Here is a 230,686-nt window from a genome sequence, read left to right on the forward strand (position 1 = left end):
TGATGGCTTCTACTTGCAGTTTGTTATCGTGTGTCATCGTCATTTCCCCTTACAGTGCCAGTTCGCTATTCAGTACCAGTGCCAGTAACGCCTGACGAGCGAAAATACCGTTGCCGGCTTGCTGGAAATACCAGGCGTGCGGCGTCTTATCGACGTCGGTGGTGATCTCATCGATACGCGGCAGCGGGTGCAGAACCTTCATATTCTCTTTCGCGCCGTTCAGGTCGCTGGCGCGCAGCACAAACTGAGCCTTCACGTTGGCGTATTCGGACGGATCCAGGCGCTCTTTTTGTACGCGGGTCATATACAGAATGTCCACTTCCGCCATCACCTCTTCAATGGTGCCGTGCAGGCTCCAGGCGATACCTTTTTCATTCAGCATATCCAGAATGTACTGCGGCATTGCCAGTGCGTCCGGGGCGATGAAGTAGAAGCGGTTACCTTCAAATTTCGCCAGCGCCTGTGTCAGAGAGTGAACGGTACGGCCATATTTCAGATCACCGACCATCGCGATTTTCAGATTATCCAGACGACCCTGAGTTTCCTGGATGGTAAACAGATCCAGCAGCGTTTGCGTCGGATGCTGGTTGGAGCCATCGCCCGCGTTCAGTACCGGCACATTACCGGAGAATTCCGTCGCCAGACGCGCAGCGCCTTCCTGCGGGTGACGCATCACAATGGCATCAACGTAGGTGCTGATGACGGAAATGGTGTCAGCCAGCGTTTCACCTTTTTTGCCCAGGGAAGTATTGCTGCTGTCAGAGAACCCCACCACGCTGGCGCCCAGACGGTGCATTGACGTTTCAAAGGATAAACGGGTGCGGGTTGACGCCTCAAAGAAACAGCTGGCGATCACCTTATGCTTTAACAGTTCTGGCTGCGGGTTGGCTTTTAGTTTCGCCGCCGTCGCAAGGACCAGATTAAGGTCATCGCGGCTGAGGTCGTTTATGGAAATGATGTGTTTTTGATAGAGCGGATTAGCCATGTTTATCTCCTGACGCCTGGGCAAAAAAAAAGCCCCTCAATTGAGGGGCTTGGAATAGGTGATCAACGGGAAGAAAAACGGCAGGCCAGCGTCTTTTTTCAGACGCGGTAAGACAAAATGTCGTACACACTGAACCATACATCCTCCCGGCAAATTGTCCGCGATTATACTCAGCTTCGTTATGGGATCAAGAGAATAATGCACAAATTATTCATCGCAAACGGTTCTTATGAATTTAAATTCATCTTGAGTAAATAATTAAGCTGCTTGTGAACCAGCGCGGTTCGCTGTACCACTCGTGGTGCGACCCAGACAATACTGCTACCCGCAATCACGCCCAGGATTTCCGGCAAAGCGTGATAATCGAGGATTCTGGCAACGGCGCGACCGTATCCCGCCGCGGTGTGGATAAGGATAAATTCGCTATTGTGTTCAATGCTGACCACCATTTCAGCAATCGATCGGGCGGCATCGGGAGCAGGGCGTAATTGGGGATTCACAGAATAAATTTTTTGCCCTTTCGTATTTCTTATTTTTATCGCTCCAAGCAATTTCAGCAGACGTGAAACCGTTGACTGGCTGATGCTGGCAAACCCCTGGTTTTGCAGTTCACTGCGAATGGCTTCCTGTGACAGATAGCTTCTCTCTGTGATCAGGCGCTGACAAATCGTCAGCAGCAGCTGCTCTTTGGCAGAATAATCATCGTATTCCTTCATAAAAACACCTTATATTTATTATTTATATCAATAAGATGGCGAAATTCACCACATTTCCCGCCTCGACAACGGATCAAACGGGCGGTTGGGTAGAAAAACGAGAGAACGATCAAAAAAGCCGTCGCTATCCGACGGCCAAAAGGGTTACAGCATGGCTCCGATACTCAGCACGACCATGTTCAGTAGCGTGAGAATAAGCAGCAGTGGCGCCACCCATTTCAGATAGCGCACGTAAGGGACGCGCGCGATGGCCAGCCCGCCCATCACCACCGCAGAGGTGGGGGTAATCAGATTCACAATGCCGGATGCTGACTGGTATGCGGTGACGACCAGATCCCTGGGGACATGGGCGAAGTCTGCCAGCGGCGCCATAATGGGCATGGTGAGTACCGCAAGCCCGGAGGAAGACGGCACCAGGAAAGAGAGCAGCACTTCCAGCCAGTAGGTGACATTGATGAAAAGGGTGGTCGAAAGGCCAGAGACTAAATTCTCGGCGCTATGCAAAATCGTGTGGGTGATCATGCCGTTATCCATCACCACCACGATGCCGCGGGCAATACCGATAATCAGCGCGACGCCCAGCAGATCCCGCGCGCCATCAATGAACGTGCTGGTAAAGGCTTCTTCGCTCATGCGGGCGATAACGCCGACGATAATTGCGGCGGCCAGAAAGACACCGGAGATCTCCGCCATCCACCATCCGAGTACCGCGACCCCGTAAATCATCACCGCAAAGGCGGCGGCGAAAATAGCCAGAATCGTTTTTCGCGTTTTCGTAAATTCAAGACGGGTATCGGCACGGTTACCGAGGAAATGAGCGCGGTTTTCTTCCAGCTTGTCCGCCACGACAGACCGCTCCGGGTGGCTGCGAACGGTTCGTGCATAGCGCATCACCCATACGACGCAGATAACATAGCCGATAAGCAGCAGCAGAATACGCATCAGCATTCCCTGGGTGAAGGGGATCCCGGCTGCGTTAGCGGCGATCACCGTCGCGAAAGGGTTAATGGTGGAGCCGAGTGTGCCAATGCCCGCGCCGAGCAACACCGTCGCAGCCGCCACCAAAGGATCGAAACGCGCCGCCATCATCACCGGGACGAGCAGCGTATAGAAGGGGAGTGACTCTTCCGCCATCCCGTAAATCGTCCCTCCGGCGGCAAACAGCCCCATCAGGATCGGGATCATCCACTCCTCTTTACCGTTCAGCCTGACCGTCACGCGTTCGATTCCGGCGTCGATAGCTCCCGTCTTGTTCACCACGCCCAGAAAGCCGCCGATGATCAGAACAAACAACGCGACATCAATGGCGCCTGCGGTATAGGTTTCATGGTTATAAAGCCCGTCAATGGGAGCCAGCAGCACCGCGGTTAAACCTTGCGGATGCGCCTCTGTCGGGGCATATGTGCCTGCCACCGGCACTTCTTTACCCAGTGTGGCATTCATCGCCATCTGGTATTTCCCGGCCGGGACTATCCAGGTCATGGCGGCAACGAGTGCAATGAGAATAAACAGAATGGTGTACGCGGTGGGAAACTTGAATTTACCCATGATGTTCTCCGGATAGCTCGGGCATACGCCGGCTGGCGACATATGCCCGCAAGGGTTAGTCGCCGAGTGTCGCTACCATGACCGCTTTGATGGTATGCATCCGGTTCTCTGCTTCGTCGAAGACGATGGAGTGCGTGGACTCAAAAACCTCTTCCGTGACTTCAAGCCCTTTCAGGCCATAGGCCGCTTCGATTTCACGTCCCACTTTAGTGTGTTCGTTATGGAAGGCCGGCAGACAGTGCATGAATTTCACGTCGGGATTGCCGCTAGCCTGGATCACCTGCTGATTGATCTGGTAGGGCGTCATCAGGCTAACGCGCTCTGCCCAGGCCTCTTTCGGCTCGCCCATGGAAACCCAGACGTCGGTGTAGAGGAAATCCACGTCGTAGACGCCCTCTTCAACATCGTCGGTGAGCGTAATGCGCGCACCGGTTACGCTGGCGATTTCACGGCATTCAGCAACCAGCGCTTCGTCCGGCCAGAACGCTTTGGGGGCAACCAGACGGATATCCATCCCCATTTTCGCGGCGCCGACCATCAGCGAATTGCCCATGTTGTTGCGGGCATCTCCCAGGTAGGCAAAGCTCAGTTCCGGCAAGGTTTTCCCCGGCGCGTGTTCCAGCATGGTCATCAGATCGGCGAGGATCTGGGTGGGGTGAAATTCATTTGTCAGCCCGTTCCACACCGGGACGCCCGCGAACTCACCCAGCTCTTCCACTATGTCCTGCCCGTAGCCACGGTATTCGATCCCGTCGTACATGCGGCCTAAGACGCGGGCGGTATCTTTCATCGACTCTTTGTGACCAATCTGTGAGCCGCTTGGGCCAAGATAGGTCACCTGTGCGCCCTGGTCGAACGCGCCCACTTCAAAGGCGCAGCGGGTGCGGGTCGAGGTTTTTTCGAAGATCAGCGCGATGTTTTTACCGACCAGCGTCTGTTTTTCACGCCCGGCTTTTTTCGCTGCTTTCAACTCAATCGCCAGATCGATGAGGTACTGGATTTCTGCAGGGGTGTAGTCGAGCAGTTTAAGAAAATTGCGATTTTTCAGGTTAATAGTCATGAGAATGTCCTTGATATTGCGTTATGCGTTGACGGCTTCCTGGCGAATCAGCGTGCCTTTGTCGCCGCTGAGAATGTCCGGCCCATCGGCCAGCGAACCGATCCCGGCAATGCCGTGGCAGCGGCTGACAAATTCAGCGCAGGCGGTGACCTTCGGCCCCATTGAACCGGCGTCGAAGTGCATTTCACTGAGTAATGCTGGCGTGACCTGGGCCAGCGGACGCTGCGTGGGTTTGCCCCAGTCGAGATAGACGGCATCGGCGTCGGTCAGGATCAGTAACGCATCCGCGTGGAGTTGGCTGGCGAGCAGGGCGGCGGAGAGATCTTTGTCGATCACCGCTTCAATGCCGTGGTAGCCATCGGCTCTTTCCACTACCGGCACGCCGCCACCGCCGTTGCAGATAACCAGATGATCGCGGGCGATCAGCGTGCGGATCGCGTCGCTTTCAACGATGCGTTTGGGCTGGGGCGAGGGCACTACACGGCGGAAGGCATTGCCATCGGCTTTGAAGATCCAGCCCTTTTCTGCGTGTAGGGTTTTGGCCTGCGCAGCGTCGTAAATCGGCCCGATATATTTGGTTGGGTTGCGAAATGCTGGATCGTTGGCATCGACTTCAACCTGCGTCAGCAGGACGCTGATTTCGCGCTGCGGAAGTTGATTTTTCAGCGCCTGCTGTAGCATGTAGCCGATCATGCCCTGACTCTCCGCACCGAGAATGTCGAGCGGATAAGGGGTAACGCTGGCATAAGCGCTGTTTTGTAACGCCAGCAGCCCAACCTGTGGACCGTTGCCGTGCACCAGGATCACACGCCACTGCTGGGTGAGCCGGGCGATAGTGTGGGCCGCCAGTTCAATGTTTTTTCGCTGGATATCTGCTTCCAGCGGCTCGCCGCGTTTGAGCAGGGCGTTGCCGCCGAGGGCGACAACCAGGGTCGGTTTGTTTTCCATAACGTCTCCTTTAAATGCCGTCGCGTTCCAGCGGGCAGCTCATGCAGCGTGCGCCGCCGCGCCCACGTCCCAGTTCGTCGCCAGGGATAGGTAAAACGGTGATGCCGGCTTTGTCGTATTTTTCGTTGGTCCAGATATTGCGCTCGTAGCCCACCACCACGCCGGGGCGCAGCGTGAGGACGTTGTTCGCGTCATTCCACTGCTCGCGTTCGGCTTCAAACGCGTCGCCACCGGTGGTGATTAAGCGGATCTGATCGAGCCCTAATGCTTTTTCGAGGGCGTGTACCAGGGTGTTTTCCTGCGTCCGTTTCAGGCCACCGCGCCCGTCCGGCGTCAGCGTCCAGCACTGGACGTCAGGGCGAACCACTTCCGGGTAGACGGAGAAGGTATCGATATCGATGTGGGTCATGACAGTATCGAGATGCATACAGGAACGATGTTTTGGCAGTTCTACGGCGATAACGCGTTCCGCCTGGCGATGCGTAAAGAGCGATTGGGCAAGGAACTCAATTCCCTGTGGGGTAGTGCGCTCAGACATGCCGATGAGTACTGCGCCGCGGCCAATGACCAATACATCGCCACCTTCTAATGTGGCGTGGTCATAATTAATATTTTCATCACCGAAGTATTTAATAAAATCACCGTCGGTAAATTGTGGGTGCCAGCGATAAATGGCCCGGAGATTATTGGTCTCGCGCTGACGTGCCGTTTTAGCCATCGGGTTGATTGACACTCCGTTATATATCCAGCATGAGGTGTCACGGGTAAATAAATGGTTTGGCAATGGCTTCATTATAAAGTCATTAATATCGTGGGTATCGACCACCATATTTTTGATGGAGGCGGGGATTTCTCCGTAGGTCAGACCGCCGCTTAAATGCCGGGCGAGTTCCCGATGCGACATATCGGCAAGCCAGGCGCGAATATCCGTAGCGAAAGTCGGCCCAAGGCGATAGTCAGAAATCTGCGTGTCCAGCAGCCAGCTTTTGGCATCGGCGACATCCAGAGTTTCTGTTAATAAATCAGTCAGTAACAGCACTTCAATGCCCTGCTGACGCAACGTGTTGGCGAAAATGTCATGTTCTTCACCTGCGCGTTCCACCGACAAGACATCATCGAACAGCAACTCCTGACAGTTCGATGGCGTCAGCCTTTTTAAGCTGAGATTAGGACGATGTAGCATCACGCTACGTAATTGACCAATTTCAGAACCGACATAATGCTTTTCCATCATTATTCCTTTAACACGATTGTAAAAAATAAAGAGGAGGTGCCCGCAAATAGTGATTTATTTGCAGTCATGATTTTTCAGCTGATTTCGACGTTATATTTAGATTTTCCCTGGTAGAGAAATGTGATTGCTTTCACAGTCGGTGTGAAGATTAATTTTTCTTGCGTAATATATGATGGGGTTCTGAGAAATAAAAAAATAACAGGAAGGTAAATTGAATTGTCAGGCAGGAATATGTCTTGTTATTTGTGGGTGTTAATTTTTTGTGCGCATGTTTTATTATTAATGAATTAATAATTAATTGATTTGTAATGGTTTTATTTTTATTGATGAATGCTTATGCGGATTTTTAATTTTATTATTTTTGCGCTCATCTTTATTTTCAAATAACTATGACGATAGACAGGGGGGAGCCAGTAGATGCGAAACGTGAGCCACGACTGGTTTTTCTAATAAAACATTGCAGAACAGTAGGTTACTGAGGCGTCCAAAATACGCAGAGCAGGCGTTATGCATCTTTTATGCATAATACATTATCGGGTATTAACAACTGCCCAACATCATCAGCGATAAACATGCGTTGAGACAAAATATCAGCAACCAGCAGTTGTATGGCAGACGGTTTTTTCGTATAACAACCAAAATGAAACAATGTTTTAATTAAGGGGTTTAAGATGATTGTTGGCAATATTCACCACCTGGAAGCATGGCTGCCGGAAGAGCTGCGTCAGGCGATTGAGCACATTAAGGCGCACGTCACCGATGCTACGGAAAAAGGTAAGCATGACATCGATGGCAACCGCCTGTTTTACCTGATTGCAGAAGATATGACCGAGCCGTCTGCAGAGCGCCGCGCCGAGTACCACGCCCGCTATCTGGATATTCAAATCCTGCTAAAAGGTCAGGAAGGGATGACGTTCAGCACGCTGCCTGCGGGGACGCCGGAGACTGACTGGCTGGAGGAGAAGGATATTGCCTTCTTACCGGAAGGGGCAGAGGAGAAAACGGTCGTGTTGAATGAAGGCGACTTTGTGGTGTTCTATCCGGGAGAAGTGCATAAACCGCTGTGCGCGGTGGGTGCGCCAGCTCAGGTACGTAAAGCGGTAATCAAAATGCTGGTGGCCTAAGCGATCAGATGATGCCGGATCATGGCTATCCGGCATGCTCATTCTTCAACGCCGTTATTTCGTGAGCGTCGCGACCATTACCGCTTTGATGGTATGCATGCGGTTTTCTGCCTGATCAAATACCACGCTGGCGGGGGACTCAAAAACCTCATCGGTCACTTCCATGCCGCCGTGCAGACCATATTCGTCCGCCATTTTTTTACCGAGCGTGGTCTGGTCATCATGGAACGCAGGCAGGCAGTGCAGGAATTTCACCTGCGGGTTACCGGTCAGCGCCATCATCGCGCTGTTAACCTGGTACTTGCGCAGCAGAGCAATACGCTCGGCCCACTTCTCTTTCGCCTCTCCCATTGAGACCCAAACGTCGGTATAGATGAAATCCGCGCCTTTTACGCCGCTGGCAACATCTTCCGTCAGCGTGATATTCCCGCCGTTTTTCTGCGCCAGCGCTTTGCATTCTGCAACCAGACTCTCTTCCGGCCAGCAGGCCTGAGGCGCGACCAGACGCAGATCCAGCCCGGTTAAGGCGGCGGCTTCCAGCATCGAATTGCCCATGTTATTACGCGCATCGCCAGTATACACCAGCGTCATCTCGTTAAAGGCTTTTCCCGGCAGGTGTTCCTGCATGGTTAACAGATCGGCCAGCAACTGGGTCGGGTGAAACTCATTAGTTAACCCGTTCCATACCGGAACCCCGGCATATTCAGCCAGCGTTTCGACCACCTCCTGGCCGTGCCCCCGGTACTGAATACCGTCGTACATGCGGCCGAGCACGCGGGCAGTATCTTTAATCGACTCTTTATGACCAATCTGGCTGCCGCTTGGCCCGAGATAGGTCACGCGCGCGCCCTGATCGTATGCGGCAACTTCGAAAGAGCAACGGGTGCGGGTTGAGTCTTTTTCGAAGATGAGCGCAATGTTTTTGCCGGTCAGTTTGGCGACTTCTGTGCCGCTTTTCTTATCCGCTTTGAGCTGTGCCGCGAGTTGCAGCAGTGACGTGAGTTCAGCGGGGGTGAAATCAAGCAGTTTCAAAAAGTGTTTCTGATAAAACGCAGACATGTTTCCCTCACATGGCTTAGGCCATTTATTGAATTAAAATTCAATTTATATGGATGTTTATTCATTTGCAACCTTGTTTAACAAATCTTTCCTGGAAAGGTGGAGGCAATGTCGGCGGTATGTGACAATAAGAGTATCGGCAGGACATTATGAGGAACGAGCCATGGCAAACCCGGAACACCTGGAAGAGCAGCGTGAAGAAACACGCTTGATTATTGAAGAGTTACTCGAAGATGGCAGCGATCCTGATGCGCTGTACACCATCGAGCACCACCTTTCTGCGGATGATTTTGAAACCCTGGAAAAAGCGGCAGTAGAAGCGTTCAAGCTGGGTTATGAAGTGACCGAGCCGGAAGAGCTGGAAGTGGAAGAAGGCGACACGGTTATTTGCTGTGACATCCTCAGCGAGTGTGCGCTGAATGCCGAGCTGATTGACGCTCAGGTTGAGCAGCTGATGAACCTGGCTGAAAAATTTGAAGTGGAATACGACGGGTGGGGTACCTATTTTGAAGACCCTAACGGCGAAGAAGGTGAAGACGGCGACGATGAAGATTTCGTCGACGAAGATGATGACGGCGTGCGTCACTAAGTCATCTGACGACCTACGGCAGCGCGTGCTGCCGTAGGGCAAGGACAACGTATGGATTACCCGCAAATACTCTCCCCGATCCTGAATATCCTGCACTGCAAAACGCCTCAGGCATGGCTCGATAAAGCGCGAGATCCGGCAAACCTTCCTCTGTTACTGACCGACCATCTTGTGTGCGAGCTGAAAGCGGCACAAACGGCGATGCTGCTGGTGCGTAAATATGTCGCGGATAAAACCGGTTCGCAGGCGCTGCTGGACTGGCTGAAACCCTATGAGGCGTTTGCCTTCAGAGAAGGGGAAGAACCCGATTTCGTCGCACTGAATAAGCAGATCAGCAAAAGCGTGATGCCCCAGACTGACGATCCCTGGGGGCGGAAGCTTATCGACAGTATGGTGTTGCTGATCAAAGAGGAATTACATCACTTCTGGCAGGTGCGGGAAGCGATGATGAGTCGCAACATTCCTTACATCAAAATTACCGCCAGCCGCTACGCCAAAGGCATGCTCAAAGAGGTGCGAACCCACGAGCCATTGACGCTGATCGATAAGCTGATCTGCGGCGCTTACATTGAGGCGCGTTCCTGCGAACGTTTTGCCGCGCTGGCACCGTATCTGGATGAGGAGCTACAGGCGTTTTATCTGTCGCTACTCCGCTCAGAAGCGCGCCATTATCAGGATTATCTGGCGCTGGCGCAGCAGGTTTCCGGGCGCGACATTAGCGACAGAGTACGGTTTTTTGGTGAAGTCGAAGCATCGCTGATCTTATCGCCGGATGAAGAGTTCCGTTTTCATAGCGGTGTGCCAGGCACACCTTAAAACTTAAAGCGGTTTGAGCATGCGCACTTCGCAATCGACGTGCCCGGTACAGCCCAGCGGTTCACTGATGTGCTCAAACCCTAAGTGCTCGTACAGCCCAATCGCCTCGCGCAGAAACGCAGTGGTTTCCAGATAGCAGCGTTTAAAGCCCTGTTCACGGGCATGATCGAGCGCCATTAACGCCAGCTTCTTCGCCAGACCCTGGCCGCGCACCGACGAGAGAAAATACATCTTCTGCAGTTCACAAATATCCGGCTCGCTACAGGAAAGCGGTGCTACGCCGCCCCCGCCAACGACACGACCCTCTTGCTCGACCACCCAATAGGCGTGACCCGGCTGGCTGTAGAGTTGATACAACTCATCCAGATTAGGATCGGCAACGGTATAACCTTTGTCGGCTGTCAGGCCGAATTCGGCGGAAACCTGGCGGATAACGCTGGCAATAGCGGAATTATCGTCAGCGGTGATCAGACGCAGCGTCGCCGCAACCGGAGATATAACACTCATAGCGAAACTCGAAAAAATAATGACGGAGATAGGCAGTTAATAACACCGCAGGGCGGGGGAGCGCAAGAGAGGATAATTCAGGAACGAATGTATTGTGCGCCAGATAAGACGCACAATACATTGATATAACAGCGGAATCCAGGCTGATATCAGGCCTGGATACTGCGATTACAGCGCGGCGATAACAGCCTGCTGCTCAATCAGTTTGGCTTTCGCTTCCGCATAACCGTCCAGCTTCTCACGCTCTTTGGCAATCACCGCTTCCGGTGCGCGCGCCACAAAGCCTTCGTTAGACAGTTTGCTTTCGATGCGGCTGATTTCACCTTCGATCTTCGCCACTTCTTTCGCCAGACGCGCCAGCTCATCTTCTTTGTTGATGAGACCCGCCATTGGGATCAGCAGCTCAGCGCCGTCGATGATTTTGGTCACAGAAACTGGGCCTTTGTCATCGGCTGGCAGCACGGTAATGCTCTCCAGGCGCGCCAGGTTCAGCAGGAAGCTACGGTTGTCGTTCACACGACGCTCCGCGTCTTTACTGCAACCGCGCAGCAGCAGCTCCAGCGGTTTGCCCGGGGCGATGTTCATTTCCGCACGGATGTTACGTACGGCAACGATCGCCTGCTTCAGCCACTCGGTATCGGCCAGCGCCGCTTCATCGACCTGAGACGCATCGTATTCCGGGAACGGCTGCAGCATGATGGTATCGGCGGTAATGCCGCAAATCACTTTCACACGCTGCCAGATGGTTTCGGTAATGAACGGAATGATCGGATGCGCAAGACGCAGCAGACCTTCCAGCACGGTCACCAGCGTATGACGGGTGCCACGCAGTTCAGACTCGGAACCCCCGTTCATCACCGGCTTGGTCAGCTCCAGATACCAGTCACAGAACTGGTTCCAGGTGAACTCATACAGAATGCCAGCGGCGATGTCGAAGCGGAAGTTATCCAGCGTTTCGCGGTACGCTTTGATGGTCTGGTTGAATTCAGCCAGAATCCAGCGGTCTGCCAGTGACAGCGTCATTTCGCCGCCGTTGAAGCCGCAATCCTGGTCTTCGGTGTTCATCAGCACAAAGCGGCTGGCGTTCCACAGCTTGTTACAGAAGTTACGGTAACCTTCCAGACGCTTCATATCCCAGTTGATATCGCGACCGGTAGAAGCCAGTGCCGCCAGGGTGAAACGCAGGGCGTCGGTACCGTGCGGCTCGATGCCGTCCGGGAATTGCTTCTCGGTGCGCTTACGGATTTTCTCCGCCAGCTGCGGCTGCATCATGTTGCCGGTACGTTTCTCCAGCAGATCCGGCAGGGAGATACCATCGACCATATCCAGCGGGTCAATGACGTTGCCCTTGGATTTGGACATCTTCTGGCCTTCGTCGTCACGAATCAGACCGGTCATGTAGACGGTATGGAACGGAACCTGCGGCTTGCCGTTTTCATCTTTGATGAAGTGCATGGTCATCATGATCATGCGGGCGATCCAGAAGAAGATGATGTCGAAGCCGGAAACCATCACGCTGGTCGGGTGGAACTGACGCAGGGCGTCGGTGTTTTCCGGCCAGCCGAGCGTGGAGAAGGTCCACAGTGCGGAAGAGAACCAGGTATCCAGAACGTCTTCGTCCTGACGAAGCGCAACGTCTGCACCGAGGTTATTTTCCTGACGGACTTCGTCTTCGGTGCGGCCTACGTACACGTTGCCCGCTTCGTCGTACCATGCCGGGATACGGTGACCCCACCACAGCTGACGAGAGATACACCAGTCCTGAATATCGCGCATCCAGGAGAAGTACATGTTTTCGTACTGCTTCGGCACGAACTGAATGTCGCCGTTTTCAACCGCTTCAACAGCAGGTTTCGCCAGCACGTCGGCACGTACGTACCACTGGTCGGTCAGCATCGGTTCGATAACCACGCCGCCACGGTCGCCGTATGGAACGGTCAGATCGTGCGGTTTAATCTCTTCCAGCAGACCCAGGGCGTCAATGGCGGCAACGACCGCTTTACGCGCGGCAAAACGCTCCAGTTTCTGGAACTCAGCCGGGATCTCGTTGGAATAAACGTCAGACTCTTCACCTTTGGTGTCATACACTTCCGCCGTTTCGCGGATGTCGCCGTCAAAGGTCAAAATGTTGATCATCGGCAGGCCGTGACGTTTCCCGACTTCGTAGTCGTTAAAGTCGTGCGCCGGGGTGATTTTCACGCAGCCGGTGCCTTTTTCCATGTCGGCGTGTTCGTCGCCAACAATCGGAATGCGGCGGTTAACCAGCGGCAGGATCACGAATTTGCCGATCAGATCTTTATAACGCGGATCTTCCGGGTTCACGGCAACGCCGGTATCGCCCAGCACGGTTTCCGGGCGCGTTGTCGCCACGACCAGGTAATCTTTGCCGTCTGCGGTTTTTGCACCGTCAGCCAGCGGATAGCGGATGTGCCACATGGAGCCTTTAGACTCGCGGTTTTCCACTTCCAGGTCAGAAATCGCGGTGCGCAGTTTCGGGTCCCAGTTGACCAGGCGCTTGCCACGGTAGATCAGATCTTCTTTATACAGACGTACGAAGACTTCTTTCACGGCATTGGAAAGACCTTCGTCCATGGTGAAGCGCTCGCGCTCCCAGTCCACAGAGTTGCCCAGACGGCGCATCTGGCGGGTAATGGTGCCGCCGGATTCCGCTTTCCACTGCCAGATTTTATCGATAAACGCATCGCGACCGTAGTCGTGACGGGTTTTACCTTCTTCAGCGGCAATCTTACGCTCAACCACCATCTGGGTTGCGATACCCGCATGGTCGGTACCTGCCTGCCACAGGGTATTTTTACCCTGCATGCGCTGGTAACGGATCATGGTGTCCATGATGGTTTGCTGGAAAGCATGACCCATATGCAAACTGCCGGTGACGTTCGGCGGCGGGATCATGATGCAGAAGGACTCTTTGCTTTCATCGCCGTTAGGTTTGAAATAGCCCTGCTTTTCCCAGTGCTCGTAAAGCGGCTGTTCGATATCGTTTGGGTTGTATGTCTTTTCCATTATTTCCAGGTTGCCGTATTCAGGTTAAAACCAGCCACGCGGTAAGCTTTGTAGCGTTCGCGCGCTGATTGTTTCAAAGAATCTTCGTGAGGGACGAAGTCTATCACTTCTGTGAAAGCGGTGGCAAAATCTACAAAGCCAACCCGCACACTGATCAACAGATCGCGCGGGCTACTGTTGCGTTTTTCCGGCCAGGCGATCTCGACCGGCGCACCGCCTCGTGGGCCTTCACCCGCCAGATTATGTGGCACAAAGCTTTCTGCGGGTCTTGCCCACAGTGCTTCATCCAGCCGAATAGCCTGTTTTTCATCTTCACAGGCGATCAGTACGCGCTTGCCCGCGCGCCAACGTTCTGCGGCAATTTCACACACCAGTTGTTCGACGGCGCTCAGGCCATCGACGACGGTGTCATTGTCCAGAATATAGAACGTTGCGTTTCTCATGATATGGGGCTTCTTGTGGTGGATTTAAATGCGTTGCCATAATGCACGCCACAGGCCGGATAGCGCTGGGCTTATCCGGCCTGCGGGGCAATCTCAAACTTACTCTTCGCCGTTAAAACCCGAACGATTGAGCAGGAACTGCGACAACAGCGCGACCGGACGACCTGTCGCGCCTTTGGCTTTCCCTGAACGCCATGCGGTACCAGCGATATCCAGGTGCGCCCAGTTGTACTTACGGGTAAAGCGCGACAGGAAGCAGCCTGCGGTAATCGCACCGCCAGGACGCCCGCCGATATTCGCCATATCCGCAAAGTTGGACTCCAGCTGTTCCTGGAACTCATCGCCCAGCGGTAAACGCCATGCACGGTCGCCAGCTTGTTCAGATGCGCCAATCAGCTCGTGTGCCAGCGGGTTGTGGTTCGACATCAGGCCGGTGATGTGATGACCCAGAGCGATAACACACGCGCCGGTCAGGGTGGCGACGTCAATTACCGCTTCAGGTTCAAAACGCTCGACGTAGGTTAACACGTCGCACAGCACCAGGCGGCCTTCGGCATCGGTATTGAGCACTTCAACGGTCTGACCGGACATGGTGGTCAATACATCCCCCGGACGGTACGCGCGACCGCCAGGCATGTTTTCACAGCCAGCCAGTACGCCGACAACGTTGATCGGCAATTGAAGCTCAGCCACCATGCGCATCACGCCGTAGACTGCCGCTGCGCCGCACATGTCGTATTTCATCTCATCCATGCCTTCGGCAGGCTTGATGGAGATACCACCGGAGTCAAAGGTCAACCCTTTGCCAACCAGCACAATCGGGCGCGCATCTTCTGACGGATTACCCTTGTATTCGATAACCGACATCAGCGACTCGTTCTGCGAACCGTGGCCTACGGCCAGGTAAGAGTGCATGCCCAGCTCTTTCATCTGCTGTTCGCCGATCACGCGCGTCACCACATTCTTGCTGTAGCTGTCAGCCAGTTGACGCGCCTGAGAAGCCAGGTACGCGGCATTACAGATGTTCGGCGGCATGTTGCCGAGGTCTTTTGCCGCTTTAATACCGGCAGCAATCGCCAGGCCGTGCTGAATCGCACGCTCGCCGCTGGTCAGTTCGCGGCGGGTAGGGACGTTGAAGACCATTTTGCGCAGCGGACGACGCGGCTCGCTTTTGTTGGTCTTCAGTTGATCAAAGCTGTACAGCGTTTCTTGCGCTGTTTCGACAGCTTGACGCACTTTCCAGTAGTTATTGCGACCTTTTACGTGCAGCTCGGTCAGGAAGCAGACCGCTTCCATTGAGCCAGTATCATTCAGGGTATTGATGGTTTTCTGAATAACCTGCTTATACTGACGCTCATCAAGCTCACGCTCTTTGCCACAACCAATGAGGAGAATTCGCTCAGACAGAACGTTAGGAACATGGTGCAGTAACAGGGTTTGACCCGGTTTACCTTCCAGTTCGCCGCGACGCAGCAGTGCGCTGATGTACCCGTCGCTGATTTTGTCGAGCTGCTCTGCAATCGGAGAGAGGCGGCGGGGTTCAAAGACGCCCACGACGATGCAGGCACTCCGCTGTTTCTCCGGGCTACCGCTTTTTACACTGAACTCCATGCACTACGCTCCTGAATCTTAAAGACAACGGCGGTGGCTACAGATAGAATTGCAAGCTTTCGTAACTCATGCCCGCTGTTGCGGTGACTTCGTGTTAATCTTAACGTTATTACGGTATTGGCACGTCAGAACAATTTCTGAGAGGTGAATCCGTTGAGTATAATAATCTTAGCGACGATTTCGACGACTCAAGAGAATAAATGACGTTTAAGCCATGAAACAAGCTAAATTCCGGCAAAAGACGAGTTTTTACGGGCGTATTTAAAGTGATAATCATAAGATATCTGGTACGGGAAACGCTCAAAAGCCAACTTGCGATCCTTTTCATCCTACTTTTGATCTTCTTTTGTCAAAAGTTAGTCAGGATCCTCGGTGCGGCGGTTGACGGTGATATCCCGGCAAATCTGGTGCTCTCGCTACTGGGGCTGGGCGTGCCAGAAATGGCGCAACTTATCTTGCCATTAAGCCTGTTCCTCGGGCTGCTCATGACGCTGGGCAAACTGTATACCGAAAGTGAAATTACGGTGATGCACGCCTGCGGTCTGAGCAAGGCTGTGCTGGTGAAAGCCGCAATGGTGCTGGCGTTGTTTACCAGTATTATCGCCGCGGTGAACGTCATGTGGGCTGGACCCTGGTCCTCAAGGCATCAGGACGAAGTGCTGGCGGAAGCGAAAGCGAACCCCGGCATGGCGGCGCTTGCGCAAGGGCAGTTCCAGCAGGCCACCAACGGCAGTTCGGTGCTGTTTATTGAAAGCGTCGAGGGTAGCGACTTCAAAGATGTCTTCCTCGCCCAGATTCGTCCGAAAGGTAACGCCCGTCCTTCGGTCGTGGTGGCGGATTCCGGGCATCTGACGCAGCTGCGCGACGGCTCTCAGGTCGTGACGCTGAACAAAGGTACGCGCTTTGAAGGCACCGCGCTGTTACGCGATTTCCGCATTACCGACTTCCAGGACTACCAGGCGATTATTGGGCATCAGGCCGTCGCGCTGGATCCGAACGATACCGACCAGATGGATATGCGCACGCTGTGGACGACCGACACCGATCGTGCCCGGGCGGAACTGCACTGGCGTATCACGTTAGTATTCACCGTATTTATGATGGCGCTGATGGTGGTTCCGCTGAGCGTGGTGAACCCGCGTCAGGGTCGCGTGCTTTCCATGCTGCCAGCGATGCTGCTGTATCTGTTGTTCTTCCTGATCCAGACTTCGCTGAAGTCGAACGGGGGCAAGGGTAAGCTGGACCCGGCGTTCTGGATGTGGGTGGTTAACCTGCTTTATCTGGCGCTGGCGATTGCGCTTAACCTGTGGGATACGGTGCCTGTGCGCCGCTTGCGTGCCCGTTTTATGCGTAAAGGAGCGGTATAATGCAGCCCTTTGGTGTACTTGACCGCTATATCGGTAAAACCATTTTCACCACCATCATGATGACGTTGTTCATGCTGGTGTCGCTCTCCGGCATTATCAAGTTTGTTGACCAGCTAAAAAAAGCCGGGCAGGGGAGCTACGATGCGATGGGCGCGGGGCTGTATACCCTGCTCAGCGCACCGAAAGATATTCAGATCTTCTTCCCGATGGCCGCACTGCTTGGTGCGTTGTTGGGGCTGGGCATGCTGGCTCAGCGCAGCGAACTGGTGGTGATGCAGGCGTCTGGTTTTACCCGCATGCAGGTTGCGCTGTCGGTAATGAAAACGGCTATTCCGCTGGTGCTGTTGACAATGGCTATCGGTGAATGGGTGGCGCCGCAGGGTGAGCAGATGGCGCGTAACTACCGTGCGCAGCAGATGTACGGCGGCTCGCTGCTTTCTACCCAGCAGGGGCTGTGGGCGAAAGACGGGAATAGCTTTGTCTACATCGAGCGGGTAAAAGGCGATGAAGAGCTGGGTGGGATTAGCATCTACTCTTTTAACGATCAGCGTCGTCTGCAGTCCGTACGCTATGCCGCGAATGCGAAATTCGATGCGGAGAATAAAATCTGGCGCTTGTCACAGGTGGATGAGTCCGATCTGCAAAATCCGAAGCAGATCACCGGTTCACAGACCGTCAGCGGAACCTGGAAAACCAAGCTCACACCGGACAAACTCGGCGTGGTGGCGCTGGACCCGGACGCACTCTCCATCAGCGGTCTGCATAACTATGTGAAGTATCTGAAATCGAGTGGTCAGGATGCCGGGCGCTACCAGCTCAATATGTGGAGCAAAGTGTTCCAGCCGCTCTCCGTGGCGGTAATGATGCTGATGGCGCTGTCGTTCATCTTTGGTCCGCTGCGTAGCGTACCGATGGGTGTGCGCGTGGTGACGGGGATTAGCTTCGGTTTCGTATTCTACGTTCTGGATCAGATCTTCGGTCCACTGACGCTGGTGTACGGTATTCCGCCGATTATCGGCGCACTGCTGCCGAGCGCGTCGTTCTTCTTGATCAGCCTGTGGCTGATGCTGCGTAAGTCCTGAAGTATCGACCGGATAAGACGCAGTGCCTGATGGCGCTGCGCTTATCCGGTCTCCGTTCTGCTAGCGTTTTCTACCGCCCATTAAACTTCCCAACATCCCGCGGATAATCTGATTGGTGACCTGTCGCGCTGCGCTTTTCGCTACGCTCTGCACCACGCCATCGCGTTTACCGCCACGCGGTCCGGTGCTGCCAAACAGGATCTCTTTCAGCCCGCCAAGAATACCGTCGTCAACATCGACCGCTTTACCGTTGGCTGGCGGGGTCTTTTGCTGCTCGGTCGCAGCCTGTACTCCTTGCTGTAAGCGCTCGTAGGCTGACTCACGATCAACCTCTTCCTCGTACTTTCCGTACAGCGGAGAGTGGTTGATCAGCCCGTTGCGCTCATCATCCGTTACTGGCCCCATGCGCGAGCACGGTGCAATTACCATTGCCCGTTCCACCACCGACGGGCTGCCTTTGGCGTCGAGAAAAGACACCAGCGCTTCACCCGTTCCCAGTTCCTGAATGGCTTTTTCGGTATCAAAGGTCGGATTTGCGCGCATGGTCTGCGCGGCCGTTTTCACCGCTTTCTGATCTTTTGGTGTGAACGCCCGCAGCGCGTGCTGCACGCGGTTACCCAACTGGCCGAGCACGTTGTCGGGAACATCCGACGGGTTCTGCGACACAAACCACACGCCGACGCCTTTCGAGCGGATCAGGCGAATCACCTGCTCGATTTTATCCAGCAGAACCTGTGGGGCATCGTTGAACAACAGATGCGCCTCGTCGAAGAAAAACACCAGCTTCGGTTTCTCCAGATCGCCCGCTTCCGGCAACTGTTCATACAGCTCGGAGAGCATCCACAGCAGGCTGGCGGCATACAGTTTGGGCATCTGGTAAAGCTTTTCAGCGCTGAGGATATTAATCACCCCTTTGCCGTTGGCGTCGGTACGCATCCAGTCTTTGATATCGAGCATTGGCTCGCCAAAGAAGTGCGCTGCGCCCTGTTGCTCCAGTGACAACAGTCCACGCTGAATAGCGCCCACCGAGGCGCTGCTGATGTTACCGTATTGATTCTGGAAGGATTTGGCGTTGTCGCCGATGTACTGGGTGATCGCCCGCAGGTCTTTGAAGTCCAGCAGCAACAGCCCCTGGTCATCGGCGATGCGGAAGATAATATCCAACACGCCAGACTGTACCTCGTTCAGGTTCAGCAGACGGGCCAGCAGCAGCGGTCCGAGATCGGACACCGTGGCCCGCACGGGGTGACCTTTCTCGCCAAAGATATCCCACACCGTGACCGGATTCGCATGCGGTTGCCAGTCAGTAATCCCGATGTTTTTCAGGCGTGTGAGCAGCTTCTCAGAGGCTTGTCCTTCCTGTGCCACACCGGTTAAGTCACCTTTCACATCGGCCATAAACACCGGTACGCCAATCTCAGACAGCGATTCGGCCAGTTTCTGTAACGTGACGGTTTTACCGGTTCCGGTCGCGCCGGTAATCAGTCCGTGGCGGTTGGCCATGGCCGGGAGTAAAAACAGTTCAGTGTCCGGTGTGCGGGCAATTAACAGGGGTGTGCTCATTCAGATTTCCTCCATTTATCCTGCCTGGAGTATAGGCAATGTGAATAAAAGAAAGTATGCGCCAGCAGGATAAAATGGCGGAACGCGTATTACGGAGATCAATCAGCAACTGTTTTTATCAGAGGCAACAGGTTCAGTCCCTTACAGGACTGAACCTGTTCATCAGAAGTCCGCTTTCAGAACCACGCGGTAGCGAGCCTTACCGTCACGAACGTGCTGGATAGCCTCATTAATTTGCGACATCGGGTACAGTTCGGTGGTGGGCGAGACCTTGCTGCGTCCGGCAAATATCATCAGTTTGCGCAGTTCAGACGGCGTGCCGGTCGCCGAACCGGAGATGCTGCGATCGCCTGCAATCAGCGTAAATGCAGGAACGGCCAGTGGTTTCAACACGGCACCGACGGTGTGGAAGTTACCGCCATAGGCCAGCGCTTCAAAATAAGGCTGCCAGTCGAGATCGACGTTAACGGTATTGATGATGAGATCGAACTGACCCGCCAGCGCCTGCAATGCCTGTGGATCGCGACTGTTCACCACTTTATCAGCCCCCATCGCCAGTACTTCCTGCTCTTTCGCCGGATTGGAACTGAACGCGGTCACTTCACAGCCCATCGCATGTAACAGCTTAATGGCGATATGCCCGAGTCCACCGATGCCGATCACCCCGACGCGGCTGGTGGCGGTAATGTGATGCATCAGCAGGGGTTTGAACACCGTAATGCCACCGCACAGTAGCGGACCGGCAGCCGCGAGATCGATGCTCTCTGGCAACGGGATCACCCACTGCCAGTCTGCGCGTAGCTTCTCGGCAAAGCCGCCGCGATTGAGTATGGTGGGAACAGAACCTTGCAGACAGTTGATCTGATTACCGCTGATACAGGCATCGCAGTGCCCGCAGCTGCGCGCCGTCCAGCCAATCCCGACGCGTTGACCGACCTTTAGCCCTTTATCCTGCGCCGCGCTGCCAAGCGCAGACACGCGGCCAATGACTTCATGCCCGGCAACCAACGGGTACTGAGAGAATCCCCATTCATTGTCGATCATCGACAAATCGGAATGGCAGATACCGCAGTAATCGACCTGGACTTCAACATCCTCCGGCTTGAGCTCACCTGCATCATATTCATAGAGTTCGAGTTCGCTGCCCGCCGCTTTTGCGGCGTAGCTTTTTATCATCGACATCGTGTTTCCCTCTGTGTGGTGTTGAACTGGAAGTGTAGAGCATGGGGAAACGGGGCGCTTTGGCGAAAGGGGGGTTAAGCCCTTTTCTGCAGCAACGCGTTGAGCCACATTTCGTCGCGATCGGGACGTTTATCGATCGTCTTCCAGTTATTGATTAATACGATGTCAGTCAGCGGTGCGATCAGCTTTTCCAGCCCCTGTTCGGTGAGATCGGTAAAGTGGCGACCGTCTTTCACTCTTTCCGTTTCTCCGTATTTGAACGACACATACCACGTACCGCCCGTTTTGAGGGCGCGGGCCAGTTTGCTCATTACGTCAGGGAGTTCTTCTGCACTGACATGCAGTAACGAAGCGCAGCACCAGATGCCATCATAGCGTTCGACATCGTTGATATCGCTAAAGGTCATTTGTTTCACGCCCAGCCCCGTATGTTGGCTGGCAAGGCTCACCATTTCCGATGAGGCGTCGAAAGCATCGACCTGATACCCTTTCTCCAGAAAGGCTTTGCTGTCGCGCCCGGAGCCGCAACCCGCATCCAGAATGCGTCCACGTTCCGGGATGTGTTGCAAAAAAGGGTGATAAAGCGACGCCATATCGACATTAACCGTCGTGCTGAAAAAGTCCTGCGCGTGGCGCTGGTAATATTCGAGAGTCATCAGAATGTATCCGTTCCTTGTGCAATGGGTTCCCACTGGTGAAAGAGTATTTTAATCGCCTCGTTCCAACTGTCGTTCAAAAATGTATTTCTCAGTGCCTGGGTGGCGCCTGTCTGGCGAATCAATGTTTCACGTAGTGGCAGATGGCTGTGAATAAAATATTCATTCCTGTCCCGCAGACGCTGCAGTAGCCTGGGCGAGGGAAGTTGAGCAAATTTGCCTTTCTCACCCCGATTACATTCCTTACAGGCGAGTACCAGATTCCAGACACCATCGATATTTGTCACCTGCTCCCGTGCTTTCCACGGGATAAAATGATCAACATCGGCAAAATTATCATCGCCAGGCTGCAGGCTAATGGGGGCAAAACAGTAGAAGCAGCGTCCCTTTTGATAGCCATTCAGGCTGTCCCGACAGCTGGAGATCGCCACCCGACGATCGCTGTTCCTGCTAAACAGCATTTGATCGTCTTCATCATATTCGACGTTAATCAGGTGAGTAGAGATATTCATCGCCCATGCCTGTTCAACCAGACTCCAGCGCGCATCTGTTTCAAAGCTGAGGTTTCGGTATTGCAGGCGTTCACCCAGATTGTAGAAGTTCTCCGTTAGCCGGATGCCTTTATGCGTTTTGCGTTCATCGATAAAAAAGCGTTTCTCAATTTCACCCTGATTAACATTGTGAAAGGCATCAATCACATTGTTAAACCCCTGCCGGATGGTGATCGCAGTGAGTTCATCGCGGGTGATTTCGCCGTTGTTGAACCGCGAACAGGCGGCAATAAATTGGCTGCTGCGCGAAGTGATTTGCTTTGGCGCATGCCTGAGATGGCGGCACAAGTGGTTGCTGAATGGCACGGCCAGATCTTCAAGTGTGATCAGATCACTACCGTCAGGTTTGAGATCGTACAGAGCGTGGGCGAGCGCAAACTTGTAGGAAGCCACATTTTTGCCGAAGAGGATAATCCCGCGCCAGTAGTTTTCCAGCGTGGGTTCAACCTGATAAAAACGCATAACGGTGTCCTGAGAACGGTTGGTTACTGCTATTACTGGATTCAGTAACGACATCTCATAGTAAACAGCGGTAAATGTAAACCGAGTCGGTCACGTTGCATTTTTTTGCGAGGCGGATTCCGATAAAAAAGCGTTCAGCGATGTGAAAGGCGGTAACAGAAAGGGAAGGAGAGTGGCCGAGCAGGAATGGCGCTGGTTTTTTCGACACTTAGCGTGACTATCGTGCGCTGACGCTTGCATGGTGGCGTGCGACAGGTATAATCCACAACGTTTTCCGCATCCCTTCCGTGCCGGAGTGGCGAAATCGGTAGACGCAGTTGATTCAAAATCAACCGTAGAAATACGTGCCGGTTCGAGTCCGGCCTTCGGCACCATTTGAATGTTCGAGAACGTCCGTAACAGTCCGTAATTTACTAAAAATAAAGCCGAAAGGCTTTTTTTTTGGTCCTGATTCGTCCGAGGACATCCGTTGACATCCAGTACTAATGGGGGTCAGAATGGTGGTCAGCTCGGTTCGATAAAGGATTGACCCCCAATTTATGGCTATCACAGACGTAGCAGCCCGCACAGCAAAGCCCCGCGAAAAAGAATACAAACTCACAGACTCCCACGGCTTATATCTCTTAGTTAAACCAACTGGTTCTAAACGCTGGTATCTCAAATATCGTTTTGAAGGCAAAGAAAGCCGGGTTGCTTTGGGAGCTTACCCTCTCGTATCCCTTGCCAAAGTACGTGAGAAGCGTGATGAGCTGCGTCTCTTGCTAGCTGATGGCATTAGCCCTAATGCAAAAAAGGAAGAAGTAAGAGAGCAAGAACAAGCAGCGTTGAATACTTTTGAAAAAGTGGCGAAAGATTGGCATTCGAACAATAAGCGTTGGTCTAGCGGTCACGCTGAAAGGGTATGGCGCGATTTAGAGCGCAATATACTTCCAGCTATTGGTGCCAGAAATATTGCAGATTTGTCTACACGAGATCTCTTGCTTCCTTTGCGTGAAGTCGAACTGAGCGGGCGTCTACCACTGAGTTGTTAGCAGTACGTAACGCCAAAGCAGTGACCTTCTCACTAAGAGTATCAAGATTAACTATGCTAATTCTCATTTGTACGATCTTTTGCTGGCAACAATTTTGCCAAAAAATTAAGATAGTGAAAAAATCACTGGTTACGTACATGTTCATGGCGATACAGGAGTTATAAGCTATGCTGCAACGACAAGAATATATGAGTAAAATAACTGATAAGCTTGCAATCTTGTCGCATAAAATTGAATTAAATGCCTGTTTGAATCTTACTGACATTAATATTCATGCAGAGTATTTTTTTTGTGATCTATTGAATTTAGTCTATGGGTATTCGTTAATAAATCTTAATACTGTAACTATCAACGCAAAATCAATAGATTTAATGGATGCAGGTAAAAGAGTTGCTTTTCAAATTACATCAACATCTGATTTCAAAAAAATAAAGCATACAATCGATGGGTTCGTAGAAACAGATAATATCAATAAAATTGACCGATTAATAGTTTTGATACTTACAAAGAAGAAGAAGTATAAAGCTGAAACATACGGAGAGAAATTTGTAATAAATATATCTAAAGATGTTTGGGATTATACTACTTTAATAAAAGACATAAACAATTTACCAAATAATAAAATGAAAACTGTTTATGATTGTATTGTTGGTCATATCCCAGATGTGGTTTCACAAAAAGCACCTAAAGAAGTAGCTACTATACTCGGGATGATAAAAATCCTTAGTCAAGAGGATCACCCACTAATTGGGAACGGGTTTATTGATGAGCCAGATCCGGAAAGAAAGATCAATAAACGATTTGCAGCATATGCTAGATATTTGATGGATATTTACACACCGCTAATTAGTATTTATGCAGGTATTTTAAATGATATTCGTCAAAGTAGTGATACAGGAATGCTAAATATAAATAAGCTTTCCGCATATCTTAAGAGGTTTAGCAATACAGTTTTAGATGAGTGTAATGATGATCCTGTTCGAGCTTTGAATAAAATGACTGATTATTATTCTACTAGACTAATTGCTGATGGTGTTGACTATGATGATTCAGCTATACAGTATTATTTAATTGATAATATGATCAGGTGCAATGTCTTCCCTAACAAGGTTGAATCAGTATGCTAAATCTATTCTCAAAAGATGAAGATATAGAAAAGAGTGCTCCAATAGTTGGATCTTATATACTTAAATGTCTACACGGTAGAGACAAGATAAGCATTTTTGAACTTGTTAAACAACTACGTAGAAAAAAACTTGTCGGTGTAAGATCTATATATTACGGCATGATTTTTCTGTATGCTTTAGACTTGATCGAATTTAATGAGCCATATGTGGTTTTAAAAAATGTTAAAAATCAATAAGCTATATAGCGAGCCAAAAGCTTTTGAACCTGTTGAGTTTTACTCGGGGATAAATCTCATCCTCGGAGAAAAAGATGAAACCTCTAATAAAACCAATGGTGTAGGGAAGTCATTACTAATTGAATTCATTAATTTTTCCTTGATGAAAGAATTCAACAAAAGCAGGTTGTCAAAGATTCCTTCAGAAAATTTCCCTCCAGATACCTATGTCTGCTTGGATTTTAATATTGATAAATATCATATTATTACAAAAAGAAAAATTGCTGAGGAGAAAACACCAATTCTATATATTGATGGTGTGAAGAAAGATTTTTCATCAATTGAAGATACCACAAACTTCCTTGCACTTTTATTATTTAAGGACAATCAAAAAGAAGCTCATCCAAGCTTTAGAAAAATGCTTGCTCCTTTAATAAGAGATGAAAAATCAGAGTTCAAATCAATCATCGATTGTTATGATACAAAACTCAGAGTGCCTTCTGATTTCACTCCACATCTTTATCTTTTTGGTATTGATATAAGCTTGTATAAAAACATAAAAGATATTCAAAAAAATATCGCAGAATTGACTACCGCCAAAAATAAAATAAAAGAAGATATTGAGTCTATTACAGGGCAAAAGCTTGATAATGCGCGGGCTGAAATAAATGATCTTGATTTTCAAGTTAAAAAAATAAAACAGGAAATGGATGCTCTTGAAGGTGATAAAACATTTGATATTATTAGGGATGAAATTTCAAAGTATGAGGATTTATTGGATTCCCTAAGAAATAAAAGGGCGATTCTACGTTCTGAGCTAAGTAAAATAAATATTTTGTTTGGTGATAACTATATTGATGATGAAGAAGTTATTGGGCTATATAATAAATTAAAAGCTGGTCTTGGTGATAATATCGGAAAAGAATTAAAGGAAGTTATTAGCTTTAAGAAAAAAATAGATGATTTTCAACGAATCTTAGTTGACTCTCGAAAGGATAGTATTCTTAAAGATTTGGAAGAAATAGAAACATCCATAAATGAGATATCGATTAAACTGAACTCAAAAACATCAATAATAAAACAAACTGGTCACTTAAGAAGTATCAAAACTCTTTTTCTAGCTTATGAGAAAAAGCTTGAGGAGTTGTCTCAGTTATCAGTGTTTATAAAAAAATATGATGCCTATGAGACAAAGATTCGAGGTGAGAAAGGTAGTAAAGTAATTAAGACTCTTGAGTTGGATTTGGCGGTAGAAAACAAGAAAAGTACTATTGATGATTTTAGGGAAACCATTTTTTCTATTCATGAATATGTCATGGAGAATAGAAGGTGCTCCTTTGAAATATCAGTAAGTGATAAGAAGGATGTTGTTAGTTTTGATTTGAGAATATTTGATGATGGTAGTCATAGCAATGAAAGAGAAAAGATTTTCTTCTATGATATGGCATTGCTATTAACGCATGATACTTTTGTTAGACATCCAAAGATTCTTATTCATGATAATATTTTTGATGTTGACCAAGATACGTTAATTAAAAGTTTAAATTATTTATTTGAGAAATCTAGTTGCTTGATAGACGTGCAGTATATATTGACACTCAATATAGATAAGATTAGTGAGTCTGATACTGCAAATCTAAAATTAGACATTGATAAATATAAACGTGCCATTTTGACAAAAACAAATAGATTCTTAAAATGCCAATACCAAGAAAGGTAAATAACTTTGACGAGTTATTTTGAAGAAAAGTAGAACTTGACCTAGGGGTCATTTTGGTGGTCTTTTGTGTTGTTATAAATAAATAAATTGGTTTATAACAACACGTTATGTTGTTTTTACTAGTCCGGCCTTCGCACCATTAGTACTTCCAAGACCATCCGAGAAAGTCCGATTATCCCTTAAAAATCAATGGTTTCAGCGATTTTTACGTCCCAAGTTGTCCGATGTAGTCCGTTGAAATCCGGATGTCATTGGGGGCATCTTAACTTCGATTAGAAATATGCCCCCAAATGAAGCTCAACGCCAGACAGGCCGAGACCGCAAAGCCAAAAGACAAAACCTACAAAATGGCCGATGGCGGCGGTTTGTATCTCGAGGTTTCGGCCAAGGGGTCTAAATACCGACGCCCCTCTGACAAAAAAGAGGATCGCTTGGCCTACAGTGACTCTTGCTCAGGCAAGAGCAAAGCGCGACGAAGCTAAAAAGCTGTTAGTTCAAGGCATTGACCCAAAAGTCGTACAGAAAGAAGCTCAGGCCGAGAATTCGGGTGCATATACGTTCGAAACCCTTACTCGTGAATGGCATGCAAGTAACAAGCGCTGGAGTGAAGACCATCAATCGCGCGTTCTTCGCTATCTTCAGCTTTATATCTTCCCTCATATCGGCTCGTCCGACATTCGCCAGCTCAAAACCAGCCACCTATTAGCTCCGATTAAAAAAGTTGATGCTACAGGTAAGCATGATGTTGCTCAGCGCCTGCAACAGCGTGTCACGGCCATAATGCGTTACGCCGTACAGAACGATTATATAGACTCTAATCCAGCCAGTGATATAGCAGGTGCGTTATCGACAACCAAAGCGCGACACTATCCAGCTTTAGCCTCAAGCCGTTTTCCTGAGTTTCTTACCCGTCTTGCTGCATATCGTGGTCGTGTAATGACACGGATCGCGGTCGAGTTTTCATTACTAACTTTTGTACGTTCCAGTGAGTTACGTTTCGCGCGTTGGGATGAATTTGACTTCGATAAATCTCTTTGGCGCGTACCTGCAAAACGAGAGGGAATTAAGGGGGGGCGTTATTCGTACCGTGGCATGAAGATGAAAGAGGAGCATATTGTTCCTCTTAGCCGACAAGCGATGATTTTGCTAAACCAGTTAAAGAAGATTAGTGGTGATAAAGAGCTGCTTTTTCCGGGTGATCATGACGCAAATAAGGTTATGAGTGAAAACATTGTAAATAGCGCTTTACGTGCAATGGGTTATGACACGAAAACCGAAGTCTGCGGGCATGGGTTTAGGACGATGGCGCGTGGTGCATTGGGTGAGTCAGGGTTATGGAGTAATGACGCAATAGAGCGTCAACTGAGCCATTCGGAGCGTAACAATGTGCGTGCAGCATATATTCATACTTCTGAGCATCTGGATGAGCGTCGTTTAATGGTGCAATGGTGAGCCGATTATTTAGATTCTAGCAAGAAGAATGGCATTACCCCATATGATTATGCTAGGGAAGTAAGACGTGACAATAATTCAATCTAGCCAGCTTCAATAGGTTTAGCTGGCTAGTTAAACAATAATTAAGAGTCAAGTGTTAAAAGAGCGTGCATTCTTTTAACTATCATAATAATATTAAGAATCAAATGTATACATACATATATTATTAGAGGGCATAATATATGACTTAACACATTGAGCTTTAATGTTATATTGGCTTTATTAAAAAAATACTCGTGGGTCTCACCATAAAAATACCCAGATGGATCAACTGAGTATAAAGATACTATAAAGCATAATACAACTAATAAAACGCCACACAATATTGAGTAGCAAATATTGTAGTAAAGCTCGGTCAAAAGTGATTTTTTTGATTCATAAAAAGTATCGATATCTTTTCTCTGTCTTATCTTTGCCTCTTGATCATAAACCAATACTAATACGCTAAGCAATAGAGCTGTCAGGATGGCACTGAAATTTACTAATAAAGATATCAAATCCTTTGTTATACCACGACCAAAAATTGAGAATGATACAGCTATGATGAATGGAAGGATTATGAATGTGAATATATCCCATATGCTAACTCTTTTCGTGTCAGCATCTCGTAAGGTTCTAAAGTGACCTTTGAGAACTTCACATATATTTATTTTGGAACTCATCACGCTCTCCTTATAGCCACTCCACGGTATAATAATTGTATATATTCTAAAATAACAGTATCAACAAATCTGTTTAATGATTTAATCTCTGGCATGCCGTCATTAAAAATAACTTGTTCTTCATCGAAGATGATTTCACAAACCGCACCTCTTACGTTAGTTCCAATGCGAAATGTTCTTTTTCTCCCATCACCTAATTCTACAACTGTTTTAACTGTTTCTCCATATTCTTTCAGAACCTCAACGAGCTGATACTGCTCTGAATCTCTAGAGAAATAATCTCTAAGCCTGCCAAGCCCGGAGTTCCTTGGTGGTTTGATAACTAATTCTTGCTCATTATGACCAAGTCTTCTTGCTTGCTCTGCCACATCCCTTACACCGTGAAATTTAGTGACCCTGACCTCTTTAGCTATGGCATCCATCCATTTTTCAATCGCTTTATCATACGCAAGAGGGTTCATTTGAATTACTAAGTTAGTAACCCTTTTGAAATAATCAGAAAATAAATTCATGAAAAGCGTTTTAATTCCATCGCCTCTATAAGTATGTAGAAATGCCATGCCTTCATTTACATCTCTGGGGATATAAAAATGTACATAATATCGAATTATTTCGGCGTTATTTTTTGTTTTTTCAAAGTCAACATCGCCAGTTTCAATGTTAATGATATCAGTTTTTGTTCCGTAATAACCAGACTCAAACCAGCCGTAAATTTCACGATTGTTTTCGTCGCGAACAATTTCATTAAAACGAAAAACTTGTTTGGTTTCTTCTGAAAGAATATATCCAGCATTATATTGCTGAATAAAATCATAGAGTATATCGAGTAAGTCAAGATCTCTAATATTACTCAGAGCTGAGTAACGCTGTTCTCTAGCTGCGTTGGGATTGTAGCAGCGAAAAAGATACGGTGCTAAAGCATGCATTTTTATCTCCTTTTTTCAGGAAGATTAGCAAGTTACCCCACTGAGATCAATATGTGAGCAATTTAAGTTGGGTTGATGATGAATGTTTTCTATTTATAAAATTATTTGTTTTTGGGATCTTGGCGTGAGTTTTATAAGGAATAAGCAGATTGAGGTAGTCTGTATTGAATCAATTAAAAATATTTAGTGTGTTCAGCATTTGCGCGCAATGCTCTCCCCGCCACTCCTGCCCGCTTAAGAGGTCACTTTTAATGCAGTTGCATGAACCGGCTCTGGCCGCGCCGTTACTTGCATGGGGGGAAATAAAATACGGGGATTGGCATGCAAAACCATGCACCTTATGGAGGCATGGCTTTTTTCGGGAAAAATAGCGGAATTTTCGCGGATTTTTTTGCGTGCTACCGTGCGGCCAGTTCTGCACGTTGCCGGGTGTAAATCAAGTTCTGTGCCGGGGTGAATTTCTCGCGATTATCATCCCTCTAGGCCGCATCAGGTCTGAACCCGACGGTTGTTAAAATATCGTTGTCTTGCGCGGAATAATTAATTTTTTCACCGCTGGCCAGCCATACCGACAGGGCTTCAAGCAGATAATCAACCGAGTGCTGCATGGCGCTCTGTTTTACTGCGCGAAGCTGTTCGTTATACCTCATCCGCTCAGGTGCCAGTGTGGAGGCCAGTTCCGCGCCGTGCTGCTGCATAAACTTATGGAGCCGGATGCGGATGTGCTGAACCTCCTAATGTGAGCGGATATAGCGACTGGCGGCCTGATTAATCTCCCGTTTTTTCACGTCGATATTTTATTTATTTTTTCTAAAAGATGTACAACAGATTTACCTACTGCAAATGAAAGGTTAACCGGAACCGCGTTGCCAATTTGCTTATACTTCGCAGATATTGGGCCTTCAAATATCCAGTCATCAGGGAACGTTTGGATTCTTGCATACTCGCGTACTGTTAGTGGTCTCGTTTCTTCCGGATGGCAACGTTCCGTTTGTTTCTGAGCAGGGGCACATGTTAACGTCAAACTTGGTTCATCCCAGGACAAACGGCGAGCCATCCCTGTTTTCCCGCCACCTAAATAGTAGCTTTTGAGCATATACTCTTTTTGAATATCTTCTGGAAGATCTCTCCAATACCCTCCAGGAGGAACCATACTTAAAATTTCCGCTTTTCTCTTAGGATATTTTTGTCCTTCTGATTCAGGTACATCGCTATCATACAATTCTCCTTTTTTTAAAGCATCTTTAAGTGTTAATACTTTATTGTAGGATGATGGCCATTCGTAATCGATGCCATTGGCAAGATCATTTCTTATAGCTACTATAATTAAACGTTCTCGCTTCTGTGGTACTTTATAGAAAATAGCTTTGAGAACTCTTGGTTCGAATAAAGTGTAACCAAGGTCAGTAATAATGTTTTTTATTGTATCTAAAGTCCTTCCATCATCATGATTTAGTAAGCCTCGGACATTCTCGGCTAAAAGAACTTTGGGATTGACTTCTTTGACTGCCCTGGCAAATTCGAAGAAAAGTGTACCTCGAGTATCTTCAAAACCAAGCTTCTTACCTGCGTATGAAAATGCTTGACAAGGGAAACCACCTGCCAGCACATCAACAGAATTTCTATAAGGCGTGAAGTCAACTTTGCTAACATCACCTTCAACTACGTTCCATTCTGGTCTATTCTTTCTTAGTGTTTTACAGGCATGAGAATCTATTTCATTAAGTAATACAGATTTTAATCCTGCTTTTTCCAAACCCAGTGCCATACCGCCTGCACCAGCAAAGAGCTCCAATACAGTATAAATGTTATTACAAACTTTAGACTCATCAGACCATTTGCTTTTAAATAAAAACTGAGCCTGCTCAAACTGTTTTAGTTGATCTTTTTTATAAAAACGATAGTTATTCTCATCATTCCGTTGTGAAACTAATTTACCTGCAGTATCCCAGCGCCTTAATGTTTCCTTGGATACGCCTAAAATGTCTGCAACTTCTGAAAGTGAAAGCTCTTCCTTTATCATATTTTGTAACCATGCCAACATTAGTCATGGTTACTACTGTATGGGTTTACATAGACATTGTCAAACGTTGATCATGGTTATATGCCATAGGCAAGACTAAAATATTTGATGAAACTATCTTTATCAGGAATCGAGAAGCCGTTCTCTCCCAAAAGCTCATTTGAAACATACTCAATGGCGTACGGGAGGGCAGTGTGTAGTTCTTTAAGAGCATCCTGCCTACCAGTAACTAACTGGTAGAAACTCGCTCCATCAATGATTCGGATATTGGGATTGGAGGGGCACAAAGTACCACTGCCTTTATTGGATGGAGTGAAAGGGATATCAGATCTAACGGGTTTACGAGGAATTATATTTACAAAGTATGCGCAATAGTCCTTGAATCGACTATGTTTCGGTGATACTAGCTCGTCTAACCCTTTGTATTTATCGGCTAAATCACCACCAGTTACTGTTGAGTATTTATTCTTAACTTCAGCAATGATTCTTCTCTCATCGTTGAGAAGGTCTACAATGCCACCAATTCCCATATCCTGCCAACCATCGACATGTCCGAGAATTTTTTGGTGGAATGTTCCGACATGATTCTGGATAGTCTTCTGACGTTGTCGGGCAAGTTCTGAGTTGCGCCATTCTTCATGAGACATAAATCCCGGTGCTTCGAAGAGTGCACCAAATGGATCTATCACGTTGCTGTTAAAGGTTTTTTCAGCAGAATCTCTTTTGGCTTTAGCCTTTCTTAACAAAGTTTCCACTTCACTGAATAAATTTTCATCGCTGATGTATTCAAGTAACGCCATGTTATCATTCCATTATTCGTTATAATTCAATAGATTGAGTGTGTAATCTATTTAATGCTCTACTACATTGCGCCTAACTATGCAGCATCCCTAAAAGAGATGCTGTGACAAGTCTCTATATCATAACGATTACTGATATAGATGAGAACGATCGATAAGTACTATAACGGTAGGCTGATTGATGTGTGACATAGTAGATGTTGAATAGCTACAACACAGCATTCAGTCAATTTGTTATCAAGATGGGGAGCAAAGTCTATTAACGATGAGGATAGTTCTGCAGGTAGTGGGGTACTCGCAGCAATAGTATACGAGCCCCGTTCACCAACTTACCCTCATTTAACTGTAGCGGCTACACAATTTGAGAACGGTGTAACCCACCATTTTCCTCAGGAGAATTAATAAATTTGGTAAGTTACAATTCCTGTACAATGAGCCAGATAAAGGGAAGTCCACAGTGGCACTGTACAGTATCTCAGATAAGAACCTTACCGCATTAGAAAAAACGACCTTTAGTATTGAAGGACTACAGGAACGTTATGACCTGCAGGAGGCTATCAAGAAAAATATTGATATTGTTGCACCGGATTGCCTCGTTATATCGGAAGAGTTTTCAGATTGGGAGGACAGTCGTCGAAGAATTGATTTATTAGCCATTGATAAGCAGGCGAATCTGATTGTCATTGAATTAAAGCGTGATGAAGTTGGTGCACATATGGAATTGCAGGCATTAAGATATGCCGCGATGATTTCTACGATGAGTTTTGCGAAAGCATGTGAGTATTATCAGGCTTATCTGCAAAAAAATGACTTAGATATAGATGCTAAAGCGAAAATACTTGAATTTATTGAATTGGAAGATACTGAACTCGTGGATTTTGGCAAAGATATCAGAATCATTCTTGCTTCAGCTGACTTTGGAAAAGAGTTGACGACAACCGCTATCTGGTTGAGGGATAAGGGGGTGGATATCCGCTGTGTCCGCTTGACACCGTATAACTTCAACGGTGGGATTTTAATTAATGCGGAACAGATTATCCCTGTTCCCGAGCTTGAAGAGTATCAGGTGAAGTTCAGAGAAAAACGTGTAGAGCAAATAGCTAGCAGCCAAAAATCAGATCGAGATTACTCGGAGTATAAGTATAAAGGGTTGATTTTTAATAAAAGAAAGCTCGCTCTTGAGCTTTTTACTGACTGGATTGCAAAGTACAATCCCAGCGATTTTAACGAGTTAAAAACAAAATTAAGTGAAGTGTTAAGAAGCAGAACGATTGCATTAGCCGATCATATTCCAGAAGAGCGAAAACACCGGTTTCATATGTATGAGGATGCGTTGATTGAGTTGCCATCTGGTGAATTTGTTGCCATCTCAAATCAGTGGGGACTTGGTAATATCGGGCGTTTAATAGATTTTGTTCGTCGTGATGGGTTCCATATTGAAAAGGTGGCGTAGTCATTGACTATCCAGTCGTGTAAAAGCTTCTATCTCAATCAAAAAAGGCGCCCCCAGGCGCCTTTACCCCAACCATCATCCCTTCAGCGCTTTCCCCGCAATCTCGGCGATACACTCCAGTACCTGCTTTTGCTTACGTGCGGAGAGCTTTTCCACGGCGTGCAGGGATTTCATCAGTTCTGACGCTTCGGGTTCGGGGGCGCGGGCGGTTAATACGATGCAGCTTTCCATTACCCGCACGTCGACGTCGGTGCCGAATCCGGCGGCTTTGAGCCATCACCCCTTCATCGCAATAGATGCGCTCGGTATCGCCATATTGCAGCGCGCGGGGAAGAAGTAAATCAGCCCTCTGGTTTTGCGAGATGGATAAGTGTGTCGACTCGCGCGGGGGAGAGCGGTTCACGCGGCTGCGGCAGCGGCCAGCCGTACAGCCAGCGGGCGCTGGTGGCGCAGACTTTCCCCTGGCAGGCACCCATTCCACAGCGTGAGGCGAGCTTTGCCGCTTGCCAGCTTTCGGCGTTTTGCACATCGCCACAACGAATATCCTCACAACGGCAGAGCAGCGTATCCGCAGTGGTCGCGGCTTTTAGCGACTCCGGCAGCGCAAACGTCGTATGCAGCGCCTGGGCAAAACGCTGCCAGCGTGCGCGCGCAGTGATGGCGGTTTGAGCCTTTTGCGGACAATTTGCTGCGGCATAACCGGCAATTTCTCCCTCGGCTAATGCCAGCTCGCTGCCACCAAAGCCCGTGCATTCTCCTGCCGCATAAATATCCTGCACACTGGTGCGTTGCTCCGCATCGACCCAAATAGCCTGATTTTCTGTTTTGCAGCCAAAGATTGCGCCAGGTTCTATATTCGGTACCAACCCATAGCCAATGGCCAGCCTGTCGCAGACGATCTCCCGGGTTTGCCCCTGATGACGCACGGTCACTGACTGCAGACAGGGATCACCCTGCGCATGGATGACCTGGCTTGCCGGATGATAACGGGCTGGAAAGAGCTCGCCAAACTGACGCAATTTTTCAGGCCAGCGCCAGAGCCCTGTCGCGAAACGGGCCAGTGCGGTCATCGGTGCCTGTTCGATGATGGCGACGATATTCCCGCCAGCGCGTTTCACCGTACTGGCGACTGCCAGCAGAAGAGGACCGCTACCCGCAATGACCACGCGTTCCCCTTTGAGCTGCAGGCCGTGTTTTATCTGTGCCTGCAGGCCTCCGGCCCCCGTCACATTGGGTAACGTCCAGCCGGGAAAAGGCAGTGAGAGTTCTCTGGCGCCGCAGCATAAAATCAGCCGCTGCCAGCGGATTTCACCGCAGTCGTCTGCGGTTTCGAAGACCACGGAATGGGGGGCGGGGCGGGCAATTAGCCGGGCACCGCTCAGCACTGTAATGTGAGGGTGTTCCGCCACCGCCTGACGAAGCCGTTTGGCCTGCTGGGGGAGCGAGACCTGCGGGCCGTCGCGCCAGATTTGCCCGCCGGGACGTGGGTTATCATCAAGGATGATTACTGATTTTCCGCAGCGTGCGGCAGCCAGTGCTGCCGACAATCCGGCTGGCCCTGCGCCAAGGATTAAGATCTCACAGTCAACGCTTTGCATGATGGCTCCTTTCAATCACCATTTCGGACTGGCATTCCGTCTGGCAGGCCAGCACCCGGTGTCCGTTCACCGTGACGCGACACTCCTGACACACCCCCATCCCGCAGAAGGGGGCGCGTAGCTGGCCACTCACCGAACGGCGGGTCACGCCGTTGCCCACCAGGGCCAGTGCTGCTGCAATACTCACTCCGACGGGAACCTCACAGGTCTGGCCGTCGATAATCACGTTCAGGGTCGTCATGCAATGGCCTCCTGCTGGTGCAGGCGTGCGGGGAGCCAGGCATCCGGGGACACCGGCGGGCGCTCGCCAAGGATCTGGGCGCAGAGTAACTCAGCGGTTGCCGGCGCGGTTGTGACACCCAGTCCTTCATGCCCCAGCGCCAGCCAGATACCCGGACGCGCAGGATGTGGGCCAATCAGCGGGTTGCCGTCAGCCGATGCTGCCCGAAAACCGCTCCAGCAACGGATGATATTAAGCGCCTCCAGAGAGGGTAAAAAATGGCGCGCTCGCGCCAGCATCTGTGCCAGCAGGGGGAGGTCAACCTCGCGGTCGGTATTATCAAACTGGCGGGAGGAGCCAATCAGCAACTGTCCGGTGGGGCGTGGCTGGATATTAAATGCCACTGAGGTGCCGTCGGCATGGGCGCTGGCACCGTATCCCAACTCTACCAACTGGTGGCTGAGCAAGGGGCCGTAGCGGTCGGTGATCGCCAACTGGCCTTTTTTTGGCCTGAGCCAGTTTTCGTCCAGCAGCTTATTGGCTCCCAGACCGCTGGCGATGACGATGGCGCGCGCGCGCAGTCGTTTACCGCTGTGTAGGGTGACGTAAGGGGCATCAACAGAGAGGGCGCTATCACGAAGATGCGTTAAATTGGCGTCGTTAATAAACCAGCGGGCGACGTTTGGGGCGTAAACTAACCCGTCGCCGGGAACCCACAGCCCGCCAGCGAGCCCGGCGGTGAGCAGCGGTTCTCGTGCGGCAAGCTGAGCGCGGGTCTGCATTTCGCTGACAACCTGGTATTGTGCCATCCGTTGTTGCTTTTCTTCTGCCAGCGCAAGCTCTTGCGGTGTTTCCGCCAGCCACAGCGTGCCGCATCCGCGCCAGGCACAGCTTTCCGGCATGCGGGGCGTCAGTTTGCGCCAGCTCGCCAAAGACCAGGCGGAGAGAGCGAGCTCCGCAGGATCATCATCCATGCACACCAGGTGGCCCATACCCGCCGCCGTAGCACCCGCATTGCCGTCATCGACCAGTGTGACTCGCTGTCCGCGAGCGGCCAGTTGCCAGGCGCAGGCGGCCCCGATAATCCCGGCACCGATGACGATGATGTCACTTTCGGTCACAGCGCGATCCCCCAACAGAACGGATCTTCAGGATTGAGGATCAGTCGGTTATCACCACAGACCCAGGCCTCTCCGCGGATCGTCGGGACGATCTTGTCGCCATGCGGCACAAAATGCGCCGTAAATTCGCTGCCGATGATGCTCGCCTGCCGCCAGGGTTCTCCGGATTTGAGTTTGCCGTCTTCTGCCAGGCAGGCCAGCTTGGCGCTGGTGCCGGTGCCGCAGGGCGAACGATCCCAGGCTTTACCGGGACAGAGTACAAAGTTGCGGCTGTCCGCGTGATCATCCTCTGCAAACAGTTCGATATGATCGATAATGCCGTCATGTTCGCCGCGAATGCCTGCACGATCTAACCCTTCACGGATTGCCCATGCGTACTCCGTCAACTCAGGGATCTTTTCCGGCGAGACCGCGAACGGATGATCGTTGACGAGGAAGAACCAGTTGCCGCCCCAGGCGATATCACCCGTTACCGTACCGTGGACGGTTTCAACCTGTACCTGCTTACGCCAGCGGTAGGCCGGCACGTTTTCGACCGAGACGCTGCCATCTTCGTGCAGGGTGGCGGTCACATCGCCCACCGGTGTTTCAATCAGGTGTTTACCGGGTTGAATGCGCCCAAGCCATGCCAGCGAGGCGATCAGCCCGATGGTGCCGTGACCGCACATGTTCAGAAAGCCGCAGTTGTTAAAGAAGATGACTCCCGCCGTGGCCTTTGGTGAAACCGGCTCACAGAGTAATGCGCCGACCAGAACGTCGTTACCGCGGGGTTCAAGAATGATGGCTTTGCGCCAGTCATCGTAGTCGCGGGAAAAGCGTGCCCGACGCTCGCTCATGTTCCCCGTTCCCAGATCCGGAAAGCCGTCGATGACCAGACGAGTGGGTTCACCGCCGGTGTGAGAATCAATCACTCTCAGTTCACTGTACTGCGCTGTCATAGGATCTCCGGGAAGTTAACGTTTTGTTGCTAAATGCTGACGTAAGCCTTGCATCCCGGCTTGATCGCTTTCGTCACAGTAAATGACGAAATCAGCATAATGGCCGGTATCGCTATGAAACTGTTGTCATATTTATTTTTTATTAATCATTTAGTTAATGGTGTGGTAAACCAAAAAAGGTAACCGCGCCAGTGGCTGGAAAAGGGGAAATCATAAACCTACGGCAGGATCGCAAAACGCAGTAAGGATGCTTGCTTGGTTAATAAAAAGTTAATAAATATTCAGATCACTAATCGGGAGGAAGCGTGATGTCCTGTGTGATTGATGATGTGCGGGCTCCGTCGCCGGTGCCGGAAGTGGCTGAACTTAGCCAGATATGTGAAGGGCTGGCGCGCCAGCGCCCGGACAATATCCAGACGTTGCTCCATGCGATGGCATTGATTGCGCCGCTGCTCAATGCCATTCCGAATGTGGTTTTTTTTATCAAAGATGTGCAGGCCCGCTATTTGATGGTCAATATGACCCTGGCACGTCGCTGCGGATTTAAGACAGTGGCTTCTCTGCTGGGTAAAACCTCTGCCGATGTTTTCCCTTCAGCGCTTGGGCTGGGCTATACCGAGCAGGATATGCGGGTGCTGCGCGAAGGGGTCATGCTGCGGGATCAGCTGGAAATGCATCTCTACAACGGTCGTGTACGCGGCTGGTGTTTGACCCAGAAGCTGGCGCTGCGGGATGCGCAGGGTCAGGTCATCGGTATGGCGGGGATTTCACATGATCTGCAGGAAGCCCAGGCGCGTCACCCGGCGTGGCAGCGGCTGGCGATCGTCGACGATCATATCCGCAACCATTATCACCGTCCCATCGCTATGGAAGAGCTAACCGCCCTGAGCGGTATGTCGGTGGCGCAAATTGAGCGCTACTGTAAGCGTATCTTCCATCTCACGCCGCGCCAGATGATCCACAAAGTTCGGCTGGAAAAAGCCACCGAACTGCTGGCGGGCGATACGCCGATTACCGATATCGCGTTGCAGTGTGGTTATACCGATCACAGCGCGTTTAGCCGCCAGTTTAAGGCGATGACGGGCTCCACACCGCGTGATTTTCGTATCACGCTCGCCGGGTAAGACACACTCACTGTGCTAATTTCGTCACCAAAGAGGAAGAAAACCACCAAGCCGTCGGTCGCCTGAAACGTCAATCTGTCAGTGAATATTTACCATTCATTCACTTTCAATTAACAAAATGACGACAAGGAACCGAACATGAGCAAGAAAGCCATTCACTGGAGCGGTGTATTTCCGGCGGTCAGCACCCAGTTTCGTAGCGATTATTCCCTGGATCTGGATGCCACTCACACGGTGATGAAAAACCTGGTCAAAGATGGTGTTTCTGGCCTGGTGGTGTGCGGCAGCGTGGGGGAGAACACCTCTCTGAGCACGCAGGAAAAGCTGCAGATCATCGAAGTGGCGAAAGATGCAGCGGGCGGTCAGATCCCGGTCATTGCGGGGGTGGCCGAATTCACCACCGCGTTTGCACAGAAGATGGCGAAAGAGGCAGAGCGCGTGGGTGTCGACGGTATTATGGTGATGCCTGCGCTGGTGTACTCCTCAAAACCACATGAAACAGCGGCCCACTTCCGCAGTGTGGCTACGGCTACCGACCTGCCCATCATGGTGTACAACAACCCGCCGATTTACAAAAACGACGTGACGCCGGACATCCTGGCGACGCTGGCCGACTGCGACAACATCGTTTGCTTCAAAGACTCCTCCGGCGATACCCGCCGTTTTATCGACATGCGTAACGCCGTTGGCGACCGCTTTGTGCTGTTCGCTGGGCTGGATGATGTGGTGGTCGAGAGCATTGCCGTTGGGGCAGAAGGCTGGATCTCCGGTATGTCGAACGCCTTCCCGCGTGAAGGGGAGACGCTGTTCCGTCTGGCGAAACAACAGCGTTATGAGGAGGCGATGGCGCTTTACCGCTGGTTTATGCCGCTACTGCATCTGGATGCGCGTCCGGATCTGGTGCAGTGCATCAAGCTCTGTGAAGAATTGTTGGGGCGTGGCAGCGCCATTACCCGCCCACCGCGTCTGGCGCTGGAAGGGGATACCCGTGCGCAAGTGGTGGCAATTGTTGAGAAGGCGCTGGCGACCCGTCCACAACTGCCGGATGTTGGCCTTTAAGTGAAGGAGTGATGATGACGTTACCTCTCTCTGTTTCGGGTCAGCAGTTTATCGCCGGTCGCCGCGTGGCAAGCGGTGAGGCGACGCTGCCAAGCCTGCGCGCCGCTGACGGCAAGCTGACCGGATACCATTTTTACCCGGCCTCTCGTGAGGAGGCCGCCGCCGCGGTGGAGGCGGCTGACCAGGCGTTTTCTGTTTATTCACAGACAACGCCGGATGTGCGCGCCCGCTTTCTCGACACCCTTGCCGACGAGCTGGATTTGCTCGGCGAGGATTTTTTCGCCATCGCCCATCAGGAAACGGCGCTGCCGTTGGCGCGATTACAGGGAGAGCGCACCCGTACCAGTAATCAGCTGCGCATGTTTGCCGGGGTGCTGCGTCGGGGCGATGCCTTTGGCGTGCGTATTGATACCGCGCTCCCTGACCGTCAGCCTCTGCCGCGCCCGGACCTGCGTCAGTATCTGACCGCGCTTGGCCCGGTGGCGGTATTCGGGGCCAGCAATTTTCCGCTGGCCTTTTCTACCGCAGGGGGCGATACCGCCTCGGCGCTGGCGGCAGGTTGCCCAGTGGTGGTGAAAGCCCATCCCGGGCATATGGCGACAGCGGAGTTGACTGCCCAGGCGATTGTGCGTGCGGTCGCGGCATCTGGCCTGCCTGCGGGTGTTTTTAACATGATTTTCGGCACCGATATTGGCGCGGATCTGGTTCGCCATCCGGCGATTCAGGCGGTGGGTTTTACCGGTTCGCTGCGCGGCGGCAAGGCGCTCTGGCAGCTGGCGCAGCAGCGTCCGCAGCCGATCCCTGTCTTTGCGGAAATGTCAGCCATTAACCCGCTGATTATTCTGCCGCAGGCATTAGCCACGCGGGCAGAGGGGCTGGCGAAGGAACTGGTGGCCTCTTTTACCCTCGGCTGTGGGCAGTTTTGTACCAAGCCGGGGCTGATCCTTGTCTTACGCGGTGAGGGCATTTCCTGCTTCACGCAGGCACTGAAGGTCGCGGTTGACCAGGCGCCGCCACAGACCATGCTGAATGCTCCGACGCTTGCCCATTATGAAGACGGTGTTAGCGCACTTGAGGCGCATCCGCATATTCAGCGTTTGGCTGGGTCTGATGAATCGGTTATCGGCCGCGCGCAGGCCCGGCTGTATCAGGCTCCGGCTTCGCTGTTGCTGGCACAGGATCCGCTTCTACAGCAGGAGGTGTTTGGCCCGCTGGCGGTGTTGGTCGAGGTGGCCGATGAGGCGGAGTTGCAGTCCATTCTGCGCGCGATTCCGGGGCAGTTGACGGCAACCGTGCACGCTGAATCTGATGATGGACCGCTGGCGCAGCGTCTGCTGCCAGCCCTCAGTGAAAAAGCGGGGCGCATCCTGTTTAACGGTTATCCGACCGGTGTAGAGGTCTGTGATGCCATGGTGCACGGCGGTCCGTGGCCTGCCACCACCGACGCTCGCGCTACCTCGGTAGGGACGCAATCCATCGACCGTTTTTTACGCCCGGTATGCCTGCAAAATGTGCCTGCCGCGCTGCTTTCGCCTGCTGTCCAGGATGACAACCCTCTGAACCTGCTGCGCCTGATTAACGGGCAGTGGACCCGGGAAGCCATTTCCCCCTCTGTTGACTGAAGGGCATGACCATGACGATTCACTCTACGCACCAAACACAGGCCCGCGTTGCTGAGGTGGGTAAATTTAAAAAGCAGCTAACGCTAACCGACCTGACGTTTATTGGGCTTGGTGCTATCTTCGGTTCCGGCTGGCTGTTTGCCGCCAGCCATGTGGCATCGATTGCCGGACCTGCGGGCATTGCCTCGTGGGTCATCGGCGGGATTGCCGTTCTGCTGTTGGGGATTGTCTATTGTGAGCTGGGCGCGGCACTGCCTCGAGCCGGGGGGATTATCCGTTATCCGGTCTTTTCCCACGGTGAATTGATGGGGTATCTGCTTGGATTTATTACGCTGATTGCGTTTTCAAGCCTCATCTCCATAGAGATTGTTGCCGCGCGACAGTATGCGGCAGCATGGTTCCCGATGCTGACTCAAACTGGCTCAAGCGATCCAACGCTGCTGGGGTGGGTGGTGCAGTTTTTGCTGCTGTGTTTGTTCTTCGGGCTGAATTACTACAGCGTAAAAACGTTTGCCCGCTCCAATAACATCATCAGTATTCTGAAATTTTTGGTACCGCTGGCGGTCGTTGTGACGCTATTTACCTTTTTCAAACCTGAGAACCTGCACATTCAGGGGATTGCACCCTTTGGCATGTCGGGTGTTGAGGCCGCGATTAGCGCCGGTGGGATCATCTTCGCTTACCTGGGGCTGACGCCAATTATTTCGGTGGCGAGTGAAGTAAAAAATCCACAGCGGACTATCCCGGTGGCGCTGATTTTATCCGTGGTGCTGTCGACGATTATTTACGTGCTGCTGCAGTTGGCATTCCTTGGCAGTATTCCGACCGATATGCTGGGCGGCGGCTGGGCGGAGATCAGCAAGCAATTCTCACTGCCGTACCGGGATATCGCCATTACGCTCGGTATGGGCTGGCTGGCGTTTATGGTGGTGTGTGACGCGATTGTCTCTCCAAGCGGTACCGGCAATATCTACATGAACGCCACGCCGCGCGTAATTTATGGCTGGGCCAAAGCAGGCACCTTCTTTAAGACGTTTACCCACATTGATAAAGAGTCTGGCATTCCGCGTCCGGCGCTGTGGCTGACCTTTGCATTATCTATTTTCTGGACATTGCCGTTCCCGTCATGGGAACAGTTGATAAGCGTAGTGTCGGCGGCGCTGGTACTCAGCTACGCCATTGCCCCGGTCACGGCGGCGGGGCTACGCCGCAACGCACCGGATTTGCCGCGCCCATTTCGCGTACGTGCCTTCGGGATTATCGGTCCGGTGTCATTTGTGATTTCGGCGCTGATTGTATTCTGGTCTGGCTGGGGCACGCTGTCATGGCTGCTGGGACTGCAGATTGTGATGTTTGTCGTCTATGTGCTGTGCAAATCAAAAGTGCCGGTACACACCGTGAGTCTGGCACAGCAGGTGAAATCGTCTCTGTGGCTTATCGCCTTCTACGCGCTGATTATGCTCTTCTCCTGGCTCGGCAGTTTTGGGGGAACAGGGGTGATTGGTCATCCGTGGGATACGGTGGTGGTGGCGGTGATGTCGTTGGGAATTTACTACTGGGGTGAGCGAACCTGTCTGCCGCAGGCTAACTTTACCGGTGATGAAGAAGAGTAGAGGAGTCAGTCATGGAGATGGTAAACCTCTCGTTAACAGAGGCTTATACGCTGGCATATAAGGTGCTGCGCGGGAACGGATTCAGTGAAGCGCATGCCGTGGTGGTCGCGACAAACGTGACCCACGGTGAGCGTGATGGCTGTGCCTCGCATGGTTTGTGGCGGTTGCTGGGGATTGTGGAAACGCGACGTAAAGGGAAGGTGTCACCTGACGCTGAGCCGGTAATCACCGATACCGCGCCGGCCATTGTGAAGGTGGACGCCGGAGGGGCATTTTCCCTGCTGGCGTTCGAGCGCGCGCTTCCGCTGCTGATAGAAAAGGCGCGCCACAATGGAATTGCTGCCCTGGCGATTAACCGTTGTGTGCACTTTTCGGCGCTGTTTGCCGATGTTGAGCCGCTCACGGAGGCGGGGCTGGTGGCGCTGGCGACGACGCCCAGCCATGCGTGGGTGGCTCCCGCAGGTGGGACGCAGCCGCTTTTTGGCACTAACCCGATAGCGTTTGGCTGGCCGCGTGAAGAAAAACCCCCGTTTATCTTTGATATGGCCACCAGTGCGGCGGCACGAGGGGAGATCCAACTCCATCAACGGGCGGGAAAAGAGGTTCCGGAAGGGTGGGGAATCGACAGTGACGGTCAGGCCACCACCGACGCGCAGGCGATCCTCAACGGGGCGATGTTGACGTTTGGCGGGCATAAAGGGTCGGCACTGGCAGCGATGGTGGAACTGCTTGCCGGGCCGCTCATCGGCGATATGACCAGCGCGGAATCGCTGGCGTGGGACAAGGGGGCTGGCGGGTTGCCCTATGGTGGCGAGTTGATTCTGGCCCTTGACCCGGCCCGCTTTTTGGGACTGGAGGCTTCGCGACATCTGGCGCGTGCCGAGAGACTTTTTGCCGATATGCAGCGGCAAGGGGCGCGTTTGCCGGGTGAGCGCCGCTATCATTCCCGTACGCGTACCATTCGTGACGGTGTAGAAATAGCCCATTCGCTGTTCAAGGATATATCCGCGTTAGTGAAATAATGATTGGCATTATCGTGATAACAGGAGGGATGATGTCCCTCCCGTTATACTTTTATATAAATAGTGACGGTGATTAGCGATGCGCAGGTGTTGGCGCAACTGCGCATCGCGCTACTAAAAACACCTGTAAATTACGCCAGTAAACCAGGGGGAGTTCAGATGTAAATAAGATGAAATAAGCGCGATCAACACGCTATTCGGAATAAACGGAAACCCTCCCCATTCCAATAAATATACGGGTACGCGGTATTATTGCCGTATCAATTCACTACTTTTCGCATGCTCAAATCCCCCTCGCTCCAGAAAACAACGCACGCCTGCATCTGGCTAAAAATGCGATCTCACTCACTGAAGCAATTAGCAAACTATGAAACAACACCGTTTTGTACACTTTGCTTTACACTTTTGGTGATGTGAATCACAAATATAACGCCATGAAGTGATCCGACTCTCACAAAATAGCGTGTACTCATTCACCAATACATCATGAGAACAGCCTGGAAAGTTAAGTTTTCAGTATTTCCCCTCTCCCGTGACGCATGACGGTGAACAATAAAGCAAAACGCAAAAAAAAACTTGTTGCATATGAATAGGTAAAAAAAAGTCATGTGATTTGCATCACTCACATTTACAGATTTTTAGATTATTGCCAGTGATTAAAATTGGTCGGGCTATTTCCATCATCAATCAGATCTTGCATAGTGCCTGCACATTATTTCTCCCCCTGAATCAGGAGGCGAATAGTTATATATCATCAGCTTCTGTTGATGAACCGATATGATTTACTTCACATTAATACGTACATCTTACTGGAGAAACAAAATGAATTATCCGGCAGAACCCTTCCGTATTAAAAGCGTTGAAACTGTATCTATGATCCCGCGTGATGAGCGCCTTAAGAAAATGCAGGAAGCGGGTTACAATACTTTCCTGTTAAACTCGAAAGATATTTATATCGACCTGCTGACGGACAGTGGCACCAACGCAATGAGCGATAAGCAGTGGGCCGGAATGATGATGGGTGATGAAGCCTACGCGGGCAGTGAAAACTTCTATCATCTGGAAAGAACGGTTCAGGAATTGTTTGGCTTTAAACATATTGTTCCTACTCACCAGGGGCGCGGTGCAGAAAACCTGTTATCGCAACTGGCAATTAAACCGGGGCAATATGTTGCCGGTAATATGTATTTCACCACGACCCGTTATCACCAGGAAAAAAATGGTGCGGTGTTCGTGGATATCGTTCGTGACGAAGCGCACGATGCCGGTCTGAATATTGCCTTTAAAGGTGATATCGATCTTAAAAAATTACAAAAGCTGATTGACGAAAAAGGCGCCGAGAATATTGCCTATATTTGTCTGGCGGTCACGGTTAACCTCGCCGGGGGGCAGCCTGTCTCCATGGCGAACATGCGTGCGGTACGTGAACTGACCGCAGCACACGGCATTAAAGTGTTCTACGACGCGACCCGCTGCGTTGAAAACGCCTACTTTATCAAAGAGCAAGAGCAAGGCTTTGAGAACAAGAGCATCGCAGCGATCGTGCACGAGATGTTCAGCTACGCCGACGGCTGTACCATGAGTGGCAAAAAAGACTGTCTGGTCAACATCGGCGGCTTCCTGTGCATGAATGATGACGAAATGTTCTCTTCTGCCAAAGAGTTAGTGGTGGTCTACGAAGGGATGCCATCCTACGGCGGCCTGGCCGGACGCGACATGGAAGCGATGGCGATCGGCCTGCGTGAAGCCATGCAGTACGAGTATATCGAGCACCGCGTGAAGCAGGTTCGCTATCTGGGCGACAAGCTAAAAGCGGCCGGTGTACCGATTGTTGAACCGGTGGGCGGCCACGCGGTCTTCCTCGATGCGCGTCGCTTCTGCGAACATCTGACGCAGGATGAGTTCCCGGCGCAAAGCCTGGCCGCCAGCATCTATGTTGAAACCGGTGTCCGCAGTATGGAGCGCGGCATTATCTCTGCGGGGCGTAATAATGTGACAGGCGAACACCACAGACCGAAACTGGAAACGGTACGCCTGACGATTCCACGCCGCGTTTATACTTATGCGCATATGGATGTGGTTGCCGACGGTATTATTAAACTTTACCAGCATAAAGAAGATATTCGTGGGCTGAAGTTTATTTACGAGCCGAAGCAGCTACGTTTCTTTACGGCACGCTTTGATTATATCTAACTCTTTTTATCGCCCCATCCTGTGATGGGGCTTTTTTGTATTCTTTATTCCATGAACAGGAAGCCTTTGCGGTGCCCGCTACCGTGACAGACATAAAAAAAGCAAACCCTGACTCCAACCTTTTTATTATCCGCATGATGTACAAATGAAAGCTGTAATTATAAATAATAGTCTACAGGAACATTTATCATGGATATTAATGCCATTGAGCGACAGAGTAGTACCCCCGGGCTGATTAGCGGAACCATGTTGGTTATCGCGACCGTAGTGGGTGGCGGGATGTTCTCCCTGCCGATTGCGATGGCCGGCGTATGGTTTCCCGGTGCCTCTGTGATCCTTCTTTTTATTGCCATCATGATGTTATTAACCGGTCTGATGCTGGTTGAAGTGAACCTGCATTACGGCGCCGGTGCCAGTTTTAATACCTTTACGCAGGATTTATTAGGCCGAAAGTGGAATATCGTGGTCGGTATTGCATTCGGTTTTGTGCTGTATATTCTGACCTACGCGTATATCTCCGGGTCATCGGCGGTGATGGCGCAAACCGTATTTAAATATAGTGGCGTACGTTTTCCGGCGAATATCTCCGTCATTATCGTCAGTATGCTGGTCGGTGCGATTGCGTGGTACAGCTCGTTGCTGGTGGGGCGGATCACCACCGTGTTGATTATCGGTAAATTCGTTGCCTTCTTTGCGACGTTTTCCGGGTTAGTTGGGCATATTGAAGTCGCGAAGCTGGTCGATAGCGTCGCGGTGGCGCTCCCGCAGTCGCAATACCTGCCTTATATTCTGATGACGCTACCGTTCTGTATTATCTCGTTTGGTTTTCATGGCAACGTACCGAGTCTCGTCAAGCTGTACGGCACGGGCGGTGTACACAATATTACGCGCTCAATTGTCATCGGGACGCTGTTTGCTCTGCTGCTGTATATCTTCTGGCTGGCGGTGACGATGGGCAATATCAGCCGTGCTGAATTTCCGCCGATTATCGCCAAAGGCGGGAATATCGACGTCTTTGTTGAGGCCATCAGCGGGTTGTTCACCAGCCGCTATATGGATCTGATCCTGACCTTTTTTGGTAACTTTGCCGTAGCCAGTTCCTTGCTGGCGGCGACGCTCGGCCTGTTTGATTATATCGCCGACCTGTTTCACTTCCCGGATAACGGGGTGGGGCGTTTGAAAACCGCGCTGGTGACCTATTTCCCGCCAGCGGCCGTGTGTTTCTTCTTCCCGAATGGTTTTGTCCACGCGATTGGCTATGCTGGTCTGGCCTTCACCATCTGGAGCGTGATCCTGCCACCGTTCCTGGTGAAAGCTGCACGTAAGCGTTTTACGACGGCCAGTTATACCGCGCCCTGCAATAACACCGTTCTCAACCTGGTGATTGTTTGTGGCGGGGTAGTGTACCTGACGGTGGTTCTGGATGTGTTTGGTCTGCTGCCAACGTTTCGTTAGCGGGAGGCGCTATGTTTCTGACATTACTGCGGTTTCAGCATCCGCTGGTCTATCGCTTTGCGTGGCGACGCATGCAGGTAGTGGTGTTAAGAACGTGTGGGTTGCGTAAGAAAAAAGCGGGGAAGGGGACTCAGGCCTGTCGTTGACAGGCCTGCCTGGTTTACACCCGGAAGTAGCGTGGTGGGATCAACGCAGAGAAGGCGTCGAACTTCTTCACCATCTTTTTCCAGAACAACATAATTACTGCCCTCTGTTTAAAACATCGGCGCTATTTTAGTCAGCGCTGACAAATCGTAAAGCCAGTTGCGTCCTTCAGCTAACAAGGCGGTGTAAAGCTTTTGGTTCACCGTTGCGTCAAATACGATTGCCAGCACGGCAAGCGGGTTGACAAATATCCGTGCGTTCAAATTCTCCCATTGACCTCTTAAATCTAATTAATAACGGATGCGTATCTGAGCCTCTGAGCAGGTACTCCTCATGAGGTGGAAAATAAATGCGCTCAGGATTAACGCATGACAACGAATGGATTCTCAGCATTCTGGCGAGTGGCGAATGTCAAAATGAAAATGTGAGCAGTGCCGAAAGAAATAAAAAGCAGTATTGCCTGTGTGGGGTAATCGGAGGATTATTTTATTCATCATACAAATTGGGTGGTGATATTTGCTTGATAACCTGATGCCAAATTGCCATCAGGAAAAAACAGAAACGGAGTATTGATGGTGAATGTAAATTTCTTTGTTACCTGTATTGGTGATGCACTGAAATCACGGATGGCACGAGACTCCGTATTGCTGCTGGAAAAGCTGGGTTGTCGCGTTAATTTCCCCGAGAAGCAAGGGTGTTGCGGTCAACCAGCCATCAACAGCGGTTACATCAAAGAGGCGATCCCGGGGATGAAAAACCTGATCGCCGCCCTGGAAGACAACGACGACCCGATTATCTCTCCGGCTGGCTCCTGCACCTACGCGGTAAAAAGCTACCCATCGTATCTGGCCGATGAACCGGAATGGGTGCTGCGTGCGGAGAACGTTGCCGCGCGGATGCAGGATCTCACCTCCTTTATCGTCAACAAACTGGGCGTGGTGGACGTCGGCGCCAGCCTGCAGGGCCGCGCGGTGTATCACCCCTCCTGTAGCCTGACCCGCAAGCTGGGGGTGAAGGAAGCGCCGCTCACGCTGCTGAAAAACGTGCGCGGGCTGGAGCTGCTGACGTTTGCCGATCAGGACACCTGCTGCGGCTTTGGCGGGACGTTCTCGGTCAAGATGGCCGAGATATCCGGCGAGATGGTGAAAGAGAAAGTCTTACATCTGATGGATGCGAAGCCGGAATATTTGATTGGCGCAGACGTCAGCTGCCTGCTGAACATTGGCGGTCGACTGCAACGGGAAGGCCAGCCGGTCAAAGTGATGCATATTGCTGAAGTGCTGATGAGCCGCTGAGGGGAAAGCGATGTCGATAAAAACCAGCGATGTAGAATTTAAACGGCGCATTCGTCAGCAGATAGAAGATCCGATCATGCGCAAAGCCGTGGCCAACGCGCAGGAGCGTATTGGCGCGAATCGACAAAAAATGGTCGATGAGTTAGGCCACTGGGAAGACTGGCGCGATCGTGCCAGCCAGATCCGCGATCACGTTCTGAGTAACCTCGACGCCTACCTGTATCAACTCTCCGAGAAAGTGACGGAAAACGGCGGGCACGTCTATTTCGCCAAAACCAAAGAAGAGGCCACCCGCTACATTCTGCAGGTCGCGCAGAGCAAAAATGCGAACAAGGTGGTGAAGTCCAAATCGATGGTGACCGAAGAGATCGGCGTCAACACCGTGTTGCAGGATGCCGGAATTCAGGTGATCGAAACCGATCTCGGCGAGTATATCCTGCAGTTGGATCAGGATCCGCCTTCGCACGTCGTGGTCCCGGCCATTCATAAAGATCGCTATCAGATCCGCCGCGTGCTGAACGAGCGTCTGGGGTACGACGGCCCGGAAACTCCGGAAGCCATGACCTTATTCATCCGCCAGAAGATCCGCGAGGATTTCCTGAGTGCTGAAATCGGCATTACCGGCTGTAACTTTGCCGTGGCGGAAACCGGCTCGGTGTGCCTGGTGACCAACGAAGGCAACGCGCGGATGTGCACCACGCTGCCGAAAACGCACATTGCGGTGATGGGCATGGAACGTATCGCACCGACCTTTGCCGACGTGGATGTGCTGATCACCATGCTGGCGCGCAGCGCCGTGGGCGCACGCCTGACGGGCTATAACACCTGGCTGACCGGCCCGCGTGAAGCGGATAATGTTGATGGACCGGAAGAGTTCCACCTGGTGATTGTCGATAACGGTCGCTCGCAGGTGCTGGGCTCTGCGTTCCGCGATGTGCTGCGCTGCATCCGCTGCGGGGCCTGTATGAACACCTGCCCGGCGTACCGTCACATCGGCGGACACGGCTATGGCTCTATCTATCCCGGTCCTATTGGCGCGGTGATTTCTCCGCTGCTCGGCGGCTATAAAGATTTTAAAGACCTGCCGTACGCCTGTTCTTTATGCACGGCCTGCGACAGCGTCTGCCCGGTGCGTATTCCGTTGTCAACACTGATCCTGCGTCATCGCCGGGTGATGGCCGAGGAGGGCATCACCCCGAAAGCCGAGCGACGGGCGATCAAAATGTTCACTTATGCCAATAGTCATCCGGGGCTGTGGAAAGTCGGGATGATGGCGGGCGCTCATGCGGCAAGCTGGTTTATCAATGGCGGCAAAACGCCGCTTAAGGTTGGCGCGCTGGGTGACTGGATGGAGGCGCGCGATCTGCCTGATGCTGACGGTGAGAGTTTTCGCAGCTGGTTTAAGAAACATCAGGCGCAGGAGAAAAAGAATGGATAACCGTACCGCGTTTTTAAACACCATCGCCCAGGCGTTGGGTCGTCCGCTGCGTTTTGAACCGCAAGCGGATGCCGCGCCGGTTAACAACTATGCCAACGAGCGCCTGACCGAACTGAGCACGCAGCAGCGCTGCGATGCGTTTATCCAGTTTGCCAGTGAAGTGATGCTGGCCCGCTGCGAACTGACTCACGAGGACCAGGCCGCAGAAGCCGCGTTACGTCTGTGCGAAGAATTAGGTCAGCAGCCGGTGGTGCTGAGCGGCGACAGTCGGCTGGTGGCGCTTGGCATCACCGAACGCTTGCAGCAGGCATGCAACGCCGTGGTCTGGGATCCGGCGCGAGGGATCGAAAATATTACCCAGGCCGAGCAGGCGAAAGTCGGCGTGGTATACGCCGAGTATGGCCTGACTGAGTCCGGTGGCGTGGTGCTGTTTTCCGCGCCGGAGCGTGGGCGTTCCCTGAGCCTGTTGCCGGAGTCCTCGATTTTCGTGCTGCGTAAAAGCACCATCCTGCCGCGCGTGGCGCAGCTGGCAGAAATACTGCATCAGAAGGCGCAGGCCGGTGAGCGTATGCCGTCTTGCATTAACATTATCAGCGGACCCAGTTCGACGGCGGATATTGAGCTTATCAAGGTGGTTGGGGTGCATGGTCCGGTGAAGGCGGTGTATCTGATTATTGAGGATTGTTGAGGCAGGATAGAGAACCGCTCTGGCGTTACAGGCCAGAGCGGTATTGATGTCAGGCAATCATGCTGATAATCAACACGATAATCAGACCGACCACCGAGTTCACCAGCTCCAGCAGACCCCAGGTTTTCAGTGTGTCCTTCACGGACAGATCAAAATAACCTTTAAACAGCCAGAATGAAGCATCGTTGATATGGGTCAGGGTGTTGGAACCCGCTGCGGTGGCCAGTACCAGTAACGCCGGATCAACGCCAACCAGTTGCCCGGTTGCCGGGTCGAGGATCGCCGCGCTGATGATCCCTGCCGCCGTCATGGCGGAAACCACGCCCTGGCCGGTCGCCAGACGGATCAGCACCGTGATGAGCCATGCCATGATGTACGGGGAAATGTTGCCGTGTGACATCAGCATGCCGATCGTATCGCCGATACCGGTATCAATGATGGTTTGCTTAAGGACGCCGCCCGCACCGATGATCAGGATCACCATGGCGATGCTTTTCACCGCGTTTTCGAATGCGTTCATGACCCACTGCATGTCATGGCCGCGCGCGGTACCAAACAGCACAAAGGCCACAATCATGGCGATGAACATTGCGATCGGGGACGAACCTAAGAAGTTGACCACTTCCCAGGCCTGCGTCCCTTTTACCAGCCAGATATTAGCAATGGTGGTGGAGATCATGATGATCGCCGGGATCAGCGGTACCAGAATCGACACGCCAAAGGAGGGCAAATTGTTCTGGTCAACCGGCACGTCGGCTTTCATGAAAGAGGGCGTTGGGCGTTCGAGGTTGCCGAGGAATTTCGGCAGGATCAAGCCCGCGCAGATCACGCTCGGGATGGTCACCAGAATACCGTAGATGTAAACCATACCCATATCGGCGCCGTAAGCATTCACCAGCGCTACCGGCCCCGGCTGCGGTGGGAACAGGGAGTGCGCGGTGGTGGCAGCGGCAACTGCCGGGATCGCCAGTTTCAGGAACGGGATCTTCGCTTCCGCGGCAATGACGATCACCAGCGGCGCCAGCATAATAAAGGCCACTTCGTAGAACATTGCCAGACCGAAAATCAGGCCAATAATGATCACCGATAGCTGTACATAGCGCAGACCAAGGCGCGCCAGCAGCGTGTGGGCAATCTGATGCGCTGCCCCGGAATCCACCATCAGTTTGCCGATGACCGCCCCGAACACCACGATAATCGCCAGTTCACCGAGCGTACTGCCAAAGCCGGATTTCATGGTGTGCAGCAGTTCCATGAGATCCATGCCCGCCAGCATACCGACGGAAAGCGCGGCCAGCAGCAGTGCGACCATGGAGTTTATTTTGAATCGTAGATTGAGAACGAGCATCAGGCCGATGCCGAAGATGACCCACAGAATATTGAGAACGTGCATGAAACGTCTACCTTCTTTGGTTGAACTATTATGATTTTGGTTGAGATGTTACATAAATTGGTTAACCATTGATGCGATGAATGTCACATTACGTTACAGGTTTACGCGACTTAAGTGGCGGCGGACTTGTTACTCGTAGATCGCCAGTCATGTTAGATGTGATTTGGTTAACCAATTTCTCTATTTAGGTTGACATGTCATACCAAAAGGAGGAATTTATGCGCCATATTGTCGAGTCCATAACATCAATGAGGAATAAAGCATGGAACAGACATGGCGCTGGTACGGTCCGAACGATCCGGTCACTTTAGCGGATGTGCGCCAGGCGGGTGCGACAGGTGTGGTCACCGCTTTGCACCATATCCCGAACGGGGAAGTGTGGTCGGTTGACGAGATCCAAAAGCGTAAAGCCATTGTTGAACAGGCGGGTCTGGTCTGGTCGGTGGTGGAAAGCGTGCCGATTCACGAAGATATCAAAACCCGTTCCGGTCACTATCTTCAGTGGATTGCCAACTACCAGCAGTCGCTGCGCAATCTGGCGCAATGCGGCATTCGCACCGTGTGCTACAACTTCATGCCGGTTCTCGACTGGACGCGTACCGATCTGGAATATGTCCTGCCAGATGGCTCCAAAGCATTGCGTTTTGATCAGATAGAATTCGCGGCGTTTGAGCTGCATATCCTCAAACGTCCTGGCGCTGAAGCCGACTACACGGCGGAAGAAATCGCCCAGGCAAATGATCGCTTCGCCACCATGAGCGACGAAGACAAGGCGCGTCTGACCCGCAATATCATTGCCGGTCTGCCGGGGGCGGAAGAAGGGTATACCCTCGACCAGTTCCGTCAGCACCTGGATCGTTATAAAGACATTGATAAAGCCGCGCTGCGCGAGAATTTTGCCGTCTTCCTGAAGGCGATTATTCCGGTGGCAGAAGAAGCCGGTGTGCGCATGGCGGTACACCCGGACGATCCGCCGCGCCCAATCCTCGGCCTGCCGCGCATTGTTTCCACTGTGGAAGATATGCAGTGGATGGTGGAAACGGTCAACAGCATGGCCAACGGTTTCACCATGTGCACCGGCTCTTACGGCGTACGTGCGGATAACGATCTGGTCGATATGATCAAACAGTTTGGTCCGCGTATTTATTTCACCCATCTGCGCTCTACGCTGCGCGAAGATAACCCGAAAACCTTCCATGAGGCGGCGCATCTCAACGGTGACGTGGACATGTACGAAGTGGTGAAAGCGCTCGTAGAAGAAGAGCAGCGCCGTAAAGCACAGGGCAATGAGGATTTGATCCCGATGCGCCCGGATCACGGTCACCAGATGCTCGACGATCTGAAAAAGAAAACCAACCCAGGTTATTCCGCGATTGGCCGCCTGAAAGGGCTTGCGGAAGTGCGTGGTGTTGAGATGGCGATTCAGCGCGCTTTCTTTAGCCGCTAAACCAGACCGGCCGGCGTCATGCCGGCTTTGTTCTTTTCTCTTCCCGTCGGCGTTGCCGATGGGTTCTGGAGTTCACGATGACGACAACCATTGCCAACAGCAACTTACCGGTTGCACGCCCTGCGTGGGAAAATTCACGTCTGCAATCCCGTATTGTTCACCTGGGATGCGGCGCTTTTCACCGTGCGCATCAGGCGCTGTATACCCACCATCTGCTGGAACAAACGGACAGCGACTGGGGGATCTGCGAAGTCAACCTGATGCCGGGTAACGACTGTGTGCTGATTGAAAACCTGAAAAAACAGCAACTGCTGTACACCGTGGCGGAGAAAGGCGCTGACAGCACCGTGCTGAAAGTGATCGGCTCGATGAAAGAGGCGCTGCACCCGGATCTTGACGGTTGCGAGGGCATTCTGCAGGCCATGGCGCGCCCGCAAACGGCGATTGTTTCGCTGACAGTGACGGAAAAAGGTTACTGCACGGATGCCGCCAGCGGTCAGTTAGATCTCAATAACCCGCTGATCAAACACGACTTAGCGTTTCCGCAAGCGCCGAAGTCGGCCATTGGTTATATCGTTCAGGCGTTGCACCTGCGTCGCGAGCAGGGGCTGGCAGCTTTTACGGTGATGTCCTGCGATAACGTCCGTGAAAACGGTCACGTGGCGAAAGTCGCGGTACTGGGTCTTGCCCGCGCGCGTGACCCGGAACTGGCGAAGTGGATTGAGACTCACGCCACCTTCCCGTGCACCATGGTGGATCGCATTGTTCCGGCGGCAACGCCTGAAACATTGCAGGAGATTGCCGACCAGTTGGGTGTGTTCGATCCGTGCGCCATTGCCTGCGAACCGTTCCGCCAGTGGGTGATCGAAGATAACTTTGTTAACGGTCGTCCTGACTGGGATAAAGTCGGTGCGCAGTTCGTGGCCGACGTGGTGCCATTTGAAATGATGAAACTGCGCATGCTCAACGGCAGCCACTCATTCCTGGCGTATCTGGGTTATCTTGGCGGGTACGAAACCATTGCCGATACCATGACCAATCCGGCCTACCGTAAAGCGGCGTTTGCACTGATGATGCAAGAACAGGCTCCGACGCTGTCGATGCCGGAAGGCACCGATCTTAATGCGTACGCAACGCTGCTGATCGAACGCTTCAGTAACCCATCCCTGCGCCACCGTACCTGGCAGATCGCCATGGACGGTAGCCAGAAACTGCCACAACGCCTGCTGGATCCGGTGCGTATGCATCTGCAAAACGGCAGCGACTGGCGCTATCTGGCGCTCGGTGTGGCGGGCTGGATGCGCTACACCCACGGCGTGGATGAGCAGGGGCAGGCCATTGAGGTAGTTGACCCATTGTTGGCGGAATTCCAGCGTATCAACCAGCAATACCAGGGTGCTGAACGCGTGACGGCACTGCTGGGCTTGAGCGGGATTTTCGGTCATGATTTAGCGGAAAATGCCGACTTTGTTGACGCGATTATCGCTGCGTATCAACAGCTGTGCGAGCTGGGTGCGCGCGAGTGCGTCGCGGCGTTAAGCGCTAACGCATAACTCTCCCTCTGATAACGGGTCAATCAAAATTTATTTGGTTGACCCGTTTCCTGTTTTTGGCGCAAGGCAAATGCTATAGTTCGATACTCAATTATCGTATCTGAATTAACGCATCCGATGGGCATAACATGATGAAATCGAACACTTCTCAGCAAAGACCCTATCAGGAAGTGGGCGCAATGATCCGCGATCTGATCGTACAGTCACCGTACAAACCCGGAGAGCGTCTGCCACCGGAGCGTGAAATTGCCGAGATGCTCAATGTCACCCGCACGGTGGTACGTGAAGCGTTAATCATGCTGGAAATTAAAGGGCTGGTGGACGTGCGACGCGGTGCCGGTATCTATGTGCTCGACAACGCTGACGCCCAGGCGATGGACAGTACGGATGTGAACTATTGTAATGATGCCGGTCCTTTTGAGCTGTTGCAGGCGCGCCAGCTTCTGGAAAGCAATATTGCTGAGTTTGCCGCCCTGCAGGCCACTCGCGAAGATATCGTTAAAATGCGCCAGGCGCTGCAACTGGAAGAGCGGGAGCTGGCCTCCAGCGAGCAGAACGGCTCAGAAAGTGGTGATATGCAGTTTCATCTCGCCATTGCCGAGGCGACGCATAACAGCATGCTGGTCGAACTGTTTCGCCAGTCCTGGCAGTGGCGTGAGAACAACCCGATGTGGATCCAGTTGCACAGCCACCTGGATGACACTCATTACCGTAAAGAATGGATGGGCGACCACAAGCAGATACTGGCGGCATTAATCAAAAAGGATGCGCGTGCGGCTAAGCTGGCGATGTGGCAGCATCTGGAAAACGTCAAACAGCGACTGCTGGAGTTTTCGAATGTTGATGACATTGATTTTGACGGCTACCTGTTTGACTCCTGGCCGCTGGATAAAGTGAACGCCTGATAGCGTCGTCCTGCCTCGCGCGGGCTCTCTGGCCCGCGTTTTACCGCTTATTTTCCCCTTCTGTACGCGCATTTTTACCGCCTGGATTCGACGAATGAAAACGTTTTCCTTCGTCGATATGGGGATTTTTCCCGCAACGCTGTCCGGTAAGAATTGATTTGTATCAAGTAAAAACGACTTAGTTTTGATTGCGAAAGAATGCTTTCGTTACCTTATTTTTACCTTTTCGTGCTTATTTTTCGACAATGCGGACGCATGTTAAGTGAGAATCAAAGTGATTTCTGCAGACGTTTGAGCGGGTAAAACGTGCATAACAGCGTGTAAAAACAGGTGTTTTGGTCAAATGTAGACATTGATCACGCGATGTAACCTATTGGCTGGAATGATGTTTTGATTGCGTATCGCAACTATCCCTTCCCTCAACGCATTTTTTAATCAAATGAATAAGAACAAACACAGCGAAAGTCATCTTTACCTATTATTCCATAATAAAGTTATCTTTCATTTGAAATGACGTTCCATTTTAAAGTGATTTATTAACAGTTTTATTACTATTGCCCATTTAATTTGCCGTTGACATGTTTTTACACTGGCTGCATATTTCACCGCATAAGCGTGTTATTGCGTTCAGGAGAAGACAATGCCCTCTCGAGATTATCCCGATATTCGAAAACCAAGGGGTACCCGATCTAAAGATATGGTTCTTTTAAGTGCTCGTGTCGATACTTCTCTGTGGGAATATGTTCGCACGCTGGCATTTGAATCACGTAAAAGTAAACAAGATATTATTGCTGAAGCATTAATGTTGCATCGCTCTATTAATCAGAGTGAACCTCAGGAATAAAAGTAAACACTTTCTGCCTGGATTTTATTTGAAATCCAAACAATGAATTATGTCTTGCCACTTCATTATTACCTTTATTGGTGTGTCATTGATTTTCTTCCCCTATGTAATAGGGGGTAATGACTCCAACTTACTGATAGTGTTTTATGTTCAGATAATGCCCGATGACCTTGTCATGCAGCTCCACCGATTTTGAGAACGACAGTGACTTCCGTCCCAGCCTTGCCAGATGTTGTCTCAGATTCAGGTTATGTCGCTCAATGCGCTGAGTGTAACGCTTGCTGATAACGTGCAGCTTTCCCTTCAGGCGGGATTCATACAGCGGCCAGCCATCCGTCATCCATACCACGACCTCAAAGGCCGACAGCAGGCTCAGAAGTCGCTCCAGTGTGGCCAGAGTGCGTTCACCGAAGACGTGCGCCACAATCGTCCTCCGTATCCTGTCATACGCGTAAAACAGCCAGCGCTGACGTGATTTAGCACCGACGTAGCCCCACTGTTCGTCCATTTCAGCGCAGACAATCACATCACTGCCCGGCTGTATGCGCGAGGTTACCGACTGCGGCCTGAGTTTTTTAAGTGACGTAAAATCGTGTTGAGGCCAACGCCCATAATGCGGGCGGTTGCCCGGCATCCAACACCATTCATGGCCATATCAATGATTTTCTGGTGCGTACCGGGTTGAGAAGCGGTGTAAGTGAACTGCAGTTGCCATGTTTTACGGCAGTGAGAGCAGAGATAGCGCTGATGTCCGGCAGTGCTTTTGCCGTTACGCACCACCCCGTCAGTAGCTGAACAGGAGGGACAGCTGATAGAAACAGAAGCCACTGGAGCACCTCAAAAACACCATCATACACTAAATCAGTAAGTTGGCAGCATCACCTAATAGGGGGCTTTTTTATGTGGGCATGCTGCCTGCATAACAAAGTTGATAGCAAAATTCACAATTAAAAGTGAGTAAAATATGAAAAAGACAGCAGTGGCATTAGCAGTACTGGCTTTCGGGGTAACTTCCGTTCATGCTGCGGAAATTTATAACAAAGATGGCAACAAACTTGATCTGTACGGCAAAGTAAAAGCGACGCACTCCTGGACTGGCAGCACTGATGCTGACGGTACTTATGCACGTCTGGGTTTCCGTGGTGAGACACAAATTAACGATCAACTGACCGGTTATGGTCAATTTGAAAGTCAGATTGATGGCTCTAAAGCGGAAGGGTCTCAGGATGGCGTTAAAACCCGTCTGGCGTTTGCTGGTCTGGATTTTGACCACAACGTTAGCTTTGACTATGGCCGTAACTACGGTGTCGCTTACGATGTGGGAGTTTATACTGATACGCTTTCAGAGTTCGGTGGCGACTCTTACGAAAATACTGACCGCTTCCTTACTTCACGCACTTCTGGCGTTGCAACACTCCGTACCAAAAATCTGTTTGGTGCCGTTGATGGCGTGAACTTTGCTGCGCAATACCAGGGTAAGGATGACTCCAACAAAGGCACTCCTGCTGACCCTGACTATACTAAGCAGCACGGTAATGGCTATGGCTTCTCTCTGGGTTATGACAATATCGCCGATTCTGGCGTGTCTGCCATTGCAGCCTATTCAACTTCTGCGCTGACTAATGATCAGCAAAAATCCGGCTGGGATGGTGAGAACGCAGAGTTCTGGGGCGCGGGTCTGAAATATGACGCTAACTCTATCTACGTTGCGACCATGTATGGCGAATCCCACAACCTGATTCAGGATGCGGACAAAGCGCAGCACTTTGAAGCTATGGCTGCCTATGTCTTTGATTTTGGTCTGCGTCCGAACGTGGCTTACGTCCATGCACGTGACAACAACAACAACGACCTGACCGAATACGTTGCGCTGGGTACCGACTACTACTTCAACAAAAACATCGTTGCTGATGTGGGTTACAAAATTAACCTGCTGAATGGCGCTAACGGTGACAACGAAGCTGTTGTTGGCCTGACCTACCAGTTCTAATTTGTTGCTCTGCTCTGAAAAGGCGTCTTTCATAAGACGCCTTTTTTACATCCTGCTGTCTTCACGCTTGCGGGGATTGCTCTTCGCGCGCATCGCTCAGTAACCATTGCCAGATACCCACTTTTACACATGCGACGACGCAGAGAATAAGGTAAAAGAGGGGATTATGCGTAATGGAAACGCGCATCACGTCCATTAAATCAACATGTAGATTCCCCGCGATGGCCATATTGATAATAAAAATAGAGGCAATAGCGCTGGCCAGTAAAATTAAAATAGCCTGTAATTTGGGGATCTCCGGTAGTTTTCCGGTAGCCCACTGCCAGAGAAAGGCCGTTGTTAATGCAAATACAATAAATAAACCTACGGCCCCAAAGGTGCCAAAGTCTTTATAATCTTGCACCGTACCGATTAAACCAGAAAGAACAATTAACCCAAGAATGAGTTTTTTTAGCCATGGCATCGATTATTTCCAGAAGTGTTGTTGATGTTGAATGGATATGTCCATTTTTACGCATGTGGCGTCAAATTTGCTCATGCGTGAAAAGGAATTATAAATTGTCTGGAAGATAATTTGGTTATTATTAAATGTTGATATTTAATTGTAGAGTAATCCGAAATTAAAACGTTTTGGTTGTCATTAGTTTATATGCTTTTGGATGCAATGAATCGTTGTTTGTATAATTGTGTGGCGCTGATCAGCGCGGCTAAAAACAACGCAATAGCACCACACAGCGTGGCGTTGATGATGGCGACCGCGCCGCTCCCTAACAGGCTGGTTAACAGTGGGCCGAGAATTTGCCCAATCCCGTAAGTCAGGGTGACCAGGCCCAGCAGGTTAATATTTCGCGGTACGCTGAGCTGTCGGGCAAGCGGCATCACCAGCGAGGTGGTTCCCATAAAGGTGGCACCAAACCCCACGCTACTGATTACTAGCAGCAATAGCGATCCGCTGGCGAGCGTTAACACCACGCAGGCGCTCTGGATCAGCAGATTCGCCGTCAGGCATTGCAGAACCCCCCAGCGTTTAGCCGCCCACAGCCAGCCGAAACAACCCGGAATAATCGCCACGCCAACCAGCGACCAGAGATGTGCCGTCAGTAGCGGCGATCCGGCATTTTTCGCCATCAGCGGCAGATAGGTGGCGACAATGATATAGCCAAAACCCGCCAGCCCATACAGCAGCGCCAGCAGCCACCAGGACATCGGTTGATGCGCTGTTTTTGCCAGTGGCGCTGCGGGGAGCGCGCTCCCGCGAGAGGGGAGGAGTATGGCCACTAGCAGGAAAAGCAGACCGGAGAGTGCCCCCGCGCCCAGCCATAACGTGTGGGAGGAAAGCGCATAGCGTAAACCGGCGATAACGTACTCGTTGCCGAGAAAAATGCCTGCGCCAACGCCGGAGAACAATGCCGCAATCACAAACGGATGGCGGGTATGGTGCAGGACCACCATCGAACCAAAGATCATCATACCGGCACTGGCGACCCCCGCCAGAAAGCGGATCAGCATCACCAGCGCGGGTTGCGTAACGATGGCCATCGCCAGAATCAATCCACCGGTGGCGAGCGCAGAGGTCAATAGCATCGGACGTAAGCGAGCGGGGAGATGAAAGAGGCCGAAAGAAAATAACAGGCTGCCTGTGAGATACCCGGCATAGTTGGCACTGGCAATCCAGGAGAGTTGGCTAAAGGTAAACTGGCCTTCAGACAGCAACACCGGCAGCATCGGGGTATACAAAAAGCGCCCAATCCCCATTCCTAACGTCAGGACCAGCATGCCAAAGAGCGCGACGCTGATGGCATGGTGATGTGGAACGGGACTTTCCTGGGACATACGGACGCTCACTGCACGTTGTAATGGATGTATTTGTTATATTACATGTGCAAATGATAATGAAAAGTAAAATTAATCACTTATCAGCAGCGGCAAAGGCAGCAATGCAGCGCCATTCTCCCTCCTCACAGCGGTAAATGGATTCGGTATCACCTGGGATCACCCACTGCGTTTCTTCATCTGCAGCACAGTCCATGTAGATACACAGCCCGCAGCCACCGCGGAGCTGGCGGGGAATATCCGCTACCCGAAAGCGGATCCCCGCGGCTTGCAATACTTTGCGCATTTTGATGACGCCCACGGTGGAATGAAATAAAAACACGGTCTCAGTCATGGACGTTTCCTCAGGCGTTGCCCAATCAGCGCCGCGCCCACTGCACCGGCAAACTGTGCGTCGGGATGCGTGTGGACGGGGATGCCGAGATGGCCTTCGAGCATGCGTGCAAAGGCATTGCAGTGGCTGACGCCGCCAGTAAACAGCAGCGGACTTTGCGCGGAAAGCCGCCCGATAAAGTTGGCGCTGCGCCTGGCCATGGCGTTGATCACGCCTGCCAGAATCGCTTCCGGCGCCACGCCCGCCGAGCGCAGGCTGATCACCTCTGACTCAGCAAAAACCGTACACATGCTGGTGATCGCATGCGGTTCGATCCCCGCAGTAATCGTATCAAGTTGCTCCACGCTGGCGCCCAGCGTGCGGGAGATGACTTCAAGAAACCGTCCGGTTCCGGCGGCACATTTGTCATTCATTAAAAAGTCGGTGAGGTTGCCGTCATCGTCGAGTTGTATGACTTTACTGTCCTGACCGCCGATATCAATGACCGTACGGGTGCCAGGCGCCAGTAATCGCGCGCCCAGTCCGTGGCAGGAAATTTCTGTGACCTGTTTGTCGGCATAATCCACAAGTTGTCGCCCGTAACCGGTGAGGGTTAAAAACGGCCGCGCCTCCAGCCCGGCTTGCAGTGTTTCCCATGCCTGTGCAATCGCCTCCGCAGGGCGAAACGGCGTGGGACACAGGAAGCGGCGTCTGATGACGCCCTCTTCAAGCAGGATCCCTTTGGTCGCCGTGGAGCCGGAATCAATCCCTATTGAATATGTCACTGGGATCCCTTACAGCATTTCAATAAAGGCCGCGACACGTGTGCTGAGCTGGCCGATATCAGCAGTGGAGTAGTCCGTTTCGATGGCGATATAAGGAATCTGATGGTGTTGGCGCACGTGACGTTTAATCGCCAGTGATTCAACGGCATAGGTATGACAGGCCTGTAAAATAACATCGACGACGCCGTCGGCCTGGTACTCTTCGATCATCTGACTGAGCATGTTCAGACGCTGATCGTTAGGAGAGATACAGGAGCAGCCGATAGCGAGGTATTTATCGGTGAGCGCGTCATAGACATCGCCATTTTCCGCAACGCACTGTTCGGTGGCTTTGGCACCGGTACAGTTTTCATAGCCCACCACCCAGCCGCCGTTGTCTTCAATGGCACGGACCACTTTTTCCGCCGCTCCGCCAATGGGACAGCCGGTGATCAGAATGCGAGGCCGTGACGCGAGGCGTTTGCCATCTTGCCACTCCTGACGAACACGTTCAGCCATACTGTTAAGCTCGTCGATAAGCGCCTCTTTATCAAACCGGAAGGTCGCGCCGTACACCACTTTCAGAATGTCGCTGCCGCTGAGGGCAGGAGGATTAAGCTGCCCAACGCGGTAAAAATTCGCCAGCGCGCGGCGCTCACGGTTCTTGAGAATGACGGCTTCACGCAGTGCCGCTTCGGTAATGGGTGTACCAAAGCGTGCTTCGATTGCCTGTTGCAGACGCAGGATCTCCGCTTTCCACAGTGCACGGGAGGCGGCATCGTTCGCGCTGTTAGGCAGTTGCATCACATGCACGGCTTTAAATTCGGCCATGTACTCGTACATTTTCTTCTTGCCGTCGCAGGTGGTTTCACCCACGACCAGATCGGAAAAGTAGAAGTAGGGGCATTTGTCGGTTTTGCCAAAGCCGTAGCTGCTCTTAATCAGCGGACACAGGTTACGCGGCAGATCCTTCTCGGCTTCTTCAATGGTTTCATCCGATGTGGAACACAGCGAAACAACCACCGCACCTGCGGCCATCGCGATCTCTTGTGGCATAAAGGTGCAATAGGTTCCCACAAGCGGGATGCCCTGCTCTTTAAGATCCATGACGGTGAGAAAGCCTTTCTGACGAGCATCGGAGAATTGGTTGAAAATGGCGGGTAAATCGGTGATAAGCGACATGGTTTTCCTTCCCCGTACACGGGAGCAATGAAAAGACCTCGCATTATAGCCCTGCATTTTGTGTGTGTTTTTTGATCTTCCTCGCGATGTGCCACATTGGTGTCGTTAAAGGACTCAGATCCCTCTGTTCGTGGCTATTGCTAAAACCAGGGTTGCGTCATGAGTGAGGGAATTTGCGACAACAGGTATAACACCAGGCCGATAGAGCCGCCAACCAGTGTGCCGTTGACGCGAATGAACTGTAAGTCTTTACCGATATTGAGCTCAATTTGCTGTGACATATCCCGCGCATCCCAGCTTTTCACCGTATCGCTGATATGGCGCGTCAGGAAGGCGGCGAACTCCGGTGCGACTTTACGCGCGGCCTGCTCCAGATGCTCATTCAGCGAGGTACGCAAGGCGCTATCGGCAACCAGCGTTTCACCAAACCACTGACCCGCGCTGGCGATGCGTTGCTTGACGCGGGAATCGTCGGCGTTAATGTCCGTTTTCACCCACTGGCGCAGGTCTGCCCACAGCCCACCCAGATAGCGGTTAAACGCGTCGTCTTCTTTCAGATAACTTTTGAGGCTTTCCGCCCGTGCCGCCATCTCTGGATCGTGTTTCAGTTTGTCGATCAGCTTTAACGTGGCGCGATCGAAGGCGTGGCGGATCTGATGCGCCCGATCGTGGCTGATATCATCCAGCAGGGAGTTAACCGCATCAGACACCAGTTCGGCGCTATGCTCGCCCAGCCATTCGGTCGGCAGGATCTTCGCTTTTAGCGGGTGTTCGGTCTCCAGCCAGCGCACAATGTGTTGAGCAATAAACGCCCGTGAACTGTCGCGCTGCAGCAGGGCGATCAATTGCGAAATCAGCGTATCCAGCAGGACCTGATGGCGATTGTTTTTGGTCATGCTTTCCAGCATTAACGCGCTGGTCCCGGAGAGATCAACCTTATCAATCGCCTTGTGCACTGCCCGTTTGATCAAACGCTGGATCCGGGCATCGTCGGTCAGTTCCAGAAAACCGCTCATGATCTGTAGCAAATGTTGACCAATGCGTTGGGCGTTGTCTGGCTGACTGAACCAGTTGCCGATCAGCAGTGCCGGTTCATGACGGCGGATCAACGCCACCAGAGACTGGGTATCGAGAAACTTCTCTTGCACAAACTGACCCAGATTTTCGCCAATCCTCTCTTTATTGCGCGGAATAATCGCCGTATGTCGCGAGATAAATGGTATGGGAACCCGACGAAACAGCGCGACCACGGCGAACCAGTCCGCCAGTGCGCCCACCATCGCTGCTTCGGCTATCGCCTTGATGCCGAGGACCCAAAAGTTGGGCGGCAGAAACAGTGTGATGACAAACGTCGCGGCAGCGATGAGCAACAGAGAGAGCGCCAGTCGCTTGGCGCGTTTGAGTTCAGCAATTTTATTCATAAACGTAAGGATAGAGCCAGACGGGAGGATCGTGCAAAAATTGTGATCTGCATCGAAGGCCGGACAGCGCGGTGATAAGCGCCATCCGGCAACGGTTTATTTCTCAATCGCCAGTTCGGTGACGTCGTGCTGATGCACGCGTTTTAGCAGTCCTGCCAGCGTGAACACAACGGCGATGCCAGCAACCACCGCCAGCAGGTGAAACGAAAGCCTGCCACCGTGAAACCACAGCCAGCGCCCGATTTCGACAGCAACCGCCATCACTGTCAGGATCACCATGTTCAGCGACGCGGAAACCGTACCTTTCGGCAAGCTGTTGGAAAATAGCGTAAAGCGAAACAATGTCGGGAAGATCATCCCGATACCGAATGCATACAGACTGGTCCCCAACACTGACCACAGCCAGACGTGCGGCCACAGTAGGTTGCCCACGATCAGTACGGCCAGCCCGCTCAGTTGGATGGGGACGGCACGCCAGACAAAGCGCGGTTGGGTCGGATCTTTCACAAAACGAACCACGACCATATTCGCCACGATCACCGCGCCAAATACGGGCACTTGCGCCCAGGCGAACTGCGAGGTAGTCATGCCGCCCGCGTCAATCAGGATCACCGGTGAGACCGCGACCCAACTCATCATCGGGATATAACTCAATGAAAGGGTTGCGGCTCCAAACAGGAAGATCCGATTACGAAAAACGTCGCGGAAATCACGCAGTACGCTGCGTGCGCTAAACGGTATCGCACCGCGCTGGACAGTTTCCGGCATAGCCATCAGCAGGCCAATAAAGGCGATGAGACCCATGACGGCGATAATGGCAAACAGGATCTTCCAGTGCACAAAGTGCATCAGCGCCGCCCCGGAGAGCGGGCCAATAACCGGCGCGACCAGCACGATAGAGGTGATGACCGCCATCAGTTTGATCGCCTTTGTCTGACCAAACGCCTCCTGCACCGTCACATACCCCACGGTGGCGATAAAGCAGATGCTGGTGCCCTGAACAAAACGAGCGACCAGAAATTGCGTCATGGAGGTGGTGAACAGCGTGGCTGCACAGGCGAGAGTGAAGATGAGCGCGCCCGCAATCAACACCGGCCGGCGGCCAATTCGGTCGGAAAGCGGCCCTAACAACCACTGTAGCGCCATGCCGCCCGCCAGATAAAGGCTGACCGCTGCAGGCGCCAGACTGACGTCGGCGTTGAAATCCCGCACCACATTGATGATACCTGGCTGGATGAGATCTGTTGACAGATAGGCGGCGAAGTCATAGAGAATCAACGCACAAGGGAAAAAAAACGTCGTAGCGCGTTGGGAGAAAAACGCGAAAATCCGTTGCATAAAACAACTCCTTGTCGGGAGAAAACCCTCAACGGGAATAGCGAAATTCAATACCGTCTTAAAGACGTCAGACCGATGACAGAAAGAAAACAGACTGCAAATGTACTGAATTTCATGTAATCAAAAACACTGCCTGCACGAAACGCAAACAGGAAAAACGCTCACTGATTCGGGTCAGAAAACGTAACGATTACAGGTCACAATCAGCACATCGCACCTCAGGAAGAGTAAGTTGAACGGAAAGTAGTCACTTGCAGTGTAATTCTAATTCGATGTTAATCAAACGCGTTTTTCTGGTTAATTGTCAGAAAATACCCATTCTAATCTCAGCAGAAATCGCAGAATGACCCACTGTAAGAGCCACGATGAGTAACGGTAAACCGCGTGGTGGATTCCAGAAAAATGAGGGGGTTGTACAAAGTCGGGTTTATCTCTGAAAACGCCTCGCAAAGATAAAAAGAGTGGCGTGAGGGGATGATTTATCATCGCTAAAGTGATGGCATCTTGTTTCCAGGTGACGGATCGCCATGCACAAAGCACCGACCTCTACGCCGCATGATGCGGTGTTTAAAACGTTTTTACATCACCCTGAGACCGCCCGGGATTTTCTTGAGATTCATTTACCTGCTTCGTTGCGTGAATCGTGTGACCTGCAAACGTTGAAACTGGAATCTGACAGTTTCATTGAAGAGAATTTACGTGCCTGTTACTCGGATGTGATGTGGTCACTGAAAACGACGGAAGGTGATGGTTATATCTACGTCGTGATTGAGCATCAGAGTTCACCGGATGCACATATGGCGTTCAGGTTGATGCGTTATGCGATAGCGGCAATGCAGCAACACTTAGATGCCGGACATAAGCAACTGCCGCTGGTGGTGCCAATGTTGTTTTACCATGGTACTCAAAGCCCGTATCCCTACTCGTTGTGCTGGCTGGATGAATTCGCCAACCCGAAATTGGCACGGCAGCTTTACGCTGCGGCATTTCCACTGGTGGACATTACGGTCATCCCGGATGATGAGATTGTGCAGCATCGGCGCATGGCGCTGCTGGAGTTAATACAAAAACATATTCGCCAGCGCGATCTTATGGGGTTGGTTGAGCAAATCGTTTCCCTGTTACTTACCGGATTCACTAATGACAGCCAGATAAAGACGCTGTTTAATTATATTTTATGCACCGGCGATGCCCCTCGATTCAATGAGTTTATCCGTGAGGTTGCCGAGCGTTCGCCGCAACATAAGGAGCATTTGATGACAATTGCGGAAAGATTGCATGAAGCAGGCTTACAAAAAGGCAGGATGGAAGGGCTACAAGAAGGTAGGTTGGAAGGTAAAAAAGAAGGGATGCTGGAAGGACAACGCGCCGAAGCACGGCGTATTGCATGCACCATGCTGGCAGACGGTATCGATATCAGCACAGTACAAAAGATTACCCGGCTTTCCGTCGAGGATCTGCAGCAGTTAAGCCATTAGGCATCACCGGAGCAGGGTACTCTCCAGCCCGGTCATCTCTGTGATACCTGACGTTGGGCTGCGATACGCTCCGGTGGCGTGATTTTTCTTCCACCGATAAAAGCTGGGCGTGATCACTCCCGGCTTTTTTATATTCATCGCGTTTATCAATTTATGCTTACTGACAGTCTGTTTCTTGATACTTATCCTGGTAAGTATTATTTTCTAACCTGCAACGAGAGGAAAGAAACATGACTGAAGATGAACGGTTCGCCTGCCGCCCGATGGGGATGCGCATGGCAATGGTCGTGCGCCAGTGGCGTGCCATTATTGATGCTGCCATCACTGACACCGGCCTGACACAGTCAAGCTGGACGGTTCTGATGCAGTTGCATCAACTGGGCGATAATGTCTCAGTCAGTGAACTGGCGGATGTGCAGGGCATTGAACTGCCGCCGCTGATGCGCACCCTCTCGCAGCTGGAAAAGCAGGGCTATCTGCTGCGTTCCACATCGCCTTATGACAAACGCATCCGCCTGCTGACGTTGACCGCGCAAGGTCGTACAAGGCTGGAAGCGTTAAACCGGGTGATCGAGGACTATCAACACCGCGTCACCTGCACGATTCCTGAAGCGCAGCTTGCCTCCTTCAGCGCCACCTTAAATCAAATCGCCTGCAATTTGCGGACAATCCGCGAAGAAGACAATCAACACTAAAAAACGATGATGACCCCAGAACAAAAATTTGCCCGTTGGGTAAGGGTGAGTATTGCCGCTTTCCTTGTGATATTCGCCTGGTTTATTGTTGCCGATATCTGGATCCCGCTGACGCCGGACTCCACGGTGATGCGCGTGGTGACGCCGGTTTCCTCCCGCGTTTCCGGCTATGTCTCACAGGTTTATGTGACCAACAATAGCCAGGTTAAGCAGGGCGAACTGCTGTATGAGCTGGATCCGACACCTTTCATCAACAAAGTCGAGGCCGCACAAATCGCCCTTGAGCAGGCGAAGCTGAGCAACCAACAATTGGATGCGCAGATCGCCTCTGCGCGCGCCAATCTGCGCACTGCACAATTTACCGCCCGTAACGATAAGACGACCTTTGATCGCTATCAGCGTCTGAGCACGATGCAGAATGTCTCGCAGTCGGATCTCGACAAGGTGCGCACCACCTGGCAGACCAGCGAGCAGTCGGTGGCAGCGCTCAGCGCCAGTATTCAGAACCTGTTGATTCAGCGCGGCGAGCGCGATGACAACCGCAATGTGACGCTGCAAAAATACCGCAACGCGCTGGAAGAAGCACAACTGAATCTCGCCTGGACGAAGGTCCATGCACAGACTGACGGCACGGTGAGCAACCTTCAGCTTAGCCCCGGTCTTTACGCTACTGCTGCCACGCCGCTGCTGGCGCTGGTCAGCCATCAGACCGACATCGTGGCTGATTTTCGCGAGAAAAGTCTGCGTCACACCCGGGTAGATACTGATGCCGCTGTGGTGTTCGATGCCATGCCGGGTAAGGTTTTTTCTGCACGCGTTACCAGCAGCGATGCCGGTATTCTGGCGGGTCAGGAACAGGTCAATGGTCAGTTGTCGCAGCCAGAACAATCCACCCGCTGGGTGCGTGATGCTCAGCGTATGCGCATTCATGTGGCGCTGGATAAACCCCTGGATGCACCGCTGCCGACCGGCGCGCGCGCGACGGTGCAGCTTTACAACAGTGATGGACCGTTTGCACGCACCTTTGCCGGAGCACAGATCCACCTCGTGAGCTGGCTTCACTATGTCTATTAACACGCTGGCTCACGTCTTTACCCCGCACGGGAATATCGTCTACACCGCCAATGATTTTCGCCAGACCCTGCGTATCGCTGTTGCCGGGACAATCGCGCTGAGTCTCTCGACCTTCTACAACGTGCAATACGGCGTGTTCTTTGTGGTTTACCCGCTGATGCTGCTGTCGCTGGTACCGGTATTCAACCGCCATGTGGCAAGCCAGTTCGTGTTCAGCGCGGCGGTGAACTGCGTCGAAATGGTGCTGATTGTCGGCTATCTCTCGCAGTGGCCGCTGATGATGACGCTGGTAGTGTTTGGCCTGTACGTGATGCGTTTTCGTTTTATGAGCAAAGGGCCGCTGTTTCTGCTCGGCTCGATGGGCGTGGTGTGTCAGAGCACGATGCTCAACTTTATGAGCTATCCCACGACCAACTGGCATACGTTGATGTTCTCCAATATGGAGGCCTGCGTGATGGCGGTGGCGCTGAGCGCGCTGCTGCACTATCTGATCCCGGACGTCGAGCCGCGCCAGCCGCCGCCGCGTATTGAGAAAGATGCCGCGCGAGTTCGCCACGAGTCGCTGCTTTCCGGCACGGTGGCGACGATGATTTTTGTCATCTTCCAGCTTTGCGATCTGAGCGATTCGCTGTCGGCGCTGATGGCGGGCATTCTGATCCTGTTTCCGATGCACTACCGCGGCGCGGTGATCAGCTCGATCTGGCGCGTGGTCGGCGTGGTGCTGGCCTGCCTGTATATTCTGCTGGTGCAGTTGCTTATCTATGATTTCAGCAACCATATGGTGCTGATGATGCCGCTGATCGGCCTCGGGCTGGCATTCAGTGCCCGCCTGCATGTGATGGAGAAAGTCGGTGCGGGCGTGGGTTTTGCCAGTATCACCACTATCGGCATTATGTTCGGCCAGAACCTGCACCCGGATCAGGACCTGGTGTTCAGCGATTTGTATCGCATCACCTCCGTCACCGTGGCGCTGGTGGCAACATTAACGATGGTTTTTCTGGTACACCGGATCCTGAATGGCTTTGCCGCGACGCGGTTTGTGATTACGGAGTGAGTGGTTCCCGACAGCGCAGTGCCATCGGGCATCTGAGCGATTATTTCTGCCTATGCCGGATGGCGGCTGCGGCTTATCCGGCCTACAACATTCAATCAATGATCGTCAAAACGTGAAGCTATTTCCAACAATCGAGGTATAATTGCAGGATAATTGTATATACTTTTTTGTATATACAATCAGGGATGAAATTCATGCCAACAGAGTTTGAGTGGGATGCAAACAAGGCACAAAGCAACCACCGTAAACATGGCGTTCGATTTGAGGATGCGGTTCTGGTATTTGACGATCCCCGGCATTTGTCGCGTCAGGATCGTTATGAGAACGGTGAGTATCGGTGGCAGACCATTGGGATGATGCACGGTATTGTGTCATTCTGGTTGCACATAGTGTTCGGTTTGAAAGTGGGAATGAAATTATTCGCATCATCAGCGCCAGAAAGGCAGACCGTAAAGAGAGGAATCGTTATGAGCATGGTTAAACATAAACGCGGCAGCGCATCCGCGCTGAATGCTCAGCATGACGCTGAACTGAAAGCGCTGGCGAATAAATCGGATGATGATATTGATTACAGCGACATTCCCGTGACCGAAGATGAGCAGTGGTCAGAGGCTAATCGCGGTAAGTTTTTCCGCCCGTTGAAAACGCAGGCGTCTGTGCGTATTGATGCCGATGTGATGGAGTGGCTGAAACGCCCTGGAAAAGGATACCAGACGCGCCTTAATGCCATTTTGCGTGAAGCGATGCTGCGCGAGCAAAATAAGAAATAGTGAGTTGATGCCCGATGAGTGCCATCGGGCAATCGTGGAGGGTGTTACTTCTTCAATCCCGCAAACGCCGCGCGGATCTCATCTTCCGGCAAATTAATGCCGATAAACACCAGGGTGCTGTGCGGTTGTTCGTCGCCCCATGGGCGGTCCCAGTCGGCGCTATACAGGCGCTGGACGCCCTGGAACAGCAGGCGGTTTGGTTCGCCTTCAATCCATAACATGCCTTTGTAGCGCAGCAGTTTCTCGGCGGATTCCAGCAGCAGGTTTTCCATCACGCGGGAAACGTCGCTGATGTTGACCGGGTAATCCAGCTCAACAACGATAGACGAAATATCGTTTTGTTTGTCGGCGATAAAGTGGAAGCGCGGTTTGGCGCTGACGATATTCTCTTCCAGCATAAAACCGTTGGTGTTGAACAATAAAGAGAGGTCGATATCGCCATGCGTGACGGTGTAAACCGGGGCGCGGGCGTTGATACGCGCCAGGCGTTCACGGAGCTTTTCGCTTTCTCCTGCCACATCGGTTTTGGTCAGCAGAATGCGGTCCGCGTAGCCGACCTGCGACTGGGCGATGGTGAACTGATTCATCTGATCGTCAGCATGTACCGCATCAACCAGCGCAATCACGCCGTCCAGCAGGTAACGTTCGCAAATTACTTCATGGGAGAAAAAGGTCTGAATAATCGGGCCGGGGTCGGCCATGCCGGTACACTCAATGACCAGACGGTCGAAATTGATCGTGCCTTTGTCGAGGTTATCGAGCAGGTCTAACAATGCGTCTTCCAGCTCAGTGGAGCGGGTACAGCAGATGCAGCCGTTGGTCAGCGTTTTGATCTGCGTGGCGCGGTCGCCAATCAGTTGATCATCCACCGAGACTTCGCCGAATTCATTTTCGATAACGGCAATTTTGTAACCGTGCTGCTCGTTGAGGATATGGCGCAGCAGGGTGGTTTTACCGGCGCCAAGAAAACCGGTGAGTAGGGTAACTGCAATCGGGGTCATTCACATCTCCTTCTAACAGCAACTGCTTCCGCCGCTACCGTAGCGGGCTTCCTGGCGCTCGCGGAAGAATTCTTCATAGGTCATGTACGGCTTATCGGGATGGTTGGTCTTCATGTGCTCGACGTAGTTGTCGTAGTCCGGAATGCCAATCAACATCTTCGCCGCCTGACCGAGGTATTTTTTTGCCTGACCTAAAGTACCAAACATAAACAATCCTGATAAGCGAAAAGCCCCGCCGGAGCGGGGCTGAATACATCTTAGTGGTGTGAAGAGGTCTTCACGCCGCCTTCCGGCACCGGTACATACGGCGTCTCTTTATCAGAGCGACCGTTGATGGCGCGGGCTTTCTGCCAGGTACGGAACCCGTAGAAAATGATGCTGTACACCACCACCAGGAACAGAATACTCAGGCCTGCGTTGGTGTAGTTGTTGATGACGATATGGTTCATGTTAGCAATCTGCTGTGCGGTCAGTTCACCGCCGTTAGCAATCTTCTCTTTGTACTGGTTCGCCATGAAGAAGAAGCCTTCCATCTGCGGGTTGGTGCTGAACAGTTTCAGACCCAGCGCCCAGGTGGTGCAGATCAACAGCCATACTGCCGGAACCACGGTAACCCAGATGTACTTGGTACGCTGCATTTTAACCAGTACCACGGTACCGAGAACCAGCGCCACAGCGGCCAGCATCTGGTTGGAGATACCGAACAGCGGCCACAGGCTCTTAACGCCGCCCAGCGGGTCAACCACGCCTTGATACAGCAGGTAGCCCCACAGACCTACGCAGCCTGCCGTACCGATGACGCCAGCAACCAGCGAGTCGGTTTTCTTCAGGAACGGAACGAAGTTACCCAGTAAATCCTGCAGCATAAAGCGGCCAGAACGGGTACCTGCATCCAGAGCGGTCAGGATGAACAGTGCTTCAAACAGAATACCGAAGTGGTACCAGAAGCCCATGTCAGCCATCGGCAGTACTTTATGGAACACGTGAGCGATACCGACAGCCAGCGTTGGTGCACCACCTGCGCGGTTCAGTACGGACGGTTCACCGATGTCTTTCGCGGTTTGCAGGATCTGCTCAGGCGAAATCACGAAGCCCCAGGAACTCACGGTTGCCGCGGCGTGCGCGGTCACGTCTTTCAGTTGTGCCATAATCAGCGGTGCGTTCTCACCACTCATTTCATGCAGGTTCGGCATGGTGATGCCTAAGCCCGCTGGCGGGGTGTTCATCGCGAAGTACAGACCCGGTTCGATGATGGACGCGGCAACCAGCGCCATAATCGCGACGAAGGACTCCATCAGCATTGCGCCATAACCGATGAAACGCGCGTCGGTTTCACAAGCCAGCAGTTTCGGCGTAGTACCCGAAGCAATCAGCGCATGGAAGCCCGATACCGCACCACACGCGATGGTGATGAACAGGAACGGGAACAGCGCACCTTTCCACAGCGGACCCGTGCCATCAATGTACTGGGTCATCGCCGGCATTTTCAGCTCTGGGTTAAGGATAACGATACCTACCGCCAGGCCAACGATAACGCCGATTTTCAGGAAGGTAGCCAGATAGTCGCGCGGTGCGAGGATCAGCCATACCGGCAGCAGCGCAGAGATAAATGCGTAGCCGATAAGCGTAAAGGTAATGGTGGTGTCTTTAAAGGTCAGCGCCGGGCCCCAGTACGGGTCGTGGGCAATCACGCCGCCGAAGTAAATAGAGGCAACCAGCAACACAATACCAATCACCGACACTTCGCCGACACGTCCCGGACGCAGGAATCGCATGTAGATCCCCATGAACAGCGCAATCGGTACGGTTGAGCAGACGGTGAACACGCCCCACGGGCTTTCAGCCAGTGCTTTCACCACGATCAGCGCCAGCACCGCCAGGATGATGATCATGATTAAGAAGCAGCCGAACAAGGCAATGGTTCCCGGTACCGGACCCATCTCTTCTTTGATCATCTCACCCAGAGATGCGCCATTACGACGGGAAGAGATAAACAGTACCATGAAGTCCTGCACCGCACCCGCCAGCACAACGCCTGCCAGCAGCCACAGCGTACCAGGCAGGTAACCCATCTGCGCGGCCAGCACCGGCCCAACCAGCGGACCTGCACCTGCGATAGCGGCAAAGTGGTGGCCGAACAATACGTTACGGTTAGTAGGAACGTAGTTCAGACCATCATTGTTAATGACCGCCGGCGTAGCACGCGTTGGGTCAAGTTTCATCACCTTCTGGGCGATGTACAGGCTGTAGTAGCGATAAGCCACCAGATAAACAGAGACAGAGGCGACCACGATCCACAGGGCGCTGATGTGTTCACCCCGACGTAATGCCACTACCGAGAGGCAGAATGCACCGATGATTCCGAGAATCACCCAGGGTATGTGCTTGAATATCTTTTTCGTATCCATAGTAAACCTGGTATCAGATTAATAATTGGCCGAAGCCGCTTGGGTTTGATCTTGTGTTTGAGGAGGTAAATTGACTGCTATGTTGCAGAGGATCTTGCCAGAGAAACGCGCGCGTAAAGTAAGGTAAATAAGTGAGTGGTTGTATGTCAGCTTAAGCGGTCTTACGTGTCAGTGAGCGGTTGCGGGGAGGAACAGGGGGCGAAAATTATGTGATTGAGATCACTTATAAGTCCTTTTTGATCCCCGACTGGCGACGGGGATCGACGAATCGTCGCTGCTGAGAACGATTCAGTAAGCACGAATTCCGTAAAGTTTTCCCTTTTCAGGCCGAAAATTCTGACATCTGTCTAGCGGAAAGAGAAAACATGTTAAAACGAATGAAGATTGTGACCAGCTTATTGCTGGTATTGGCGCTGTTTGGCCTTTTACAGCTCGCCTCTGGCGGTTTGTTCTTTAACTCACTAAAGAATGACAAAGAGAACTTTACCGTTCTGCAAACCATCCGCCAGCAGCAGTCTGCGCTGAATGCCACCTGGGTTGAACTGCTGCAAACACGAAATACCCTCAACCGTGCGGGTATTCGCTATATGATGGATCAGAGCAATATCGGCAGCGGTGCGACCGTTGCGGAGTTGATGCAGGTGGCGAGCACCGCCCTGAAACTGACGGAAAAAAACTGGGCGACCTATGAATCGCTTCCGCGCGATCCGCGTCAGAGCGAAGCCGCTTTTCAGGAGATCAGCCGGACCTATGACATCTACCACGGCGCGTTGGCGGAGCTGATCCAACTGCTGGGTGAAGGGAAGATCAATGCGTTTTTCGATCAACCGACGCAACGCTATCAGGATGGTTTTGAAAAGCAGTATATGAGCTACATGCAGCAGAACGATCGTCTGTATGACATTGCTGTTGAAGACAACAACCATTCTTACAGCCAGGCGATGTGGGTACTGGTATGCGTACTGATTACCGTACTGGCCGCCATTATCGCTGTCTGGTTTGGTATTAAGTTCTCGCTGATCGCGCCAATGAATCGTTTGATCGACAGCATTCGTCACATTGCCAGCGGCGATCTGGTAAAGCGTATTGACGTGGAAGGTTCCAACGAGATTGGGCAACTGGCAGAAAGCCTGCGTCACATGCAGGGTGAGTTGATGAGAACGGTGGGCGACGTGCGCAACGGTGCTAACGCGATCTACAGCGGCGCCAGCGAGATTGCGATGGGCAATAATGATCTCTCTTCGCGTACTGAGCAGCAGGCGGCCTCTCTGGAAGAAACGGCAGCCAGCATGGAAGAGTTAACCGCCACCGTGAAGCAGAACGCCGAAAATGCGCGTCAGGCCAGTCATCTGGCGCTGAGTGCTTCTGAAACGGCGCAGAAAGGCGGTAAGGTGGTGGATAACGTGGTGCAAACCATGCGTGATATCGCCTCCAGCTCGCAGAAAATCGCCGATATTATCAGTGTGATCGACGGTATTGCTTTCCAGACCAACATTCTGGCGCTGAATGCGGCGGTTGAAGCGGCACGTGCCGGCGAACAGGGACGTGGGTTTGCCGTGGTGGCAGGGGAAGTGCGTAACCTGGCTCAGCGCAGTGCGCAGGCTGCCCGCGAGATCAAGAGCCTGATTGAAGACTCTGTTAGCCGTGTGGATGTCGGTTCAACGCTGGTTGAAAGCGCCGGTGAAACGATGGATGAGATCGTCAATGCGGTAACCCGCGTGACCGATATTATGGGTGAAATCGCCTCCGCGTCTGACGAGCAGAGCCGTGGCATTGACCAGGTTGGTCTGGCCGTTGCTGAGATGGATCGGGTGACGCAACAGAACGCCTCGCTGGTGGAAGAGTCTGCTGCTGCGGCGGCGGCGCTGGAAGAACAAGCCAGCCGCCTGACGCAGGCCGTTGCCGTATTCCGTATTCAGCATGATCAACAGCGTGCGCGCGATGTGGCTGCTGCAAAACCGGCCGCAACACCTGTTCAGCCGCGTAAAGCGGCGGTGACGGATGCCGGGGATAACTGGGAAACGTTCTAAGCCCGTGATGCCGGATAGACGTTTATCCGGCATGTTAAATAAGCTTCAGGCGCATGGCACAGCGTAATTCATACGCCAGACCACGCGCCGCTTCTTCCTCTCTCTTCTGGCGCAGTGTTGGCATTAGCCCTTCATCGGCCAGCATTTCAAAGCCTAATCTTGCATAGAATGGGGCATTCCACGGCACATCGCGGAAGGTGGTCAAAGTGAGTGAGGTGAAGCCTTTCTCACGCGCGTGCCCGGCGACATGGTCAATCAATCTGCGGCCAATCCCTTTTCCCTGCCATTGCAGATGCAGAGAAATCTCGGCAATAAATAGCGAGGAGTCCAGCGTTTCCGCCAGCAAAAAACCCACGGGACAATGATTCACCAACGCCAGCCAGCTCATCCCTTTTTCCACATATTGCTGGTGCTGCGCGGGCGAAAGTGGGTGCTCGTCGGCGATCCACGCAAGCGAGGGGATGTCCCGGAAACGCTCTCCTGCTGAACATTCGATGTCTGGCAGGTTAGCGATATCAGTCAAGGTCGTGGGGCGCAGAGTAAGATTCATGGGGGAAGTATAGCGGGATTTGGTGAAGGTCCGGTAGCACGCGGTTACCGGACCTTTAGGGATCATTACTCCTGACGCGGGTCGCTGATAGGCTGACGCACCAGGAAGATGTAGGCGAGCGCGCCCACCATGGTCACACAGCCGCAGATGATCAGCGCCAGACGGAAAGAGTTGGTGGTATCAACAATAAATCCGGTGACGATCGGCGCGAATGACGCACAAATAAAGCTGGCAAAGTTCTGGATACTGCCCACAGAAGCCGTCATACGAGAGGCGACAGCGACGTGGATCAATCCCCAGCAGGATGTTCCGGCGAAATGGATGCAGAACAGCGCCATACCAATCAGCAACACGGCACTCATCGAGGTTGTCGCCTGCGGTACCACGAAGGTGAACGCAGCAGAACAGAACATCCCGGCAATAATACAAATCTTACGGCTCTTAATGGGGGCCATGCCACCTTTCACCAGCCAGTCGGTGACAAAACCGTTGATCAGCATTCCAGCTGCGCCAAACAGGAACGGGATGGCGGCCATTAAACCGGTGCTTTTTAAATCAAGATTATAGGAGGTTTGCAGGTAACCCGGCAGCCAGGCCAGATAGAGCCATGCGGTGTAGTTGATGCCGCTAAAGCCCAGCATCATGCCCCACATGGTACGGTTACGGAACAGGCTGCGCCATTCGGCGAAGCTCAGAGGATCGCGACGGGCATTGACGCTACCGGCATTCAGATAGGCTTGCTCAACGGCGCTCAGTTCAATCTGCTCGCGGTTGCGGTACAGCATATACCAGCCGATGGCGAGGAAAATGCCCAGCACACCGATGGTAATGAACATCCCGCGCCAGCCCATCACCAGCATCATGGCAGCCAGAATCGGCGGGCTAATCGCAACACCGATGGTGGAGGCGGCATTGAATAACCCCATCGGACGACCACGTTCTTTGATGTTGAACCAGTCGTTAATGACCTTCACACCGCACGGGTTCATTGGCGCTTCGCCGATCCCCATCCCGATACGAACCAGTACAAATTGGGTGAAGCTGTGAACCATGCCGGAGAGGGCCTGAAACAGCGACCAGAAAAACATGCCCAGCCCCAGCATAATGCGCGGACCTTTGCGGTCCAGTAACGGGCCGCAGGGCAACTGGGCAATACCGTAAGCGAGTGAGAATACGGACAGCAGGATACCAATTTGTGTTGCACTGAGTCCCAGTTCTTCGCGAATCGTTAAATTCGCTACCGACAGTGAGCTACGGTCGAGGTAATTAATGACGGCAGCAAAAAATAATAAAATCATTGCTGTGGTCTGAATGCGCTTTATTCGACTACTGCGTTGAACCATACCCTCTGGCGGAACATTAATATCCGCAGTTGAGGGTGCATCAAACGAAGAACTCGGGTCGAGGGTAATATTATTTTTTTCCACGCCGGACTCCTGAACCTCAATAATTTATTTTTACACAGTGCGGGACTGTGCAGTATTGAAAAAATACCAGTGACAAATCAATTTTTCGTCACCACTCACGAAAGTTTTTAATGCAGTCGACTTAGCGTGAGCATAGGCAAGAGGTATTTTTCTGGCGTTTTTATTTTTATAGAATCGTGCTCCCGGTAATGATTTACTGTTTTTTATCTGTTCTTAATGAGCGCTGTGGCTGCTTTGGTTGATAGAGCGAATCATCGATTGTTTGGCAGAATTCAAATGGTTACACAGCGCCAGGGTCGCATCCAGGTCACTGCGACAGATCAGCGCGCTGAGGATCGTCATATGTTCATCAATGGCGATGATGTTGCGCTGCTTGAGATCGCTCTCATCCCATTGATAGTGGAAGTGGAAAATCACAGATATTATTTCAAGTGATTGATTAAAGAAAATATTATCGGCGGCAGAGAGCAGTAGCGCATGGAATTCCCGGTCTAACTGCGAGAACATACGAAAGCTGCTGCCGATGCTGTCGCGCAGTACACGATGGCGCTCCAGCAATGTTTTCGCCTGTAGCCAACGAGGATCCTCATCGGGCAGGTTCAGGAAATGCTGCAGCGAATGCGTTTCCAGCATCTCTCTCAATTCGAACAGTTGCTCTGCATAGGCCTGATCAAATTGCTTCATGCTCCACTGACCGCGCTTTTCATTTTTGATCAGGTTGTAACGCTCGAATTTTAAAAGATATTCCCGCACTACCACCGGACTTACCCCCGCGGCTCTGGCGAGTTGCAGTTCGGAGAAACTCTCACCAGCCCGTAACTGACGCTGGTTGATCATGGTGAAAAAAGCGTGCTCAAAAATACGGTTTTGCTCGGTCATTGAGGCTGTTGTACATGAAAAACCGTCGTCGTGATCGGGTTTACGCACGATAACGTAGTGGCTCCCCACCTGCGTCAATACGCCGCACTCGCCCAGATGGCTCAGCATATGGCGTACCGTGGTGCGACTGATGTTGTACATCTCCGCCAGTGCGCTTTGTGAGGGCAGCGGGGAGGGGATATGGCCGCGCGCCATATCGTCGATCATCTGGTTAATCACATTGTGGCGTAGGTTCTGCGAACGGCTCATGGTGTCTCCTTTTTGCGTATTAAAACCCGATTTAAAACATTTTTATGCGTCGGGATTCACAGATTATGTTTCCGGTTTCTCCGGCTTTTTTATTTTCATCGATATCTGAGGCAACAAAAAAACAGGAGAGCAGAATCATGTCTACGATGAATACGTTGATTTGCCAGGAACCCAAGAAATTAGTCTGGAAAGAACGTGAAATACCTATTCCGGGTGAGGGTGAAGCATTAATAAAAATTAAGTCTGTCGGAATTTGCGGAACCGATATTCATGCCTGGGGCGGTAATCAACCTTTTTTTAGTTATCCACGTGTATTAGGTCATGAAATATGCGGAGAAATTGTTGGGCTGGGTAAAAATATACAAAATATGAAAACAGGCCAGCAGGTAGCCGTTATTCCTTACGTTGCATGTCAGCAGTGCCCGGCGTGCCAGAGCGGGCGGACGAACTGCTGCGAAAAGATCTCAGTGATAGGCGTACATCAGGACGGCGGTTTCAGCGAATATTTATCCGTTCCGGTCACAAACCTGCTGGATGCACAAGGGATTGACCCGCATGCGGCGGCGTTGATTGAACCTTATGCCATCAGCGCACATGCGGTACGCCGGGCAGCGGTTGCCCCTGGCGAGCAGGTACTTGTCGTGGGCGCGGGGCCGATTGGGCTCGGTGCGGCGGCCATTGCCAAAGCTGATGGCGCACAGGTTGTTGTCGCAGATACCAGCCCCGCACGGAGAGAGCATGTGATTTCCCGCCTGGAACTTCCGGTGCTTGATCCTGCAGCCGACGATTTTGAGGCGCAGTTGCGCGCACAATTTGACGGTTCGCTGGCGCAAAAAGTCATTGATGCAACGGGTAATCAGCATGCAATGAACAATACGGTGAATTTAATTCGCCACGGCGGCAGCATTGTGTTTGTTGGCCTGTTCAAGGGCGATTTGCAGTTCTCCGATCCTGAGTTTCACAAAAAAGAGACCACCATGATGGGCAGTCGCAACGCCACGCCGGAGGATTTCGCGAAAGTCGGTCGTTTGATGTCAGAAGGGAAGTTGACCGCGGAAATGATGCTCACGCACCGTTATCCTTTTGCGACCCTGGCGGAGATTTACGAACAGGATGTGATTAACAACCGTGAGCTGATCAAAGGCGTGATCACGTTCTGATAAGGAGTGTGCGATGAAGACATTGAATCGACGTGATTTTCCAGGCGCATGCTATCCGACGCGGGTGATCCAGTTTGGTGAAGGCAACTTCCTGCGTGCGTTTGTTGACTGGCAACTGGATATCCTGAATGAGAAGACGGATCTTCAGGCCGGTGTGACGATTGTGCGTCCGATTAATAGCGATTTTCCCCCTTCGCTAAATACTCAGGATGGTCTGTATACCACGCTTATTCGTGGGTTAAATGAGCAGGGTGAGGCGGTTAGCGAAGCGCGCTTGATCCGCTCGGTGAACAATGAAATTAACCCGTATCAGGATTTTGCGGCGTATCTGGCGCTGGCGCACAATCCGGATATCCGCTTCGTGTTTTCAAACACCACCGAAGCGGGGATTAGCTATCACGCTGGCGATAGCGTAGATGATGCACCGCCAGTCAGTTTTCCGGCCAAACTGACGCGCCTGCTGTTGGAACGTTTTCATCGTTTTGAGGGGGCAGTGGATAAGGGCTGGGTGATTATCCCGTGTGAGCTTATCGACTATAACGGTGAGGCGCTCAAAACGCTGGTGCTGCAGTATGCCCAGGAGTGGCAGCTTCCCCCGGCGTTTGCGGATTGGGTGGAAACGGCCAATACGTTCTGTTCAACGTTGGTAGACCGAATTGTGACCGGCTATCCACGCGAAGAAGCCGCTGCGATTGAGGCTACGCTGGGGTATCACGACGCCTTTCTGGATACTGCTGAACACTTTTACCTGTTTGTCATTCAGGGGCCGACATGGCTGTCTGAGGAACTGAAACTGGCGGAATGCCCGCTGAATATCCGTGTGGTGAACGACATTAAGCCATACAAGGAACGCAAGGTTGCCATTCTCAATGGGGCGCATACCGCGCTGGTGCCCGTTGCCTGGCTGTGTGATCTTGAGACCGTCGGTGAGGCGATGCAGGATGCTGATGTCCGCCACTTTGTCGAGCAGGCGATTGGGCAAGAAATTATCCCGGTGTTGGATCTACCCGCGGATGAGCTACGTGAATTTGCCGGGGCGGTCAGCGGACGTTTTCAGAATCCCTATATTCGGCATCAGCTTCTCTCCATCGCGCTTAATGGGATGACAAAATTTCGTACTCGCATTTTGCCGCAGTTGTTGGCTGGACAGCAGAACGCACACTGGCCGGTACGGCTGACGTTTGCACTGGCTGCACTCATCGCGTTTTATCGTGGGGAGCGTGCGGGAGAACGCTATCCCTTGCAGGATGATGAACAGTGGATCCGCCGGTATGCCGATCTTTGGCCGCGTGTCGGCAATGACCTGACGCTGCGTGAGCTGGTGGATGCGGTGCTCTGCGATAACGAGCACTGGGGCGAGGATCTCTCGTTGCGCCCTGGGTTGGCCGGGCAGGTGACGGCAAACCTGGCGCTCATTCTGGATCAGGGAATGCGCCAGGCGGTGAAGAGTCTCAATTAAAGTTGCCATGCAGCGCCCGGGGTGGTGTTGGGCGCTGTTTTTTTTCCTGGCAAAAGAGGGATTGATGTAGGCCCGAAGGTTTATCCCTGCACGTCCACGACTTTGATTTCTACCATCCCGATCCCGAGCTTACGCGGCGAGTGACCCAAAATGTTACCCTCGTTGGTGGCAACCGGATCGGGAGGGACAATCACCAGCGTGTCGGCGTTTGTCGGGTTATCAAAACGCAACGTGGTAGTACTGACATCATGGCTTAACGTCAGCATCTGCTCCTCGTTGCCGACACGAACGGGAATCGGGCGATTAGCGTTGTCACCGAAAGCCTTGGCGGTGATGACCAGATCAAATTTCTTCGGTAACGGCGCTTTGTATTCGATTTTCACCTCTTCGCTCAGCTGCGCATTGGACCAGCGTCCCCAGGATTCGGGGCGTGAAATCCCACTGAATTGTCTGACCTCTTCCGGGGCTCCGGCCACGTTAAAGATGAAACTGTCAGCTTTGTAGCGAATATCGTTATCGACAATTTTTAGCGTATCAACGTTGCCTTTGTAGCGCTCGATGTCGATGACCGTATCTTTAAATACGGTCTTACCTTTCCATTTGGCTTTATCGACGTGTTGCACGATCTGCTGTCCGCCTAACTGGCCTTGCGATACGCACCAGTCGGTTGAAAGCGCCAGCTCCGGCGCCCACAGCTGCGCCATTTTGTAGCAACGGTCTATCCAGACAAAGTTATCGCGCGGGGCGAAATCCGCCAGCTGGAAGCGCAGTGGGGCGGAGTATTCGCTTTCCGGCAGCGGCTCCACGCGTTTGTCCGACACGCGCAACAGCAGGGGCAGCCGGAAATGGCTCCCCGAGAAAGAGACCATGCTCTTGTCTTGATCGACGGTGAACGCTTTCATCTCTTTGGGGAAGTTCCACAACCGAATAATATCGGGCTTCCACGCCAGCACTTTTTCTTTGATGTTCAGGAACACTTCCGAAACGGATTCGCTGGACAAACTGCTGCGTCCGAGACCGATAAAGTTATCGCCCCCCAGAATATCCAGTACCGTGGCGCCGTTATCCATGGTGTTGCGTTTCACGGCCAGGGTTTCCTGCTGAGGCTTGTCACCGCGCAGGACAAAGAACAGATTATTGCGATCCTGTTTATTCAGGTACTTCCAGGCGGTGTTGTTCATCGCCAGGTGATCGGAAGAGACCACGATAACGGTATCTTTAAACCAGGGTGACGCTTTGATCTTATTAATAAATGCCGCAATGTTTTCCTGACTGCAGCTGACGGCGCTAAAGGACTGGTTTGCCTTACCGTCGATGTCATAGCGTTTACGGTTACAAGTGCGCGAGATGAATCCATCCGGGTGGTGCGTATCTACTGTCAGGGTAAACAGCGAAAAACGTTGACCAGAACGCGAAAGGGCTTCGAATTTTTTCCATGCTTCATCCAGCACGGTGTCATCATAAAAACCCCAGTCGTTGCGGTAAGTGGGGTCTGCCACCACGCTTTTTAACTCTTCCGCGCCGTACAGATAATCAAAACCATGGGATTTCAGGAATACGTCTTTCCCGGCAAAACGCAGATTTGCGCCCTGTACAAAATAGTTTTGATAGCCGGAGTTTTTCAAAATATCGCCCAGGCAGATATTTTGTGGGAAGAAACTGGAGACCGAGGCCGAGGCGTTACCTTCAAATGGAGCAAACAGTGGAATTCCGCACTGTGAGGCGACCATACCGGCGATGGTGTAATCCGTACCAGGCAATTGCATAGTGTGGCTGAAGTCCATTCCTTCATTTTTTAATGCGCCCAGTTCCGGGGTCAGATCCGGGAACGCGTCATTGTTAAAGTAGGTACGCTCCAGGCTTTCACCGTAGATATACACCAGGTTCAGCTTCGGGTTGGGAATGGTTTTCGAAGGTTCTTTGTAATACGCCGTGAAATCAGGATCGCCTTCGCGAGACTGGGATCGAACCAGTTCAGTGATCTGGTGAAATGCCGGGCTGGCATCAACAGAGGCCAGCGCGAGTATCAGCGCCAGCAGGCTGTAGCCCACATGATGAGGGTGGTGGCGACGGCGGCGCAGTACCCAGCCTAAGGCGGCAAAGACAGTGGTCAATGCCAGTGCAATCCCGACGCCCGGAAGAATATATTTGCTGATGCCCGCGCCTGTCAGGCTGTTGGTCAGCGTATAGAGCACCGCATCGTTAATGCCGTCGCCGGTGAAATAGTCACTGGCATACAGGGTGATATTCAAGACGATAAAAATTCCCAACACCGTCAACATGGCGGCAAACCACCAGGTATTGCGGCCCGCTTTCCAGGTGTAAATCAGCACCGAAGCGAGAAACAGAGTGATGGAGAATAATTCAGACAACGGACGATCCTCAGTAAACCAGCGGTTTGGCTGGCAGGCTAATCATTTGGGGAGATTACAATGTAATGGCGATGTTACATTGCTGCAATTCTAGTGACATTTAATGATGTTGTTGTTCAGAATTGGTTTAGAAATGCGTGTTTTTGAGGGGGATCACTGTGTGATTGAAGCAGCCGGGGGGACGCCGCGCGGGTCGGAAAAAGGCCGTACGCGGCGTTTGCAGCATCAGGAAATAAAGTTCATGCCCTGTTTTAAAACCAGATCGCATGCCTTGGTTTTTACCTGCTGCGCCAGTGAGCTGTTGCCAATGGTGCTCAGATCAAGCTGTTGCCCATCTTTGGCGTTGAGCAGGCCCTGAATTCCGTCCAGATAGTTCGTGTCTTTTTTCTGCTCTGGCGCGCTCAGACCCAGCTTATCCAGTACCTGGTTTTTGACGTTTTGCGCGTCAGTGACTGAAGCCAGTTTTTGTTTGGCACAGTATTCCAGGATACCCGCGGCATTATTCATACTGCTGGAGGTCAGTGACTGGTTGCTGCCGCTCAGGAGACTGGTCAGGGAAGAGAGCGAGGAGGTGCCTTGCTGTGAGGTTGAGCCTTGTTTGCTCAGTTCGCTGGCTGCGCTGGAAAGCGAATCCTGCCAGGAAGCCGCGAAAATGCTGGTGGAAATGAGTGTGCTGGCGGCAACCGCGCAGCACAGAATACGTTTTGCTGTTTTCATCATTATGGTCACTCTGTTATGCCTTTTCAGCGCAGTATAGCGCTGCTGGTCTTAAGAGTGTTCCCAATGCATTAATATTCTTTACCGGTTACCCGGCTACGGTAGCTTTCCCAGTTAAAAATGACCCACAGGCTGTTGCCGAGTCGCATACGATCCATCACACGTTCACCCAGCAGTTTGTTCATTTCATCCATATTGCTATTGGTGAGCATGCCGGTGGGGCGTTTTGACGATGAGCGGCGATCAACGATCTGGTTGATGATCACCTTTTCATAGCGGGATTCGGTTTGCATGCCGATCTCGTCGATCACCAACAGATCCACGTTGCTGAGATCGTTGAGTAACTGCTCTTCGCTGGTTTCTCGGTTGCTGAACGTATTTTTCATCGCCGACATGATATCGGCCACGGTAATGATCAGTACCGACTTGCCGCGCAGCAGCAGTTCGTTACAGATGGCGGCTGCCAGATGGTTTTTGCCGGTGCCCGGCTTGCCGGAGAAGATAAAGCTGGCGATGTTGCCATCAAACTCTTCAACGTACTGGCGGGCTTTGCTTAGGGCGTTCATCTGACCTTCGCACTCCACCCGATAGTTATCGAATGAACAGTTTTGGTGGAGCGGACGGATACCGGAGCGATTGAATGTGCGCTGCATTTTCATTGCCCGGTTCTCGCGAGCCAGTGCCGCCGCACGAATTTCACCTTGCTCTTTTTGCCATGCCAGCAGTTCCTCGCCCGTTTTAAAGGCAGGCTCTACATTGGGCGGCATCATTTTTTGCAGACGTTTCATCAGGTCGCCAACGTTTTTCATCGTTATCCTCTAAAACCTGGTGGAATATGACTGTCAGGTTCGCTGACACTGTTAACATCACGCTTTGGCATTCCGCCATTGCTGGCCCGGCCAATCTGCAGGCTACGCGCCAGTTTTTGTTGCCACTGAATATGGTGAAAAACTTTGCCTTCCGCCTGCCAGTAGGCAACAAATGAGGCCAGCTCTTCGGCGGTGACGGGCTCTCTCAACGCCACGCCCCATAATGCGGCTTGCCGCTGAAAATCGGCATCGGGCTGCCAGTCAGCGTACATCGCAAATTTCCCCATGGGAACCGCAACAGGTGCCGCTGACGGCTCTTCATAAAATTGCGCATCCAGCATCACATCGCTTCCCGGGCGTGACAGCTTCTCTTCAAGCGCCAATAGTTCAGCCAGCCGTTCAGGGGTAACGGCGTAAAAAGCGGGGGCATTATTGGCGAAAACAGCCACAGCACCGCTGGCTGACTTCGCCAGCACCGCGTTGTGATCGTGTAATAAGGCGTCAATACCGATGACGTCCGAAGTCAAAATTTTGCAGGGCATAATGTTTCTCAATACTGAACCACAACCGAGAAGGGGCTGCTTTTATAGTAACACAGAGAAGAGGGAGAGCAGCAGATGAGGGAAGGTTACCCCCATCTGCGATGTTGCTGGAGGGCGAAACAGTCAAACGCGCGGGCGCTTGCGATACAGCCATAATCCTGGAATGGAAAGACCGATAGAGAGGGCACCCACAATGGATGACGCTTTCAGGAAGTTGGTCAGCAGCGTAATCATCAGCGCTTCGCTATAGCCCAAATGGCCTATTTTCACCGCAGATATCATGGCGGTGTAGGCGGAGATCCCTGGAAACATCGGGATCACGGCAGCGACGGTGAAAACTTTCGGGTGCGCCAGATACCACCGTGACCACTGGATCCCAATACAACCCACCAGCAAGGAAGCCATAAAGGTTGACCATTCAATGTTGAATCCTGCGGTCATCATCACCATCCGCGAACCGTGCCCAAGCGCGCCGAGTAAGGCGCACCAGGGGAGCGCACGATGCGGTACGTTAAATACCATGGCAAACCCCGCTGCAGGGATCGCCGACAGGATCATGTCCTGCAGCAGTGCCAAAATGAAATCGATCACACCCATCCGCGAAGCCCCCATAACGTTAACGACATGACCACGCCCACACAGGTCGCAAGCGTGAGCAGACTGGCAATAGCCCAACGGGCAAGACCGGTATTAATGTGCCCTTTAAACATATCTGCGACGGAATTGATCAGGGGAAAACCCGGCACCAGCAGCAGTACGCTGGCAGCCATGGCGACGGTGGGGGTGTGACTAAATGTAGGCAGTGTCAGCAGCAAACCGGAAATCGTGGTGGCAACAAAGGCAGTGACACAGAAGTTAATTTGCGGGTGCAAATGCCGGGAGGCCAGAAACTGGCGGATATACATGGCGATCATACTGGCGAAAAAGGTAATCATCGCGCCATCCCATCCGCCTTTGTTGAGTTTACAGAAGCAGGCGCAAGACACCCCGACCATGAAAGCAACCAACCACCTTGGATAACGCAGCGGCTTAATTTGGCTAAAGCGTTTCTCTACGCCTTTTTCATCCAGCAGTCTGTGTTCTGCCAAAATGACGATGTGCTGCACTTCTGTCACAACGTGCATATTAATACCGCGATCCTGATTTTTTCGGGTCGAGGTCAGGCACTGCCCATCTTTGATCGTCGTCAGGACGATAGCATTGGACGAGATGGCGCTTTCGACGCTGTCCATTCCCAGTGCCAGCCCGAGGCGGGTGGAGAGTTCGTCAACCAGCGCGCTTTCCGCGCCGTGCTGCAGTAAAAAAAGTCCGCATTGAATACATAACCGTGTAACCGTTCGCTGTAACGACTGCTCTGTTTGCATGGCTCGCTCTGACTGAAACGCATCTCGGAAGGACTAAAGTCTACTTTTACCATGAAGCGTAAGCCAGTTGGCTCTGGCTAAGATCAAGGTTTGTGTTGAAAACAAGTGATGCTTCGTTTCACTTTCCTGAGGCAACCACGATGGCGCTGTAGCGGATCAGGGGGTGATAAAATGAAGGCTAAATACCTTAGAATTGCTAATGTTATAATTTAGTTCTTTTAATTATGCAGTTAATATTTTTTCAAGTAATTATGCGATAATAGACCAATAGCAGAGTGTTATTGGGATTGTAACGCGCTTGCTTTAATATTATTTGTTATTAGATAAAATCAAAGGTAAACAATTCACTGTATCTATTGTTCATTCTCACTGTCTCTGGGTAATTAAATTATTGTGTATGACAGTCTTATAGCGTGAATGGAATAGAAAACATAGGGATGTGGAGGAGATATGTTGCCAGGACGCTGCAGAAAGGCAATTGTTATTAGTGCATTGCCGATAATGCAAATGGGATTAAAAGGCGCGATAAAAACGCATTTTCCCGATTATGAACTGACTTACTGTCGTTCCGTAGAAGAGCTTACAATATTACAGTTACGGCATACCGATTTGGTGGTTGCTGATTTAACTGGAGATAGTGCGAACCCTCGTGCTGTCTGCGAACAGTTTTATACTTTATTAACGCAATACCGTGATATTCACTGGGTGTTTCTCGTTTCTCGCGTGTTTTATCCCCAGGCCGTTGAACTGCTGATGTGCCCGGCCAGTTCATTGTTATCGGATGCGGAGCCGATTGAAAGTTTAGTCAATGTCATTCATATGGGTAATATTCGTGCCGAGCGGATCAGCAAGACGTTGCTCTTTCCGCCAGTGGTACCTGAGCGAGTGGATCATAGCGTACGGTCAATAATTCTCACTCTCTCAGAGAGAAAAGTGTTACGGCTTCTGGGAAAAGGCTGGGGAATTAATCAGATTGCGATGTTACTTAATAAAAGTAATAAAACAATCAGCGCCCAAAAGAATAGCGCTATGCGCCGCTTATCAATTCATAGTAATGCAGAAATGTATGCATGGATAAACAGTTCTCAAGGAGCACGAGAGCTGAATTTACCTTCAGTTGGTGGAGAGACCACGGAATGGAAGACGGAATCATCAAAGGAAATGTCGCACTGGTAGAAAAGTGCACAATGAGTCGCATCGGCATTAAAAATTTATTTAATGCTATTCCCAATAATCAATACAATCTCCACCTCTTTTCTCATCAGACTGAATTCAGTCAGGCAATGTTAACGACGCCGTTTTCGATGCTGATGTTTTCACTGTCTGCATTGCGTACCGATCGCAGAGCCGGATTGATCTACCTGACGGAGTTGGCGGTAAACTATCCCCACATTCGGCGCGTTGTTATCGCGGATGATGATGCTGAGGTTCGTTTAATCGGCTCTCTCTCTCCGTTGCCACTGGATGCAGTGATAAGCAAATCCTCTGCGTTAAGTGAGTTGCAGGAAAGATTAGCGACAGTCCTGGATTGTGTCACTGAGGGTACGGAAAACACGAAAAGTCTCTGGTATATCAATCAAGGTCGTACGTTAAGTCCTACAGAGCGTGAAATATTGCGTTTTATGTCGAATGGTTATTCGATGCCACAGATCGCCATTCAGCTTGAGCGGAATATAAAAACGATTCGTGCGCATAAATTTAATGTGATGTGTAAGCTTGGGGTTAACTCTGATGCCGGCTTATTGAATGCGGCTGATATCTTGTTGCACCTGCGTTCAGCTGAGCCAGCGCCTTTTCTTCAGGCGGTTTCGTGACGGGCGAAATTGAATGAACCTGTGCCGATGATGTGTGTCGTCATCGGCGCAGGAGGTGAATTCGTTACTGGCAGACATCTACCCAGGTTGCGGAAGTCAGTTCCGCCATCCTTTCAGGCGCGATTCGAACCGCGCTGTGTGTGGCTCCCGCCGCGGGAAGCACTTCATCGTACCCTTTCAGGGAAATATCGCAGTACACCGAAATGGGCGTTTCCAGCCCAAAAGGACAAACGCCGCCAACAGGATGGCCTGTCGCGTTAACGACTTCATCACTGCTGAGCATACGGGCTTTTGCGCCAAACGTACTCTTTAACTTCTTATTATCCAGCCGGGCATCTCCTTTGGCGACCACCAGGATAATGTCATTTTTGACCTTTAGCGATAATGTCTTGGCGATTTGGCCTGGCTCAACGTTATGGGCTTTTGCTGCCATATCGACAGTGGCTGTGCTTTGCGCTAATTCAATGATTTCAATATCCGGGGCATGTTCCGCTAAAAACTGCCGTACTGATTCCAAACTCATTCTTCTCTCCTGATCGCCTGCAGGCAGCCCCACATAGCAGAAAACGGCAGGACATAATTTGTCATAGGGGAAGTCTCACTGTAAATATTTTATTGTAACAACATGGCAACATTTGCTGTTTTTCGATCATCTTCACAATCAAAGAAACCGGTTACAGTAACCGGTTGCAGAATAGTGAAATGGCGATTAATACTGAAGTTGTCACTTCCTCTGTATCACATGATAAGAGCCATCTATGAAACTTAACTCTAAAAGCTGTAGCGCTGGCGATTCTCCCGGCACGGTTGCGAAAAGTGGTAATAGGCCTGACGTGGTGGTGTTGATACCAGCACATATGCAGGGTTTTGGAGAACAGGAGATCGGCTATGTCTACTAACCATGCAGTCTTTAATGTGATTTTTCGCTTTGTAGAAAACTATGTTAGCCCTGTCGCGGGGCGTATCTCCTCACAACGCCATGTTATGGCAATACGTGACGGCTTTATTTCTGCCATGCCTTTCATGATTGTCGGATCGTTCCTGCTGGTTTTCGCTTATCCCCCTTTTTCGCCGGATACCACCTGGGGATTCGCACGCACATGGCTTGATTTGGCAAAACAATTCGAAGGTCAGATCCTCACCCCCTTTGATATGACGATGGGGATCATGTCTGTCTACATCTGTGCGGCCATTGCCTATAACCTGGGTAAGCACTATGTGAAGTCGCATCAGTTAGATCCGTTTATGTGTGCGATGTTGTCCATCATGGCTTTTTTACTGATTGCCGCACCGAAAACCAAAGGTGCTCTGCCCGTTGATAGCCTGGGCGGTACGGGCATTTTTACCGCGATCCTGGTTGCGATTTACTGTGTGGAGATGATGCGTTTTCTGAAGGCGCACAATATCGGGATCCGTTTACCCGATCAGGTGCCGCCGATGATCAAAAATTCCTTTGATCTGCTGATCCCCGTACTGGTCGTGGTATTAACGCTGTACCCATTAAGCCTGGTGATACAGTCGCAGTTCGACATGCTGATCTCGCAGGCCATTATGGCTATTTTTAAACCGCTGGTCTCAGCCGCAGATTCTCTCCCGGCAATCTTACTAGCGGTGCTAATTGGTCATCTGCTGTGGTTTGCCGGTATTCATGGTGCCGCAATCGTGTCGGGAATGCTGCAAATGTTCTGGCTGACTAACCTCGGGATGAACCAGTCGGCGCTGGCACAGGGGGCGCCGTTACCGCATATCTTTATGGAAGCGTTCTGGACCTTCTTCATTGTAGTTGGCGGGTCCGGGGCGACAATGGGACTGGTGATTTGTTATCTGCGTAGCCGTTCGGCCCATTTGCGCTCGATTGGGCGGTTGAGCGTGGTTCCCAGTATTTTTAATATCAATGAACCGGTGATTTTCGGAACGCCAATTGTGATGAACCCCGTCTTCTTTATCCCGTTCCTGTTGGCGCCGATGGTGAACGCGATTCTGGCATGGGCGGCGATGAAACTGGATCTGATTGGCCGTGTGATCTCCGTTGTTCCCTGGACCGCCCCTGCACCTGTTGGCGCGGCATGGGCGCTGGGTTGGGATTATCGTGCCGCGATCCTGGTGGTGTTGCTGGCATTGGTATCTGCCATCATTTACTTCCCTTTCTTTAAGGTCTATGAGAAGCAGTTGCTGGCGCAAGAAACGGAAGAAGCACAGCGTTTAGAGGAAGAAAATCAGCAGGTTGCATAACAGGGTAAGCGAGGGGCTGTCGCTCCTCGCTTATTTTAGCGTACAGTCACCGCACTGCTGAACATCAGGCAACCGATAGCGCTGGCAGCAGGTTCTGCGCACTAACAGACCCTCACGCGGCACAACGGTACGCCACAACGGATTATCCTGGCCGCTGGAGAGGTGTTTTTCAAAGAAGCAGGTCTGGCGCAGCGCGGACAACAGCTCCTCACCTAACAACGGTTTCATTTCCGTCAAATACCAGTGAATTAAATAGCCTGTATTGCTCCAGATGAGCTTACCGTTGATCTCGCCCGTAGACTCCAGCGCCTGCACAACAGGCATCAGTGCTGAGAGAATCAGCGTTTCCATCCGTTGTTGCGGGGAGAGGGCGGTAGCCTGGTTGTCCTGATGCACGTCTATCCAGAAGCATGCCGCACGACCGGTTTCGTGAAACTCTACGTGGATATGTTCAGGCGCGGTATCAATGGCTTCTTTCTGTGTCAGCAAGGCCAGCATGAGTGGGGGAACCATCAGGCCGATATACCATTGCGCCCACAGGGAAATCAGTGGCTTATTTTCACGCGGCAATGCGGGCTGATTGCGATAGATATGATCTGAATAGACAGCCAGAAGTGAACTCAACATCGCAGGCTGTGTCCATTCCTGCAGCGTCATCGCGCCTTGCGGAGGTGTTTCATCAAGGCGTATGAAATCCAGCAGATGCTCACGAGTCTGCGCTATCGTTGCGCGAACCGAATCCGCCAGAGAGGGCATCTCCGGGGGAAAGTGGCTTCGCCAGATGACATCTTCAACAATCGGTGCGGAACGGTAAGCCATATCGATATAGGGATGTTAATCTAAATGATAATGATTTCCAATCCTATAGATAGAGGAAAACGATGGCAAGATCTTTGTCATGATGTCGGGCGGCACCGCACAGATAGCTCAGATGAAGGGCAGGTTGCGGAGTTCATCGCTAACCAGCGTATTGTTTCGACCCCGACTCTTGGCTTCGTAAAGGGCTTTATCGGCTTTGGCGATAGCTGCATCAATATCCTGTTCCAAAAGCGGCGCAATGCCGATACTGACGGTCACATTGGTTGCCACGCTTTCATTAAACATGTGGGGAATTTTCAGATCGTACACTTTCTGGCGAATACGTTCGGCCGCAGCCAGCGCTTGCTGAGGATCGACGGCAGTCAGCAACACCATAAATTCTTCGCCACCAAAACGTGCCACCACATCCCGCGAACGCACTGAATCGCGGATGGCGGCAGAAACGCGAATCAGCGCCTGGTCGCCCATCATATGGCCGTAATGATCGTTATAGGCTTTGAAATGATCGATATCCAGCAATAAGACATAGTGCCTGGCGTTGCTCAGCGCCAGCAGCGTATCGAGCCTGTTTTGCAGCCCGCGGCGATTATACAGTCCCGTGAGGGGGTCAAGCATGCTGAGCCCGTTCAGTGTTTCCCGCTCTTCCAGCAGTTTGTACATCAGCTGCTGGGCGAAACCATCGTAGCGTTTTTGAATCACATGCTGAATGGCGATCCCGACCATGGGGAGCGCCATAAAGTAGAAAATACGCAGGCCATGCTCGCTACCGTTAAGCCACAAGCACACGGCGACTGAGGGTAATGAATGGAGTGTAAATGCGATGATATTATTGGCAAAAGCGATCGAGCCAATAAACAACACGCTAAGAAGTGCTATCAAAAGAAAATAATAATCACTATGACCCAGTTGCGCATATTTCAGAACAATATGCGCGGCCCACAGCAAGCCAAAAAGGGTTGAAATAAAAGGGAGATTAATTCTTTTATCAACGTATTTCCCATGCCATATCAACATCAGGGTACTCGCGGCACAGATGAGTATGGCCGGGAGGGATAAGGCTTTGACGGCAAAAAGGGGGAAGAAAAGCGTAAACAGCGAAGATACTGCGTTGAGAAACAGAAACAGGCGTAAAGAGAGTTGATATTTTTTGGTGCGCAGAGTTCGCCAGGATTGTACTGTCATAGGTAAATATTGTTATTTATCTGCAATATACGAAGATGTTTTCGTCAGGGAAAAAATAACGAACGAAAAATCATTCGCATAGGTATTTATTGTTTTTTGTTGAAAAGCTAACCGGTGAGCAATTTATCACCTTCAATAATTCATGTCATCAATCGTTAAGTAAAACTCATATAATTGATAGTCTTTCCTGGCTGACAAATGAGAAAACATATCATATGATATTGGTTATCATTATCAATTTCGTAGGTGAAACCATGTTGCAGCGTGCGCTGGGGAGTGGATGGGGGGTTCTCCTGCCGGGGATAGTCATTGCCGGACTGGCATTTACTGACCTGTCAGTCTACGCGTGGAAAGCGGTGATTGTATTAGGGTTACTGTTGACTTCACTGATGCTGTACCACAAACGTTTACGGCACTATGTGCTGTTGCCTTCATGCGCGGCGCTGATAGGCGGAATCGTTTTGGTGATAATGAATTTGCAACAGGGATGATTTAATCAGAAGAGAAGACAGAGAGGAAAATAAGATAATTGGTGCGAGGGGGGGGACTCGAACCCCCACATCCTAAGGACACTAACACCTGAAGCTAGCGCATCTACCAATTCCGCCACCTTCGCACAGTCATCTTACTTTTTTTGATATCGCCTCGTTGGTGCGAGGGGGGGGACTCGAACCCCCACATCCTAAGGACACTAACACCTGAAGCTAGCGCGTCTACCAATTCCGCCACCTTCGCCCAGTGCGAGCAATATCAACGTGGATTATGGTGCGAGGGGGGGGACTTGAACCCCCACGTCCGAAAGGACACTAACACCTGAAGCTAGCGCGTCTACCAATTCCGCCACCTTCGCATACCATCGACACTCAAAAAGTATCGTTACCACGGAGGCGCATTCTAGTGGTTTTCAACTTTTCGTCAATAGTTAATTGTGGAGGCTGGGTTGATTGATGTAAAAACGGCCATGTAAATGGCCGTTTAAAGAGGACAACTAGGCTTTCTTCGCCTGGCGAGTCATCACCGTGCGGTACACTTTAAAACGACCGGTCTGGGCGATGACTTCATGGAAGCCAAACATCTCATCCAGCACTTTCGGGTAAGGCAGGAAGGCGTTGGCCACAATGCGTAATTCACCGCCGCTGTTCAGATGACGAACTGCACCGCGGATCAGCGTTTGCGCGGCATCAAGGCTGGTTTGTAAGCCGTCATGGAACGGCGGGTTAGAGATGATCATATCAAAGCGCCCGGTCACGTCAGAAAAGACGTTACTGGCATAGACATCACCTTCAATATCGTTTGCAGCGAGCGTTGCGCGGCTGGCTGCAACGGCAGACGCACTCACATCGCACAGGGTTAAGCGAACCTTCGGCGAGTGGCTGGCTAATGCAACGGAGAGAACGCCGGCGCCACAGCCGACATCCAGTACTTTACCTTTGGTGTGCGGCGTCAGTGTTGACAGTAGCAGCTGGCTACCGACATCCAGACCGTCGCGGCTGAATACGCCAGGCAGCGTTTTGATGGTCAGATTGTCGAGGCTGTATTCATCCCAGTACTTTTCGGCGTCAAAGACGGGTTGTTTCTCCAGGCGACCGTGGTAGAGGCCACAGCGGCGCGCGCTATCGACCTTATTCAGCGGTGCGTATTCCGCCAGCATCTGTTCAGCACTGCGTACGCCACTGCGATTTTCACCGACAACAAAAATATCGGTGCCTGTCGGCAGTAAAGACAGAATGTTCATTAACTGGAACTGGGCTTCCGGCTTATTCTTAGGCCAGTAGTAAATCAGGGTATCGCTATCAGCAACGTCTTCTGCCTGTGCGACCAGACTAAAGCGCACGTTGTCACCCATCTGGCGGTTTAAAACCTGCCAGTGGTGGAGCTGTTGCGTATGCGCACGGCTGGCGGCGCTTGTGAATTGGGCTGGCAGGTCATCCTGCAAATCACCGGCAAACAGAATACGGCTTTGTTCGAAATCATCACTGTGGCGCAGCAAGACTTCACTTGCCGGGGTAAAAGCAGACATGGAATGCTCCTCAATTTATACAAGTTGCGATTATATACACAAAATCATTCAAGCTGAATCAAGGCGGTCTGCGGGATGGCGTGTATTGTTGTTTGTTGGCGCTGATTCGACAGATTTGCTATATTTGCGCCCCTGATAGACAGGAGTGTTTCGCTATGACATCCCGACGAGACTGGCAGTTACAGCAACTGGGCATTACGCAGTGGTCGCTGCGTCGTCCTGGCGCACTGCAGGGCGAGATCGCGATTTCCATTCCTGCGCATGTCCGTCTGGTTATGGTTGCCGAGGAGTTACCCGCGTTAACCGAACCGTTGATGAGCGATATTTTACACGCATTGACCGTCAGTCCGGATCAGGTTTTACAACTGACGCCTGACCGTGTCGCCATGCTGCCACAAGGCAGTCGCTGTAATAGCTGGCGACTGGGTACCGAAGAGCCTCTGCAGTTGGATGGCGCTCAGGTTGCCAGTCCTGCGTTTAATGAATTACGGGAAAACCCAGCGGCACGCGCCGCTTTATGGCAACAAATCTGCGCATATGAACACGATTTCTTCCCTCGGCCCGACTGATTTACCCGCAGCATTTCAGATTGAAAAACGCGCCCATGCATTTCCATGGAGTGAAAAAACATTTGCCAGCAACCAGGGCGATCGCTACCTCAACTTTCAGCTAACGGTTGATGGAACGATGGCGGCCTTTGCGATTACGCAGGTCGTGCTGGATGAAGCTACGCTGTTCAATATTGCCGTCGATCCCGCTTTTCAGCGGCAGGGGCTGGGACGCGCACTGCTGGATCATCTGATTGATGAGCTGGAAAAGCGCGGTATTCTGACGTTGTGGCTGGAAGTGCGCGCCTCGAACGCCGCGGCAATCGCGCTGTACGAAAGCTTAGGCTTTAACGAAGCGACGATACGCCGTAATTACTATCCGACGGCCGACGGTCACGAAGATGCCATTATCATGGCATTGCCAATCAGCATGTAAGACAAGGTGTAATGATGAAGAAGTGGGACTGGATTTTCTTTGATGCCGATGAAACGCTGTTTACGTTTGACGCGTTTACCGGCCTGCAGCGGATGTTTCTCGACTATAGCATTACCTTTACCGCTGAGGATTTTCAGGACTACCAGGCCGTGAATAAACCGCTGTGGGTGGATTATCAAAACGGTGCGATCACATCATTACAACTGCAGCATGCCCGTTTCCAGAGCTGGGCCGAGCGCCTGAACGTAGCGCCGGGCTCGCTGAACGACGCCTTTATTAACGCGATGGCGGAGATCTGCTCTCCGTTACCGGGTGCCGTATCTCTGCTCGATGCCATTCGTGGTAAAACGAAAATCGGCATTATTACCAACGGTTTTACCGCCCTGCAGCAAATCCGCCTTGAGCGTACCGGTCTGCGTGACTATTTCGATCTGCTGGTTATTTCTGAACAGGTTGGCGTGGCAAAACCCGATCCGCGTATTTTTGATCATGCACTGGAGCAGGCTGGCAATCCCGATCGCGCCCGCGTGCTGATGGTGGGTGATACTGCAGAGTCCGATATTCTTGGTGGTATTAACTCCGGTCTGGCGACCTGCTGGCTCAATGCGCACCACCGTGAGCAGCCTGTGGGCATTGAACCGACCTGGACCGTGGCATCATTAGGCGAACTGGAGCAACTCCTGTGTAAACACTGATTGCCTCCCCCCCGTTGATGGGTAAAATAGCCGCAATTTTTCGTATTCAACTTGCCCGGCTCTGCCGTGCTTACCTAAGAAGATTTGACTATGACGTTGTCTCCTTATTTGCAAGAGGTGGCCAAACGCCGCACTTTTGCCATTATTTCTCACCCGGATGCCGGTAAAACGACGATCACTGAAAAGGTGCTGTTATTCGGACAGGCTATTCAGACCGCCGGTACGGTAAAAGGCCGTGGCTCCAGCCAGCATGCAAAATCAGACTGGATGGAAATGGAAAAGCAGCGTGGTATCTCCATTACCACCTCTGTGATGCAGTTTCCGTATCATGACTGTCTGGTAAACCTGCTGGACACCCCGGGGCACGAAGACTTCTCCGAAGATACCTATCGTACCCTGACGGCAGTGGACTGCTGTCTGATGGTTATCGATGCGGCAAAAGGTGTCGAAGACCGAACCCGTAAGCTGATGGAAGTGACGCGTCTGCGTGATACGCCGATCCTGACGTTTATGAACAAACTCGACCGTGATATCCGCGATCCCATGGAGCTGCTGGATGAAGTTGAAAACGAGCTGAAGATTGGCTGTGCGCCGATCACCTGGCCGATTGGCTGCGGCAAGTTGTTCAAAGGTGTTTATCACCTTTATAAAGATGAAACGTATCTGTACCAGACCGGTAAAGGCCATACGATTCAGGAAGTGCGTATTGTAAAAGGCCTGAACAACCCGGATCTGGACGCTGCCGTGGGCGAAGATCTGGCGCAGCAGCTGCGTGACGAGCTGGAGCTGGTTCAGGGTGCGTCTAATGAATTCGACCATGATCTGTTCCTCGCAGGTGAAATCACGCCGGTATTCTTCGGGACCGCGCTGGGTAACTTCGGCGTTGACCATATGCTGGACGGTTTAGTGGAGTGGGCGCCAGCCCCGATGCCGCGCAAAACCGATACTCGCGTCGTTGAAGCTTCAGAAGAGAAGTTCACCGGTTTTGTCTTTAAAATTCAGGCTAATATGGACCCGAAACACCGTGACCGCGTGGCTTTCATGCGTGTGGTGTCCGGCAAATATGAGAAAGGCATGAAAATGCGCCAGGTGCGTATTGGTAAAGACGTGGTGATTTCCGATGCGCTGACCTTTATGGCGGGTGACCGTTCTCACGTGGAAGAAGCGTATCCGGGCGATATCCTCGGTCTGCACAACCACGGTACGATTCAGATCGGCGATACCTTTACCCAGGGTGAAATGATGAAGTTCACCGGTATCCCGAACTTCGCACCGGAGCTGTTCCGCCGTATTCGCCTGAAAGATCCGTTGAAGCAAAAACAGTTGCTCAAAGGGCTGGTTCAGCTTTCTGAAGAGGGCGCAGTGCAGGTTTTCCGTCCGATTGCTAATAACGATCTGATCGTAGGCGCAGTCGGTGTGCTGCAGTTCGACGTCGTGGTTTCACGCCTGAAAAGCGAATATAACGTTGAAGCGATTTACGAGTCGGTCAACGTCGCGACCGCGCGTTGGGTGGAGTGCGCTGACGTGAAGAAATTCGAAGAGTTTAAGCGTAAAAACGAAATTCAGCTGGCGCTGGATGGTGGTGATAACCTCACCTATATCGCGCCGACAATGGTCAACCTGAATCTTACCCAGGAACGTTATCCTGACGTTCAGTTCCGTAAAACCCGCGAACACTAATCGACCCTGCAGGGCGCGGCTGTTGCCGTGTCCTGCAACTTTTCCTGCCTTTTAAATCCCTTGCGGAATGTTCTTAAATCCCTCCGTTTTTCTTTTGTTTGTTTGTTTTTTAACCAAAAGTGCCATCGTTCGCGAAATTGTGATCTATATTTAACAAAGTGATGACATAAGTGTCGGCTTTAAATGCCATGTGAATAACCAATTTCAGTGGTTAGAACTGACATTTATTTTTATCACGATATTAATAACTGGTTCAGAAGGGGTTTTTGTCGGGTATCGCCGTGAGAACGGTTGATTGTGATGACGACCATTGACTTCTGAATTGAGTGATTTTCGCCACATTCAGCAATGCAGCACATGTGCTGCCAATGCTCGAATTATGAGCAAGAATACAGGATAAAATCGATGACAATGACAAGACTGAAGATTTCTAAAACGCTGCTGGCCGTGATGCTGACTTCTGCTGTTGCAACGGGTTCTGCTTTTGCGGAAAACGCCACAACGGATAAAGCGCAATCCGGTCTTGAAAGTGCGGGGCAGAAAGTCGATAGCTCTATGAACAAAGTCGGTAATTTCATGGATGACAGCACCATCACTGCAAAAGTTAAAGCGGCGCTGGTGGACCACGAAAGTATTAAGAGCACGGATATCTCCGTGAAAACAGACCAAAAAGTGGTGACGTTAAGCGGGTTTGTTGAAAGCCAGGCTCAGGCAGAAGAGGCCGTGAAAGTGGCGAAAGGTGTTGAGGGTGTCACCTCCGTGAGCGACAAACTGCACGTTCGTGATAGCAAAGGCACCAGCGTAAAAGGCTATGCGGGCGATACGGCGACCACCAGCGAAGTCAAAGCGAAGCTGCTGGCTGATGACATAGTCCCTTCCCGTAAAGTGAAAGTTGAGACGACCGATGGTGTGGTTCAGCTTTCAGGAACCGTCGAGTCAAAAGCTCAAAGCGATCGCGCTGAGAGTATTGCCAAAGCAGTTGATGGCGTGAAAAGCGTCAAAAACGACCTCAAAACTCAGTAATTCGACTTAATTCGCCTGTCTGATGTTTGTCGGAAGGCGCGTTGTGCACCACACTAAAATATCGCCAATGGGCGGCCTGAGCGCCCATATCAAGCGGTTGACATTAACTAGGGTAAAGGAGAAGCGTATGTTTCGTTGGGGCATCATATTTCTGGTTATCGCGTTAATTGCCGCCGCTCTGGGCTTTGGTGGACTGGCGGGGACCGCCGCAGGGGCGGCGAAAATTGTCTTTGTGGTGGGGATTATTCTGTTCCTGGTCAGCCTGTTTACCGGTCGTAAACGACCCTAGCACGTAAACCGTAAAGAAAAATTGCTACTAAGCCAGTCCAGTGGACTGGCTTTTACGGTTTTAGCGGTGAGCAATTTGCGTTACTTTGTGGGTCTATTACAAGAAAAACAGGAAGGCAGAGGTGGGGCAGAGAATACCCGTCACGCTCGGTAATATTGCGCCGTTATCGTTACGTCCGTTTCAACCAGGCAGTATAGCGCTGGTGTGTGAGGGCGGAGGGCAAAGGGGGATCTTCACCGCTGGCGTGCTGGATGAGTTCATGCGCGCGCAATTCAATCCCTTTGATGCCTACTACGGGACGTCCGCTGGCGCTCAAAACCTTTCGGCTTATCTGTGTAACCAGCCCGGTTACGGACGCAAAGTCATCATGCGTTACACCACAAAGCGTGAGTTTTTTGATCCGGTACGGTTCGTACGCGGAGGAAATCTTATCGATCTCGACTGGCTGGTGGATTCAACGTCGACGCAGATGCCGCTGGCGATAGACAACGCTGAGCGTTTGTTCGAAACGGGAAAAGCATTTTACATGTGCGCCTGTCGGGGAGATGACTACACCCCTGGCTATTTTTCGCCGACCCGGCAAAACTGGCTGGATCTCATTCGTGCGTCCAGCGCCATTCCGGGATTCTATCGTACAGGGGTGGCGCTGGATGGCGTGAACTATCTGGACGGCGGTATCAGCGATGCGATTCCCGTCAAGGAAGCGGCAAAGCAGGGAGCAAAAACGTTGGTGGTGATCCGCACCGTGCCTTCGCAAATGTACTACACACCGCAGTGGTTCAAGCGAATGGAACGCTGGTTGGGAGAAAGCAGCCTGCAGCCGTTGGTGAATCTGGTACAGCATCATGAAGCCAGCTATCGCGACATTCAGCGTTTTATTGAAAAACCGCCAGGTAAGCTGCGTATCTTCGAGATCTACCCGCCGAAACCGTTGCACAGTATGGCGTTAGGGAGTCGAATCCCTGCCCTGCGTGAGGACTATAAAATCGGGCGTCTGTGCGGTCGCTACTTTTTGGCGACTGTGGGGAAACTGTTAGCGAAAAGCGCGCCATTGCCCCGTCAGACGCCGAAGATTGTGGTGCCGGGACCGGTGGTCGTTCCCCCCGCGCCAGTGGCTAACGATGCCCATGCGCCAGTGGTGACCGATACGCCTCAGGCCAACGACACGACATTCAATAATGAGGATCTGGCGTGAGTTATCGTTTTATCGATACGCATTGTCATTTTGATTTTCCACCTTTCACTGGCGATGAACCCGCCAGCATTCAGCGCGCCGCGCAGGCTGGAGTGGACCGTATCATAATTCCGGCCACCGAAGCCGCGAACTTTTCTCGCGTGCTGGCGTTAGCGAAGAATTACCCCTCGTTGTATGCCGCGCTGGGCCTGCATCCCATTGTTATCGAACATCATGACGATGACTGTCTGGACAGGCTGCAGCAGGCGTTGGATCAACGTCCACAGAAAGTGGTGGCGGTAGGGGAGATCGGGCTGGATCTCTGGCGTGACGATCCACAGTTCGCCAAACAGGAGCGCGTGCTCGGTGCGCAGCTGCAGCTGGCGAAACATTACGATCTGCCTGTGATCCTGCATTCGCGCCGCACGCATGACAAGCTGGCGATGCATCTTAAACGTCATGCTCTTCCGCGCACCGGTGTGGTACACGGTTTTTCCGGGAGCCTGCAGCAGGCGGAGCGCTTTGTTCAACTGGGATACAAAATAGGTGTGGGCGGCACCATTACCTACCCGCGAGCCAGCAAAACGCGTGAGGTGATAGCGCAGCTGCCACTGGAGTCGCTGTTGCTGGAAACCGATGCGCCGGATATGCCGCTAAACGGCTTTCAGGGTCAACCTAATCGACCGGAGCAGGCCGCAAGGGTATTTGAGGTGCTATGCGAGTTACGCCGGGAGCCCGCAGACGAGATTGCCGATGCGCTGTACGGCAATACCACCGCATTGTTTGGTTTTTGATTGCGCGAACGGAATGCCGGATAGCGCGCAACCGCCATCCGGTAAAACAGACTTACAGATACAATGCCGGGAAGATCAGATTATCTACCCCACGTGCCCGTAATCCCTCTGCCAGTCGTTGTACATCCGCCGGTGTGGCGCCAGGCCAGGATTTCGCTTCGCCATAAACCCCATGAGCATGAAAGGCGTTAAGCCGTACCGGCACGTTACCTAACCGATGAATAAACGCCGCCAGTGCTTCAATATGTTGCAGATAATCCACCTGACCGGGAATGACCAGCAGGCGCAGTTCTGTCAGTTTTCCCCGCGCGGCCAGAAACGTAATGCTGTTTTTAATCAGTGTATTATCACGTCCGGTGAGCTGAAAATGGCACTGGCTGTCCCAGGCTTTTAAATCGATCATCACGCCATCGCACACCGGCAGCAGTTTCTGCCAACCGGTTTCGGCAAGCCAGCCGTTGCTGTCAACCAGGCAGGTAAGATGCTGCAACTGAGGATCGGCTTTCATCGCCGTAAAAAGCGCCACAACAAACGGGAGTTGGGTGGTCGCTTCTCCGCCGCTCACGGTAATGCCTTCAATAAACAACGATGCTTTGCGGATATGATGTAAAACGTCATCCACGCTCATGGTCTGCGCCATTGGCGTTGCCTGCTGCGGGCACATTTTCAGGCAGGTATCACACTGCTGACAAATATCGGATTGCCACCACACTTTTCCCGCACTCAGACTCAGCGCTTCATGCGGGCAATGCAGCACACACTCCCCGCAGTCATTGCAACGTCCCATCGTCCACGGGTTGTGACAATTCTTACAGCGCAGATTGCACCCTTGCAGAAACAGGGCCAGACGACTGCCTGGCCCGTCAACGCAGGAGAAAGGAATCAGCTTACTTACTGAAGCGCATCTGCTGTTCATGGCTTACCACGCGGGGTTGTCGTTCCAGAATACGCGTATTGCGCGCGGCTTCTTCGCCCAGCCAGGTGGTGTTCGTGCGAGAGCCTTCGGCGCGATATTTTTCCAGATCGGACAAGCGCACCATATAGCCGGTCACGCGTACCAGATCGTTGCCGCTCACGTTAGCGGTAAACTCACGCATACCGGCCTTAAACGCGCCCAGACAAAGCTGAACCAGCGCCTGCGGATTACGTTTGATGGTTTCATCCAGAGTGAGGATGTCGCTTATTCCGGCGTGATAGTATGCATGATGCGGTGCCACGGTTTGCAGATGAGTGATCGGATCGGGTTCATCGCCATACGGCAGGCGCGCCCCGGGCGTGGTGCCAATGTCAGAACTGATACCTGACTGAGCATGAAGCATTGCGCGCTGCTTCCAGCCATATTTCACCGGTGTGCTTTCCACAAAGTCAGCCAACTGGGCGCTGATGCGATAGCCCATTTCATTGGCGAACTCATCTTTCCCATAGCGAGCGTGTTGTCCCGCCTTCTCACACAACAGATTTACCGCTTCTGCCAGGCCGTACATGCCAAACATTGGCACAAAACGTTCGGGATCGATCAACCCTTCCTGCACCAGGAAGCTATTCTCAAAGAAATGTGATTTTGCATAGAGGAATTCACATCGTGAATCAATGATAGCGATTTGCTGTTGGCAGTAGTGCGGCAGGGTGCGCGTAAAGAAGTCATCGACAGAGGTACTGCGCTCTGCGATGGCTTTCAAATTGAGTCTGACCAGCGTGCTTCCGCCCCCGGCAAGCGGCAGTGAGTTGTAACAACTGACGACGCCATAATGTCCTTTTGTGAAAATTTTATCATTTTCAGGACCGTTAGAAATATGTGGCTTACTGCACTCACAAATATTTTTTGCCACATCCAGTAGCAGATCGTCAGGGGTTATTTGCGGATCATAAATAAATGTCAGGTTAGGTGAAACCTGCTTTAGCTCTGCATCCGCGCGGAGAATTGCGCGTGTGATGGGCGTATCCGCCGGGCCGATATTGGCATGCATAAAGGCGTCTGGCAGCGTTCTGTCCAGGTAACGCCAAAAACGTTTTATTCGAACATCGATCTCTTCTTGTGTTAGAATTCTAACATACGGTTGCAGCAGAGCATCAAGCTGACCAAGGAAGACCGGCATGGAGGTCACAGACGGAACATGGTGGTAGAGAATGGTCAGTAAGGATAATGCGTCATCAAGGTCCTTTGCGCCTTCCAGCTCAAGCCACGATGATCCGTTAGCCAGAAAACGTGCGTAATCGGGTAAGACGTAGCGTGGTTTGAACGGCGCATGTCCTTCGTACATATCGCAGATCACGCCGTCATCCAGCGCCTGGCGGGCCTCCGTCGGCAGAGGTGGATACGGCAAGGCGTTCTCCGCCTCCAGCGCCAGAAAATGGCGTTTTTGTTCAGGGCTGAGCACCGGACTGGTCACGATTTGTTGGCAGCGCTGTTGCAGCGCGAGTTCGCTTGAGGTGGGCATCGTCGATTCCTTTATGTGCCGAACGTTAAGCGTCATTGTAGGAAGTTAGGCGATCGCAACCTTTGATCCGGATGCGCCTGAGATCATCGCAAGGGGTCAGTAAAGGCCGTTTCTTTGAAGTAGATCTCATTAGAGTAATGCAAATCTGTATGTGGTTTTCATTAACTGTGATGTATATCGAAGTGTAATAGCGAGCGGATGTTAGAATACTAACAAACTCGCAAGGTGAAATTTTATACGGCGATGCCGTTGGAGAATGTTATGACCGATTTAACAGCAAGCAGCCTGCGTGCACTGAAACTGATGGACCTGACCACCCTGAATGACGACGACACCAATGAAAAAGTGATCGCGCTGTGTCATCAGGCGAAGACGCCGGTTGGCAACACGGCTGCAATATGCATCTATCCGCGTTTCATTCCGATTGCGCGTAAAACGCTGAAAGAGCAGGGTACGCCGGACATCCGTATTGCAACGGTAACTAACTTCCCACACGGTAATGACGACATCGAGATTGCGCTGGCCGAGACCCGCGCGGCAATCGCCTACGGTGCGGATGAAGTTGACGTGGTATTCCCATACCGTGCGCTGATCGCGGGTAACGAGCAGATTGGCTTCGATCTGGTTAAAGCCTGCAAAGACGCCTGTGCTGCGGCAAACGTACTGCTGAAAGTCATTATCGAAACCGGCGAACTGAAAGAAGAAGCGTTGATTCGCAAAGCGTCTGAAATCTCAATTAAAGCGGGTGCTGATTTCATCAAAACCTCTACCGGTAAAGTACCGGTCAATGCGACGCCGGAAAGCGCACGTATCATGATGGAAGTGATCCGCGATATGGGCGTTTCTAAAACGGTTGGTTTCAAACCGGCTGGCGGCGTGCGTACCGCAGAAGATGCTCAGCAGTTCCTGGCCATTGCGGATGAACTGTTCGGCGCTGACTGGGCGGATTCCCGTCACTATCGCTTTGGCGCATCCAGCCTGCTGGCGAGCCTGTTGAAAGCGCTGGGTCACGGCGACGGTAAGAGCGCAAGCAGCTACTAAGGCTTGAATTGTCGGATGGCGCTTTTGTCGCTATCCGACATGTATTCGGTGTGCCGGGAGCGCATTGCTTAGCCGGCCTACAATCGGGAGGTTACCTTGTTTCTCGCACAAGAAATTATTCGTAAAAAACGTGATGGTCATGCGCTGAGTGATGAAGAAATTCGTTTCTTTATCAACGGTATTCGCGACAACACCATCTCTGAAGGGCAAATCGCCGCCCTGGCGATGACCATTTTCTTCCACGATATGACAATGCCAGAGCGTGTCTCACTGACGATGGCAATGCGTGATTCAGGCACCGTGCTGGACTGGAAAAGTTTGCAGCTGAACGGCCCGATTGTGGATAAACACTCTACCGGCGGCGTGGGTGATGTGACGTCATTGATGTTAGGCCCGATGGTCGCAGCATGCGGCGGCTATATTCCGATGATCTCCGGGCGTGGCCTGGGTCATACCGGCGGTACGCTGGATAAACTGGAAGCCATCCCGGGCTTTGACATCTTCCCGGACGACGCGCGTTTCCGTGAAATTATTAAAGACGTGGGTGTAGCGATTATTGGACAAACCAGCTCGCTTGCACCGGCGGATAAACGTTTTTATGCCACCCGTGATATTACCGCCACGGTGGATTCCATCCCGCTGATCACCGGCTCTATCCTGGCTAAAAAGCTGGCTGAAGGGCTGGATGCCCTGGTGATGGATGTGAAAGTAGGCAGCGGCGCCTTCATGCCGACCTATGAACTTTCTGAAGCCCTTGCTGAAGCGATTGTAGGGGTAGCGAATGGCGCAGGGGTTCGTACCACGGCGTTGTTAACGGATATGAACCAGGTGCTGGCCTCCAGCGCCGGTAATGCGGTGGAAGTCCGCGAGGCCGTGCAGTTCCTGACCGGCGAGTACCGTAATCCGCGTCTGTTTGATGTCACTATGGCGCTGTGCGTGGAGATGCTGATCTCCGGCAAACTGGCGAAAGACGATGCTGAAGCCCGTGCGAAGCTGCAGGCGGTGCTGGATAACGGTAAAGCGGCAGACATCTTTGGTCGCATGGTTGCGGCGCAGAAAGGCCCGACCGATTTCGTTGAAAACTACGCGAAGTACCTGCCGACGGCAATGCTGAGCAAAGCGGTATATGCTGATACCGAAGGTTTTGTTAGCGCGATGGATACCCGTGTGCTGGGTATGGCTGTTGTTTCCATGGGCGGCGGTCGTCGTCAGGCATCTGACACGATTGATTACAGCGTCGGCTTTACCGATATGGCGCGTCTGGGTGACAGCGTAGACGGCCAGCGTCCTCTGGCAGTGATCCACGCCAAAGACGAAGCCAGCTGGCAGGAAGCGGCGAAAGCGGTCAAAGCGGCAATTAAGCTTGACGATAAAGCGCCAGAAATTACACCGACAGTCTATCGTCGTATTACCGAATAACTGTATACTGATCTGATCGCTTTTTTGCGGCGCAAGATAGATGCCCTAAATAATTCGAGTTGTAGGAAGGCGACAAACGAGTGAATCCCCGGGAGCGTACATCAGTACGTGACTGGGGTATGAGTGAAGTTAACGCATCGACAACTTGAAGTATGACGGGGAATGGAGAACAAGATGAAACGTGCATTTATTATGGTGCTGGACTCCTTTGGTATTGGTGCGACTGAAGATGCGGATCGCTTTGGCGACGTAGGTTCAGACACTATGGGACATATTGCAGAAGCCTGTGCGAAAGGCGAAGCTGACAATGGTCGCAAAGGTCCGCTGAATCTGCCTAACCTGACCCGTCTGGGCCTGGTGAAAGCTCACGAAGGTTCTACCGGTAAAATTGCTGCTGGCATGGATGGCAATGCGGAAGTCGTGGGTGCCTATGCCTGGGCGCATGAACTCTCTTCCGGGAAAGACACGCCGTCTGGTCACTGGGAAATCGCGGGTGTGCCGGTTCTGTTTGACTGGGGCTATTTCTCTGATCACGAAAACAGCTTCCCGCAAGAGCTGCTGGATAAGCTGGTAAAACGTGCCAACCTGCCGGGTTATCTCGGTAACTGCCACTCTTCCGGTACGGTAATTCTGGACCAGTTGGGCGAAGAACATATGAAAACCGGCAAGCCGATTTTCTACACCTCCGCTGACTCCGTGTTCCAGATTGCTTGCCATGAAGAGACCTACGGTCTGGATAAACTCTACGAGCTGTGTGAAATCGCGCGCGAAGAGCTGACCGAAGGGGGCTACAACATTGGTCGCGTGATCGCGCGTCCGTTTATCGGCGATAAAGCCGGTAACTTCCAGCGTACCGGTAACCGTCACGATCTGGCCGTTGAACCGCCTGCGCCGACGGTACTGCAGAAACTGGTTGACGAGAAAAAAGGCCACGTTGTTTCCGTAGGTAAGATTGCGGACATTTACGCGAACTGCGGTATCACTAAAAAAGTGAAAGCGACCGGCCTGGACGCACTCTTCGACGCTACCCTTAAAGAGATGAAAGAAGCGGGTGATGAGACCATCGTCTTCACTAACTTCGTTGACTTCGACTCTTCCTGGGGTCACCGTCGCGATATCGCCGGTTATGCCGCGGGTCTGGAGCTGTTCGACCGTCGCCTGCCTGAGCTGATGGAGCTGGTGGGTGAAGATGACATTCTGATCCTGACGGCTGACCACGGTTGCGACCCGAGCTGGACCGGTACCGATCACACCCGTGAACACATTCCGGTGCTGATCTACGGCCCGAAAGTAAAACCAGGTTCACTGGGTCATCGTGAAACCTTCGCGGATATCGGTCAGACGCTGGCGAGCTACTTTGGTACGTCGCCGATGGACTACGGTAAAAACATGCTGTAATGCCCGTTGTTTTTCGCGCTGTAGATGCGTTGACTTCATTCGCTCACCCCGGTCACATAGTTAATCTATGCTCCCGGGGATTCACGAATTCGTCGCCTTCCTACAACGCGAAATCCTTAGGGTATTCGTCTCAATTTTAATTAAGGATAATTTATGGCAACTCCACATATTAATGCAGAAATGGGTGATTTCGCTGACGTCGTATTGATGCCGGGCGACCCGCTGCGTGCCAAGCACATTGCTGAAACTTTCCTCGAAGACGTACGTGAAGTGAACAACGTTCGCGGCATGTTAGGTTTTACCGGTACTTACAAAGGCCGCAAAATCTCTGTGATGGGTCACGGCATGGGTATCCCGTCCTGCTCCATCTATACCAAAGAGCTGATCACCGATTTTGGCGTGAAGAAAATCATTCGCGTGGGTTCCTGCGGCGCAGTCCGTATGGACGTCAAACTGCGTGACGTGGTTATCGGTATGGGTGCATGCACCGACTCCAAAGTTAACCGCATCCGCTTTAAAGATCATGACTTCGCTGCGATTGCTGACTTCGACATGGTGCGTAACGCGGTTGATGCTGCAAAAGCACTGGGTGTAGACGCGCGTGTTGGCAACCTGTTCTCCGCCGATCTGTTCTACTCCCCGGACGGTGAAATGTTCGACGTGATGGAAAAATACGGCGTGCTGGGCGTGGAAATGGAAGCGGCCGGTATCTACGGCGTTGCGGCTGAGTTTGGTGCAAAAGCGCTGACTATCTGTACCGTATCCGACCATATCCGTACGCATGAACAAACCTCTGCCGCTGAACGTCAAACGACCTTCAACGACATGATCAAAATCGCACTGGAATCTGTTCTGCTGGGCGATAAAGAGTAAGTGTTGTGATATGCCCGGTGGCGCTGCGCTTACCGGGCTACAATTCTCCTCGTTGGCTGGATCACCTTACTGCTCTGGCGATCCATGCCGACAGTTCCCGCAGCTCTTTTTCTTGCTCAGGGAAATCGATCCGCAACGCTTCACACGCCTGCGCCAGCTTATCCGCACGATACAAACATCCTTGCAGACGCACTGCCAGCGCTTCTAACGGCGCGGGGTTGAGGCTATCGGTAAAGACCTGCGCGCGCGTGATATGGCCTTTTTCGACATCGAAATGCAATTCGACGCCGCCCCAGGTGAAGCGCTCGTCCAGCAGATGCGAAAAGGCGGGGGCCTGACCAAAGTTCCACTCCCAGCTGCTCTGGCGGGCAAAGGTTTCGGCAAAATTCGGCAGATCTGGTGTTTTATCGGGGGAAATGATTTCCGCTTCTACGCGTTCGCCGTAATGTGCAAAAAAGGCGTCGGTAATGGCTTTGCATACGGCTTCATGCGTTACCCCCGGCAGCAGTTCGATCAGGTTTGCTACCCGTGAACGAACAGAGGTAATTCCTTTGGCCTCAAGCTTCTTCTTATCAGGATTTAGATAATTTGCCAGGCGGCTGAGATCGGCATTGAGCAACAGCGTTCCGTGGTGGAATCCGCGGTCTTTAGTTTCACGATACGCGGAGCCAGAGACTTTACGATCACCTTCGGGTGTTTTGACAACCAGATCGTTACGTCCTGAAGCATCGGCCTCGACGCCCAGTGTATTTAACGCATTGAGTACGATAGCGGTGGAGATGGTTTTGTCATATTCCGGTTTGCCGGCCATAAAGGTAAAGCAGGTATTGCCTAAGTCATGGAACACCGCGCCGCCGCCGCTGCTACGACGCGCCAGCCGAACGTTATCTTCTTCCATGCGCCGGGTATTGCACTCTTTCCATGGATTTTGCGCCCGGCCAATGACTACCGTGTCGGCATTGCGCCATAAAAACAGAACGCGCTGCGTGGCGGGCATCTGGCGAAAAATGCACTCTTCGACCGCGAGGTTAAACCACGGATCGTAAGAGTCTGAGATAAGCAGGCGTAGTGTGGTCATGGTTGATTTCCCTTTATCTTACTGTTTTTACTCTTTCTTCTCGCTGTCTTCTTCCTGCACCGGCTTGTTGGCGGTCAGCAGGAACGGCGATTGTTGCCAGCGGGTGCGTTTGCCCTGCAATAACGTGCGGGTCAGTACGACGCCAATCGCCAGTGACAGGAGCAGCATCAGGCGTAAAATGTTGGTGGTGTTATCCACCTGTTTTGCTTCGGTGGCGAGGGTGTGGGTATCAAGCGTCAGGCGCAAATAGCCCAGCGGCCCATTTTTCCCCTGAATGGGCTCGACAATTTGCTGATTAAAATAGCCTCCGGCTTTTTTACCGTCCAGCGCCAGGCGGTCACGCACATTCACGCTTTCACCTGTACGGGTAATCAGATCGCCCTGCTCATCGTAGACACCGGCATCCAGAATGCGGCTGCTTTCCGTTAACTGCATGAGTACCGCTTTGATGCGTTTCTCATCCGGCGTTTCAGTTCGCATCAACGGGGCGACGTTGATTGCGACCTGGCGGGCCAGCGTACGGGCCAGCTCCTCCAGTTGCGGATTGCGCTTCTGTTGATGGCTTTGACTAAACCAGGATGCGCCTTGCATGAGGGCGACAAGCAGCGCGAGACAGGACAATACAATCACTGCACGATGAAGTCGGAATTTCAGTTTTGCGCGAGCCATATTCCACCTGCTGAAAATTTGAGGCTTAATGTTGCCAGAAGCGCTGGTTACAAGGTAGCCTCATGCGTTATTTTCCCTGGATGATTCCGACCCGAACGATTTACAGGAGCTTTAATGCCTAACATTACCTGGTGCGATCTACCTGAAGATGTCTCTCTGTGGCCAGGTCTGCCCCTCTCTTTAAGCGGCGATGAAGTGATGCCGCTGGATTACCACGCGGGCCGGAGTGGCTGGCTGCTGTATGGTCGTGGGCTGGATAAACAACGTTTAACGCAATATCAGAGCAAACTGGGCGCGGCGATGGTGATCGTAGCGGCCTGGTGTGTCGAGGATTATCAGGTGATTCGCCTGGCGGGGTCGTTAACACCGCGGGCAGCGAAACTGGCGCATGATGCCAAACTGGATGTTGCGCCACTGGGTAAAATTCCGCATCTACGTACGCCGGGTTTGCTGGTGATGGATATGGACTCTACGGCTATCCAGATAGAGTGTATTGATGAGATTGCTAAGCTGGCCGGAACCGGCGAGATGGTGGCGGAAGTAACAGAACGCGCCATGCGCGGCGAGCTGGATTTTACCGCCAGTCTGCGTAGCCGTGTCGCGACCCTCAAGGGCGCGGATGCCAATATTCTGCTCCAGGTGCGCGAAAAATTACCGCTGATGCCTGGTCTGACTCAATTGGTACTGAAGCTTGAAACGCTGGGTTGGAAAGTGGCGATCGCCTCCGGCGGTTTTACCTTCTTTGCTGAATATCTGCGTGAAAAACTGCGATTGACTGCCGTGGTTGCCAATGAGCTGGAAATCATGGACGGCAAATTTACCGGCAACGTGATTGGCGACATTGTCGATGCCCAGTATAAAGCCGATACCTTAACCCGGCTGGCGCAGGAATATGAAATCCCGATGGCACAAACGGTCGCCATTGGCGATGGTGCCAACGATCTGCCGATGATCAAAACGGCAGGGCTGGGCATTGCGTACCATGCGAAGCCAAAAGTGAATGAAAAGACGGAGATTACTATCCGTCACGCTGACCTGATGGGGGTGTTCTGCATTCTCTCTGGCAGCATGAATCAAAAATAAAGAGGTAAAACGTGGCAAAAGCTCCTAAGCGCGCCTTTGTTTGTAACGAATGCGGGGCCGATTATCCGCGCTGGCAGGGGCAATGTAGCGCCTGTCAGGCCTGGAATACCATTACCGAGGTGCGTCTGGCGGCATCGCCAACGGTGGCGCGTAACGAGCGGCTCAGTGGTTATGCCGGGAATGCGGGCGTGGCGAAGGTTCAGAAACTGTCTGACATCAGCCTTGAGGAATTGCCGCGTTTTTCTACCGGTTTTAAAGAGTTTGACCGCGTGTTGGGCGGCGGTGTGGTGCCCGGCAGCGCCATTCTGATCGGGGGGAACCCTGGTGCGGGGAAATCAACCTTACTGCTGCAAACACTGTGCAAGCTTGCCGAGCAGATGAAGACCCTGTACGTCACGGGTGAAGAATCCCTGCAGCAGGTCGCGATGCGTGCGCATCGACTCGGCCTGCCGACAGCGAACCTGAACATGCTGTCGGAAACCAGCATCGAGCAAATCTGCCTGATTGCGGAAGAAGAACAGCCTAAGCTGATGGTTATCGACTCCATTCAGGTGATGCATATGGCGGACATTCAGTCTTCGCCAGGCAGCGTGGCTCAGGTCCGTGAAACTGCGGCTTATCTGACGCGCTTTGCCAAAACGCGCGGTGTGGCGATTGTAATGGTCGGTCACGTCACCAAAGACGGTTCACTCGCGGGGCCGAAGGTGCTGGAGCACTGTATTGACTGCTCGGTGCTGCTCGACGGTGATGCCGATTCCCGTTTTCGTACCCTGCGTAGCCATAAAAACCGCTTTGGTGCGGTGAATGAGCTTGGCGTCTTCGCGATGACCGAGCAGGGGCTGCGCGAAGTCAGCAACCCTTCTGCCATCTTTTTAAGTCGTGGTGATGAAGTCACTTCCGGCAGTTCGGTGATGGTGGTCTGGGAAGGGACGCGTCCGTTGCTGGTGGAGATCCAGGCGCTGGTCGATCACTCCATGATGTCCAACCCACGCCGCGTGGCTGTTGGGCTGGAACAAAACCGTCTGGCGATTCTGCTGGCGGTGCTGCACCGTCATGGTGGTTTGCAGATGGCGGATCAGGACGTTTTCGTCAACGTGGTGGGTGGCGTAAAAGTTACTGAAACCAGCGCAGACCTGGCGCTGCTGCTGGCAATGGTTTCCAGCCTTCGTGACCGTCCGCTGCCGCAGGATTTAGTCGTCTTTGGTGAAGTGGGGCTGGCGGGTGAAATTCGTCCTGTTCCCAGCGGTCAGGAGCGTATTTCGGAAGCCGCGAAGCACGGTTTTCGTCGGGCGATAGTGCCCGCCGCTAACGTACCGAAGAAAGTGCCGGAAGGGATGCAGATCTTTGGTGTTAAAAAACTTTCTGACGCACTGAGTGTCTTTGACGACTTATAATTAACTACCCGTCGTCTTTTCGGCGACAGGGCGGTGAAGTGCCGGATGGCGGCGATGCCTTATCCGGCCTGTGTTTTTTCAGCAGGAGGCTCTTGTGTCATTTGATTATCTGAAAACTGCCATTAAGCAAAAGGGCTGCACGCTGCAACAAGTGGCGGATGCCAGTGGCATGACCAAGGGTTATTTAAGCCAGCTTTTGAATGCCAAAATCAAAAGTCCCAGCGCGCAAAAACTGGAGGCGCTGCACCGTTTTCTGGGGCTGGAGTTTCCCCGCCAGCAGAAAAACATCGGTGTGGTATTTGGTAAGTTTTATCCGCTGCATACCGGTCATATCTATCTGATCCAGCGCGCCTGTAGCCAGGTCGATGAACTGCATATCATCATGGGTTATGACGATACGCGCGATCGTAGTCTGTTTGAGGACAGCGCCATGTCTCAACAGCCCACGGTTTCCGATCGTTTACGCTGGCTGCTGCAAACGTTCAAATATCAGAAAAATATCCGCATTCACGCGTTCAATGAAGAGGGCATGGAACCCTATCCGCATGGTTGGGATGTCTGGAGTAACGGGATCAAAACGTTCATGCAGGAGAAAGGGATCCAACCTAACTGGATCTACACCTCTGAAGCGGCTGACGCCCCGCAATATCTGGAGCATCTTGGGATTGAAACCGTACTGGTTGATCCCAAACGGACGTTTATGAGCATCAGTGGCGCGCAAATTCGTGAAAACCCGTTCCGCTACTGGGAGTATATCCCCACCGAAGTGAAGCCGTTTTTTGTGCGTACCGTGGCGATCCTCGGCGGCGAGTCGAGCGGCAAATCGACGCTGGTGAACAAGCTTGCCAATATTTTTAATACCACCAGTGCGTGGGAATACGGGCGTGACTATGTCTTCTCCCATTTGGGTGGCGACGAGATGGCGCTGCAGTATTCCGATTACGATAAAATTGCGCTAGGGCAGGCGCAATACATTGATTTCGCTGTTAAGTACGCCAATAAAGTGGCATTTATCGATACCGATTTCGTCACGACTCAGGCGTTCTGTAAAAAGTATGAAGGGCGTGAACACCCGTTTGTGCAGGCGTTGATTGATGAGTACCGCTTTGATCTGGTGATCCTCCTGGAAAACAATACCCCATGGGTTGCTGATGGGCTGCGAAGTCTTGGCAGTTCGGTTGACCGTAAGGCGTTTCAGTCGCTGCTGGTCGAAATGCTGCAAGAAAACAACATCGACTTTGTCCACGTAAAAGAACCCGACTACGATGGCCGATTCCTGCGTTGTGTGGAGCTGGTTAAAGAGTTGATGGGCGAGCAGGGGTAGGTTGAAGTGCCGGATGGCGATGTAACGACCATCCGGCCAGCGTCCGTAAGCCCGATAAGCGAAGCGCTATCGGGCATCTGAACGATTACTTAGAAATACGCTTGTACTTAATACGCTTCGGCTCCAGCGCATCAGCGCCCAGCGTGCGTTTCTTGTACTCTTCGTATTCGGTGAAGTTACCTTCAAAGAACTCGACTTTCCCTTCATCCTGGTAATCCAGAATGTGAGTCGCGATACGGTCGAGGAACCAACGGTCGTGCGAGATAACCATCGCGCAGCCCGGGAATTCCAGCAGGGCGTTTTCCAGTGCGCGCAGGGTTTCGATATCCAGGTCGTTGGTCGGTTCATCGAGCAGCAGCATGTTGCCGCCAACCTGCAGCAGCTTCGCCAGGTGCAGACGACCACGTTCACCACCGGACAATTCGCCGACGCGTTTACCCTGATCAACACCTTTGAAGTTGAAGCGGCCTACGTAAGCGCGGCTTGGCATTTCGGTGTTGCCGATACGCATGATATCCAGCCCGCCAGAAACTTCTTCCCACACGGTTTTGCTGTTATCCATTGCGTCACGGAACTGGTCAACAGACGCCAGCTTCACGGTTTCACCCAGCTCAATGGTGCCGCTATCAGGCTGTTCCTGACCGGACAACATACGGAACAGCGTCGATTTACCCGCGCCGTTCGGCCCGATGATGCCGACGATAGCCCCTTTTGGTACGGAGAAGCTCAGATCGTCAATCAGAACGCGATCGCCGTAAGATTTACGCAGGTTGCTGACCTCAACGACTTTATCGCCCAGACGTGGTCCAGGTGGAATAAACAGTTCGTTGGTTTCGTTACGTTTCTGGTATTCGGTGTTGTTGAGTTCTTCAAAGCGCGCCAGACGGGCTTTGCCCTTCGACTGACGGCCTTTAGCGCCCTGGCGTACCCACTCCAGCTCTTTCTCAATGGATTTACGGCGAGCAGCTTCCTGAGAGGCTTCCTGCGCCAGACGCTGATCTTTCTGCTCCAGCCAGGAGGAGTAGTTACCTTCCCACGGAATACCTTCACCGCGGTCAAGCTCCAGAATCCATCCGGCAACGTTATCCAGGAAGTAACGGTCGTGGGTAATCGCCACAACGGTACCTTCGAAGTCGTGCAGGAAGCGTTCCAGCCATGCCACGGATTCCGCATCCAGGTGGTTGGTCGGTTCGTCGAGCAGCAGCATGTCTGGTTTTTCCAGCAGCAGGCGGCACAGCGCTACGCGGCGGCGTTCACCACCGGAAAGCTTCTCAATTTTGGCATCCCAGTCCGGCAGACGCAGTGCGTCGGCGGCACGTTCGAGTTGCACGTTGAGGTTATGACCGTCGTGCGCCTGAATAATTTCTTCAAACTTGCCTTGTTGCGCGGCAAGTTTATCGAAGTCGGCATCCGGCTCGGCGTACTTGGCGTACACTTCATCCAGACCTTTCAGGGCGTTAACGACTTCGGCAACGGCTTCTTCAACCGATTCACGAACGGTATGTTCTGGGTTCAGCTTCGGTTCCTGCGGCAGGTAACCGATTTTGATACCTGGCTGCGGACGCGCTTCGCCTTCGATATCAGTGTCAATGCCGGCCATGATGCGCAGCAGGGTAGATTTACCCGCGCCGTTCAGACCGAGCACACCGATTTTGGCGCCAGGGAAGAAGCTCAGAGAGATGTTTTTAAGAATATGACGTTTCGGCGGAACCACTTTGCCGACACGATGCATGGTATAAACGAATTGGGCCACGTTGGACTCGCCTCTCATCTATTTTGGTGAAGAGTTATCAAAGGCGAAGTGTAGCTGTTTTCACTGTCCAATCCCAGCCAGCAGATCTCACTCGCAACAAAAGTAAAAAAGTGTCCGTGACGTGGCACATTCCGCAATGTCTGGTTAGCATGAATTAATTAAGCGGCATGATGCTGCACAGACATAACACGACAAGAGGAAGAGCTTGTGGACAAAGCCAAACAATTTACCTGGCGCTTGCTGGCGGCCAGCGTATGTCTGCTGACGGTAAGTCAAGTGGCGAGAGCCGATTCTCTGGATGAGCAGCGTAATCGCTATGCGCAAATTAAGCAGGCCTGGGACAACCGACAGATGGATGTCGTGGAGCAGATGATGCCGGGTCTGAAGAGCTATCCTTTGTATCCCTACCTTGAATATCGCCAGATCACTGACGATCTGATGAATCAGCCGACCATTACCGTCACGAATTTTGTGCGCGCGAATCCGACCCTGCCGCCTGCCCGTACATTGCAATCACGATTCGTCAACGAACTGGCTCGCCGCGAAGACTGGCGCGGGTTGCTGGCGTTCAGCCCGGATAAACCCGGCACGACCGAAGCGCAATGTAACTACTACTATGCGAAATGGAGCACCGGACAAACAGAGGAAGCCTGGCAAGGGGCGAAAGATCTTTGGCTCACCGGTAAAAGTCAGCCTAATGCCTGCGATAAATTATTCGGCGTATGGCGGGCATCGGGGACTCAGGATCCGCTGGCCTATCTGGAGCGAATTCGCCTGGCGATGAAAGCGGGCAACACAGGGCTGGTGACCGCACTGGCTGGACAAATGCCTGCGGAGTATCAGACGATTGCGTCGGCGATCATCGCGCTGGCAAACGATCCTAATTCTGTCATGACGTTTGCCCGCACGACCGGCGCGACGGATTTTACCCGCCAGATGGCGGCGGTCGCGTTTGCCAGCGTGGCGCGTCAGGACGTGGAAAATGCACGCTTGATGATCCCATCTTTGGCGCAGGCACAACAGCTCAATGATGATCAAACACAGGAACTGCGTGATATCGTCGCCTGGCGTTTGATGGGCAACGATGTGACTGACGAGCAGGCCAAATGGCGTGATGACGCCATTATGCGATCACAATCAACCACGCTGGTGGAACGCCGGGTGCGGATGGCGCTGGGTACCGGCGATCGTCGCGGCCTGAATACCTGGCTGGCGCGGTTACCGATGGAAGCAAAAGAGAAAGATGAATGGCGCTACTGGCAAGCGGATCTCCTGCTTGAGCGAGGGCGTGACGCCGAAGCGAAAGAGATCCTGCATTCGTTGATGCAGCAACGCGGCTTCTACCCGATGGTCGCGGCGCAAAGATTGGGTGAAGAGTATGAGCTGAAAGTGGACAAAGCGCCTGCGGATGTTGACCCAGCCCTGACGCAAGGGCCGGAGATGGCGCGTGTTCGCGAGCTGATGTACTGGAATATGGATAACACCGCGCGCAGTGAATGGGCTAATCTGGTGACCAGCCGGACGAAGTCTGAACAGGCGCAACTGGCGCGTTACGCCTTCAACAACCACTGGTGGGATCTGAGCGTGCAGGCCACGATCGCCGGAAAACTGTGGGATCATCTGGAAGAGCGTTTCCCACTGGCCTACAACGATCTGTTTACCCGCTATACCAGTGGGACAGACGTTCCGCAAAGTTACGCGATGGCGATTGCTCGTCAGGAAAGCGCCTGGAACCCGAAGGTGAAATCTCCGGTTGGGGCCAGTGGGTTAATGCAGATTATGCCGGGTACGGCGACGCATACCGTGAAAATGTTCTCGATCCCGGGTTACAGCAGCCCTGGTCAGCTGTTAGATCCTGAAACCAACATCAATATCGGTACCCGCTATCTGCAGTATGTGTATCAGCAATTTGGCAACAACCGTATCTTTGCTTCTGCGGCCTATAATGCCGGACCGGGGCGCGTTCGTACCTGGCTTGGCAATAGCGCAGGGCGAATTGACGCGGTGGCATTTGTAGAAAGTATTCCGTTCTCTGAGACCCGTGGGTACGTGAAAAACGTACTGGCGTACGACGCCTATTATCGTTACTTCCTCGGAGATAAACCCGAGTTGATGAGTGACGCAGAATGGCAACGTCGTTACTGATCGTGTCGATTGTGTTATGCTATCGTACTCGTTAAAGAGTACAAATGGGGGGAAGCAAGCACGCTTCCCCCGTAACGATGGCGACAATTTATGACTCAGCAATCACCCTATTCAGCAGAGATGGCAGAACAACGTCACCAGGAGTGGTTACGTTTTGTCGATCTACTAAAACACGCCTACGACCAGGATTTACACCAGCCGCTGCTTAATTTGATGTTAACGCCGGATGAGCGCGAAGCGCTGGGAACGCGTGTGCGCATTATTGAAGAATTGCTGCGTGGCGAGATGAGCCAGCGCGAGTTAAAAAATGAACTCGGGGCTGGCATCGCCACCATTACGCGTGGTTCGAACAGTCTTAAATCCGCACCGGTAGAGTTGCGCCAGTGGCTGGAACAGGTGCTGCTCGGCAAAAGTTGAAAATTGCCTGATGGCGAGGCTGTCACGGCTTATCAGGCCTACAAATGACGCCGGGCCACCCTCCGGTAACCGTTACCGATATACCGCATTATGAAACGGGCTGAGCGCCAGAATCACGGCCTGATGATAGACGCTGGCTCGCGTCAGTTTACCCGCAGTAAATACGCCGATAGCCCCTTCTTTGCGGCCAATCTCATCAATACCCGTATACTGTGACATCACCGGGCCTAACGCTTCACCCTGACGTACTCTTTCGAGAATGACTGCGGGCAACGGTAGCGTGGCTGAACGCGCCTCGCCGCGCTGAATACCGTTATCAATGACCACCCAGCTGAAGGTGGCATCGTCATCAATACCCGCTTCAATGGCTACCCAGAAGTCGGCCTCAGGGTGCTGTCGGCGTGCATTCTCCACCCGATTCCGTGCGCCAGTGCGCGTTTCCTGGCTTCCAAAAGGTTGTTCCGGCACACCGCTCTCGACGGCGACGGGTTCGATATGGCAGGATCCTTCCCCGAAAATCTCTTCAAATGCCCGTAGAATTGCCTGAATTTTGGCAGGATTGGTGGTAGCAGAGATAACCTTGTGCATAATTAAGCTCAGTTTGAAAATTCATCGCATCGCAGTATAACGGAAAAAAAGCATGTTACAGGTATACCTTGTCCGCCACGGTGAAACACAGTGGAACGCCGAGCGACGTATTCAAGGCCAGTCAGACAGCCCGCTCACCGCTAAAGGTGAGCAGCAAGCTATGCAGGTTGGCGAACGCGCGCGTTCGCTTGGCATTACGCATGTCATCAGTAGTGATTTAGGTCGTACACGCCGTACAGCAGAGATCATCGCCCAGGCTTGTGGCTGTGATATTACCTTTGATCCCCGCCTGCGTGAGCTGAATATGGGCGTGCTGGAAAAACGTCATATCGACACGCTGACCCAGGAAGAAGAGGGCTGGCGTCGCCAGTTGGTGAATGGCACGGTTGATGGTCGTATCCCGGAAGGAGAGTCGATGCAGGAACTGGGAGTGCGTGTCAACGCCGCCCTGGCATCCTGTCTGGAACTGCCGCAGGGGAGCCGCCCACTGCTGGTGAGTCACGGTATTGCTCTGGGTTGCCTGGTAAGTACCATTCTGGGATTGCCTGCATGGGCGGAGCGTCGGTTACGTCTGCGTAACTGCTCAATTTCTCGCGTCGATTATCAGGAAAGCTTGTGGCTGGCGCCGGGATGGGTGGTTGAAACCGCAGGAGACATCTCGCATCTCGATGCCCCTGCGTTGGATGAACTGCAGCGTTAGCGGCGAATAGGGATAAGGAATTCGCAGCGCAGGTTAATAGGGCGATCGCCTGCTTTGGCATCTTCTGCCGGGTAGTATCGCTCTATATCCTGACCTTTACGGCGCGTCAGGTTCAGCATTGGCATACAGGTGCCATAGACCGTCAGAATAAATTCCTGCACGCCAGTTCCCAGACCTTCGTACGTGAACATCACATATTCGCCACCCTGCAGCAGGATGGGTTGTGCTGATTGTACGTAGCCATTGGCCTGTTCAGGCGTCAGTGCGGTGGTATAGAACACTTCCTGTTCGTCATCTTTCTCAAAGCTGGGGCGCGTTTCGTTAAGTCCATACAGGACGGGCGGAATGGCAGGCGCCTGGCTGAGGAAGTCACGCCAGAACTGGATACGCATTTCATGACGGAAATCAGAGATCTGTTCCAGCGAGCAGGAGTAGCTTTGCGTGGTGCCGAGCAGTTGTGTATCTTCCAGCGTCACGAACTGATGCGGCGGCATGGCAAATTCCCCGAGTCGCATCGGCGGGCGAATGCCAAATGCGCTCCACTCCGGTGAACGGCGGTAAAGCGCCGGCGTTTGGGAAAATTGCTTTTTGAACGCGCGGGTAAACGTTTGTTGAGAGTCGAAGCGGTATTGCAGCGCAATATCCAGAATCGGTCGTGCAGTCAGGCGTAGCGCCACTGCGGACTTCGATAAACGACGAGCGCGGATGTAGGCGCCAATAGCATGGCCCGTCACGTCCTTAAACATTCTCTGCAGGTGCCACTTGGAATAGCCCGCTTTTGCCGCCACATTGTCAAGCGACAGAGGCTGATCCAGATGACCTTCCAGCCAGACTAAGAGGTCGCGAATAATGCCTGCCTGATCCATATAATATCCTCATCCTTTCAACAACGAGTACCTGACGTCAGGTATGTGGATAATAGCATTTTTTGCTGTTTTAGCATTCAGTGTTTTTTTTGCTCATAAGTGCTTTTTTCGGTCATCCGAAAGCGTGATTATTGTAATCATGTGATCTATATACATTTTATCTTTAAATGTTGAATAATTGCACAGTGTCACTTTAAAAAATGGTAACAATATGAAATATAAGAGCTTAGTCATTTCCTCAATTTTGATGATGTTGGCGCAGGTTGCTCATGCGGAGCAGATTGGATCCGTTGATACGGTATTCAAAATGTTTGGACCCGATCATAAGATTGTGGTCGAAGCGTTTGATGACCCGGATGTCACCAATGTGACCTGTTATGTTAGCCGCGCGAAAACCGGCGGTATCAAGGGCGGTCTGGGGTTGGCTGAAGATACGTCCGATGCCGCGATCTCCTGTCAGCAGGTGGGGCCGGTGGAACTGAGCGACAGAATTAAGAACGGTAAAGCGCAGGGCGAAGTCGTCTTTAAGAAACGTACCTCGCTGGTGTTTAAATCGTTACAGGTTGTACGCTTTTACGACGCGAAGCGTAATGCGCTGGCGTACCTGGCCTATTCCGATAAGGTTGTTGATGGATCGCCTAAAAATGCCATCAGCGCGGTGCCTATTATGCCGTGGCGACAATAACAAGGAAGCAATATGCAACAGGCGCGGGTCTGGTTAGTTGAGGATGAGCAGGGAATAGCGGACACGCTTATCTACATGCTGCAGCAGGAAGGTTTTAGCGTGGAAGCGTTTGAGCGCGGATTGCCTGTGCTGGAAAGCGCGCGCCAGCGATGCCCCGACGCGATAATCCTTGATGTCGGTCTCCCTGATATCAGCGGTTTTGAACTGTGTCGGCGCTTGCTGGAATACCATCCGGCGTTGCCCATCCTTTTCCTGACGGCGCGTAGCGATGAAGTTGATCGCCTGTTGGGGCTGGAAATTGGCGCGGATGATTATGTGGCGAAACCCTTTTCTCCGCGTGAAGTGTGCGCGCGCGTGCGCACATTGCTTAGACGGGTGAAGAAATTTGCCGCGCCGTCATTGGCCACGCGTTGTGGTGATTTTGAACTCAATGAACCGGCGGCGCAGATCACCTGGTTTGGGAAACCGTTAACGCTGACGCGCTACGAATTTCTGTTGCTGAAAACATTGTTGATGTCGCCAGGACGTATCTATTCTCGTCAGCAGTTGATGGATTTAGTCTGGGCAGATGCTCAGGATACGTTTGACAGGACGGTGGATACGCACATCAAAACGTTACGAGCCAAACTGCGTGCCATTAACCCCGACCTCTCGCCCATTAACACACATCGCGGTATGGGATACAGCCTGAGGATCACCTGATGCGCATAGGTATGCGTCTGCTGCTGGGCTATTTTCTGATCGTGGCCGTCGCCGCCTGGTTCGTTCTGTCTATCTTTGTGCAGGAGATCAAGCCAGGCGTTCGTCGAGCGACCGAAGGCACGTTGATTGATACGGCTACGCTGCTGGCTGCGCTGGCGCGCGACGACGTGCTCTCTGGTTCCCCCGCCAATGGCAAGCTGGCGCAGGCGTTTTCGCAACTGAACAATCGCCCCTTTCGCGCCAATATCAGCGGCATCAGCAAAGTGCGTAATGAATATCACGTCTATATGACCGACGCGCAGGGCAAAGTGTTGTTTGATTCTGCCAATAAAGCGGTGGGGCAAGATTACTCTCGCTGGAACGATGTCTGGTTAACGCTGCGTGGGCAGTATGGCGCACGGAGTACGCTGCAAAATCCACATGATCCTGAAAGCTCGGTTATGTACGTTGCTGCGCCGATTTTTGATGGTGAACGTATCATCGGCGTTCTGAGTGTGGGTAAATCGAATGCGGCGATGGCACCGGTCATCCAACGTAGCGAACGGCGGATGCTGTGGGCGAGTGCCGTATTGCTGGGAATTGCATTAGTGATTGGCGCAGGCATGGTGTGGTGGATTAACCGTTCTATTGCCCGGCTGGCGCGCTATGCGGATTCCGTTACGGAGAACCGGCCCGTTGCTTTACCTGATTTAGGCAGCACTGAGTTACGCAAACTGGCGCAGGCGCTGGAAAGCATGCGTCTGAAGCTCGAAGGTAAGAATTACATCGAACAGTACGTCTATGCGTTGACCCATGAACTAAAAAGCCCACTGGCGGCTATTCGTGGGGCCGCCGAAATCTTGCGCGAAGGCCCACCTCCCAACGTGGTGGCGCGTTTTACCGATAATATTCTGACGCAAAATGCGCGTATGCAGGCGTTGGTTGAAACCCTGTTACGCCAGGCGAGACTGGAAAATCGACAGGATATAACCTTCTCTCTGGTGGCCGTTGATGCACTGTTTACCCAACTGTGTGAAGCGCGCAGTGTGCAGCTTGCCGCGAAGAACATCACTCTGACTATTAAGCCTTCATCATTGACTGTTGCCGCTGATCCGGCGTTGCTGGAGCAGGCGGTGGGTAATTTGCTGGATAACGCTATCGACTTTACTCCTCAGAACGGGACGATTGTTCTGTGCGCACAGCCGCAGGAGGAGAAAGTCGTATTGCAGGTCATCGATAGCGGTAGCGGGATCCCGGATTTTGCGCTGCCGCGTATTTTTGAACGTTTCTACTCGCTTCCCCGTGAGAATGGGCAGAAGAGTAGCGGTTTGGGGCTGGCGTTTGTGCGCGAAGTTGCGCGGCTGCTGCAAGGCGAAGTGACGGTATGCAATCGCCCTGAAGGTGGGACGCAGGCATCGTTTACACTTCACCGTCACTTCACATAACTTCAAATTCTCCGCACATAGCTGTTCTACCTTGCGGGTATTGCAAAGGAGAACACTATGTTGAAATCACCCCTGTTTTGGAAAATCGTCACCTTAAGTGGTGCAATACTGCTGTTGCTTATTCCCTTGACGATGGTCAGACAGATAATCGTTGAGCGCTCGGATTACCGTGACAAAGTGGATCGTGCCATCCGCCAGAGCACCAGTGGGCCGCAAAATATGGTCGGCCCGCTGATCGCCATCCCTGTGACCGAACTGTATACCGAGCAGGAAGATAACAAAGAGATTCAGCGGAAACGCAGCTATATCCACTTCTGGCTACCGGAATCGTTAGTGATTGAGGGAAACCAGAACGTCGAAGCGCGTAAGATCGGTATTTACGAGGGGCAGGTCTGGCATAACGATGTGTCGGTGAAGGCGGAGTTTAATGCTGAGCGTCTGAGTGAGTTGAATCATCCCAATATCACCGTGGGAAAACCGTTTGTTGTGGTTAGTGTGGGGGATGCCCGTGGGATTGGGGTCGTCAATACGTCGCAGGTCAACGGAACATCACTGGCTGTTGAACCTGGCACGGGGCTGAACGGGCGTACGCAGGGTATCCATATTCCGCTACCTGATGCAGGCTGGGCACAGCAAAACCTGAGTCTGGCGCTTTCGCTCACGTTGAGTGGTACCGGCGATTTCTCGGTGGTTCCGGTTGGGCGTAACAGCGAAATGACCTTAACCAGCAACTGGCCGCATCCTAACTTTCTGGGGGATTTTCTTCCGGCGAAGCGTGAGATCAGCGAGTCAGGATTCAAGGCTCAATGGCAAAGCAGTTGGTTCGCCAATAATCTGGGAGAACGCTTTGATGGCGGCAAAATTAGCTGGCAGAGTATGCCCGCGTTTAGCGTTGCTGTCGCAACACCTGCGGATCAGTATCAGTTAACAGACAGAGCAACTAAATACGCCATCTTACTGATCGTGCTGACCTTTATGTCTTTCTTTGTGCTGGAAAGCATGACCAGCTTGCGGCTGCATCCTATGCAGTATCTGCTGGTGGGGTTATCGCTGGTGATGTTCTATCTGTTGCTGCTGGCGCTGTCAGAACATATAGGCTTTACGGCAGCCTGGATTATCGCCAGCCTGGTGGGCGCATTGATGAATGGCGTTTATTTACAGGCGGTATTACAAGGATGGCGTAGCAGTATCGTGTTCACCCTGGCGCTGTTAGCACTGGATGGCGTAATGTGGGTGCTGCTGCGTTCGCAGGACAGTGCCTTACTGTTGGGAACCGGTGTGCTGCTATTGGCGCTTTGTGCGGTGATGTTCCTGACGCGTCATCTTGACTGGCATTCGCTTGCTGTGTCGAAACCTAAATCTGCCGAATTACCACACGCAGAATTAAAGCCTGAAGACGATGCTTTGCGAGTGTGGAAGTAGCCAACCTTTTTGACCAGGCATGAAAAACGGCGCATAAAGCGCCGTTTTTATACCTGTAAGGATCGTATTAATCCTGCAGGTCGCCGCAGAAACGGTAACCTTCACCATGAATGGTGGCGATGATTTCTGGGGTATCCGGCGTAGATTCGAAATGCTTACGAATACGACGGATGGTCACGTCAACGGTACGATCATGCGGCTTCAGCTCGCGACCGGTCATTTTTTTCAACAGTTCTGCGCGAGACTGGATTTTGCCCGGATTCTCACAGAAGTGAAGCATGGCACGGAATTCGCTGCGTGGCAGTTTATACTGCTCGCCGTCAGGACCGATCAGAGAACGGCTGTTGATGTCCAGTTCCCAACCATTGAACTTGTAGCTTTCAACGCTACGACGCTCTTCGCTGACCGTGCCCAGATTCATGGTACGGGATAGCAGGTTACGAGCACGGATAGTCAGTTCACGCGGGTTAAACGGCTTGGTGATGTAATCGTCAGCGCCGATTTCGAGGCCGAGAATTTTATCGACTTCGTTATCGCGGCCCGTCAGGAACATCAGCGCAACGTTAGCTTGTTCACGAAGTTCACGTGCTAACAGGAGACCATTTTTCCCTGGCAGATTGATATCCATAATCACAAGGTTGATGTCATATTCAGAGAGGATCTGATGCATTTCCGCGCCATCTGTCGCCTCGAATACATCATAGCCTTCCGCTTCGAAAATGCTTTTCAACGTGTTACGTGTTACTAACTCGTCTTCAACGATAAGAATGTGCGGGGTCTGCATGTTTGCTACCTAAATTGCCAACTAAATCGAAACAGGAAGTACAAAAGTCCCTGACCTGCCTGATGCATGTCGAAAATTAACATGATCGGCGTAACATGACTAAAGTACGTAATTGCGTTCTTGATGCACTTTCCATCAACGTCAACAACATCATTAGCTTGGTCGTGGGCACTTTCCCTCTGGACCCGACAGTGTCAAAAACGGCTGTCATCCTAACCATTTTAACAGCAACATAACAGGCTAAGACGTACCGGACACCCAATAAAACTACGCTTCGTTGACATATATCAAGTTCAATTGTAGCACGTTAACAGTTTGATGAAATCATCGTATCCAAATGTTAGCTTCCATCACAAATTTGCAATAATACAACTAGTTGCACGCGCTAATTAATAAATGTAATGAATCCAATGAATGAGTGCCATTCTAAATTAAATTATCATGGATAAACAGAAGGATATGCAACTTCTGTTAACATAAAAAGCAATAGTACAGTCACGAAACAGTTTAGCATTTTTTACTAAATGCGAAATGCTTTTTCAGTGATTTCTGTTAAAAATATGTAAATTCGCGCTGCGTAATATGTTGATGTGCATCACATTATTATCGACAGACTGACCAAAAAGAGTATCAAAATGCGTTTAACAATTATTCTGGTTGCCCCCGCCCGAGCGGAAAATATTGGTGCTGCGGCCCGTGCTATGAAAACCATGGGATTCACCCAACTGCGGATCGTTGACAGCCAGGCGCACCTGGAACCCGCCACGCGCTGGGTGGCGCATGGGTCAGGCGACATTATTGATAATATTAACGTTTTTCCAACGTTAGCCGAAGCACTTCATGACGTTGATTTTACTGTCGCCACGACGGCACGCAGCCGTGCGAAGTTTCATTATTACGCCACGCCGGCAGAGCTGGTTCCGTTGCTGCAAGAAAAAGCGGAATGGACAGAACACGCTGCGCTGGTTTTTGGTCGTGAAGATTCAGGGCTGACGAACGAAGAATTAGCGCTGGCGGACGTCCTGACCGGTGTACCGATGGTGGCTGACTATCCTTCGCTCAACCTGGGGCAGGCGGTGATGGTGTATTGCTATCAATTAGCAGGTTTAATACAACAACCTGCAAAAACAATCAAAGTGGCGGATGAGCTTCAGTTACAGGCACTACGTGCCCGTATCTTAGATTTATTAACCACGCTTGATGTGGCTGATGACATCAAACTTACGGATTGGCTGCAGCAACGAATTGGCCTGTTAGGGCAGCGGGACACGGCAATGTTGCACCGTTTTTTACATGATATTGAAAAAAACATCACAAAATAAAATGTGTTGAATTTTGTGTTTTCTGGTGTTTGATTCTGACTTCAAGAGGGTTTGGCATTCTGTATTGGTTGAAAGTAAAAGGGCAAGCAGTCGCTCATGAACAAGTTTCGGAATGTGATCAATTTAAAAATTTATTGACTTAGGTCATCAGATACTTTAACCCTTAAAGAATACAGACAGATAATAATGACAGAGCACACAACATCATGAAACGCATCAGCATCACTATTACCACAACCATCACCATTACCACAGGTAACGGTGCGGGCTGACGCGTACAGGAAACACAGAAAAAAGCCCGCACCTAAACAGTGCGGGCTTTTTTTTCGACCAAAGGCAACGAGGTAAACCATGCGAGTGTTGAAGTTCGGCGGTACATCAGTGGCAAATGCAGAGCGCTTTCTGCGGGTTGCCGATATTCTGGAAAGCAATGCCAGGCAGGGGCAGGTTGCAACCGTACTCTCTGCCCCCGCAAAAATTACTAACCACCTGGTCGCCATGATTGAGAAGACGATTGGTGGTCAGGATGCGTTACCGAATATCAGCGATGCCGAACGTATTTTCTCTGAGCTTTTGGTCGGTCTTGCCGCCGTGCAGCCGGGTTTCCCGCAGGCGCAGCTCAAAGCTTTTGTTGATCAAGAATTTGCCCAAATTAAACATGTCCTGCACGGCATCAGCCTGCTGGGACAGTGCCCGGACAGCATCAATGCCGCGCTTATCTGCCGTGGTGAAAAAATGTCGATCGCTATCATGGCTGGCCTGCTGGAAGCGCGTGGACATCACGTTACGGTTATCGACCCGGTTGAGAAACTGTTAGCGGTAGGTCATTACCTCGAATCGACTGTTGATATCACGGAATCTACGCGCCGTATTGCGGCCAGCCGTATTCCTGCTGACCATATGATATTGATGGCAGGCTTCACTGCCGGAAACGAAAAAGGCGAATTAGTGGTGCTGGGACGCAATGGTTCCGACTACTCTGCCGCTGTACTGGCTGCCTGTTTACGCGCGGATTGTTGTGAGATCTGGACCGATGTGGACGGTGTTTATACCTGCGATCCACGTCAGGTTCCTGATGCCCGGTTGTTGAAGTCTATGTCTTACCAGGAGGCGATGGAGCTTTCTTACTTCGGTGCAAAAGTGCTTCACCCGCGCACCATCACCCCGATTGCGCAGTTCCAGATCCCCTGCCTGATTAAAAACACCGGTAATCCGCAAGCGCCGGGTACGTTGATTGGCGCCAGTCGCGATGAGGATGATTTGCCGGTAAAAGGTATTTCGAACCTCAATAATATGGCGATGTTCAGTGTCTCCGGCCCCGGAATGAAAGGGATGGTAGGCATGGCGGCTCGCGTCTTTGCCGCGATGTCCCGTGCGGGAATCTCTGTGGTACTGATCACCCAATCCTCTTCTGAATACAGCATCAGCTTCTGCGTACCGCAGGGAGACTGTGCACGTGCCCAGCGCGCTATGCAGGATGAGTTCTACCTGGAGCTGAAAGAGGGCTTGCTGGAGCCGTTGGCGGTCACTGAACGTCTGGCGATCATCTCGGTAGTGGGTGACGGTATGCGCACACTGCGCGGTATCTCTGCCAAGTTTTTTGCTGCACTGGCTCGCGCCAATATCAATATCGTTGCCATCGCGCAGGGCTCATCTGAACGATCGATTTCGGTTGTGGTGAATAACGATGATGCCACGACGGGCGTACGCGTCACGCACCAAATGCTGTTCAATACCGATCAAGTGATTGAAGTCTTTGTTATCGGTGTCGGCGGCGTGGGGGCGGCGCTGCTTGAACAGTTAAAACGTCAGCAGAGCTGGTTGAAGGGCAAGCACATTGATTTACGTGTTTGTGGGGTGGCGAACTCAAAGGCCTTGCTAACGAATGTTCATGGTCTGAATCTGGAAAACTGGCAGTCGGAACTGGCGGAAGCGAAAGAGCCGTTCAACCTTGGGCGCTTAATTCGCCTGGTTAAAGAATACCATTTGCTCAATCCGGTGATTGTTGATTGCACGTCCAGCCAGGCGATGGCGGATCAATATGCTGACTTCCTGCGTGAAGGTTTTCACGTTGTGACGCCGAACAAAAAAGCCAACACCTCGTCCATGGATTACTACCATCAACTGCGTTTTGCCGCGGCGAAATCACGGCGTAAATTCCTCTATGACACCAACGTGGGGGCGGGCTTACCGGTTATTGAAAACCTGCAAAACCTGCTCAGCGCAGGGGATGAACTGCAGCGTTTCTCCGGTATTTTATCCGGCTCGCTGTCGTTTATTTTCGGCAAGCTGGACGAAGGAATGAGCTTCTCGCAAGCCACCACCCTGGCACGTGAGATGGGTTACACCGAACCCGACCCACGTGATGATCTTTCCGGAACGGATGTGGCGCGTAAGCTGCTGATCCTGGCCCGTGAAACCGGCCGTGAACTGGAGCTGTCTGATATCGTCGTTGAACCGGTGCTACCACAAGATTTTGACGCATCAGGTGATGTTGCCGCGTTTATGGCGACGTTATCGCAACTGGATGACGTGTTTGCCGCGCGAGTGGCAAAAGCCCGTGATGAGGGCAAAGTATTGCGCTATGTTGGCAATATCGAAGAGGACGGTGTTTGTCGCGTGAAAATCGCTGAAGTCGATGGCAATGACCCGCTGTTTAAAGTGAAAAACGGTGAAAACGCGCTGGCGTTCTACAGCCACTACTATCAGCCATTACCGCTGGTATTGCGCGGATACGGTGCGGGTAACGATGTCACGGCGGCAGGTGTTTTTGCCGACCTGCTACGCACCCTTTCATGGAAGTTAGGAGTCTAAAATGGTGAGAGTTTATGCCCCGGCTTCCAGTGCCAATATGAGTGTCGGGTTTGATGTGCTCGGGGCGGCCGTAACGCCTGTTGATGGTTCTCTGTTGGGCGATGTTGTCTGTGTTGAAGCGGCTGACAGTTTCAGCCTGAACAACCTTGGGCGCTTTGCTGACAAATTGCCGTCAGAGCCGCGAGAAAATATCGTTTACCAGTGCTGGGAGCGCTTCTGTCAGGAGTTGGGTAAACCGGTTCCGGTGCGCATGACGCTGGAAAAAAATATGCCGATTGGCTCCGGGTTAGGTTCCAGCGCCTGTTCCGTTGTTGCGGCGCTGGTCGCGATGAATGAACACTGCGGTAAGCCGCTCAACGATACGCGTTTGCTGGCGATGATGGGTGAGCTGGAAGGGCGTATCTCAGGCAGTATCCATTACGATAACGTCGCGCCGTGTTTTTTGGGCGGCATGCAGTTAATGATTGAAGAAAACGGCATTATCAGTCAGCAGGTGCCAGGCTTTGATGAGTGGCTGTGGGTCCTGGCGTATCCGGGAATTAAAGTCTCGACGGCAGAAGCGCGGGCGATTTTACCGGCGCAGTATCGCCGTCAGGACTGCATCGCCCACGGGCGACATCTGGCTGGATTTATTCATGCCTGCTATTCACGGCAGCCTCTGTTGGCCGCTAAGTTGATGAAAGATGTGATCGCGGAACCTTACCGCACCCGTTTGCTGCCCGGTTTTAGCCAGGCGCGTCAGGCGGTGGCGGAAATTGGCGCACTGGCCAGCGGGATCTCCGGGTCTGGGCCGACGTTGTTTGCATTATGCGATAAGCCGGATACGGCGCAGCGTGTAGCAGACTGGTTGAGTAAAAATTACCTGCAAAATCAGGAAGGCTTTGTTCATATTTGCCGGCTGGACACGGCGGGCGCACGGGTACTGGGATAATTAATGAAACTCTACAATCTTAAAGATCATAACGAACAGGTCAATTTCGCGCAGGCCGTCACGCAAGGGCTAGGCAAAAGACAGGGGCTATTTTTCCCGCACGATTTGCCGGAATTTAGCCTGACTGAAATTGATGACATGTTGAAGCTGGATTTTGTTAGCCGTAGCGCAAAGATCCTTTCCGCATTTATTGATGATGAAATTCCTCAGGCGATCCTCGCCGAGCGAGTTGCTGCAGCGTTTGCGTTCCCGGCGCCGGTGGCTCAGGTCGAAGGCGATGTCGGTTGTCTGGAGTTGTTCCATGGCCCGACGCTGGCATTTAAAGACTTTGGCGGACGTTTCATGGCGCAGATGCTGACGCACATCAGCGGCGATCGGCCGGTGACTATCCTGACAGCCACTTCCGGCGATACCGGTGCTGCGGTCGCCCATGCGTTCTACGGCCTGAAAAATGTGCGTGTGGTGATCCTCTATCCGAACGGTAAGATCAGCCCGTTACAGGAAAAACTGTTCTGTACGCTGGGCGGAAACATTGAAACTGTCGCCATAGATGGCGATTTTGATGCCTGCCAGGCGCTGGTGAAGCAGGCGTTTGACGACGAAGAGCTGAAGAAGGCGCTGGGGCTAAATTCGGCTAACTCGATCAACATCAGCCGTCTGTTGGCACAAATCTGCTACTACTTTGAAGCCGTCGCCCAGTTGCCGCAGGAAGCGCGCAATCAGCTGGTGATCTCCGTGCCGAGTGGCAACTTTGGCGACCTGACTGCCGGCCTGCTGGCAAAATCTCTCGGCTTGCCGGTGAAACGCTTTATTGCCGCCACTAACGTCAACGATACGGTTCCGCGTTTTCTGAAAGAGGGCGAGTGGGCACCAAAAGCGACACAGGCAACGTTATCGAATGCAATGGATGTCAGCCAGCCTAACAACTGGCCGCGCGTGGAAGAGCTTTTCCGCCGTAAGATCTGGCGTTTGAATGAGCTGGGCTATGCGGCTATTGATGATGCCACGACCCAGGAAACCATGCGCGAGCTACAGACACTCGGCTACACCTCTGAGCCGCATGCGGCGGTGGCTTACCGCGCACTTCGTGATCAGTTGAATCCGGGAGAATATGGTTTGTTCCTCGGTACTGCGCATCCGGCGAAGTTCAAAGAAAGCGTTGAAGAGATTCTGGATGTCACGCTGGATCTGCCAAAAGCGCTGGCGGAACGTGCTGACTTGCCGCTGTTGTCTCATCATCTGCCGGCTGATTTTGCCGCGCTGCGTCAACTGATGATGACTCGCGGGTAATGACTGTGCCGGACGGTGGTGTTAACCGCCATCCGGCATGCTTGCCTTACTGCTCGTAACGTTTAAACACCAGTTCGCCATTCCCTGACGTTTCTTCATCAAAGAAATAGCCCTCGCGGTTAAACGCGGTGAGCTGTTCTGGCTTTGTTAAACGGTTTTCAATGATATAGCGACTCATCAGGCCGCGCGCTTTTTTGGCATAAAAGCTGATCACTTTGAATTTGCCGTTTTTCTCGTCGAGGAAAACGGGTTTGATCAGCTCTGCATTCAGCTTTTTCGGCTTCACGGATTTAAAATACTCATCCGAGGCGAGGTTAATCACGACGTTGTCGCCTTGCGCTTCCACCGCTTCGTTCAGTTTGTCGGTGATGATATCACCCCAGAACTGGTACAGATCTTTCCCCTTCGCATTGGCAAGGCGAATACCCATCTCCAGACGGTAAGGCTGCATGAGATCCAGCGGACGCAGAACCCCATACAGCCCGGACAGCATGCGCAAATGCTGCTGCGCAAAATCGAAATCAGCCTCGCTGAACGTTTCTGCCTGTAAACCGGTGTAGACATCGCCTTTAAACGCCAGGATAGCCTGACGCGCATTGTCCGGCGTGAAGTCAGGTTGCCAGTCATGGAATCGGGTGGCATTCAGGTCTGCCAGCTTATCGCTGATCCCCATCAGCTTACCAATCTGTGGCGCAGTGAGTTGACGTGCTACGTGGATAAGCTGCTGGGAGTGATCCAGCAGCTCAGGCAGTGTAAGACGTGCGGTTGCCAGCGGACTTTGGTAGTCGAGCGTTTTTGCAGGTGAAATCAGAATCAGCATATCCAGTCCTTGCAGGAAATTTACTGCGACTTTAGCAAAAAAAACGACAGAATTGATCGATGGCTGCAATTGCCGTGCTAGTCGCGCGGCGGTTCATCCCAGGTTCCTGGCGCAAGCTGTTGTCTGATATCAGGATAACGGCGCGGATCAAATTCAGGTCGCACACCGAGTTTTCGCTGTCGCAGGTAATCGCTGGCGATAGTATGAACAACCGGGGAGAGCAGCAAAATCGCCGTCAGGTTGGTGATAGCCATACAAGCCATAATAATGTCGGCAAGTTGCCACACCAGCGGGAAGCTGAGTAATGTTCCGGCGACGACCGTACTGACGGTCGCGATACGCAACAGCCAGATGACCCGGGTATTGTCCAGGCGCAGAAAGACCAGATTGTTTTCTGCATAAATATAGTTGGCGACGATAGAGCTAAAAGAAAACAGGATCACAATCAGGGCAACAAAGCCCGCGCCCCATTCGCCTGTCAGTGACACCACCGCTCTTTGCATAAGCTGAATGCCTTCCATGGGGACATATGCCGTTCCATTGCCTGCCAGAAGAATAATCATCGCGCTGGCGGTACAAATAATGAGTGTGTCCGCTAATACGCCAATCATTTGCACAATACCCTGTGCGGCAGGGTGAGGAGGCCATGATGACGCTGAGGCCGCGGCATTCGGGGTTGAACCCATTCCCGCCTCATTGGAAAACATGCTGCGTTGGAAACCGCTGGCTATGGCCTGGCTGAGTGTATAGCCCGCGCCACCGGCGGCCGCTTCCTGCCAGCCAAATGCGCTCTTCACAATGGTGAGGATAACTTCAGGGATCTGACCGATATGCCAAAGGCAGATGATGACGCTGCAGCCGACCCATAGCAGCGCCATTAGCGGGACGAACCATTGCATCAAGCGAGCAACGCCTTTAATACCACGGACAATCACCAGTAAGGACACCAGTGCGAGCGTGATACCAGAGGCGAGGGGAGGCACGTCGAAGGCGAACTCCAGCGCGCGTGAGACCGAGTTTGCCTGGACGCTGTTAAAAATCAGGCCATACGCCACGAGTAAGAAGATGGCAAAGAGGACACCCATCCAGCGCATGCCCAGCCCGCGCGCCATATACCATGCCGGTCCGCCGCGAAACTGTCCCTTACTGTCGCGTTCTTTATAAAGTTGAGCGAGTGAGCACTCGGCAAAGGATGTCGCCATGCCGATCACGGCGGCGATCCACATCCAGAAAACGGCACCCGCGCCACCGGCTGCGATTGCCAGCGCAACGCCCGCGAGGTTTCCGCTCCCGATACGTGCGGCGAGACTGGTACAGAGCGCCTGAAATGAGGTTAATCCGCCCGGCTGTGGGGTAATGCTGTTTTTAAGACTTTTGCTAAACTGGCGAACATAGCGAAACTGGACAAACCCTGTACGGTAAGTGAACCAACATCCTGCGCCAAGCAGGAGGTAAACCATTACCGAGCCCCAGAGTATTTCATTAATAAAGAAGACAAAATCAGGCATTAACATCCCTCTTGTTGATGCCGGTAGGCGCTAATATTTCCATGTAAGCGCTACCAATTAGCGAACAGTATATACCTTGTCAGGAGATTGATGGCGGGAGTCTATCATAACATCGGGTGATATCCCTCAATTGCGCATGCCTGACTTTGATATGCGTAATCAAGATTGAGCGGCAAGTCAGAGAATCCCGGCGGTTGCGCTGAGAGTGCGTCGTGCTATCATCAGGGGAGATCGGTTACATCCCCCTAACAAGCTGTTTAAAGAGAATCGCTATCATGACGGACAAATTGACCTCCCTGCGTCAGTTCACCACTGTAGTGGCCGACACCGGAGACATCGCGGCAATGAAGCTGTACCAGCCTCAGGATGCCACAACTAACCCTTCTCTCATTCTTAATGCAGCGCAGATCCCGGAATACCGTAAGCTTATTGACGAAGCAATTACCTGGGCTAAGCAGCAGAGCAACGACCGCGCGCAGCAGATCGTTGACGCGACGGACAAACTGGCAGTGAACATCGGTCTGGAGATCCTGAAACTGGTTCCGGGTCGTATCTCCACTGAAGTTGACGCTCGCCTGTCCTACGACACCGACGCTTCTATCGCGAAAGCAAAACGCCTGATCAAGCTCTACAACGATGCAGGTATCAGCAACGACCGCATTCTGATCAAACTGGCTTCGACCTGGCAGGGTATTCGTGCCGCTGAGCAGCTGGAAAAAGAAGGCATCAACTGTAACCTGACGCTGCTGTTCTCCTTCGCGCAGGCACGTGCATGTGCAGAAGCTGGCGTATACCTGATTTCTCCGTTCGTGGGTCGTATTCTTGACTGGTACAAAGCCAATACCGACAAGAAAGAGTACGCGCCGGCAGAAGATCCGGGCGTGGTTTCTGTCACGGAAATCTATGAGTACTACAAACAGCACGGTTACGAAACTGTGGTGATGGGCGCGAGCTTCCGTAACATCGGCGAAATCATTGAGCTGGCGGGCTGCGATCGTCTGACAATTGCTCCGGCGCTGCTGAAAGAACTGGCGGAAAGCGAAGGTGCTATCGAACGTAAACTGTCCTTCTCCGGCGAAGTGAAAGCGCGTCCTGCGCGTATCACCGAAGCTGAGTTCCTGTGGCAGCACAACCAGGATCCGATGGCTGTAGACAAACTGGCGGACGGTATCCGTAAGTTTGCTGTAGACCAGGGTAAACTGGAAAAAATGATCGGCGATCTGCTGTAATCATTTCAGCGTGGCCCTGATAAGGGTCACGCTACCTCTTCTGAAACCTGTCTGTCACCCTCTTCGCAGTGTATCATTCTGTTTAACGAGTCTGCTTAAACGGAATAATTATGAACACTCTACGCATTGGCTTAGTTTCTATTTCTGACCGTGCCTCCAGCGGCGTATACCAGGATAAGGGGATCCCTGCTCTTGAAGAGTGGCTGGCATCGGCCCTTACAACCCCTTTTGAACTGCAAACACGGCTGATCCCGGATGAGCAGGCAATCATCGAACAAACGCTGTGCGAGCTGGTTGATGAAATGAGCTGCCACCTGGTCCTGACCACGGGCGGAACCGGTCCGGCGCGTCGTGACGTCACCCCGGATGCCACACTGGCTGTGGCCGATCGTCAAATGCCTGGCTTTGGTGAACAAATGCGCCAGATTAGCCTGCACTTTGTTCCTACGGCGATCCTTTCCCGTCAGGTTGGCGTGATTCGCAAACAGGCGTTGATCCTTAATCTGCCAGGGCAACCGAAATCGATCAAAGAAACCCTGGAAGGGGTGAAATATGCTGACGGTAAGGTTATCGTGCCGGGTATTTTTGCAAGTGTACCGTATTGTATACAGTTGTTAGATGGGCCTTATGTGGAAACCGCATCGGCAGTGGTAGCATCTTTTCGACCAAAAAGCGCAATACGCGACACAAACGCCTGAAAGTAGCCTTTTCGTGATATAAAGCGCAATGACGGTGGAGTATTGAATTCTTTACGATATAGTAATTTTTGATTTACACATATCGCAGGTACGTTCAATCACTCCACTGACTCATGGTTTTGCTATGTCACAACACACTCGACCGCTGAATCGCCAGGATTATAAAACCCTCTCGCTTGCCGCCCTCGGTGGGGCGCTTGAGTTTTATGATTTCATTATTTTTGTCTTCTTTGCCGCCGTCGTCGGCGAACTCTTTTTCCCCGCAGACATTCCTGAATGGCTACGTCAGGTGCAAACCTTCGGCATTTTTGCTGCGGGTTATCTGGCGCGTCCGTTGGGTGGCATCGTTATGGCGCATTTTGGCGATCTGGTGGGACGTAAGAAAATGTTCACGTTGAGCATTTTGTTGATGGCGATACCGACGCTGGCGATTGGCCTGTTACCCACTTACGCCTCAATGGGGATTCTGGCGCCGTTGTTGTTACTGTTGATGCGTATTTTGCAGGGCGCAGCCATTGGCGGAGAAGTGCCGGGAGCATGGGTTTTTGTGGCGGAACATGTGCCTGAACGTCGAATTGGGATCGCCTGCGGAACGCTGACTGCCGGTTTGACGGTCGGTATTTTGTTGGGCTCAGTGGTGGCGACGCTGGTCAATACCAGCATGACGCAACAGGCGGTGCATGATTATGGCTGGCGTATCCCCTTCTTATTGGGCGGCGCGTTTGGGCTGGTTGCTATGTACCTGCGCCGTTGGCTACAGGAAACGCCAATCTTTCTTGAGATGCAGCAGCGTAAAACACTGGCGCAAGAGCTGCCGGTGAAGTCGGTCGTCAGCAAGCATAAAAAAGCGGTCGTCATTTCGATGCTGCTGACCTGGCTGCTCTCGGCTGGCATTGTGGTGGTGATCCTGATGTCCCCCGTCTGGCTGCAAAAGCAGTATGGCTTTGCTCCGGCGATGACGCTGCAGGCTAACAGTGTTGCCACGATTATGCTGTGTATGGGGTGTCTGCTGGCCGGGTTAATCATCGACAAAGTGGGCGCCAGCAAAACCTTTATCGTGGGTAGCCTGTTGCTGGCCTGTTCCAGCTGGATGTTCTATCACCTGACCGGCAGCCACCCTGAGCAACTGTTCCTTTTATACGGTCTGGTAGGGCTGTGTGTGGGTGTGGTTGGCGCGGTGCCTTATGTGATGGTTCGGGCGTTTCCGGCGGAGGTCCGCTTTACGGGGATCTCGTTTTCCTACAATGTCGCGTATGCCATTTTTGGCGGTCTGACGCCGATTGCCGTCACGATGCTGATGAGCGTGTCCCCGATGGCACCGGCCTGGTATGTACTGGCGTTATCGCTGGTGGGGTTAGGATTGGGCATTTGGCTGCGACAGGATATTTATCATCGCGATACGGACGTTCAGGGAGCATTACAGCGTTCGTAAGAGATATCCCCCCAGAAGGGGGGATAACAGATGATTAGTGATGTGCTTCACCAATCGGCAGGATGGTGCGGCCAAACTGTTCGTTCAGCACTTCACCCATCGCCAGGTAAATGGCGCTGGCGCCACACACTAAGCCAACCCAGCCAGCAATGTGGATAATGGCTTCGTTACCTGCAATGTTGCCAACTGCCAGCAGCGCGAACAGCACTGTCAGGCTCAGGAAGACAAACTGCAACGCGCGAGCTGCTTTCAGCGTACCGAAGAACATGAACAGTGTGAACACGCCCCACAGACCCAGATACACGCCCAGGAACGGACCATTGGTTGCATCCGCCAGACCCATTTTCGGCATGATCAGAATGGCGACCAGCGTCAGCCAGAATGAGCCGTAAGAGGTGAAGGCGGTCAAACCGAAGGTGTTGCCTTTTTTATATTCCAGCAGGCCGGCAAAAATTTGCGCGATACCGCCGTAGAAAATTCCCATCGCCAGAATAATAACGTCAAAGGCGAAGAAACCCGCGTTGTGCAGGTTAAGCAGAATGGTGGTCATGCCAAAGCCCATCAGGCCCAGCGGTGCCGGATTAGCCAACTTAGTGTTGCCCATAATTCCTCAAAATCATCATTGATTGAATGGTGAAATAGTTTCCCCGAATAACGGTCATGGACTTCGGGGCGCGGCATGATAATCAGGGGAGAAGGGCCTGTCTATGATCTTACGAGGGGAAAATGAAATATTTTCCCCTGTGATGGGTATCACGTTTGTGGGGGCGTCATCATTGAGCGTAATCCGGCGATTGGCCGTCACTCTTCACGTTCAGAGACTTTTGCACGTTTTTAATAACGGAAAAGAAAATTAATCATCTCCAGTGACTTTTAATGTCGCCATATCAGAGGAGTTAATGGTATGGCCAGAGAAGGTAATTTTGGATGCGCAGCGCTTATTATCGTTGTCACTGTTGATGTTGATCCAGCCGGTGGTTTGTCCCTCGCGGATTACAGAGGGGACGTTTAAGCTCTGGCTGGCGCTGCGTATGGCTTTGAAATAAATGGAGGCCCCGCTCAGTTGGATATCACCACGATCTGCCGTGAGCTGAATACGCTTCACGACACGACAAACGGGAATTCTGAGCGTGAGATCGTTGGTTTCATTTCTGGGCATGGCAACCACACCCAGCACTTTATGATCGTTAGCCTGTGCCGTACTGCTGAGTAAAAGACCCAAAAGCAGACTGGCGGAAAGCGATAAAACGGATTTCATGGAATTTCTCTTTGAAGGGAGCAAAAGGGGGATTTCTGCGATCATAGTACTGCTGCCAGAAAAACGATTCATTCCTGTAATCTTTTCTTTTTATTACAATTTTGCGATGAATGTTTTGTGATTATTCATCGGCAGTGTGAATTAATTATTGTCGGTGGTGCCTTACTACCCGGCTTTTCCACCTCTTTTCTCTCGTTTTATTGTCATTATGCTAAAAAAAATTTTCATGCCCCCCTTGATGACGTGGGTTACGACCCCATCTTGTAGACAACCGCAGTGGTGAGTCTGAAAAAAAACGATTCAGGGTAGTTGAAACCGCACGTTTCGCCCTTATTACAGATTCACAACCACATGATGACCGAATTTTTAGTGGAGACGTTTAGATGGGTAAAATTATTGGTATCGACCTGGGTACTACCAACTCTTGTGTAGCGATTATGGATGGAACTCAAGCACGTGTGCTGGAGAACGCCGAGGGCGATCGCACCACGCCTTCTATCATTGCCTATACCCAGGATGGTGAAACTCTGGTTGGTCAGCCGGCTAAACGTCAGGCAGTGACAAACCCGCAAAACACCCTGTTTGCGATTAAACGCCTGATTGGCCGCCGCTTCCAGGACGAAGAAGTGCAGCGTGATGAAGCCATCATGCCGTACAAAATCATCGGTGCTGATAACGGTGATGCATGGATTGACGTAAAAGGTCAGAAAATGGCACCGCCGCAGATTTCTGCTGAAGTGCTGAAAAAAATGAAGAAAACGGCTGAAGATTACCTGGGCGAGCCGGTAACTGAAGCGGTTATCACCGTACCTGCATACTTTAACGATGCACAGCGTCAGGCAACCAAAGATGCTGGCCGTATCGCAGGTCTGGAAGTCAAACGTATCATCAACGAACCAACCGCAGCTGCGCTGGCTTACGGTCTGGATAAAGAAGTCGGCAACCGTACTATCGCGGTATATGACCTCGGTGGTGGTACTTTCGATATCTCTATTATCGAAATCGACGAAGTTGACGGCGAAAAAACCTTCGAAGTTCTGGCAACCAACGGTGATACCCACCTGGGTGGTGAAGACTTCGACAGCCGTATGATCAACTATCTGGTTGACGAATTTAAGAAAGATCAGGGCATTGACCTGCGTAACGACCCGCTGGCAATGCAGCGCCTGAAAGAAGCTGCAGAAAAAGCGAAAATTGAGCTGTCTTCTGCGCAGCAGACCGACGTGAACCTGCCGTACATCACTGCAGATGCCACCGGTCCGAAACACATGAACATCAAAGTGACCCGTGCGAAACTGGAAAGCCTGGTAGAAGACCTGGTGAACCGTTCTATCGAGCCGCTGAAAGTTGCTCTGCAGGATGCTGGTCTGTCTGTTTCCGATGTTCAGGATGTCATCCTGGTTGGTGGTCAGACGCGTATGCCGATGGTGCAGAAGAAAGTGGCTGAGTTCTTCGGTAAAGAACCGCGTAAAGACGTTAACCCGGACGAAGCTGTAGCAATCGGTGCTGCCGTTCAGGGTGGTGTATTGACCGGTGATGTGAAAGACGTACTGCTGCTGGACGTTACCCCGTTGTCTCTGGGTATCGAAACCATGGGCGGCGTGATGACTCCGCTGATCGCGAAAAACACCACCATCCCGACCAAGCACAGCCAGGTGTTCTCTACCGCTGAGGACAATCAGTCTGCGGTAACCATCCACGTGCTGCAGGGTGAACGTAAACGTGCCGCTGATAACAAAGATCTGGGTCAGTTTAACCTGGATGGTATCAGCCCGGCACCGCGCGGTATGCCACAGATCGAAGTGACCTTCGATATCGATGCTGACGGTATCCTGCACGTTTCCGCGAAAGACAAAAACAGCGGTAAAGAGCAGAAGATCACCATCAAGGCTTCTTCTGGTCTGAATGAAGAAGAAATTCAGAAAATGGTTCGCGAAGCAGAAGCGAACGCTGAATCTGACCGTAAGTTCGAAGAACTGGTTCAGACTCGCAACCAGGGTGACCATCTGCTGCACAGCACGCGTAAGCAGGTTGAAGAAGCAGGCGACAAACTGCCGGCTGACGACAAAACGGCTATCGAATCTGCTCTGACTGCACTGGAAACATCTTTGAAAGGTGAAGACAAAGCAGACATCGAAGCGAAAATGCAGGCACTGGCGCAGGTTTCCCAGAAACTGATGGAAATCGCTCAGCAGCAACATGCACAGCAGCAGGCTGGTGGCGCTGATGCTTCCGCAAACAACGCGAAAGATGACGATGTTGTCGACGCTGAGTTTGAAGAAGTGAAAGACAAAAAATAATCGCCCTTTGAACGGGTAAAATACTGGCACGGGCGAAGAGGTTTCCTCTCCGCCCGTTCATGCATGTTAAGGGCAGATAAAAAGAGATGGCTAAGCAAGACTATTATGAGATTTTAGGCGTTTCCAAAACAGCGGAAGAGCGTGAAATCAAAAAGGCCTACAAGCGCCTGGCCATGAAATTTCACCCGGACCGTAACCAGGGTGACAAAGAGGCCGAAGCTAAATTCAAAGAGATCAAAGAAGCCTACGAGATCCTGACCGATGCGCAAAAACGTGCGGCTTACGATCAGTACGGCCATGCGGCGTTTGAGCAAGGCGGTATGGGCGGCGGCGGTTTTGGCGGCGGGGCTGACTTCAGCGATATCTTTGGTGACGTGTTTGGCGATATTTTTGGCGGCGGTCGCGGCCGTCAGCGAGCCTCACGTGGTGCTGATTTACGTTACAACATGGATCTCACTCTGGAAGAAGCCGTGCGTGGCGTCACCAAAGAGATCCGTATTCCTACGTTGGAAGAGTGTGACGTTTGCCGCGGCAGCGGTGCGAAATCAGGGACTAAGCCGCAGACATGTCCAACCTGTCACGGTTCCGGCCAGGTGCAGATGCGTCAGGGCTTTTTTGCCGTGCAGCAGACCTGTCCGCACTGTCAGGGTCGCGGTACGCTGATCAAAGATCCGTGCAACAAGTGCCACGGTCATGGTCGTGTTGAGAAGACCAAAACGTTGTCCGTGAAAATCCCGGCAGGCGTGGATACCGGCGATCGTATTCGTTTATCAGGCGAAGGCGAAGCAGGCGAACACGGCGCACCGGCAGGGGATTTGTACGTTCAGGTGCAGGTGAAGCAGCACGCTATTTTTGAGCGTGAAGGTAACAACCTGTACTGCGAAGTGCCGATCAACTTTGCCATGGCAGCGCTGGGCGGTGAAATTGAAGTACCGACGCTGGATGGCCGCGTAAACCTGAAAGTCCCAGGTGAAACCCAGACGGGCAAGCTGTTCCGTATGCGCGGTAAGGGCGTGAAATCAGTCCGCGGTGGTGCTCAGGGTGACCTGCTGTGCCGCGTGGTGGTGGAAACCCCGGTTGGCCTGAACGACAAGCAGAAACAACTGCTGAAAGAACTGCAGGAAAGCTTTGGCGGACCGACTGGCGAGAAAAACAGCCCACGTTCCAAAAGCTTTTTCGACGGCGTGAAGAAATTCTTTGACGATCTGACGCGTTAATTTACGCCCCTTAATCTGATAAAAAGCCTGAAGTCGCAAGATTTCAGGCTTTTCTTTTTTGACTTCCCGTCCATGTTTGGCGATCTGAGCGCAGAATCGCGTCTCCCTCTATTGGCAATCACTCGCTGCGATTAACTTGATTACGACTGAAACTTCATTTCGGTAAAATCGAGTAATTCATCATGAATAATCTAATATTAACGATGAGTTATGCGGAGTAAGATAGTAATTACGAAGTATTCACCCAATAGAGAGAATAAAAGTGAAACATCTACATCGTTTTTTTAGTAGCGACGCCTCGGGGGGCATTATTCTAATCATCGCTGCGGTAGTTGCTATGTTGATGGCCAATACGGGCGTAACCAGTGGATGGTACCACGCCTTTCTGGAAACCCCCGTTCAACTGCGGGTTGGCGCGCTTGAGATCAACAAGAATATGCTGCTGTGGATCAACGACGCCTTAATGGCGGTGTTTTTTCTGCTGATTGGTCTGGAAGTGAAACGTGAGCTGATGCAAGGGTCGCTTGCCAGTCTGCGCCAGGCGGCGTTTCCGATCATCGCGGCAATAGGTGGAATGATTGTCCCGGCATTGCTTTATCTGGCATTTAACTATGCTGATCCTATCACTCGTGAAGGATGGGCTATTCCGGCTGCAACGGATATTGCATTTGCGTTAGGTGTTTTGGCGTTACTGGGCAGCCGTGTCCCGCTGGCGTTGAAAATCTTCCTGATGGCGCTGGCGATTATCGACGATCTCGGCGCGATTGTGATCATTGCGCTTTTCTATACCAGCGATCTTTCACTGCTTTCACTGGGCGTTGCCGCGTTGGCTATTTTCATTCTGGCAGCGCTGAATCTGTGTGGTGTCAGACGCACGGGCATTTATATTCTGGTTGGCGTTGTGCTCTGGACGGCGGTGTTGAAGTCTGGGGTTCATGCGACGCTGGCTGGCGTGATTGTGGGCTTCTTTATACCGTTGAAGGAAAAACATGGACGTTCGCCAGCGAAGCGTCTGGAGCATGTTCTGCATCCGTGGGTGGCATACCTGATCCTGCCGCTTTTTGCCTTCGCGAATGCGGGAGTCTCACTGCAGGGCGTGACGATTGATGGTCTGACGTCAGTGTTACCGCTGGGGATCATTGCAGGTCTGCTGATCGGTAAGCCATTGGGGATCAGCCTGTTCTGCTGGCTGGCGCTACGCCTTAAATTGGCGCAACTGCCTGAAGGTACTAATTTCCAGCAAATCATGGCCGTCGGGATTCTGTGTGGTATTGGCTTCACGATGTCGATCTTCATTGCCAGCCTGGCGTTTGGCAACGTTGATCCCGAGTTGATTAACTGGGCGAAACTGGGGATTCTGATTGGTTCCTTGTTGTCGGCGGTTATCGGTTATAGCTGGTTACGCACCCGCTTGAATACGTCAGCCTGATGGGCTGACCCGTTTGTGACAATTTTCAGGGAGAGAGTATGTCTCATATTAATTACAACCACCTGTATTACTTCTGGCATGTGTACAAGGAAGGGTCGGTGGTTGGCGCAGCGGAAGCGCTTTATCTGACACCGCAAACCATTACCGGACAGATTAAAGCGCTGGAGGAGCGCTTACAGGGAAAATTATTCAAGCGTAAAGGGCGTGGGCTGGAGCCCAGCGAGTTGGGCGAGTTAGTGTTTCGTTATGCGGATAAAATGTTCACGCTGAGCCAGGAAATGCTGGATATCGTGAACTACCGCAAAGAGTCCAATTTGCTGTTCGATGTTGGCGTGGCGGATGCGTTGTCTAAACAACTGGTCAGCAGCGTGCTGGATGCTGCTGTGGTTAAAGACGAACAAATCCACCTGCGCTGCTTCGAATCCACACACGAGATGTTGCTGGAGCAGCTCAGCCAGCACAAGCTGGATATGATTATCTCGGACTGCCCGATCGATTCGACGCAGCAGGAAGGGTTGTTCTCGGTGAAAATTGGCGAGTGTTGCGTGAGCTTCTGGTGCACGAATCCGCTACCTGAGAAGCCGTTCCCGGCATGTCTTGAGGAACGTCGGTTGCTGATCCCTGGTCGTCGCTCCATGCTTGGGCGCAAACTGCTGAACTGGATTAACTCTCAGGGGCTGAACGTTGAGATCCTTGGGGAGTTTGATGATGCCGCGCTGATGAAAGCCTTTGGTGCCACGCATAATGCCATCTTCGTGGCCCCTACGCTCTATTCCAATAACTTCTATGCCGATGATTCGATTATTGAGATTGGACGCGTGGAGAATGTGATGGAGGAGTACCATGCCATCTTTGCAGAAAGGATGATTCAGCATCCGGCCGTACAGCGTATTTGCAATGCAAACTATTCGGCGCTTTTTACGCCAGTGAGCAAATAAGCAGACATAAAAAAACCCGCTTGCGCGGGTTTTTCACAAAGCAACAACAGACAGGCGATTAAGCCAGTTTGTTGATCTGTGCAGTCAGGTTTGCTTTATGACGTGCAGCTTTGTTTTTGTGGATCAGACCTTTAGCAGCCTGACGGTCCACGATTGGTTGCATTTCGTTAAATGCTTTCAGTGCAGTAGCTTTGTCGCCAGCTTCGATAGCTGCGTATACTTTCTTGATGAAAGTACGCATCATAGAGCGACGGCTTGCGTTGTGCTTACGAGCCTTTTCAGACTGAACGGCGCGCTTCTTAGCTGATTTGATATTAGCCAAGGTCCAACTCCCAAATGTGTTCTATATGGACAATTCAAAGGCCGAGGAATATGCCCTTTTAGCCTTCTTTTGTCAATGGATTTGTGCAAATAAGCGCCGTTTAAATTGCAGCACTCGTTGCGTATTGATGGCGCAGGATTCTACCAGCTTGCGTGCTGTGAATACAGCTTTTCCACGAGAAAAGTTGAATTGGTTTGCCCGTGCGGGGCATCAAATTGTTTCATAACAATGAAAACAATCTTCTTTCTGTTTCGCGGGGTCAATCGCCGGTTAACCTTGACCGCGGTACAGGGTATACTTTCACGATTTTCACTGTTTTGAGCCAGACATGAAGCTGATACGAGGCATACATAATCTCAGTCAGGCCCCGCATGGGTGTGTGCTGACTATTGGTAATTTCGATGGCGTCCATCGTGGCCACCGTGCGCTACTGCAGGGCTTGCAGGAAGAAGGGCGCAAGCGGGGGCTACCGGTCATGGTAATGATTTTCGAGCCACAGCCACTGGAGCTGTTTGCGACGGATAAATCTCCGGCGCGTCTGACTCGCTTACGGGAAAAACTGCGTTATCTGGCGGAATGCGGCGTTGACTACGTGCTGTGTGTGCGTTTTGACCGACGCTTTGCCGCGTTAACGGCACAGAACTTTATCAGCGATTTGTTGGTTAAGCGCCTTGGCGTACAATTTCTGGCCGTTGGCGATGATTTCCGCTTTGGTGCTGGTCGCGAAGGCGATTTCTTGTTATTACAGGAAGCCGGTGCTGAGTATGGTTTTGATATCACCAGTACTCAGACCTTTTGTGAAGGTGGCGTGCGTATTAGCAGTACTGCGGTGCGCCAGGCGCTGGCAGACGATAACCTGCAACTGGCTGAAAGCTTACTTGGACATCCCTTTACCATCTCGGGACGGGTTGTTCACGGTGACGAGTTAGGGCGAACCATCGGTTTCCCGACGGCAAACTTACCGCTTCGTCGTCAGGTCTCGCCAGTGAAAGGGGTATATGCGGTTGAAGTGATGGGACTGGGCGAATCGCCTTTCCCCGGCGTCGCTAATATCGGTACCCGCCCGACGGTGGCAGGCGTACGCCAGCAGCTGGAAGTCCATCTACTGGACGTTGCAATGGACCTCTACGGTCGCCATATAGATGTAGTGCTGCGTAAAAAAATACGCAATGAACAGCGATTTGCTTCGCTGGATGAACTAAAAGCGCAGATTGCGCGTGATGAGTTAACTGCCCGCGAGTTTTTTGGGCTATCAAAACCGGCTTAACGCCTATACGAGTTTTAAATACGGAACCGAGAATCTGATGAGTGACTATAAATCAACCCTGAATTTGCCGGAAACAGGGTTCCCGATGCGCGGCGATCTCGCCAAGCGTGAACCGGGAATGCTGGCGCGTTGGACTGATGATGACCTGTACGGCATCATTCGTGCGGCTAAAAAAGGCAAAAAAACCTTCATTCTGCATGATGGCCCTCCTTATGCGAATGGCAGCATTCATATTGGTCACTCCGTTAACAAGATTCTGAAAGACATTATCGTGAAGTCCAAAGGACTCACGGGCTATGACTCGCCTTACGTTCCGGGCTGGGACTGCCACGGTCTGCCTATTGAGCTGAAAGTGGAGCAGGAATTCGGTAAGCCGGGCGAGAAGTTCACCGCAGCGGAGTTCCGTGCCAAGTGCCGTGAATATGCCGCGACGCAGGTCGACGGGCAGCGTAAAGATTTTATCCGTCTGGGCGTGCTGGGCGACTGGTCCCATCCGTACCTGACCATGGACTTCAAAACCGAAGCCAACATCATTCGTGCACTGGGTAAAATCATCGGTAACGGCCACCTGCACAAAGGGGCGAAGCCGGTACACTGGTGCGTAGACTGCCGTTCCGCGTTGGCGGAAGCGGAGGTTGAGTATTACGACAAAACCTCTCCGTCCATCGACGTGGCGTTCCATGCTGCCGATCCGGAAGCGGTAAAAGCGAAGTTTGGCGTTGCCAACCTGAATGGCCCAGTCTCTCTGGTTATCTGGACCACGACACCGTGGACGCTGCCGGCTAACCGCGCGATCTCCCTGGCGCCTGATTTTGACTATGCGCTGGTGCAGATTGACGGTCAGGCTGTAATTCTGGCTAAAGACCTGGTTGAAAGCGTCATGCAGCGTATTGGCGCGGCTGAATACAGCATCCTCGGCACGGTAAAAGGTGCGGAGCTGGAACTGTTACGCTTCACCCATCCGTTTATGGGCTTTGATGTTCCGGCTATCCTGGGCGATCACGTGACGCTGGATGCCGGTACCGGTGCGGTGCATACTGCGCCAGGCCATGGCCCGGATGACTACGTTATCGGTCAGAAATATGGTCTGGAAGTCGCCAACCCAGTAGGCCCGGATGGCACTTATCTTCCGGGTACATACCCTACTCTGGATGGCGTTAATGTATTTAAAGCCAACGATATTGTCGTTGCGTTACTGACCGAAAAAGGCGCACTGCTGCACGTAGAAAAAATGCAGCACAGTTACCCATGCTGCTGGCGTCATAAATCACCGATCATCTTCCGTGCGACCCCACAGTGGTTCGTGAGCATGGATCAGAAAGGTCTGCGCGCGCAGTCGCTGAAAGAGATCAAAGGCGTACAGTGGATCCCTGACTGGGGTCAGGCACGTATTGAATCAATGGTAGCCAACCGTCCTGACTGGTGTATCTCCCGTCAGCGTACGTGGGGCGTGCCAATGTCGCTATTTGTCCACAAAGACACCGAAGAGCTGCACCCGCGCGCTATCGAACTGATGGAAGAAGTGGCAAAACGCGTTGAAGTGGATGGTATCCAGGCGTGGTGGGATCTTGATCCAAAAGATATCCTCGGCGACGAAGCTGACCAGTACGTGAAAGTACCGGATACCCTGGACGTATGGTTTGACTCTGGTTCTACCCACTCCTCTGTCGTCGATGTGCGTCCTGAATTTGCAGGGCATGCGGCGGATATGTATCTGGAAGGTTCTGACCAGCACCGTGGCTGGTTCATGTCTTCTCTGATGATCTCCACGGCGATGAAAGGCAAAGCGCCATACCGTCAGGTACTGACTCACGGTTTCACCGTAGATGGTCAGGGTCGCAAGATGTCCAAGTCCATCGGTAACACGGTGAGCCCACAGGATGTGATGAACAAACTGGGCGCGGATATTCTGCGTCTATGGGTGGCTTCAACCGACTACACCGGTGAAATGGCCGTTTCTGACGAAATTCTGAAACGTGCTGCCGACAGCTATCGTCGTATCCGTAACACCGCGCGCTTCCTGCTGGCAAACCTGAACGGGTTTGATCCGGTAAAAGACATGGTGAAACCGGAAGAGATGGTGGTACTGGATCGCTGGGCCGTGGGTTGTGCGCAAGCGGCGCAGGAAGAGATCCTCAAAGCCTATGAAGCTTATGACTTCCACGAAGTGGTGCAGCGTCTGATGCGCTTCTGCTCCGTAGAAATGGGCTCGTTCTATCTCGACATCATCAAAGACCGTCAGTACACCGCGAAAGCGGATAGCGTGGCGCGTCGTAGCTGCCAGACCGCACTGTTCCATATTGCAGAAGCGCTGGTTCGTTGGATGGCGCCGATCATGTCCTTCACCGCAGATGAAATCTGGGGTTACCTGCCGGGCGAGCGTGAAAAATACGTCTTCACCGGTGAATGGTATGACGGTCTGTTTGGCTTAGGTGAAACCGAAGCGATGAACGACACTTTCTGGGATGAACTGCTGAAAGTGCGCGGTGAAGTCAACAAGGTCATCGAGCAGGCACGTGCGGATAAGAAAGTGGGTGGTTCTCTGGAAGCGGCAGTCACTCTGTATGCTGAACCTGAACTGGCTGCGAAGCTGACCGCGCTGGGCGAAGAATTACGATTCGTCCTGTTGACCTCTGGTGCGACAGTTGCCGATTATGCGCAAGCGCCTGCTGATGCTCAGCAGAGCGAATTGCTCAAAGGTCTGAAAATCGTACTGAGCAAAGCCGAAGGTGAGAAGTGCCCGCGTTGCTGGCATTACACCACCGACGTTGGCCAGGTGGCGGAACACGCAGAAATCTGCGGACGCTGTGTCAGCAACATCGCCGGTGATGGCGAAAAACGTAAGTTTGCCTGATGAGTAAGCCTCTTTGTTCAACAGGGCTACGCTGGCTGTGGCTGGTGGTAGTCGTGCTGATTATCGATTTGGGCAGCAAATACCTGATCCTCCAGAACTTTGCTCTGGGGGATACCGTATCGCTGTTCCCGTCGCTCAATCTGCACTATGCGCGTAACTATGGTGCTGCGTTTAGTTTCCTGGCTGACAGCGGTGGCTGGCAGCGTTGGTTCTTTGCCGGCATCGCGATTGGCATTTGCGTCATCCTGATGGTGATGATGTATCGCTCGAAGGCGACGCAGAAGCTGAATAACATCGCCTATGCGTTAATCATTGGCGGTGCCCTGGGTAACCTGTTTGACCGCCTGTGGCACGGCTTCGTAGTTGATATGATTGACTTTTATGTCGGTGACTGGCATTTCGCCACATTCAACCTTGCCGATACGGCGATTTGTATCGGCGCGGCGTTGATTGTTCTCGAAGGCTTCTTACCGTCGAAAGAGAAAAAAGCTGCATAAAAAATGCCGGATGGCGCTATGCTAATCCGGCCTACAATTTATCGCGCGTCTTGTCGGCCCGGTAAGCGTAACGCTGCCGGGCAAACAGGCGGCAGCAATTTTAAAGAGCAAACCTGCATGTCTAAATCAGTACAGAGTAACAGTGGAGTGCTGGTGCACTTCACCTTAAAGCTCGACGATGGCTCCACCGCAGAGTCAACCCGCAATAACGGCAAGCCTGCGCTGTTTCGCTTGGGCGACGGTTCTCTGTCTGAAGGACTGGAACAACACCTGCTGGGGTTAAAAGAGGGCGATAAAACCACTTTTGCTCTGGAGCCGGATGCCGCTTTTGGCGTGCCAAGCCCGGACTTAATTCAGTATTTCTCGCGTCGGGAATTTATGGACGCGGGCGAGCCAGAAATTGGCGCGATTATGCTTTTTACCGCAATGGACGGCAGTGAGATGCCTGGTGTGATCCGCGAAATCAACGGTGATTCGATCACGGTTGACTTCAACCATCCGCTCGCCGGGCATACCGTTCATTTTGATATTGAAGTGCTGGAAGTCGAACCGGCACTGGAGGCGTAAAATGCAGATCCTGTTGGCCAACCCGCGCGGTTTTTGCGCAGGTGTAGACCGCGCTATCAGCATTGTGGAAAACGCGCTGGCTATTTACGGCGCACCGATTTATGTCCGTCATGAAGTGGTACATAACCGCTACGTGGTGGATAGCCTGCGTGAGCGCGGCGCTATTTTTATCGAGCAAATCAGTGAAGTACCGGACGGCGCGATCCTGATTTTCTCTGCCCACGGCGTGTCTCAGGCAGTACGTAACGAAGCGAAAGGTCGCGATCTCACGGTATTTGATGCGACCTGTCCGCTGGTGACAAAAGTGCATATGGAAGTTGCACGTGCCAGCCGTCGGGGTGAAGAATCCATCCTGATTGGTCACGCCGGGCACCCGGAAGTGGAAGGCACGATGGGGCAGTACAGCAACCCGGAAGGGGGGATGTATCTGGTTGAATCACCGGAAGACGTCCTGTCGCTTCAGGTTAAAAATGAAGGCAAACTCTCCTTCATGACGCAAACCACGCTCTCCGTTGATGACACCTCTGATGTGATTGATGCCTTGCGCCAACGCTTCCCGAAAATCGTCGGGCCGCGTAAAGATGATATCTGCTATGCCACCACAAACCGCCAGGAAGCGGTACGTGCGCTGGCGGAACAAGCGGATGTGGTGCTGGTGGTCGGCTCGAAAAACTCCTCTAACTCTAACCGTCTGGCTGAACTGGCGCAGCGTATGGGGAAAGCGGCGTATTTGATTGACGATGCGACCGACATCCAGGAAGCGTGGGTGAAAGACGCTAAGTGCGTAGGCGTGACGGCTGGAGCCTCGGCGCCGGATATCCTGGTGCAAAACGTGATTGCTCGTCTGCAGGAGCTTGGCGGTGGGGAGGCTATTCCGCTGGAAGGCCGTGAAGAGAACATTGTTTTCGAAGTACCTAAAGAGCTACGTGTGGATGTTCGTGAAGTAGAGTAAGTCTTTCACGTAACGATTATGAGAAGATGCCAGACTTAACGTCTGGCATTTTTTTTGGAGAAACCATGCGCTTACCGATCATTCTTGATACCGATCCTGGCATTGATGATGCCGCTGCCATTGCTGCTGCGCTGTTTGCCCCCGAGCTGGATCTGCAACTGATGACCACGGTAGCAGGCAACGTTTCGGTGGAAAAAACCACCCGTAATGCGCTGCAATTGCTGCACTTCTGGAATGCGGATATTCCACTGGCGCAGGGGGCATCCATGCCGCTGGTGCGACCGCTGCGCGATGCGGCTTCCGTACACGGTGAGTCTGGTATGGAAGGGTATGAATTTGTCGAACACAACCGCCAGCCTCTGGCAAAACCCGCTTTTCAGGCTATTCGTGATGCGCTGATGCATGCTCCGCAGCCCGTTACGCTGGTGGCTATTGGCCCGTTGACAAACATTGCGCTGCTGCTGACGCATTATCCTGAATGCATATTCAACATACATCGCCTGGTGATAATGGGCGGCTCTGCAGGGCGCGGTAACTTTACGCCAAATGCGGAGTTTAATATTGCTATCGATCCTGAAGCGGCGGCGAAGGTGTTCCAGAGTGGTCTGGAGATCGTCATGTGCGGGCTGGATGTCACCAACCAGGCCATGCTCGCGCCGGAATATCTGGCGACATTACCCCAACTTAATCAGACCGGAAAAATGCTGCATGCGCTGTTCAGCCATTATCGCAGCGGCAGCATGAATACCGGGTTGCGTATGCACGATCTCTGCGCGATTGCCTGGCTGGTGCGCCCGGACTTGTTTACGCTCCAGCCCTGCTTTGTGGCGGTTGAAACTCAGGGTAAATACACCTCCGGTACGACGGTGGTGGATATCGAAGGGCGATTAGGTCAGCCGGCGAACGCGCAGGTGGCGTTGACATTGAACGTGGAGGGCTTCCAGCAGTGGGTCGCGCAGGTCCTGGCACTGGCTCCCTGAGGAGTGTGATGCGATCCACAATGTGTTGACAGGAATAGCAGGTTAATCGATTAATCTGCTATTCTGATGATGTTGTTCTCCTCGGGCCGGAGACACATATGAATCCTATTTTTATCCAGCCGCCGCAGGTGGCATGGGCTAGCGGAGCCTTATCCGAAGGTCCACTGTTACGTAAATCAACGCGAATCCAGGATCTTGCTGGCATTTTTGTTGATGAACAGGCGCGGCAAAAAATGCCTGACGATCTCATCGTGTATGATGTTGAGATGCTGGCCACCTCACCCGCTGAGGGAGAACTCTACACTGGCGTAACTCATCTTTACCCCGGCAAAATCGGTCATGAGTATTTCATGACGCGCGGACATTTCCATAACCGCCGCGAGCAGGGCGAAGTCTATTTCGGACTGCGCGGGAGCGGTTTACTGTTGCTGCAAAACGAGCAAGGTGAAGCGCGACTGGAACGCGTTTTTGCCGGCTCGGTTCACATCATCCCTGGCTTTACTGCCCACCGACTCATTAATACCGGTGACGACGTGCTTTCCGCGCTGGCGGTGTGGCCTGCTGTTGCCGGTCACGATTATGCGGCGCTGGCAAACGGCTTCTCGCTGCGGGTAATTGAAGAGAATCAGAGCGTTCAGGTGAAGGAGGCAAAAAATGGCTGACTCTGCCTGTCCATACGGCCTGGATATGACAATTCATCATCAGCCGCTGGGTTTTGGCTATGGTGAAGAGGTGACCGGGCCGATGCCCGAAATCCGTCATCTCGACCAGATTCGAGCCTCCCTACGTGACCCGTGCTGCGATGGACCACAGGAGGTGTATGCGATCGCCATGGATGTGGCGCGGATGCAGGATCGCGAAGAGCTGCAAAAGCGTATGCTGCTCTTTGGCGTGGTGACCTACGCTGCGGGGCGTCTGGGAGAAGAGCCGATTCGCAGCCAGGGACATATCCATCGTATTAGCCAGCATAGCGGCTGGTCGCCGCCAGAACTCTATGAAATCTGGCAGGGCAACGCGATTATCTATATGCAGGAGTATGTCGAGGACGATCCGGGCCGCTGCTTTGCGGTGATTGCCGGACCCGGCGAGAAAGTGCTGGTGCCGCCGGGATGGGGACATGCCACGATATCCGCGAACCCGGATGTCCCCCTGACTTTTGGTGCCTGGTGTGACCGTGAATATGGTTTTGAATACGAAGCCGTGCGGGCGCATAAAGGGCTGGCGTGGTATCCGCTATTGCAGGATAAGCACATTGTCTGGCAGCACAACCAACACTATGTTCCGGGACGATTACAGGCGGTCACTCCCCGTCAGTATACGGAGTTCGGGATAACATCAGACCCGATTTACCAGCAGTTTATTGACGATCCTGCGCGCTTTCAGTTTATCTCCCGCCCGGATAAAACGGCAGATTTGTGGCGCAACTTCCACCCCTAAAACAAAACCGGGGCTTAGCGCCCCGGTGTTTCACATCCAGAAAGATTAACCTGCAAACAGGCCACTGGCGACGCCAAGTGCCGCCAGCACTAACAGCAGTATCATCGCTTTCACTGGCGATACACCGCGTTTCGCCATCAAATACCACGTCCCTAATACCACCACCAACGGTAGCAACTGCGGGAAGATGCCATCCAGCATTTGCTGAACGTGGATATTCACGCCATCTTTGGTGATGAATTCCAGTCCGGTGCCGAGCTTAACGTAGCTGGCCGCAACGCCACCCATCACAAAAACACCCAGCAGCGACAAGGCTTCGCGCAGGCGGGCTGATTTGCTGCTGACCAGCATCTCCACCGAGCCGGAGCCCATTTTGTAGCCTTTCAGAAACAGGAACCACGAGCCTGGCAGAATAATCGCCAGCCAGGCGACGGTGTAAAACAACGGCCCAAGAATATTGCCGCCCGCCGCCAGCGCCATACCGATGCTGAGCAGAATCGGGATCAGCATGCCGGGGATCATCGAATCGCCGATCCCGGCAATGGGCCCCATCAGACCCACTTTCAGGGTGTTGATCGTTTCACCGTCGATAGGCTCGCCGTTGGCCTTTTTCTCTTCCAGTCCCAGCGCCATACCGTTAACAATCGCGCCGATCTGCGGCTCCGTATTATAGAACGAAGCGTGACGGCGCAGCATTTCGGTACGCTGAGCCGCATCCGGGTAGAGCTTTTTCGCGACCGGAAGCATGCTCAGGCAAAAGCCGAAGGATTCCAGGCGCTCAAAGCTCATTGAGGAAAGGTTATGCATCATCCACGCCCGCCAGCAGCGACGCAGATCTTTACGGGTAAGAGTACGATCTTCCATCAGAATTCATCCTCATCATCGACAGTCGGTTTCGCGCCTGCAGCCTGCGGCGGTTCCGGTTTGTAGTTGTAATGGATAAGTGCCAGCAGCGAGCCGACGATCACCAGTGCGACCATGTTGAGCTTTAAAAAGACGATGCAGACGAAACCGACCAGAAAGTAGATCAGCATGGTGTAGTTTTTGATGATCTGTTTAAGCAGGATGGCGATCCCGACAGCGGGAAGAATGCCGCCCAGCACGTTCATCGTCGAGAGGACGATTTTCGGCAGGCTATCCATGAAACCGCTGATGTACTGCGCACCGAAATAGACGGCGATAAAGGTGGGGACGAAACGTAAAATGAAGTTGGTAACCTGGGGCCAGATAGCGCTGTTCAGATACAGTCCGCGTTCATCACCACGATCCAGCGCCACATCAGCCCGGTGGTTCCAGAAGGAGTTCAGTACCATCATGGCGTTGAATAAAATGGTACCGGCGATGCCGATCGTTGCTGCCAGCGCCACGGCGACTTCCGGGCCTTTTCCCGACAAAATCCCCAGTGCAATGGCGGGATAGGCAACAAAATTGAGATCAGCGGGCATGGAGCCGCCCGGCGTCACCATCGCGATATACACTGCCTGTACCGCAACGCCTATCATGATCCCGGTTTTCAGATCGCCGAGGATCAACCCGACAAGCATCCCTGACACCAGCGGACGGGTGATCAGATACCAGCCGCCGGTCAGCCCCAGAAGCCAGGGACTACTCAGCGCACCCAGATAGCAAAGTATGCCAATTAACGTAGCTTCGATAATCATCATCCGCTCCTTATTTCAGCTTCTGTCGGGCGTCCTGCCAGCTGTAGCAGCTGGCATCCGGCACCAGGCGGAACTCAACGTGATGCCCGTGCTGCACCAGCCAGTCAAACGCAGCGATTTCATCCGTGTTGACCGACTGATTCGGACCGATGGTGGTGGTATTGGCGCGTGCGCTCATCGGGCCAACGTTGATTTTGCCGTTCGCGTTTTTCAGGCTGACCCCGGCTTCTTCAATACGTTGTAAGGTGAGCGGCGATTTACCGATAACGAAATAACGTTTATCGCTGGCGATGACTTTGGGTAATTTTTCAATCGCGGTTGCGGTATCGAACAGCCAGACTTTGGTGTCCTGCACGGCACCCTTCATGACCGACGAGAGCAGGGGATCGGCCGCGACGGCGTCGTCAATAGCGACAATTCCATCGCAGGGCAGCTCTTTGGCCCAACGTGTCACGAGCTGCCCATGGATAACGCGGTCATCAATACGAACAAAAGAAATACTCATAGCAGTTTCCTTTAAAAATCATCTGACTGAGCGGATAAAACCTGGGCGGCTTTGATCAGCGTCGGAACGGTCATTTCCAGCAGCTGTTCGGCTGCGGCATGCACGTCGGTGAAATGGCTTATCTCTTCACTTTGCAAAAGCATGGGAAAATTCACCCCGGCCACGACGGCGACCGGGGGCGTGGTCTCGGGAGAAAACGCATGCTGGCAGGCGACGTTCCACGGTGTTCCACTTTGCATGTCGCATAACACCAGAACGCCATCGGCGTTGCGTGCGGCTTTTTCCAGCGTGTTGGCAAAATCCAGCTTAAAGCCTTCGATGCCGGCCTGCTCGCCAAGGGTCACCGTGAAAATATGCGGTAATTCACCGTAAACCATGTTTCCGCTGGCGAGCAGAGCATCGGCGAGAGGGCCATGGCTGGCGACAATAACGTTGATCATGCGCTTATCCTCTTACCCAGGCTTTGACAGTGGCAAGTTGCTGCCCAATGCCTTTCCCTGCCGGTGAAATACGGTATTCACCGACCGCGGCAGGAATAATAAAGGTCTCGGCATAGTGAACGGTGAAGGGCTCAAATGCCCCACTCGGACTATCAACGACGGCTTGCGCGCCCTCGACAAGGTTCAATACGTTAACGCCACCCTGGGTGTGATGAATGACCGGCTCGGTAAACCAGTGGCGACGGGTTTCGATAAACTCGCGTTCATGCATCCCGGTTCGCTCTTCCCGCCAGCCTTCGCCTTCGGCGACGGGTTCAATGCGGTTCACCAGATTTGCTTCGACCCACTGCGTATCGCGCTGCCAGTCGATCACCTGCTCGCCGTGATCGAGGTGCACAGGTCGCGGTAACCCGTCGAGGCCCAGTCGGCCCCAGTCCCACAATTTAAAGGTGAAAATATACGGCGTGGCGCTGATCTCCAGCACCATCGTACCGCTACCGGAACAGTGCACTGTTCCGGCGGGGATCAAAAAGTGATCGTGCTTACGCGCCGGGATTTGATTAACAAAACGCGTATCGTCGAACGCTTTTTCCCCGCGGCCGGCAGCGCGGAGGTCATCCAGCATCGCCTGCGGCTGGGTGCCTGTTTTCGTTCCCAGATAGACCACGGCATTCGGCTCCGCTTCGAGAATGTAGTAGCTCTCGTCTTGCGTGTAATGCATACCGAACTGTTGCTGGATATATTCGGTAATCGGGTGGACCTGTAAGCTCAGATTCTGCCCACCAATGGTGTCGAGAAAATCAAAGCGGATCGGAAATTCCGCGCCGAAACGCGCATGTACTTTTTCGCCGAGCAGCGAGCGGGGGTGCAGTAGCACCAGATCCTGAGAGGGGATCTCGATCCGCACCTGACCAAAACGCAGTAACAGGCTGTTTTCCTCGGGCACGCAATCAAAACACCATGCGTAATTGGGCGCGGAGGGATCGAGATCGAATTGTTGTTTCATCCACTGACCACCCCAGACGCCGGGGTCAAAGAAGGGGGCTACGCGGAAGGGGCGGGTGGTCGTGTGTTGCAGCCCGGCACGCAGCGCCTCGCCGCTGACCAGCGTCGGGGCGTTTTCTACAGTGGTGTCGAGCAGGAAATCGGTTCGCTTGAGCAGCGGCGTTTTATGACGATCAAAGACGCGCCATTCGATAAAAAAGGCACGCTTATAGCGGCGAAGAATATCTTCATCCTGGTTATTCGCCCCCCAGTTTCCCAGACCATCGTGGCGCATGCGTTGCTGAATTTCCCAACGTGGCAGATCGGCGTAGATCAGCACATCACCCGGATGCGCTAATGCGGCGCCTGGCCCATACACGACAATGACACCTTCGCCGATCGCCGCGATCTGCTGGCGGAGAAGATCCAGTTTCTGTGCATTAAAAAATTCATCGAGGTGATGGCAGGAGAGGACGCCGAATACGCGGTCATCAGTAAGATTACGTGCCAGCAGGTCGTGCAGTGCTTGCTCATCGCGGCGGGCGGATTCGACGTTAAGTGCCAGCGTGACGTTGAGTAACGGCAGCAGGTGTTGCTCCAGTTCAGCCAGCCGTACGCCGGGATAACAATCCACGACAACGACAGTCCTGGATGAACCCGCGATTCTGGTGTTAATCGCTGCAGCGGTAGCCTCCCAGCCCTGCCAGGCCTGGTCGTCGTAACCCTGAATAGCAACTTCAGGAAATTTATTATAGGTCGTTTGCATGTTTTCTCTCCGTATTCGCTAAGTTAAGATTAATCGATTAACCTTATTTTGATAGTGTGGTTAACGCGATTAACCCGCCATAATCAGCAATAGACCGAGTGAAATGCGTGTTAATGTGAGAGCAGTCACAGGGAAATATGCAATTTTTAGGTTATTCGATTAACCTGAAGTGAATGAACAGGAGGAATCATGACAACAGTGACGCTGGCGCAGGTGGCTGAACGGGCAGGGGTCTCCACGGCGACTGTCTCAATGGTATTACGTAACCGGGGGCGAATTTCGCAAGCGACGCGTGACCGGGTACTGAAAGCGCTGGATGACACCGGCTATGTTTACAACCAAACCGCTGCCAACTTACGCAATCGCAGCAGTAATCAGGTTGGGCTGCTGCTGCATGACATCACTAACCCGTTTTACGGTGAGATGACGGCGGGTCTGAGCCATGAAATGGAGCGCCATGATTTGCTGCTGTTTCTGGCTAACAGCGAAGAGTCGGGCGAACGGCAGCAAAAATTTGTTGATTCGCTGATGCGTAATAGCGCCTGTGGAATGGTGTTGTGTGCGGCGCGAGAAACACCGCCCTCATTTTTTGAAGCGCTGAAAAGACGTAATATCCCGGCCATCATGGTGGTGCGCCCGCTGAGCGATCCAGATTTTGATTTTGTCGGTACTGATAACTTCCTCGGTACCCAGATGGCGACAACGCATCTGCTAAAGATGGGGCATCAGAATATTGCCTTTATTGGCGGCAGTCCGACTTCCGGTACCCGGGCGCAGCGTATTGGCGGTTTTACCAGTACGCTGCTGGAGAGCGGCATTTCCCCGAATCCGAACTGGATTGTCACCGCGCAGGCCAGCCAGATTGATGGCGCGAAGGTGGCAGAATCGCTATTGTCGCGTTATCCGCAGATTACTGCCGCCGTTTGCTATCAGGATATTGTCGCGCTGGGGGTGATGCAGGCGCTGCGTAAAATGGGACGTGAACCGGGACGCGATTTTGCGCTGGTGGGCTTCGATGATATTACCGAAGCGGCGCTGGTGCAGCCTGCGCTGACCACCGTTTCGGTGGCGGCAAAAGAGATTGGTCGTAAAGCGGGAGAGCTGCTCTATAGCCGGATTCAGGGCAATAATGAGCCGCCGAAACGTATTATTCTGCCCCCCGCGTTGGTGGTGCGAGAGTCATGCGGTTTTTGCTGATCGTCATGCCTTTTACTGATATCTCTCCCTGTTTATCATTAAATTCTAATTATCGATGTTTTCGGCTGGCGGTGCAGCGATGCGCTGGTTAATCTGAAAACGATTCACGCAAAATTAACAAAAGAGAATAGCTATGCATGATGCACAAATCCGCGTTGCCATCGCGGGAGCCGGAGGACGCATGGGGCGTCAGTTGATTCAGGCCACTCTCGGCATGGATGGCGTACAGCTTGGTGCGGCGCTGGAGCGCGAAGGATCTTCCTTGTTGGGAAGCGATGCCGGTGAATTAGCGGGCGCCGGTAAAACGGGCGTTACCGTGCAGAGCAGTCTTGAGGCCATCAAAGATGACTTCGATGTTTTTATCGATTTTACCCGCCCGGAAGGCACGTTGACGCATCTGGCGTTTTGTCGTCAGCATGGCAAAGGGATGGTCATCGGGACGACCGGCTTTGATGAGGCGGGCAAACAGGCTATTCACGATGCGGCGCAGGATATTGGCATTGTCTTTGCCGCAAACTTTAGCGTGGGCGTTAACGTCATGCTGAAGTTACTCGAGAAAGCGGCGAAAGTGATGGGGGATTACACCGACATTGAGATTATTGAAGCTCACCATCGTCATAAAGTGGATGCGCCGTCAGGCACCGCGCTGGCTATGGGAGAAGCGATTGCCGGGGCGCTGGGTAAAGATCTCAAAACATGCGCTGTCTATAGCCGTGAAGGCTATACCGGTGAGCGTGTGCCAGGTTCTATCGGCTTTGCCACAGTACGTGCGGGCGATATCGTAGGGGAACATACCGCAATGTTCGCTGATATCGGTGAGCGTATCGAGATTACACATAAAGCATCCAGTCGTATGACGTTTGCCAATGGCGCAGTGAGATCGGCAATTTGGTTGAAATCTAAGTTAAATGGTCTTTTTGATATGCGAGATGTGCTTGATTTAGGCAGTTTATAACGATTAATTTACCCTTCGTGATGTGGTTATGGTAATCATAATTACTTGATTACATAGGGCAATATTTTATTGCCCTTTTATTTTTTCGTTTAAATCATCATTATTAATATGAGTGGCTTGTTTTTATAAGTTTAGTCATCTGTTTTTGTTGCTTCATTGTAAATTTTGACCAAATGGTCCACTTTTTTGTGTGCTCTCATTCTTTTTTACACTCATTCTGTTCCGCAAGCGTTTTCCAACCCAACTTAGCTGATCTTTTTGCCTGTTAAATCGTATGATTTGTCCCAGTGGCGTAAAATAATAATAAAAATTCCCCTTTCGGGTAGACTTTTGTCCGGGCTATCTCTAGAATGCCGCCGTTTGCCAGAAATCCATAGGTAAGCAAATTTGCATTGATTCAGAATGTCAAAATGAATTAATATGCAAATAAAGTGAGTGAATATTCTCTGGAGGGTGTTTTGATTAAGTCAGCGCTATTGGTTCTGGAAGACGGAACCCAGTTTCACGGTCGGGCCATAGGGGCAACAGGTTCGGCGGTTGGGGAAGTCGTTTTCAATACTTCAATGACCGGTTATCAAGAAATCCTCACTGATCCTTCCTATTCCCGCCAAATCGTCACTCTTACTTATCCTCATATCGGCAATGTCGGCACCAATGAAGCCGATGCAGAATCTTCCCAGGTACACGCGCAAGGTCTGGTCATCCGCGACCTGCCGCTGATTGCCAGCAACTTCCGTGATACCGAAGACCTCTCTTCTTACCTGAAGCGCCATAACATCGTGGCGATTGCCGATATCGATACCCGTAAGCTGACGCGTCTGCTGCGTGAAAAGGGTGCACAAAATGGCTGCATCATCGCAGGGGATAACCTGGATGCGGCACTGGCGCTGGAAAAGGCGAAGTCCTTCCCGGGCCTGAACGGCATGGATCTGGCGAAAGAAGTGACCACTGCAGAGCCTTATCACTGGACGCAGGGGAGCTGGACGCTGGCAGGCGATCTGCCGGAAGCGAAATCAGCAGATGAACTTCCGTTCCACGTCGTGGCTTACGATTTTGGCGCCAAACGCAACATTCTGCGTATGCTGGTGGACCGCGGCTGCCGCCTGACGGTCGTGCCTGCACAAACCTCCGCAGAAGACGTCCTGAAGATGAATCCGGATGGCATCTTCCTGTCTAACGGTCCTGGTGACCCGGCGCCGTGTGATTATGCGATTGCCGCGATTCAGAAATTCCTCGAAACCGATATTCCGGTATTTGGCATCTGCCTCGGCCATCAGTTACTGGCGCTGGCAAGTGGTGCGAAGACCATCAAAATGAAGTTCGGCCATCACGGCGGCAACCATCCGGTGAAAGATATTGATAACAACACCGTGATGATTACCGCGCAGAACCACGGTTTTGCGGTCGATGAAGCCTCCATGCCTGCTAACCTGCGTGTTACGCATAAATCGCTGTTCGATGGCACCCTTCAGGGGATCCACCGCACCGACAAACCGGCGTTTAGCTTCCAGGGCCACCCTGAAGCCAGCCCGGGGCCGCATGATGCTGCGCCGCTGTTCGACCACTTTATCGAGTTAATTGAGCTTTACCGTCAGTCCGCGAAATAATCAGGAGTTAATAGAGCCATGCCAAAACGTACAGACATAAAAAGTATCCTGATTCTGGGCGCGGGTCCGATTGTTATCGGCCAGGCGTGTGAGTTTGACTATTCCGGTGCGCAGGCGTGTAAAGCCCTGCGTGAAGAGGGTTACCGCGTTATCCTGGTGAACTCCAACCCGGCCACCATTATGACCGACCCGGAAATGGCCGATGCGACCTACATCGAGCCGATTCACTGGGAAGTCGTACGTAAAATCATTGAAAAAGAGCGCCCGGATGCGGTGCTGCCGACCATGGGCGGACAGACGGCGCTGAACTGCGCGTTGGAACTGGAACGTCAGGGCGTGCTGGAAGAGTTTGGCGTTACCATGATTGGCGCCACGGCGGATGCGATTGATAAAGCAGAAGACCGCCGTCGCTTCGATATCGCGATGAAGAAAATTGGTCTCGATACCGCGCGTTCTGGCATCGCACACACCATGGAAGAAGCGCTGGCGGTTGCCGCTGACGTTGGCTTCCCGTGCATCATCCGTCCGTCCTTTACCATGGGCGGCACCGGTGGTGGTATCGCTTATAACCGCGAAGAATTCGAAGAAATCTGCGAGCGCGGTCTGGATCTCTCCCCAACCAACGAGCTGCTGATTGATGAGTCGCTGATTGGCTGGAAAGAGTACGAGATGGAAGTGGTACGTGATAAAAACGACAACTGCATCATCGTCTGCTCTATCGAAAACTTTGATGCGATGGGTATCCACACCGGTGACTCCATCACTGTCGCACCAGCGCAAACGCTGACCGACAAAGAATACCAAATCATGCGTAACGCCTCGATGGCCGTACTGCGTGAAATCGGCGTCGAAACCGGCGGTTCTAACGTCCAGTTTGCGGTTAACCCGAAAAACGGTCGCCTGATTGTCATCGAAATGAACCCGCGTGTTTCCCGCTCTTCGGCGCTGGCGTCGAAAGCGACCGGTTTCCCGATTGCCAAAGTGGCGGCAAAACTGGCCGTGGGCTACACCCTCGATGAACTGATGAACGATATTACCGGCGGACGTACTCCGGCATCGTTCGAACCGTCTATCGACTACGTAGTGACCAAAATCCCGCGCTTTAACTTCGAGAAATTCGCCGGTGCGAACGACCGTCTGACCACCCAGATGAAATCTGTCGGTGAAGTGATGGCGATTGGCCGCACCCAGCAGGAATCCTTGCAAAAAGCGCTGCGCGGTCTGGAAGTGGGAGCGACGGGCTTCGACCCGAAAGTCAGCCTGGATGACCCGGAAGCGCTGACCAAAATTCGTCGAGAGCTGAAAGACGCAGGCGCTGAGCGTATCTGGTACATCGCCGACGCCTTCCGTGCAGGCCTGTCTGTGGACGGCGTGTTTAATCTGACCAACATTGACCGCTGGTTCCTGGTGCAGATTGAAGAGCTGGTTCGTCTGGAAGAGAAAGTGGCAGATGTGGGGATTAACGGTCTCGACGCTGACTTCCTGCGCCAGCTTAAGCGTAAAGGCTTTGCCGATGCGCGTCTGGCTAAACTGGCGGGCGTGCGCGAAGCGGAAATCCGCAAACTGCGTGACCAGTACAACCTGCACCCGGTCTACAAACGTGTGGATACCTGCGCGGCAGAGTTCGCCACCGACACGGCCTACATGTACTCCACTTATGAAGAAGAGTGCGAAGCGAACCCGACGCAGGATCGTGACAAAATCATGGTTCTCGGTGGCGGTCCTAACCGTATCGGTCAGGGCATCGAATTCGACTACTGCTGCGTACACGCGTCACTGGCGCTGCGTGAAGACGGTTTTGAGACCATCATGGTCAACTGTAACCCGGAAACGGTCTCTACCGACTATGACACCTCCGACCGTCTGTACTTCGAGCCGGTTACCCTGGAAGATGTGCTGGAAATCGTGCGCATCGAGAAGCCGAAGGGCGTTATCGTGCAGTACGGCGGTCAGACTCCGCTGAAACTGGCGCGTGCGCTGGAAGCCGCTGGTGTACCGGTTATCGGTACCAGCCCGGATGCCATCGACCGTGCGGAAGACCGTGAACGCTTCCAGCATGCGGTTGACCGTCTGAAACTGAAGCAGCCGGCAAACGCCACTGTCACGGCCATTGAGCAAGCGGTTGAGAAAGCGAAAGAGATTGGCTACCCGCTGGTGGTGCGCCCGTCTTATGTTCTCGGCGGTCGCGCGATGGAAATCGTTTACGATGAAGCCGACCTGCGTCGCTACTTCCAGACGGCGGTGAGCGTATCTAACGACGCGCCGGTGCTGCTGGACCGCTTCCTGGATGACGCGGTAGAAGTGGATGTGGATGCTATCTGTGATGGTGAAAGGGTGCTGATTGGCGGCATCATGGAGCACATCGAACAGGCGGGTGTTCACTCTGGTGATTCCGCGTGCTCCCTGCCAGCCTACACGTTGAGCCAGGAAATTCAGGATGTGATGCGCGATCAGGTACAGAAACTGGCCTTCGAACTACAGGTTCGCGGTCTGATGAACGTCCAGTTTGCGGTGAAGAACAACGAAGTTTACCTGATTGAAGTGAACCCGCGTGCAGCGCGTACCGTACCGTTCGTCTCCAAAGCGACCGGTGTACCGCTGGCAAAAGTGGCGGCGCGCGTGATGGCCGGTAAAACACTGGCACAGCAGGGCGTGACCAAAGAAGTTATCCCACCGTACTACTCGGTGAAAGAAGTGGTGCTGCCGTTCAACAAGTTCCCGGGCGTTGACCCGCTGTTAGGGCCAGAAATGCGCTCTACCGGTGAAGTGATGGGCGTCGGCAGAACCTTCGCGGAAGCGTTCGCTAAAGCACAGCTGGGTAGCAACTCCACCATGAAAAAACAGGGCCGTGCGCTGCTCTCCGTTCGCGAAGGCGATAAAGAGCGCGTGGTTGACCTGGCGGCAAAACTGCTGAAGCAGGGTTTTGAGCTGGATGCCACGCACGGTACGGCGATTGTTCTGGGCGAGGCTGGAATCAACCCACGTCTGGTGAACAAAGTGCATGAAGGTCGTCCGCACATTCAGGACCGTATCAAGAATGGCGAATACACCTACATCATCAACACCACTGAAGGTCGTCAGGCGATTGAGGATTCCAAGCTGATTCGCCGCAGTGCGCTGCAGTACAAAGTGCACTACGACACCACGCTGAACGGTGGTTTCGCGACGGCGATGGCGCTGAATGCGGATGCGACCGAGAAGGTGACATCTGTTCAGGAAATGCACGCGCAGATCAATAAATAATAGAACGAAGGTCCGGCAATAATTGCGCTAAGCGGACCTTCAATATTATTTGCAACGGTTTCTGTAAAGAAACCGTTTTTTTTATGCTCTTCACTCGTTCAAGGGAAAATACGATTTCCCTATACACATTTTCAATGTAATAAGCACGATGCTGCTCACACTAATCAACATTCAAGTCGCATACTATCCCTTATATCCACAATTTTAATATGGCATTGTCTCTATTAATTTCAGGCAAGCCGTAGCCAGATTTTTAATTTGTGAAAAAGGTGTGCTTATGTGTGAAGAATATGTTGAAAGACCACTTTATTTGTTAATTGCTGATTGGATGATGGCTGAAGACCGTTGGGTGACGGCAAAAGAGATTTCCCGCCATTTCGATATCGAACATTGCAAAGCGATTAATACGCTCTCTTATATTCTTTCTGAAGTGAGCGAAATTGTGTGTGAAGTTAAGATGATCCCGAATCAGCTTGCGGGTCGGGGATGCCAGTGCCAACGCCTGGTGAAAGTGGTGAGTATTGATCCTCAGCTTTATACCCGGTTGAGCCACAGCTTGCAGGAAAAAAGAGTGAGCATTGGCAAAACGCCGCGTATGTCAGCCGTGCCGCCTGCGGAACTTAATCGCGAGCAGAAATGGCAGATGATGCTGTCAAAAAGTATGCGTCGGTAATATCTGATTTGCCGGATAAGCGCTGGCGCCATCCGGCATAAATCATTGAGCCGCTTTGGGCTGCACATCCGTCGTGCCTTTCAGGCGTGGCCGGTTTTCTTCGACCTGCGTCAGTGGCTGTGTTTCGTGGAGTCCAACGCGACAGCGTACAGCGAGATCCTGGTACTCCTTCGTATTCATCCGCTTCCAGTGCAACTCCTGTTCTGTGACTTCTCGTATGACGCGCGCAGGTGAACCCACTAGCAGTTGTCTCGGCTCGCCGGTAAAGCCTGCTTTGATAAAGCTCATGGCTGCAACAATGCTCTCTTCGCCAATGCTTGCACCGTCCATAATGACGCTGTTCATGCCGATCAGCGCGTCCCGACCCACCTGACAGCCATGCAAAATAGCACCGTGGCCGATGTGTCCATTTTCCCGCACGATAGTGTCGGTGTCGCAATAGCCGTGCATGATGCAGCCATCCTGCAGGTTGGAACCGGCTTCCAGGATCAGCCGACCATAGTCACCGCGCAGCGAGGCGTGCGGCCCGATATAAACACCGGCGCTGACAATGACATCGCCAATCAGTACGGCGCTGGGGTGGACAAACGCATCCGGGTGGACCACCGGGATCAGCCCTTCAAAAGCGTAATAGCTCATTGTTGTACCTTAATTTGCTGCCGGGTGGCGGCATAACGGGCTTGTACGGCCTACGAGGCTGCGGTGCTTCGTAGGCCTGCGCATCAGGTATTACCGTCCTTTCCACACTGGATCGCGTTTTTCGGCAAAGGCTTGCGGTCCTTCGAGCGCATCTTCTGAGTGCAGCACGGACGGGTAGTGTTTCAGCACACCGCTGCGGATATAACGGTAGCCTTCTTCTACCGGCATTTCGCTGGTCGCGCGATAGATCTCTTTCAGCGCGGCGATAGCTAACGGTGCGCTATTCACCAGTTGCTGCGCCAGTTCACGGGCGCTGGCCATGAGTTCGTTTTGGCTGACGACGCGGTTCACAATTCCCCAGCGCAGGGCTTCTTCGGCGTTCATGCGTCTGCCGGTCATCACCATTTCGTTAACGATCGCCGGTGGCAGTAACTTCGGCAGACGCAGTACGCCGCCGCTGTCGGGGACGATCCCCAGTTTGGCTTCCGGCAGCGCAAAGCTGGCGTTTTCGGCACAGACAATAAAATCTGCCGCCAGTGCCAGTTCGAAGCCACCGCCGAAGGCATAGCCGTTTACTGCAGCAATGACCGGCTTGTTGAGGTCGAAAATCTCAGTTAAACCGGCAAAGCCGCCGGGACCAAAATCGGCGTCAGGCGCTTCACCTTCTGCCGCGGCTTTTAAATCCCAGCCAGCGGAAAAGAATTTCTCGCCACCGCCTGTAATAATCGCCACGCGTAATTCTGGGTCGTCGCGGAAATGAAGAAAGGCTTCTCCCATTGCAAAGCTGGTTTTGGCATCGATGGCATTTGCTTTTGGTCTGTCCAGCGTAATTTCCAGGATCGGGCCATTGCGGGTCAGATGTAATGATTCACTCATAGTGCATCTCCAAAAAAATAGGTTGCCCGGCAGGTTTATTCTCTGCCAGAGAGGTTATTTCAGATTTTTTTTAATTATTTTCCCTGAACAATTACGCGGCAGGTCGGTTCTTATCTCCATATAAGAGGGAACCTTGAATTTCGCCATATTGTGTTCGCAGAAAGTAAAGAATTCTGCTTCGCTTAATGTTTCACCTTCATTCAGGACGATAAACGCTTTAATGGCTTCATCACGGATAGCGTCTTTTATACCGATAACGACAATGTCCTGAATTTTAGGGTGCGCAGCGATGATATTTTCCAGTTCGACACAGGAAACATTTTCTCCACCGCGTTTAATCATGTTGCAACGTCTGTCAACGAAATAGAAAAAACCGTCTTCATCCTGGTAACCTGAGTCTCCGGTGTGCAACCAGCCCTCCGGTTCCAGTGCTTTAGCGGTGGCATCGGGTTGTGCGTAATACTCTTTAAATATCGTTTTACCCGGCACACCTTTAATACAGATTTCGCCAATTTCTCCGGCGGGCAGGGGACGGTTGTGGTCGTCGCGAATTTCGGCTTCATAGCTAAAGCCTACGCGTCCAATCGAGGGCCAGCGCCGTTTGTCGCCGGGGCGGTCGCCAATAATACCGACAATGGTTTCCGTCATGCCGTAGGAGGTCAGCAATCTCACGCCAAAACGGGCGATAAAGTCATCTTTTTCCTGCGCAGACAAATTGAGATAAAACATCACTTCGCGCAGGTGGTGCTGCCTGTCGGTGGGCGCTGCGGGCTGCACCATCAGCGTTCTGATCATCATTGGGATGCATTCTGTCACGGTGGCGCGGTATTTACGCACTTGTTCCCAGAAGGCGCGGGCGCTGTATTTCTCAATCAAAACAAAGGTACTACCTGCGGAGAATGCTGCCATCGCTGCCGTGCACTGACAGTCGATATGAAAGGCCGGCATCACTGTCAGGTACACGTCATCATCGCGCAGGGCGCACTGCCAGGAAGAGTAGTAGCCTGCAAAACGCAGGTTATAGTGAGTAATTACCACCCCTTTAGGACGCGAGGTGGTGCCTGAGGTAAACAGAATTTCTGCCGTATCGTCAGTGGATAACGAAGGCGTATAGCATAGCGTGGCGGACTGGCGGGATTGCAGTTGGGTAAAGTGACTCACGTCGTCGTCAGCCGGAAGCTGTTCGCCAATCAGACAGATATGATTAAGCGGGGTCGTGTTTTCCAGTTGTATCTGACGATACATCGGATAAAACTGGGGACTGGTGACCAGTAGGCTTACCTGGCTGTTTTGCAGGATCCAGGCACTTTCTTCCCCGAGCAGGCGGGCATTAATCGGTACCATAATGGCGCCAATTTTTGCCAGACCGAACCAGCAAAAGATGAACTCCGGGCAGTTATCCAGATGCAGGGCAACTTTATCGCCTTTGCGGATCCCCAACGAATGGAACAGGTTCGCAGTGCGGTTAATCTCTTCATTAAGCGAGGCATAGCTAAACTGCTGAACGTTTCCTTCACAGGATTCGAAAATAAGTGCCGTTTTATCTCCGTAAACCCCGGCCAGGTCGTCCCACATCTGACGTAAGTTTTGTCCGCCAACGATATCCATATTGCTTTATCCACTGAAATCAGGTGCGAGCGCCAGCCAAATTAACGGGCCAGCGCATCGCATTTAATCCTCAACCCTGGCCAGGCCTTTGCCGACCAACTCATTAATGTCTGCTTCGCTATAACCAATGTTTTTCAGAATGGCGGCGGTATCCATGCCGTGTGAGGGCATGCCACGCCAGATTTTCCCCGGGTTGTTTTTGAATTTCGGCATGATGTTTGGCCCTTTACAGGTACGGCCATCCATCGTTTGCCACTGGGTGATAGATTCACGGGCAATATACTGCGGGTTATTTTCCAGTTCAGGAATGGTCAATACTTTTGCGCAGGCGATGTTCAGCTCGGCAAAGCGCGCCTGCACCTCAGCGATGGTGTGCGTTGCCAACCAGGCATCCAGTTTCTCTTCAACCAACGGACCGTATGGGCATTCAACGCGATGAATCAGCTGTGTGCCTTCCGGCACTTCAGGCGTACCGAGGATGTGCGCCAGACCAATATCTTTAAAGCATTCGTTGATTTGCGTGATGCCAACCAGTTCCATGACGATATAGCCATCAGCGCATTTATACAGGCCGCAACCGGCATAGTAGGGATCTTTGCCTTTGGTCATTCGCGGGCAGATTTCGCCACCGTTAAAGTAATCCATCATGAAGTACTGACCCATGCGCAGCATCACTTCATACATAGCCACATCAATACTTTCGCCTTTTCCCGTTTCGCGCACTTTATGCAGCGCGGCCAGCGCTGCCGTGGTGGCCGTCATGCCGGAGAAGTAATCGGCGGTATACGGGAAGGCGGGCATGGGCTGGTCAACATCGCCGTTTTGAATCAAATAACCGCTGAATGCCTGAGCGATGGTGTTGTAAGCCGGAAGATTGGTGTACTCCTCGGTGCCAAACTGACCGAAGCCGGAAAGGTGAGCAATAACCAGTTTCGGGTTATGTTCCCATAGCACTTCATCGGTAATACCGCGGCGGGCAAAGGCTGGGCCTTTACTGGCTTCAATGAAAATGTCGGTGGTTTCCATTAACTTCAGAAACGCTTCCCGACCCTCATCTTTGAATATATTGAGTGAAAGCGCGTGCAGGTTGCGACGAGAAAGTTGCGGATAGTTGGGTTGCACGCGAATGGTATCGGCCCACGCGACGTTTTCAATCCAGATAACTTCTGCACCCCATTCGGCAAACATCTGACCGGCGAACGGCCCGGCAATTTCAATCCCTGAAAAGACAACCCGTAACCCGGAGAGCGGGCCAAAGGCAGGCATAGGTAAATGGTCCATAAGGTAGCTCCTGACATTTTGTCGGCCCGATACGCGCAGCCGCGCCATCGGGCATCGTGCCGGATGGCGGTCTGAACGCCTTATCCGGCTTACGAATCGTGCTGAATTAGCGGTATTGTTTGAGTACCGCACGGCCCAATGTCAGGATCTGCATTTCATCAGAACCCCCGGATACACGGTCTACACGCAGGTCGCGCCAGAAACGCGTGATGCGGTGATTGCCTGCAATACCCACACCACCCAGCACCTGCATGGCGGTATCAACCACATCAAATGCGGCATTGGCGCAGAAGTATTTGCACATTGCTGCATCGCCCGAGGTAATGGTGCCGTTATCCGCTTTCCACGCTGCTTCATAGAGCATGTTTTTCATGGAGTTCAGTTTGATTGCCATGTGCGCGAACTTTTCCTGAATCAGCTGGAAGCGACCAATGGCTTCGCCAAACTGCACACGTTGGTTTGCGTAGCGCGCCGCATCTTCAAATGCGCACATGGCTGTACCGTAGTTGGTCAGGGCGACAAGGAAACGTTCGTGGTCAAACTCTTCTTTCACGCGGTTGAAACCATTCCCTTCCCGACCGAACATGTCTTTTTCGTCCAGTTCGACGTCATCGAAGGTGATTTCACAGCAGCTATCCATGCGCAGACCGAGCTTCTCCAGCTTGTTGACCTTGATACCCGCCTTGCTCATATCAACAAACCACTCGGTATAAACAGGTTTATCCGGTGATGCGCCATCTCTCGCCATGACCACGATATACGGGGTATAGGCGCTACTGGTAATGAAACACTTACTACCGTTAAGATAAACCTTACCATTTTTACGGGTATAAGTGGTTTTCAGACTGCCAACATCCGATCCTGCTCCCGGTTCGGTGATGGCGGAGTTCCACATCTGCTTACCGGTCCCCTGGAACGCCATGATTTTATCGATTTGCTCCTGGGTTCCTTCACGCAGGAAAGTGTTAAAGCCCCCTGGTAGTTGATACAGCACGTAGGTTGGCGCGCCCAGGCGGCCTAACTCCATCCAGACTGCGGCGACGGTGACAAAACCGGCTTCCAGACCGCCGTGTTCTTCCGGGATCAGCAGGCTGTCAATGCCCATATCTGCCAGCGCCTTCACAAAACGTTCTGGGTAGACGCTGTCGCGATCGCACTCGGCAAAATAAGCTTCCCAGTTCTCACTGGCCATCAGTTCACGAATACCGGCGACAAACAGTTCCTGCTCGTCATTTAAATTAAAATCCATCTTCCAGCCTCTATAATTTGTAATGGGTTGAATTTATTTGTCTTTCCAGTGCACTTTGGCGTCTTTAATAAAGGACAGCGTTACCATGATGTTGACGAAGAACAGCGGGCATCCTCCGGCGATAATCGCGGTTTGAATGGGCTTCAACCCTCCCAGCGCCAACAAAACGATACCGATCACGCCTACCAGTACCGACCAGCCGATACGTACCAGCAAAGGCGGTTCTTCGCCGTCGCGAACCTCGCGGCAGGTCGACATCGCCAGGGTATAAGAGCAGGCGTTGATCAGTGTGACGGTGGCAATAAAGCAGAGGATGAAGAATCCCCACATGGTGGCGGTGCTGAGTGGTAGGGCAGCCCAGGTTTCGATAATGGCGCGCGCCACGCCGTGTTGCTCAATCAATTGCGGGATGTTGAGGATGTTTTTATCCATCAACAACAGCGTGTTACTCCCCAGTACGGTCCACAAAATCCAGGTGGATGCGGTCAGGCCCAGTACCATTCCGAAGCACAGTTCACGGACGGTACGACCACGAGAAATGCGGGCGAGGAAGATACTCATCTGGATGGCGTAAATGACCCACCATGCCCAGTAGAAAACGGTCCAGCCCTGCGGGAAGCCGCCTTTGCCGATCGCATCGGTATAGAACAGCATGCGCGGTAAATACATCAGCAGCATACCGACGGAGTCGGTGAAGTAGTTCATGATGAAACTGGCGCCGCTGACGATAAACACCCAGCCCAGCATCAGGAAGCTCAGGTAGCTACGCACATCACTGGCGATCTTCACCCCTTTTTGCAGGCCGCAGGCCACGCAAATGGCGTTCAGAATGATCCAGCAGGTAATAATGATGGCGTCTAATTGCAGCGTGTGCGGAATGCCGAACAGGTACTGCATGCACTCGGTGACCAGCGGTGTCGCCAGACCGAGACTGGTGCCCATCGCAAAAATGAGCGCGACCAGATAGAAGTTATCAACGATGGTGCCAAATAACCCTTTCGCATGTTTTTCACCCACTAATGGCACCAGCGTGGAGCTGGGACGGATGACATCCATCTTGCGAACAAAAAAGAAGTAGGCGAATGCAACGGAAAGGAAGCTGTAGGTTGCCCACGGCAGCGGCCCCCAGTGGAACAGGCTATACGCCAGACCTAACTCTTTTGCTCCTGTGGAGTTGGGTGCGAGTGCAAACGGTGGGGTAGAGATGTAGTAATAAATCTCAATTGAACCCCAGAAGAGTACCGCTGCGGATGTACAGGAGGCGAACATCATAAAAATCCAGCTGGCGGTGCTAAACTCCGGTTTTTCGTCGCCTAATTTCTTTTTGGCATAGGGACCAAAAACCAGCCAGAACCAGCCGAATAGCATGACGACCATATACCATTCAAATGCCCAGCCCCAGACGTTAGTGACGTAACTAAATACCGCATTAATAACAACGTTCGCCGCATCAAGATCTCTTACTGTCAGCCAACAAAGTATTCCGACTATTATTAAAGGCGGAAAGAAAACCTTTGGTTCAATTCCGGTTCTTTTCTTTTCATTTTTCATAAGTGAATTCCAGTGTGAAAACGAAATTTATTTAGCGTTCCCGTTTGTACTGTTTTGTATATTTATTATTAATAATTTGTTGATAACTATTTAACCTCTGGGGCACCTCGCGAATAACTCATAATGGGTATTCATTAAGTGTGGTTCTGTTAACTTCGTCACAGTTTTATTTTTGCTCTATTTTGGTTTTGTTTTGTTATGTTTTTATTATTAATCAATGTATTGTGTTGTTTTGTTATGTGTTTCAATCGGGTTTCGTTTCAATATTGGTGATCCACAAAACAATATTGAAAGTTTTCATATTTATGTGTGTTTGTTCAATATTGGTGAGGCACGTAACACTATTGAAAGTTGCAAGTTTCAATGTGTGACATTTTCAATATTGGTGAGTAATGTTTTATTTCCGAATTAAAGAGCGTGATATCTGTATTTAACACTGCCGATATAAATAACGTGTCCTTCATGATTTTTGGAGATGCAATGAAGATAATTACTTGCTACAAATGCGTGCCTGATGAACAGGATATTGCGATTAATAATGCCGATGGAACACTCGATTTCAGTAAAGCTGACGGCAAAATCAGCCAATATGATCTCAATGCAATTGAAGCGGCCTGCCAGTTAAAACAGCAGGTGGGAGACGCTCAGGTTGTCGCGCTGAGTGTGGGCGGAAAAGCGCTAACCAATGCAAAAGGGCGTAAAGATGTGCTCTCCCGTGGGCCTGATGAACTGATTGTCGTGATTGATGAACAGTTCGAACAGGCACTGCCGCAACATACTGCGGCCGCGCTGGCTGCCGCTGCACAAAAATCGGGATTCGATCTGATTATTTGTGGCGACGGTTCTTCCGATCTTTATGCGCAGCAGGTGGGTCTGCTGGTCGGGGAGGCGCTGAGTATTCCGTCAATTAACGGCGTGAGCAAAATCCTCTCTCTGACGGATAACGCCCTCACGGTAGAGCGTGAGCTGGAAGATGAAATTGAAACCCTGAACATACCTCTCCCGGCCGTGATTGCGGTCTCAACCGATATCAACACCCCACAAATCCCTTCAATGAAAGCCATTCTGGGCGCGGCGAAAAAACCGGTCCAGGTCTGGTCGCCAGCAGACATTGCGCTCAATGCTGCGGATGCCTATTCCGTACAACAGGTTGCTGCACCGAAACAACGCGAGCGTCAGCGCGTGGTTATTGAAGGTGACGGTGAAGAACAAATTGCCGCGTTTGTCGAGAATCTTCGCAAAATCATTTAATTATCAGGGGATGTTATGAACAAGTTTTCCAGTGTCTGGGTATTCAGCGATACCCCTTCTCGCCTGCCGGAACTGATGAAAGGTGCGCAGGTTGTAGGCGACAAAATTAATGCGTTCGTGCTGAGCGAAGCGGACAGCGCGGCGGCAATCCAACTGGGCGCAGATCATGTCTGGCTGCTCAGCGGTAAGCCCGATGATCGTATGGTCGAAGATTATGCGGGTGCTATGGCCGAAACCATTCGTCAGCAAAGCGAAGAGGGCGCGGTGCTGCTGCCGAATACGCGTCGCGGCAAGCTGCTAGCGGCAAAGCTGGGATTTCGTTTGTCCGCTGCGGTCTCAAACGATGCCAGTGCGGTGACAGTGCAGGATGGAAAAGCCACGGTCAGGCATATGGTCTACGGCGGCCTGGCGATGGGGGCAGAAGCGATCGCCTCGCCATTTGCGGTGATCACTCTCAGCAGTGGGACGTTTGACTCTCAGCAGCCAGATACGTCTCGTAATGGTGAGATTCACCAGGTGCAGTGGCAGGCTCCGGCCATCGCCGTGACCCGCACCGGAACCCAGGCGCGTCAAAGCAATAGCGTTGATCTCGACAAAGCGCGTCTGGTGGTCAGTGTGGGACGCGGTATTGGCAGCAAAGAGAACATCTCACTGGCTGAAGCGCTGTGTCAGGCGATTGGCGCCGAGCTGGCCTGTTCCCGTCCGGTGGCAGAAAACGAAAAGTGGATGGAGCATGAACGTTACGTCGGTATCTCTAACCTGATGCTAAAACCTGAACTGTACCTGGCCGTGGGGATCTCCGGGCAGATCCAACATATGGTTGGCGCAAACGGTGCGCAGACGATTTTCGCCATCAACAAAGACAAAAATGCCCCGATCTTCCAGTACGCAGATTTCGGCATCGTGGGCGACGCACTGAAGATCCTGCCTGCGCTGACAGCTGCATTAGCGCGCTAAACCATACGGGCAGGGTACGAAAGTACCCTGTTGCAGAAAGGAGTTTGTTATGTCCGACGATATCTTTGATGCCATCATCGTGGGTGCTGGGCTGGCCGGTTCGGTTGCGGCGCTGGTGCTTGCTCGCGAAGGTGCACAAGTGTTGGTTATCGAGCGCGGTAATTCTGCTGGCGCGAAGAATGTCACCGGTGGGCGCATCTACGCGCATAGCCTGGAGCGCATCATTCCAGGCTTTGCTGAACAGGCTCCCATTGAACGCAAGATTACCCACGAAAAACTCGCCTTTATGACCGAAAACGGGGCGATGACGATGGATTATTGCAACGGTGAAGACGCGGCACCGTCGCAGGTCTCTTACTCAGTATTGCGCATTAAATTTGACGCCTGGCTGATGGAACAGGCGGAAGAAGCGGGTGCACAGCTTATTACCGGAATTCGCGTGGATAACGTTGTTCAGCGTGATGGTATCGTGGTCGGCGTGAAAGCGGATGGCGATATTCTCGAAGCAAAGGTCGTGATTCTGGCTGATGGGGTGAACTCTCTGCTGGCCGAAAAACTGGGAATGGCCAGACGCGTTGAGGCGGCGCATGTTGCCGTCGGCGTGAAGGAGATTATTGAGTTACCGCGTTCGGTGATTGAGGATCGCTTTCATCTGCAGGGTAACCAGGGCGCAGCCTGTCTGTTTGCCGGTTCGCCGACTGACGGTCTGATGGGCGGCGGCTTCCTCTATACGAATGAATCAACCCTTTCTCTGGGGCTGGTATGCGGCCTTCATCATCTGAAAGACGCTAAAAAATCAGTCCCGCAAATGCTGGAAGATTTCAAACAACACCCGGCCGTTGCGCCGCTGATCGCCGGTGGCAAGCTGGTGGAGTATTCCGCGCACGTCGTACCGGAAGCGGGAATGAATATGCAGCCTGAATTGGTGGGTGACGGCGTGCTGATCGCCGGTGATGCCGCAGGTATGTGTATGAATCTTGGCTTCACCATTCGCGGCATGGATTTAGCCATATCGACAGGAGAGGCCGCAGCGAAAACGGTACTTTCTGCCATGAAGCGTGACGACTTTAGCAAACAGTCGCTCGGCGAATACCGCCAGCATCTGGACGAAGGTCCGATGCGCGATATGCGTATGTATCAGCGTCTGCCTGCGTTTCTTGATAATCCACGCATGTTTACGGCGTATCCCGAGATGGCGGTCAATATCGCCCGCGACCTGTTTACCGTTGATGGCTCGGCTCCCGAACCTATGCGCAAGAAAATGCTGCGTCATGCGAAGAAAGTGGGCTTCATCAACCTGATGAAGGATGGCCTAAAAGGAGTAACCGTATTATGACTTCTCCCGTCAATGTGGACGTCAAACTGGGCGTCAATAAATTCAATGTGGATGAAGAAAGCCCGCATATCATTCTGAAAACCCAGCCCGATAAGCAGGTGCTGGAGGTGTTGGTGAAAGCCTGTCCGGCAGGTTTGTACAAAAAACAGGATGACGGCAGCGTACGTTTTGATTACGCCGGATGCCTGGAGTGCGGGACTTGCCGAATTTTAGGGTTGGATACGGCGCTGGAAAAGTGGGAATACCCACGCGGAACGTTCGGCGTGGAGTTTCGCTACGGCTGACCGTGCACATCATGCCGGATAAGATGCACAGCATCGCCTTCCGGCTACGAATGTGGCACCCATGCCGGATGGCTTTATCCGGCCTATCAGCACTTTCCCGCGTTAGAAACAGGACATCACTATGCAGTCGCCCAGGAACTTTGATGACATCAAATTCACCTCTATTCACCGCCGGATAATGCTCTGGGGCAGCGGTGGACCGTTTCTGGATGGTTATGTCCTGGTGATGATTGGCGTGGCGCTGGAGCAACTGACGCCCGCATTGCAACTGGATGCCGAGTGGATTGGACTGTTGGGCGCCGGAACGCTTGCCGGGCTGTTTGTCGGCACATCGCTGTTTGGCTATATCTCCGATAAGGTCGGGCGGCGCAAAATGTTTATCATCGATATCATCGCCATTGGCGTGATCTCGGCCGCGACAATGTTTGTCACTTCGCCCGTTGAGCTACTGGTGATGCGCGTGCTGATCGGCGTTGTCATTGGTGCCGATTATCCGATTGCCACCTCGATGATTACCGAGTTTTCCAATACCCGTCAGCGCGCGTTTTCCATCGGATTTATTGCCGCCATGTGGTATGTCGGTGCGACCTGTGCCGATCTGGTCGGCTACGCGTTATACGATGTGGAAGGGGGTTGGCGCTGGATGCTGGGGAGCGCGGTGATCCCCTGTATTTTGATCCTCGTTGGCCGCTTTGATCTGCCTGAATCACCACGCTGGCTGCTGCGTAAAGGCCGGGTAAAAGAGTGTGAGGCGATGATGATCAAGCTGTTTGGCGAACCGGTGGTGTTTGACGAAGAATCACCGCAGGAAACACGTTTTCTCCAGCTTTTTAATCGTCGTCATTTTCCGTTTGTGTTGTTTGTGGCCGCCATCTGGACGTGCCAGGTGATCCCGATGTTCGCTATCTACACCTTTGGCCCGCAAATCGTGGGGTTGCTGGGTCTTGGCGTCGGGAAAAGCGCTGCGCTGGGGAATGTGGTGATCAGCTTATGCTTTATGCTGGGCTGCATTCCACCGATGTTCTGGCTGAACAGCGCAGGCCGTCGTCCGTTGTTGATTGGCAGCTTTGTGATGATGACGCTGGCACTGGCTGTATTAGGACTGATTCCCGATATGGGCGTCTGGCTGGTCGTGCTTGCTTTTGCTGTCTACGCGTTTTTCTCGGGGGGGCCGGGGAATCTCCAGTGGCTTTACCCCAATGAACTGTTCCCCACTGATATTCGCGCGTCGGCTGTCGGCGTGATTATGTCATTGAGCCGGATAGGCACTATTGTTTCGACCTGGGCGCTCCCTGTTTTTATCACTAAATATGGGATTAATTCTGTGATGTTAATGGGCGCGGGGATTTCGCTCATCGGCCTGCTTATTTCCATTGCATTTGCGCCCGAAACGCGGGGGCTGACGCTGACACAAACGAGTCAAATGACCATACGCAGCAAACCTGCTTCCAGATCTGGCTATTAGGAGTGTTCTGTATTTTCCCTGTAACTCAGTCAGTTAGCCTACAGTTATTGGATATATCACTGAAAATGACTGAAAAGCAGGGAGAACACCATGCAAAAACATATTCTGATCACCACCATTTTTACCGCAGCAGCGTTGTTCACCGTTGCCGGCTGTTCCTCTAACCAGGCCGTCAAAACCACCGATGGTAAAACGATCGTCACGAACGGTAAGCCGCAAGTTGATGATGATACCGGCCTGGTGTCGTATGAAAATGCGGAAACCGGTAAAACGGAACAGATAAACCGCGATCAGGTCAAAAATATGAGTGAGCTGGATAACTAGTCCGGTTTTTTTCATTCATCCGCTCAATAATATTGACTTTTAGCCTGCAGATTAACTGTCTAAACTCACTGTTATTACAATAATGCAGTGAAGCAGGCTAATCATGATTCTCATCATTTATGCACATCCCTATCCGCAGCATTCGCATGCGAATAAGCGGATGCTTGAACAGGCAAGGACGCTGGAGGGCGTTGAGGTTCGTTCGCTCTACCAACTCTATCCCGACTTCAATATTGATATCGCCGCTGAACAGGATGCGCTGTCGCGCGCCGATCTGGTGATCTGGCAACATCCTATGCAGTGGTACAGCACACCCCCTCTCCTCAAATTGTGGATGGACAAAGTTCTCTCCCATGGCTGGGCATATGGTCATGGCGGTACCGCGCTGCACGGCAAACAGGTGATGTGGGCGGTCACGACCGGCGGTGGGGAAAGTCATTTTGATATCGGCTCTCATCCGGGGTTTGACGTGCTCTCTCAGCCCTTGCAGGCGACAGCGCTCTATTGTGGACTCACGTGGCTGCCGCCGTTCGCGATGCACTGTACGTTTATCTGTGACGACGAAACGCTGCAGGCGCAGGCGCGTCATTACAAACAACGTTTGATGGAATGGCAGGAGGCGCATCATGGATAGCCATACGCTGATACAGGCGTTGATTTATCTCGGTTCAGCGGCGTTGATTGTACCGATTGCAGTACGTCTGGGGCTGGGATCGGTTCTGGGTTACCTTATTGCCGGGTGCATCATCGGACCGTGGGGATTGCGGCTGGTCACCGACGCCGAATCTATCTTGCATTTTGCCGAAATTGGCGTGGTGCTGATGTTGTTTGTGATTGGCCTGGAACTGGACCCACAGCGTTTGTGGAAGCTGCGCGCTTCGGTATTTGGCGGCGGCGCGTTGCAAATGGTGGTCTGTGGCGGACTGATTGGCCTGTTCTGTATGTTCCTCGGCCTGCGCTGGCAGGTGGCCGAGCTTATCGGTATGACGCTGGCGCTTTCTTCCACAGCCATCGCAATGCAGGCGATGAATGAACGTAACCTGATGGTTTCGCAAATGGGACGTAGCGCGTTTGCGGTGCTGTTGTTCCAGGATATCGCGGCCATCCCGCTGGTGGCGATGATCCCGTTGCTGGCGGCGAGCGGCGCTTCGACAACGCTCGGCGCCTTTGCATTGTCCGCGCTTAAAGTGGCAGGGGCACTGGTGCTGGTGGTGCTGTTAGGGCGTTATGTCACCCGCCCGGCCTTGCGTTTTGTCGCACGGTCTGGCCTGCGGGAAGTGTTCAGTGCCGTCGCGCTGTTTCTTGTTTTTGGCTTCGGTTTGTTGCTGGAAGAAGTTGGGCTGTCGATGGCGATGGGGGCGTTTCTGGCGGGGGTATTGCTGGCGAGCTCGGAATACCGTCATGCGCTGGAAAGCGATATCGAGCCGTTTAAAGGACTGCTGCTGGGGCTATTTTTTATTGGCGTCGGTATGTCTATCGACTTTGGGACGCTGATTGATAATCCACTGCGCATCGTTATTTTGCTGGCGGGTTTTCTGACCATCAAAACCATCATGTTGTGGGTTATCGCGAAACCGTTGCAGGTACCCAATAAGCAACGTCGCTGGTTTGCAGTATTATTAGGACAGGGGAGTGAGTTTGCTTTCGTGGTGTTTGGCGCGGCGCAAATGGCAAATGTGCTCGATCCTGAATGGGCAAAAGCGTTGACGCTGGCGGTAGCGCTGTCGATGGCGGCCACACCGATTTTGCTGGTTATCCTGACGCGTCTGGAAAAAAACGCTACCGGTGAAGAGCGGGAGGCGGATGAAATCGATGAGGAACAGCCGCGGGTGATTATCGCCGGGTTTGGTCGATTCGGCCAGATAACGGGCCGTTTACTGCTGTCGAGTGGGGTGAAGATGGTGGTACTCGATCATGACCCGGACCATATCGAGACGCTGCGCAAATTTGGCATGAAAGTGTTCTATGGCGATGCGACGCGGATGGATCTGCTGGAGTCTGCCGGTGCAGCCAAAGCGGAAGTGATCATTAATGCTATTGATGATCCGCAAACCAGTCTGCAACTGACCGAAATGGTGAAAACCCATTTTCCGCATCTACAGATTATTGCCCGTGCGCGCGATGTTGATCATTACATCCGCCTGCGCCAGGTGGGGGTTGAGATGCCCGAACGTGAAACCTTCGAGGGGGCGCTGAAAACCGGGCGTCTGGCGCTGGAAGGTCTGGGGCTTGGGCGCTATGAAGCACGTGAGAGAGCAGACGTATTCCGTCGCTTCAATACATTGATGGTTGAAGAGATGGTGAAGGGGGAAAATGATGCGATTTCCCGTGCGGCTGTCTATAAACGCACCAGTGCGATGCTGAGTGAAATTATTGCGGAAGATCGCCAGCATTTATCGCTTATTCAACGCCATGGCTGGCAAGGTACGGACGAAGGTAAACATACGGGTGATGTCGCCGATGAGCCGGAAGTGAAACCGTCAGCATAAGGTAAAAAGTGTGATGTTCTGCAAACTTTACTGCTAATTGACTGTTTTTGAACTACTGTAATGCTGGCGTACCACCTCAAATAGGTCGGTTCGCCAGCAGAACGGAAAATTTTCGTGCTCATCCTCTTTCCGCCAGTCGACGAAAGATTGCGCTTTCCGTATAGTGGCGACAATTTTTTTGTATCCGGGAAATATTCAATGATCAGTCTGATTGCGGCGTTAGCGGTAGATCGCGTCATCGGTATGGAAAACGCCATGCCATGGAACCTCCCTGCCGATCTCGCCTGGTTTAAACGTAACACCTTAAACAAACCGGTTGTCATGGGACGCCATACGTGGGAATCCATCGGACGACCGTTGCCGGGGCGTAAAAATATTGTCATCAGCAGCCAGCCAGGCACCGACGATCGCGTGCAGTGGGTGAAATCTGTTGATGAAGCGATTGCGGCTTGCGGCGATGAACCTGAAATTATGGTGATTGGCGGTGGACGTGTGTATGAGCAGTTCCTGCCAAAAGCGCAGAAATTGTATTTGACGCATATTGATGCGGAAGTGGAAGGCGATACCCATTTCCCGGACTACGAGCCGGATGACTGGGAGTCTGTTTTCAGCGAGTTCCACGATGCTGATGCGCAAAACTCTCACAGCTACTGCTTCGAGATTCTGGAGCGTCGCTAACAATGTTAATGCCGGATGGCGCTGCGCCATCCGGCAATGAATTTGTCAGGCGTTGACGACTTCGCCAGGGTCCAGATGTTGGTGGCGATTTGACGGTTGGACAAAGTATTGTTTGTCTTCCCAGCGCAGACAGGTGAGATCGCCTCCCCAGCAGCAGCCCGTATCCAGAGCGTAGATACCTTCCGGAGTGCCTTTGCCCTCCAGCGATGCCCAGTGCCCAAATGCAATGCTGTACGCTTCACTGACGGGGCCAGGAATGGCAAACCACGGTTTCAGCGGCGCAGGGGCATCTTCCGGTGATTCCTTGCTGTACATATCCAATTGACCGTTCGGGAAGCAGTAACGCATACGGGTAAACGCGTTGGTAATAAAACGCAGACGCGCCAGTCCGGTCAGTTCCGGTGTCCAGTTATTGGGCATGTCACCGTACATGGCATCAAGGAAAAATGGATATGAGTCGCTCGACAGGACGGCTTCGACATCACGGGCACATTCCTTCGCGGTTTGCAGATCCCACTGTGGCGTAATACCCGCGTGCGCCATCACCAGTTTCTTCTCTTCATCAACCTGCAACAGCGGCTGGCGACGTAACCAGTTAAGCAGCGCGTCCGCATCCGGTGCTTCAAGTAGCGATGTGAGTCTGTCTTTAGGTTTATTACGGCTGATCCCTGCAAACACAGCCAGCAGGTGTAAATCGTGATTCCCCAGCACTAATCGAACGCTATCGCCGAGTGATTTAACGTAGCGCAATACGTCCAGCGAACCCGGTCCACGAGCGACCAGATCGCCAGTGAGCCATAAGGTGTCTTTCCCAGGGGCAAAGTCTACCTGGTGCAGCAATGCGATCAGTTCATCGTAACAACCGTGAACGTCGCCAATAAGGTATGTTGCCATAGTTATTGTTTTAATGAATGAGTGTAGGAACGGCGAGCCGGAATACGGGAATGTCGATAGTGAAGGCGATGCCCTGCTCATCGATCATTTCGTAATGACCCTGCATGGTGCCCAGCGGCGTTTCAATCACCGCGCCGCTGGTGTACTGGTACTCTTCGCCAGGTTCGATGTGTGGCTGTACGCCAACCACACCTTCGCCCTGAACTTCGGTTTCACGGCCATGACCATTGGTAATTAACCAATAACGCCCCAACAGCTGCACTGGCGCTCGCCCCAAATTGCGGATGGTTACGGTATAAGCAAAAACGTAACGTTCATCATCAGGTGAGGATTGCGCTTCAATGTAGACGCTTTGTACCTGAATACACACTCGGGGCGAATTGATCATGCTTAACTCTCCTTCGATGGCGCTTTTTCTGACAGATAGTTAGCCATCCGGCAGTACTGCGCGACAGAGATATTTTCCGCTCGCATCGCCGGATCAACACCCAGCTCTGTCAGTTCTTCAACACTGAACAGATTACCGAGGCTGTTACGTACCGTTTTACGGCGCTGGTTAAACGCTTCGGTTGTAATGCGGCTCAGGACGCGAACATCCTTAACCGGGTACGGCATCGTCGTATGGGGGACCAGACGCACAACGGCGGAGTCGACTTTAGGTGCTGGGGTGAAGGCTGATGGTGGCACTTCAAGCACCGGGATCACGTTGCAATAATATTGCGCCATGACGCTTAATCGACCATACGCTTTACTGTTTGGTCCTGCAACCAGACGATTGACCACCTCTTTTTGCAACATGAAGTGCATGTCGGCAATGGCATCAGTATAGGAAAAAAGATGGAACATCAGCGGCGTGGAAATGTTGTAAGGCAGGTTGCCGAACACGCGCAGTGGTTGCCCCATCGTTTGTGCCAGTTCGCCGAAATTCATGGTCATGGCATCTTGCTGATAGATAGTCAGCTTTGGCCCTAAAAACGGGTGTGTTTGCAGGCGAGCGGCCAGATCGCGGTCCAGTTCAATGACCGTGAGCTTGTCCAGTCGTTCGCCGACCGGCTCGGTCAGCGCAGCAAGACCTGGGCCGATTTCAACCATTGCCTGACCCTTTTGCGGGTTAATTGCAGAGACAATACTTTCGATCACAAACTGATCGTTGAGGAAGTTTTGCCCGAAACGTTTACGGGCTAAATGGCCCTGATGGACTCGATTATTCATTAGTGTTAACAATCATTTTGATGGCGAGATTAAGCGCCGTAATAAAACTGCCGACATCGGCTTGTCCACGACCCGCCAGTTCAAGTGCGGTACCGTGATCAACTGATGTGCGAATAAAAGGCAGGCCCAGCGTGATATTCACAGCGCGACCAAATCCCTGATATTTTAGCACGGGGAGGCCTTGATCGTGGTACATTGCCAGCACGGCATCCGCGTTGTCGAGATATTTGGGCTGAAACAGCGTATCTGCAGGCAGTGGGCCGTTCAATTTCATGCCCTGCGCGCGCAATTCATCCAGCACCGGAATGATCGTATCGATCTCTTCCGTGCCCATATGGCCACCTTCCCCTGCATGTGGGTTAAGGCCGCATACCAGAATGTGCGGATCGGCAATGCCAAATTTGGTGCACAAATCATGATGCAGAATACCAATCACCTCACGCAGTAGCGCAGGCGTAATGGCATCGGCAATGGCTCTGAGTGGAAGATGGGTGGTCGCCAGCGCGACACGCAACTCCTCGGTTGCCAGCATCATCACGACTTTCTTTGCCTGTGAGCGCTCTTCAAAAAATTCGGTGTGTCCGGTAAACGGCACGCCGGCATCATTGATATTGCCCTTGTGAACAGGGCCAGTTATCAGCGCGGCAAATTCACCTTGCAGACAACCGTCACAGGCGCGAGCCAGCGTATCAACGACATACCGCCCGTTTTCCACCGCCAACTGGCCCGGCACCGCGGGTGCCCGTAGCGCAATCGGGAGCAGAGTCAATGTGCCTGCTGATTGTGGTCTGGCGGGGGCTTCAGGCGAGTAGGGAAGGAGCGAGAGCGGTAAACCGAGCATCGCTGCCCGGTCACAAAGTAGCGCGGCATCCGCACAGACGACGAGTTCTACTGGCCACTCACGCTGTGCAAGCTGGACCACCAGGTCCGGGCCAATCCCGGCGGGTTCGCCGGGAGTGATAACAACGCGTTGAGTACGGGTCATTAGTTGCTCAGAACTTTAACGTACGCGCTGGCGCGCTGTTCTTGCATCCAGGTCGCTGCTTCTTCCGAGAACTTACGGTTCATCAGCATGCGATAAGCACGATCTTTCTGCGCAGCGTCCGTTTTATCAACGTTACGCGTGTCCAGCAGTTCAATCAGGTGCCAGCCAAAAGAAGAGTGCACTGGCGCGCTCATCTGGCCTTTGTTCAGGCGGGTCAGCGCATCGCGGAAAGCAGGATCGAAAATATCTGCTGCGGCCCAGCCCAGATCGCCGCCCTGGTTTGCCGAACCCGGGTCTTGCGAGAACTCTTTCGCTGCTGCTGCGAAGGTCGTTTTACCGCTCTTAATATCAGCCGCAATTTGTTCCAGCTTCAGACGCGCCTGCTGATCGGTCATGATCGGCGATGGCTTCAGCAGAATATGGCGGGCGTGAACTTCAGTCACGGAGATGCTTTGGCTCTGACCACGCATATCGTTGACTTTCAGAATGTGGAAGCCGACACCGGAACGAATTGGACCGATGATATCGCCTTTTTTCGCGGTGCTTAACGCCTGAGCGAAGATACCCGGCAGTTCCTGAATACGACCCCAGCCCATCTGGCCGCCTTTCAGCGCTTGTTGATCGGCAGAATACGTGATGGCCAGTTTACCGAAATCGCTACCGTTACGTGCTTCATCAACAACAGAACGCGCCTGGCTTTCCGCTTCGTTAACCTGATCGGACGTTGGGTTTTCGGGTAACGGGATCAGAATGTGGCTCAGGTTCAGTTCAGTGCTGGCATCATTTTGATTGCCAACCTGCTGAGCCAGAGCATCCACTTCCTGCGGCAGGATGGTGACGCGACGGCGAACTTCATTGTTACGCACTTCAGAGATAATCATCTCTTTACGGATCTGGCTACGATAGGTTGAATAGCTTAAGCCATCGTGAGCCAGACGGCTGCGCATTTGGTCCAGCGTCATATTGTTCTGTTTTGCGATGTTGGCGATGGCCTGATCCAACTGCTCATCAGAAATTTTCACCCCCATCTTCTGACCCATCTGTAGAACGATTTGATCCATGATCAAACGCTCCAGGATCTGATGACGCAGTGTGGCGTCGTCCGGTAACTGCTGACCCGCCTGACCCGCATTAAGTTTTACTGACTGCATTAAGCCATCGACGTCGCTTTCCAGAACGACGCCGTTATTGACGACGGCTGCGACTTTATCGACTACCTGTGGGGCAGCGAAACTGGTATTCGCGATCATGGCGATACCGAGAAGCAGCGTTTTCCAGTTCTTCATACTTTTTCCATTTCAATTAACCGCAATGCGGATTACGTTGTAAATCAATCAGATCATAAAGCACTTTGATACGGCAGAATGTTCGAACGCAACATTTGGTTGGTGCCGAGGCCATAGTTAGAGCTCAGGCCGCGCAGTTCGATATTGAAGCCGATCGTGTTGTCATAAATCGCGTGCTGCTGTTTGTCATCCCAACCGTTCAGCTTGCGCTCGTAGCCGAAGCGAATAGCGTAGCAGCAGGAGTTGTATTGCAGTCCCAACATCTGGTCAGCAGGTTTATTCACATTAGTATCGAAGTAATACGCCCCGACAATCGACCAACGATCGGCAATCGGCAAACTGGCCACCGCGCCCACCTGAGAAATCCCATTTTCATACTGTGCCTGGTTCCATTTTTTTTTGTCAGTACTGTTATTCGGTAACGTGGCCTGGATATATTCCGGGCTGGCGTAACGGTAGTTCAACTGTAGCAAACTGTTTTCGTCACGACGGTATTCAATACTGCTACTGCTGGTCGCAACGCTGTCCAGGCGGGTGTCGTACTGGATCCCGCTACGTAAGCCCCAACGCTCAGAGATACGCCAGTAGGTGTCTCCCGCCCAGACCAGCGAGCCGGTTTGGTCGTCATTCTCCCATTGGATGTTGTCATCGCCGGTGCGAGACTCAGTGAAATAGTAGATTTGACCCACGGAAATATTAAAACGTTCAACGGCAGCGTCATCATATACGCGAGATGTGACCCCGGTCGTGACCTGGTTGGCTGAAGCAATACGGTCCAGGCCGCCATAAGTACGGTCACGGAACAGGCCGCTGTAGTCAAATTGCAGCAGGGAAGAGTCGTAATTATTAATGTGGCTCTGGTCACGATAGGGAACGTACAAATACTGCGCACGCGGCTCCAGCGTCTGGGTATAACCTGGTGCCAGCATTGCCATATCTCGCTCAAAGATCATCTTGCCGTCAACTTTAAATTGCGGCATCACGCGGTTGACCGTTTCGTCATATTGCGGGTAATCGTCCAGATTACTCTGCTGATAGTGCGTCGCCAGCAACTTCGCTTCCGTGTTGATGCTTCCCCATTGATTAGATAATGGCAGATTGATCGTCGGTTCCAGATGTAAACGGGTTGCTTCCGGCATATTGTCGGTAGTATTCACGAAATGCACGGCCTGACCATAAACACGGGTATCAAACGGGCCGACGTCGTTCTGGTAGAAGTTAACGTCTAACTGCGGCTCGGCGGAATAGCTGCTTTTATTCTGATCGCCAAAGACCTGGAACTGCTTGGTGGAGACGGTGGCGTCAAAGTTCTGTACCGCGTAGCCGACGCTGAATTTTTGCGTGGCGTAGCCGTCAGTACTGGAACCATACTTGTTATCAAAGTCGTTGAAATAGCTGGAGTCACTGACTTTGGTATAGTTGACGTTGAAGCGCCACACCTGATCCATTACGCCCGAGTGCTGCCAATAGAACAGCCAACGACGTGAATTGTCATCCTTCGAGTTTTCATCTTCGTAGACTTTATCGGAATTCAGATAATCGAATTCCATCAGACCTGCGCCCGCCTGGGTGAGGTAGCGGAATTCGTTCTCCCACATAATACCGCCACGACGGTGCATGTAATGCGGCGTGATGGTGGCGTCCATATTGGGCGCGATGTTCCAGTAATACGGGAGATAGAACTCAAAATAGTTATTGGAGGAGTATTTTGCGTTCGGAATCAAGAAGCCGGAACGGCGTTTATCGCCGACGGGCAGTTGCAAATAGGGGCTGTAAAAGACCGGAACCGGGCCCAGTTTAAAACGGGCGTTCCAGATCTCTGCGACCTGTTCTTCGCGATCGTGGATCACTTCGCTACCGACAACGCTCCAGGTATCGGAACCTGGCAGACAGGAGGTAAAGCTACCGTTTTCCAGAATGGTATAGCGGTTCTCACCACGCTGTTTCATCAGGTCGGCTTTTCCGCGCCCCTGACGGCCTACCATTTGATAGTCGCCTTCCCAAATGTTGGTATCTTTTGTATTCAGATTCGACCAACCCTTCGGCCCCTTCAGGATGACCTGATTGTCATCATAATGCACGTTGCCCAGCGCATCGACCGTACGAACAGGCTCCGGTAGACCTTCGGCCTGCTTCTGGTGCAGCTGTACTTCGTCTGCCTGAAGGCGGCTGTTACCCTGTGCAATATCCACATTGCCCGTAAACACGGCGTCATCCGGGTAATTCCCTTTCGCGTGATCGGCATTGATGGTGACGGGTAATTCGTTTGTCTCGCCCTGGACCAGAGGACGGTTATAGCTTGGCACGCCCAACATGCATTGTGAGGCGAGATCGGCTGCCAGACCCTGTTGGCTATAAAGGGCGCTGGCAATCATGGTGGCCAGAAGAGTGGGAATACGTTTTTTCATACGTTGTATTTATTGTTCCATCATCAGTAGCGTCGCGCGTGACAAACGGTCACAGCCTAACTTATCTCATCTTCACTACGCTAGTATTAATCCTGCCCATTTTATACCCGCCACCTTTCAAGCTGCATCTTCGTTGTCTTCCTCGTTCACCCCAGTCACTTACATGGGTAAGCTCCAGGGGACTCACTACGTTGCCGCCTTGCTGCAACTCGAAATCCAACGGGTATAGCGTTTGTGGTGTTAGGCACGGCATTGAATGACAGGTATGATAATGCAAATTATAGGCGATGTCCCACAATTGACCGCAGCCATAAAACGGTAAAAGCACCTTATATTGTGGGACATAGCCTGGCGGATAGCATAAAGATTTGGGGAGTCTATGCAGTATTGGGGAAAGATTATTGGTGTTGCCGTGGCCTTAATGATGGGCGGCGGCTTCTGGGGCGTGGTTTTAGGCCTGTTAGTCGGCCACATGTTCGACAAAGCCCGCATGCGCAAAATGGCGTGGTTCGCGAATCAACGTGAACGCCAGGCGCTGTTTTTTGCCACCACCTTCGAGGTGATGGGACATCTGACCAAATCCAAAGGACGTGTCACGGAAGCGGATATTCATATTGCCAGCCAACTGATGGATCGCATGAATTTGCACGGTGAATCGCGTACCGCCGCTCAACATGCCTTCCGGGTGGGAAAATCAGATAATTACCCATTACGTGAAAAGATGCGTCAGTTCCGCAGCGTCTGTTTTGGTCGATTCGATCTGATCCGCATGTTCCTGGAGATTCAAATTCAGGCGGCGTTTGCCGATGGGTCACTGCATCCAAACGAGCGTGAAGTGCTGTATGTCATTGCGGAAGAGCTGGGGATCTCACGCACCCAATTCGATCAGTTCCTGCGGATGATGCAAGGCGGGGCGCAGTTCGGCGGCGGGTATCAGCAGCAGTCTGGTGGCGGCTGGCAGCAGGCGCAACGGGGGCCAACCCTTGAGGATGCCTGCAACGTCCTCGGCGTTAAACCGACCGACGACGCAACCACCATCAAGCGGGCCTATCGCAAGCTGATGAGTGAGCACCATCCTGACAAGCTGGTTGCAAAAGGCTTGCCGCCAGAAATGATGGAAATGGCGAAGCAGAAAGCGCAGGAAATTCAAAAAGCTTACGAGTTGATTAAGGATCAAAAAGGGTTCAAGTGATGGTATTGCCGGATGGCGGCTGGCGCCTTATCCGGCATAAATTGGCCCTGAGATTTAAAAATCCGCCGGGACTTTAAACGTCATGCTATTCCCGTAGGCGGGATGGGTGATGGTTAACATTTCCGCATGCAGCAACAGACGTGGTGCTAACGCCAGGGCTTCCGGTGGGGCGTAGAAACGGTCACCCAGAATCGGATGCCCCAACGCCAGCATATGTACGCGTAGCTGATGGGAACGGCCGGTAATGGGTTTGAGTACGACCCGCGCCGTATTATCCGCAGCGAACTCCACCACTTCATACTCGGTTTGCGCAGACTTACCGGTCTCATAACACACCTTCTGCTTAGGGCGGTTTGGCCAGTCGCAAATCAGCGGTAAATCCACCAGTCCCTCGGCGGGGGAGGGGTGTCCCCACACGCGTGCCACGTACTGCTTCTTCGGTTCACGCTCGCGAAACTGACGTTTTAGCTCGCGTTCTGCCGCTTTGGTCAGCGCCACTACAATCACGCCGCTGGTGGCCATATCCAGACGATGCACGGATTCAGCCTGTGGATAGTCGCGCTGAATACGCGTCATCACGCTGTCTTTGTGCTCATCCAGACGACCCGGCACGGACAACAAACCGCTCGGCTTGTTGACCACCATAATGTGCTCATCCTGATACAGGATAACCAGCCAGGGTTCCTGCGGTGGATTGTAGTTTTCCATCCCCATGTCTCGCTCCGTTACTGATGCGTCACGACGATCAGGCGCAAGGCATCCAAACGCCAGCCCGCTTGATCCAGACTTTCCATCACCTGCTGACGGTTGCTTTCAATCGCAGCAAGTTCGTCATCACGGATGTTAGGGTTAACAGCGCGCAGCGCTTCCAGACGTGACAACTCTGCAGTCAGTTTCTCGTCCGCTTCTTTACGTGCGGCATCGATCAGTGCCCGGGCAGATTTCTCAACCTGACCTTCACCCAACTGAAGAATGGCATGAACATCCTGCTGCACGGCGTTAACCAGTTTGCTGCCGGTGTGGCGGTTGACCGCGCTAAGCTGACGGTTAAAGGTTTCAAACTCCACCTGTGCAGCGAGGTTATTACCGTTTTTATCCAGCAACATGCGTACTGGTGTTGGCGGCAGGAAGCGGTTCAATTGCAACTGCTTCGGTGCTTGCGCTTCAACGACATAAATCAACTCAACCAGCAGCGTCCCCACCGGTAATGCTTTGTTTTTCAACAAGGAGATGGTGCTGCTCCCGGTGTCGCCGGAGAGGATCAGATCCAGCCCGTTGCGGATCAACGGGTGTTCCCAGGTAATAAACTGAGCGTCTTCACGCGACAGCGCCACATCACGTTCAAATGTGATCGTGCAGCCATCTTCCGGCAGTCCCGGGAAATCGGGAACCAGCATGTGATCGGACGGCGTCAGAACAATTAAGTTGTCCCCACGGTCATCCTGATTAATGCCGACGATATCAAACAGGTTCATGGAGAACGCGATCAGGCTGGTGTCATCGTCCTGTTCTTCAATGCTCTCAGCCAGAGCCAGCGCTTTTTCGCCGCCGTTGGAGTGGATTTCCAGCAGACGGTCACGCCCTTGCTCAAGCTGTGCTTTCAGCGCGTCATGCTGTTCACGGCAGGTTTTAATCAGGTCATCGAATCCGTCGCTGTTTTCTGGCTCTGCCAGGTAGCCGATCAGATTGTTATAGACGGTGTCATAAATGGTCCGCCCGGTCGGGCAGGTGTGTTCGAACGCATCCAGACCTTCGTGGTACCAGCGCACCAGCACGGACTGCGCGGTTTTTTCGAGGTACGGAACGTGGATCTGAATATCATGCGCCTGACCAATACGATCCAGACGGCCAATACGCTGTTCCAGCAGATCCGGGTTAAACGGTAAATCGAACATCACCAGGTTGCTGGCGAACTGGAAGTTACGCCCTTCGGAGCCGATTTCAGAACACAGCATGACCTGTGCGCCGCTGTCTTCTTCACTAAACCAGGCGGCGGCACGGTCGCGTTCGATGATCGACATGCCTTCATGGAACACGGCGGCACGGATACCTTCACGCTCGCGCAGGACCTGCTCCAGTTGTAACGCGGTGGTGGCTTTCGCGCAGATAACCAGCACTTTCTGCGAGCGGTGGCTGGTCAGGTACCCCATCAACCATTCAACGCGAGGATCAAAGTTCCACCAGGTACCGGTATCACCTTCAAATTCCTGATAAATCTGCTCCGGGTAGAGCATGTCGCGTGCGCGCTCTTCCGCGCTCTTACGTGCGCCCATGATGCCGGAGACTTTAATCGCTGTTTGGTATTGGGTCGGTAGCGGCAGCTTGATGGTGTGCAGTTCGCGTTTCGGGAAGCCTTTCACGCCATTACGGGTATTACGGAACAGTACGCGGCTGGTACCGTGTCGGTCCATCAGCATTGAAACCAGTTCCTGACGCGCGCTCTCGGCATCTTCGCGGTCACTGTTCGCTGCCTGCAGCAACGGTTCAATATCCTGCTCGCCAATCAGATCGCCCAGCATGTTCAGCTCGTTGTTGCTCAGCTTATTACCGGCCAGCAGCATGGCGACGGCATCGGCGACCGGACGATAATTTTTTTGTTCTTCAACAAACTGCTCGAAATCATGGAAACGGCTGGGATCCAGCAGGCGCAGACGCGCAAAGTGGCTTTCCATTCCCAGCTGTTCTGGCGTTGCGGTCAGCAACAGGATACCCGGTACGCGTTCAGCCAGTTGCTCAATCGCCATATACTCACGGCTTGGCGCATCTTCGCTCCACACCAGGTGATGGGCCTCATCGACCACCAGCAGATCCCACTCGGCATCACACAGATGCTCCAGACGTTGCTTACTGCGGCGAGCAAAATCCAGAGAACAGATGACCAGTTGTTCGGTTTCAAACGGGTTGTAAGCGTCGTGCTGTGCTTCGGCATAACGTTCATCATCAAACAGCGCAAAACGCAGGTTGAAACGACGCAGCATTTCGACCAGCCACTGGTGCTGTAAGGTCTCAGGCACAATGATCAGCACGCGCTCTGCCGCGCCAGACAGCAACTGCTGATGCAGGATCATCCCGGCTTCAATGGTTTTCCCTAAGCCCACTTCATCCGCCAGTAAGACGCGAGGGGCGTGGCGACGGCCAACATCATGAGCGATGTTGAGCTGATGCGGGATCAGGCTGGTGCGTTGCCCACGCAGGCCGCTCCACGGCATACGGTACTGTTCACTCTGAAATTTGCGCGCACGATAGCGCAGAGCAAAGCGATCCATACGGTCGATTTGACCGGCAAACAGGCGATCCTGCGGTTTACTGAACACCAGTTTGCTGTCGAGCAGGACTTCGCGCAGCATCACACCGGTTTCTTCTGTATCAAGGCGGGTACCAATATAGGCAAGCAGGCCGTTTTCTTCTTTTACTTCATCGACGTGCAGTTGCCAGCCTTCGTGGCTTGTTATGGTATCGCCAGGATTGAACATCACGCGGGTCACGGGGGAATCACTGCGCGAATACAGACGGTTTTCACCCGTCGAAGAGAAAAGTAAAGTGACGGTTCGCGCATCCATGGCGACAACAGTACCAAGTCCCAATTCGCTTTCTGTATCGCTGATCCAGCGTTGACCAAGTGTAAAAGGCATATGTGTTCGGCTCTATATCTTTAATTGCAGGCAATACTCGTCATTCTTCGGGTAACCCGAGTTTTTGAGAGCATACGACCCCGCTACCAGGCTAATGAATCAGTGGTAGTGGTGTTCAATGGGTCCAGGAATGGAAAGGGCGCTATGGTACTGGATGGAGACGGTTTCGTCACGCGTCAAAATAACCCCAGTTGCCCTGTGAGTAGTGTAGCAAAGTTATCATCGATAAAGGGAAGAATTCCCTCGGCAACAGGTTGTATCTGACGCGTCAGATAATGCTCGTAGTCCAGTGCAGATGCTTGATAATCTACAGGTTCCGGGCCGTTGATCGTCCAGACGTATTTGATGGTCCCGCGATTTTGATACTGCGGCGCGCGACCCAGTTTGACGTTTTGCTCATCGGCCAGTCGCGCGGCACGCACGTGGGGTGGCACATTCCGTTGATATTCGCTTAACGGCCGGCGCAGGCGTTTACGGTAAACTAATTGTTCGTCCAGCTCTCCCGCCATCAGTTTATCGATGGTTTCGCGCACAAACGCCTGATAGGGCTCATTACGGAAAATACGCAGATACAATTCCTGCTGAAACTGCTGCGCCAGCGGCGTCCAGTCGGTACGTACCGTTTCCAGCCCTTTGAAGGCCATGCGTTGGGTATCACCTTCCTGAATCATCCCAGCGTAACGCTTTTTACTGCCGGTATCAGCACCGCGAATGGTGGGCATCAGAAAGCGACAGAAATGGGTTTCAAATTCCAGTTCCAGCGCGCTGGTCAGATTTTGTTGTTGCAGCGATTGCGCCCACCAGCCATTCACATGATTCACCAGCGCCCGACCAATCTTTCCCGCTTCTTCTTCGGAATGTGGCCCTTTGAGCCAGACAAAGGTGGAGTCGGTATCGCCATAAATCACGTCGTAGCCCTGTGCCTCAATGAGCGCTTTGGTCTGGCGCATGATCGCATGACCACGCATGGTGATGGATGAGGCCAGCCTCGGATCGAAAAATCGACAGGCGGTGGTGCCGAGCACGCCGTAAAACGCGTTCATGATGATTTTCAGCGCCTGCGAAAGCGGCTTATTACCGTGGCGTTTTGCTTCGTCACGCCCATGCCATATCTGGGTGACGATTTCCGGCAGGCAGTGTTTTTCGCGCGAGAACCAGGCATCCAGAAAACCTTCTGTGCTGTGCGTGGGGTCCGGCTGCGCCATACCTTCCACCAGACCAACCGGGTCGATTAAAAAGGTGCGAATGATCGAGGGGTACAGGCTTTTATAATCCAGCACCAGTACCGAGTCGTACAAACCGGGGCGTGAGTCCATCACGTAGCCGCCGGGGCTGGCATGAGGCGGCACTTCGCCCAGATTCGGCGCCACGTAACCGGCACGATGCATACGGGGAAAATAGAGGTGGCTGAAGGCGGCAACCGACCCGCCGTGCCGGTCAACAGGCAAGCCGTTGACCGTAGAACGCTCCAGTAAAAAAGGCATGATCTCGGTCTTATGGAAAATGCGTGTGACCAGCTCACAGTCCTTGAGGTTATACGTGGCAAGTGCGGGTTTATCCTGGGCGAAGCGGCGGTCAATTTCGTCCATTCTGTCCCACGGGTTATCAATAGACTTGCCTTCGCCAAGCAGCTCCTGCGACACCGTTTCCAGCGAAAACGATGAGAAGTTCCAGAAGGCGGATTTGAGCGCTTCAATACCGTCAATAATCAGCCGGCCTTTGGCCTGCGCGAAAAAGACGCCATTTTTGAAACCGAGTTCGCGCCACTCCAGCTCGCTGTTATCGCGGCCAAAACGCAGGGGAATACGGTAACGTTCAGCATGATTTTGCAGGACGCGTAAATCGAATTGCACCACATTCCAGCCGATGATCGCATCAGGATCGTGACGGGCTATCCAGTCGTTGAGTTTTTCCAGCAGCTGAGGACGACTTGCGACGTACTCAAGTTCAAAATCAAGCCGAGAAGCATCCCCTTTTTCCGGGCCGAGCATATACACAATGCGTTGTCCGCACCCTTCGAGGCCAATGCAGTACAGTTCGCCGTGTCGCGTCGTTTCGATATCCAGTGATACCCATTTCAATGGGGGACGATAGTCTGGATTCGGTTTCAGGCGGGCATTTATGAGCGCGTCGTTACGCCTTTCGCCTTCCACCCAAACGGGGGAGGTGATAAAGCGCTCCATCAGATAACGCTCCGGCGGGCGTACGTCGGCTTCATAGACCGTCACGCCGTTTTCCCGCAGCAGTTTTTCCAGCCGCATAAGCTGGCGATGCGATCGGCAATACAGACCAGAAACGTGCTGGCGGTGGAAATCCTGCAAGGCGAGCGGCGTCAGGCGATAACCGTTTTCTGTACCCAATAGTGTCCTGACGCGGGGAACCTGGCTTGTGGGAATAAAGGCGACCGATTCTTGTGGCGCCAGCGTGACCAGTAGTGGGCCGTTGTCTGTTGCCAGCCAGAACGAGACCTCTGTTCCTTGCGGAGTATCCCGCCAGTGCCGGGTTAAAATAAAACCTGCCTGCGCCACGTTGCGTATCCATCAAAAAAACCAGGCGTTATTATAGCCTGGTTCTGATGAGTTCGCTGTGGTTTTATACAGTTGTTGCGGCTGAGTTGCTACTGCCCGTAATAGGCTTTTGCGCCGTGCTTACGCAGGTAGTGTTTATCCAGCAGGGTTTGCTGCATCTCCGGCAACTGTGGCGCAAGCTGGCGGCAGAAAATGCCCATATACGCGACTTCTTCCAGCACGATTGCATTATGCACGGCATCTTCGGCGTTTTTCCCCCATGCGAATGGACCGTGCGAGTGCACCAGCACCCCCGGCATTTGCGCGGCGTCAATCCCGTGTTTCGTGAAGGTTTCAACAATCACGTTACCCGTTTCCCACTCGTAATCACCGTTGATCTCGCGGTCGGTCATTTTGCGGGTACACGGAATCGTGCCGTAGAAGTAGTCGGCATGGGTCGTGCCCGTCGCAGGAATCGACTGACCGGCCTGCGCCCAGATGGTGGCATGACGCGAATGGGTGTGGACAATGCCGCCGATGGTCGGGAATGCCTGATACAGCAGACGGTGAGTCGGCGTATCAGAAGAGGGTTTTTTCTGACCTTCCACGACTTCGCCCGTCGCAATACTGACGACGACCATATCGTCAGCGGTCATCACGCTGTAATCGACACCGGAAGGTTTAATGACGAACACGCCATGCTCGCGGTCAACGGCACTGACGTTCCCCCAGGTCAGCGTCACCAGGTGATGCTTGGGTAGCGCCAGGTTGGCTTCCAGTACCTGACGTTTAAGATCTTCTAGCATGTTGGCTCCTGTGTGCCCGGTAAACAGAGTGCTACCGGGCATTCTGGTGCGGGGCTTAGCGTTTAAACCCGTAATACACGTCGTTCCAGCGCAATGCGTCTTTAAAGGCCGGCAGGCGGGTATCGTTATCGATCACGGCGATCTCGATGTCGTGCATTTCAGCGAACTGGCGCATGTCATTGAGATCCAGCGCGTGGCTGAAGACGGTATGGTGCGCGCCACCGGCAAGGATCCAGGCTTCGGATGCGGTTGGCAGATCCGGTTGGGCTTTCCACAGGGCGTTTGCTACCGGCAGTTTTGGCAGGTCGTGTGGCGTCGGGACCGTATCAATGCAGTTAACCAGCAGACGATAGCGATCGCCGAGATCGATCAGGCTGGCCACTACCGCCGGGCCGGTTTGGGTGTTGAAAATCAGGCGAGCCGGTGCTTCTTTACCGCCAATGCCAAGGTGCTGCACATCGAGGATCGGTTTATCTTCCACCGCGATTGACGGGCAGACTTCCAGCATATGCGAGCCGAGCACCAGATCGTTGCCCTGCTCAAAGTGGTAAGTGTAATCCTCCATAAATGAGGTGCCGCCCTGCAGACCGGTTGACATCACCTTCATGATGCGAAGCAGAGCGGCAGTTTTCCAGTCGCCTTCGCCCGCAAAGCCGTAGCCTTGTTGCATCAGACGCTGTACGGCCAGACCCGGGAGCTGCTTCAGGCCATGCAAATCTTCAAATGTGGTGGTAAAGGCGTGGAATCCGCCCTGTTCCAGGAAGCGCTTCATGCCGAGTTCAATACGTGCCGCTTCCACAACGTTTTGACGCTTGTCGCCGTGGATCTGCGTGGCCGCCGTCAGGGTATAGGTGCTTTCGTACTCGTCGATCAGTGCGCTGATATCGCCATCGCTAACCGCGTTGACGACCTGGACCAGATCGCCCACAGCCCAGGTGTTCACCGAGAAGCCAAATTTGATCTGCGCTGCCACTTTATCGCCATCGGTGACGGCCACTTCGCGCATGTTATCGCCGAAACGACACACTTTCAGATGGCGGGTATCTTGTTTTGATACGGCCTGGCGCATCCATGAACCGATGCGCTCGTGCGCTTGCTTATCCTGCCAGTGACCGGTGACAACGGCATGCTGCTGACGCATACGCGCACCGATGAAACCAAACTCGCGACCGCCGTGTGCGGTCTGGTTCAGGTTCATAAAGTCCATATCAATACTGTCCCACGGCAGGGCAGCGTTGAACTGGGTGTGAAACTGCAGTAGCGGTTTGTTAAGAATCGCCAGACCGTTAATCCACATTTTGGCCGGGGAGAAGGTGTGCAGCCAGACCACCATCCCTGCGCAACGATCGTCATAGCTGGCGTCACGACAAATCGCCGTGATCTCATCCGGCGACGTGCCCAGCGGTTTTAATACCAGTTTGCAGGGAAGTTTCGCTTCAGTATTCAGTGCGTTAACGACATGCTCGGCATGTTGGGTCACCTGACGCAACGTTTCAGGACCATACAGATGCTGGCTGCCAATCACAAACCACACTTCATAATTATCAAAAATCGTCATTGTCGTGTCCTTAATGTGTCAGGGTTGCCTGGTCGACCGGGGCTGTTTGCGCCGGCGCGGCAGTCGGAAGGTATTGTTGTTCGGCGCTTACGGCCCACTGCTGGTAGCGGCGATAAAGCTGTTCAAAGCGTTGCGCCTGCTCAGGACGAGGCTGCAGCGTGTTTTCCACGGCACTCGCCATTTTTTGCTGTGCAGCGGGGATATCGGCATGCACTTTTGCGGCGACGGCGGCGAAGATCGCCGCGCCGAGCGCACAGCACTGGTCTGAAGCCACGATCTGCAGCGGACGGTTCAGTACGTCACAGCAGGCCTGCATGATGACGGGGTTCTTGCGCGCGATACCGCCGAGCGCCATCACGTTGTTGACTGCAATGCCTTGTTCGGTAAAGCACTCCATAATGGCGCGAGCACCAAATGCGGTGGCGGCAATCAGGCCGCCAAACAGTGCGGGTGCATCCGTCGCCAGGTTGAGATCGGTAATCACCCCTTTCAGACGCTGGTTGGCATTAGGCGTACGGCGGCCATTGAACCAGTCGAGCACCACCGGCAGATGATCCAGCGACGGATCTTTGGCCCACGCTGCGGTAAGGGCTGGTAATAGCTGTTTCTGGCTGGCTTTAATTTGGGTCTTCAGCTCCGGGTGTTGCGCGGCAAGTTGTTCCAGCGGCCAGCTCAGCACGCGGCTAAACCAGGCATAGATATCACCGAAAGCGGATTGACCAGCCTCCAGGCCGATAAAGTGCGGCACCACGCTGCCATCAACCTGTCCGCAAATCCCTTTTACCGCGCGTTCACCGACGCTTTGCTTATCAGCGATCAGAATGTCGCAGGTGGAGGTGCCAATCACTTTCACCAGCGTATTGGGCTGCGCGCCTGCGCCGACTGCCCCCATATGGCAGTCAAATGCGCCGCCGGAAATCACCACGCTTTCCGGCAGGCCCAGACGCTGCGCCCATTCGGCGCACAGCGTGCCAACGGGCAGGTCGGCGGTGAAGGTATCGGTAAACATCGGGTAGGGCAGATGACGGTTGATGAAAGGGTCGAGTTCATCAAAGAAACGGGCGGGCGGAAGGCCTCCCCAGCTTTCATGCCACAGGGATTTGTGCCCGGCGCTGCAGCGTCCGCGACGAATATCCTGTGGACGCACGGTGTTCGAGAGTAGCGCCGGAACCCAGTCACACAGCTCAATCCACGAGACGGCCGCCTGAGCCACTGCGTTGTCCTCGCGGGTGACATGCAGGATTTTTGCCCAGAACCATTCGCTGGAGTAAATCCCCCCGATATAACGTGAATAATCGACGTTGCCCGGTGTGTGACACAGGCGGGTAATGGCTTCGGCTTCTTCGACGGCGGTGTGATCTTTCCACAGGACAAACATCGCGTTTGGGTTTTCAGCGAACTCTTCTCTGAGCGCCAGTACGTTGCCCTCGGCGTCGATGGGGGCAGGCGTTGATCCGGTGCTGTCAACGCCAATGCCGACCACCTCTGCGCGCTGTTGCGCACTCAGTTCCGCCAGCACGGTTTTCAGCGCCGCTTCCATTGATTCAATGTAGTCGCGCGGATGATGGCGAAACTGGTTATTTGGGCCATCGCAGTAGCGCCCTTCCTGCCAACGCGGGTACCACTCTACGCTGGTGGCGATCTCCTCACCGGTGGCGCATTCCACCGCCAGAGCTCGCACAGAATCACTGCCAAAATCGAGGCCAATTGCTATCGCCATCGTCTTACTCCATCCAGAAAAACAGGTATGGATAAACAGTAGATAGTGGGGATAAAAACCGTCAGGCAGGATCCGCTAATCTTATGGACTAAAATGCTGTTACATCACAAAGTGTGACGCCGTGCAAATATTCAATGTGGACATTTCTGCCGTAGTTATAGACACTTTTGTTAGCCGTTTTTGACGTTGGCACAGTACATATTTTTTACAAAGTGCTTTTCGCATGCGGGGTTGATGACCCATCCCTGAAACCATAGCGGCCCACAGGGGCGACGGTGATGATGTCTTGCGTAATATGGACGATTTGTTTCTGATCAGAACATCGGGAGTATTGAAATTATGGCTGAAACGCAAAACGATCCCTTGCTACCGGGTTATTCGTTTAATGCGCATTTGGTGGCGGGATTAACCCCCATCGAAGCAAACGGGTACCTGGATTTTTTTATCGACCGGCCGCTGGGTATGAAGGGGTATATCCTCAACCTCACCATCCGTGGGGAAGGGGTCATCAATAATCAGGGCAAACAGTTTGTCTGCCGGCCTGGCGATATTTTACTGTTTCCGCCGGGTGAAATTCACCACTACGGACGCCATCCTGACGCCAGTGAGTGGTATCACCAGTGGGTCTATTTTCGGCCACGCGCTTACTGGCAGGAGTGGCTGACCTGGCCGGCCATTTTTGCCCAGACCGGTTTTTTCCGCCCTGACGAAGCGCATCAGCCGCATTTTAACGACCTGTTTGGACAGATCATTAATGCCGGGCAGGGAGAAGGTCGCTACTCGGAACTGCTGGCGATTAATCTGCTGGAGCAGCTGTTGCTCAGACGTATGGAAGCGATCAACGAATCGTTGCATCCGCCGATGGACAACCGCGTGCGCGATGCCTGTCAGTACATTAGCGATCACCTTGCAGACAGCAATTTTGATATTGCCAGCGTCGCCCAGCATGTCTGTCTGTCGCCCTCGCGTTTATCACACCTGTTTCGCCAGCAGTTGGGCATCAGCGTATTGAGCTGGCGAGAGGATCAGCGCATCAGCCAGGCCAAGTTATTGCTGAGCACCACACGCATGCCGATCGCCACGGTGGGGCGGAATGTCGGGTTTGACGATCAGCTCTACTTCTCGCGCGTTTTCAAGAAATGTACGGGTGCCAGCCCCAGCGAGTTTCGCGCTGGGTGTGAATAAAAAGTGAATGATGTGTCCGAAAAGTTGTCATATCTCGCAAACTATTCAGACAAATGATGGCTTGACGTTGTGGGGAAGGGTTAGCAGAATCCCTGCTTCGTAAATCTGACGGACACATTATGCAAGCATTGCTGGAACATTTTATTCTCCAGTCCACCGTGTACTCATTGATTGCAGTACTGCTGGTGGCTTTTCTGGAGTCGCTGGCGCTGGTCGGCCTGATTTTACCCGGCACTGTGATGATGGCAGGGCTGGGGGCGCTGATTGGCAGCGGTGAACTGAACTTCTGGCACGCCTGGTTGGCTGGCATAACAGGATGTCTGTTAGGGGACTGGATCTCTTTCTGGCTGGGATGGCGTTTTAAAAAGCCGCTGCATCGCTGGTCTTTCATGAAAAAGAATAAAGCGTTGCTGGATAAAACCGAGCATGCGCTGCATCAGCACAGCATGTTTACCATTCTGGTAGGGCGGTTTGTGGGGCCGACGCGCCCTCTGGTGCCGATGGTCGCGGGGATGCTGGATCTGCCTGTCGCGAAGTTTATCGTGCCCAATATCATCGGCTGCATACTGTGGCCGCCTTTCTATTTTCTGCCGGGTATTCTGGCGGGCGCGGCAATTGATATTCCAGCCGATATGCAGAGTGGGGATTTCAAATGGCTGTTGCTGGCAACGGCGCTGTTGCTGTGGGTTGGCTGCTGGCTGTGCTGGCGGCTGTGGCGAAGCGGTAAAGCGGCCATTGATCGTTTAACGCCCTATTTGCCACGGGGTCGTCTGCTTTATCTGGCACCGCTTGTCCTCGGTATCGGTGTTGTGGCGCTGATCGCGTTGATACGTCATCCGCTGATGCCGGTGTATATCGATATTTTGCGAAAAGTCGTGGGCTTCTGATCACGTGGTATGCCGGATGGCGCTGACGACCTCCGGCAATGCCCTACGCTTTTATCCCCAACAGCACCGAGGCGCTGGCATGACCGCTAAGTAGCTCATCCGTTTTGCCTTGCCACGCAATGCGTCCGTCGGCGACCACGATGGAACGCGGCGCTATCCGTGCCGCATCTTCCACGCTATGGGACACCATCAACAGCGTAAGTTGCTTATCACGACAGACTTCGGCGACCAGCGTTAACATCTCCTGGCGCAAAGCGGGGTCGAGTGCGGAGAAGGGTTCGTCGAGCAGTAAAATGGGTTGTTCCCGCACCAGACAGCGCGCCAGCGCCACGCGTTGGCGTTGTCCACCGGAAAGCTCGCCAGGCAGCCTGCCGAGCAGGTTTTCGAGCCCCATTTGTTGGGCAATGTGGTGCAGTTTCTCTTTCTGAAGCCCGTTCAATTTCAAACTCGGATTCAAACCCAGACCGATATTTTGCTGCACGTTCAGGTGACTGAACAGGTTATTTTCCTGAAAGAGCATCGAGACCGGGCGGCGAGAAGGCGGCGTGGTCGTGTGATCCTCACCTTCAATCGTCATCGTACCGCTGGCGGGCGTAAGAAAACCGGCAATCAAATTCAATAGCGTACTTTTCCCGGCACCGCTTGGCCCCAGCACGGCGATCTGTTCACCGCGCGCGACCGAGAGCGTAAAGCGCATGGGTAAATGATGATAAAGCCATGTGATATCAATCAGTTTTAACATTTCGTCCCGGTAATTTCTCAATAACGGTAAACAGCGTAAAGCAGAGGGTCAGCAGTAATAATGCCGTTACCGCCCCGTCCTGACTGCGATAGGAGCCAATCTGCTGATACAAATAAAACGGCAACGTGCGGAAATCATCATTACCAAACAGCGCCACCACACCAAAATCGCCAATAGAGAGCACGCAGGCAAAAGCCATCGCCTGCGCCAGCGGGCGCTTCAGGGCGCGCAGTTCCACCACTTTCAATCGCGACCAGCCTTCAATACCTAAAGAGTGACATAACAAACTGTAGCGGGCGGTCACGTCACGCATGGGATTTTCCAGCACTTTCAGCGCATAAGGGATGGCCATCAGCGCATTGGTGAAAATGACGATGCCATCGGCAGAGTCTGGTAGTCCGATGGTGTTGTTCAGCAGCAAAAAGAAACCGGTGGCCAGCACAATGCCCGGCATGGCCAGTATCATCATGCCGCTCAACTCCAGCGCCTGACCGGCCAGAATCTGTTGTCGCGCACGTAGCTCGCGGCTGCTCCACAGCAGCATCATGGTGAGGATAACGCACAGCAGGCCAGCCGCCAGTGCAATGCGCAGCGATGTTCCTAGCGCTTGCCACAGAACGGGCTGCGCGAGGACATCCAGTAAATGTCGGTTAACACCATCAACAATGACTGCCAGCAACGGCGGCAGCAACAGCAGCAATGCCAGCACGATCAATAATGCGTCTGTCACCCGGCTGTGCAGGCGATCGTCGGGATCGCGCCAGCCCTGAACCAGCGTGGCGCCTGGGGCGATTGCGCGACTCAAACGTTGGCTGAGCAGTACCAGCGCTAAACAGCAAATCATCTGGATCAGTGCCAGCATGGCGGCGCGAGCGGGATCATAGTCGTAGCTCAGCGCCTGATAGATAGCCAGCTCGATGGTGGTTGCCTGTGGTCCACCGCCCAGTGACAGCACGGTAGCGAAACTGGCGAAGCACAGCATAAATATCAGCGCAGCGACGGGCAGGATCTGGCGACGCAGCCATGGCCATTCAACAAAGCGAAAGAAATGCCAGCCCCGCATGCCTAGCTGAGCCGCGAGCTGGCGTTGCTCGCCGGGAATGTTCTCAAGCGATTGCAGCAGTAAACGGCTGGCCATCGGGAGATTGAAAAAGACGTGCGCCAGCAAAATGCCCTGTAAACCGTACGGCGAGAACGTCCACTCCAGCCCGAATGTGTGCCAGAGCGAGGCCAGCCAGCCCTGGCGACCGTAGACGCTGAGGATACCGAAAACGGCGACCAGCACGGGCAAGATCAGCGTCATTGCGCACAGGCGTAGCAACGCCAGACGCCCAGGGAAACGGCGACGATAAAGCGCTCTGGCGAGGAAGATCGCCGGGATCACTGACAGCGCGGCAGATAAAAATGCCTGCCAGAAGGAAAAACGCACCACATGCCACAGGTAACTGTCCTGCCACAGCGTAAGCCAGTCTCCCTCAGGGGCGTTAAACCACAGCGCCAGAAATGCAGCCAGAGCGACAGCGACCATCAACGTGGCCGCTGCCAGTCCGGGGATCAGCCAGCCAGGAATTAACGGCTGACGGCGCGTTGCCATTCGCTAATCCATGCCTGACGTTGGGCCGCAACCTGCTGCGGAGTGAATTCCAGCGCGCTGGAGGGTTTATCCAGTTGCGCAAAGCCTGTCGGCAGGGAAACCTGGGTCACCGGATACATCCAGTTGCCGGTCGGAATCGCATTCTGGAATGCCGGAGAAACCATAAACTTAAGGAACTTCTCGGCCAGTTCAGGCTGTTTGCTGGCGGCGGTGCGGGCGGCGACCTCCACTTGCAAATAGTGCCCTTCACTAAAGTTGGCGGCAGCGTAATTGTCTTTTTTCTCTTCGATAATGTGATATGCCGGAGAGGTGGTGTAACTCAGCACCAGATCGCTTTCACCTTTCAGGAACAAACCGTAAGCTTCACTCCAGCCTTTCGTGACGGTGACCGTTTTGGCCGCCAGTTTCTGCCAGGCTTCTGGTGCTTTATCGCCATACACTTTTTGCATCCACAGCAACAGTCCCAGACCCGGTGTACTGGTGCGTGGGTCCTGATAAATCACACGCCATTTCTGGTCGCTTTCAACCAGTTCTTTCAGGCTTTTCGGCGGGTTTTTCAGTTTGTTTTTATCGTAGACAAAGGCGAAATAGCCGTAATCAAACGGAACGAAGGTGTCGTTTTTCCAGCCGCCAGGGACGTTGACCGCGTCGCTTGCCACGCCACTTTTGGCGAACAGTTTGGTTTGCATCGCGGCATCAAGCAGGTTGTTGTCCAGGCCCAGTACCACGTCGGCTTTACTGTTCTTCCCCTCCATACGCAGGCGGTTCAGCAGTGATACGCCATCTTCCAGCGCCACCAGTTTCAGCTCGCAGTTGCAGTCAGCTTCAAAGGCTTTCTTGATGGTTGGACCGGGGCCCCAGTCAGCGGCGAACGAGTCGTAGGTATAGACGGTCAAAACAGGTTTGGCGAAGGCAGGCGCTGCGCACAGCAGCAGCAGGGGAAGACATTTTTTTAACACTTTGCACCTCATAAAGTAAAACTCTAAATAATTCGAGTTGCAGGAAGGCAGCGACGCAGCGCATCCTCAGGAGCGTACAGGTAGTACGTGACTGGGGTGAGCGAGGAAAGCCAACGCATCTGCAACTTGAAGTATGACGAGTTAGGTGGCAAAGGACTTGAGTTATAGCCTCAAATCCCTTCGCCGGCATTATCCGGATCAGGTTCGACGGGTATCTCTCAGCCCATACACTTCATCATTCACGCTGCCTCTGTGTTGGCTGCGCTTGCATGCCCCAGTCACAGAGTTATCTATGCTCCTGGGAACTCACTTGCCGCCTTGATGCATCATGAATGATTTTGTGTATGTTTTTATTTAGCACCCCGTTGAGAACGGCGTTAGTGTAATGATTTTGTTGCTATGCGGCAATCAAGAGCCATCTTTAAGGATCCGGTGGGGCAAACCACGCTGATTTAAAATCAAACCAGCCGAGAGTATTCATGCGTAGCCCGCGCATACTGCGCTGTCCCTGAATGATCAGCCAGTGATGAATCAGCGGCACAATGGCTTTACTGGCGAGCAGTTGCTGGCACCATGCCGCCAGACTCATCTCCCCGGTTCGCCAGCGGGCGGCGTCGCTTTCCCAGTCCCGGGAAATACAGTTTTGGAGTAACGGGACTTCGCATAAATGGGCGAACAGCGAGAAGTCCAGCGGCAAGGTAAAGTTGGCGCTGTTAAGCCAGAAATCGCTGACGATTTCCCCCGCATGCCATTGATCGTAGTCGATCTCCTGGATATTCAGCTGGACCTGATGCTCTGCCAGTAACGTTTTCATGATCTGGGCAATAACACGGTGCTCAATATGATCGCGATAGTACGTGAGCGTCAGCGTTTCCAGCCCGGCGGGTTTTTCACCATGACCCGGTCTGGCATGGTGCCAGCGCGGCAGTAAACCGTAGGCGGGAAACCAGTGGCGCTGATACTGTTCGTCGGCGTGGTAGATTAAATTTGTTGGTGAGAGTACCCGGCTTATCCATTCCCTGACCTCCTGATTGGCTCCCCGATGTGTACGGGCGTCAAAAAGCAGGTAATAGCAGCCTTCTTCCAGCCGGCTTTCAATCGCCTTTTCGTCTTCTGTTGGGCCTTTGAGCATCAGCCCGCCGCCGGGTTCTTCACCGATGTCCGGTAAGACCCAAACGTTAACTTCGTCGATCAGCGCCCGGTAGCCAAAGTAATCATCAAATGCGTGAATTTTTAGCTGGTTATGGGTATTACGCATCACCGCATAAGGGCCGGTGCCGATGGGGTGACTGGAGAAATTATGCAATGTTTCCCATTCACGCGGCAGGATCATCGCGGGCACTTGCCCCAGTAACCAGGGCAGCCAACGATCCGGTTGCGCCAGATGGATATCCAGCGTCCAGGGGGTAGGGGAGAGGATCTGCGTAATGTGCGAATACAGCGGCAGGCTGTTGATGCGCATGAGGGAGGCGATGACATCCTCCATTTCCAGTTCGCGTCCATGATGAAAATGCACCCCCGGACGCAGGAAGAATCGCCAGTGTAATGGTGAAATTTGTTGCCAGTGATGCGCGATATCGGCTTCCAGTTCCCCATTTTCCTCATTTACGCGAATTAAGGCGCTAAAGATTTGTCGGGCAATATGGGTTTCGGAACGACGTAAGGCCGTGCCGGGGAGCAGGTTGTGCATGGGGCGATAGTAGAGGACGCGCATGATGTGGCGGCCCTGACGGAAACTGCGACCCAGATGGGATACCAGCATCTGCCGTACTGCGGTTTTGTCGCCCACCAGTTGCACCAGTTGATCAATACGATCCTGTTCCAGCAGGTCTTCTGCCCGCTGTTGCTGGAGCGCCAGCCCGGTATAAAGAAAGGTCAGGCGCGAGCGTTTGCCACGACCGACCTCCGCTTCCCACGTCAGCCAGCCGCGTTCCTGCATGGTATTGAGTAGGGTGCGCATATGACGGCGGGAGCAGCTAAGCAGTTCTGCCAGCTCGTTCAGCGTGGTGTCTTGCGTTTTGCCGTCACAGCATTGCCACAGACGGATGAACTGTTGTTGCAAACGACCAGAAGACATAAAAGGGGAACTCCTGCACAAAACTCAGCAATTTTATTATCCCTATATTAAGCCAATAATAGATTCCGATGAAGCGATGAGACAACGAAGGGGTCATCTATGCGTCAGTTCTATATGAAGTACTTTACCGCGACGGAGAAATCGTCCTGGCTGGCTTGCCTGAGCGCGCCGCAGCGCTTAAAGATGCTTGAAGAACTGATGCAGTGGGAGGTGACAGCCTGACCTCTGACAGCCGAATTGCAGACATCATGTGTGACTGAGTATTGGTGTAAAATCGCCACGCCAGCAGATATTATCTGCTGGCTTTTTTCATTTTCGCGGCGCAGCTAAAAGGGAACGGTAATGCTCTGGATTATGACGATGGGACGGCGCCTCAACGGCGTGTACGCGGCATTTATGCTGGTCGCCTTTATGATGGGAGTGGCAGGGGCGTTACAGGCACCGACATTGAGCCTGTTTCTCAGTCGCGAGGTCGGGGCACAGCCGTTTTGGGTCGGGCTGTTTTACACCGTCAATGCGATTGCCGGGATCGTCGTGAGTCTCGGTCTCGCGAAACGCTCCGACAGCCAGGGCGATCGGCGCAAACTGATCATGTTCTGCTGCCTGATGGCGGTGGGAAACGCGCTGCTGTTTGCCTTTAACCGCCATTATTTAACGCTGATTACCTGTGGTGTGCTGTTGGCCTCGCTGGCGAATACGGCGATGCCGCAGCTGTTTGCCCTGGCGCGGGAGTATGCCGATAACTCAGCGCGCGAAGTGGTAATGTTTAGCTCGGTGATGCGTGCCCAGCTTTCGCTGGCCTGGGTGATCGGGCCGCCACTGGCATTCATGCTGGCGCTTAATTACGGTTTCACGGCCATGTTCTCTATAGCCGCAGGCATTTTCGCCGTGAGCCTGCTACTGATCGCGCTGATCCTGCCGTCGGTGGCTCGGGTTGAGCAGCCCGTTGATCAACCGCCTGAGCAGACCGGTGGCTGGCAGGATAAAAATGTGCGCATGTTGTTTATCGCCTCCACCCTGATGTGGACCTGCAACACCATGTACATTATCGATATGCCGTTATGGATTAGCCTTGAGCTTGGGCTGCCGGATAAGCTGGCCGGGATACTGATGGGCACCGCCGCAGGGCTGGAGATTCCGGCGATGATTCTGGCGGGATACTACGTTAAGCGCTTTGGTAAAAGGCGGATGATGATCGCTGCGGTGGCGGCCGGCGTCCTGTTTTATCTTGGTCTTATCTTCTTTCACAGCCGCACGGCGCTGCTGGTTCTGCAACTGTTTAATGCGGTGTTCATCGGTATTATCGCCGGAATAGGGATGTTGTGGTTTCAGGATTTGATGCCGGGACGCGCAGGGTCAGCGACCACATTATTTACCAACAGTATTTCAACGGGCGTGATTCTGGCGGGGGTGATCCAGGGGGCTGTGGCGCAAAGTTACGGACATTTTGCCGTTTACGGGGTGATTGCGGCGATTTCGGTGGTCACATTGTATATGACGAGCCGGGTCAAGGACGTTTAAGGATATCCGGCCTGCCCTTGCTGAACAGGCCGGATAAGGCGTGATGAGATGATCAGCGCATAAACGCGGGCTGTTTCTCTTCGTACGCTGCAATGGCATTTTCGTGCTGCAGCGTTAATCCGATGCTGTCCAGCCCGTTAAGCATACAGTGACGGCGGAATGCGTCGATAACAAACGGATAAGCGTTATCTCCCGCCTTCACGACTTGCGCTTCCAGATCCACGTTGAACGTGATCCCCGGATTCGCCTGCACCAGTTTGAACAGTTCATCGACCTCTTCATCGCTTAACTTCACCGGCAGCAGTTGGTTATTAAAACTGTTGCCGTAGAAGATATCGGCGAAGCTTGGGGCAATAACCACTTTAAAGCCGTAATCGGTCAACGCCCACGGCGCATGTTCACGTGAAGAGCCGCAGCCAAAGTTTTCCCGCGCCAGCAGTATTGACGCCCCTTTGTATTCAGGGAAGTTCAGAACGAACGCCGGGTTGGGCTGCTGGCCGTTTTCATCCAGAAAACGCCAGTCGTTAAACAGGTGTGCACCAAAACCGGTACGCGTCACCTTCTGCAAAAACTGCTTGGGGATAATCGCGTCGGTATCGACGTTGGCGGCATCCAGTGGGACAACCAGGCCGGTATGCTGGGTAAATTTCTCTGCCATGGTAGTTTCCTTATTTGATGCTGCGAATGTCGGCAAAATGACCGGTAACGGCGGCGGCGGCGGCCATGGCCGGGCTGACTAAGTGCGTACGTCCACCGCGACCCTGACGACCCTCAAAGTTACGGTTACTGGTAGACGCGCAACGTTCGCCGGGATTCAGACGGTCATTGTTCATGGCCAGGCACATTGAGCAACCCGGTAAACGCCATTCAAAACCGGCTTCAATAAAGATCTTATCCAGACCTTCCGCTTCCGCCTGCGCTTTTACCGGACCAGAACCAGGCACAACCAGCGCCTGTACGCCCGGGGCGACTTTACGTCCTTTGGCGATTTCTGCCGCGGCGCGTAAATCTTCAATACGTGAGTTGGTGCAAGAGCCAATAAACACTTTATCGATAGCCACTTCCGTTAATGGAATGCCCGGCTTCAGCCCCATATACGCCAGCGCTTTTTCCGCTGAAGCACGCTCAACCGGATCGGTAAATGACGCTGGGTCGGGGATATTTTCATTCACGGAGATGACCTGGCCCGGGTTCGTGCCCCAGGTCACCTGTGGTGCGATCTCTTCAGCCTGCAGGGTGACGATGGTGTCAAACGTTGCGCCGTCATCGGTTTTCAGCGTTTTCCAGTATTCAACGGCATTGGTAAAATCCTGGCCTTTCGGCGCATGTAACCGACCCTGAACATAGTTAAAGGTGGTTTCATCTGGCGCCACCAGGCCGGCTTTTGCCCCCATCTCGATCGCCATATTGCACAGGGTCATACGACCTTCCATGCTCAGTGCGCGGATCGCGTCGCCACAGAACTCAACCACATGACCGGTTCCGCCAGCGCTGCCGGTTTTGCCAATAATGGCCAGTACGATATCTTTGGCTGTGATACCTGGTGCGGCCGTGCCGTTGACTTCAATCTTCATGGTTTTTGCGCGCCCCTGTTTCAGGGTTTGCGTCGCCAGGACATGCTCAACTTCAGACGTGCCGATACCAAATGCCAGCGCGCCGAACGCGCCGTGAGTCGCGGTATGGGAGTCACCGCAGACGATGGTCATACCCGGTAATGTCACGCCTTGCTCTGGCCCCATCACATGGACGATGCCCTGAAAGGGGTGATTCAGGTCGTACAGCTCCACGCCAAATTCATTGCAGTTTTTAATCAGTTCCTGCATCTGAATACGCGCCATTTCGCCGGAGGCGTTAATGTCTTTGGTTTGCGTCGAGACATTATGGTCCATGGTGGCGAAGGTTTTGCCTGGCTGGCGAACCGGACGGTTGTGCGCACGCAGGCCATCAAATGCCTGTGGAGAGGTCACTTCATGTACCAGATGTCTGTCGATATACAACAGCGGCGTTTCGTTTTGCGCTTCATAGACCACGTGCGCATCAAACAATTTTTCGTATAACGTTTTGGCCATGATTACACCCCTTCTGCGACGTAACGAGCAATGATATCGCCCATCTCATCGGTGCTGACTGCGGCTGCGCCACGGGCTAAGTCGCCGGTACGAATGCCTTCTTCTAATGCGCGGTTGATGGCGCTCTCAATTGCGGTTGCCGCGTCATTGGCCTCCAGGCTGTAGCGTAACAGCAGCGCCAGGGAGAGAATTTGGGCAATAGGGTTAGCAATGTTTTTACCGGCGATATCCGGTGCGGAACCGCCCGCAGGTTCATACAGACCAAACCCCTGCTCATTCAGGCTGGCAGACGGTAACATCCCCATTGAACCGGTTATCATGGCGCACTCATCAGACAGAATGTCGCCAAACAGGTTCGAGCACAGCAGCACGTCGAACTGGGATGGATCTTTGATTAACTGCATGGTGGCGTTATCAATGTACATATGAGCCAGTTCAACATCCGGGTATTCATTGGCAATTTCATTGACGATTTCACGCCATAAAATAGAGGTCTGCAGCACGTTCGCTTTATCAATCGAGGTCACTTTACGACGACGCTGGCGGGCGGATTCAAAGGCGATGCGAGCAATGCGTTCAATTTCAAAACGGTGATAAACCTCGGTATCAAACGCTTTCTCATGCTGGCCGCTGCCTTCGCGACCTTTTGGCTGACCGAAATAGATGCCTCCGGTCAGTTCGCGTACGCACAGGATGTCGAAACCGTTGGCGGCAATGTCGGCACGCAATGGGCAAAATGCTTCCAGACCCTGATAGAGTTTAGCCGGGCGCAGATTGCTGAATAATTTGAAATGCTTACGTAATGGCAGCAGTGCCCCACGTTCGGGTTGCTGGTTTGGCGGCAGCTTTTCCCACTTTGGACCGCCAACGGACCCAAACAGAATGGCATCGGCTTGCTCACAGCCTTCAACCGTTGCAGGTGGCAGCGGTTGACCGTGTTTATCAATGGCGGCACCACCCACGTCATAATGGCTGGTGGTAATACGCATACCAAAACGCGCGCGAATTGCATCCAGTACTTTCAGGGCTTGCGCCATCACTTCCGGGCCAATACCGTCACCCGGCAAAACAGCAATATGATAATTCTTCGACATCACACGGTTTCCTTGTTGTTCTCGTTGTTCTGAGCTTTGCGTTGCAATTCTTTTTCGACTTCTTCTGCGCGCCAGATATTGTTCAGCACATGCACCATCGCTTTAGCGGAGGATTCGACGATATCTGTTGCCAGGCCGACGCCATGGAAGCGACGACCGTTGTAGTTAGCGACAATGTCCACCTGACCCAGTGCATCTTTGCCGTGGCCTTTCGCGGTCAGGCTATATTTCACCAGTTCGACGTTGTAGTCGGTAATACGGTTGATAGCCTGATAAATGGCATCGACCGGACCGTTGCCGTTAGCCGCTTCGGCTTTGACATCAGTGCCACAGGCCAGCTTGACGGAGGCGGTTGCGATATCATTCGAACCGGACTGCACGCTGAAGTAATCCAGGCGGAAATGCTCTGGCTCTTCCTGCTGTTTGTTAATAAATGCCAGCGCTTCCAGGTCGTAATCAAAAACCTGACCTTTTTTATCCGCCAGCTTCAGGAATGCGTCGTACAGATTGTCCAGGCTGTATTCGCTCTCTTTATAGCCCATCTCATCCATACGGTGTTTGACTGCGGCGCGACCGGAACGGGATGTCAGATTCAACTGCACCTGATTCAGGCCGATCGATTCCGGGGTCATGATTTCGTAGTTTTCACGGTTTTTCAGTACGCCGTCCTGGTGGATGCCGGAGGAGTGGGCAAACGCGCCGCTGCCGACAATCGCTTTGTTCGCCGGAATGGGCATATTGCAGATTTGGCTCACTAACTGGCTGGTACGCCAGATTTCCTGGTGATTAATGCGAGTCTGGACGTTCAGGATGTCTTTGCGGACTTTGATCGCCATGATCACTTCTTCCAGCGAACAGTTGCCGGCGCGTTCACCAATCCCGTTCATTGCGCCTTCCACCTGGCGTGCGCCTGCATGCACCGCCGCGAGTGCGTTACCGACGCCCAGGCCTAAATCGTCGTGTGTGTGTACAGAGATGATCGCTTTGTCGATATTCGGTACGCGCTCATACAGACCGGAGATGATTGCGCCAAACTCGAAAGGCATGGTGTAACCGACGGTATCGGGGATATTGATGGTTCTGGCGCCCGCATTAATGGCTGCCTCTACCACGCGAGCCAGGTCAGCGATGGGGGTACGGCCAGCGTCTTCGCATGAAAACTCCACGTCATCCGTATAGTTACGTGCACGCTTAACCATATAGATAGCCCGCTCGATGACTTCATCCAGCGTGCTGCGTAATTTGGTTGCGATATGCATCGGCGAGGTGGCAATAAACGTATGAATACGGAAAGCCTCAGCGACTTTCAGAGATTCAGCCGCAACGTCGATATCTTTTTCTACACACCGGGCTAAGGCGCAAACGCGGCTATTTTTGACCTGACGGGCGATGGTCTGTACTGATTCAAAATCGCCAGGGGAAGAAACAGGGAATCCCACTTCCATCACGTCAACGCCCATACGCTCAAGGGCCAGAGCTATCTGCAGTTTTTCTTTCACACTCAAGCTTGCCTGTAACGCCTGTTCACCGTCACGTAAGGTGGTATCGAAAATGATGACTTGCTGGCTCATGGTTTAGGTCCTTTGTCTTTAGGGCGCCTTGCTTCGAGCATAAAAAAACCCGCGCAACGGCGCGGGTTTTTTGTCTTAACTGGAGCTGACTTAATGCTGAATGTCGTCCACCAGTCTACCGCGCAACGAAGATGCGTTTAGTAGTAGTAGACCGTTGAAACGAGCAATGTAAGTCATCAATCAAGCTCCAGGCGAATGCGATATGCTTTTAGTGGTACTGGATATGCAGTCTGATGTCAACACTGTCTTCTGTAAAGGCGTCCATTCAGCAGGAAAACGCCCTCTTGATTTGAGCGAATTGTGCTGAATTTTCATGTTTGCATAAAATAAATAAGCATATGGCATACATACTTTTCACCGTTTGAAATGTTTGAGCATACTTGTTTTCAATTGATGTAAAGGCTTATTGAAGATATTGCCATGACCAGAGTTTTTTATCTTTATGATTTATCTGTTTTTATAGTAACGCTGAATGAGTCCAGGGGAGAGGCCGGGAGATGATTGATAAATAAATGTTAACTTTTAAAGTATTAAAAATATAAATATTTAATTAAATCTTAAATATATATTCACTATGTGTATGATTGTATATTCGTCGAGCTTATGGTTATATTGTTTATGAAATTAAAACATATGGATCATCGTGCAGTGACAACTGCCACGCTGCACTCGCATTGTTTTTATGTTCATTTAGGTTAGTACCTTTATGTTTTCCTAATTTTAATGTTTTTCCTTTTTCTCATTCTATATACATGGTAAATCATATTATCGGAGGTTATTTATGTACTTCGACTGGGAAAAGGGAGTTTAGAGTGACAGTGGAGTTAAATATGCCAGAAGTAAAAATAATAGATAAACAAAATCTGTTAGAGATAGAGAAGCCACAGCTTCGCATGGTTGATCTTAATTTATTAACCGTCTTTGATGCGGTAATGCAAGAGCAAAATATAACGCGAGCAGCACATACTCTGGGGATGTCACAGCCAGCAGTCAGTAATGCGGTTGCCCGCCTGAAGGTCATGTTTAATGATGAACTCTTTGTGCGTTATGGCCGAGGGATTCAGCCGACAGCAAGGGCTTTTCAGCTATTTGGTTCTGTTCGTCAGGCATTGCAGTTGGTGCAAAACGAACTGCCTGGTTCAGGTTTCGAACCAACCAGCAGTGGGCGTGTATTTAACCTCTGTGTTTGTAGCCCATTAGATAATATCCTGACGTCGTTGATTTATAATCGTGTTGAGCAAGTTGCTCCGAATATTAATGTCGTCTTCAAATCTTCGCTCAATCAAAATACAGAACATCAATTACGTTATCAGGAAACGGAGTTCGTCATTAGCTATGAAGAATTCCGTCGTCCTGAATTCACCAGTATTCCGTTGTTCAGTGATGAAATGGTGTTAGTGGCAAGTAAGAAGCACCCACGTATTAGTGGTCCTTTGCTGGAAAGCGATGTCTATAATGAACAGCATGCCGTTGTTTCTCTTGATCGCTTCGCTTCATACAGCCAGCCCTGGTATGACACCCCGGATAAACAATCCTGTGTTGCGTATCAGGGAATGGCGCTGATCAGCGTTCTGAATATTGTTTCGCAAACGCAACTGGTCTCTATTGCGCCACGTTGGTTAGCTGAAGAGTTTTCAACTGCGTTAGATTTGCAGATATTACCGCTGCCTTTAAAACTCAATAGCCGCACATGCTATCTTTCCTGGCATGAAGCCGCGGGTCGCGATAAAGGGCATCAGTGGATGGAAGAGCTGCTAGTCTCGGTCTGTAAGAAGTAGCCTGTCGCAGAATAAACCGGATAACACTTCTGGTTTATTCTGCCTTTATCTTTTTATTTGAAATATTGTGCTGAACATCTCTTTTTATGTTGGTCCGAAAGAGTGAAAAAATAGAGTAATCGCTGTAAGTCCTCATTTTTAAGCGATTATTTATCATCTGATCTGCTTATACTGGTTTAATTCTCCGTTTATTCGATTCTTTCCTCCGTTTTATTCTTATTTGCTGCAACGCCACCACGTCGGCGTGAATTGCCATGCCTTATCGTCAGCGGTTAATGTGTTGTTAAACCGTTATTCATATTAAGAGTGAGGCAAGCCATGGAGATGTTGTCTGGAGCCGAGATGGTCGTCCGATCGCTCATCGATCAGGGTGTGAAACAGGTATTCGGTTATCCCGGGGGCGCGGTCCTTGATATTTATGATGCGCTGCATACGGTTGGTGGAATCGATCATGTTCTGGTTCGCCATGAACAAGCTGCGGTTCATATGGCGGATGGTCTTGCTCGCGCCACGGGGGAAGTGGGCGTGGTGCTGGTGACCTCAGGCCCGGGCGCGACTAACGCCATTACCGGGATTGCGACGGCGTATATGGATTCCATCCCCCTGGTGATCCTCTCCGGGCAGGTCGCAACGTCCCTGATTGGCTACGACGCCTTTCAGGAGTGTGACATGGTGGGGATATCCCGTCCGGTCGTGAAACACAGCTTTCTCGTCAAACAAACGGAAGATATTCCTCAGGTGCTGAAAAAGGCCTTCTGGTTGGCGGCAAGCGGTCGTCCAGGCCCTGTGGTGGTCGATTTACCGAAAGATATCCTGAACCCCGCGAAGAAACTGCCTTACAGCTGGCCGGAATCGGTGAGCATGCGCTCGTACAACCCGACGACGACGGGACATAAAGGACAGATAAAACGTGCGCTGCAAACCCTGGTGGCCGCCAAAAAACCGGTGGTCTATGTTGGCGGCGGCGCAATCAATGCGGCGTGTCATACGCAACTGGGTCAGATTGCAGAAACTCTTAACCTACCGGTTGTGTCTTCGTTGATGGGATTAGGCGCGTTTCCGGCTACGCATCGTCAGTCGTTGGGCATGCTGGGGATGCATGGCACCTACGAAGCGAATATGACCATGCATCATTCCGATGTGATCTTTGCCGTTGGCGTTCGCTTTGACGACCGTACGACCAATAATCTGGCAAAATATTGTCCGCATGCGACAGTGCTGCATATCGATATCGATCCTACTTCTATTTCGAAAACCGTGACGGCAGATATTCCCATTGTGGGCGATGCCCGTCTGGTGCTTGAGCAGATGCTGGAACTTCTGGAGCAGGAGAAATCCCAGCAACCGCTGGATGACAACCGCGACTGGTGGCAACAGATTGAACAATGGCGCGCCCGCCAGTGCCTGAAATATGACACGCAAAGTGAAAGCATTAAGCCGCAGGCCGTCATTGAAACGCTCTGGCATCTGACGAAAGGGGACGCTTATGTGACCTCGGACGTGGGCCAGCACCAGATGTTTGCCGCCCTTTACTATCCGTTTGATAAACCGCGTCGTTGGATTAACTCTGGCGGCCTCGGCACTATGGGATTTGGTTTACCCGCGGCGTTAGGCGTCAAGATGGCGCTACCGGATGAAACCGTGGTGTGTGTGACTGGGGATGGCAGCATCCAGATGAATATCCAGGAACTGTCCACCGCACTGCAATATGAGCGACCGGTGCTGGTGCTGAACCTTAACAACCGCTATCTCGGCATGGTGAAGCAGTGGCAGGACATGATCTACTCCGGGCGTCACTCACAGTCTTACATGCAGTCACTGCCTGATTTTGTGCGTCTGGCGCAGGCGTATGGCCATATTGGCATCCAGATAAACCATCCTGACGAGCTGGAGATCAAACTGGGAGAAGCGCTGGAGCATGTGCGTAGCCATCGCCTGGTGTTTGTCGATGTCACCGTGGATGGCAGTGAACATGTCTATCCCATGCAAATTCGGGGTGGTGGTATGGATGAAATGTGGCTAAGCAAAACGGAGAGGACCTGATTATGCGGCGGATATTATCGGTATTGCTGGAAAACGAGTCGGGTGCATTGTCGCGTGTGATCGGTCTCTTCGCTCAGCGCGGTTATAACATTGAAAGTCTGACTGTCGCGCCGACGGACGATCCGACGTTATCGCGGATGACGATTCAGACGGTGGGGGATGAAAAAGTCCTCGAACAGATCGAAAAACAACTGCACAAGCTGGTTGATGTCCTGCGGGTGAGCGAGTTAGGGCAGGGGGCGCATGTTGAACGAGAAATCATGCTGGTGAAAATCCAGGCCAGTGGCTACGGACGGGAAGAGGTGAAACGCAACACGGAGATTTTCCGTGGGCAAATCATTGATGTCACACCGACCATTTACACCGTACAACTGGCGGGCACCAGCGATAAGCTGGACGCGTTCCTCGCCACATTACGTGAAGTCGCCAAAATTGTGGAAGTTGCGCGCTCTGGCGTCGTGGGGCTTTCTCGTGGCGATAAAATTATGCGCTAATCATTACCCCGCATGTCATTTGTAAGCCTGACAGTACCCGTTGGGCTTTTTTTTGCGAAATCAGCGGTAACCAGAGACAAAACCGGTTGCCGCAGTCATTATTCTGCGCTTAGATGTTAATAAATTTAACCCATGCCATCTTAAAGGTTATGGTTTGTACATTTTACGCAAGGGGCAATTGTGAAACTGGATGAAATCGCTCGGTTGGCCGGCGTTTCGCGAACGACTGCAAGCTACGTTATCAATGGCAAAGCAAAGCAATATCGCGTTAGCGACAAAACGGTTGAAAAAGTCATGGCGGTGGTGCGCGAGCATAATTACCACCCAAATGCCGTGGCCGCCGGGCTGCGTGCTGGACGCACACGTTCAATCGGCCTGGTGATCCCGGATCTGGAGAACACGAGTTATACAAGGATTGCAAACTATCTGGAGCGCCAGGCGCGTCAGCGTGGATATCAATTGCTGATTGCCTGCTCTGAAGATCAGCCGGATAACGAAATGCGCTGTATTGAGCATCTGTTACAACGCCAGGTTGATGCCATTATTGTGTCCACCTCTTTGCCGCCGGAGCATCCGTTCTACCAGCGCTGGGCGAACAGTGAATTCCCGATTGTCGCGTTAGACCGCGCACTGGATCGCGAACATTTCACCAGCGTTGTCGGTGCAGACCAGGATGATGCGGAAATGCTGGCAGAGGAATTACGTAAATTCCCGGCTGAAAACGTGCTCTATCTGGGGGCGCTTCCTGAGTTATCCGTCAGTTTCCTGCGTGAACAGGGTTTCCGTACGGCGTGGAAAGACGATCCGCGTGAAGTGAATTTCCTCTACGCCAACAGCTACGAGCGGGAAGCTGCCGCACAGTTGTTTGATAAATGGCTGGAAACACACCCCATGCCTCAGGCACTGTTCACCACCTCGTTTGCACTGTTGCAGGGAGTCATGGACGTAACATTGCGTCGTGACGGACAATTGCCATCCGATTTAGCGATTGCGACTTTTGGCGATCATGAATTGTTGGATTTTCTGCAGTGTCCGGTACTGGCCGTCGCACAGCGTCACCGTGATGTGGCTGAACGCGTTCTGGAAATCGTGTTAGCCAGCCTGGATGAGCCGCGTAAGCCGAAACCAGGACTCACGCGCATTAAGCGTAATCTGTATCGTCGCGGTATTCTCAGCCGCAGCTAACCTCTGCCGTATGCGCCGGAAGGAGAGCCTTCTGGCGCTGTCAAATATCAATTCTCAGAAATAACCGCATTATAATTAAGAATATTCTTTAGAATTATCTGAAATTCAATTTTAAATATCGCCATTTAAAATTCAGGCTGTCCATTTTTGGGTAATTGATGCGTAACGATGCGTTAACTTTGTATTATTTTGTTACATGCCTGAACGGAATTGCCGAATTAACAGACACTTTACTGCCGTATAGCGGCAATCTCGCGCTTGCCGTGGTCGTACAAGGCATACAGACCGATTAACTGGTACTGTTATCTCGTCGCATATTGTCCTAAAATGCCGCTCGCGTCGCAAACTGACACTTTATATTTTCTTGAGATGATATTGAGTTGTTTTAAACAATGACGAGTTGTTGGATTTTTTTCTTACAAATATTCATGACGTTAATTTGTTTTGTTTGCTGTGCAGAATTTGTTCAACGCTGATATTAGCCGTAAACATTGGGTTTTTTGCTCCGCTAAGCGCCGTGACTTGCTTGACAAGGTTTTCCTCCGCTCCGTAAACTCCTTTAAGTGGGATTTTGTGGGATAAAGTGGTAATCGGGGGTGAGACTGGCATGTTCCGGGGAGCAACGTTAGTTAATCTCGACAGTAAAGGGCGCTTATCTGTGCCTACCCGTTATCGGGATCAACTGCTTGAGAGCGCTACCGGTCAAATGGTGTGTACCATTGACATCCACCACCCGTGCCTGCTGCTTTACCCCCTGCCTGAATGGGAAGTTATCGAGCAGAAATTATCGCGTCTGTCGAGCATGAATCCGGTTGAGCGTCGCGTACAGCGACTGCTGTTGGGGCATGCCAGCGAATGTCAGATGGATAGCGCCGGTCGATTGCTGATTGCGCCTATTCTGCGGCAACACGCAGGGCTGACGAAAGAAGTGATGCTGGTTGGGCAGTTCAATAAGTTTGAGCTGTGGGATGAAACGACCTGGTATCAACAGGTCAAGGAAGATATCGACGCTGAGCAGTCTGTTACTGGCGCGTTGTCGGAACGATTGCAGGATTTGTCTCTATAAAATGATGGAAAATTATAAACATACAACGGTGTTGCTGGATGAGGCCGTAAACGGTCTGAATATTCGTCCAGACGGCATCTACATTGACGGGACATTTGGTCGCGGTGGTCACTCACGTCTGATCCTCTCACAGCTTGGTGAAGAGGGGCGTTTACTGGCAATCGATCGCGATCCGCAAGCTATTGCGGTTGCCCAGACCATTAACGATCCTCGCTTCTCCATCATTCACGGACCTTTCTCCGCGATGGCTGACTATGTCAGCGAGCGTGGGCTTACCGGCAAGATCGATGGAATCCTCCTTGATCTTGGCGTCTCTTCTCCGCAGCTTGACGACGCTGAACGCGGTTTTTCATTTATGCGCGACGGTCCGTTAGATATGCGCATGGACCCAACGCGGGGTCAGTCAGCGGCCGAATGGCTACAAACTGCCGATGAAGCGGATATCGCCTGGGTGATCAAAACCTTTGGTGAAGAGCGTTTTGGCAAACGCATTGCTCGCGCCATTGTGGAGCGTAACCGCATCGAACCCATGACGCGTACCAAAGAGCTGGCGGAAGTGATTGCGGCGGCAATGCCGGTAAAAGACAAATTCAAACATCCCGCGACCCGTACCTTCCAGGCGGTGCGCATTTGGGTAAACAGTGAACTGGAGGAGATAGAGCAGGCGCTAAAAAGCTCGCTCAGTGTACTGGCACCAGGTGGTCGACTTTCGATAATCAGTTTCCACTCGCTTGAAGACCGTATTGTGAAACGCTTTATGCGTGAGCAAAGTCGCGGTCCGCAGGTTCCGGCTGGAATACCGATGACGGAAGCACAGATCAAAAAACTGGGCGGTCGTGAGTTGAGAGCATTAGGCAAGTTGATGCCGGGTGAAGAAGAGGTAGCAGAGAATCCTCGTGCCCGTAGTTCAGTTCTGCGTATTGCAGAGAGGACGAACGCATGATCAGCAGAGTGACAGAAGCCCTCAGCAAAGTTAAAGGATCAATAGGAAGCAACGAGCGTCATGCTTTGCCTGGCGTGATCGGTGATGATCTTTTGCGGTTCGGGAAACTGCCACTCTGCCTGTTCATTTGCATCATTTTGACGGCGGTCACCGTCGTCACAACGGCGCACCATACGCGATTACTGACCGCGCAACGTGAACAATTGGTTCTGGAACGGGATGCGCTGGATATCGAATGGCGCAACCTGATCCTCGAGGAGAATGCGCTCGGCGATCATAGCCGGGTTGAACGGATCGCAACGGAAAAGCTGCAGATGCAGCATGTTGATCCCTCACAAGAAAATATCGTAGTACAAAAATAAGGATAAACGCGACGCATGAAAGCAGCGGCAAAGACGCTCAAACCAAAACGCCAGGAAGAACAAGCCAACTTTGTGAGTTGGCGTTTTGCGTTACTGTGCGGCTGTATTTTGCTGGCGCTGGGTTTCCTGCTGGGGCGCGTTGCCTGGTTGCAGATTATCGCGCCGGATATGCTGGTGCGTCAGGGCGACATGCGTTCCCTGCGCGTACAGGAAGTTTCCACATCGCGCGGCATGATTACCGACCGCTCTGGTCGTCCGCTGGCGGTGAGCGTTCCGGTGAAGGCGATTTGGGCCGATCCGAAAGAAGTGCATGATGCGGGCGGTGTGAGCATTGGCGACCGCTGGAAGGCGCTGTCGACGGCACTGAACATCCCGCTCGACCAGCTTGCTACCCGAATTAATGCCAATCCGAAGGGACGCTTTATTTACCTCGCGCGTCAGGTCAACCCTGACATGGCCGACTACATCAAAAAGCTGAAGCTTCCGGGGATTCATCTGCGTGAAGAATCCCGTCGTTACTACCCATCCGGGGAAGTGACCGCTCACCTCATTGGATTTACCAACGTCGATAGTCAGGGGATTGAAGGCGTTGAGAAAAGCTTTGATAAATGGCTCACTGGCCAACCTGGCGAGCGTGTCGTGCGTAAAGACCGCTACGGTCGTGTCATTGAAGATATCTCGTCAACGGACAGTCAGGCGGCGCACAATCTCGCGTTGAGTATTGATGAGCGCTTACAGGCACTGGTTTACCGTGAACTGAACAACGCCGTTGCCTTTAACAAAGCGGAATCGGGCAGTGCCGTACTGGTTGATGTGAATACGGGCGAAGTGTTAGCGATGGCGAACAGTCCGTCCTACAACCCAAACAACCTCACCGGTACGCCGAAGGATGCCATGCGTAACCGTACCATCACCGACGTGTTTGAGCCGGGTTCTACCGTCAAACCCATGGTGGTGATGACCGCACTGCAGCGCGGCGTGGTTCGCGAAAATACCGTGCTGAACACGATTCCCTACCGAATTAATGGCCACGAAATCAAAGACGTGGCGCGTTATAGCGAATTGACCCTCACCGGGGTTTTGCAGAAGTCGAGTAACGTCGGTGTTTCTAAGCTGGCGTTAGCGATGCCGTCCTCAGCGTTAGTAGATACTTACTCACGTTTTGGGCTGGGAAAAGCGACCAATTTGGGGTTGGTCGGAGAACGCAGTGGCTTATATCCTCAAAAACAACGGTGGTCTGACATAGAGAGGGCCACCTTCTCTTTCGGCTACGGGCTAATGGTAACGCCGTTACAGTTAGCGCGAGTCTACGCAACGATCGGTAGCTATGGCGTTTATCGCCCGCTGTCGATTACCAAAGTTGATCCTCCAGTACCGGGTGAGCGTATCTTCCCGGAAGCGACCGTACGTACCGTGGTGCACATGATGGAAAGCGTGGCACTGCCTGGCGGCGGTGGCGTGAAGGCAGCGATTAAAGGCTATCGCATCGCCATTAAAACCGGTACAGCGAAAAAAGTCGGGCCGGACGGTCGCTACATCAACAAATACATTGCTTACACCGCAGGCGTTGCGCCTGCGAGTCAGCCGCGCTTCGCGCTGGTTGTTGTTATCAACGATCCGCAGGCGGGTAAATACTACGGTGGCGCCGTTTCCGCGCCGGTGTTCGGTGCCATCATGGGCGGCGTACTGCGCACCATGAACATCGAACCGGATGCGCTGGCAACGAGCGATAAAAATGAATTTGTGAATAATCAAGGCGAGGCAACAGGTGGCAGATCGTAATTTGCGCGACCTTCTTGCTCCATGGGTGCCGGGTGCACCGGAGCGAGCACTGCGGGAGATGACACTCGACAGCCGTGTGGCTGCATCGGGCGATCTCTTTGTGGCAGTGGTAGGTCATCAGGCGGACGGGCGTCGATATATCCCGCAGGCGATAGCGCAAGGTGTAGCTGCCATTATTGCAGAGGCAAAAGATGAGGCAACCGACGGTGAAATCCGTGAAATGCACGGTGTACCGGTTATCTATCTGAGCCAGCTTAACGAGCGTTTATCTGCACTGGCGGGGCGCTTTTACCACGAGCCCTCTGAAAATATGCGCCTGGTCGGCGTGACCGGAACCAACGGTAAAACGACCACCACTCAACTGCTGGCGCAGTGGAGCCAACTGCTTGGTGAAACCAGCGCTGTCATGGGCACGGTTGGCAATGGTCTGTTGGGTAAAGTGATCCCGACCGAAAACACCACCGGTTCAGCCGTTGATGTGCAGCATGTACTGGCGGGCCTGGTTGAGCAGGGCGCGACATTTGGCGCAATGGAAGTCTCCTCCCACGGCCTGGTTCAGCATCGCGTGGCGGCGCTGAAGTTTGCCGCATCGGTATTTACCAATCTCAGCCGCGATCATCTCGATTATCACGGTGATATGGAACATTACGAAGCGGCGAAATGGCTGCTGTATTCCACACACCATTGCGGTCAGGCCATCGTCAACGCTGACGATGAAGTCGGTCGCCGCTGGCTGGCAAAACTGCCGGATGCGGTTGCCGTCTCGATGGAAGACCATATCAATCCGAACTGCCACGGCCGTTGGTTAAAAGCGACCGATGTGAACTACCACGACAGCGGTGCGACCATCCGTTTCAGCTCTTCCTGGGGCGACGGTGAAATTGAAAGCCACCTGATGGGAGCATTCAACGTCAGCAATCTGCTGCTGGCGCTGGCAACCTTACTGGCGCTCGGGTATCCGTTAGCCGATTTATTGAAAACGGCTGCGCGTCTGCAGCCCGTTTGCGGACGTATGGAAGTGTTCAGCGCGCCGGGTAAAACCACGGTAGTGGTGGATTATGCCCATACGCCGGATGCGCTGGAAAAAGCGCTGCAGGCGGCACGTCTGCACTGCACCGGTAAACTGTGGTGTGTCTTTGGCTGCGGCGGCGATCGCGACAAAGGTAAACGTCCGCTGATGGGCGCCATTGCCGAGCAGTTTGCTGATGTTGTCGTGGTGACCGATGACAACCCGCGCACCGAAGAGCCGCGCGCCATCATTAACGACATTCTGGCAGGAATGCTGGATGCCGGGCATGCGAAGGTCATGGAAGGTCGTGCTGAAGCGGTAACGAACGCCATTATGCAGGCGAAAGAAAACGACGTGGTGCTGCTGGCAGGTAAAGGCCATGAAGATTACCAGATCGTCGGTTCACATCGCCTCGACTACTCTGACCGCGTCACAGCAGCTCGCCTGCTGGGGGTGATCGCATGATTAGCGTAACGCTCAACCAGCTCGCAGAGATCCTTCATGGCGAGCTGAACGGTGCTGATCTGACTCTCGATGCGGTCACGACCGATACGCGTAAAGTCACGCCGGGCTGTTTGTTTGTGGCGCTGAAAGGCGAACGTTTCGATGCTCACGATTTTGTTGAACAAGCGAAAGAGAACGGGGCTGGCGCACTGCTGGTTAGCCGTCCGCTGGACATCGATTTACCGCAGTTGATTGTGAAAGATACCCGACTGGCGTTTGGTGAACTGGCGGCATGGGTTCGCGCCCAGGTTCCGGCTCGCGTGGTTGCGCTGACGGGCTCATCCGGCAAAACGTCTGTTAAAGAGATGACTGCCGCCATTCTGAGTCAGTGTGGAAACACGTTATACACCGCAGGCAACCTTAACAACGATATCGGCGTGCCGATGACGCTGCTGCGGTTAAACAATGATTATGACTATGCCGTCATTGAACTCGGTGCTAACCACCAGGGCGAGATTGCCTGGACCGTGGGTTTAACGCGCCCGGAAGCGGCGTTGGTGAATAATCTCGCCGCGGCTCATCTGGAAGGGTTTGGCTCGCTTGCGGGCGTCGCCAAAGCGAAAGGTGAAATATTCACCGGCCTGTCAGAGAACGGTATCGCCATTATGAATGCCGATAACAATGACTGGCTGAACTGGCAGAGCATTATTGGCGATCGCAAAGTCTGGCGTTTCTCCCCGAATGCCGCCAACAGTGACTTCTCTGCGACCAACGTGCACGTCACTTCACACGGTACAGAATTTTCTCTGCAAACGCCTGAGGGCAGCATCGATGTCCTGCTGCCGTTGCCGGGGCGCCACAACATCGCTAATGCGCTGGCTGCGGCTGCGCTCTCAATGGCGGTTGGCGCAACGCTTGAGGCGATTAAAGCTGGTCTGAAGGATCTGAAAGCGGTGCCGGGGCGTCTGTTCCCGATTCAACTTGCAGAAAATCAACTGCTGCTGGACGACTCTTATAACGCGAATGTCGGTTCGATGACCGCCGCGGTACAGGTTTTGTCCGAAATGCCGGGCTATCGCGTGCTGGTGGTAGGCGATATGGCAGAGCTTGGCGCGGAAAGCGAAGCATGCCACGTACAGGTGGGTGAAGCGGCGAAAGCGGCAGGCATCAACCGTGTACTGAGTACAGGGAAACTGAGCCAGGCAATTAGCGATGCCAGCGGCGTTGGCGAACATTTTGCGGATAAAACTGCACTGGCCGCGCATCTTAAGACGCTGATTGCAGAGCATCAGATCATGACGATTTTAGTGAAGGGTTCACGTAGTGCCGCCATGGAAGAGGTAGTACGCGCATTACAGGAGAATGGGACATGTTAGTTTGGCTGGCCGAACATTTGGTCAAATATTATTCCGGCTTTAACGTCTTTTCCTATCTGACGTTTCGCGCCATTGTCAGCCTGCTGACCGCGCTGTTCATCTCTTTGTGGATGGGCCCGCGCATGATTGCCCGTCTGCAAAAAATGTCGTTTGGCCAGGTCGTACGTAACGACGGCCCGGAGTCACACTTTAGTAAACGCGGTACGCCGACCATGGGCGGCATTATGATCCTTACCGCCATTGTGATCTCCGTTTTACTGTGGGCCTACCCGTCTAACCCGTATGTCTGGTGCGTGCTGGTGGTCTTAATCGGCTACGGCATTATCGGTTTTGTGGATGACTACCGCAAAGTCGTGCGTAAGGACACCAAGGGGCTGATCGCCCGCTGGAAGTACTTCTGGATGTCAGTGATTGCGCTGGGTGTGGCATTTGCACTGTATCTGGCAGGAAAAGATACGCCGGCAACTGAGCTGGTGGTGCCGTTCTTTAAAGATGTGATGCCGCAACTGGGTCTGTTCTACGTTCTGCTGGCGTACTTTGTGATTGTGGGTACCGGCAACGCGGTTAACCTGACCGATGGTCTGGATGGCCTGGCAATTATGCCGACCGTGTTCGTGGCAGCTGGCTTTGCGCTGGTGGCATGGGCGACCGGTAACATGAACTTTGCGAACTATCTGCATATCCCTTATTTGCGTCATGCCGGTGAGTTGGTGATCGTCTGTACGGCGATTGTCGGTGCGGGCTTAGGTTTCCTGTGGTTTAACACCTACCCGGCACAGGTCTTTATGGGCGACGTCGGTTCGCTGGCGCTGGGTGGCGCACTGGGCATTATTGCCGTGCTGCTGCGTCAGGAATTCCTGTTGGTGATCATGGGCGGTGTGTTCGTGGTAGAAACCCTGTCGGTTATTTTGCAGGTCGGTTCCTTCAAGCTGCGCGGACAGCGCATCTTCCGTATGGCACCAATTCACCATCACTATGAACTGAAAGGCTGGCCGGAACCGCGCGTAATTGTGCGCTTCTGGATTATTTCGCTGATGCTGGTGCTGATTGGCCTGGCAACGCTGAAGGTACGTTAATCATGGCTGATTACCAGGGTAAAAAAGTCGTCATTATCGGTCTGGGTTTGACCGGCTTGTCGTGCGTGGATTTCTTCCTCGCGCGTGGCGTTACGCCGCGTGTCATGGATACCCGCATGACGCCGCCGGGGCTGGACAAATTACCGGAAGCGGTTGAGCGCCATGTCGGCAGTCTGAATGATGACTGGCTGATGGCGGCGGATTTAATCGTCGCCAGCCCTGGTATTGCTCTGGCGCACCCTTCGTTAAGCGCTGCCGCGGATGCGGGCATCGAGATTGTCGGCGATATCGAATTGTTCTGTCGCGAAGCGCAGGCACCTGTTGTCGCGATTACCGGCTCTAACGGGAAAAGCACCGTTACCACGCTGGTCGGCGAGATGGCGAAAGCCGCCGGGGTGAATGTCGGTGTTGGCGGCAACATTGGCCTGCCCGCGCTGATGCTATTGGATGCTGAGCGCGAACTGTATGTTCTGGAGCTGTCCAGCTTCCAGTTGGAAACGACCTCCAGCCTGCATGCGGTAGCCGCCACCATTCTGAACGTGACCGAAGATCATATGGATCGTTATCCGTTTGGTCTGCAGCAGTACCGCGCGGCGAAACTGCGCGTCTATGAGAATGCGAAAGTCTGTGTGGTAAACGCAGACGATGCGCTGACGATGCCAATTCGCGGGGCGGATGAGCGTTGCGTGAGCTTTGGCGTCAATATGGGTGACTATCACCTTAACCGCCAGCTAGGGGAAACCTGGCTGCGAGTGAAGGGTGAAAAAGTCCTGAACGTGAAAGAGATGACGCTTTCTGGTCAGCATAATTATACCAACGCCCTGGCTGCGCTGGCGCTGGCGGATGCGGCGGGTCTGCCGCGAGCGTCAAGCCTGAAAGCGCTGACGACCTTTACCGGACTGGCGCACCGCTTCCAGCTCGTGCTGGAGCATAACGGCGTACGTTGGATTAACGACTCCAAAGCGACCAATGTGGGCAGCACTGAAGCCGCATTAAACGGGTTGCATGTCGATGGCACGCTGCACCTGCTGCTGGGTGGTGATGGCAAATCCGCAGATTTCTCTTCGCTGGAGCGCTATTTGCACGGCGATCGCGTGCGTCTGTACTGCTTTGGCCGTGACGGTGGGCAACTGGCTGCTCTGCGCCCGGAAATCGCCGAACAGACTGAAACGATGGAAGACGCAATGCGCCTGCTCGCTCCGCGCGTGAAGCCGGGTGATATGGTGCTGTTGTCACCCGCTTGCGCCAGTCTCGATCAGTTCAAGAATTTTGAACAGCGAGGCGACGTCTTCACCCGCCTGGCGAAGGAGTTGGGTTGATGCGCTTATCTCTCCCTCGTCTGAAAATGCCGCGCTTACCGGGATTTGGCGTCCTGGCGTGGGTCTTTGCGGCACTTAAAGGCTGGGTGATGGCTTCGCGTGATAAAGACGCGGACAGCCTGATCATGTACGACCGCACGCTGCTGTGGTTGACGTTTGGTCTGGCAGCGATCGGTTTTGTGATGGTCACATCGGCGTCAATGCCCGTCGGGCAACGTCTGGCGGGGGATCCTTTCCTGTTTGCCAAGCGTGATGCACTGTACATCTTCCTGGCATTCTGTCTGGCTATGGTCACGCTGCGTCTGCCGATGGAGTTCTGGCAAAAGTACAGTACGACGATGTTGATCGCCTCGATCATTATGCTGCTGATTGTACTGGTGGTGGGGAGCTC

The 230,686-nt window shown here is 52.5% G+C and carries 211 protein-coding genes, 4 tRNA genes, 5 pseudogenes, 1 riboswitch and 1 other annotated feature (2 of these 222 cut by a window edge); of the genes and pseudogenes, 119 read left to right on the forward strand and 101 right to left on the reverse strand.

What is annotated here, in order from left to right; translation table 11 throughout:
• From pyrI to pyrL, 3 genes and pseudogenes are all read right to left on the reverse strand, one after another.
• A protein-coding gene (pyrI, locus tag N7268_RS07930) for an aspartate carbamoyltransferase regulatory subunit (protein ID WP_016151492.1) crosses the window boundary here: on the reverse strand, positions 1 to 37 show its 5' end (the start). The gene continues 425 nt to the left of window position 1, outside the view; only the first 37 of its 462 coding nucleotides appear in the window; it begins with the start codon at positions 35 to 37; its stop codon lies beyond the left edge, outside the window.
• A gap of 12 nt (positions 38 to 49) precedes the next feature.
• Positions 50 to 985: an aspartate carbamoyltransferase gene (gene pyrB / locus N7268_RS07935; RefSeq protein WP_198906692.1), complete on the reverse strand. Its 936-nt coding sequence runs from the start codon at positions 983 to 985 to the stop codon at positions 50 to 52.
• A gap of 2 nt (positions 986 to 987) precedes the next feature.
• Positions 988 to 1,123: pseudogene (pyrL, locus tag N7268_RS07940) on the reverse strand (pyr operon leader peptide).
• Between pyrL and N7268_RS07945 the strand changes: the two are divergent.
• On the forward strand, positions 1,103 to 1,243 hold the full coding sequence (locus tag N7268_RS07945; RefSeq protein ID WP_198906691.1) for a hypothetical protein: 141 nt from the start codon (positions 1,103 to 1,105) through the stop codon (positions 1,241 to 1,243). The pseudogene pyrL and the gene N7268_RS07945 overlap by 21 nt on opposite strands.
• On the opposite strand, the gene N7268_RS07950 is transcribed toward N7268_RS07945, so the two are convergent.
• From N7268_RS07950 to arcA (N7268_RS07970), 5 genes are all read right to left on the reverse strand, one after another.
• Complete coding sequence (locus tag N7268_RS07950; RefSeq protein ID WP_198906690.1) at positions 1,213 to 1,701, reverse strand: arginine repressor; 489 nt, start codon at positions 1,699 to 1,701, stop codon at positions 1,213 to 1,215. The genes N7268_RS07945 and N7268_RS07950 overlap by 31 nt on opposite strands.
• A gap of 144 nt (positions 1,702 to 1,845) precedes the next feature.
• A complete protein-coding gene (locus N7268_RS07955) occupies positions 1,846 to 3,249 on the reverse strand; it encodes a YfcC family protein (RefSeq protein ID WP_260862396.1) in 1,404 nt (467 codons plus the stop codon).
• A 55-nt stretch (positions 3,250 to 3,304) separates the two neighbouring features.
• Entirely contained in the window at positions 3,305 to 4,309 is a 1,005-nt protein-coding gene (gene argF / locus N7268_RS07960) for an ornithine carbamoyltransferase (RefSeq protein WP_260862397.1), read from the reverse strand.
• A 21-nt stretch (positions 4,310 to 4,330) separates the two neighbouring features.
• The gene (arcC, locus tag N7268_RS07965) at positions 4,331 to 5,257 is read right to left on the reverse strand and encodes a carbamate kinase (protein ID WP_260862398.1); all 927 of its coding nucleotides are present in this window, start codon (positions 5,255 to 5,257) and stop codon (positions 4,331 to 4,333) included.
• A 10-nt stretch (positions 5,258 to 5,267) separates the two neighbouring features.
• Complete coding sequence (arcA, locus tag N7268_RS07970) at positions 5,268 to 6,488, reverse strand: arginine deiminase (RefSeq protein ID WP_260862400.1); 1,221 nt, start codon at positions 6,486 to 6,488, stop codon at positions 5,268 to 5,270.
• 674 nt (positions 6,489 to 7,162) lie between these two features.
• Between arcA (N7268_RS07970) and N7268_RS07975 the strand changes: the two genes are divergently transcribed.
• On the forward strand, positions 7,163 to 7,615 hold the full coding sequence (locus N7268_RS07975) for a YhcH/YjgK/YiaL family protein (protein ID WP_198906686.1): 453 nt from the start codon (positions 7,163 to 7,165) through the stop codon (positions 7,613 to 7,615).
• 54 nt (positions 7,616 to 7,669) lie between these two features.
• Here the strand turns inward: N7268_RS07975 and argF (N7268_RS07980) are convergent, their stop codons facing one another.
• Both argF (N7268_RS07980) and argL read right to left on the reverse strand, forming a co-directional pair.
• Positions 7,670 to 8,674, reverse strand: a complete 1,005-nt coding sequence (argF, locus tag N7268_RS07980) for an ornithine carbamoyltransferase (protein ID WP_260862402.1) — start codon at positions 8,672 to 8,674, stop codon at positions 7,670 to 7,672.
• Positions 8,644 to 8,739 (reverse strand): putative translational regulatory protein ArgL, encoded by a 96-nt coding sequence (gene argL / locus N7268_RS25170; protein ID WP_409929178.1) that lies wholly within the window; start codon positions 8,737 to 8,739, stop codon positions 8,644 to 8,646. Before argL ends, argF (N7268_RS07980) begins: the two co-directional genes overlap by 31 nt.
• A 98-nt stretch (positions 8,740 to 8,837) precedes the next feature.
• On the opposite strand from argL, the gene rraB reads away from it, so the two are divergent.
• Complete coding sequence (gene rraB / locus N7268_RS07985) at positions 8,838 to 9,263, forward strand: ribonuclease E inhibitor RraB (RefSeq protein WP_198906684.1); 426 nt, start codon at positions 8,838 to 8,840, stop codon at positions 9,261 to 9,263.
• A 51-nt stretch (positions 9,264 to 9,314) separates the two neighbouring features.
• A complete protein-coding gene (gene miaE / locus N7268_RS07990) occupies positions 9,315 to 10,079 on the forward strand; it encodes a tRNA isopentenyl-2-thiomethyl-A-37 hydroxylase MiaE (protein ID WP_260862403.1) in 765 nt (254 codons plus the stop codon).
• A 3-nt stretch (positions 10,080 to 10,082) separates the two neighbouring features.
• On the opposite strand, the gene N7268_RS07995 is transcribed toward miaE, so the two are convergent.
• The 4 genes from N7268_RS07995 to pepA form a co-directional block, all read right to left on the reverse strand.
• Entirely contained in the window at positions 10,083 to 10,586 is a 504-nt protein-coding gene (locus N7268_RS07995) for a GNAT family N-acetyltransferase (RefSeq protein WP_198906682.1), read from the reverse strand.
• A 168-nt stretch (positions 10,587 to 10,754) separates the two neighbouring features.
• Positions 10,755 to 13,610 (reverse strand): valine--tRNA ligase, encoded by a 2,856-nt coding sequence (gene valS, locus N7268_RS08000; protein ID WP_260862404.1) that lies wholly within the window; start codon positions 13,608 to 13,610, stop codon positions 10,755 to 10,757.
• Positions 13,610 to 14,053 carry a DNA polymerase III subunit chi gene (holC, locus tag N7268_RS08005; protein WP_198906680.1) on the reverse strand — a complete coding sequence of 148 codons (444 nt, stop codon included), beginning with the start codon at positions 14,051 to 14,053 and terminating at the stop codon, positions 13,610 to 13,612. The genes valS and holC overlap by 1 nt, the downstream gene beginning before the upstream one ends.
• 99 nt (positions 14,054 to 14,152) lie before the next feature.
• Positions 14,153 to 15,664 carry a leucyl aminopeptidase gene (pepA, locus tag N7268_RS08010; protein ID WP_198906679.1) on the reverse strand — a complete coding sequence of 504 codons (1,512 nt, stop codon included), beginning with the start codon at positions 15,662 to 15,664 and terminating at the stop codon, positions 14,153 to 14,155.
• 153 nt (positions 15,665 to 15,817) lie between these two features.
• On the opposite strand from pepA, the gene ytgA reads away from it, so the two are divergent.
• The 3 genes from ytgA to lptG all read left to right on the forward strand — a co-directional run bounded on the left by ytgA (position 15,818) and on the right by lptG (position 18,113).
• On the forward strand, positions 15,818 to 15,868 hold the full coding sequence (gene ytgA / locus N7268_RS08015; protein ID WP_211180521.1) for a protein YtgA: 51 nt from the start codon (positions 15,818 to 15,820) through the stop codon (positions 15,866 to 15,868).
• A gap of 62 nt (positions 15,869 to 15,930) precedes the next feature.
• Positions 15,931 to 17,031: an LPS export ABC transporter permease LptF gene (gene lptF, locus N7268_RS08020; RefSeq protein WP_260862405.1), complete on the forward strand. Its 1,101-nt coding sequence runs from the start codon at positions 15,931 to 15,933 to the stop codon at positions 17,029 to 17,031.
• Entirely contained in the window at positions 17,031 to 18,113 is a 1,083-nt protein-coding gene (gene lptG / locus N7268_RS08025; protein ID WP_260862406.1) for an LPS export ABC transporter permease LptG, read from the forward strand. Before lptF ends, lptG begins: the two co-directional genes overlap by 1 nt.
• A gap of 60 nt (positions 18,114 to 18,173) precedes the next feature.
• Here the strand turns inward: lptG and N7268_RS08030 are convergent, their stop codons facing one another.
• From N7268_RS08030 to N7268_RS08045, 4 genes are all read right to left on the reverse strand, one after another.
• Positions 18,174 to 19,676, reverse strand: coding sequence for a helicase HerA-like C-terminal domain-containing protein (locus tag N7268_RS08030; RefSeq protein ID WP_260862407.1), 1,503 nt, complete (start codon positions 19,674 to 19,676; stop codon positions 18,174 to 18,176).
• Positions 19,677 to 19,838: 162 nt separating this feature from the next.
• Entirely contained in the window at positions 19,839 to 20,858 is a 1,020-nt protein-coding gene (locus tag N7268_RS08035) for an NAD(P)-dependent alcohol dehydrogenase (RefSeq protein ID WP_260862408.1), read from the reverse strand.
• A gap of 74 nt (positions 20,859 to 20,932) precedes the next feature.
• Positions 20,933 to 21,514, reverse strand: a complete 582-nt coding sequence (locus N7268_RS08040; RefSeq protein ID WP_260862409.1) for a class I SAM-dependent methyltransferase — start codon at positions 21,512 to 21,514, stop codon at positions 20,933 to 20,935.
• Positions 21,514 to 22,527, reverse strand: a complete 1,014-nt coding sequence (locus tag N7268_RS08045; protein WP_260862410.1) for an HNH endonuclease — start codon at positions 22,525 to 22,527, stop codon at positions 21,514 to 21,516. The genes N7268_RS08040 and N7268_RS08045 overlap by 1 nt, the downstream gene beginning before the upstream one ends.
• Positions 22,528 to 22,816: 289 nt before the next feature.
• On the opposite strand from N7268_RS08045, the gene N7268_RS08050 reads away from it, so the two are divergent.
• From N7268_RS08050 to N7268_RS08070, 6 genes and pseudogenes are all read left to right on the forward strand, one after another.
• A tRNA-Leu gene (locus N7268_RS08050) sits at positions 22,817 to 22,901 on the forward strand.
• Between the two features lie 165 nt (positions 22,902 to 23,066).
• Positions 23,067 to 23,558 (forward strand): tyrosine-type recombinase/integrase, encoded by a 492-nt coding sequence (locus tag N7268_RS08055; RefSeq protein ID WP_260862411.1) that lies wholly within the window; start codon positions 23,067 to 23,069, stop codon positions 23,556 to 23,558.
• 167 nt (positions 23,559 to 23,725) lie between these two features.
• Positions 23,726 to 24,685 (forward strand): SMEK domain-containing protein, encoded by a 960-nt coding sequence (locus N7268_RS08060; RefSeq protein ID WP_260862412.1) that lies wholly within the window; start codon positions 23,726 to 23,728, stop codon positions 24,683 to 24,685.
• Positions 24,679 to 24,921 (forward strand): ABC-three component system middle component 6, encoded by a 243-nt coding sequence (locus tag N7268_RS25175; protein WP_409929179.1) that lies wholly within the window; start codon positions 24,679 to 24,681, stop codon positions 24,919 to 24,921. The genes N7268_RS08060 and N7268_RS25175 overlap by 7 nt, the downstream gene beginning before the upstream one ends.
• Entirely contained in the window at positions 24,905 to 26,620 is a 1,716-nt protein-coding gene (locus N7268_RS08065) for a DUF2326 domain-containing protein (RefSeq protein WP_260862413.1), read from the forward strand. The genes N7268_RS25175 and N7268_RS08065 overlap by 17 nt, the downstream gene beginning before the upstream one ends.
• A gap of 290 nt (positions 26,621 to 26,910) precedes the next feature.
• Positions 26,911 to 28,069: pseudogene (locus N7268_RS08070) on the forward strand (tyrosine-type recombinase/integrase); the annotation flags it as partial.
• A gap of 128 nt (positions 28,070 to 28,197) precedes the next feature.
• Here N7268_RS08070 and N7268_RS08075 read toward each other — a convergent pair.
• The 5 genes and pseudogenes from N7268_RS08075 to N7268_RS08095 form a co-directional block, all read right to left on the reverse strand.
• Complete coding sequence (locus N7268_RS08075; RefSeq protein WP_260862414.1) at positions 28,198 to 28,776, reverse strand: hypothetical protein; 579 nt, start codon at positions 28,774 to 28,776, stop codon at positions 28,198 to 28,200.
• Positions 28,776 to 29,702: a hypothetical protein gene (locus tag N7268_RS08080; RefSeq protein WP_260862415.1), complete on the reverse strand. Its 927-nt coding sequence runs from the start codon at positions 29,700 to 29,702 to the stop codon at positions 28,776 to 28,778. The genes N7268_RS08075 and N7268_RS08080 overlap by 1 nt, the downstream gene beginning before the upstream one ends.
• Positions 29,703 to 30,100: 398 nt before the next feature.
• A pseudogene (locus tag N7268_RS08085) lies at positions 30,101 to 30,496 on the reverse strand (phage polarity suppression protein); the annotation flags it as partial.
• Positions 30,487 to 31,725 carry a DNA (cytosine-5-)-methyltransferase gene (dcm, locus tag N7268_RS08090; RefSeq protein ID WP_260862416.1) on the reverse strand — a complete coding sequence of 413 codons (1,239 nt, stop codon included), beginning with the start codon at positions 31,723 to 31,725 and terminating at the stop codon, positions 30,487 to 30,489. The gene dcm and the pseudogene N7268_RS08085, both read right to left, overlap by 10 nt.
• Before the next feature lie 77 nt (positions 31,726 to 31,802).
• Entirely contained in the window at positions 31,803 to 32,525 is a 723-nt protein-coding gene (locus N7268_RS08095; RefSeq protein WP_260862417.1) for an Eco47II family restriction endonuclease, read from the reverse strand.
• A gap of 457 nt (positions 32,526 to 32,982) precedes the next feature.
• Here N7268_RS08095 and N7268_RS08100 point away from each other — a divergent pair, with 457 nt between their 5' ends.
• Positions 32,983 to 33,978: a hypothetical protein gene (locus N7268_RS08100; protein ID WP_260862418.1), complete on the forward strand. Its 996-nt coding sequence runs from the start codon at positions 32,983 to 32,985 to the stop codon at positions 33,976 to 33,978.
• 75 nt (positions 33,979 to 34,053) lie between these two features.
• On the opposite strand, the pseudogene N7268_RS08105 reads toward N7268_RS08100, so the two are convergent.
• The 5 genes and pseudogenes from N7268_RS08105 to N7268_RS08125 form a co-directional block, all read right to left on the reverse strand.
• Positions 34,054 to 34,275: pseudogene (locus N7268_RS08105) on the reverse strand (SymE family type I addiction module toxin); the annotation flags it as partial.
• A gap of 44 nt (positions 34,276 to 34,319) precedes the next feature.
• Positions 34,320 to 35,576: an FAD/NAD(P)-binding oxidoreductase gene (locus N7268_RS08110; RefSeq protein WP_260862419.1), complete on the reverse strand. Its 1,257-nt coding sequence runs from the start codon at positions 35,574 to 35,576 to the stop codon at positions 34,320 to 34,322.
• Complete coding sequence (locus N7268_RS08115; protein ID WP_260862420.1) at positions 35,563 to 35,817, reverse strand: (2Fe-2S)-binding protein; 255 nt, start codon at positions 35,815 to 35,817, stop codon at positions 35,563 to 35,565. Before N7268_RS08115 ends, N7268_RS08110 begins: the two co-directional genes overlap by 14 nt.
• Positions 35,814 to 36,917 carry an NAD(P)/FAD-dependent oxidoreductase gene (locus N7268_RS08120; protein ID WP_260862421.1) on the reverse strand — a complete coding sequence of 368 codons (1,104 nt, stop codon included), beginning with the start codon at positions 36,915 to 36,917 and terminating at the stop codon, positions 35,814 to 35,816. The genes N7268_RS08115 and N7268_RS08120 overlap by 4 nt, the downstream gene beginning before the upstream one ends.
• On the reverse strand, positions 36,914 to 37,855 hold the full coding sequence (locus tag N7268_RS08125) for a 4-hydroxyproline epimerase (protein WP_260862422.1): 942 nt from the start codon (positions 37,853 to 37,855) through the stop codon (positions 36,914 to 36,916). The genes N7268_RS08120 and N7268_RS08125 overlap by 4 nt, the downstream gene beginning before the upstream one ends.
• Positions 37,856 to 38,163: 308 nt before the next feature.
• On the opposite strand from N7268_RS08125, the gene N7268_RS08130 reads away from it, so the two are divergent.
• The 11 genes from N7268_RS08130 to N7268_RS08180 all read left to right on the forward strand — a co-directional run bounded on the left by N7268_RS08130 (position 38,164) and on the right by N7268_RS08180 (position 51,508).
• On the forward strand, positions 38,164 to 38,979 hold the full coding sequence (locus N7268_RS08130) for an AraC family transcriptional regulator (RefSeq protein WP_198906624.1): 816 nt from the start codon (positions 38,164 to 38,166) through the stop codon (positions 38,977 to 38,979).
• A gap of 138 nt (positions 38,980 to 39,117) precedes the next feature.
• Positions 39,118 to 40,038 (forward strand): dihydrodipicolinate synthase family protein, encoded by a 921-nt coding sequence (locus tag N7268_RS08135; protein WP_260862423.1) that lies wholly within the window; start codon positions 39,118 to 39,120, stop codon positions 40,036 to 40,038.
• A 14-nt stretch (positions 40,039 to 40,052) separates the two neighbouring features.
• Complete coding sequence (locus N7268_RS08140) at positions 40,053 to 41,660, forward strand: aldehyde dehydrogenase (NADP(+)) (protein WP_260862424.1); 1,608 nt, start codon at positions 40,053 to 40,055, stop codon at positions 41,658 to 41,660.
• An 11-nt stretch (positions 41,661 to 41,671) separates the two neighbouring features.
• A complete protein-coding gene (locus tag N7268_RS08145) occupies positions 41,672 to 43,273 on the forward strand; it encodes an APC family permease (protein WP_260862425.1) in 1,602 nt (533 codons plus the stop codon).
• 11 nt (positions 43,274 to 43,284) lie between these two features.
• Positions 43,285 to 44,295, forward strand: coding sequence for an Ldh family oxidoreductase (locus tag N7268_RS08150; protein WP_260862426.1), 1,011 nt, complete (start codon positions 43,285 to 43,287; stop codon positions 44,293 to 44,295).
• 822 nt (positions 44,296 to 45,117) lie between these two features.
• Positions 45,118 to 46,488: a tyrosine phenol-lyase gene (locus N7268_RS08155; protein WP_137383861.1), complete on the forward strand. Its 1,371-nt coding sequence runs from the start codon at positions 45,118 to 45,120 to the stop codon at positions 46,486 to 46,488.
• A gap of 189 nt (positions 46,489 to 46,677) precedes the next feature.
• A complete protein-coding gene (locus tag N7268_RS08160) occupies positions 46,678 to 47,943 on the forward strand; it encodes an aromatic amino acid transporter (RefSeq protein WP_260862427.1) in 1,266 nt (421 codons plus the stop codon).
• 11 nt (positions 47,944 to 47,954) lie between these two features.
• A complete protein-coding gene (locus N7268_RS08165; protein WP_260862428.1) occupies positions 47,955 to 48,089 on the forward strand; it encodes a hypothetical protein in 135 nt (44 codons plus the stop codon).
• A 573-nt stretch (positions 48,090 to 48,662) separates the two neighbouring features.
• The gene (locus N7268_RS08170; RefSeq protein WP_260863534.1) at positions 48,663 to 49,382 is read left to right on the forward strand and encodes a (Fe-S)-binding protein; all 720 of its coding nucleotides are present in this window, start codon (positions 48,663 to 48,665) and stop codon (positions 49,380 to 49,382) included.
• A 10-nt stretch (positions 49,383 to 49,392) separates the two neighbouring features.
• Positions 49,393 to 50,820, forward strand: a complete 1,428-nt coding sequence (locus N7268_RS08175; protein WP_260862429.1) for a LutB/LldF family L-lactate oxidation iron-sulfur protein — start codon at positions 49,393 to 49,395, stop codon at positions 50,818 to 50,820.
• A complete protein-coding gene (locus N7268_RS08180) occupies positions 50,813 to 51,508 on the forward strand; it encodes a lactate utilization protein C (RefSeq protein ID WP_260862430.1) in 696 nt (231 codons plus the stop codon). The genes N7268_RS08175 and N7268_RS08180 overlap by 8 nt, the downstream gene beginning before the upstream one ends.
• A 49-nt stretch (positions 51,509 to 51,557) precedes the next feature.
• Here the strand turns inward: N7268_RS08180 and gntP are convergent, their stop codons facing one another.
• Positions 51,558 to 52,901 (reverse strand): gluconate permease GntP, encoded by a 1,344-nt coding sequence (gene gntP, locus N7268_RS08185; RefSeq protein ID WP_260862431.1) that lies wholly within the window; start codon positions 52,899 to 52,901, stop codon positions 51,558 to 51,560.
• Positions 52,902 to 53,163: 262 nt separating this feature from the next.
• On the opposite strand from gntP, the gene uxuA reads away from it, so the two are divergent.
• From uxuA to N7268_RS08205, 4 genes are all read left to right on the forward strand, one after another.
• Positions 53,164 to 54,348 (forward strand): mannonate dehydratase, encoded by a 1,185-nt coding sequence (gene uxuA, locus N7268_RS08190; protein WP_260862432.1) that lies wholly within the window; start codon positions 53,164 to 53,166, stop codon positions 54,346 to 54,348.
• A 77-nt stretch (positions 54,349 to 54,425) separates the two neighbouring features.
• Positions 54,426 to 55,901, forward strand: coding sequence for a fructuronate reductase (locus tag N7268_RS08195; RefSeq protein ID WP_260862433.1), 1,476 nt, complete (start codon positions 54,426 to 54,428; stop codon positions 55,899 to 55,901).
• Between the two features lie 131 nt (positions 55,902 to 56,032).
• Positions 56,033 to 56,806, forward strand: a complete 774-nt coding sequence (gene uxuR / locus N7268_RS08200; RefSeq protein ID WP_260863535.1) for a Uxu operon transcriptional regulator — start codon at positions 56,033 to 56,035, stop codon at positions 56,804 to 56,806.
• A gap of 640 nt (positions 56,807 to 57,446) precedes the next feature.
• A complete protein-coding gene (locus tag N7268_RS08205) occupies positions 57,447 to 57,650 on the forward strand; it encodes a hypothetical protein (RefSeq protein ID WP_260862434.1) in 204 nt (67 codons plus the stop codon).
• Positions 57,651 to 57,780: 130 nt separating this feature from the next.
• Here the strand turns inward: N7268_RS08205 and N7268_RS08210 are convergent.
• Positions 57,781 to 58,478, reverse strand: a protein-coding gene (locus N7268_RS08210; RefSeq protein ID WP_226683650.1) for an IS1 family transposase whose coding sequence is annotated in 2 segments (ribosomal slippage) — positions 57,781 to 58,229 and positions 58,229 to 58,478 — 699 coding nt in all. Because the reading frame shifts where the segments join, the coding sequence is not laid out codon by codon here.
• A 136-nt stretch (positions 58,479 to 58,614) separates the two neighbouring features.
• Between N7268_RS08210 and N7268_RS08215 the strand changes: the two genes are divergently transcribed.
• Positions 58,615 to 59,640 (forward strand): porin, encoded by a 1,026-nt coding sequence (locus tag N7268_RS08215; protein ID WP_260862435.1) that lies wholly within the window; start codon positions 58,615 to 58,617, stop codon positions 59,638 to 59,640.
• Between the two features lie 61 nt (positions 59,641 to 59,701).
• Here N7268_RS08215 and N7268_RS08220 read toward each other — a convergent pair whose 3' ends face one another.
• From N7268_RS08220 to mdtM, 7 genes are all read right to left on the reverse strand, one after another.
• On the reverse strand, positions 59,702 to 60,103 hold the full coding sequence (locus N7268_RS08220; protein ID WP_260862437.1) for a hypothetical protein: 402 nt from the start codon (positions 60,101 to 60,103) through the stop codon (positions 59,702 to 59,704).
• Between the two features lie 182 nt (positions 60,104 to 60,285).
• Positions 60,286 to 61,473: an MFS transporter gene (locus N7268_RS08225; RefSeq protein WP_260862438.1), complete on the reverse strand. Its 1,188-nt coding sequence runs from the start codon at positions 61,471 to 61,473 to the stop codon at positions 60,286 to 60,288.
• A 76-nt stretch (positions 61,474 to 61,549) separates the two neighbouring features.
• Positions 61,550 to 61,807 carry a DUF3343 domain-containing protein gene (locus N7268_RS08230; protein WP_260862439.1) on the reverse strand — a complete coding sequence of 86 codons (258 nt, stop codon included), beginning with the start codon at positions 61,805 to 61,807 and terminating at the stop codon, positions 61,550 to 61,552.
• On the reverse strand, positions 61,804 to 62,571 hold the full coding sequence (gene yjiL / locus N7268_RS08235; RefSeq protein ID WP_260862440.1) for a putative 2-hydroxyacyl-CoA dehydratase activator YjiL: 768 nt from the start codon (positions 62,569 to 62,571) through the stop codon (positions 61,804 to 61,806). The genes N7268_RS08230 and yjiL overlap by 4 nt, the downstream gene beginning before the upstream one ends.
• A 9-nt stretch (positions 62,572 to 62,580) precedes the next feature.
• Positions 62,581 to 63,732, reverse strand: coding sequence for a double-cubane-cluster-containing anaerobic reductase (locus N7268_RS08240; protein WP_260862441.1), 1,152 nt, complete (start codon positions 63,730 to 63,732; stop codon positions 62,581 to 62,583).
• 140 nt (positions 63,733 to 63,872) lie between these two features.
• Entirely contained in the window at positions 63,873 to 65,153 is a 1,281-nt protein-coding gene (locus tag N7268_RS08245) for a DUF445 domain-containing protein (RefSeq protein ID WP_260862442.1), read from the reverse strand.
• Between the two features lie 96 nt (positions 65,154 to 65,249).
• On the reverse strand, positions 65,250 to 66,491 hold the full coding sequence (gene mdtM, locus N7268_RS08250) for a multidrug efflux MFS transporter MdtM (RefSeq protein ID WP_260862445.1): 1,242 nt from the start codon (positions 66,489 to 66,491) through the stop codon (positions 65,250 to 65,252).
• A 527-nt stretch (positions 66,492 to 67,018) separates the two neighbouring features.
• Between mdtM and N7268_RS08255 the strand changes: the two genes are divergently transcribed.
• The 6 genes and pseudogenes from N7268_RS08255 (at position 67,019) to N7268_RS08280 (ending at position 71,562) form a co-directional block, all read left to right on the forward strand.
• Positions 67,019 to 67,969, forward strand: a complete 951-nt coding sequence (locus tag N7268_RS08255) for an Rpn family recombination-promoting nuclease/putative transposase (protein ID WP_260862446.1) — start codon at positions 67,019 to 67,021, stop codon at positions 67,967 to 67,969.
• A gap of 230 nt (positions 67,970 to 68,199) precedes the next feature.
• Positions 68,200 to 68,664: a MarR family winged helix-turn-helix transcriptional regulator gene (locus N7268_RS08260; RefSeq protein ID WP_260862447.1), complete on the forward strand. Its 465-nt coding sequence runs from the start codon at positions 68,200 to 68,202 to the stop codon at positions 68,662 to 68,664.
• 6 nt (positions 68,665 to 68,670) lie between these two features.
• Positions 68,671 to 69,738, forward strand: a complete 1,068-nt coding sequence (locus N7268_RS08265; protein WP_260862448.1) for an HlyD family secretion protein — start codon at positions 68,671 to 68,673, stop codon at positions 69,736 to 69,738.
• Positions 69,728 to 70,792, forward strand: coding sequence for a DUF2955 domain-containing protein (locus tag N7268_RS08270; RefSeq protein ID WP_260862449.1), 1,065 nt, complete (start codon positions 69,728 to 69,730; stop codon positions 70,790 to 70,792). Before N7268_RS08265 ends, N7268_RS08270 begins: the two co-directional genes overlap by 11 nt.
• A gap of 194 nt (positions 70,793 to 70,986) precedes the next feature.
• Positions 70,987 to 71,273 (forward strand): annotated as a pseudogene (locus N7268_RS08275) (BrnT family toxin).
• Positions 71,260 to 71,562 carry a BrnA antitoxin family protein gene (locus tag N7268_RS08280; RefSeq protein WP_260862450.1) on the forward strand — a complete coding sequence of 101 codons (303 nt, stop codon included), beginning with the start codon at positions 71,260 to 71,262 and terminating at the stop codon, positions 71,560 to 71,562. The pseudogene N7268_RS08275 and the gene N7268_RS08280 overlap by 14 nt, the downstream one beginning before the upstream one ends.
• Before the next feature lie 44 nt (positions 71,563 to 71,606).
• On the opposite strand, the gene yjiA is transcribed toward N7268_RS08280, so the two are convergent.
• From yjiA to btsT, 3 genes are read right to left on the reverse strand one after another with little or no spacing between them, the layout of a single operon-like run.
• A complete protein-coding gene (gene yjiA, locus N7268_RS08285; protein WP_260862451.1) occupies positions 71,607 to 72,563 on the reverse strand; it encodes a GTPase in 957 nt (318 codons plus the stop codon).
• Positions 72,564 to 72,575: 12 nt separating this feature from the next.
• Entirely contained in the window at positions 72,576 to 72,770 is a 195-nt protein-coding gene (locus N7268_RS08290) for a YbdD/YjiX family protein (RefSeq protein WP_003830038.1), read from the reverse strand.
• Positions 72,771 to 72,820: 50 nt separating this feature from the next.
• On the reverse strand, positions 72,821 to 74,971 hold the full coding sequence (btsT, locus tag N7268_RS08295) for a pyruvate/proton symporter BtsT (RefSeq protein WP_260862452.1): 2,151 nt from the start codon (positions 74,969 to 74,971) through the stop codon (positions 72,821 to 72,823).
• A gap of 365 nt (positions 74,972 to 75,336) precedes the next feature.
• On the opposite strand from btsT, the gene tsr reads away from it, so the two are divergent.
• Positions 75,337 to 77,001, forward strand: coding sequence for a methyl-accepting chemotaxis protein (tsr, locus tag N7268_RS08300; RefSeq protein ID WP_260862453.1), 1,665 nt, complete (start codon positions 75,337 to 75,339; stop codon positions 76,999 to 77,001).
• Positions 77,002 to 77,035: 34 nt separating this feature from the next.
• Here tsr and N7268_RS08305 read toward each other — a convergent pair whose 3' ends face one another.
• From N7268_RS08305 to N7268_RS08315, 3 genes are all read right to left on the reverse strand, one after another.
• Positions 77,036 to 77,551 (reverse strand): GNAT family N-acetyltransferase, encoded by a 516-nt coding sequence (locus tag N7268_RS08305; protein WP_260863536.1) that lies wholly within the window; start codon positions 77,549 to 77,551, stop codon positions 77,036 to 77,038.
• 65 nt (positions 77,552 to 77,616) lie between these two features.
• Positions 77,617 to 78,978 carry an MFS transporter gene (locus tag N7268_RS08310; protein WP_260862454.1) on the reverse strand — a complete coding sequence of 454 codons (1,362 nt, stop codon included), beginning with the start codon at positions 78,976 to 78,978 and terminating at the stop codon, positions 77,617 to 77,619.
• Positions 78,979 to 79,191: 213 nt separating this feature from the next.
• Positions 79,192 to 80,106 (reverse strand): GntR family transcriptional regulator, encoded by a 915-nt coding sequence (locus N7268_RS08315; RefSeq protein WP_260862456.1) that lies wholly within the window; start codon positions 80,104 to 80,106, stop codon positions 79,192 to 79,194.
• Between the two features lie 137 nt (positions 80,107 to 80,243).
• Between N7268_RS08315 and N7268_RS08320 the strand changes: the two genes are divergently transcribed.
• Together N7268_RS08320 and N7268_RS08325 are read left to right on the forward strand one after the other, a co-directional pair.
• Positions 80,244 to 81,266, forward strand: a complete 1,023-nt coding sequence (locus tag N7268_RS08320) for a zinc-binding alcohol dehydrogenase family protein (protein WP_260862458.1) — start codon at positions 80,244 to 80,246, stop codon at positions 81,264 to 81,266.
• Positions 81,267 to 81,279: 13 nt separating this feature from the next.
• Complete coding sequence (locus N7268_RS08325; protein WP_260862459.1) at positions 81,280 to 82,725, forward strand: tagaturonate reductase; 1,446 nt, start codon at positions 81,280 to 81,282, stop codon at positions 82,723 to 82,725.
• Between the two features lie 80 nt (positions 82,726 to 82,805).
• On the opposite strand, the gene opgB is transcribed toward N7268_RS08325, so the two are convergent.
• The 6 genes from opgB to N7268_RS08355 all read right to left on the reverse strand — a co-directional run bounded on the left by opgB (position 82,806) and on the right by N7268_RS08355 (position 88,529).
• Positions 82,806 to 85,097: a phosphatidylglycerol--membrane-oligosaccharide glycerophosphotransferase gene (opgB, locus tag N7268_RS08330; RefSeq protein ID WP_260862460.1), complete on the reverse strand. Its 2,292-nt coding sequence runs from the start codon at positions 85,095 to 85,097 to the stop codon at positions 82,806 to 82,808.
• Between the two features lie 225 nt (positions 85,098 to 85,322).
• Complete coding sequence (locus N7268_RS08335) at positions 85,323 to 85,817, reverse strand: DUF2501 domain-containing protein (protein ID WP_198906590.1); 495 nt, start codon at positions 85,815 to 85,817, stop codon at positions 85,323 to 85,325.
• A 68-nt stretch (positions 85,818 to 85,885) separates the two neighbouring features.
• Positions 85,886 to 86,623, reverse strand: a complete 738-nt coding sequence (gene dnaC, locus N7268_RS08340) for a DNA replication protein DnaC (protein ID WP_198906589.1) — start codon at positions 86,621 to 86,623, stop codon at positions 85,886 to 85,888.
• Between the two features lie 2 nt (positions 86,624 to 86,625).
• A complete protein-coding gene (gene dnaT / locus N7268_RS08345) occupies positions 86,626 to 87,165 on the reverse strand; it encodes a primosomal protein DnaT (protein WP_260862461.1) in 540 nt (179 codons plus the stop codon).
• Between the two features lie 123 nt (positions 87,166 to 87,288).
• On the reverse strand, positions 87,289 to 87,762 hold the full coding sequence (locus N7268_RS08350) for a threonine/serine exporter (RefSeq protein ID WP_198906587.1): 474 nt from the start codon (positions 87,760 to 87,762) through the stop codon (positions 87,289 to 87,291).
• A complete protein-coding gene (locus tag N7268_RS08355; RefSeq protein ID WP_198906586.1) occupies positions 87,753 to 88,529 on the reverse strand; it encodes a threonine/serine exporter ThrE family protein in 777 nt (258 codons plus the stop codon). Before N7268_RS08355 ends, N7268_RS08350 begins: the two co-directional genes overlap by 10 nt.
• 450 nt (positions 88,530 to 88,979) lie before the next feature.
• Here N7268_RS08355 and N7268_RS08360 point away from each other — a divergent pair, with 450 nt between their 5' ends.
• Entirely contained in the window at positions 88,980 to 89,705 is a 726-nt protein-coding gene (locus N7268_RS08360) for a helix-turn-helix transcriptional regulator (protein WP_260862462.1), read from the forward strand.
• Entirely contained in the window at positions 89,666 to 90,343 is a 678-nt protein-coding gene (gene bglJ / locus N7268_RS08365; protein ID WP_260862463.1) for a DNA-binding transcriptional activator BglJ, read from the forward strand. Before N7268_RS08360 ends, bglJ begins: the two co-directional genes overlap by 40 nt.
• A gap of 64 nt (positions 90,344 to 90,407) precedes the next feature.
• Here the strand turns inward: bglJ and N7268_RS08370 are convergent, their stop codons facing one another.
• Positions 90,408 to 90,866: a YbaK/EbsC family protein gene (locus N7268_RS08370; protein ID WP_260862464.1), complete on the reverse strand. Its 459-nt coding sequence runs from the start codon at positions 90,864 to 90,866 to the stop codon at positions 90,408 to 90,410.
• Between the two features lie 365 nt (positions 90,867 to 91,231).
• Between N7268_RS08370 and N7268_RS08375 the strand changes: the two genes are divergently transcribed.
• Positions 91,232 to 92,575, forward strand: coding sequence for a PTS sugar transporter subunit IIC (locus N7268_RS08375; protein ID WP_260862465.1), 1,344 nt, complete (start codon positions 91,232 to 91,234; stop codon positions 92,573 to 92,575).
• A 30-nt stretch (positions 92,576 to 92,605) separates the two neighbouring features.
• On the opposite strand, the gene fhuF is transcribed toward N7268_RS08375, so the two are convergent.
• Positions 92,606 to 93,394, reverse strand: a complete 789-nt coding sequence (gene fhuF, locus N7268_RS08380; protein WP_260862466.1) for a siderophore-iron reductase FhuF — start codon at positions 93,392 to 93,394, stop codon at positions 92,606 to 92,608.
• A 108-nt stretch (positions 93,395 to 93,502) separates the two neighbouring features.
• On the reverse strand, positions 93,503 to 94,576 hold the full coding sequence (locus N7268_RS08385) for a diguanylate cyclase (protein ID WP_260862467.1): 1,074 nt from the start codon (positions 94,574 to 94,576) through the stop codon (positions 93,503 to 93,505).
• A gap of 215 nt (positions 94,577 to 94,791) precedes the next feature.
• On the opposite strand from N7268_RS08385, the gene N7268_RS08390 reads away from it, so the two are divergent.
• Positions 94,792 to 95,067 (forward strand): DUF1435 domain-containing protein, encoded by a 276-nt coding sequence (locus tag N7268_RS08390; RefSeq protein WP_260862468.1) that lies wholly within the window; start codon positions 94,792 to 94,794, stop codon positions 95,065 to 95,067.
• A 39-nt stretch (positions 95,068 to 95,106) separates the two neighbouring features.
• On the opposite strand, the gene N7268_RS08395 is transcribed toward N7268_RS08390, so the two are convergent.
• From N7268_RS08395 to rsmC, 4 genes are all read right to left on the reverse strand, one after another.
• Positions 95,107 to 95,192, reverse strand: a tRNA-Leu gene (locus N7268_RS08395).
• Positions 95,193 to 95,225: 33 nt separating this feature from the next.
• A tRNA-Leu gene (locus N7268_RS08400) sits at positions 95,226 to 95,311 on the reverse strand.
• A 28-nt stretch (positions 95,312 to 95,339) separates the two neighbouring features.
• Positions 95,340 to 95,426 (reverse strand) — tRNA-Leu (locus tag N7268_RS08405).
• 138 nt (positions 95,427 to 95,564) lie between these two features.
• Positions 95,565 to 96,596, reverse strand: a complete 1,032-nt coding sequence (gene rsmC / locus N7268_RS08410) for a 16S rRNA (guanine(1207)-N(2))-methyltransferase RsmC (RefSeq protein ID WP_260862469.1) — start codon at positions 96,594 to 96,596, stop codon at positions 95,565 to 95,567.
• 155 nt (positions 96,597 to 96,751) lie between these two features.
• On the opposite strand from rsmC, the gene N7268_RS08415 reads away from it, so the two are divergent.
• The 8 genes from N7268_RS08415 (at position 96,752) to N7268_RS08450 (ending at position 103,235) form a co-directional block, all read left to right on the forward strand.
• The gene (locus tag N7268_RS08415) at positions 96,752 to 97,165 is read left to right on the forward strand and encodes a DNA polymerase III subunit psi (protein ID WP_260862470.1); all 414 of its coding nucleotides are present in this window, start codon (positions 96,752 to 96,754) and stop codon (positions 97,163 to 97,165) included.
• The gene (rimI, locus tag N7268_RS08420; protein ID WP_260862471.1) at positions 97,134 to 97,580 is read left to right on the forward strand and encodes a ribosomal protein S18-alanine N-acetyltransferase; all 447 of its coding nucleotides are present in this window, start codon (positions 97,134 to 97,136) and stop codon (positions 97,578 to 97,580) included. The genes N7268_RS08415 and rimI overlap by 32 nt, the downstream gene beginning before the upstream one ends.
• 14 nt (positions 97,581 to 97,594) lie before the next feature.
• The gene (gene yjjG, locus N7268_RS08425; RefSeq protein ID WP_260863537.1) at positions 97,595 to 98,275 is read left to right on the forward strand and encodes a pyrimidine 5'-nucleotidase; all 681 of its coding nucleotides are present in this window, start codon (positions 97,595 to 97,597) and stop codon (positions 98,273 to 98,275) included.
• 90 nt (positions 98,276 to 98,365) lie between these two features.
• Positions 98,366 to 99,955, forward strand: a complete 1,590-nt coding sequence (prfC, locus tag N7268_RS08430) for a peptide chain release factor 3 (protein WP_260862472.1) — start codon at positions 98,366 to 98,368, stop codon at positions 99,953 to 99,955.
• 405 nt (positions 99,956 to 100,360) lie between these two features.
• Positions 100,361 to 100,978, forward strand: a complete 618-nt coding sequence (osmY, locus tag N7268_RS08435; RefSeq protein WP_198906572.1) for a molecular chaperone OsmY — start codon at positions 100,361 to 100,363, stop codon at positions 100,976 to 100,978.
• 127 nt (positions 100,979 to 101,105) lie between these two features.
• On the forward strand, positions 101,106 to 101,267 hold the full coding sequence (locus N7268_RS08440; RefSeq protein ID WP_003019081.1) for a DUF1328 domain-containing protein: 162 nt from the start codon (positions 101,106 to 101,108) through the stop codon (positions 101,265 to 101,267).
• Positions 101,268 to 101,388: 121 nt separating this feature from the next.
• The gene (locus N7268_RS08445) at positions 101,389 to 102,462 is read left to right on the forward strand and encodes a patatin family protein (protein ID WP_260862474.1); all 1,074 of its coding nucleotides are present in this window, start codon (positions 101,389 to 101,391) and stop codon (positions 102,460 to 102,462) included.
• Positions 102,459 to 103,235 carry a metal-dependent hydrolase gene (locus N7268_RS08450; protein ID WP_260862476.1) on the forward strand — a complete coding sequence of 259 codons (777 nt, stop codon included), beginning with the start codon at positions 102,459 to 102,461 and terminating at the stop codon, positions 103,233 to 103,235. Before N7268_RS08445 ends, N7268_RS08450 begins: the two co-directional genes overlap by 4 nt.
• A 52-nt stretch (positions 103,236 to 103,287) precedes the next feature.
• Here N7268_RS08450 and N7268_RS08455 read toward each other — a convergent pair whose 3' ends face one another.
• Positions 103,288 to 104,151: a YjjW family glycine radical enzyme activase gene (locus N7268_RS08455; RefSeq protein ID WP_260862477.1), complete on the reverse strand. Its 864-nt coding sequence runs from the start codon at positions 104,149 to 104,151 to the stop codon at positions 103,288 to 103,290.
• The gene (locus N7268_RS08460) at positions 104,123 to 105,673 is read right to left on the reverse strand and encodes a YjjI family glycine radical enzyme (RefSeq protein WP_260862478.1); all 1,551 of its coding nucleotides are present in this window, start codon (positions 105,671 to 105,673) and stop codon (positions 104,123 to 104,125) included. Before N7268_RS08460 ends, N7268_RS08455 begins: the two co-directional genes overlap by 29 nt.
• Positions 105,674 to 105,934: 261 nt before the next feature.
• Here N7268_RS08460 and deoC point away from each other — a divergent pair, with 261 nt between their 5' ends.
• From deoC to deoD, 4 genes are all read left to right on the forward strand, one after another.
• Positions 105,935 to 106,714: a deoxyribose-phosphate aldolase gene (deoC, locus tag N7268_RS08465; protein WP_003019042.1), complete on the forward strand. Its 780-nt coding sequence runs from the start codon at positions 105,935 to 105,937 to the stop codon at positions 106,712 to 106,714.
• A 96-nt stretch (positions 106,715 to 106,810) separates the two neighbouring features.
• On the forward strand, positions 106,811 to 108,133 hold the full coding sequence (gene deoA / locus N7268_RS08470; RefSeq protein WP_260862480.1) for a thymidine phosphorylase: 1,323 nt from the start codon (positions 106,811 to 106,813) through the stop codon (positions 108,131 to 108,133).
• Between the two features lie 174 nt (positions 108,134 to 108,307).
• Complete coding sequence (gene deoB, locus N7268_RS08475; RefSeq protein WP_198906565.1) at positions 108,308 to 109,531, forward strand: phosphopentomutase; 1,224 nt, start codon at positions 108,308 to 108,310, stop codon at positions 109,529 to 109,531.
• Positions 109,532 to 109,684: 153 nt separating this feature from the next.
• Entirely contained in the window at positions 109,685 to 110,404 is a 720-nt protein-coding gene (deoD, locus tag N7268_RS08480; protein WP_260862482.1) for a purine-nucleoside phosphorylase, read from the forward strand.
• A gap of 61 nt (positions 110,405 to 110,465) precedes the next feature.
• On the opposite strand, the gene lplA is transcribed toward deoD, so the two are convergent.
• A complete protein-coding gene (gene lplA, locus N7268_RS08485; protein WP_260862483.1) occupies positions 110,466 to 111,482 on the reverse strand; it encodes a lipoate--protein ligase LplA in 1,017 nt (338 codons plus the stop codon).
• Positions 111,483 to 111,509: 27 nt separating this feature from the next.
• Positions 111,510 to 112,151 (reverse strand): YtjB family periplasmic protein, encoded by a 642-nt coding sequence (locus N7268_RS08490; RefSeq protein ID WP_260862484.1) that lies wholly within the window; start codon positions 112,149 to 112,151, stop codon positions 111,510 to 111,512.
• A gap of 114 nt (positions 112,152 to 112,265) precedes the next feature.
• On the opposite strand from N7268_RS08490, the gene serB reads away from it, so the two are divergent.
• The 3 genes from serB (at position 112,266) to nadR (ending at position 115,952) form a co-directional block, all read left to right on the forward strand.
• Positions 112,266 to 113,234: a phosphoserine phosphatase gene (gene serB / locus N7268_RS08495; protein ID WP_260862485.1), complete on the forward strand. Its 969-nt coding sequence runs from the start codon at positions 112,266 to 112,268 to the stop codon at positions 113,232 to 113,234.
• A gap of 11 nt (positions 113,235 to 113,245) precedes the next feature.
• Entirely contained in the window at positions 113,246 to 114,628 is a 1,383-nt protein-coding gene (radA, locus tag N7268_RS08500; protein WP_260862486.1) for a DNA repair protein RadA, read from the forward strand.
• Between the two features lie 94 nt (positions 114,629 to 114,722).
• Positions 114,723 to 115,952: a multifunctional transcriptional regulator/nicotinamide-nucleotide adenylyltransferase/ribosylnicotinamide kinase NadR gene (gene nadR / locus N7268_RS08505; protein WP_409929183.1), complete on the forward strand. Its 1,230-nt coding sequence runs from the start codon at positions 114,723 to 114,725 to the stop codon at positions 115,950 to 115,952.
• 85 nt (positions 115,953 to 116,037) lie between these two features.
• Here the strand turns inward: nadR and ettA are convergent, their stop codons facing one another.
• The gene (gene ettA, locus N7268_RS08510) at positions 116,038 to 117,705 is read right to left on the reverse strand and encodes an energy-dependent translational throttle protein EttA (RefSeq protein ID WP_260862488.1); all 1,668 of its coding nucleotides are present in this window, start codon (positions 117,703 to 117,705) and stop codon (positions 116,038 to 116,040) included.
• A 207-nt stretch (positions 117,706 to 117,912) separates the two neighbouring features.
• Between ettA and sltY the strand changes: the two genes are divergently transcribed.
• Both sltY and trpR read left to right on the forward strand, forming a co-directional pair.
• The gene (sltY, locus tag N7268_RS08515) at positions 117,913 to 119,850 is read left to right on the forward strand and encodes a murein transglycosylase (RefSeq protein ID WP_260862489.1); all 1,938 of its coding nucleotides are present in this window, start codon (positions 117,913 to 117,915) and stop codon (positions 119,848 to 119,850) included.
• Positions 119,851 to 119,940: 90 nt separating this feature from the next.
• Complete coding sequence (gene trpR, locus N7268_RS08520) at positions 119,941 to 120,267, forward strand: trp operon repressor (RefSeq protein WP_260862490.1); 327 nt, start codon at positions 119,941 to 119,943, stop codon at positions 120,265 to 120,267.
• Between the two features lie 72 nt (positions 120,268 to 120,339).
• Here the strand turns inward: trpR and yjjX are convergent, their stop codons facing one another.
• Entirely contained in the window at positions 120,340 to 120,855 is a 516-nt protein-coding gene (gene yjjX / locus N7268_RS08525; RefSeq protein ID WP_260862491.1) for an inosine/xanthosine triphosphatase, read from the reverse strand.
• A 52-nt stretch (positions 120,856 to 120,907) separates the two neighbouring features.
• Here yjjX and gpmB point away from each other — a divergent pair, with 52 nt between their 5' ends.
• Positions 120,908 to 121,555 carry a 2,3-diphosphoglycerate-dependent phosphoglycerate mutase GpmB gene (gpmB, locus tag N7268_RS08530; protein ID WP_260862493.1) on the forward strand — a complete coding sequence of 216 codons (648 nt, stop codon included), beginning with the start codon at positions 120,908 to 120,910 and terminating at the stop codon, positions 121,553 to 121,555.
• On the opposite strand, the gene robA is transcribed toward gpmB, so the two are convergent.
• Positions 121,552 to 122,421: an MDR efflux pump AcrAB transcriptional activator RobA gene (gene robA, locus N7268_RS08535; RefSeq protein WP_198906554.1), complete on the reverse strand. Its 870-nt coding sequence runs from the start codon at positions 122,419 to 122,421 to the stop codon at positions 121,552 to 121,554. The genes gpmB and robA overlap by 4 nt on opposite strands.
• Positions 122,422 to 122,632: 211 nt before the next feature.
• Between robA and creA the strand changes: the two genes are divergently transcribed.
• The 4 genes from creA to creD are packed head-to-tail and all read left to right on the forward strand — an operon-like array spanning position 122,633 to position 126,654.
• Positions 122,633 to 123,106 (forward strand): protein CreA, encoded by a 474-nt coding sequence (creA, locus tag N7268_RS08540; RefSeq protein ID WP_198906553.1) that lies wholly within the window; start codon positions 122,633 to 122,635, stop codon positions 123,104 to 123,106.
• 12 nt (positions 123,107 to 123,118) lie between these two features.
• Positions 123,119 to 123,808 (forward strand): two-component system response regulator CreB, encoded by a 690-nt coding sequence (gene creB / locus N7268_RS08545; protein WP_260862494.1) that lies wholly within the window; start codon positions 123,119 to 123,121, stop codon positions 123,806 to 123,808.
• Positions 123,808 to 125,232, forward strand: coding sequence for a two-component system sensor histidine kinase CreC (gene creC, locus N7268_RS08550; protein ID WP_260862495.1), 1,425 nt, complete (start codon positions 123,808 to 123,810; stop codon positions 125,230 to 125,232). Before creB ends, creC begins: the two co-directional genes overlap by 1 nt.
• Before the next feature lie 57 nt (positions 125,233 to 125,289).
• Positions 125,290 to 126,654, forward strand: coding sequence for a cell envelope integrity protein CreD (gene creD, locus N7268_RS08555; protein ID WP_260862496.1), 1,365 nt, complete (start codon positions 125,290 to 125,292; stop codon positions 126,652 to 126,654).
• A gap of 67 nt (positions 126,655 to 126,721) precedes the next feature.
• Here creD and arcA (N7268_RS08560) read toward each other — a convergent pair whose 3' ends face one another.
• Positions 126,722 to 127,438, reverse strand: coding sequence for a two-component system response regulator ArcA (gene arcA / locus N7268_RS08560; protein ID WP_001194359.1), 717 nt, complete (start codon positions 127,436 to 127,438; stop codon positions 126,722 to 126,724).
• A 95-nt stretch (positions 127,439 to 127,533) separates the two neighbouring features.
• Here arcA (N7268_RS08560) and yjjY point away from each other — a divergent pair, with 95 nt between their 5' ends.
• The 6 genes from yjjY to thrC all read left to right on the forward strand — a co-directional run bounded on the left by yjjY (position 127,534) and on the right by thrC (position 133,795).
• Positions 127,534 to 127,674: a protein YjjY gene (yjjY, locus tag N7268_RS08565; RefSeq protein ID WP_001541509.1), complete on the forward strand. Its 141-nt coding sequence runs from the start codon at positions 127,534 to 127,536 to the stop codon at positions 127,672 to 127,674.
• 399 nt (positions 127,675 to 128,073) lie between these two features.
• Entirely contained in the window at positions 128,074 to 128,760 is a 687-nt protein-coding gene (locus N7268_RS08570; protein WP_260862498.1) for a tRNA/rRNA methyltransferase, read from the forward strand.
• Between the two features lie 201 nt (positions 128,761 to 128,961).
• Positions 128,962 to 129,088, forward strand: a sequence feature (Thr leader region).
• Positions 128,967 to 129,032, forward strand: coding sequence for a thr operon leader peptide (gene thrL, locus N7268_RS08575; protein WP_032337689.1), 66 nt, complete (start codon positions 128,967 to 128,969; stop codon positions 129,030 to 129,032). (Overlaps the previous feature by 66 nt.)
• 23 nt (positions 129,089 to 129,111) lie before the next feature.
• Positions 129,112 to 131,574, forward strand: coding sequence for a bifunctional aspartate kinase/homoserine dehydrogenase I (gene thrA / locus N7268_RS08580; RefSeq protein WP_260862500.1), 2,463 nt, complete (start codon positions 129,112 to 129,114; stop codon positions 131,572 to 131,574).
• 1 nt (position 131,575) lies between these two features.
• Positions 131,576 to 132,505, forward strand: a complete 930-nt coding sequence (gene thrB / locus N7268_RS08585) for a homoserine kinase (protein ID WP_260862501.1) — start codon at positions 131,576 to 131,578, stop codon at positions 132,503 to 132,505.
• A gap of 3 nt (positions 132,506 to 132,508) precedes the next feature.
• On the forward strand, positions 132,509 to 133,795 hold the full coding sequence (gene thrC, locus N7268_RS08590) for a threonine synthase (protein ID WP_260862502.1): 1,287 nt from the start codon (positions 132,509 to 132,511) through the stop codon (positions 133,793 to 133,795).
• 46 nt (positions 133,796 to 133,841) lie between these two features.
• Here thrC and yaaA read toward each other — a convergent pair whose 3' ends face one another.
• Together yaaA and N7268_RS08600 are read right to left on the reverse strand one after the other, a co-directional pair.
• On the reverse strand, positions 133,842 to 134,615 hold the full coding sequence (gene yaaA / locus N7268_RS08595; RefSeq protein WP_260862503.1) for a peroxide stress protein YaaA: 774 nt from the start codon (positions 134,613 to 134,615) through the stop codon (positions 133,842 to 133,844).
• A 77-nt stretch (positions 134,616 to 134,692) separates the two neighbouring features.
• The gene (locus N7268_RS08600) at positions 134,693 to 136,123 is read right to left on the reverse strand and encodes an alanine/glycine:cation symporter family protein (protein ID WP_260862504.1); all 1,431 of its coding nucleotides are present in this window, start codon (positions 136,121 to 136,123) and stop codon (positions 134,693 to 134,695) included.
• A 275-nt stretch (positions 136,124 to 136,398) separates the two neighbouring features.
• Here N7268_RS08600 and tal point away from each other — a divergent pair, with 275 nt between their 5' ends.
• The 3 genes from tal (at position 136,399) to N7268_RS08615 (ending at position 139,482) form a co-directional block, all read left to right on the forward strand.
• On the forward strand, positions 136,399 to 137,352 hold the full coding sequence (gene tal, locus N7268_RS08605; RefSeq protein WP_198906543.1) for a transaldolase: 954 nt from the start codon (positions 136,399 to 136,401) through the stop codon (positions 137,350 to 137,352).
• A gap of 110 nt (positions 137,353 to 137,462) precedes the next feature.
• Positions 137,463 to 138,050, forward strand: a complete 588-nt coding sequence (mog, locus tag N7268_RS08610) for a molybdopterin adenylyltransferase (protein WP_260862506.1) — start codon at positions 137,463 to 137,465, stop codon at positions 138,048 to 138,050.
• 124 nt (positions 138,051 to 138,174) lie between these two features.
• A complete protein-coding gene (locus N7268_RS08615; protein ID WP_260862507.1) occupies positions 138,175 to 139,482 on the forward strand; it encodes an MFS transporter in 1,308 nt (435 codons plus the stop codon).
• 34 nt (positions 139,483 to 139,516) lie between these two features.
• On the opposite strand, the gene satP is transcribed toward N7268_RS08615, so the two are convergent.
• Positions 139,517 to 140,086, reverse strand: coding sequence for an acetate uptake transporter (gene satP / locus N7268_RS08620; protein WP_260862508.1), 570 nt, complete (start codon positions 140,084 to 140,086; stop codon positions 139,517 to 139,519).
• Positions 140,087 to 140,335: 249 nt separating this feature from the next.
• Complete coding sequence (locus N7268_RS08625) at positions 140,336 to 140,740, reverse strand: DUF2541 family protein (RefSeq protein WP_260862510.1); 405 nt, start codon at positions 140,738 to 140,740, stop codon at positions 140,336 to 140,338.
• A gap of 383 nt (positions 140,741 to 141,123) precedes the next feature.
• Here N7268_RS08625 and dnaK point away from each other — a divergent pair, with 383 nt between their 5' ends.
• The 4 genes from dnaK (at position 141,124) to nhaR (ending at position 146,624) form a co-directional block, all read left to right on the forward strand.
• Positions 141,124 to 143,040: a molecular chaperone DnaK gene (gene dnaK, locus N7268_RS08630; protein WP_260862511.1), complete on the forward strand. Its 1,917-nt coding sequence runs from the start codon at positions 141,124 to 141,126 to the stop codon at positions 143,038 to 143,040.
• Positions 143,041 to 143,126: 86 nt separating this feature from the next.
• Positions 143,127 to 144,257: a molecular chaperone DnaJ gene (dnaJ, locus tag N7268_RS08635; protein WP_260862512.1), complete on the forward strand. Its 1,131-nt coding sequence runs from the start codon at positions 143,127 to 143,129 to the stop codon at positions 144,255 to 144,257.
• A 262-nt stretch (positions 144,258 to 144,519) separates the two neighbouring features.
• Positions 144,520 to 145,686, forward strand: coding sequence for a Na+/H+ antiporter NhaA (nhaA, locus tag N7268_RS08640; protein ID WP_260862514.1), 1,167 nt, complete (start codon positions 144,520 to 144,522; stop codon positions 145,684 to 145,686).
• 38 nt (positions 145,687 to 145,724) lie between these two features.
• Positions 145,725 to 146,624 (forward strand): transcriptional activator NhaR, encoded by a 900-nt coding sequence (nhaR, locus tag N7268_RS08645; protein WP_260862515.1) that lies wholly within the window; start codon positions 145,725 to 145,727, stop codon positions 146,622 to 146,624.
• A gap of 58 nt (positions 146,625 to 146,682) precedes the next feature.
• Here nhaR and rpsT read toward each other — a convergent pair whose 3' ends face one another.
• Positions 146,683 to 146,946: a 30S ribosomal protein S20 gene (rpsT, locus tag N7268_RS08650; protein WP_003018940.1), complete on the reverse strand. Its 264-nt coding sequence runs from the start codon at positions 146,944 to 146,946 to the stop codon at positions 146,683 to 146,685.
• Between the two features lie 105 nt (positions 146,947 to 147,051).
• Between rpsT and N7268_RS08655 the strand changes: the two genes are divergently transcribed.
• The 9 genes from N7268_RS08655 (at position 147,052) to N7268_RS08695 (ending at position 155,500) form a co-directional block, all read left to right on the forward strand.
• A complete protein-coding gene (locus N7268_RS08655; protein WP_260862516.1) occupies positions 147,052 to 147,267 on the forward strand; it encodes a DUF2575 domain-containing protein in 216 nt (71 codons plus the stop codon).
• Between the two features lie 7 nt (positions 147,268 to 147,274).
• Positions 147,275 to 148,213: a bifunctional riboflavin kinase/FAD synthetase gene (gene ribF, locus N7268_RS08660; RefSeq protein ID WP_260862517.1), complete on the forward strand. Its 939-nt coding sequence runs from the start codon at positions 147,275 to 147,277 to the stop codon at positions 148,211 to 148,213.
• A gap of 37 nt (positions 148,214 to 148,250) precedes the next feature.
• Positions 148,251 to 151,067: an isoleucine--tRNA ligase gene (gene ileS / locus N7268_RS08665; protein ID WP_260862518.1), complete on the forward strand. Its 2,817-nt coding sequence runs from the start codon at positions 148,251 to 148,253 to the stop codon at positions 151,065 to 151,067.
• Positions 151,067 to 151,564, forward strand: coding sequence for a signal peptidase II (gene lspA / locus N7268_RS08670; protein WP_003018932.1), 498 nt, complete (start codon positions 151,067 to 151,069; stop codon positions 151,562 to 151,564). Before ileS ends, lspA begins: the two co-directional genes overlap by 1 nt.
• A 117-nt stretch (positions 151,565 to 151,681) precedes the next feature.
• A complete protein-coding gene (gene fkpB / locus N7268_RS08675) occupies positions 151,682 to 152,131 on the forward strand; it encodes an FKBP-type peptidyl-prolyl cis-trans isomerase (protein ID WP_198906533.1) in 450 nt (149 codons plus the stop codon).
• A 1-nt stretch (position 152,132) separates the two neighbouring features.
• The gene (gene ispH / locus N7268_RS08680; protein ID WP_260862519.1) at positions 152,133 to 153,083 is read left to right on the forward strand and encodes a 4-hydroxy-3-methylbut-2-enyl diphosphate reductase; all 951 of its coding nucleotides are present in this window, start codon (positions 152,133 to 152,135) and stop codon (positions 153,081 to 153,083) included.
• Positions 153,084 to 153,148: 65 nt separating this feature from the next.
• Positions 153,149 to 154,063, forward strand: a complete 915-nt coding sequence (gene rihC, locus N7268_RS08685) for a ribonucleoside hydrolase RihC (protein WP_260862520.1) — start codon at positions 153,149 to 153,151, stop codon at positions 154,061 to 154,063.
• 98 nt (positions 154,064 to 154,161) lie between these two features.
• Entirely contained in the window at positions 154,162 to 154,725 is a 564-nt protein-coding gene (locus N7268_RS08690) for a glucose-6-phosphate isomerase family protein (protein WP_260862521.1), read from the forward strand.
• Positions 154,718 to 155,500 carry a glucose-6-phosphate isomerase family protein gene (locus tag N7268_RS08695; protein ID WP_260862522.1) on the forward strand — a complete coding sequence of 261 codons (783 nt, stop codon included), beginning with the start codon at positions 154,718 to 154,720 and terminating at the stop codon, positions 155,498 to 155,500. Before N7268_RS08690 ends, N7268_RS08695 begins: the two co-directional genes overlap by 8 nt.
• Before the next feature lie 45 nt (positions 155,501 to 155,545).
• Here N7268_RS08695 and N7268_RS08700 read toward each other — a convergent pair whose 3' ends face one another.
• Genes N7268_RS08700 through N7268_RS08720 form a run of 5 tightly spaced genes read right to left on the reverse strand, consistent with a single transcriptional unit; the run spans position 155,546 to position 159,856 of the window.
• Entirely contained in the window at positions 155,546 to 156,364 is an 819-nt protein-coding gene (locus N7268_RS08700; protein ID WP_198906528.1) for a PTS system mannose/fructose/sorbose family transporter subunit IID, read from the reverse strand.
• Complete coding sequence (locus tag N7268_RS08705) at positions 156,364 to 157,161, reverse strand: PTS mannose/fructose/sorbose/N-acetylgalactosamine transporter subunit IIC (RefSeq protein ID WP_260862523.1); 798 nt, start codon at positions 157,159 to 157,161, stop codon at positions 156,364 to 156,366. The genes N7268_RS08700 and N7268_RS08705 overlap by 1 nt, the downstream gene beginning before the upstream one ends.
• Positions 157,162 to 157,171: 10 nt before the next feature.
• On the reverse strand, positions 157,172 to 157,666 hold the full coding sequence (locus N7268_RS08710) for a PTS system mannose/fructose/N-acetylgalactosamine-transporter subunit IIB (RefSeq protein WP_260862524.1): 495 nt from the start codon (positions 157,664 to 157,666) through the stop codon (positions 157,172 to 157,174).
• An 11-nt stretch (positions 157,667 to 157,677) separates the two neighbouring features.
• The gene (locus N7268_RS08715) at positions 157,678 to 158,106 is read right to left on the reverse strand and encodes a PTS sugar transporter subunit IIA (protein WP_260862525.1); all 429 of its coding nucleotides are present in this window, start codon (positions 158,104 to 158,106) and stop codon (positions 157,678 to 157,680) included.
• 4 nt (positions 158,107 to 158,110) lie between these two features.
• Positions 158,111 to 159,856, reverse strand: coding sequence for a class I mannose-6-phosphate isomerase (locus N7268_RS08720; RefSeq protein ID WP_260862526.1), 1,746 nt, complete (start codon positions 159,854 to 159,856; stop codon positions 158,111 to 158,113).
• Between the two features lie 189 nt (positions 159,857 to 160,045).
• On the opposite strand from N7268_RS08720, the gene N7268_RS08725 reads away from it, so the two are divergent.
• The 5 genes from N7268_RS08725 to caiF all read left to right on the forward strand — a co-directional run bounded on the left by N7268_RS08725 (position 160,046) and on the right by caiF (position 167,531).
• The gene (locus N7268_RS08725) at positions 160,046 to 161,053 is read left to right on the forward strand and encodes a LacI family DNA-binding transcriptional regulator (RefSeq protein WP_198906524.1); all 1,008 of its coding nucleotides are present in this window, start codon (positions 160,046 to 160,048) and stop codon (positions 161,051 to 161,053) included.
• Between the two features lie 133 nt (positions 161,054 to 161,186).
• Positions 161,187 to 162,008: a 4-hydroxy-tetrahydrodipicolinate reductase gene (gene dapB, locus N7268_RS08730; RefSeq protein ID WP_260862527.1), complete on the forward strand. Its 822-nt coding sequence runs from the start codon at positions 161,187 to 161,189 to the stop codon at positions 162,006 to 162,008.
• A 458-nt stretch (positions 162,009 to 162,466) separates the two neighbouring features.
• Positions 162,467 to 163,615, forward strand: coding sequence for a glutamine-hydrolyzing carbamoyl-phosphate synthase small subunit (gene carA, locus N7268_RS08735; RefSeq protein ID WP_260862528.1), 1,149 nt, complete (start codon positions 162,467 to 162,469; stop codon positions 163,613 to 163,615).
• Between the two features lie 18 nt (positions 163,616 to 163,633).
• A complete protein-coding gene (gene carB, locus N7268_RS08740; RefSeq protein WP_198906521.1) occupies positions 163,634 to 166,858 on the forward strand; it encodes a carbamoyl-phosphate synthase large subunit in 3,225 nt (1,074 codons plus the stop codon).
• Positions 166,859 to 167,135: 277 nt separating this feature from the next.
• Positions 167,136 to 167,531, forward strand: coding sequence for a carnitine metabolism transcriptional regulator CaiF (caiF, locus tag N7268_RS08745; protein ID WP_260862533.1), 396 nt, complete (start codon positions 167,136 to 167,138; stop codon positions 167,529 to 167,531).
• Positions 167,532 to 167,573: 42 nt separating this feature from the next.
• On the opposite strand, the gene caiE is transcribed toward caiF, so the two are convergent.
• From caiE to caiT, 6 genes are all read right to left on the reverse strand, one after another.
• Positions 167,574 to 168,170: a carnitine operon protein CaiE gene (gene caiE, locus N7268_RS08750; RefSeq protein WP_260862534.1), complete on the reverse strand. Its 597-nt coding sequence runs from the start codon at positions 168,168 to 168,170 to the stop codon at positions 167,574 to 167,576.
• Between the two features lie 90 nt (positions 168,171 to 168,260).
• Complete coding sequence (gene caiD / locus N7268_RS08755) at positions 168,261 to 169,046, reverse strand: crotonobetainyl-CoA hydratase (protein ID WP_198906518.1); 786 nt, start codon at positions 169,044 to 169,046, stop codon at positions 168,261 to 168,263.
• Positions 169,047 to 169,100: 54 nt separating this feature from the next.
• On the reverse strand, positions 169,101 to 170,654 hold the full coding sequence (gene caiC / locus N7268_RS08760) for a crotonobetaine/carnitine-CoA ligase (protein WP_260862535.1): 1,554 nt from the start codon (positions 170,652 to 170,654) through the stop codon (positions 169,101 to 169,103).
• A 63-nt stretch (positions 170,655 to 170,717) separates the two neighbouring features.
• Positions 170,718 to 171,935: an L-carnitine CoA-transferase gene (gene caiB, locus N7268_RS08765; RefSeq protein ID WP_260862536.1), complete on the reverse strand. Its 1,218-nt coding sequence runs from the start codon at positions 171,933 to 171,935 to the stop codon at positions 170,718 to 170,720.
• A gap of 106 nt (positions 171,936 to 172,041) precedes the next feature.
• On the reverse strand, positions 172,042 to 173,184 hold the full coding sequence (gene caiA, locus N7268_RS08770; protein WP_198906515.1) for a crotonobetainyl-CoA dehydrogenase: 1,143 nt from the start codon (positions 173,182 to 173,184) through the stop codon (positions 172,042 to 172,044).
• A 33-nt stretch (positions 173,185 to 173,217) separates the two neighbouring features.
• A complete protein-coding gene (caiT, locus tag N7268_RS08775; protein ID WP_260862537.1) occupies positions 173,218 to 174,735 on the reverse strand; it encodes an L-carnitine/gamma-butyrobetaine antiporter in 1,518 nt (505 codons plus the stop codon).
• A 480-nt stretch (positions 174,736 to 175,215) separates the two neighbouring features.
• On the opposite strand from caiT, the gene N7268_RS08780 reads away from it, so the two are divergent.
• From N7268_RS08780 to folA, 9 genes are all read left to right on the forward strand, one after another.
• A complete protein-coding gene (locus N7268_RS08780) occupies positions 175,216 to 175,986 on the forward strand; it encodes an electron transfer flavoprotein FixA (protein WP_260862538.1) in 771 nt (256 codons plus the stop codon).
• Positions 175,987 to 176,001: 15 nt separating this feature from the next.
• Positions 176,002 to 176,943 (forward strand): electron transfer flavoprotein subunit alpha/FixB family protein, encoded by a 942-nt coding sequence (locus N7268_RS08785; RefSeq protein ID WP_260862539.1) that lies wholly within the window; start codon positions 176,002 to 176,004, stop codon positions 176,941 to 176,943.
• Between the two features lie 49 nt (positions 176,944 to 176,992).
• Complete coding sequence (locus N7268_RS08790; protein WP_260862541.1) at positions 176,993 to 178,279, forward strand: FAD-dependent oxidoreductase; 1,287 nt, start codon at positions 176,993 to 176,995, stop codon at positions 178,277 to 178,279.
• Positions 178,276 to 178,563: a ferredoxin-like protein FixX gene (gene fixX / locus N7268_RS08795; protein ID WP_198906510.1), complete on the forward strand. Its 288-nt coding sequence runs from the start codon at positions 178,276 to 178,278 to the stop codon at positions 178,561 to 178,563. The genes N7268_RS08790 and fixX overlap by 4 nt, the downstream gene beginning before the upstream one ends.
• A gap of 121 nt (positions 178,564 to 178,684) precedes the next feature.
• A complete protein-coding gene (locus tag N7268_RS08800) occupies positions 178,685 to 180,028 on the forward strand; it encodes an MFS transporter (RefSeq protein WP_260862542.1) in 1,344 nt (447 codons plus the stop codon).
• A 90-nt stretch (positions 180,029 to 180,118) separates the two neighbouring features.
• Positions 180,119 to 180,352 (forward strand): YgdI/YgdR family lipoprotein, encoded by a 234-nt coding sequence (locus N7268_RS08805; protein WP_198906508.1) that lies wholly within the window; start codon positions 180,119 to 180,121, stop codon positions 180,350 to 180,352.
• 103 nt (positions 180,353 to 180,455) lie between these two features.
• Positions 180,456 to 180,986 carry a glutathione-regulated potassium-efflux system oxidoreductase KefF gene (gene kefF / locus N7268_RS08810; RefSeq protein ID WP_260862544.1) on the forward strand — a complete coding sequence of 177 codons (531 nt, stop codon included), beginning with the start codon at positions 180,456 to 180,458 and terminating at the stop codon, positions 180,984 to 180,986.
• Complete coding sequence (gene kefC / locus N7268_RS08815) at positions 180,979 to 182,841, forward strand: glutathione-regulated potassium-efflux system protein KefC (RefSeq protein WP_260862545.1); 1,863 nt, start codon at positions 180,979 to 180,981, stop codon at positions 182,839 to 182,841. Before kefF ends, kefC begins: the two co-directional genes overlap by 8 nt.
• Positions 182,842 to 183,039: 198 nt before the next feature.
• Positions 183,040 to 183,519: a type 3 dihydrofolate reductase gene (folA, locus tag N7268_RS08820; protein ID WP_136345316.1), complete on the forward strand. Its 480-nt coding sequence runs from the start codon at positions 183,040 to 183,042 to the stop codon at positions 183,517 to 183,519.
• 45 nt (positions 183,520 to 183,564) lie between these two features.
• On the opposite strand, the gene apaH is transcribed toward folA, so the two are convergent.
• Genes apaH through lptD form a run of 6 tightly spaced genes read right to left on the reverse strand, consistent with a single transcriptional unit; the run spans position 183,565 to position 190,304 of the window.
• On the reverse strand, positions 183,565 to 184,413 hold the full coding sequence (apaH, locus tag N7268_RS08825) for a bis(5'-nucleosyl)-tetraphosphatase (symmetrical) ApaH (protein ID WP_260862547.1): 849 nt from the start codon (positions 184,411 to 184,413) through the stop codon (positions 183,565 to 183,567).
• Between the two features lie 10 nt (positions 184,414 to 184,423).
• Positions 184,424 to 184,801 carry a Co2+/Mg2+ efflux protein ApaG gene (gene apaG, locus N7268_RS08830; RefSeq protein WP_003018867.1) on the reverse strand — a complete coding sequence of 126 codons (378 nt, stop codon included), beginning with the start codon at positions 184,799 to 184,801 and terminating at the stop codon, positions 184,424 to 184,426.
• Between the two features lie 2 nt (positions 184,802 to 184,803).
• Positions 184,804 to 185,625, reverse strand: a complete 822-nt coding sequence (gene rsmA / locus N7268_RS08835; RefSeq protein ID WP_198906504.1) for a 16S rRNA (adenine(1518)-N(6)/adenine(1519)-N(6))-dimethyltransferase RsmA — start codon at positions 185,623 to 185,625, stop codon at positions 184,804 to 184,806.
• Positions 185,618 to 186,610, reverse strand: a complete 993-nt coding sequence (gene pdxA, locus N7268_RS08840; RefSeq protein WP_260862548.1) for a 4-hydroxythreonine-4-phosphate dehydrogenase PdxA — start codon at positions 186,608 to 186,610, stop codon at positions 185,618 to 185,620. The genes rsmA and pdxA overlap by 8 nt, the downstream gene beginning before the upstream one ends.
• Positions 186,610 to 187,896, reverse strand: coding sequence for a peptidylprolyl isomerase SurA (gene surA, locus N7268_RS08845; protein WP_260862549.1), 1,287 nt, complete (start codon positions 187,894 to 187,896; stop codon positions 186,610 to 186,612). The genes pdxA and surA overlap by 1 nt, the downstream gene beginning before the upstream one ends.
• A gap of 53 nt (positions 187,897 to 187,949) precedes the next feature.
• A complete protein-coding gene (gene lptD, locus N7268_RS08850; RefSeq protein WP_260862550.1) occupies positions 187,950 to 190,304 on the reverse strand; it encodes an LPS assembly protein LptD in 2,355 nt (784 codons plus the stop codon).
• 379 nt (positions 190,305 to 190,683) lie between these two features.
• On the opposite strand from lptD, the gene djlA reads away from it, so the two are divergent.
• Positions 190,684 to 191,496, forward strand: a complete 813-nt coding sequence (gene djlA, locus N7268_RS08855) for a co-chaperone DjlA (protein WP_198906500.1) — start codon at positions 190,684 to 190,686, stop codon at positions 191,494 to 191,496.
• Between the two features lie 54 nt (positions 191,497 to 191,550).
• On the opposite strand, the gene rluA is transcribed toward djlA, so the two are convergent.
• The 6 genes from rluA to araB form a co-directional block, all read right to left on the reverse strand.
• Positions 191,551 to 192,210: a bifunctional tRNA pseudouridine(32) synthase/23S rRNA pseudouridine(746) synthase RluA gene (gene rluA / locus N7268_RS08860; protein ID WP_260862552.1), complete on the reverse strand. Its 660-nt coding sequence runs from the start codon at positions 192,208 to 192,210 to the stop codon at positions 191,551 to 191,553.
• Between the two features lie 11 nt (positions 192,211 to 192,221).
• Positions 192,222 to 195,128, reverse strand: a complete 2,907-nt coding sequence (gene rapA / locus N7268_RS08865) for an RNA polymerase-associated protein RapA (RefSeq protein WP_260862553.1) — start codon at positions 195,126 to 195,128, stop codon at positions 192,222 to 192,224.
• A gap of 176 nt (positions 195,129 to 195,304) precedes the next feature.
• Entirely contained in the window at positions 195,305 to 197,656 is a 2,352-nt protein-coding gene (gene polB / locus N7268_RS08870) for a DNA polymerase II (RefSeq protein ID WP_260862555.1), read from the reverse strand.
• An 89-nt stretch (positions 197,657 to 197,745) separates the two neighbouring features.
• Positions 197,746 to 198,441 carry an L-ribulose-5-phosphate 4-epimerase gene (gene araD, locus N7268_RS08875; RefSeq protein ID WP_260862556.1) on the reverse strand — a complete coding sequence of 232 codons (696 nt, stop codon included), beginning with the start codon at positions 198,439 to 198,441 and terminating at the stop codon, positions 197,746 to 197,748.
• A 55-nt stretch (positions 198,442 to 198,496) separates the two neighbouring features.
• On the reverse strand, positions 198,497 to 199,999 hold the full coding sequence (araA, locus tag N7268_RS08880) for an L-arabinose isomerase (RefSeq protein WP_260862557.1): 1,503 nt from the start codon (positions 199,997 to 199,999) through the stop codon (positions 198,497 to 198,499).
• A 10-nt stretch (positions 200,000 to 200,009) separates the two neighbouring features.
• Positions 200,010 to 201,719 carry a ribulokinase gene (gene araB / locus N7268_RS08885; protein WP_260862558.1) on the reverse strand — a complete coding sequence of 570 codons (1,710 nt, stop codon included), beginning with the start codon at positions 201,717 to 201,719 and terminating at the stop codon, positions 200,010 to 200,012.
• Positions 201,720 to 202,058: 339 nt separating this feature from the next.
• Between araB and araC the strand changes: the two genes are divergently transcribed.
• Complete coding sequence (araC, locus tag N7268_RS08890) at positions 202,059 to 202,904, forward strand: arabinose operon transcriptional regulator AraC (RefSeq protein ID WP_260862559.1); 846 nt, start codon at positions 202,059 to 202,061, stop codon at positions 202,902 to 202,904.
• A 119-nt stretch (positions 202,905 to 203,023) separates the two neighbouring features.
• Complete coding sequence (locus N7268_RS08895; RefSeq protein ID WP_260862560.1) at positions 203,024 to 203,791, forward strand: DedA family protein; 768 nt, start codon at positions 203,024 to 203,026, stop codon at positions 203,789 to 203,791.
• A gap of 43 nt (positions 203,792 to 203,834) precedes the next feature.
• On the opposite strand, the gene thiQ is transcribed toward N7268_RS08895, so the two are convergent.
• The 4 genes from thiQ to sgrR form a co-directional block, all read right to left on the reverse strand.
• Positions 203,835 to 204,533 carry a thiamine ABC transporter ATP-binding protein ThiQ gene (thiQ, locus tag N7268_RS08900; RefSeq protein ID WP_260862561.1) on the reverse strand — a complete coding sequence of 233 codons (699 nt, stop codon included), beginning with the start codon at positions 204,531 to 204,533 and terminating at the stop codon, positions 203,835 to 203,837.
• The gene (thiP, locus tag N7268_RS08905) at positions 204,517 to 206,127 is read right to left on the reverse strand and encodes a thiamine/thiamine pyrophosphate ABC transporter permease ThiP (RefSeq protein WP_260862562.1); all 1,611 of its coding nucleotides are present in this window, start codon (positions 206,125 to 206,127) and stop codon (positions 204,517 to 204,519) included. Before thiP ends, thiQ begins: the two co-directional genes overlap by 17 nt.
• Complete coding sequence (gene thiB / locus N7268_RS08910) at positions 206,103 to 207,086, reverse strand: thiamine ABC transporter substrate binding subunit (protein ID WP_198906489.1); 984 nt, start codon at positions 207,084 to 207,086, stop codon at positions 206,103 to 206,105. The genes thiP and thiB overlap by 25 nt, the downstream gene beginning before the upstream one ends.
• Before the next feature lie 157 nt (positions 207,087 to 207,243).
• Positions 207,244 to 207,461, reverse strand: a riboswitch (TPP riboswitch).
• 46 nt (positions 207,462 to 207,507) lie between these two features.
• Positions 207,508 to 209,163 (reverse strand): HTH-type transcriptional regulator SgrR, encoded by a 1,656-nt coding sequence (gene sgrR, locus N7268_RS08915; protein ID WP_260862563.1) that lies wholly within the window; start codon positions 209,161 to 209,163, stop codon positions 207,508 to 207,510.
• Between the two features lie 99 nt (positions 209,164 to 209,262).
• On the opposite strand from sgrR, the gene sgrT reads away from it, so the two are divergent.
• Together sgrT and N7268_RS08925 are read left to right on the forward strand one after the other, a co-directional pair.
• Positions 209,263 to 209,385, forward strand: coding sequence for a glucose uptake inhibitor SgrT (sgrT, locus tag N7268_RS08920; RefSeq protein ID WP_005124538.1), 123 nt, complete (start codon positions 209,263 to 209,265; stop codon positions 209,383 to 209,385).
• A gap of 120 nt (positions 209,386 to 209,505) precedes the next feature.
• Entirely contained in the window at positions 209,506 to 210,684 is a 1,179-nt protein-coding gene (locus N7268_RS08925; protein ID WP_260862564.1) for a sugar efflux transporter, read from the forward strand.
• Between the two features lie 52 nt (positions 210,685 to 210,736).
• Here N7268_RS08925 and leuD read toward each other — a convergent pair whose 3' ends face one another.
• The 5 genes from leuD to leuL form a co-directional block, all read right to left on the reverse strand.
• Positions 210,737 to 211,342: a 3-isopropylmalate dehydratase small subunit gene (gene leuD, locus N7268_RS08930; protein WP_198906485.1), complete on the reverse strand. Its 606-nt coding sequence runs from the start codon at positions 211,340 to 211,342 to the stop codon at positions 210,737 to 210,739.
• Positions 211,343 to 211,352: 10 nt separating this feature from the next.
• On the reverse strand, positions 211,353 to 212,753 hold the full coding sequence (gene leuC, locus N7268_RS08935; RefSeq protein ID WP_260862565.1) for a 3-isopropylmalate dehydratase large subunit: 1,401 nt from the start codon (positions 212,751 to 212,753) through the stop codon (positions 211,353 to 211,355).
• Between the two features lie 2 nt (positions 212,754 to 212,755).
• Positions 212,756 to 213,847, reverse strand: coding sequence for a 3-isopropylmalate dehydrogenase (leuB, locus tag N7268_RS08940; RefSeq protein ID WP_260862566.1), 1,092 nt, complete (start codon positions 213,845 to 213,847; stop codon positions 212,756 to 212,758).
• Complete coding sequence (gene leuA / locus N7268_RS08945; RefSeq protein ID WP_260862567.1) at positions 213,847 to 215,418, reverse strand: 2-isopropylmalate synthase; 1,572 nt, start codon at positions 215,416 to 215,418, stop codon at positions 213,847 to 213,849. Before leuA ends, leuB begins: the two co-directional genes overlap by 1 nt.
• A 90-nt stretch (positions 215,419 to 215,508) precedes the next feature.
• The gene (gene leuL / locus N7268_RS08950) at positions 215,509 to 215,595 is read right to left on the reverse strand and encodes a leu operon leader peptide (RefSeq protein ID WP_048998978.1); all 87 of its coding nucleotides are present in this window, start codon (positions 215,593 to 215,595) and stop codon (positions 215,509 to 215,511) included.
• Between the two features lie 653 nt (positions 215,596 to 216,248).
• Here leuL and leuO point away from each other — a divergent pair.
• The 13 genes from leuO to ftsW form a co-directional block, all read left to right on the forward strand.
• The gene (gene leuO, locus N7268_RS08955; RefSeq protein WP_260862568.1) at positions 216,249 to 217,196 is read left to right on the forward strand and encodes a transcriptional regulator LeuO; all 948 of its coding nucleotides are present in this window, start codon (positions 216,249 to 216,251) and stop codon (positions 217,194 to 217,196) included.
• A gap of 318 nt (positions 217,197 to 217,514) precedes the next feature.
• Positions 217,515 to 219,239 carry an acetolactate synthase 3 large subunit gene (gene ilvI, locus N7268_RS08960; protein ID WP_260862569.1) on the forward strand — a complete coding sequence of 575 codons (1,725 nt, stop codon included), beginning with the start codon at positions 217,515 to 217,517 and terminating at the stop codon, positions 219,237 to 219,239.
• Positions 219,240 to 219,241: 2 nt separating this feature from the next.
• Entirely contained in the window at positions 219,242 to 219,733 is a 492-nt protein-coding gene (gene ilvN, locus N7268_RS08965) for an acetolactate synthase small subunit (RefSeq protein ID WP_198906479.1), read from the forward strand.
• A gap of 180 nt (positions 219,734 to 219,913) precedes the next feature.
• The gene (gene cra / locus N7268_RS08970; protein ID WP_198906478.1) at positions 219,914 to 220,918 is read left to right on the forward strand and encodes a catabolite repressor/activator; all 1,005 of its coding nucleotides are present in this window, start codon (positions 219,914 to 219,916) and stop codon (positions 220,916 to 220,918) included.
• A gap of 607 nt (positions 220,919 to 221,525) precedes the next feature.
• A complete protein-coding gene (mraZ, locus tag N7268_RS08975) occupies positions 221,526 to 221,984 on the forward strand; it encodes a division/cell wall cluster transcriptional repressor MraZ (protein WP_198906477.1) in 459 nt (152 codons plus the stop codon).
• Between the two features lies 1 nt (position 221,985).
• Positions 221,986 to 222,927: a 16S rRNA (cytosine(1402)-N(4))-methyltransferase RsmH gene (gene rsmH, locus N7268_RS08980; protein ID WP_260862570.1), complete on the forward strand. Its 942-nt coding sequence runs from the start codon at positions 221,986 to 221,988 to the stop codon at positions 222,925 to 222,927.
• Positions 222,924 to 223,289 (forward strand): cell division protein FtsL, encoded by a 366-nt coding sequence (ftsL, locus tag N7268_RS08985; protein WP_000625651.1) that lies wholly within the window; start codon positions 222,924 to 222,926, stop codon positions 223,287 to 223,289. The genes rsmH and ftsL overlap by 4 nt, the downstream gene beginning before the upstream one ends.
• A 15-nt stretch (positions 223,290 to 223,304) precedes the next feature.
• The gene (gene ftsI, locus N7268_RS08990; RefSeq protein ID WP_198906474.1) at positions 223,305 to 225,071 is read left to right on the forward strand and encodes a peptidoglycan glycosyltransferase FtsI; all 1,767 of its coding nucleotides are present in this window, start codon (positions 223,305 to 223,307) and stop codon (positions 225,069 to 225,071) included.
• Positions 225,058 to 226,545 carry a UDP-N-acetylmuramoyl-L-alanyl-D-glutamate--2,6-diaminopimelate ligase gene (murE, locus tag N7268_RS08995; protein WP_260862571.1) on the forward strand — a complete coding sequence of 496 codons (1,488 nt, stop codon included), beginning with the start codon at positions 225,058 to 225,060 and terminating at the stop codon, positions 226,543 to 226,545. The genes ftsI and murE overlap by 14 nt, the downstream gene beginning before the upstream one ends.
• Positions 226,542 to 227,900 (forward strand): UDP-N-acetylmuramoyl-tripeptide--D-alanyl-D-alanine ligase, encoded by a 1,359-nt coding sequence (gene murF, locus N7268_RS09000; protein ID WP_260862572.1) that lies wholly within the window; start codon positions 226,542 to 226,544, stop codon positions 227,898 to 227,900. The genes murE and murF overlap by 4 nt, the downstream gene beginning before the upstream one ends.
• Complete coding sequence (gene mraY, locus N7268_RS09005) at positions 227,894 to 228,976, forward strand: phospho-N-acetylmuramoyl-pentapeptide-transferase (protein WP_003018774.1); 1,083 nt, start codon at positions 227,894 to 227,896, stop codon at positions 228,974 to 228,976. Before murF ends, mraY begins: the two co-directional genes overlap by 7 nt.
• A 2-nt stretch (positions 228,977 to 228,978) precedes the next feature.
• On the forward strand, positions 228,979 to 230,295 hold the full coding sequence (gene murD, locus N7268_RS09010; RefSeq protein WP_198906471.1) for a UDP-N-acetylmuramoyl-L-alanine--D-glutamate ligase: 1,317 nt from the start codon (positions 228,979 to 228,981) through the stop codon (positions 230,293 to 230,295).
• A protein-coding gene (ftsW, locus tag N7268_RS09015) for a cell division protein FtsW (RefSeq protein WP_260862573.1) crosses the window boundary here: on the forward strand, positions 230,295 to 230,686 show its 5' portion. The gene runs 853 nt beyond the window's last position; the window shows 392 of its 1,245 coding nt (coding positions 1-392); its start codon is at positions 230,295 to 230,297; its stop codon lies beyond the right edge, outside the window. Before murD ends, ftsW begins: the two co-directional genes overlap by 1 nt.

The sequence above is a fragment of the Citrobacter sp. Marseille-Q6884 genome (genome assembly GCF_945906775.1).
In the GTDB taxonomy this organism is placed as follows: domain Bacteria; phylum Pseudomonadota; class Gammaproteobacteria; order Enterobacterales; family Enterobacteriaceae; genus Citrobacter.

Coding starts and splice junctions, on each gene's coding strand:
- sgrR (WP_260862563.1), bottom strand. CDS start 209,163: ATGTCTTCTGGTCGTTTGCAACAACAGTTCATCCGTCTGTGGCAATGC.
- N7268_RS07995 (WP_198906682.1), bottom strand. CDS start 10,586: ATGAGTGTTATATCTCCGGTTGCGGCGACGCTGCGTCTGATCACCGCT.
- arcA (WP_260862400.1), bottom strand. CDS start 6,488: ATGGAAAAGCATTATGTCGGTTCTGAAATTGGTCAATTACGTAGCGTG.
- apaH (WP_260862547.1), bottom strand. CDS start 184,413: ATGGCAACATACCTTATTGGCGACGTTCACGGTTGTTACGATGAACTG.
- kefC (WP_260862545.1), top strand. CDS start 180,979: ATGGATAGCCATACGCTGATACAGGCGTTGATTTATCTCGGTTCAGCG.
- ispH (WP_260862519.1), top strand. CDS start 152,133: ATGCAGATCCTGTTGGCCAACCCGCGCGGTTTTTGCGCAGGTGTAGAC.
- N7268_RS08095 (WP_260862417.1), bottom strand. CDS start 32,525: ATGGCGTTACTTGAATACATCAGCGATGAAAATTTATTCAGTGAAGTG.
- lptD (WP_260862550.1), bottom strand. CDS start 190,304: ATGAAAAAACGTATTCCCACTCTTCTGGCCACCATGATTGCCAGCGCC.
- N7268_RS08710 (WP_260862524.1), bottom strand. CDS start 157,666: ATGAGTATTTCTTTTGTTCGTATTGATGACCGCGTTATCCATGGGCAG.
- murF (WP_260862572.1), top strand. CDS start 226,542: ATGATTAGCGTAACGCTCAACCAGCTCGCAGAGATCCTTCATGGCGAG.
- N7268_RS08790 (WP_260862541.1), top strand. CDS start 176,993: ATGTCCGACGATATCTTTGATGCCATCATCGTGGGTGCTGGGCTGGCC.
- N7268_RS08350 (WP_198906587.1), bottom strand. CDS start 87,762: ATGGGTGTGATCGATTTCATTTTGGCACTGCTGCAGGACATGATCCTG.
- N7268_RS25175 (WP_409929179.1), top strand. CDS start 24,679: ATGCTAAATCTATTCTCAAAAGATGAAGATATAGAAAAGAGTGCTCCA.
- leuA (WP_260862567.1), bottom strand. CDS start 215,418: ATGAGCCAGCAAGTCATCATTTTCGATACCACCTTACGTGACGGTGAA.
- lplA (WP_260862483.1), bottom strand. CDS start 111,482: ATGACCACACTACGCCTGCTTATCTCAGACTCTTACGATCCGTGGTTT.
- N7268_RS08370 (WP_260862464.1), bottom strand. CDS start 90,866: ATGAGTTTGGAATCAGTACGGCAGTTTTTAGCGGAACATGCCCCGGAT.
- N7268_RS08280 (WP_260862450.1), top strand. CDS start 71,260: ATGAGCATGGTTAAACATAAACGCGGCAGCGCATCCGCGCTGAATGCT.
- N7268_RS08195 (WP_260862433.1), top strand. CDS start 54,426: ATGACGACAACCATTGCCAACAGCAACTTACCGGTTGCACGCCCTGCG.
- thiP (WP_260862562.1), bottom strand. CDS start 206,127: ATGGCAACGCGCCGTCAGCCGTTAATTCCTGGCTGGCTGATCCCCGGA.
- leuC (WP_260862565.1), bottom strand. CDS start 212,753: ATGGCCAAAACGTTATACGAAAAATTGTTTGATGCGCACGTGGTCTAT.
- N7268_RS08265 (WP_260862448.1), top strand. CDS start 68,671: ATGATGACCCCAGAACAAAAATTTGCCCGTTGGGTAAGGGTGAGTATT.
- N7268_RS08715 (WP_260862525.1), bottom strand. CDS start 158,106: ATGATCAACGTTATTGTCGCCAGCCATGGCCCTCTCGCCGATGCTCTG.
- yjiA (WP_260862451.1), bottom strand. CDS start 72,563: ATGACCCCGATTGCAGTTACCCTACTCACCGGTTTTCTTGGCGCCGGT.
- leuL (WP_048998978.1), bottom strand. CDS start 215,595: ATGACTTACATTGCTCGTTTCAACGGTCTACTACTACTAAACGCATCT.
- satP (WP_260862508.1), bottom strand. CDS start 140,086: ATGGGCAACACTAAGTTGGCTAATCCGGCACCGCTGGGCCTGATGGGC.
- thrA (WP_260862500.1), top strand. CDS start 129,112: ATGCGAGTGTTGAAGTTCGGCGGTACATCAGTGGCAAATGCAGAGCGC.
- N7268_RS08315 (WP_260862456.1), bottom strand. CDS start 80,106: ATGAGCCGTTCGCAGAACCTACGCCACAATGTGATTAACCAGATGATC.
- kefF (WP_260862544.1), top strand. CDS start 180,456: ATGATTCTCATCATTTATGCACATCCCTATCCGCAGCATTCGCATGCG.
- rraB (WP_198906684.1), top strand. CDS start 8,838: ATGGCAAACCCGGAACACCTGGAAGAGCAGCGTGAAGAAACACGCTTG.
- sgrT (WP_005124538.1), top strand. CDS start 209,263: ATGCGTCAGTTCTATATGAAGTACTTTACCGCGACGGAGAAATCGTCC.
- gpmB (WP_260862493.1), top strand. CDS start 120,908: ATGTTACAGGTATACCTTGTCCGCCACGGTGAAACACAGTGGAACGCC.
- tal (WP_198906543.1), top strand. CDS start 136,399: ATGACGGACAAATTGACCTCCCTGCGTCAGTTCACCACTGTAGTGGCC.
- robA (WP_198906554.1), bottom strand. CDS start 122,421: ATGGATCAGGCAGGCATTATTCGCGACCTCTTAGTCTGGCTGGAAGGT.
- pyrB (WP_198906692.1), bottom strand. CDS start 985: ATGGCTAATCCGCTCTATCAAAAACACATCATTTCCATAAACGACCTC.
- leuB (WP_260862566.1), bottom strand. CDS start 213,847: ATGTCGAAGAATTATCATATTGCTGTTTTGCCGGGTGACGGTATTGGC.
- N7268_RS08385 (WP_260862467.1), bottom strand. CDS start 94,576: ATGACAGTACAATCCTGGCGAACTCTGCGCACCAAAAAATATCAACTC.
- N7268_RS08615 (WP_260862507.1), top strand. CDS start 138,175: ATGTCACAACACACTCGACCGCTGAATCGCCAGGATTATAAAACCCTC.
- yjjX (WP_260862491.1), bottom strand. CDS start 120,855: ATGCACAAGGTTATCTCTGCTACCACCAATCCTGCCAAAATTCAGGCA.
- N7268_RS08785 (WP_260862539.1), top strand. CDS start 176,002: ATGAACAAGTTTTCCAGTGTCTGGGTATTCAGCGATACCCCTTCTCGC.
- serB (WP_260862485.1), top strand. CDS start 112,266: ATGCCTAACATTACCTGGTGCGATCTACCTGAAGATGTCTCTCTGTGG.
- leuD (WP_198906485.1), bottom strand. CDS start 211,342: ATGGCAGAGAAATTTACCCAGCATACCGGCCTGGTTGTCCCACTGGAT.
- rsmH (WP_260862570.1), top strand. CDS start 221,986: ATGATGGAAAATTATAAACATACAACGGTGTTGCTGGATGAGGCCGTA.
- N7268_RS08165 (WP_260862428.1), top strand. CDS start 47,955: ATGTTTCTGACATTACTGCGGTTTCAGCATCCGCTGGTCTATCGCTTT.
- N7268_RS08245 (WP_260862442.1), bottom strand. CDS start 65,153: ATGAATAAAATTGCTGAACTCAAACGCGCCAAGCGACTGGCGCTCTCT.
- argF (WP_260862402.1), bottom strand. CDS start 8,674: ATGTCTGCGTTTTATCAGAAACACTTTTTGAAACTGCTTGATTTCACC.
- leuO (WP_260862568.1), top strand. CDS start 216,249: ATGCCAGAAGTAAAAATAATAGATAAACAAAATCTGTTAGAGATAGAG.
- dnaT (WP_260862461.1), bottom strand. CDS start 87,165: ATGCCCTGCAAAATTTTGACTTCGGACGTCATCGGTATTGACGCCTTA.
- uxuR (WP_260863535.1), top strand. CDS start 56,033: ATGAAATCGAACACTTCTCAGCAAAGACCCTATCAGGAAGTGGGCGCA.
- djlA (WP_198906500.1), top strand. CDS start 190,684: ATGCAGTATTGGGGAAAGATTATTGGTGTTGCCGTGGCCTTAATGATG.
- N7268_RS08055 (WP_260862411.1), top strand. CDS start 23,067: ATGGCTATCACAGACGTAGCAGCCCGCACAGCAAAGCCCCGCGAAAAA.
- pepA (WP_198906679.1), bottom strand. CDS start 15,664: ATGGAGTTCAGTGTAAAAAGCGGTAGCCCGGAGAAACAGCGGAGTGCC.
- creD (WP_260862496.1), top strand. CDS start 125,290: ATGTTGAAATCACCCCTGTTTTGGAAAATCGTCACCTTAAGTGGTGCA.
- N7268_RS08335 (WP_198906590.1), bottom strand. CDS start 85,817: ATGATGAAAACAGCAAAACGTATTCTGTGCTGCGCGGTTGCCGCCAGC.
- caiE (WP_260862534.1), bottom strand. CDS start 168,170: ATGAGCTATTACGCTTTTGAAGGGCTGATCCCGGTGGTCCACCCGGAT.
- N7268_RS08115 (WP_260862420.1), bottom strand. CDS start 35,817: ATGACGACCCTGAACGTGATTATCGACGGCCAGACCTGTGAGGTTCCC.
- rsmC (WP_260862469.1), bottom strand. CDS start 96,596: ATGTCTGCTTTTACCCCGGCAAGTGAAGTCTTGCTGCGCCACAGTGAT.
- ftsI (WP_198906474.1), top strand. CDS start 223,305: ATGAAAGCAGCGGCAAAGACGCTCAAACCAAAACGCCAGGAAGAACAA.
- carB (WP_198906521.1), top strand. CDS start 163,634: ATGCCAAAACGTACAGACATAAAAAGTATCCTGATTCTGGGCGCGGGT.
- N7268_RS08725 (WP_198906524.1), top strand. CDS start 160,046: ATGACAACAGTGACGCTGGCGCAGGTGGCTGAACGGGCAGGGGTCTCC.
- N7268_RS08305 (WP_260863536.1), bottom strand. CDS start 77,551: ATGAATCTTACTCTGCGCCCCACGACCTTGACTGATATCGCTAACCTG.
- thiQ (WP_260862561.1), bottom strand. CDS start 204,533: ATGTTAAAACTGATTGATATCACATGGCTTTATCATCATTTACCCATG.
- N7268_RS08460 (WP_260862478.1), bottom strand. CDS start 105,673: ATGCCCACCTCAAGCGAACTCGCGCTGCAACAGCGCTGCCAACAAATC.
- caiC (WP_260862535.1), bottom strand. CDS start 170,654: ATGGATATCGTTGGCGGACAAAACTTACGTCAGATGTGGGACGACCTG.
- rluA (WP_260862552.1), bottom strand. CDS start 192,210: ATGGGGATGGAAAACTACAATCCACCGCAGGAACCCTGGCTGGTTATC.
- trpR (WP_260862490.1), top strand. CDS start 119,941: ATGACTCAGCAATCACCCTATTCAGCAGAGATGGCAGAACAACGTCAC.
- deoC (WP_003019042.1), top strand. CDS start 105,935: ATGACCGATTTAACAGCAAGCAGCCTGCGTGCACTGAAACTGATGGAC.
- pdxA (WP_260862548.1), bottom strand. CDS start 186,610: ATGACCCGTACTCAACGCGTTGTTATCACTCCCGGCGAACCCGCCGGG.
- fixX (WP_198906510.1), top strand. CDS start 178,276: ATGACTTCTCCCGTCAATGTGGACGTCAAACTGGGCGTCAATAAATTC.
- N7268_RS08260 (WP_260862447.1), top strand. CDS start 68,200: ATGACTGAAGATGAACGGTTCGCCTGCCGCCCGATGGGGATGCGCATG.
- N7268_RS08600 (WP_260862504.1), bottom strand. CDS start 136,123: ATGCCTGATTTTGTCTTCTTTATTAATGAAATACTCTGGGGCTCGGTA.
- caiD (WP_198906518.1), bottom strand. CDS start 169,046: ATGAGTGAATCATTACATCTGACCCGCAATGGCCCGATCCTGGAAATT.
- N7268_RS08720 (WP_260862526.1), bottom strand. CDS start 159,856: ATGCAAACGACCTATAATAAATTTCCTGAAGTTGCTATTCAGGGTTAC.
- N7268_RS08455 (WP_260862477.1), bottom strand. CDS start 104,151: ATGAACAGCAGATGCGCTTCAGTAAGTAAGCTGATTCCTTTCTCCTGC.
- N7268_RS08780 (WP_260862538.1), top strand. CDS start 175,216: ATGAAGATAATTACTTGCTACAAATGCGTGCCTGATGAACAGGATATT.
- N7268_RS08895 (WP_260862560.1), top strand. CDS start 203,024: ATGCAAGCATTGCTGGAACATTTTATTCTCCAGTCCACCGTGTACTCA.
- folA (WP_136345316.1), top strand. CDS start 183,040: ATGATCAGTCTGATTGCGGCGTTAGCGGTAGATCGCGTCATCGGTATG.
- N7268_RS08695 (WP_260862522.1), top strand. CDS start 154,718: ATGGCTGACTCTGCCTGTCCATACGGCCTGGATATGACAATTCATCAT.
- N7268_RS08320 (WP_260862458.1), top strand. CDS start 80,244: ATGTCTACGATGAATACGTTGATTTGCCAGGAACCCAAGAAATTAGTC.
- N7268_RS08075 (WP_260862414.1), bottom strand. CDS start 28,776: ATGAGTTCCAAAATAAATATATGTGAAGTTCTCAAAGGTCACTTTAGA.
- N7268_RS08155 (WP_137383861.1), top strand. CDS start 45,118: ATGAATTATCCGGCAGAACCCTTCCGTATTAAAAGCGTTGAAACTGTA.
- dnaJ (WP_260862512.1), top strand. CDS start 143,127: ATGGCTAAGCAAGACTATTATGAGATTTTAGGCGTTTCCAAAACAGCG.
- thrB (WP_260862501.1), top strand. CDS start 131,576: ATGGTGAGAGTTTATGCCCCGGCTTCCAGTGCCAATATGAGTGTCGGG.
- deoD (WP_260862482.1), top strand. CDS start 109,685: ATGGCAACTCCACATATTAATGCAGAAATGGGTGATTTCGCTGACGTC.
- N7268_RS08175 (WP_260862429.1), top strand. CDS start 49,393: ATGTCGATAAAAACCAGCGATGTAGAATTTAAACGGCGCATTCGTCAG.
- N7268_RS08220 (WP_260862437.1), bottom strand. CDS start 60,103: ATGCCATGGCTAAAAAAACTCATTCTTGGGTTAATTGTTCTTTCTGGT.
- N7268_RS08060 (WP_260862412.1), top strand. CDS start 23,726: ATGCTGCAACGACAAGAATATATGAGTAAAATAACTGATAAGCTTGCA.
- N7268_RS08490 (WP_260862484.1), bottom strand. CDS start 112,151: ATGGCTCGCGCAAAACTGAAATTCCGACTTCATCGTGCAGTGATTGTA.
- surA (WP_260862549.1), bottom strand. CDS start 187,896: ATGAAGAACTGGAAAACGCTGCTTCTCGGTATCGCCATGATCGCGAAT.
- N7268_RS08690 (WP_260862521.1), top strand. CDS start 154,162: ATGAATCCTATTTTTATCCAGCCGCCGCAGGTGGCATGGGCTAGCGGA.
- creC (WP_260862495.1), top strand. CDS start 123,808: ATGCGCATAGGTATGCGTCTGCTGCTGGGCTATTTTCTGATCGTGGCC.
- prfC (WP_260862472.1), top strand. CDS start 98,366: ATGACGTTGTCTCCTTATTTGCAAGAGGTGGCCAAACGCCGCACTTTT.
- rimI (WP_260862471.1), top strand. CDS start 97,134: ATGAACACGATTTCTTCCCTCGGCCCGACTGATTTACCCGCAGCATTT.
- thrC (WP_260862502.1), top strand. CDS start 132,509: ATGAAACTCTACAATCTTAAAGATCATAACGAACAGGTCAATTTCGCG.
- N7268_RS08805 (WP_198906508.1), top strand. CDS start 180,119: ATGCAAAAACATATTCTGATCACCACCATTTTTACCGCAGCAGCGTTG.
- mraY (WP_003018774.1), top strand. CDS start 227,894: ATGTTAGTTTGGCTGGCCGAACATTTGGTCAAATATTATTCCGGCTTT.
- N7268_RS07945 (WP_198906691.1), top strand. CDS start 1,103: ATGTCGTACACACTGAACCATACATCCTCCCGGCAAATTGTCCGCGAT.
- N7268_RS08240 (WP_260862441.1), bottom strand. CDS start 63,732: ATGTCGCTTATCACCGATTTACCCGCCATTTTCAACCAATTCTCCGAT.
- N7268_RS08035 (WP_260862408.1), bottom strand. CDS start 20,858: ATGTCGATGATAAAAAGCTACGCCGCAAAAGCGGCGGGCAGCGAACTC.
- ilvN (WP_198906479.1), top strand. CDS start 219,242: ATGCGGCGGATATTATCGGTATTGCTGGAAAACGAGTCGGGTGCATTG.
- ileS (WP_260862518.1), top strand. CDS start 148,251: ATGAGTGACTATAAATCAACCCTGAATTTGCCGGAAACAGGGTTCCCG.
- N7268_RS08270 (WP_260862449.1), top strand. CDS start 69,728: ATGTCTATTAACACGCTGGCTCACGTCTTTACCCCGCACGGGAATATC.
- N7268_RS08800 (WP_260862542.1), top strand. CDS start 178,685: ATGCAGTCGCCCAGGAACTTTGATGACATCAAATTCACCTCTATTCAC.
- N7268_RS08705 (WP_260862523.1), bottom strand. CDS start 157,161: ATGATTATCGAAGCTACGTTAATTGGCATACTTTGCTATCTGGGTGCG.
- lspA (WP_003018932.1), top strand. CDS start 151,067: ATGAGTAAGCCTCTTTGTTCAACAGGGCTACGCTGGCTGTGGCTGGTG.
- N7268_RS07975 (WP_198906686.1), top strand. CDS start 7,163: ATGATTGTTGGCAATATTCACCACCTGGAAGCATGGCTGCCGGAAGAG.
- caiB (WP_260862536.1), bottom strand. CDS start 171,935: ATGGACCATTTACCTATGCCTGCCTTTGGCCCGCTCTCCGGGTTACGG.
- rapA (WP_260862553.1), bottom strand. CDS start 195,128: ATGCCTTTTACACTTGGTCAACGCTGGATCAGCGATACAGAAAGCGAA.
- N7268_RS08065 (WP_260862413.1), top strand. CDS start 24,905: ATGTTAAAAATCAATAAGCTATATAGCGAGCCAAAAGCTTTTGAACCT.
- tsr (WP_260862453.1), top strand. CDS start 75,337: ATGTTAAAACGAATGAAGATTGTGACCAGCTTATTGCTGGTATTGGCG.
- N7268_RS08205 (WP_260862434.1), top strand. CDS start 57,447: ATGCCCTCTCGAGATTATCCCGATATTCGAAAACCAAGGGGTACCCGA.
- N7268_RS08160 (WP_260862427.1), top strand. CDS start 46,678: ATGGATATTAATGCCATTGAGCGACAGAGTAGTACCCCCGGGCTGATT.
- dapB (WP_260862527.1), top strand. CDS start 161,187: ATGCATGATGCACAAATCCGCGTTGCCATCGCGGGAGCCGGAGGACGC.
- deoB (WP_198906565.1), top strand. CDS start 108,308: ATGAAACGTGCATTTATTATGGTGCTGGACTCCTTTGGTATTGGTGCG.
- N7268_RS08180 (WP_260862430.1), top strand. CDS start 50,813: ATGGATAACCGTACCGCGTTTTTAAACACCATCGCCCAGGCGTTGGGT.
- yjjG (WP_260863537.1), top strand. CDS start 97,595: ATGAAGAAGTGGGACTGGATTTTCTTTGATGCCGATGAAACGCTGTTT.
- lptG (WP_260862406.1), top strand. CDS start 17,031: ATGCAGCCCTTTGGTGTACTTGACCGCTATATCGGTAAAACCATTTTC.
- N7268_RS08135 (WP_260862423.1), top strand. CDS start 39,118: ATGAGCAAGAAAGCCATTCACTGGAGCGGTGTATTTCCGGCGGTCAGC.
- argF (WP_260862397.1), bottom strand. CDS start 4,309: ATGACTATTAACCTGAAAAATCGCAATTTTCTTAAACTGCTCGACTAC.
- mraZ (WP_198906477.1), top strand. CDS start 221,526: ATGTTCCGGGGAGCAACGTTAGTTAATCTCGACAGTAAAGGGCGCTTA.
- N7268_RS08110 (WP_260862419.1), bottom strand. CDS start 35,576: ATGCAAAGCGTTGACTGTGAGATCTTAATCCTTGGCGCAGGGCCAGCC.
- yaaA (WP_260862503.1), bottom strand. CDS start 134,615: ATGCTGATTCTGATTTCACCTGCAAAAACGCTCGACTACCAAAGTCCG.
- N7268_RS08355 (WP_198906586.1), bottom strand. CDS start 88,529: ATGCAAACAGAGCAGTCGTTACAGCGAACGGTTACACGGTTATGTATT.
- N7268_RS08045 (WP_260862410.1), bottom strand. CDS start 22,527: ATGCGTTTTTATCAGGTTGAACCCACGCTGGAAAACTACTGGCGCGGG.
- N7268_RS08150 (WP_260862426.1), top strand. CDS start 43,285: ATGGAGATGGTAAACCTCTCGTTAACAGAGGCTTATACGCTGGCATAT.
- araB (WP_260862558.1), bottom strand. CDS start 201,719: ATGGCGATAGCAATTGGCCTCGATTTTGGCAGTGATTCTGTGCGAGCT.
- N7268_RS08215 (WP_260862435.1), top strand. CDS start 58,615: ATGAAAAAGACAGCAGTGGCATTAGCAGTACTGGCTTTCGGGGTAACT.
- N7268_RS08230 (WP_260862439.1), bottom strand. CDS start 61,807: ATGACTGAGACCGTGTTTTTATTTCATTCCACCGTGGGCGTCATCAAA.
- rihC (WP_260862520.1), top strand. CDS start 153,149: ATGCGCTTACCGATCATTCTTGATACCGATCCTGGCATTGATGATGCC.
- N7268_RS08325 (WP_260862459.1), top strand. CDS start 81,280: ATGAAGACATTGAATCGACGTGATTTTCCAGGCGCATGCTATCCGACG.
- N7268_RS08625 (WP_260862510.1), bottom strand. CDS start 140,740: ATGAAATCCGTTTTATCGCTTTCCGCCAGTCTGCTTTTGGGTCTTTTA.
- dcm (WP_260862416.1), bottom strand. CDS start 31,725: ATGATAAAGGAAGAGCTTTCACTTTCAGAAGTTGCAGACATTTTAGGC.
- N7268_RS08700 (WP_198906528.1), bottom strand. CDS start 156,364: ATGGAAGATCGTACTCTTACCCGTAAAGATCTGCGTCGCTGCTGGCGG.
- N7268_RS08255 (WP_260862446.1), top strand. CDS start 67,019: ATGCACAAAGCACCGACCTCTACGCCGCATGATGCGGTGTTTAAAACG.
- ilvI (WP_260862569.1), top strand. CDS start 217,515: ATGGAGATGTTGTCTGGAGCCGAGATGGTCGTCCGATCGCTCATCGAT.
- caiA (WP_198906515.1), bottom strand. CDS start 173,184: ATGGATTTTAATTTAAATGACGAGCAGGAACTGTTTGTCGCCGGTATT.
- N7268_RS08145 (WP_260862425.1), top strand. CDS start 41,672: ATGACGATTCACTCTACGCACCAAACACAGGCCCGCGTTGCTGAGGTG.
- murD (WP_198906471.1), top strand. CDS start 228,979: ATGGCTGATTACCAGGGTAAAAAAGTCGTCATTATCGGTCTGGGTTTG.
- holC (WP_198906680.1), bottom strand. CDS start 14,053: ATGAGAAACGCAACGTTCTATATTCTGGACAATGACACCGTCGTCGAT.
- N7268_RS08290 (WP_003830038.1), bottom strand. CDS start 72,770: ATGTTTGGTACTTTAGGTCAGGCAAAAAAATACCTCGGTCAGGCGGCG.
- N7268_RS08030 (WP_260862407.1), bottom strand. CDS start 19,676: ATGAGCACACCCCTGTTAATTGCCCGCACACCGGACACTGAACTGTTT.
- N7268_RS08440 (WP_003019081.1), top strand. CDS start 101,106: ATGTTTCGTTGGGGCATCATATTTCTGGTTATCGCGTTAATTGCCGCC.
- N7268_RS08360 (WP_260862462.1), top strand. CDS start 88,980: ATGTTGCCAGGACGCTGCAGAAAGGCAATTGTTATTAGTGCATTGCCG.
- creB (WP_260862494.1), top strand. CDS start 123,119: ATGCAACAGGCGCGGGTCTGGTTAGTTGAGGATGAGCAGGGAATAGCG.
- osmY (WP_198906572.1), top strand. CDS start 100,361: ATGACAATGACAAGACTGAAGATTTCTAAAACGCTGCTGGCCGTGATG.
- gntP (WP_260862431.1), bottom strand. CDS start 52,901: ATGCACGTTCTCAATATTCTGTGGGTCATCTTCGGCATCGGCCTGATG.
- argL (WP_409929178.1), bottom strand. CDS start 8,739: ATGAATAAACATCCATATAAATTGAATTTTAATTCAATAAATGGCCTA.
- rsmA (WP_198906504.1), bottom strand. CDS start 185,625: ATGAATAATCGAGTCCATCAGGGCCATTTAGCCCGTAAACGTTTCGGG.
- araC (WP_260862559.1), top strand. CDS start 202,059: ATGGCTGAAACGCAAAACGATCCCTTGCTACCGGGTTATTCGTTTAAT.
- btsT (WP_260862452.1), bottom strand. CDS start 74,971: ATGGATACGAAAAAGATATTCAAGCACATACCCTGGGTGATTCTCGGA.
- caiF (WP_260862533.1), top strand. CDS start 167,136: ATGTGTGAAGAATATGTTGAAAGACCACTTTATTTGTTAATTGCTGAT.
- araD (WP_260862556.1), bottom strand. CDS start 198,441: ATGCTAGAAGATCTTAAACGTCAGGTACTGGAAGCCAACCTGGCGCTA.
- N7268_RS08080 (WP_260862415.1), bottom strand. CDS start 29,702: ATGCATGCTTTAGCACCGTATCTTTTTCGCTGCTACAATCCCAACGCA.
- caiT (WP_260862537.1), bottom strand. CDS start 174,735: ATGAAAAATGAAAAGAAAAGAACCGGAATTGAACCAAAGGTTTTCTTT.
- mdtM (WP_260862445.1), bottom strand. CDS start 66,491: ATGCAACGGATTTTCGCGTTTTTCTCCCAACGCGCTACGACGTTTTTT.
- miaE (WP_260862403.1), top strand. CDS start 9,315: ATGGATTACCCGCAAATACTCTCCCCGATCCTGAATATCCTGCACTGC.
- N7268_RS08375 (WP_260862465.1), top strand. CDS start 91,232: ATGTCTACTAACCATGCAGTCTTTAATGTGATTTTTCGCTTTGTAGAA.
- apaG (WP_003018867.1), bottom strand. CDS start 184,801: ATGATCAATTCGCCCCGAGTGTGTATTCAGGTACAAAGCGTCTACATT.
- N7268_RS08130 (WP_198906624.1), top strand. CDS start 38,164: ATGTCCTGTGTGATTGATGATGTGCGGGCTCCGTCGCCGGTGCCGGAA.
- yjjY (WP_001541509.1), top strand. CDS start 127,534: ATGACTAAAGTACGTAATTGCGTTCTTGATGCACTTTCCATCAACGTC.
- N7268_RS08570 (WP_260862498.1), top strand. CDS start 128,074: ATGCGTTTAACAATTATTCTGGTTGCCCCCGCCCGAGCGGAAAATATT.
- N7268_RS07950 (WP_198906690.1), bottom strand. CDS start 1,701: ATGAAGGAATACGATGATTATTCTGCCAAAGAGCAGCTGCTGCTGACG.
- N7268_RS08140 (WP_260862424.1), top strand. CDS start 40,053: ATGACGTTACCTCTCTCTGTTTCGGGTCAGCAGTTTATCGCCGGTCGC.
- dnaC (WP_198906589.1), bottom strand. CDS start 86,623: ATGAAAAACGTTGGCGACCTGATGAAACGTCTGCAAAAAATGATGCCG.
- N7268_RS08040 (WP_260862409.1), bottom strand. CDS start 21,514: ATGACTCTCGAATATTACCAGCGCCACGCGCAGGACTTTTTCAGCACG.
- bglJ (WP_260862463.1), top strand. CDS start 89,666: ATGGAAGACGGAATCATCAAAGGAAATGTCGCACTGGTAGAAAAGTGC.
- N7268_RS07955 (WP_260862396.1), bottom strand. CDS start 3,249: ATGGGTAAATTCAAGTTTCCCACCGCGTACACCATTCTGTTTATTCTC.
- N7268_RS08125 (WP_260862422.1), bottom strand. CDS start 37,855: ATGACAGCGCAGTACAGTGAACTGAGAGTGATTGATTCTCACACCGGC.
- arcC (WP_260862398.1), bottom strand. CDS start 5,257: ATGGAAAACAAACCGACCCTGGTTGTCGCCCTCGGCGGCAACGCCCTG.
- valS (WP_260862404.1), bottom strand. CDS start 13,610: ATGGAAAAGACATACAACCCAAACGATATCGAACAGCCGCTTTACGAG.
- ribF (WP_260862517.1), top strand. CDS start 147,275: ATGAAGCTGATACGAGGCATACATAATCTCAGTCAGGCCCCGCATGGG.
- fhuF (WP_260862466.1), bottom strand. CDS start 93,394: ATGGCTTACCGTTCCGCACCGATTGTTGAAGATGTCATCTGGCGAAGC.
- N7268_RS08415 (WP_260862470.1), top strand. CDS start 96,752: ATGACATCCCGACGAGACTGGCAGTTACAGCAACTGGGCATTACGCAG.
- N7268_RS08925 (WP_260862564.1), top strand. CDS start 209,506: ATGCTCTGGATTATGACGATGGGACGGCGCCTCAACGGCGTGTACGCG.
- nhaR (WP_260862515.1), top strand. CDS start 145,725: ATGTCTCATATTAATTACAACCACCTGTATTACTTCTGGCATGTGTAC.
- mog (WP_260862506.1), top strand. CDS start 137,463: ATGAACACTCTACGCATTGGCTTAGTTTCTATTTCTGACCGTGCCTCC.
- N7268_RS08390 (WP_260862468.1), top strand. CDS start 94,792: ATGATATTGGTTATCATTATCAATTTCGTAGGTGAAACCATGTTGCAG.
- fkpB (WP_198906533.1), top strand. CDS start 151,682: ATGTCTAAATCAGTACAGAGTAACAGTGGAGTGCTGGTGCACTTCACC.
- dnaK (WP_260862511.1), top strand. CDS start 141,124: ATGGGTAAAATTATTGGTATCGACCTGGGTACTACCAACTCTTGTGTA.
- creA (WP_198906553.1), top strand. CDS start 122,633: ATGAAATATAAGAGCTTAGTCATTTCCTCAATTTTGATGATGTTGGCG.
- arcA (WP_001194359.1), bottom strand. CDS start 127,438: ATGCAGACCCCGCACATTCTTATCGTTGAAGACGAGTTAGTAACACGT.
- ftsL (WP_000625651.1), top strand. CDS start 222,924: ATGATCAGCAGAGTGACAGAAGCCCTCAGCAAAGTTAAAGGATCAATA.
- uxuA (WP_260862432.1), top strand. CDS start 53,164: ATGGAACAGACATGGCGCTGGTACGGTCCGAACGATCCGGTCACTTTA.
- araA (WP_260862557.1), bottom strand. CDS start 199,999: ATGACGATTTTTGATAATTATGAAGTGTGGTTTGTGATTGGCAGCCAG.
- N7268_RS08225 (WP_260862438.1), bottom strand. CDS start 61,473: ATGTCCCAGGAAAGTCCCGTTCCACATCACCATGCCATCAGCGTCGCG.